The organism is Tolumonas auensis DSM 9187 (assembly GCF_000023065.1).
Taxonomy (GTDB): domain Bacteria; phylum Pseudomonadota; class Gammaproteobacteria; order Enterobacterales; family Aeromonadaceae; genus Tolumonas; species Tolumonas auensis.
Genome location: NC_012691.1, coordinates 1,835,247 through 2,065,932, shown reverse-complemented (window position 1 = coordinate 2,065,932; position 230,686 = coordinate 1,835,247). Strand labels below are relative to the sequence as shown.

230 protein-coding genes, 2 tRNA genes, 2 riboswitches and 1 other annotated feature (2 of these 235 only partly in view) are annotated in these 230,686 nt (G+C 47.7%); of the genes, 131 read left to right on the top strand and 101 right to left on the bottom strand.

Annotation, left to right across the window (positions count from 1 at the left end):
• Positions 1–250: the 5' end (the start) of a transaldolase family protein gene (locus TOLA_RS09620; RefSeq protein WP_015878964.1), read on the bottom strand. The gene continues 434 nt to the left of window position 1, outside the view; only the first 250 of its 684 coding nucleotides appear in the window; the start codon lies at positions 248–250; its stop codon lies off the left edge, out of view.
• Between the two features lie 569 nt (positions 251–819).
• On the opposite strand from TOLA_RS09620, the gene gldA reads away from it, so the two are divergent.
• The 3 genes from gldA to fbp all read left to right on the top strand — a co-directional run bounded on the left by gldA (position 820) and on the right by fbp (position 5,479).
• On the top strand, positions 820–1,926 hold the full coding sequence (gldA, locus tag TOLA_RS09615; RefSeq protein WP_015878963.1) for a bifunctional L-1,2-propanediol dehydrogenase/glycerol dehydrogenase: 1,107 nt from the start codon (positions 820–822) through the stop codon (positions 1,924–1,926).
• Positions 1,927–2,042: 116 nt separating this feature from the next.
• Positions 2,043–4,406, top strand: coding sequence for a phosphoenolpyruvate synthase (gene ppsA, locus TOLA_RS09610; protein ID WP_015878962.1), 2,364 nt, complete (start codon positions 2,043–2,045; stop codon positions 4,404–4,406).
• Between the two features lie 62 nt (positions 4,407–4,468).
• Positions 4,469–5,479: a class 1 fructose-bisphosphatase gene (fbp, locus tag TOLA_RS09605; protein ID WP_015878961.1), complete on the top strand. Its 1,011-nt coding sequence runs from the start codon at positions 4,469–4,471 to the stop codon at positions 5,477–5,479.
• Positions 5,480–5,545: 66 nt separating this feature from the next.
• Here fbp and ppsR read toward each other — a convergent pair whose 3' ends face one another.
• On the bottom strand, positions 5,546–6,367 hold the full coding sequence (gene ppsR / locus TOLA_RS09600) for a posphoenolpyruvate synthetase regulatory kinase/phosphorylase PpsR (RefSeq protein ID WP_015878960.1): 822 nt from the start codon (positions 6,365–6,367) through the stop codon (positions 5,546–5,548).
• 94 nt (positions 6,368–6,461) lie between these two features.
• Between ppsR and TOLA_RS09595 the strand changes: the two genes are divergently transcribed.
• From TOLA_RS09595 to TOLA_RS09575, 4 genes are all read left to right on the top strand, one after another.
• Entirely contained in the window at positions 6,462–7,451 is a 990-nt protein-coding gene (locus TOLA_RS09595) for a Gfo/Idh/MocA family protein (RefSeq protein ID WP_015878959.1), read from the top strand.
• Positions 7,452–7,462: 11 nt separating this feature from the next.
• Positions 7,463–8,428, top strand: coding sequence for an arabinose-5-phosphate isomerase GutQ (gene gutQ / locus TOLA_RS09590; protein ID WP_015878958.1), 966 nt, complete (start codon positions 7,463–7,465; stop codon positions 8,426–8,428).
• 487 nt (positions 8,429–8,915) lie between these two features.
• Positions 8,916–9,815 carry a transcriptional regulator PocR gene (pocR, locus tag TOLA_RS09580; protein WP_015878956.1) on the top strand — a complete coding sequence of 300 codons (900 nt, stop codon included), beginning with the start codon at positions 8,916–8,918 and terminating at the stop codon, positions 9,813–9,815.
• Between the two features lie 123 nt (positions 9,816–9,938).
• The gene (locus tag TOLA_RS09575) at positions 9,939–10,958 is read left to right on the top strand and encodes an IS630 family transposase (RefSeq protein ID WP_012729284.1); all 1,020 of its coding nucleotides are present in this window, start codon (positions 9,939–9,941) and stop codon (positions 10,956–10,958) included.
• Positions 10,959–11,271: 313 nt separating this feature from the next.
• On the opposite strand, the gene TOLA_RS09570 is transcribed toward TOLA_RS09575, so the two are convergent.
• Positions 11,272–11,706, bottom strand: a complete 435-nt coding sequence (locus TOLA_RS09570; protein ID WP_015878955.1) for a type II toxin-antitoxin system HicB family antitoxin — start codon at positions 11,704–11,706, stop codon at positions 11,272–11,274.
• 30 nt (positions 11,707–11,736) lie between these two features.
• On the bottom strand, positions 11,737–11,919 hold the full coding sequence (locus TOLA_RS09565; RefSeq protein ID WP_015878954.1) for a type II toxin-antitoxin system HicA family toxin: 183 nt from the start codon (positions 11,917–11,919) through the stop codon (positions 11,737–11,739).
• Between the two features lie 113 nt (positions 11,920–12,032).
• On the opposite strand from TOLA_RS09565, the gene TOLA_RS09560 reads away from it, so the two are divergent.
• Together TOLA_RS09560 and TOLA_RS16905 are read left to right on the top strand one after the other, a co-directional pair.
• On the top strand, positions 12,033–12,719 hold the full coding sequence (locus TOLA_RS09560; RefSeq protein WP_245534207.1) for a Fic family protein: 687 nt from the start codon (positions 12,033–12,035) through the stop codon (positions 12,717–12,719).
• The gene (locus TOLA_RS16905) at positions 12,710–12,910 is read left to right on the top strand and encodes a winged helix-turn-helix domain-containing protein (RefSeq protein WP_342606876.1); all 201 of its coding nucleotides are present in this window, start codon (positions 12,710–12,712) and stop codon (positions 12,908–12,910) included. The genes TOLA_RS09560 and TOLA_RS16905 overlap by 10 nt, the downstream gene beginning before the upstream one ends.
• Before the next feature lie 57 nt (positions 12,911–12,967).
• Here the strand turns inward: TOLA_RS16905 and TOLA_RS09555 are convergent, their stop codons facing one another.
• Both TOLA_RS09555 and TOLA_RS16515 read right to left on the bottom strand, forming a co-directional pair.
• The gene (locus TOLA_RS09555; protein WP_148210442.1) at positions 12,968–13,174 is read right to left on the bottom strand and encodes a hypothetical protein; all 207 of its coding nucleotides are present in this window, start codon (positions 13,172–13,174) and stop codon (positions 12,968–12,970) included.
• A gap of 179 nt (positions 13,175–13,353) precedes the next feature.
• Complete coding sequence (locus TOLA_RS16515) at positions 13,354–13,602, bottom strand: hypothetical protein (RefSeq protein WP_425358057.1); 249 nt, start codon at positions 13,600–13,602, stop codon at positions 13,354–13,356.
• A 266-nt stretch (positions 13,603–13,868) separates the two neighbouring features.
• Between TOLA_RS16515 and TOLA_RS09545 the strand changes: the two genes are divergently transcribed.
• From TOLA_RS09545 to TOLA_RS09490, 11 genes are all read left to right on the top strand, one after another.
• The gene (locus tag TOLA_RS09545; protein ID WP_148210441.1) at positions 13,869–14,063 is read left to right on the top strand and encodes a hypothetical protein; all 195 of its coding nucleotides are present in this window, start codon (positions 13,869–13,871) and stop codon (positions 14,061–14,063) included.
• A 736-nt stretch (positions 14,064–14,799) separates the two neighbouring features.
• Positions 14,800–14,875 (top strand) — tRNA-His (locus TOLA_RS09540).
• Positions 14,876–14,891: 16 nt separating this feature from the next.
• Positions 14,892–14,976 (top strand) — tRNA-Leu (locus tag TOLA_RS09535).
• Positions 14,977–15,796: 820 nt separating this feature from the next.
• The gene (gene srlA, locus TOLA_RS09525) at positions 15,797–16,351 is read left to right on the top strand and encodes a PTS glucitol/sorbitol transporter subunit IIC (protein WP_012728471.1); all 555 of its coding nucleotides are present in this window, start codon (positions 15,797–15,799) and stop codon (positions 16,349–16,351) included.
• 21 nt (positions 16,352–16,372) lie between these two features.
• Complete coding sequence (gene srlE, locus TOLA_RS09520) at positions 16,373–17,356, top strand: PTS glucitol/sorbitol transporter subunit IIB (protein ID WP_015878953.1); 984 nt, start codon at positions 16,373–16,375, stop codon at positions 17,354–17,356.
• Between the two features lie 18 nt (positions 17,357–17,374).
• Complete coding sequence (locus TOLA_RS09515; RefSeq protein ID WP_015878952.1) at positions 17,375–17,740, top strand: PTS glucitol/sorbitol transporter subunit IIA; 366 nt, start codon at positions 17,375–17,377, stop codon at positions 17,738–17,740.
• A gap of 82 nt (positions 17,741–17,822) precedes the next feature.
• Entirely contained in the window at positions 17,823–18,599 is a 777-nt protein-coding gene (srlD, locus tag TOLA_RS09510) for a sorbitol-6-phosphate dehydrogenase (protein WP_012728474.1), read from the top strand.
• Positions 18,600–18,704: 105 nt separating this feature from the next.
• Complete coding sequence (locus TOLA_RS09505; protein ID WP_015878951.1) at positions 18,705–19,061, top strand: transcriptional regulator GutM; 357 nt, start codon at positions 18,705–18,707, stop codon at positions 19,059–19,061.
• Positions 19,062–19,140: 79 nt separating this feature from the next.
• Entirely contained in the window at positions 19,141–19,905 is a 765-nt protein-coding gene (gene srlR, locus TOLA_RS09500) for a glucitol operon DNA-binding transcriptional repressor SrlR (RefSeq protein WP_015878950.1), read from the top strand.
• Positions 19,906–20,336: 431 nt separating this feature from the next.
• Positions 20,337–20,588: a helix-turn-helix domain-containing protein gene (locus TOLA_RS09495; RefSeq protein WP_041609508.1), complete on the top strand. Its 252-nt coding sequence runs from the start codon at positions 20,337–20,339 to the stop codon at positions 20,586–20,588.
• Complete coding sequence (locus TOLA_RS09490; protein WP_015878948.1) at positions 20,578–21,819, top strand: type II toxin-antitoxin system HipA family toxin; 1,242 nt, start codon at positions 20,578–20,580, stop codon at positions 21,817–21,819. The genes TOLA_RS09495 and TOLA_RS09490 overlap by 11 nt, the downstream gene beginning before the upstream one ends.
• A 132-nt stretch (positions 21,820–21,951) precedes the next feature.
• Here the strand turns inward: TOLA_RS09490 and TOLA_RS09485 are convergent, their stop codons facing one another.
• Both TOLA_RS09485 and TOLA_RS09480 read right to left on the bottom strand, forming a co-directional pair.
• Complete coding sequence (locus tag TOLA_RS09485) at positions 21,952–22,341, bottom strand: hypothetical protein (RefSeq protein WP_041609507.1); 390 nt, start codon at positions 22,339–22,341, stop codon at positions 21,952–21,954.
• 236 nt (positions 22,342–22,577) lie between these two features.
• A complete protein-coding gene (locus TOLA_RS09480; protein ID WP_015878946.1) occupies positions 22,578–23,438 on the bottom strand; it encodes a helix-turn-helix domain-containing protein in 861 nt (286 codons plus the stop codon).
• A gap of 118 nt (positions 23,439–23,556) precedes the next feature.
• Between TOLA_RS09480 and TOLA_RS09475 the strand changes: the two genes are divergently transcribed.
• Both TOLA_RS09475 and TOLA_RS09470 read left to right on the top strand, forming a co-directional pair.
• Entirely contained in the window at positions 23,557–24,462 is a 906-nt protein-coding gene (locus TOLA_RS09475; protein WP_015878945.1) for a DMT family transporter, read from the top strand.
• A gap of 164 nt (positions 24,463–24,626) precedes the next feature.
• Complete coding sequence (locus TOLA_RS09470; protein WP_015878944.1) at positions 24,627–26,138, top strand: Ig-like domain-containing protein; 1,512 nt, start codon at positions 24,627–24,629, stop codon at positions 26,136–26,138.
• An 87-nt stretch (positions 26,139–26,225) separates the two neighbouring features.
• Here TOLA_RS09470 and TOLA_RS09465 read toward each other — a convergent pair whose 3' ends face one another.
• The 5 genes from TOLA_RS09465 to TOLA_RS09445 form a co-directional block, all read right to left on the bottom strand.
• Positions 26,226–27,098, bottom strand: a complete 873-nt coding sequence (locus TOLA_RS09465) for an urea carboxylase-associated family protein (protein ID WP_015878943.1) — start codon at positions 27,096–27,098, stop codon at positions 26,226–26,228.
• Between the two features lie 2 nt (positions 27,099–27,100).
• Positions 27,101–27,769 carry a GntR family transcriptional regulator gene (locus TOLA_RS09460; RefSeq protein ID WP_015878942.1) on the bottom strand — a complete coding sequence of 223 codons (669 nt, stop codon included), beginning with the start codon at positions 27,767–27,769 and terminating at the stop codon, positions 27,101–27,103.
• The gene (locus tag TOLA_RS16980) at positions 27,753–29,315 is read right to left on the bottom strand and encodes an amino acid ABC transporter permease/ATP-binding protein (RefSeq protein ID WP_015878941.1); all 1,563 of its coding nucleotides are present in this window, start codon (positions 29,313–29,315) and stop codon (positions 27,753–27,755) included. The genes TOLA_RS09460 and TOLA_RS16980 overlap by 17 nt, the downstream gene beginning before the upstream one ends.
• A gap of 56 nt (positions 29,316–29,371) precedes the next feature.
• Complete coding sequence (locus TOLA_RS09450; protein ID WP_015878940.1) at positions 29,372–30,193, bottom strand: ABC transporter substrate-binding protein; 822 nt, start codon at positions 30,191–30,193, stop codon at positions 29,372–29,374.
• 182 nt (positions 30,194–30,375) lie between these two features.
• Positions 30,376–30,888, bottom strand: coding sequence for a winged helix DNA-binding protein (locus tag TOLA_RS09445; protein WP_015878939.1), 513 nt, complete (start codon positions 30,886–30,888; stop codon positions 30,376–30,378).
• Between the two features lie 168 nt (positions 30,889–31,056).
• Here TOLA_RS09445 and pxpB point away from each other — a divergent pair, with 168 nt between their 5' ends.
• The 4 genes from pxpB to TOLA_RS09425 are packed head-to-tail and all read left to right on the top strand — an operon-like array spanning position 31,057 to position 34,697.
• Positions 31,057–31,728 (top strand): 5-oxoprolinase subunit PxpB, encoded by a 672-nt coding sequence (gene pxpB, locus TOLA_RS09440; protein WP_041609506.1) that lies wholly within the window; start codon positions 31,057–31,059, stop codon positions 31,726–31,728.
• A complete protein-coding gene (locus TOLA_RS09435; protein ID WP_015878937.1) occupies positions 31,721–32,668 on the top strand; it encodes a 5-oxoprolinase subunit C family protein in 948 nt (315 codons plus the stop codon). The genes pxpB and TOLA_RS09435 overlap by 8 nt, the downstream gene beginning before the upstream one ends.
• 1 nt (position 32,669) lies before the next feature.
• Positions 32,670–33,425 carry a LamB/YcsF family protein gene (locus TOLA_RS09430; RefSeq protein ID WP_015878936.1) on the top strand — a complete coding sequence of 252 codons (756 nt, stop codon included), beginning with the start codon at positions 32,670–32,672 and terminating at the stop codon, positions 33,423–33,425.
• A 33-nt stretch (positions 33,426–33,458) separates the two neighbouring features.
• Positions 33,459–34,697: an NRAMP family divalent metal transporter gene (locus TOLA_RS09425; RefSeq protein ID WP_015878935.1), complete on the top strand. Its 1,239-nt coding sequence runs from the start codon at positions 33,459–33,461 to the stop codon at positions 34,695–34,697.
• A 47-nt stretch (positions 34,698–34,744) separates the two neighbouring features.
• On the opposite strand, the gene TOLA_RS09420 is transcribed toward TOLA_RS09425, so the two are convergent.
• The gene (locus tag TOLA_RS09420) at positions 34,745–35,443 is read right to left on the bottom strand and encodes an alpha/beta hydrolase (RefSeq protein ID WP_245534206.1); all 699 of its coding nucleotides are present in this window, start codon (positions 35,441–35,443) and stop codon (positions 34,745–34,747) included.
• A gap of 574 nt (positions 35,444–36,017) precedes the next feature.
• Between TOLA_RS09420 and TOLA_RS09415 the strand changes: the two genes are divergently transcribed.
• The 3 genes from TOLA_RS09415 to TOLA_RS09405 are packed head-to-tail and all read left to right on the top strand — an operon-like array spanning position 36,018 to position 39,267.
• Positions 36,018–37,223 carry an MFS transporter gene (locus TOLA_RS09415; protein WP_015878934.1) on the top strand — a complete coding sequence of 402 codons (1,206 nt, stop codon included), beginning with the start codon at positions 36,018–36,020 and terminating at the stop codon, positions 37,221–37,223.
• A gap of 30 nt (positions 37,224–37,253) precedes the next feature.
• Positions 37,254–38,108, top strand: coding sequence for a DUF3737 family protein (locus TOLA_RS09410; RefSeq protein ID WP_015878933.1), 855 nt, complete (start codon positions 37,254–37,256; stop codon positions 38,106–38,108).
• On the top strand, positions 38,101–39,267 hold the full coding sequence (locus TOLA_RS09405; protein ID WP_015878932.1) for a MalY/PatB family protein: 1,167 nt from the start codon (positions 38,101–38,103) through the stop codon (positions 39,265–39,267). Before TOLA_RS09410 ends, TOLA_RS09405 begins: the two co-directional genes overlap by 8 nt.
• On the opposite strand, the gene TOLA_RS09400 is transcribed toward TOLA_RS09405, so the two are convergent.
• Complete coding sequence (locus TOLA_RS09400) at positions 39,252–40,418, bottom strand: MBL fold metallo-hydrolase (protein WP_015878931.1); 1,167 nt, start codon at positions 40,416–40,418, stop codon at positions 39,252–39,254. The genes TOLA_RS09405 and TOLA_RS09400 overlap by 16 nt on opposite strands.
• 437 nt (positions 40,419–40,855) lie before the next feature.
• On the opposite strand from TOLA_RS09400, the gene TOLA_RS09395 reads away from it, so the two are divergent.
• Positions 40,856–41,098, top strand: a complete 243-nt coding sequence (locus tag TOLA_RS09395; RefSeq protein WP_015878930.1) for a hypothetical protein — start codon at positions 40,856–40,858, stop codon at positions 41,096–41,098.
• Positions 41,099–41,385: 287 nt separating this feature from the next.
• A complete protein-coding gene (locus TOLA_RS09390; RefSeq protein WP_015878929.1) occupies positions 41,386–42,030 on the top strand; it encodes a helix-turn-helix domain-containing protein in 645 nt (214 codons plus the stop codon).
• A gap of 497 nt (positions 42,031–42,527) precedes the next feature.
• On the opposite strand, the gene TOLA_RS09385 is transcribed toward TOLA_RS09390, so the two are convergent.
• From TOLA_RS09385 to TOLA_RS09375, 3 genes are all read right to left on the bottom strand, one after another.
• Positions 42,528–44,156 carry a phosphoethanolamine transferase gene (locus TOLA_RS09385; RefSeq protein ID WP_015878928.1) on the bottom strand — a complete coding sequence of 543 codons (1,629 nt, stop codon included), beginning with the start codon at positions 44,154–44,156 and terminating at the stop codon, positions 42,528–42,530.
• A gap of 158 nt (positions 44,157–44,314) precedes the next feature.
• Positions 44,315–46,126 (bottom strand): sodium-extruding oxaloacetate decarboxylase subunit alpha, encoded by a 1,812-nt coding sequence (oadA, locus tag TOLA_RS09380; RefSeq protein WP_015878927.1) that lies wholly within the window; start codon positions 46,124–46,126, stop codon positions 44,315–44,317.
• A 39-nt stretch (positions 46,127–46,165) separates the two neighbouring features.
• Entirely contained in the window at positions 46,166–47,581 is a 1,416-nt protein-coding gene (locus TOLA_RS09375) for an acetyl-CoA carboxylase biotin carboxylase subunit (RefSeq protein WP_015878926.1), read from the bottom strand.
• A 131-nt stretch (positions 47,582–47,712) separates the two neighbouring features.
• Between TOLA_RS09375 and TOLA_RS09370 the strand changes: the two genes are divergently transcribed.
• Complete coding sequence (locus TOLA_RS09370) at positions 47,713–48,669, top strand: LysR family transcriptional regulator (RefSeq protein WP_015878925.1); 957 nt, start codon at positions 47,713–47,715, stop codon at positions 48,667–48,669.
• Between the two features lie 64 nt (positions 48,670–48,733).
• On the opposite strand, the gene TOLA_RS16365 is transcribed toward TOLA_RS09370, so the two are convergent.
• Positions 48,734–49,171, bottom strand: coding sequence for an NUDIX hydrolase (locus tag TOLA_RS16365; protein WP_015878924.1), 438 nt, complete (start codon positions 49,169–49,171; stop codon positions 48,734–48,736).
• A 215-nt stretch (positions 49,172–49,386) separates the two neighbouring features.
• On the opposite strand from TOLA_RS16365, the gene TOLA_RS09360 reads away from it, so the two are divergent.
• Positions 49,387–52,047, top strand: a complete 2,661-nt coding sequence (locus tag TOLA_RS09360; RefSeq protein WP_015878923.1) for a cation-translocating P-type ATPase — start codon at positions 49,387–49,389, stop codon at positions 52,045–52,047.
• A gap of 102 nt (positions 52,048–52,149) precedes the next feature.
• On the top strand, positions 52,150–53,328 hold the full coding sequence (locus TOLA_RS16360; protein WP_015878922.1) for a GGDEF domain-containing protein: 1,179 nt from the start codon (positions 52,150–52,152) through the stop codon (positions 53,326–53,328).
• A gap of 30 nt (positions 53,329–53,358) precedes the next feature.
• Here TOLA_RS16360 and hmpA read toward each other — a convergent pair whose 3' ends face one another.
• Together hmpA and ytfE are read right to left on the bottom strand one after the other, a co-directional pair.
• Positions 53,359–54,555, bottom strand: coding sequence for an NO-inducible flavohemoprotein (hmpA, locus tag TOLA_RS09350; protein WP_015878921.1), 1,197 nt, complete (start codon positions 54,553–54,555; stop codon positions 53,359–53,361).
• Between the two features lie 65 nt (positions 54,556–54,620).
• Positions 54,621–55,286 (bottom strand): iron-sulfur cluster repair protein YtfE, encoded by a 666-nt coding sequence (gene ytfE, locus TOLA_RS09345; RefSeq protein WP_015878920.1) that lies wholly within the window; start codon positions 55,284–55,286, stop codon positions 54,621–54,623.
• A 163-nt stretch (positions 55,287–55,449) separates the two neighbouring features.
• Here ytfE and norR point away from each other — a divergent pair, with 163 nt between their 5' ends.
• Positions 55,450–56,994, top strand: coding sequence for a nitric oxide reductase transcriptional regulator NorR (gene norR / locus TOLA_RS09340; protein WP_015878919.1), 1,545 nt, complete (start codon positions 55,450–55,452; stop codon positions 56,992–56,994).
• A 49-nt stretch (positions 56,995–57,043) separates the two neighbouring features.
• Here the strand turns inward: norR and tkt are convergent, their stop codons facing one another.
• On the bottom strand, positions 57,044–59,044 hold the full coding sequence (tkt, locus tag TOLA_RS09335) for a transketolase (protein WP_015878918.1): 2,001 nt from the start codon (positions 59,042–59,044) through the stop codon (positions 57,044–57,046).
• 227 nt (positions 59,045–59,271) lie between these two features.
• Entirely contained in the window at positions 59,272–60,225 is a 954-nt protein-coding gene (tal, locus tag TOLA_RS09330) for a transaldolase (protein WP_015878917.1), read from the bottom strand.
• Between the two features lie 516 nt (positions 60,226–60,741).
• Here tal and TOLA_RS09325 point away from each other — a divergent pair.
• The 9 genes from TOLA_RS09325 (at position 60,742) to TOLA_RS09285 (ending at position 70,293) form a co-directional block, all read left to right on the top strand.
• A complete protein-coding gene (locus tag TOLA_RS09325) occupies positions 60,742–61,680 on the top strand; it encodes a D-ribose ABC transporter substrate-binding protein (RefSeq protein WP_015878916.1) in 939 nt (312 codons plus the stop codon).
• A gap of 49 nt (positions 61,681–61,729) precedes the next feature.
• Positions 61,730–62,338 carry a DUF2291 family protein gene (locus TOLA_RS09320; protein ID WP_015878915.1) on the top strand — a complete coding sequence of 203 codons (609 nt, stop codon included), beginning with the start codon at positions 61,730–61,732 and terminating at the stop codon, positions 62,336–62,338.
• Positions 62,339–62,343: 5 nt separating this feature from the next.
• The gene (locus TOLA_RS09315) at positions 62,344–63,861 is read left to right on the top strand and encodes a sugar ABC transporter ATP-binding protein (RefSeq protein ID WP_015878914.1); all 1,518 of its coding nucleotides are present in this window, start codon (positions 62,344–62,346) and stop codon (positions 63,859–63,861) included.
• A gap of 2 nt (positions 63,862–63,863) precedes the next feature.
• On the top strand, positions 63,864–64,946 hold the full coding sequence (locus TOLA_RS09310; protein WP_015878913.1) for an ABC transporter permease: 1,083 nt from the start codon (positions 63,864–63,866) through the stop codon (positions 64,944–64,946).
• A gap of 123 nt (positions 64,947–65,069) precedes the next feature.
• Positions 65,070–65,900 (top strand): transketolase, encoded by an 831-nt coding sequence (locus tag TOLA_RS09305; protein WP_015878912.1) that lies wholly within the window; start codon positions 65,070–65,072, stop codon positions 65,898–65,900.
• Entirely contained in the window at positions 65,893–66,846 is a 954-nt protein-coding gene (locus TOLA_RS09300) for a transketolase family protein (RefSeq protein WP_015878911.1), read from the top strand. Before TOLA_RS09305 ends, TOLA_RS09300 begins: the two co-directional genes overlap by 8 nt.
• On the top strand, positions 66,839–68,320 hold the full coding sequence (locus tag TOLA_RS09295; protein WP_015878910.1) for an FGGY family carbohydrate kinase: 1,482 nt from the start codon (positions 66,839–66,841) through the stop codon (positions 68,318–68,320). The genes TOLA_RS09300 and TOLA_RS09295 overlap by 8 nt, the downstream gene beginning before the upstream one ends.
• 18 nt (positions 68,321–68,338) lie before the next feature.
• On the top strand, positions 68,339–69,757 hold the full coding sequence (locus tag TOLA_RS09290; RefSeq protein WP_015878909.1) for an L-fucose/L-arabinose isomerase family protein: 1,419 nt from the start codon (positions 68,339–68,341) through the stop codon (positions 69,755–69,757).
• Positions 69,758–69,846: 89 nt separating this feature from the next.
• The gene (locus tag TOLA_RS09285; protein WP_015878908.1) at positions 69,847–70,293 is read left to right on the top strand and encodes an RbsD/FucU family protein; all 447 of its coding nucleotides are present in this window, start codon (positions 69,847–69,849) and stop codon (positions 70,291–70,293) included.
• 55 nt (positions 70,294–70,348) lie between these two features.
• On the opposite strand, the gene ribBA is transcribed toward TOLA_RS09285, so the two are convergent.
• On the bottom strand, positions 70,349–71,440 hold the full coding sequence (gene ribBA / locus TOLA_RS09280; protein ID WP_015878907.1) for a bifunctional 3,4-dihydroxy-2-butanone-4-phosphate synthase/GTP cyclohydrolase II: 1,092 nt from the start codon (positions 71,438–71,440) through the stop codon (positions 70,349–70,351).
• A 145-nt stretch (positions 71,441–71,585) separates the two neighbouring features.
• Between ribBA and TOLA_RS09275 the strand changes: the two genes are divergently transcribed.
• The 5 genes from TOLA_RS09275 to TOLA_RS09255 all read left to right on the top strand — a co-directional run bounded on the left by TOLA_RS09275 (position 71,586) and on the right by TOLA_RS09255 (position 76,779).
• Positions 71,586–72,533, top strand: a complete 948-nt coding sequence (locus TOLA_RS09275) for a sugar-binding transcriptional regulator (protein ID WP_015878906.1) — start codon at positions 71,586–71,588, stop codon at positions 72,531–72,533.
• A gap of 21 nt (positions 72,534–72,554) precedes the next feature.
• Positions 72,555–73,199 (top strand): class I SAM-dependent methyltransferase, encoded by a 645-nt coding sequence (locus TOLA_RS09270; RefSeq protein WP_015878905.1) that lies wholly within the window; start codon positions 72,555–72,557, stop codon positions 73,197–73,199.
• 181 nt (positions 73,200–73,380) lie between these two features.
• A complete protein-coding gene (norV, locus tag TOLA_RS09265) occupies positions 73,381–74,796 on the top strand; it encodes an anaerobic nitric oxide reductase flavorubredoxin (RefSeq protein ID WP_015878904.1) in 1,416 nt (471 codons plus the stop codon).
• 13 nt (positions 74,797–74,809) lie between these two features.
• Positions 74,810–75,955, top strand: a complete 1,146-nt coding sequence (gene norW, locus TOLA_RS09260) for an NADH:flavorubredoxin reductase NorW (RefSeq protein WP_015878903.1) — start codon at positions 74,810–74,812, stop codon at positions 75,953–75,955.
• An 80-nt stretch (positions 75,956–76,035) separates the two neighbouring features.
• The gene (locus TOLA_RS09255) at positions 76,036–76,779 is read left to right on the top strand and encodes a ferredoxin--NADP(+) reductase (protein ID WP_015878902.1); all 744 of its coding nucleotides are present in this window, start codon (positions 76,036–76,038) and stop codon (positions 76,777–76,779) included.
• 4 nt (positions 76,780–76,783) lie between these two features.
• Here the strand turns inward: TOLA_RS09255 and TOLA_RS09250 are convergent, their stop codons facing one another.
• Complete coding sequence (locus TOLA_RS09250; RefSeq protein WP_015878901.1) at positions 76,784–77,248, bottom strand: Rrf2 family transcriptional regulator; 465 nt, start codon at positions 77,246–77,248, stop codon at positions 76,784–76,786.
• Between the two features lie 167 nt (positions 77,249–77,415).
• On the opposite strand from TOLA_RS09250, the gene TOLA_RS09245 reads away from it, so the two are divergent.
• Complete coding sequence (locus TOLA_RS09245; protein ID WP_015878900.1) at positions 77,416–77,763, top strand: hypothetical protein; 348 nt, start codon at positions 77,416–77,418, stop codon at positions 77,761–77,763.
• A gap of 4 nt (positions 77,764–77,767) precedes the next feature.
• On the opposite strand, the gene TOLA_RS09240 is transcribed toward TOLA_RS09245, so the two are convergent.
• From TOLA_RS09240 to TOLA_RS17085, 4 genes are all read right to left on the bottom strand, one after another.
• On the bottom strand, positions 77,768–78,199 hold the full coding sequence (locus tag TOLA_RS09240) for a YqaA family protein (RefSeq protein ID WP_015878899.1): 432 nt from the start codon (positions 78,197–78,199) through the stop codon (positions 77,768–77,770).
• A 122-nt stretch (positions 78,200–78,321) separates the two neighbouring features.
• The gene (locus TOLA_RS09235; RefSeq protein WP_015878898.1) at positions 78,322–78,636 is read right to left on the bottom strand and encodes a helix-turn-helix domain-containing protein; all 315 of its coding nucleotides are present in this window, start codon (positions 78,634–78,636) and stop codon (positions 78,322–78,324) included.
• A complete protein-coding gene (locus TOLA_RS09230) occupies positions 78,623–78,955 on the bottom strand; it encodes a type II toxin-antitoxin system RelE/ParE family toxin (RefSeq protein ID WP_015878897.1) in 333 nt (110 codons plus the stop codon). Before TOLA_RS09230 ends, TOLA_RS09235 begins: the two co-directional genes overlap by 14 nt.
• A 6-nt stretch (positions 78,956–78,961) precedes the next feature.
• Positions 78,962–79,108 (bottom strand): PAAR domain-containing protein, encoded by a 147-nt coding sequence (locus TOLA_RS17085; protein WP_148210440.1) that lies wholly within the window; start codon positions 79,106–79,108, stop codon positions 78,962–78,964.
• 398 nt (positions 79,109–79,506) lie between these two features.
• Here TOLA_RS17085 and TOLA_RS09225 point away from each other — a divergent pair, with 398 nt between their 5' ends.
• Positions 79,507–79,815 carry a copper-binding protein gene (locus TOLA_RS09225; RefSeq protein ID WP_015878896.1) on the top strand — a complete coding sequence of 103 codons (309 nt, stop codon included), beginning with the start codon at positions 79,507–79,509 and terminating at the stop codon, positions 79,813–79,815.
• Between the two features lie 431 nt (positions 79,816–80,246).
• On the opposite strand, the gene TOLA_RS09220 is transcribed toward TOLA_RS09225, so the two are convergent.
• On the bottom strand, positions 80,247–80,885 hold the full coding sequence (locus tag TOLA_RS09220; protein WP_015878895.1) for an NAD(P)H-dependent oxidoreductase: 639 nt from the start codon (positions 80,883–80,885) through the stop codon (positions 80,247–80,249).
• Between the two features lie 158 nt (positions 80,886–81,043).
• Here TOLA_RS09220 and TOLA_RS09215 point away from each other — a divergent pair, with 158 nt between their 5' ends.
• Positions 81,044–81,322 carry a type II toxin-antitoxin system RelB/DinJ family antitoxin gene (locus tag TOLA_RS09215; protein WP_015878894.1) on the top strand — a complete coding sequence of 93 codons (279 nt, stop codon included), beginning with the start codon at positions 81,044–81,046 and terminating at the stop codon, positions 81,320–81,322.
• Between the two features lie 3 nt (positions 81,323–81,325).
• On the top strand, positions 81,326–81,604 hold the full coding sequence (locus TOLA_RS09210; protein ID WP_015878893.1) for a type II toxin-antitoxin system RelE/ParE family toxin: 279 nt from the start codon (positions 81,326–81,328) through the stop codon (positions 81,602–81,604).
• A 154-nt stretch (positions 81,605–81,758) separates the two neighbouring features.
• Here the strand turns inward: TOLA_RS09210 and TOLA_RS09205 are convergent, their stop codons facing one another.
• The 3 genes from TOLA_RS09205 to TOLA_RS09195 all read right to left on the bottom strand — a co-directional run bounded on the left by TOLA_RS09205 (position 81,759) and on the right by TOLA_RS09195 (position 83,959).
• The gene (locus TOLA_RS09205; RefSeq protein ID WP_041609505.1) at positions 81,759–82,340 is read right to left on the bottom strand and encodes an AbiU2 domain-containing protein; all 582 of its coding nucleotides are present in this window, start codon (positions 82,338–82,340) and stop codon (positions 81,759–81,761) included.
• A gap of 113 nt (positions 82,341–82,453) precedes the next feature.
• Positions 82,454–83,182, bottom strand: coding sequence for a HEPN domain-containing protein (locus TOLA_RS09200; RefSeq protein ID WP_015878891.1), 729 nt, complete (start codon positions 83,180–83,182; stop codon positions 82,454–82,456).
• A 117-nt stretch (positions 83,183–83,299) separates the two neighbouring features.
• Positions 83,300–83,959: a PIN domain-containing protein gene (locus TOLA_RS09195; protein ID WP_015878890.1), complete on the bottom strand. Its 660-nt coding sequence runs from the start codon at positions 83,957–83,959 to the stop codon at positions 83,300–83,302.
• Positions 83,960–84,407: 448 nt separating this feature from the next.
• On the opposite strand from TOLA_RS09195, the gene TOLA_RS09190 reads away from it, so the two are divergent.
• From TOLA_RS09190 to TOLA_RS09180, 3 genes are all read left to right on the top strand, one after another.
• Entirely contained in the window at positions 84,408–86,441 is a 2,034-nt protein-coding gene (locus tag TOLA_RS09190; protein ID WP_015878889.1) for a glycoside hydrolase family 3 protein, read from the top strand.
• Positions 86,442–86,591: 150 nt separating this feature from the next.
• Positions 86,592–87,302 (top strand): SDR family NAD(P)-dependent oxidoreductase, encoded by a 711-nt coding sequence (locus tag TOLA_RS09185; protein WP_015878888.1) that lies wholly within the window; start codon positions 86,592–86,594, stop codon positions 87,300–87,302.
• 11 nt (positions 87,303–87,313) lie between these two features.
• Complete coding sequence (locus TOLA_RS09180) at positions 87,314–87,574, top strand: hypothetical protein (protein ID WP_015878887.1); 261 nt, start codon at positions 87,314–87,316, stop codon at positions 87,572–87,574.
• On the opposite strand, the gene yegD is transcribed toward TOLA_RS09180, so the two are convergent.
• Positions 87,567–88,856, bottom strand: coding sequence for a molecular chaperone (gene yegD, locus TOLA_RS09175; RefSeq protein WP_015878886.1), 1,290 nt, complete (start codon positions 88,854–88,856; stop codon positions 87,567–87,569). The genes TOLA_RS09180 and yegD overlap by 8 nt on opposite strands.
• A gap of 70 nt (positions 88,857–88,926) precedes the next feature.
• Positions 88,927–90,015 (bottom strand): AbrB family transcriptional regulator, encoded by a 1,089-nt coding sequence (locus TOLA_RS09170; RefSeq protein ID WP_015878885.1) that lies wholly within the window; start codon positions 90,013–90,015, stop codon positions 88,927–88,929.
• 272 nt (positions 90,016–90,287) lie between these two features.
• On the opposite strand from TOLA_RS09170, the gene TOLA_RS09165 reads away from it, so the two are divergent.
• Positions 90,288–90,725, top strand: a complete 438-nt coding sequence (locus TOLA_RS09165) for a nuclear transport factor 2 family protein (RefSeq protein ID WP_015878884.1) — start codon at positions 90,288–90,290, stop codon at positions 90,723–90,725.
• 94 nt (positions 90,726–90,819) lie between these two features.
• Here the strand turns inward: TOLA_RS09165 and ydfZ are convergent, their stop codons facing one another.
• On the bottom strand, positions 90,820–91,020 hold the full coding sequence (gene ydfZ, locus TOLA_RS09160; protein WP_015878883.1) for a putative selenium delivery protein YdfZ: 201 nt from the start codon (positions 91,018–91,020) through the stop codon (positions 90,820–90,822).
• A gap of 226 nt (positions 91,021–91,246) precedes the next feature.
• Between ydfZ and TOLA_RS16355 the strand changes: the two genes are divergently transcribed.
• The 4 genes from TOLA_RS16355 (at position 91,247) to TOLA_RS09135 (ending at position 94,282) form a co-directional block, all read left to right on the top strand.
• Positions 91,247–91,948 (top strand): energy transducer TonB, encoded by a 702-nt coding sequence (locus tag TOLA_RS16355; protein WP_015878882.1) that lies wholly within the window; start codon positions 91,247–91,249, stop codon positions 91,946–91,948.
• Positions 91,949–91,954: 6 nt separating this feature from the next.
• The gene (locus tag TOLA_RS09145) at positions 91,955–92,716 is read left to right on the top strand and encodes a MotA/TolQ/ExbB proton channel family protein (protein WP_015878881.1); all 762 of its coding nucleotides are present in this window, start codon (positions 91,955–91,957) and stop codon (positions 92,714–92,716) included.
• Positions 92,716–93,135 carry an ExbD/TolR family protein gene (locus TOLA_RS09140; protein ID WP_015878880.1) on the top strand — a complete coding sequence of 140 codons (420 nt, stop codon included), beginning with the start codon at positions 92,716–92,718 and terminating at the stop codon, positions 93,133–93,135. The genes TOLA_RS09145 and TOLA_RS09140 overlap by 1 nt, the downstream gene beginning before the upstream one ends.
• A gap of 115 nt (positions 93,136–93,250) precedes the next feature.
• On the top strand, positions 93,251–94,282 hold the full coding sequence (locus tag TOLA_RS09135) for a LacI family DNA-binding transcriptional regulator (RefSeq protein ID WP_015878879.1): 1,032 nt from the start codon (positions 93,251–93,253) through the stop codon (positions 94,280–94,282).
• 248 nt (positions 94,283–94,530) lie between these two features.
• Here TOLA_RS09135 and gapS6b read toward each other — a convergent pair whose 3' ends face one another.
• The 9 genes from gapS6b to TOLA_RS09090 all read right to left on the bottom strand — a co-directional run bounded on the left by gapS6b (position 94,531) and on the right by TOLA_RS09090 (position 106,484).
• A complete protein-coding gene (gene gapS6b, locus TOLA_RS09130) occupies positions 94,531–97,791 on the bottom strand; it encodes a GapS6b family protein (protein ID WP_041609504.1) in 3,261 nt (1,086 codons plus the stop codon).
• Between the two features lie 14 nt (positions 97,792–97,805).
• Positions 97,806–98,153, bottom strand: a complete 348-nt coding sequence (gene gapS6a / locus TOLA_RS09125) for a GapS6a family protein (RefSeq protein WP_015878877.1) — start codon at positions 98,151–98,153, stop codon at positions 97,806–97,808.
• A gap of 292 nt (positions 98,154–98,445) precedes the next feature.
• Complete coding sequence (locus TOLA_RS09120) at positions 98,446–99,093, bottom strand: bifunctional 4-hydroxy-2-oxoglutarate aldolase/2-dehydro-3-deoxy-phosphogluconate aldolase (RefSeq protein ID WP_015878876.1); 648 nt, start codon at positions 99,091–99,093, stop codon at positions 98,446–98,448.
• A gap of 15 nt (positions 99,094–99,108) precedes the next feature.
• Positions 99,109–100,917, bottom strand: coding sequence for a phosphogluconate dehydratase (gene edd, locus TOLA_RS09115; protein WP_015878875.1), 1,809 nt, complete (start codon positions 100,915–100,917; stop codon positions 99,109–99,111).
• Positions 100,918–100,941: 24 nt separating this feature from the next.
• A complete protein-coding gene (locus tag TOLA_RS09110) occupies positions 100,942–101,919 on the bottom strand; it encodes a bifunctional glyoxylate/hydroxypyruvate reductase B (RefSeq protein WP_015878874.1) in 978 nt (325 codons plus the stop codon).
• Between the two features lie 12 nt (positions 101,920–101,931).
• Positions 101,932–103,212: an MFS transporter gene (locus TOLA_RS09105; RefSeq protein WP_015878873.1), complete on the bottom strand. Its 1,281-nt coding sequence runs from the start codon at positions 103,210–103,212 to the stop codon at positions 101,932–101,934.
• A 20-nt stretch (positions 103,213–103,232) separates the two neighbouring features.
• Complete coding sequence (locus TOLA_RS09100; RefSeq protein ID WP_015878872.1) at positions 103,233–104,231, bottom strand: sugar kinase; 999 nt, start codon at positions 104,229–104,231, stop codon at positions 103,233–103,235.
• Between the two features lie 6 nt (positions 104,232–104,237).
• Positions 104,238–104,987: a sugar phosphate isomerase/epimerase family protein gene (locus TOLA_RS09095; protein WP_015878871.1), complete on the bottom strand. Its 750-nt coding sequence runs from the start codon at positions 104,985–104,987 to the stop codon at positions 104,238–104,240.
• A 348-nt stretch (positions 104,988–105,335) separates the two neighbouring features.
• Complete coding sequence (locus TOLA_RS09090) at positions 105,336–106,484, bottom strand: iron-containing alcohol dehydrogenase (protein ID WP_015878870.1); 1,149 nt, start codon at positions 106,482–106,484, stop codon at positions 105,336–105,338.
• A 243-nt stretch (positions 106,485–106,727) separates the two neighbouring features.
• On the opposite strand from TOLA_RS09090, the gene TOLA_RS09085 reads away from it, so the two are divergent.
• From TOLA_RS09085 to TOLA_RS09075, 4 genes are all read left to right on the top strand, one after another.
• Positions 106,728–107,633, top strand: coding sequence for a LysR family transcriptional regulator (locus TOLA_RS09085; protein ID WP_015878869.1), 906 nt, complete (start codon positions 106,728–106,730; stop codon positions 107,631–107,633).
• Positions 107,634–107,740: 107 nt separating this feature from the next.
• On the top strand, positions 107,741–107,908 hold the full coding sequence (locus tag TOLA_RS16785) for an alpha/beta hydrolase domain-containing protein (RefSeq protein WP_015878868.1): 168 nt from the start codon (positions 107,741–107,743) through the stop codon (positions 107,906–107,908).
• A gap of 146 nt (positions 107,909–108,054) precedes the next feature.
• Positions 108,055–108,486, top strand: a complete 432-nt coding sequence (locus tag TOLA_RS09080) for a nuclear transport factor 2 family protein (protein ID WP_083757756.1) — start codon at positions 108,055–108,057, stop codon at positions 108,484–108,486.
• A gap of 61 nt (positions 108,487–108,547) precedes the next feature.
• Positions 108,548–109,555 carry an aldo/keto reductase gene (locus TOLA_RS09075; RefSeq protein ID WP_015878867.1) on the top strand — a complete coding sequence of 336 codons (1,008 nt, stop codon included), beginning with the start codon at positions 108,548–108,550 and terminating at the stop codon, positions 109,553–109,555.
• A gap of 21 nt (positions 109,556–109,576) precedes the next feature.
• Here the strand turns inward: TOLA_RS09075 and TOLA_RS09070 are convergent, their stop codons facing one another.
• Complete coding sequence (locus TOLA_RS09070) at positions 109,577–109,894, bottom strand: NAD(P)H-binding protein (RefSeq protein WP_015878866.1); 318 nt, start codon at positions 109,892–109,894, stop codon at positions 109,577–109,579.
• Positions 109,895–110,102: 208 nt separating this feature from the next.
• Here TOLA_RS09070 and TOLA_RS09065 point away from each other — a divergent pair, with 208 nt between their 5' ends.
• Both TOLA_RS09065 and TOLA_RS09060 read left to right on the top strand, forming a co-directional pair.
• Positions 110,103–110,885, top strand: coding sequence for a DeoR/GlpR family DNA-binding transcription regulator (locus TOLA_RS09065; protein ID WP_015878865.1), 783 nt, complete (start codon positions 110,103–110,105; stop codon positions 110,883–110,885).
• Positions 110,886–110,907: 22 nt separating this feature from the next.
• Positions 110,908–111,798 carry a PHP domain-containing protein gene (locus TOLA_RS09060; protein ID WP_015878864.1) on the top strand — a complete coding sequence of 297 codons (891 nt, stop codon included), beginning with the start codon at positions 110,908–110,910 and terminating at the stop codon, positions 111,796–111,798.
• On the opposite strand, the gene TOLA_RS09055 is transcribed toward TOLA_RS09060, so the two are convergent.
• From TOLA_RS09055 to TOLA_RS09025, 7 genes are all read right to left on the bottom strand, one after another.
• The gene (locus TOLA_RS09055; protein WP_015878863.1) at positions 111,784–112,980 is read right to left on the bottom strand and encodes an MFS transporter; all 1,197 of its coding nucleotides are present in this window, start codon (positions 112,978–112,980) and stop codon (positions 111,784–111,786) included. The genes TOLA_RS09060 and TOLA_RS09055 overlap by 15 nt on opposite strands.
• Positions 112,977–115,715, bottom strand: coding sequence for a cation-translocating P-type ATPase (locus TOLA_RS09050; RefSeq protein WP_015878862.1), 2,739 nt, complete (start codon positions 115,713–115,715; stop codon positions 112,977–112,979). Before TOLA_RS09050 ends, TOLA_RS09055 begins: the two co-directional genes overlap by 4 nt.
• Before the next feature lie 190 nt (positions 115,716–115,905).
• Positions 115,906–116,880: a bifunctional glyoxylate/hydroxypyruvate reductase B gene (locus TOLA_RS09045; RefSeq protein WP_015878861.1), complete on the bottom strand. Its 975-nt coding sequence runs from the start codon at positions 116,878–116,880 to the stop codon at positions 115,906–115,908.
• Between the two features lie 33 nt (positions 116,881–116,913).
• On the bottom strand, positions 116,914–117,861 hold the full coding sequence (locus TOLA_RS09040) for a 2-hydroxyacid dehydrogenase (RefSeq protein WP_015878860.1): 948 nt from the start codon (positions 117,859–117,861) through the stop codon (positions 116,914–116,916).
• Positions 117,862–117,996: 135 nt separating this feature from the next.
• Entirely contained in the window at positions 117,997–118,428 is a 432-nt protein-coding gene (locus TOLA_RS09035) for a cupin domain-containing protein (RefSeq protein WP_015878859.1), read from the bottom strand.
• Between the two features lie 67 nt (positions 118,429–118,495).
• On the bottom strand, positions 118,496–118,717 hold the full coding sequence (locus TOLA_RS09030) for a hypothetical protein (RefSeq protein WP_015878858.1): 222 nt from the start codon (positions 118,715–118,717) through the stop codon (positions 118,496–118,498).
• A 74-nt stretch (positions 118,718–118,791) separates the two neighbouring features.
• On the bottom strand, positions 118,792–119,385 hold the full coding sequence (locus TOLA_RS09025) for a uracil-DNA glycosylase family protein (RefSeq protein WP_015878857.1): 594 nt from the start codon (positions 119,383–119,385) through the stop codon (positions 118,792–118,794).
• 267 nt (positions 119,386–119,652) lie between these two features.
• Between TOLA_RS09025 and TOLA_RS09020 the strand changes: the two genes are divergently transcribed.
• The 6 genes from TOLA_RS09020 (at position 119,653) to TOLA_RS08995 (ending at position 127,069) form a co-directional block, all read left to right on the top strand.
• Complete coding sequence (locus tag TOLA_RS09020; protein ID WP_015878856.1) at positions 119,653–122,271, top strand: nitrate reductase; 2,619 nt, start codon at positions 119,653–119,655, stop codon at positions 122,269–122,271.
• A 26-nt stretch (positions 122,272–122,297) separates the two neighbouring features.
• Positions 122,298–123,059, top strand: coding sequence for a uroporphyrinogen-III C-methyltransferase (cobA, locus tag TOLA_RS09015; RefSeq protein ID WP_015878855.1), 762 nt, complete (start codon positions 122,298–122,300; stop codon positions 123,057–123,059).
• A 22-nt stretch (positions 123,060–123,081) separates the two neighbouring features.
• Positions 123,082–123,642: an ANTAR domain-containing response regulator gene (locus TOLA_RS09010; protein WP_015878854.1), complete on the top strand. Its 561-nt coding sequence runs from the start codon at positions 123,082–123,084 to the stop codon at positions 123,640–123,642.
• Positions 123,643–123,862: 220 nt separating this feature from the next.
• The gene (locus TOLA_RS09005; RefSeq protein ID WP_015878853.1) at positions 123,863–125,227 is read left to right on the top strand and encodes a CmpA/NrtA family ABC transporter substrate-binding protein; all 1,365 of its coding nucleotides are present in this window, start codon (positions 123,863–123,865) and stop codon (positions 125,225–125,227) included.
• A gap of 54 nt (positions 125,228–125,281) precedes the next feature.
• The gene (locus TOLA_RS09000; protein ID WP_015878852.1) at positions 125,282–126,220 is read left to right on the top strand and encodes an ABC transporter permease; all 939 of its coding nucleotides are present in this window, start codon (positions 125,282–125,284) and stop codon (positions 126,218–126,220) included.
• Positions 126,221–126,238: 18 nt separating this feature from the next.
• Positions 126,239–127,069 carry an ABC transporter ATP-binding protein gene (locus tag TOLA_RS08995; protein ID WP_015878851.1) on the top strand — a complete coding sequence of 277 codons (831 nt, stop codon included), beginning with the start codon at positions 126,239–126,241 and terminating at the stop codon, positions 127,067–127,069.
• 56 nt (positions 127,070–127,125) lie between these two features.
• Here the strand turns inward: TOLA_RS08995 and TOLA_RS08990 are convergent, their stop codons facing one another.
• Together TOLA_RS08990 and TOLA_RS08985 are read right to left on the bottom strand one after the other, a co-directional pair.
• Positions 127,126–128,241, bottom strand: a complete 1,116-nt coding sequence (locus tag TOLA_RS08990) for an alkene reductase (protein ID WP_015878850.1) — start codon at positions 128,239–128,241, stop codon at positions 127,126–127,128.
• A gap of 48 nt (positions 128,242–128,289) precedes the next feature.
• A complete protein-coding gene (locus TOLA_RS08985; RefSeq protein WP_015878849.1) occupies positions 128,290–128,769 on the bottom strand; it encodes a nuclear transport factor 2 family protein in 480 nt (159 codons plus the stop codon).
• A 131-nt stretch (positions 128,770–128,900) separates the two neighbouring features.
• On the opposite strand from TOLA_RS08985, the gene TOLA_RS08980 reads away from it, so the two are divergent.
• The 16 genes from TOLA_RS08980 (at position 128,901) to TOLA_RS08905 (ending at position 146,522) form a co-directional block, all read left to right on the top strand.
• The gene (locus tag TOLA_RS08980) at positions 128,901–129,818 is read left to right on the top strand and encodes a LysR family transcriptional regulator (RefSeq protein WP_015878848.1); all 918 of its coding nucleotides are present in this window, start codon (positions 128,901–128,903) and stop codon (positions 129,816–129,818) included.
• Between the two features lie 363 nt (positions 129,819–130,181).
• Entirely contained in the window at positions 130,182–131,651 is a 1,470-nt protein-coding gene (locus TOLA_RS08975; protein ID WP_015878847.1) for a NarK family nitrate/nitrite MFS transporter, read from the top strand.
• A gap of 84 nt (positions 131,652–131,735) precedes the next feature.
• The gene (locus tag TOLA_RS08970) at positions 131,736–133,463 is read left to right on the top strand and encodes a bifunctional protein-serine/threonine kinase/phosphatase (RefSeq protein WP_015878846.1); all 1,728 of its coding nucleotides are present in this window, start codon (positions 131,736–131,738) and stop codon (positions 133,461–133,463) included.
• Between the two features lie 377 nt (positions 133,464–133,840).
• Positions 133,841–136,360 (top strand): nitrite reductase large subunit NirB, encoded by a 2,520-nt coding sequence (gene nirB / locus TOLA_RS08965; protein ID WP_015878845.1) that lies wholly within the window; start codon positions 133,841–133,843, stop codon positions 136,358–136,360.
• Positions 136,357–136,686, top strand: coding sequence for a nitrite reductase small subunit NirD (gene nirD, locus TOLA_RS08960; RefSeq protein ID WP_015878844.1), 330 nt, complete (start codon positions 136,357–136,359; stop codon positions 136,684–136,686). Before nirB ends, nirD begins: the two co-directional genes overlap by 4 nt.
• A gap of 10 nt (positions 136,687–136,696) precedes the next feature.
• Complete coding sequence (moeA, locus tag TOLA_RS08955) at positions 136,697–137,917, top strand: molybdopterin molybdotransferase MoeA (protein WP_015878843.1); 1,221 nt, start codon at positions 136,697–136,699, stop codon at positions 137,915–137,917.
• 8 nt (positions 137,918–137,925) lie between these two features.
• Positions 137,926–138,729, top strand: coding sequence for a molybdopterin-synthase adenylyltransferase MoeB (locus tag TOLA_RS08950; RefSeq protein ID WP_015878842.1), 804 nt, complete (start codon positions 137,926–137,928; stop codon positions 138,727–138,729).
• A gap of 214 nt (positions 138,730–138,943) precedes the next feature.
• Positions 138,944–139,078, top strand: a riboswitch (molybdenum cofactor riboswitch).
• A complete protein-coding gene (gene moaA / locus TOLA_RS08945; protein ID WP_041609503.1) occupies positions 139,066–140,043 on the top strand; it encodes a GTP 3',8-cyclase MoaA in 978 nt (325 codons plus the stop codon). Its footprint overlaps the riboswitch before it by 13 nt.
• A gap of 1 nt (position 140,044) precedes the next feature.
• A complete protein-coding gene (gene mobA, locus TOLA_RS08940; RefSeq protein ID WP_015878840.1) occupies positions 140,045–140,629 on the top strand; it encodes a molybdenum cofactor guanylyltransferase in 585 nt (194 codons plus the stop codon).
• Positions 140,626–141,138, top strand: coding sequence for a molybdenum cofactor biosynthesis protein B (moaB, locus tag TOLA_RS08935; protein WP_015878839.1), 513 nt, complete (start codon positions 140,626–140,628; stop codon positions 141,136–141,138). The genes mobA and moaB overlap by 4 nt, the downstream gene beginning before the upstream one ends.
• 9 nt (positions 141,139–141,147) lie before the next feature.
• Positions 141,148–141,627, top strand: a complete 480-nt coding sequence (gene moaC, locus TOLA_RS08930; protein WP_015878838.1) for a cyclic pyranopterin monophosphate synthase MoaC — start codon at positions 141,148–141,150, stop codon at positions 141,625–141,627.
• Positions 141,628–141,666: 39 nt separating this feature from the next.
• Positions 141,667–141,909, top strand: a complete 243-nt coding sequence (gene moaD / locus TOLA_RS08925; protein ID WP_015878837.1) for a molybdopterin synthase sulfur carrier subunit — start codon at positions 141,667–141,669, stop codon at positions 141,907–141,909.
• Between the two features lies 1 nt (position 141,910).
• On the top strand, positions 141,911–142,345 hold the full coding sequence (locus tag TOLA_RS08920) for a molybdenum cofactor biosynthesis protein MoaE (RefSeq protein ID WP_015878836.1): 435 nt from the start codon (positions 141,911–141,913) through the stop codon (positions 142,343–142,345).
• A gap of 141 nt (positions 142,346–142,486) precedes the next feature.
• Positions 142,487–143,224: a dienelactone hydrolase family protein gene (locus TOLA_RS08915; protein ID WP_171804908.1), complete on the top strand. Its 738-nt coding sequence runs from the start codon at positions 142,487–142,489 to the stop codon at positions 143,222–143,224.
• A gap of 153 nt (positions 143,225–143,377) precedes the next feature.
• The gene (locus TOLA_RS08910) at positions 143,378–145,969 is read left to right on the top strand and encodes a lysozyme family protein (RefSeq protein WP_015878834.1); all 2,592 of its coding nucleotides are present in this window, start codon (positions 143,378–143,380) and stop codon (positions 145,967–145,969) included.
• A 1-nt stretch (position 145,970) separates the two neighbouring features.
• Positions 145,971–146,522, top strand: a complete 552-nt coding sequence (locus TOLA_RS08905; protein WP_015878833.1) for a lysozyme inhibitor LprI family protein — start codon at positions 145,971–145,973, stop codon at positions 146,520–146,522.
• A gap of 171 nt (positions 146,523–146,693) precedes the next feature.
• On the opposite strand, the gene TOLA_RS08900 is transcribed toward TOLA_RS08905, so the two are convergent.
• The 3 genes from TOLA_RS08900 to TOLA_RS08890 form a co-directional block, all read right to left on the bottom strand.
• The gene (locus TOLA_RS08900; RefSeq protein WP_015878832.1) at positions 146,694–147,107 is read right to left on the bottom strand and encodes a GNAT family N-acetyltransferase; all 414 of its coding nucleotides are present in this window, start codon (positions 147,105–147,107) and stop codon (positions 146,694–146,696) included.
• A 71-nt stretch (positions 147,108–147,178) separates the two neighbouring features.
• Positions 147,179–148,114, bottom strand: a complete 936-nt coding sequence (locus tag TOLA_RS08895) for a malate dehydrogenase (RefSeq protein ID WP_015878831.1) — start codon at positions 148,112–148,114, stop codon at positions 147,179–147,181.
• A 136-nt stretch (positions 148,115–148,250) separates the two neighbouring features.
• Entirely contained in the window at positions 148,251–150,455 is a 2,205-nt protein-coding gene (locus TOLA_RS08890; RefSeq protein WP_015878830.1) for a heavy metal translocating P-type ATPase, read from the bottom strand.
• A gap of 100 nt (positions 150,456–150,555) precedes the next feature.
• On the opposite strand from TOLA_RS08890, the gene cadR reads away from it, so the two are divergent.
• On the top strand, positions 150,556–150,987 hold the full coding sequence (gene cadR / locus TOLA_RS08885) for a Cd(II)/Pb(II)-responsive transcriptional regulator (protein ID WP_015878829.1): 432 nt from the start codon (positions 150,556–150,558) through the stop codon (positions 150,985–150,987).
• A 1-nt stretch (position 150,988) separates the two neighbouring features.
• Here the strand turns inward: cadR and TOLA_RS08880 are convergent, their stop codons facing one another.
• From TOLA_RS08880 to hisG, 13 genes are all read right to left on the bottom strand, one after another.
• Positions 150,989–152,506, bottom strand: coding sequence for a DHA2 family efflux MFS transporter permease subunit (locus TOLA_RS08880; protein WP_015878828.1), 1,518 nt, complete (start codon positions 152,504–152,506; stop codon positions 150,989–150,991).
• A gap of 12 nt (positions 152,507–152,518) precedes the next feature.
• A complete protein-coding gene (locus TOLA_RS08875; RefSeq protein WP_015878827.1) occupies positions 152,519–153,709 on the bottom strand; it encodes an HlyD/EmrA/EmrK family protein in 1,191 nt (396 codons plus the stop codon).
• Positions 153,710–153,727: 18 nt separating this feature from the next.
• Positions 153,728–155,179, bottom strand: coding sequence for an efflux transporter outer membrane subunit (locus tag TOLA_RS08870; protein ID WP_015878826.1), 1,452 nt, complete (start codon positions 155,177–155,179; stop codon positions 153,728–153,730).
• Between the two features lie 3 nt (positions 155,180–155,182).
• Positions 155,183–155,686, bottom strand: coding sequence for a MarR family winged helix-turn-helix transcriptional regulator (locus tag TOLA_RS08865; RefSeq protein ID WP_015878825.1), 504 nt, complete (start codon positions 155,684–155,686; stop codon positions 155,183–155,185).
• 412 nt (positions 155,687–156,098) lie between these two features.
• Positions 156,099–157,343, bottom strand: coding sequence for a diguanylate cyclase (locus TOLA_RS08860; protein WP_015878824.1), 1,245 nt, complete (start codon positions 157,341–157,343; stop codon positions 156,099–156,101).
• A 126-nt stretch (positions 157,344–157,469) separates the two neighbouring features.
• Positions 157,470–158,090 (bottom strand): bifunctional phosphoribosyl-AMP cyclohydrolase/phosphoribosyl-ATP diphosphatase HisIE, encoded by a 621-nt coding sequence (gene hisIE, locus TOLA_RS08855; RefSeq protein ID WP_015878823.1) that lies wholly within the window; start codon positions 158,088–158,090, stop codon positions 157,470–157,472.
• Positions 158,083–158,856 (bottom strand): imidazole glycerol phosphate synthase subunit HisF, encoded by a 774-nt coding sequence (gene hisF / locus TOLA_RS08850; RefSeq protein ID WP_015878822.1) that lies wholly within the window; start codon positions 158,854–158,856, stop codon positions 158,083–158,085. The genes hisIE and hisF overlap by 8 nt, the downstream gene beginning before the upstream one ends.
• Positions 158,838–159,575 (bottom strand): 1-(5-phosphoribosyl)-5-[(5-phosphoribosylamino)methylideneamino]imidazole-4-carboxamide isomerase, encoded by a 738-nt coding sequence (hisA, locus tag TOLA_RS08845; RefSeq protein ID WP_015878821.1) that lies wholly within the window; start codon positions 159,573–159,575, stop codon positions 158,838–158,840. Before hisA ends, hisF begins: the two co-directional genes overlap by 19 nt.
• On the bottom strand, positions 159,575–160,177 hold the full coding sequence (gene hisH / locus TOLA_RS08840; RefSeq protein ID WP_015878820.1) for an imidazole glycerol phosphate synthase subunit HisH: 603 nt from the start codon (positions 160,175–160,177) through the stop codon (positions 159,575–159,577). The genes hisA and hisH overlap by 1 nt, the downstream gene beginning before the upstream one ends.
• A 10-nt stretch (positions 160,178–160,187) precedes the next feature.
• The gene (gene hisB, locus TOLA_RS08835; protein WP_015878819.1) at positions 160,188–161,261 is read right to left on the bottom strand and encodes a bifunctional histidinol-phosphatase/imidazoleglycerol-phosphate dehydratase HisB; all 1,074 of its coding nucleotides are present in this window, start codon (positions 161,259–161,261) and stop codon (positions 160,188–160,190) included.
• 13 nt (positions 161,262–161,274) lie between these two features.
• A complete protein-coding gene (hisC, locus tag TOLA_RS08830) occupies positions 161,275–162,351 on the bottom strand; it encodes a histidinol-phosphate transaminase (RefSeq protein WP_015878818.1) in 1,077 nt (358 codons plus the stop codon).
• Positions 162,351–163,652: a histidinol dehydrogenase gene (gene hisD, locus TOLA_RS08825; protein WP_015878817.1), complete on the bottom strand. Its 1,302-nt coding sequence runs from the start codon at positions 163,650–163,652 to the stop codon at positions 162,351–162,353. The genes hisC and hisD overlap by 1 nt, the downstream gene beginning before the upstream one ends.
• Before the next feature lie 12 nt (positions 163,653–163,664).
• Positions 163,665–164,561: an ATP phosphoribosyltransferase gene (gene hisG, locus TOLA_RS08820; RefSeq protein ID WP_015878816.1), complete on the bottom strand. Its 897-nt coding sequence runs from the start codon at positions 164,559–164,561 to the stop codon at positions 163,665–163,667.
• Between the two features lie 16 nt (positions 164,562–164,577).
• Positions 164,578–164,706 (bottom strand) — a sequence feature (His leader region).
• Positions 164,707–164,762: 56 nt separating this feature from the next.
• Between hisG and TOLA_RS16675 the strand changes: the two genes are divergently transcribed.
• The 12 genes from TOLA_RS16675 to ihfA all read left to right on the top strand — a co-directional run bounded on the left by TOLA_RS16675 (position 164,763) and on the right by ihfA (position 174,938).
• A complete protein-coding gene (locus tag TOLA_RS16675; protein ID WP_148210438.1) occupies positions 164,763–164,948 on the top strand; it encodes a hypothetical protein in 186 nt (61 codons plus the stop codon).
• Positions 164,949–165,052: 104 nt separating this feature from the next.
• The gene (btuC, locus tag TOLA_RS08815) at positions 165,053–166,069 is read left to right on the top strand and encodes a vitamin B12 ABC transporter permease BtuC (RefSeq protein WP_015878815.1); all 1,017 of its coding nucleotides are present in this window, start codon (positions 165,053–165,055) and stop codon (positions 166,067–166,069) included.
• Positions 166,053–166,841, top strand: coding sequence for a vitamin B12 ABC transporter ATP-binding protein BtuD (locus TOLA_RS08810; protein ID WP_015878814.1), 789 nt, complete (start codon positions 166,053–166,055; stop codon positions 166,839–166,841). Before btuC ends, TOLA_RS08810 begins: the two co-directional genes overlap by 17 nt.
• A gap of 50 nt (positions 166,842–166,891) precedes the next feature.
• The gene (locus TOLA_RS08805) at positions 166,892–167,215 is read left to right on the top strand and encodes a diacylglycerol kinase (RefSeq protein ID WP_049759212.1); all 324 of its coding nucleotides are present in this window, start codon (positions 166,892–166,894) and stop codon (positions 167,213–167,215) included.
• A 113-nt stretch (positions 167,216–167,328) separates the two neighbouring features.
• A complete protein-coding gene (gene rplY, locus TOLA_RS08800) occupies positions 167,329–167,616 on the top strand; it encodes a 50S ribosomal protein L25 (protein ID WP_015878812.1) in 288 nt (95 codons plus the stop codon).
• A gap of 197 nt (positions 167,617–167,813) precedes the next feature.
• Positions 167,814–169,742 carry a threonine--tRNA ligase gene (gene thrS / locus TOLA_RS08795; RefSeq protein WP_015878811.1) on the top strand — a complete coding sequence of 643 codons (1,929 nt, stop codon included), beginning with the start codon at positions 167,814–167,816 and terminating at the stop codon, positions 169,740–169,742.
• Between the two features lie 3 nt (positions 169,743–169,745).
• Entirely contained in the window at positions 169,746–170,285 is a 540-nt protein-coding gene (infC, locus tag TOLA_RS08790) for a translation initiation factor IF-3 (protein ID WP_015878810.1), read from the top strand.
• A 92-nt stretch (positions 170,286–170,377) separates the two neighbouring features.
• On the top strand, positions 170,378–170,575 hold the full coding sequence (gene rpmI / locus TOLA_RS08785) for a 50S ribosomal protein L35 (RefSeq protein ID WP_015878809.1): 198 nt from the start codon (positions 170,378–170,380) through the stop codon (positions 170,573–170,575).
• Between the two features lie 15 nt (positions 170,576–170,590).
• Positions 170,591–170,947, top strand: coding sequence for a 50S ribosomal protein L20 (rplT, locus tag TOLA_RS08780; RefSeq protein ID WP_015878808.1), 357 nt, complete (start codon positions 170,591–170,593; stop codon positions 170,945–170,947).
• A 281-nt stretch (positions 170,948–171,228) separates the two neighbouring features.
• Positions 171,229–172,212, top strand: coding sequence for a phenylalanine--tRNA ligase subunit alpha (gene pheS / locus TOLA_RS08775; RefSeq protein ID WP_015878807.1), 984 nt, complete (start codon positions 171,229–171,231; stop codon positions 172,210–172,212).
• Positions 172,213–172,224: 12 nt separating this feature from the next.
• The gene (gene pheT / locus TOLA_RS08770; protein WP_015878806.1) at positions 172,225–174,615 is read left to right on the top strand and encodes a phenylalanine--tRNA ligase subunit beta; all 2,391 of its coding nucleotides are present in this window, start codon (positions 172,225–172,227) and stop codon (positions 174,613–174,615) included.
• 2 nt (positions 174,616–174,617) lie between these two features.
• Positions 174,618–174,938, top strand: a complete 321-nt coding sequence (ihfA, locus tag TOLA_RS08765) for an integration host factor subunit alpha (protein WP_015878805.1) — start codon at positions 174,618–174,620, stop codon at positions 174,936–174,938.
• A gap of 70 nt (positions 174,939–175,008) precedes the next feature.
• On the opposite strand, the gene TOLA_RS08760 is transcribed toward ihfA, so the two are convergent.
• The 7 genes from TOLA_RS08760 to dsbB are packed head-to-tail and all read right to left on the bottom strand — an operon-like array spanning position 175,009 to position 181,857.
• Positions 175,009–176,610: a BatD family protein gene (locus tag TOLA_RS08760; RefSeq protein WP_015878804.1), complete on the bottom strand. Its 1,602-nt coding sequence runs from the start codon at positions 176,608–176,610 to the stop codon at positions 175,009–175,011.
• Positions 176,611–176,613: 3 nt separating this feature from the next.
• Positions 176,614–178,062, bottom strand: coding sequence for a vWA domain-containing protein (locus TOLA_RS08755; RefSeq protein ID WP_015878803.1), 1,449 nt, complete (start codon positions 178,060–178,062; stop codon positions 176,614–176,616).
• Positions 178,055–179,005 (bottom strand): VWA domain-containing protein, encoded by a 951-nt coding sequence (locus TOLA_RS08750; RefSeq protein WP_015878802.1) that lies wholly within the window; start codon positions 179,003–179,005, stop codon positions 178,055–178,057. The genes TOLA_RS08755 and TOLA_RS08750 overlap by 8 nt, the downstream gene beginning before the upstream one ends.
• Positions 179,002–179,466 (bottom strand): DUF4381 domain-containing protein, encoded by a 465-nt coding sequence (locus TOLA_RS08745; RefSeq protein ID WP_015878801.1) that lies wholly within the window; start codon positions 179,464–179,466, stop codon positions 179,002–179,004. The genes TOLA_RS08750 and TOLA_RS08745 overlap by 4 nt, the downstream gene beginning before the upstream one ends.
• On the bottom strand, positions 179,467–180,345 hold the full coding sequence (locus tag TOLA_RS08740; RefSeq protein ID WP_015878800.1) for a DUF58 domain-containing protein: 879 nt from the start codon (positions 180,343–180,345) through the stop codon (positions 179,467–179,469).
• Entirely contained in the window at positions 180,342–181,292 is a 951-nt protein-coding gene (locus tag TOLA_RS08735) for an AAA family ATPase (RefSeq protein ID WP_041609808.1), read from the bottom strand. Before TOLA_RS08735 ends, TOLA_RS08740 begins: the two co-directional genes overlap by 4 nt.
• A 43-nt stretch (positions 181,293–181,335) precedes the next feature.
• Entirely contained in the window at positions 181,336–181,857 is a 522-nt protein-coding gene (gene dsbB, locus TOLA_RS08730) for a disulfide bond formation protein DsbB (RefSeq protein WP_015878798.1), read from the bottom strand.
• A gap of 314 nt (positions 181,858–182,171) precedes the next feature.
• Between dsbB and TOLA_RS08725 the strand changes: the two genes are divergently transcribed.
• The 10 genes from TOLA_RS08725 to TOLA_RS08680 all read left to right on the top strand — a co-directional run bounded on the left by TOLA_RS08725 (position 182,172) and on the right by TOLA_RS08680 (position 195,170).
• The gene (locus TOLA_RS08725) at positions 182,172–182,591 is read left to right on the top strand and encodes a DUF5602 domain-containing protein (protein ID WP_015878797.1); all 420 of its coding nucleotides are present in this window, start codon (positions 182,172–182,174) and stop codon (positions 182,589–182,591) included.
• 396 nt (positions 182,592–182,987) lie between these two features.
• On the top strand, positions 182,988–184,004 hold the full coding sequence (locus TOLA_RS08720; RefSeq protein ID WP_015878796.1) for a helix-turn-helix domain-containing protein: 1,017 nt from the start codon (positions 182,988–182,990) through the stop codon (positions 184,002–184,004).
• Positions 184,005–184,294: 290 nt separating this feature from the next.
• Positions 184,295–186,808 carry a beta-glucosidase gene (locus TOLA_RS08715; RefSeq protein ID WP_015878795.1) on the top strand — a complete coding sequence of 838 codons (2,514 nt, stop codon included), beginning with the start codon at positions 184,295–184,297 and terminating at the stop codon, positions 186,806–186,808.
• A gap of 351 nt (positions 186,809–187,159) precedes the next feature.
• On the top strand, positions 187,160–188,671 hold the full coding sequence (gene arfA, locus TOLA_RS16970) for an arabinosylfuranosidase ArfA (protein ID WP_015878794.1): 1,512 nt from the start codon (positions 187,160–187,162) through the stop codon (positions 188,669–188,671).
• Positions 188,672–188,676: 5 nt separating this feature from the next.
• On the top strand, positions 188,677–189,774 hold the full coding sequence (locus tag TOLA_RS08705) for an ABC transporter ATP-binding protein (RefSeq protein WP_015878793.1): 1,098 nt from the start codon (positions 188,677–188,679) through the stop codon (positions 189,772–189,774).
• Positions 189,774–190,655 (top strand): carbohydrate ABC transporter permease, encoded by an 882-nt coding sequence (locus TOLA_RS08700; RefSeq protein WP_015878792.1) that lies wholly within the window; start codon positions 189,774–189,776, stop codon positions 190,653–190,655. The genes TOLA_RS08705 and TOLA_RS08700 overlap by 1 nt, the downstream gene beginning before the upstream one ends.
• The gene (locus TOLA_RS08695; RefSeq protein WP_015878791.1) at positions 190,655–191,560 is read left to right on the top strand and encodes a carbohydrate ABC transporter permease; all 906 of its coding nucleotides are present in this window, start codon (positions 190,655–190,657) and stop codon (positions 191,558–191,560) included. Before TOLA_RS08700 ends, TOLA_RS08695 begins: the two co-directional genes overlap by 1 nt.
• Positions 191,561–191,657: 97 nt before the next feature.
• The gene (locus tag TOLA_RS08690; RefSeq protein WP_015878790.1) at positions 191,658–192,971 is read left to right on the top strand and encodes an extracellular solute-binding protein; all 1,314 of its coding nucleotides are present in this window, start codon (positions 191,658–191,660) and stop codon (positions 192,969–192,971) included.
• Positions 192,972–193,045: 74 nt separating this feature from the next.
• Positions 193,046–194,044: a LacI family DNA-binding transcriptional regulator gene (locus tag TOLA_RS08685; protein WP_015878789.1), complete on the top strand. Its 999-nt coding sequence runs from the start codon at positions 193,046–193,048 to the stop codon at positions 194,042–194,044.
• A 166-nt stretch (positions 194,045–194,210) separates the two neighbouring features.
• Positions 194,211–195,170, top strand: coding sequence for a glycoside hydrolase family 43 protein (locus TOLA_RS08680; RefSeq protein ID WP_015878788.1), 960 nt, complete (start codon positions 194,211–194,213; stop codon positions 195,168–195,170).
• A 1-nt stretch (position 195,171) separates the two neighbouring features.
• Here TOLA_RS08680 and TOLA_RS08675 read toward each other — a convergent pair whose 3' ends face one another.
• The 23 genes from TOLA_RS08675 to pduA form a co-directional block, all read right to left on the bottom strand.
• Positions 195,172–196,032, bottom strand: coding sequence for a GHMP family kinase ATP-binding protein (locus TOLA_RS08675; protein ID WP_015878787.1), 861 nt, complete (start codon positions 196,030–196,032; stop codon positions 195,172–195,174).
• Entirely contained in the window at positions 196,025–197,104 is a 1,080-nt protein-coding gene (cobD, locus tag TOLA_RS08670; RefSeq protein ID WP_015878786.1) for a threonine-phosphate decarboxylase CobD, read from the bottom strand. The genes TOLA_RS08675 and cobD overlap by 8 nt, the downstream gene beginning before the upstream one ends.
• 33 nt (positions 197,105–197,137) lie before the next feature.
• Complete coding sequence (cobA, locus tag TOLA_RS08665) at positions 197,138–197,920, bottom strand: uroporphyrinogen-III C-methyltransferase (protein ID WP_015878785.1); 783 nt, start codon at positions 197,918–197,920, stop codon at positions 197,138–197,140.
• 3 nt (positions 197,921–197,923) lie between these two features.
• Complete coding sequence (locus TOLA_RS08660) at positions 197,924–199,102, bottom strand: acetate/propionate family kinase (protein ID WP_015878784.1); 1,179 nt, start codon at positions 199,100–199,102, stop codon at positions 197,924–197,926.
• 21 nt (positions 199,103–199,123) lie between these two features.
• Positions 199,124–199,555, bottom strand: coding sequence for a EutP/PduV family microcompartment system protein (locus tag TOLA_RS08655; protein WP_015878783.1), 432 nt, complete (start codon positions 199,553–199,555; stop codon positions 199,124–199,126).
• Between the two features lie 2 nt (positions 199,556–199,557).
• Complete coding sequence (gene eutS / locus TOLA_RS08650) at positions 199,558–199,908, bottom strand: ethanolamine utilization microcompartment protein EutS (protein WP_041609804.1); 351 nt, start codon at positions 199,906–199,908, stop codon at positions 199,558–199,560.
• 21 nt (positions 199,909–199,929) lie between these two features.
• Entirely contained in the window at positions 199,930–200,478 is a 549-nt protein-coding gene (locus TOLA_RS08645; RefSeq protein WP_015878781.1) for a BMC domain-containing protein, read from the bottom strand.
• 3 nt (positions 200,479–200,481) lie between these two features.
• Positions 200,482–201,861 carry a 4Fe-4S dicluster domain-containing protein gene (locus TOLA_RS08640; protein WP_015878780.1) on the bottom strand — a complete coding sequence of 460 codons (1,380 nt, stop codon included), beginning with the start codon at positions 201,859–201,861 and terminating at the stop codon, positions 200,482–200,484.
• Positions 201,858–202,973, bottom strand: coding sequence for a 1-propanol dehydrogenase PduQ (locus TOLA_RS08635; protein WP_015878779.1), 1,116 nt, complete (start codon positions 202,971–202,973; stop codon positions 201,858–201,860). The genes TOLA_RS08640 and TOLA_RS08635 overlap by 4 nt, the downstream gene beginning before the upstream one ends.
• 21 nt (positions 202,974–202,994) lie before the next feature.
• Positions 202,995–204,398 (bottom strand): aldehyde dehydrogenase family protein, encoded by a 1,404-nt coding sequence (locus TOLA_RS08630; RefSeq protein WP_015878778.1) that lies wholly within the window; start codon positions 204,396–204,398, stop codon positions 202,995–202,997.
• Positions 204,395–205,438, bottom strand: a complete 1,044-nt coding sequence (locus tag TOLA_RS08625) for a cob(I)yrinic acid a,c-diamide adenosyltransferase (RefSeq protein WP_015878777.1) — start codon at positions 205,436–205,438, stop codon at positions 204,395–204,397. Before TOLA_RS08625 ends, TOLA_RS08630 begins: the two co-directional genes overlap by 4 nt.
• 10 nt (positions 205,439–205,448) lie before the next feature.
• Complete coding sequence (locus tag TOLA_RS08620) at positions 205,449–205,736, bottom strand: EutN/CcmL family microcompartment protein (protein WP_015878776.1); 288 nt, start codon at positions 205,734–205,736, stop codon at positions 205,449–205,451.
• A 3-nt stretch (positions 205,737–205,739) separates the two neighbouring features.
• Positions 205,740–206,240, bottom strand: coding sequence for a microcompartment protein PduM (gene pduM / locus TOLA_RS08615; RefSeq protein WP_015878775.1), 501 nt, complete (start codon positions 206,238–206,240; stop codon positions 205,740–205,742).
• Between the two features lie 3 nt (positions 206,241–206,243).
• The gene (locus TOLA_RS08610; protein WP_015878774.1) at positions 206,244–206,876 is read right to left on the bottom strand and encodes a phosphate propanoyltransferase; all 633 of its coding nucleotides are present in this window, start codon (positions 206,874–206,876) and stop codon (positions 206,244–206,246) included.
• A complete protein-coding gene (locus TOLA_RS08605) occupies positions 206,873–207,379 on the bottom strand; it encodes a BMC domain-containing protein (protein ID WP_015878773.1) in 507 nt (168 codons plus the stop codon). Before TOLA_RS08605 ends, TOLA_RS08610 begins: the two co-directional genes overlap by 4 nt.
• Before the next feature lie 33 nt (positions 207,380–207,412).
• The gene (pduJ, locus tag TOLA_RS08600) at positions 207,413–207,688 is read right to left on the bottom strand and encodes a propanediol utilization microcompartment protein PduJ (protein ID WP_015878772.1); all 276 of its coding nucleotides are present in this window, start codon (positions 207,686–207,688) and stop codon (positions 207,413–207,415) included.
• Between the two features lie 37 nt (positions 207,689–207,725).
• Complete coding sequence (locus tag TOLA_RS08595; RefSeq protein WP_015878771.1) at positions 207,726–208,082, bottom strand: glycerol dehydratase reactivase beta/small subunit family protein; 357 nt, start codon at positions 208,080–208,082, stop codon at positions 207,726–207,728.
• Positions 208,079–209,905 carry a diol dehydratase reactivase subunit alpha gene (locus TOLA_RS08590; protein ID WP_015878770.1) on the bottom strand — a complete coding sequence of 609 codons (1,827 nt, stop codon included), beginning with the start codon at positions 209,903–209,905 and terminating at the stop codon, positions 208,079–208,081. Before TOLA_RS08590 ends, TOLA_RS08595 begins: the two co-directional genes overlap by 4 nt.
• A 160-nt stretch (positions 209,906–210,065) precedes the next feature.
• Positions 210,066–210,584, bottom strand: coding sequence for a propanediol dehydratase small subunit PduE (gene pduE / locus TOLA_RS08585; protein WP_015878769.1), 519 nt, complete (start codon positions 210,582–210,584; stop codon positions 210,066–210,068).
• 14 nt (positions 210,585–210,598) lie between these two features.
• Positions 210,599–211,258, bottom strand: a complete 660-nt coding sequence (locus TOLA_RS08580; RefSeq protein WP_015878768.1) for a propanediol/glycerol family dehydratase medium subunit — start codon at positions 211,256–211,258, stop codon at positions 210,599–210,601.
• 12 nt (positions 211,259–211,270) lie between these two features.
• Complete coding sequence (pduC, locus tag TOLA_RS08575; protein ID WP_015878767.1) at positions 211,271–212,935, bottom strand: propanediol dehydratase large subunit PduC; 1,665 nt, start codon at positions 212,933–212,935, stop codon at positions 211,271–211,273.
• A gap of 21 nt (positions 212,936–212,956) precedes the next feature.
• On the bottom strand, positions 212,957–213,763 hold the full coding sequence (pduB, locus tag TOLA_RS08570) for a propanediol utilization microcompartment protein PduB (protein ID WP_015878766.1): 807 nt from the start codon (positions 213,761–213,763) through the stop codon (positions 212,957–212,959).
• Positions 213,760–214,044 carry a propanediol utilization microcompartment protein PduA gene (pduA, locus tag TOLA_RS08565; protein ID WP_015878765.1) on the bottom strand — a complete coding sequence of 95 codons (285 nt, stop codon included), beginning with the start codon at positions 214,042–214,044 and terminating at the stop codon, positions 213,760–213,762. The genes pduB and pduA overlap by 4 nt, the downstream gene beginning before the upstream one ends.
• Positions 214,045–214,668: 624 nt before the next feature.
• Between pduA and TOLA_RS08560 the strand changes: the two genes are divergently transcribed.
• From TOLA_RS08560 to TOLA_RS08470, 19 genes are all read left to right on the top strand, one after another.
• The gene (locus TOLA_RS08560) at positions 214,669–215,502 is read left to right on the top strand and encodes an MIP/aquaporin family protein (RefSeq protein WP_015878764.1); all 834 of its coding nucleotides are present in this window, start codon (positions 214,669–214,671) and stop codon (positions 215,500–215,502) included.
• 228 nt (positions 215,503–215,730) lie between these two features.
• On the top strand, positions 215,731–216,630 hold the full coding sequence (gene pocR / locus TOLA_RS08555; protein WP_015878763.1) for a transcriptional regulator PocR: 900 nt from the start codon (positions 215,731–215,733) through the stop codon (positions 216,628–216,630).
• 321 nt (positions 216,631–216,951) lie between these two features.
• Positions 216,952–217,126: riboswitch (cobalamin riboswitch) on the top strand.
• A gap of 125 nt (positions 217,127–217,251) precedes the next feature.
• Entirely contained in the window at positions 217,252–218,625 is a 1,374-nt protein-coding gene (locus TOLA_RS08550) for a cobyrinic acid a,c-diamide synthase CobB (protein WP_015878762.1), read from the top strand.
• On the top strand, positions 218,622–219,581 hold the full coding sequence (gene cbiB / locus TOLA_RS16670; RefSeq protein WP_015878761.1) for an adenosylcobinamide-phosphate synthase CbiB: 960 nt from the start codon (positions 218,622–218,624) through the stop codon (positions 219,579–219,581). The genes TOLA_RS08550 and cbiB overlap by 4 nt, the downstream gene beginning before the upstream one ends.
• 3 nt (positions 219,582–219,584) lie before the next feature.
• Positions 219,585–220,229: a cobalt-precorrin-8 methylmutase gene (locus TOLA_RS16665; RefSeq protein ID WP_015878760.1), complete on the top strand. Its 645-nt coding sequence runs from the start codon at positions 219,585–219,587 to the stop codon at positions 220,227–220,229.
• Positions 220,226–221,362 carry a cobalt-precorrin-5B (C(1))-methyltransferase CbiD gene (gene cbiD, locus TOLA_RS08535; RefSeq protein ID WP_015878759.1) on the top strand — a complete coding sequence of 379 codons (1,137 nt, stop codon included), beginning with the start codon at positions 220,226–220,228 and terminating at the stop codon, positions 221,360–221,362. The genes TOLA_RS16665 and cbiD overlap by 4 nt, the downstream gene beginning before the upstream one ends.
• Positions 221,359–221,964 (top strand): cobalt-precorrin-7 (C(5))-methyltransferase, encoded by a 606-nt coding sequence (locus TOLA_RS08530; RefSeq protein ID WP_015878758.1) that lies wholly within the window; start codon positions 221,359–221,361, stop codon positions 221,962–221,964. The genes cbiD and TOLA_RS08530 overlap by 4 nt, the downstream gene beginning before the upstream one ends.
• Positions 221,951–222,529, top strand: a complete 579-nt coding sequence (locus TOLA_RS08525) for a decarboxylating cobalt-precorrin-6B (C(15))-methyltransferase (protein WP_015878757.1) — start codon at positions 221,951–221,953, stop codon at positions 222,527–222,529. The genes TOLA_RS08530 and TOLA_RS08525 overlap by 14 nt, the downstream gene beginning before the upstream one ends.
• The gene (locus tag TOLA_RS08520) at positions 222,513–223,286 is read left to right on the top strand and encodes a cobalt-precorrin-4 methyltransferase (RefSeq protein WP_015878756.1); all 774 of its coding nucleotides are present in this window, start codon (positions 222,513–222,515) and stop codon (positions 223,284–223,286) included. Before TOLA_RS08525 ends, TOLA_RS08520 begins: the two co-directional genes overlap by 17 nt.
• Positions 223,267–224,343, top strand: a complete 1,077-nt coding sequence (cbiG, locus tag TOLA_RS08515; protein WP_015878755.1) for a cobalt-precorrin 5A hydrolase — start codon at positions 223,267–223,269, stop codon at positions 224,341–224,343. The genes TOLA_RS08520 and cbiG overlap by 20 nt, the downstream gene beginning before the upstream one ends.
• Positions 224,343–225,068 (top strand): precorrin-3B C(17)-methyltransferase, encoded by a 726-nt coding sequence (locus TOLA_RS08510; RefSeq protein ID WP_015878754.1) that lies wholly within the window; start codon positions 224,343–224,345, stop codon positions 225,066–225,068. The genes cbiG and TOLA_RS08510 overlap by 1 nt, the downstream gene beginning before the upstream one ends.
• Positions 225,068–225,865, top strand: a complete 798-nt coding sequence (locus tag TOLA_RS08505) for a cobalt-precorrin-6A reductase (protein WP_015878753.1) — start codon at positions 225,068–225,070, stop codon at positions 225,863–225,865. Before TOLA_RS08510 ends, TOLA_RS08505 begins: the two co-directional genes overlap by 1 nt.
• Positions 225,862–226,653, top strand: a complete 792-nt coding sequence (gene cbiK, locus TOLA_RS08500; protein ID WP_015878752.1) for a sirohydrochlorin cobaltochelatase — start codon at positions 225,862–225,864, stop codon at positions 226,651–226,653. Before TOLA_RS08505 ends, cbiK begins: the two co-directional genes overlap by 4 nt.
• Positions 226,653–227,378: a cobalt-factor II C(20)-methyltransferase gene (locus TOLA_RS08495; RefSeq protein WP_015878751.1), complete on the top strand. Its 726-nt coding sequence runs from the start codon at positions 226,653–226,655 to the stop codon at positions 227,376–227,378. The genes cbiK and TOLA_RS08495 overlap by 1 nt, the downstream gene beginning before the upstream one ends.
• A gap of 26 nt (positions 227,379–227,404) precedes the next feature.
• Positions 227,405–228,124 (top strand): energy-coupling factor ABC transporter permease, encoded by a 720-nt coding sequence (locus tag TOLA_RS08490; RefSeq protein ID WP_015878750.1) that lies wholly within the window; start codon positions 227,405–227,407, stop codon positions 228,122–228,124.
• 1 nt (position 228,125) lies between these two features.
• Positions 228,126–228,410, top strand: a complete 285-nt coding sequence (locus TOLA_RS08485; RefSeq protein WP_015878749.1) for an energy-coupling factor ABC transporter substrate-binding protein — start codon at positions 228,126–228,128, stop codon at positions 228,408–228,410.
• On the top strand, positions 228,394–229,071 hold the full coding sequence (locus tag TOLA_RS08480; protein WP_015878748.1) for an energy-coupling factor ABC transporter transmembrane protein: 678 nt from the start codon (positions 228,394–228,396) through the stop codon (positions 229,069–229,071). Before TOLA_RS08485 ends, TOLA_RS08480 begins: the two co-directional genes overlap by 17 nt.
• Positions 229,068–229,892, top strand: coding sequence for an ATP-binding cassette domain-containing protein (locus TOLA_RS08475; RefSeq protein WP_015878747.1), 825 nt, complete (start codon positions 229,068–229,070; stop codon positions 229,890–229,892). Before TOLA_RS08480 ends, TOLA_RS08475 begins: the two co-directional genes overlap by 4 nt.
• On the top strand, positions 229,889–230,686 hold the 5' portion of the coding sequence (locus tag TOLA_RS08470; RefSeq protein ID WP_015878746.1) for a cobyric acid synthase. It continues 759 nt past the right edge of the window; 798 of the gene's 1,557 nt are visible here — the first part of the coding sequence; its start codon is at positions 229,889–229,891; the stop codon falls past the right edge of the window. The genes TOLA_RS08475 and TOLA_RS08470 overlap by 4 nt, the downstream gene beginning before the upstream one ends.

The following is a 230,686-nucleotide window of genomic DNA, read 5'->3' as shown; positions in this document are numbered from 1 at the left end:
CAAAATTGCTGCCAACGACTTCTTTCAGGCTATAAGCTTCTTTAACAATAGTGTCTGCATCTTTTCCCATTACCTGGGCATGCAACATGATTTCATCACCGATGATATTTTTGATATCTTTCAAAATTGCTGCCAGCGGTCTGTTTTCTTTAGCAACAATACTTGGATTAGTTGTAACCCCAGTGATTGGATACAGATCAACACAACGAGCGATGTCTTTAAGATTTGCAGTGTCCAGCATGTAAATCATGGTTCATTACCTCTTGTAAAATAAGTCATTAATTTAGATTATTCATAAAAACATGAATCATAGTGAATAAATACATCACCTAAATCAGCAGCACTTCTATTCTTCTCTTCATGCTGCAACTAATAGAAATTAATTTTTGTTATTTTATATCGCCGATACATTTGATTTTCTTCTGTATCAGACTACATATGGTTTTATTAAGTCTTGAATATAACTTATATGGGATAACTATAAATGAAAGAAAATATGATTGGGAGTGGACATTTGTTAGGTTTACTGGAGATTTGTATTGCTTGGTGTTTAGTGTGATCCGTGTTGCGTTTATGAGATCTTTTTAAATTGTAATGTATTGATATATAGGTATTTTTTGTGAATAAGTCTGGTGATTTCTGTCCAGTTTACATTTATCCAGTAATTGTCATTATTGTGCGATTGTAATGTCTTTCTTTAATCATTAATTTATTCGCAAGTTTAGTTGTAATAAATAATTTTCTTTGTTTTCCAAGTTTTCACTCCTTTCCCTTTCAAAGGGGCGAAGCATCATTCTCACACTAAATTAAGGATTTATTATGGATAAGATCATTCAATCCCCTGGTAAGTATGTTCAAGGTGCTGGTGTTATCTCTCGTGTCGGCCAATATGCAGCCCCATTTGCTAAAAAGCTGTTGGTTATTTCTGATGCGTTTGTTCTGGGGTTAATCGAAGGCAAAGTGACTGCCAGCTTCAAAGAAAGCGCAACAGATTTCGTTATCGAAAAATTCAAAGGCGAATGCAGCCGCAATGAAGTAAATCGTCTGATCACTATCCTGCAAAATGAAAACTGTGACGGTGTTGTGGGTGTTGGTGGTGGTAAAACGTTGGATACCGCTAAAGCGGTTGCTTATTACGCTAAAGTGCCGGTTGTCATTGCACCAACTATCGCTTCTACCGATGCGCCATGCAGTGCTTTATCCGTTATTTATACTGATACCGGTGAATTTGAATCCTATTTGATCCTGCCTTGTAACCCGAATGTGGTTTTGGTTGATACCGAAATTGTTGCCGGTGCACCTGCTCGATTATTGGCTGCCGGTATTGGTGATGCCATGGCCACTTATTTTGAAGCCCGGGCCTGTTACCAAAGCCGTGCTACCACCATGGCGGGCGGTGAATCTACTGAAGCTGCGATGAGCCTGGCGCGTCTTTGTTTCGATACCCTGCTGGCTGAAGGCCATAAAGCGATGCTAGCTGTACAGAAAAAAGTGGTGACCGAAGCGGTTGAACGCATCATTGAAGCCAATACCTATCTGAGCGGTGTCGGTTTTGAAAGTGGTGGTCTTGCTGCGGCACATGCTGTTCACAACGGTCTGACTGTTATTCCGGATGCGCATCATTTCTACCACGGCGAAAAAGTAGCATTCGGCACATTAGTTCAGTTGATCCTGGAAAATGCCCCTAAAGCTGAATTAGATACCGTGTGTGCGCTGTGCACCCGTGTTGGTTTGCCAATTACCCTGGCGCAGCTGGATATCAAGGAAGGTATCGAAGAGAAAATGCGTGCTGCTGCTGAAGCGGCGTGTGCAGAAGGTGAAACTATTCACTCTATGCCATTTAAAGTTACAGCCACTAAAGTCTATGCCGCAATGATTGCCGCTGACCAATATGGCCAGGATTATATTAAGCAAAACACTAAATAATATTAATTAGCCAATCCTGGCTAATTAACTTCTATATCAATCAGGAATAAACCCGGCAGGACGCTGAGGTTTATTCCTGCCCGAAAGTCGCAAAAGCTGTTTATTGGGAGAACGATGTGGCTAACGTACTTTGGTACAACGAACTCAACATGCATGATGTTGAACGCGTGGGTGGCAAAAATGCCTCCCTGGGTGAAATGATCACTAATTTGACCTCATTAGGGGTTTCTGTACCTAATGGTTTTGCGACCACCGCTCAAGCCTTTAATGATTTTCTGGAATACAACGATATTCACCGGAAAATATATCAACTGGTCGGGCGCATTGATGTAGAAGATATTAATGCGTTATCCAATGCCGGTAAGCAGATCCGTGGATGGATTGTAGAAAGTCCGTTTCAACCTGCATTAGAAGCGGATATTTATAAAGCGTATGCCCAACTTGCTGATGGCCAACAAGATGCTTCATTTGCGGTACGTTCTTCTGCAACAGCAGAAGATATGCCGGATGCTTCCTTTGCGGGTCAGCAGGAAACCTACCTGAACGTGCAGGGTATTGATGCCATCATGATCGCGGTGAAGCATGTGTTCGCGTCATTGTTCAATGACCGGGCTATTTCTTACCGCGCCCATCAGGGATATGACCATGAAGGTGTGTCGATCTCTGCCGGTGTACAACGCATGGTTCGTTCTGACTTAGCAGCATCAGGCGTTATGTTTACTCTGGATACTGAATCCGGTTTCGATCAGGTCGTGTTTATCACTTCTGCTTATGGTCTGGGGGAGATGGTCGTTCAGGGTGCCGTCAATCCGGATGAATTTTATGTGCATAAACCGACATTGAAAAATGGCAAACCGGCCATTGTTCGCAGAACTATCGGGTCGAAAAAGATCCGGATGGTGTATGCAAATAGCCAGGAACACGGTAAGCAGGTCGAAATCGAAGATGTCCCTGACGAATTGGCCAACAAATTCTCCATTACGGACAGCGAAATACACCAGTTAGCCCATCAGGCTTTGCTAATTGAAGAGCATTATGGCCGTCCGATGGACATTGAATGGGCCAAAGATGGTCATACCGGCAAGCTCTATATCGTTCAGGCACGTCCGGAAACGGTTCGTTCTAATGAACAGACGATGGAACGTTTCCAGTTAAATTCACAGGGTGAAGTATTGATTGAGGGTCGGGCCATTGGTCAGCGTATCGGTGCTGGCCCAGTAAAAATTATCAATAGCATCAGCCAGATGGATCAAGTGCAACCAGGTGATGTTCTTGTCACAGATATGACGGATCCTGATTGGGAACCGATCATGAAACGTGCTTCTGCCATTGTGACTAACCGTGGCGGAAGAACATGTCATGCTGCCATTATTGCGCGTGAATTAGGTATTCCTGCGGTAGTGGGGTGTGGCAATGCAACTGACGTTTTAGAAGAAGGCCAAAATGTCACCGTCTCTTGTGCCGAAGGTGATACCGGTTATGTATACCGTGATTTGCAGGATTTCACCGTGCGTAAGTTGCAAGTGGATGCCATGCCTATCCTTCCGCTGAAAATCATGATGAATATCGGCAATCCTGATCGTGCATTCGATTTTTCCCGCTTACCGAATGATGGTGTGGGTCTTGCTCGCCTGGAATTTATCATCAATCGCATGATTGGCGTGCATCCGAAAGCACTGCTTGAGTTCGATCAGCTTGATGAAGATCTTCAGCTGGAAATCCGTGATCGGATGGTGGGGTATGACGATCCGGTTGAATTTTACATCAGCAAACTCGCGGAAGGTATTTCCACGCTGGCAGCTGCGTTCTGGCCTAAACGCGTCATTGTTCGTCTGTCTGATTTCAAGTCGAATGAATACGCTAATCTGGTCGGTGGTGAGCATTATGAGCCACACGAAGAAAACCCGATGCTGGGATTCCGTGGTGCCGGGCGTTATGTATCACCGGATTTCCATGACTGTTTCGCGCTGGAGTGTGAAGCGGTCAAACGCGTCCGCAATACCATGGGCCTCACCAATGTTGAACTGATGGTGCCGTTTGTCCGGACCGTTGCGCAGGCGGAAGCGGTTGTTGCCCAGTTGGAACGTGAAGGGCTGAAGCGCGGAGAAAATGGTCTCAAAATCATCATGATGTGCGAGATCCCATCCAATGCATTGTTGGCAGATCAGTTCCTGGCTCATTTTGATGGTTTTTCCATCGGTTCAAACGATATGACCCAGCTGACTCTTGGTTTAGATCGTGACTCTGGTTTGGTATCTGAGTTGTTCGATGAACGTAACGATGCGGTAAAAGCGTTGCTATCGATGGCTATTAAAGCTGCGAAAGCACAAGGTAAATATGTCGGGATCTGTGGTCAGGGCCCTTCCGATCATCCTGATTTCGCAGACTGGCTGCGTAAAGAAGGGATCGACAGCTTATCGTTGAACCCGGATACCGTTGTACAAACCTGGTTATGGCTGTCAGATCAATCTGCACATTAATTTGGGTTATGGCCCGTCAAATCTATGACGGGCTGTCTCAATAAGCAATCACGGAGCAATACATGCAAACGGGTATGTCGGTATACGACTTCATTATCGAAAAACAGGCTGATTTCCCTCATGCTACCGGGGATTTAAGTGCACTTTTGACCTCTATTCAGCATGCGGCCAAAGTTATCAGTTGGCAAATTAACCAGGCGGGTCTTGGTAATATTATTGGTGCTACCGGTATCGATAATATCCAGGGGGAAGCACAACAAAAATTAGATCTGTTTGCGAATGACAAGTTCAAACAATCGTTGGCTGCTTGCGGTGAAGTCTGTGGCATGGCTTCGGAAGAAGATGATGATTATGTCGCATTTGAACCGGTTAATGGCAAAACAGCGAAATATGTTGTGCTGATAGACCCACTGGATGGCTCTTCGAATATTGATGTCGGCGTATCTGTCGGCACGTTATTCTCTATTTATCACCGGGTTTCACCGATTGGCACCCCCGTGACTAAAGCGGATTTTTTACAACCCGGTCGTCATCAGGTTGCTGCGGGCTATATCATTTATGGTTCTTCAACCATGCTGGTTTATTCGACGGGGCAGGGCGTTAACGGATTTACGCTCGATCCCTCTATCGGGTGTTTTTGTCTTTCTTATCCAAATATTTCAATACCTCAACAGGGTCACATTTATTCAGTAAATGAAGGTAACTATTTCAAGTTTCCTGCAGGTGTCAAACAGTACCTGAAGTTTTGTCAGGCGATCGATGAAACAGATAATCGGCCCTATACCTCGCGTTATATCGGATCGTTGGTTGCCGATTTTCATCGTAACATGTTGAAAGGCGGGATCTTCCTATATCCATCAGGCACAAATGCACCAAACGGAAAATTACGGTTGCTTTATGAAGGTAATCCTCTGGCCTTTATCGTTGAACAGGCTGGCGGGAAAGCAACAAATGGATATCAGCGGATACTTGATTTATCACCAATGGAATTACATCAAAGAACCCCATTTTATATTGGTTCTGCACATATGGTTGATAAGTTAGGGCAGTTGTTAGTGGCTTTCGATTCGTAAACTCAGGGCGAAGTGAAAGCGTCGTGTACCACCGTATCGACCCTCTACTGAGATACGGTGGCTTTTTTATCGTTGTCGTTGAAGACTCATGGTTTCCATTAATCTTGCCGTTATTTCTTCAACAGAGTAATTAGTTGTATTGAGGTAGGGAATTTGGAGCTTTCTGTAAAGTGCTTCGACTTCGGAAACTTCCATTCGACATTGTCGTAAAGAAGCGTAATTACTGTTTCCTTTTCTTTCTTGTCGGATGGCAGAAAGTCTTTCAGGATCAATGGTTAATCCAAACAACTTATTTTTATAAGGCAATATGGCCGGTGGTATCTTTAAATTATTCATATCGTCAGAAACGAAAGGGTAATTTACTGCATAAACTCCAAACTGGAGCGCCAGATATAAACTGGTTGGTGTTTTTCCTGCTCTTGAAACACCAAGCAAAATAACCTGAGCTAACTCTAAGTTGCGCAGTGAGATACCATCGTCATGGGCTAAGGTGTAATCAATAGCAGCGATGCGTGCATCGTATTTGATCATATTGTTTTCAGTTAAACCATAGGGTCTGCGTTTAGCAGATGCAACAGGGCTGATATTCAACTCTTGTTGCAAAGGAGCGATTAGTGATTGGACTACATCAAGGCATAACCCTTGACTATTATTAATTAAATTCTTTATTTCTGGAGAAACGATCGAGTAAAAAACGATAGGTTTTACACCTGTTTGAGTATATGCGGTATCAATTTTATGGCATACATCCATTGCTTTTGAGTCGTTATCGACAAATGGAATAGTATGGAATTCAGGTTCTATATTAAATTGAGATAGTACGGCATGCCCTAAGGCCTCAGCCGTGATCGCTGTGCCATCGGAAATATAAAAAACATTTCTTTTCATTTTTTCTGGTGCTCTATGGTTGGCCTGTGATGTTTTAATTTAAGATGATCTTGTGTGTGTTTGTAAATGTTTTTTTAATTTTAATGGAGCCAATATGTTAAAATTCGGAGTCATCGGTACCAGTAATATTACTGAAGCACTTTTATTTGCTGCTAAACTTGCAACAGGTTTTCAATTGACGTCTGTATATTCCAGATCTCTTGATAAAGCAAAAGAGTTCGCTGATAAGTATGGTGCTGAATATGTGTTTGATGATCTTAATGAAATGGCTCGTTCGCCACACATAGATGCGGTATATATTGCCAGCCCTAATTCATTACATTGTGAACAAACCTGTTTGTTCTTAAAAAACAAGAAACATGTTTTGTGTGAAAAGCCTCTGTGTTCTAATTTTCATGAGGCTAAGTTGATAGTGCAAACCGCAATGGAAAATGGCGTTCTATTGATGGAAGCAATGAAAACCTGTTCACTGCCAAATTATCTTTCAATTAAATTAAATCTTCACAAGATTGGTAAAGTCCGGCATGTATCCAGCCATTATTGCCAATACTCGTCCCGATATGACCGATTTAAGTCGGGAGAAGTCATGAATGCATTTAAACCTGAGTTATCCAATGGGGCACTTATGGATATTGGTGTGTACGCACTTTACCCTGTCATTGACTTATTTGGGTTGCCATCAAACCTCAGTGCAAGTGCTGTTATGTTAAGTAGTGGTGTGGATGGTCTTGGCACTGCATTGCTGGAGTATAAAGATTTAACAGCCTCAGTTACTTACTCAAAAATTACTGATATGAGGGTGCCGTCTGAGATTCAAGGTGAAAATGGTTCCATAATAATTGACCATATTTCTCAGTTGAATTCAGTGAAAATAATATATCGTGATGGAAGTGAAGAAGATATTTCTGTACCTCAGTCGCCCACTCCGATGATATATGAGTTGAATGAGTTTATACATACAATTGAATCCGGTGGAACGGAATCTACCTTGAATAGTTATTCTTTGATGTTGAAGGTTTCCGATGTGATGCAGCATATCAGAAAGAAAATTGGACTGATTTTTCCGGCAGACAAAATTTCCTGAGTACAAAAACAATGAATGAAGATCTTTTATCCTACGCAAAAGAAACATTAGAAATTGAAATTAAAGAAGCGCAGCGTCTTCTTGATCGACTTGATGAGAATTTTCTTTCTGCATGTCATTTATTGCTTAATTGCAAAGGTAAAGCTGTTGTCTCAGGAATAGGAAAATCAGGACATATTGGCAAGAAAATTGCTGCATCCTTAGCAAGCACTGGGACTCCGGCTTTTTTTGTTCATCCGGCGGAAGCTTTACATGGCGATCTGGGAATGATTGGCGTTGATGATGTCCTCATCTTTATCTCTTATTCGGGAAAGGCCAAAGAACAGGAATATATATTGCCATTAATCAAAGAGAATCAGATCTCGTTGATTGCCATGACCGGCGATAAAAATTCTCCTCTGGCAAAAGCTGCAACGTGTGTACTGGATATTAGTGTAGAAAGAGAAGCGTGTCCTATTGGTGTCGCGCCAACATCCAGTGCTGTAAACACATTAATGATGGGAGATGCATTAGCCATGGCACTGATGCGTCAGCGCGGATTCGGTGCTGAAGATTTTGCCCGCTCACATCCGGGTGGTAGCTTAGGTGCTCGTCTTCTCAACAGAGTCCATGATGTTATGCAAACAGATGAATTACTACCTATCGTTGATGAACACAGCAGTGTCATGGAAGCAATGCTGGAACTAAGCCGGACAGGCATGGGGTTAGTTGCAGTCTGTGATGCAGAAAAATATGTGGTTGGGGTATTTACTGATGGTGATCTTCGCCGTTGGCTGGTTAAAGAAAACTCTTTAAGTAATCAGCTTGAGCAGGCTATGACTCGCCCAGGGTATCGGTTTCCTTCCCATTGGCGTGCCAGCGAAGCATTAGACGCATTACATGAGCATCAAATCAGTGCCGCACCAGTGGTTGATGCTAATGGTATCTTGGTTGGTGTACTGAATTTACATCGGTTACATGATGCTGGTATTTCATGAGCCTTATTTCCAAATAGTAGTTGTTGGTATTAATTTATTGGACAAAATGGAGTAAGACTGATGGATTATTCATATTTGACTGAAATTTCAGGTGAACAGTTATTTAAAGAGTGTTTACAACGTTGTGGACTAAATCTTACAAATGTAATACTTGATGAATGGGTTTTGATGAGGAATAAGAAGGTATTAGTTAACGTTAAAAAAGATAGTGCTGGAATGTTTAAATATTACATCCGAGCTTGCTTGTTCAAGAAATAATAGCTGCTCCCGAAGAATGCAGATAGTTCAGTGGTGAAATTTTGATGATTTTTTTGGGAGCTTCATGCTGGATGTTTGATTATTAATGATATCCATTTTTTGATGAGTCAAGCATGTGTAATTAATAGTTATGATTAAGTGTTGTATACTGCGAAATACAAACTTACCCGTATTGATGCGTGTTTCTTGATCCGATACTGAATATAACCAATAAAGCAGAGAATTTAGCATGACTTCTGTTAGTTCATTAGACTCAGACCTTATCAATAAAATAACGTTAGACTTTGCCCATGCTACGAATTTGGCTGTTGTGGTTGTTAATATTTACGGTGAAGAAATCTCTGCTCATTTTAATTTTACTCAATTTTGTAAAAAAATGCGGGCAGACCCAACACTTTATTCACATTGTAAAATGAGTGACCGATGTGGTGGTCTTGAAGCATCAAAATACGATAAACCTTGTATTTATCGTTGCCATGCAGGATTGACAGATTTTTCAATCCCGCTAGTAATTGCTGGGCATCTAATGGGGTTTATCTTATGCGGGCAAGTACGTATTAAAAATGATGTATCTTTGGATAATGTCCACAAAGGGGATCAATCATGGAAAGCAAACCATGAGTTAGTTGCAGAACATGAAAAAATTCCTTTAGTGGATTATTCTAAAATAATTTCTGCAGCCAATCTACTGAAAATAATTGTCGATACTTACATTAAAATTAATCTTAATTTGATAGTGGTTTATGATGCTGTAACGCCAAGATTGGTAAGGGAAAAATCTGAAACAATATACGATGCAAAAATTAAAAAAGCATTGCGATACATTGATTCTCATTTCTCTGACGAGCTTCGACTGGAGGAAGTTTCTAGTCACGTATATCTGAGCCCTTATTACTTCAGTAAGCTATTTAAAAATCAGTTGGGGATTGGATTTAATACCTACGTAACACAACAGAAAATGAATAATGCGAAACAAATATTACAGTGCAGTGATTGGTCGATAGCCGACATTGCGAAAAAACTTGGGTTCTCTCAAGCAAGTTATTTTTGCAAGGTTTTCCGCCAGTCATTCCAGATCACACCTCAAGAGTATCGAAAGACATTGCAGGACAATGATGCTGTCAATTGATTATTTTGGATGGAACTAAATAACTGTTCCGAAATGTAGATCACTTGGTGGGAGTAACTCGGTTTTAGTTATGCGATCATATCGTCGCCAAACTAAACAATCGCCCAAAACCGAGTTACCGCTATGTTACCAGTTTTATCTCGCGCCGAACGCAGACGCATCGAAAAAATCATTTATAAAACCAACGATAAAGAACATGCCCGGCGTCTGACTGCTATTCTCATGCTGCATCAGGGGCAGACTGTTTCGATGGTTCATCAACTGACTGCCGCTGCTCGTTCTTCTATTCAACGCTGGCTCAGCTGGTATCAGGAATGTGGTATTTCCGGTCTCGAAAGTAAACAACGCGGACGATTTTGTTCTTTGCCATACCAACAAATTCGACTCATTTTAGAGCTGCTTATTCAGTTCTCGCCAGAAGATTTTGGTTATCAACGTTCACGTTGGAGTTCAGAGCTTTTTGCATCGCTTATTCATCGCATGTGTCCAGAACTCAACATTGCTGCCTCTACCATCCGCCGTTGGTTACCTAAAATGGGCATTGTTTGGCGTAGAGCTGCGCCGACACTCCATATTCGTGACCCACATCGTGATGAGAAAATGGCATTAATAAACAATGCATTACAAAGTCACTCTATTAATGAACCGGTTTTTTATGTCGATGAAGCAGATATCGACCTGAATCCTAAAATTGGTGCGGATTGGATGCGTCGTCATCAACAAAAACGAATACCCACACCAGGGAAAAACGAAAAACACTATGTTGCCGGTGCACTTAATAGTCAGACGGGCAAGGTAATTTACACCACAGGGCTGAGTAAGGATTCAGACCTATTTATTCAACTACTGGAAAAGCTGAAACGGCATTACCGTCGGGCGAAGAAAATTATCCTGGTCCTTGATAATTACGTGATCCACAAAAGCCAAAAGACGCAGGTATGGCTCAAGAACAATCCAAAATTTGAGTTACTGTTTCAACCTGTTTACTCACCGTGGGTCAATCGGATTGAACTACTCTGGCGCTCAATGCACGAGATGGTCACCAGAAACCACCGATGTCGGGCGATGTGGGAATTATTGCGAAAGGTGAAGTATTTTTTAGATCATGTCAGCCCGTTTGCAATAGCAGCACAGAATAAATAGGTGGAGCACAATTAGGATCAGTTATTTAGCTCTTGAGCGAGAAAGTGACACCACTCCCTAGTTTTTCGCGCGCAAAGTCCCATAGGTTGCGGATTGTTGGGGGCAATTGCGCCTTTTTCTGGCCGAATGAACTTGTGGTCATATTGGGTGTGATACCTAACAGCTAAATTAAACCAAGATATATCCAAGATGAGCTGCATAGCGTATATGGTCCAAAGTCAGACAGGGCTGAGGTTACAGATGATTTGCGTATCCATCACTGTCGAGGATGCAAACTCCGTATTGTAAAAAGAGTCCTTTGTTGGAAGGACTTTTATCCGGCATTAATTTGATTTCTGGCTGCTACAGATAAGAAGTGGCTGCGGTCTTTGTACTTGCCATGAGACGATGCTACCGTTGCATCAATACGGCCGATCAAAGATTCAGGAATGCTGATATTAATTCGTTTTTGTTTTCCGGTATAAGGCGTGAGATCAATCTCAACTAAACACCAGAGAGTGCAATACGCATATTCCGGATTTGTTCGATAACTAAGCACCCCAGTATCTTTGATTGATTCAACGTCAATGTTGTTTTCAGCCATATCCTCAATGACACCTAAAATGGCTTCTCGTGCCATTACGGCAATATCTTCCTGATTATCGGCTGCACTGAAACAAGCATAGTTATCATTGCAAAGTGCAGGAGCAACCAGACCAAAGGCTTCTTTCGGAGAGTTCGGCAATTCGACGCCAACGGTAAATAACATATAACCTCCTTTATGACGCAGGCAGCGGGATCAAATCCCCGCTGCCTTTTTTATGGATTTCACAGTGCCAAGAGGAATATCACCTTTCGGATGAGGTACTGGGAATGTCTTCCCTGTAATAGGTGAATAGTAGATATGATGACTACCTTTACCATGCCTCTTTAATTCACACCCAGCCGCAGTGAGTTCCTTTATTAGGTCGATAGACTTCATATCTCCTCCTAATAAGCTAAGTATACACACGCATACACACACAGCAAGAGTTACATAGAAAATGAGGAGTTCTTTATCAAGATATCTCCAAGATTAATTGCAATGCTCCGGTGGTGCCTGAGCTACGGCGAGACAATCGAATTAAAACCATTCAGGCTTCATTGGCTGTCGGACAAAACACATTAACCCTGGAACAGGTCACGGCGGTTATTGAAGGTAAAACGGTGCTGGGGTTGCCAAAGGAAATTCAGGAAGTCCGTAACGCTTTCCGGGCATATGAAACTCTGGATCAGTGGAACCCATATAAACTGGACGATATGCTGGCGGCACATGCCGTACTGATGTATGGACTGGTTGATGATGCTGGTCATTGGTGCAGCACAGGAGCGGGGATCTATCGAGGGGATAGGTTAGTGCATATGGCACCACCACAAAGTCAGGTGCCTCGTCTTATGGCTGATTTATTTGATTGGCTCAAAACCAGTGATGCTCATCCGTTGATTGCTTCCACAGCATTCCATTATGAATTCGAATTTATTCATCCATTTAGTGATGGTAATGGGCGTATAGGTCGTTTATGGCAAACGCTGATCCTGAGTCACTGGCAACCGATGCTGGCATACCTACCTGTTGAAACAGTTATCAAGCATAGACAGCAGGATTACTACCAACTGCTGACTGAATCTGATCAGAAAAGCGACTGTTCAGCATTTATTGAGTTTCTACTACAGGCAATAGAAGACAGTTTACAGGAAGCTATCAGTACACAACCAGATGTTGTGTTGGAAAAATGCGGGTAGAAACGCGGGTAAAAACACCAGAACAGATCCTGATGTTGTTACAGCAAAACCCTCATATGACACTTTCAGAGGTGGCAGGATCCATAGGTAAATCAGTCAGTACTGTCGAGCGAGCAGTAGCTAAACTGAAAAAACAAAATAAGCTGGTATATCACGGGCCTAAAAAAGGCGGTTATTGGCATATCCAATAAGAACCCTCGTGGCAATGTTATTTGCCACAAAGTCACCCCATTTCAGGAACAGATCTCTTAATCGTTCAGGGTTGCGTAAAGCGCCTGTTTGATAAGCAACTTACCACCATACTTGCGTACGTTTTGCCCGAGGAAATCGAAATCTTCATCAGTGTGGGTGATCCTGATTTTTTCTTCCGAGAGCGCCAAACCTCGAACGGCCATGAATTGCCGGATCGCCGAGAGAACGTTGTGTTCGATAATTTCCCTCGATACAGCTGTCACGACAAAAAATCCGCATATCTGCTTGTACTTTCTGCATGTGCCCCGTCGGGGCCACGCTTGCATCTATTGCCGCTTCCAGTCCATCCAAAGTCATGTTTGCCATTACTCTTCGGAATGTAGATCCACTTCTGCGAGTTATTTTACTCGTTTAATGAGGTGTCCAGTAATGCTGGGTCAGATCATTCTGCTTCCGCCATGGCAAGTGGACAAGTCGGGAACGAGACACACGCCATTGAAGTATTTACGCTGCTCGGTGACACTGTCTCAATCAACTTGTATTGCCGTGCCAGTGCTTCTATTAACACGATATTCTCTTCATCAACCTCGGCAATGACCATGTTCTGATTCGGGGTAATTCGATAATCACCGGTGTGAATTTTAGCAAGCTCAGCGATGCCGGTTTTCAACGGTTTTTCTGGTGTGTCGATCAGGCGACCTCTTGGAATAAACAGCGTTAAATGGTGTTTGCCATCGATACCGTTAACCCAACCGATGCGATCACCCCGGTCAGTAAATTGATAAGGGCGGCTTTCCGCAAATACGATCTCTGCGTTCCGGTGGGTTTGACGCTCATCTGCGGCGGTTAAGAAGAACCTTAGAGCAACGCCAGCACCAGATGTTGCAAGCGGCGATTCAATATTATTTACCCGCTAGCGTAAAGGTCACACAGCCAGAAGGTGGGTATTTTCTCTGGTTGGAATTTGTCCAAGATGTCGACAGTTTCGCGTTATATCAACAACTGTTAGCCGAACAAGTGGCGATAGCACCGGGCATTTTGTTCTCCAGTCAGAAGCAATACACCCATCATGTTCGGATCAATTACGCCTTACCCTGGAATAATCGAGTTGAAAAAGCGATTGCATTGATTGGTCAGCGGTTGGGGCTGTAGTAGGATTAAAACTCTCGATATTATCGCTTCAACTCTACTAGGATCGACCAATCCTTTTACACCAGCTAATCTGACGAAAATGTCATCGTGGATTTGAATAATTTCTTGTGCAATAACAATCTCATCGGTCTGTTAAGCCTTGATGCTATCGCCATGTTCATTCCATATTTGTTCAAAAGCATTATCGTAGAGCGCTTTCCACATAGCATCAAATTACCCTCTTGACTTATACAGACTTTATTGCCCGTCTAAATATCCGCTTTTGCATTTGAAGCTATTGCTTCAATTAATGACTCAACGAATAACAACTTATGTTAGAAAAACAGCATAACCGGATCACGCGACATCTAAATTTTTTAGTAACCGGTTAGTTATATTAAGGTCGTATAAAAGTGAAAATCAGGTGTGGAGGAAGAGGGAAATAGGATGAAAATGACCGGTGGGACTAAAAAACTGATCCAAATAAGATCAAAAAATAATGCAAAATTAGGTATATAAAGTAGTCATATTTTGGCTATGTAAAATCATATCGAATGACGTTATTGTACGTTGTTGATTTAAGTAATTGATTTGTAATAGTTATATATTAAGGTAATTTAATGTGTTTATCGGTATGTGAGAGTCTGTTAACAGGTACGGCCTTCTAAGCCGTGGGTCACAGGTTCGAATCCTGTAGGGCGTACCAGCAAGACACTGTTGCTCAGCTTCACAAGTGGCATGACAACACGGTTCGATGGTGGCTATAGCTCAGTTGGTAGAGCCCCGGATTGTGATTCCGGTTGTCGTGGGTTCGAGTCCCATTAGCCACCCCAATTAAAGATCAGCACTGCGGAAGTGGCGAAATTGGTAGACGCACCAGATTTAGGTTCTGGCGCCGCAAGGTGTGAGAGTTCGAGTCTCTCCTTCCGCACCATGTTCTTCAAGCGAACAACATAAACCAGCGAAAGCTGGTTTTTTTGTGCCTGGAATTCACGTATCTATTTTTAGCGTTCACAATCAAACAGTTATGTTTGCTGTGTTTTTCAACGCATTTAATAAAAACTTTTCAGTCAGAAGCAATATACCCACCATATCCGAATTAATTATGCCTTGCCGTGGAATAGCTGAGTCGAAAATGCCATTGCATCGATTAGCCTATTACCAGGCCAGAATTCGTTCCCGATTGAAAACCAGCCAGTCTCTGATGACAGAACTTATTTCTGGTTTTTTCCACTGCATCTGCCCGTCAATGTTCAGCGTTCAGGTTTGATGTTTGTCTCATTGAATTTTTATATTGTTAATTTTCGCATTAAAAGTGAAAATATTTTACGCCACAAATGAAAATTTGATTTTCATTTGTGGCGTATTTATTTGGAGCTTAATTCTGGTGCCGGGGGCTATGAAACCAATAAAAAGATTAAAACTGACGATTTGGGAGTCGTGCAAGCCCATTGATGCTGAATTATGTTGCCAATATGTTGTAATTCATAAGGTTGCTCGTAACTATATTCGCTTGTTCTCGTTCAAACCGAAAATTAAAATATCGATATGAATTTTGAAATGAAATAAAAATTACGCCATCATCACAAAATGGCAATCAAAATATGCAATATGTCGTTCATTGTGAAAATATAAATATACAGGTTACGTGATACACCCCGTTCATCATCACGGCCTGTACTGAACTACACATCATGATCCTTACGCTGTTTGGTGTGTCCCTTCACTGATGGAATCAAATTGAGGAATACGTCATGGATTTAGTAATTCATGCAGCGGAATGGTTTATCGGACTATTCCAGAAAGGAGGCGAGGTGTTTGTCAGCATGGTGACAGGCATTCTCCCGCTGTTGATCTCGCTGATGGTGGCAATGAACGCGCTGATCCGCTTTATCGGACAGGAACGTGTGGAACGTCTGGCCCAGAAATGCGCCGGTAACCCGGTTTCCCGTTACCTGATCTTACCGGTGGTCGGTACCTTCGTATTTATGAACCCGATGACACTGAGTCTGGGTCGCTTCATGCCGGAACGTTACAAACCGTCTTATTATGCGGCGGCGTCTTACAGCTGCCATTCGATGAATGGTCTGTTCCCGCACATCAACCCGGGTGAGTTGTTTGTTTACTTAGGTATTGCCAATGGTCTGACAACGCTGGGTCTGCCACTGGCACCACTGGCTATCAGCTACCTGTTTGTCGGTATGATCTCTAACTTCTTCCGTGGCTGGGTGACTGACCTTACGACCGCCTTTGTGGAAAGACAGCAGAACATCCGTCTCAGTACCGAAGTACACATGCACGCTAACTAATCAGGCTCAGGAGCAGACATCATGGCAAATTCATTAGTTATCACCAAAGGCAATGGTGGCTGGGGCGGCCCGCTGACTATCCCGGTCGATAAAAACAAGAAGATCATTTACATCACCGCCGGTACGCGTCCTGACATCGTGGACCGCATGGTTGAACTGACCGGCATGGAAGCGGTGGATGGCTTTAAATCCTCCGTACCGGATACCGAAACTGCGGTCGCCATCATCGATTGTGGCGGCACACTGCGCTGCGGTCTGTACCCGAAAAAACGGATCCCAACGGTGAATATTCATTCCACCGGTAAAAGCGGCCCGATGGCTGACTATATTATGGAAGACATTTATGTTTCCGGTGTTCGTCCTGACAACATTCAACTGCAGGATCAGGCTGGTGTGGCGCCATCCCGTCCTGCTGCAGCGCCGGCACAGGAAGAGCACCGTCAGTATGACAGTTCGAAGAAACTGAGTGAGCAGAGTGATGGCTTGCTGGCCAAGATCGGCATCGGCATGGGTTCGGTCATGGCGACCTTCTTCCAGGCGGGTCGTGAAACCATTGATACGGTGTTGAAATCAATCCTGCCATTTATGGCTTTCGTTTCGATGCTGATTGGGGTGATTATTGCGTCTGGTATCGGTGATGTGATTGCACATGCCTTGATCCCATTGGCAAAAAGTCCGATTGGTCTGATCACGCTGGCGTTGATTTGTTCCTTCCCATTCCTGTCACCGTTCCTTGGCCCGGGCGCCGTTATTGCGCAAGTTATCGGGGTTCTGGTCGGTACCCAGATTGGTATGGGTAACATCCCGCCACAACTGGCTTTACCGGCACTGTTTGCGATTAATGCCCAGGCTGCCTGTGACTTCATCCCTGTGGGTTTGAGTCTGGCCGAAGCGAAACCTAAAACTGTCCAGATCGGCGTACCGTCAGTGCTGTACTCACGGTTCTTAACCGGTGCTCCAACCGTACTGCTGGCCTGGTTTGTATCCTTCTTTATTTACCAGTAAGACTTGTCGAGGTTTGAAATGACGATGTTGTACCGTACCCAAGTGACTCATATCGGTGAGTATGCGGCAGATGCCCTGAATGACAATATGATGATCCTGTTTAACGATAATGCCCCTGCTGATGTTGCTGATTATTGCTTCATCCATCCGGCGGCGGATTTAACAGGTGAGATCAAGACAGGTGGTCAGTTTGTGCTCGGCGCGTCACGCTATCCGATCACCGCGGTCGGCGATGTGGTCAATCAGAATCTCGCAGAACTCGGCCATATCACGATCCGTTTTGACGGTGGCGCAGAAGCCGAATACCCGGGCACCGTCCATGTTGCAGGGCAATGCCCTGAGGCACTGGTGCTGGGAACCGAACTTATTTTTCAAACTGAATAATTAAAACTCACTGCCCCCTCTGCAACACATGAGTTGGCGCTCGTTGCAGGGGGGAGCGAGACTAGCAATTGAGGAGATTAACATGTCAAAAGTGGCATTGGTAGTTGGTGGCGGTCGTAACCTTGGTGCTTTTTTGTGCAACGGCCTGGCGGCAGCCGGTTACAAAGTGGCTGTAGCGGATCTGGACGGACAGAGTGCACAAGAGACAGCGACCGCGATTGCTGAACAGTTCGGGGCAGACAATGTCATGGCTGTGCAGGCAAATTCCACAGATGAAGCCGATGTAGCGCGTATGGTCGGCGCGATCGAAGATCGTTTCGGTCGTATCGATGTCATGGTGTATAACGCCGGTGTCGCTCAGGCGGCCAGAATTGACAGTTTCCCACTGGATGCCTGGAAACGTTCTATCGAAGTGAACCTGACCGGTTACTTCCTGTGTGCCCGTGCCGTGTCGAAAATCATGATGCGTCAGAACTTTGGCCGTATCATCCAGATCAACTCCAAATCCGGCAAAGTCGGCTCAAAACATAACTCCGGTTATTCTGCCGCAAAATTCGGTGGTGTTGGCTTAACGCAATCCCTGGCGCTGGATCTGGCGGACTACAACATCACCGTGCATTCCCTGATGTTGGGTAACCTGCTGAAGAGCCCGATGTTCCAGTCTCTGCTGCCGCAATATGCGAAGAAACTGGGTATCCCGGAAGATCAGGTTGAACAAACCTATATCGATAAAGTACCGTTGAAACGCGGTTGCGATTATCAGGATGTGCTGAACGTACTGAAATTCTACGCCAGCGAAGAAGCCAGCTACTGCACCGGCCAAATGATCAATATCACTGGCGGCCAGGTGATGTTCTAAGTTTTATTGCGTTCAGGGTAAATAGGGTCCCGGTTTAGCTCCTGAGGATGCCTGTTATGTTGGCAGTGTTTTTACACTGCCTTTTTTCCATATACGAGGTGAAAGATGGATGCGACATACATACTGATTGTTTGTGCGGTTATCGCCTGGAGTTTACAGATCGCAACCGGTTTTTTGCAAATGCGTGCCTTCAACCGCATGCTGCAGGCGATGAGTCTGAAAGGTGTGGTGAAAATCGGCAAAACGTCCTCCCGCTGGAAACCCAAAACGTTAGTCGTTCTAGCGCATGATGCTAATAATGTGATCGTTGATGCCAGTATCATGAAAGGATTGACTATTTTTGCTCGTCCTACGCCATTGTCTGCGTTGATCCATGCACGTATTCCATTATCCGATCGCATGGTCGCCGAACTGGAACCATCCGTGCGTGAAGCTGTATCTTGCGCCTTATCAACAAAGTGATAATGTGGTTGTTTTAATTCTTTCATTTTGAAAATCTCCATGTATCTTATTAGTAATAGATTGGCATAGAGAGTCTGATATGAGCGTTGAAATTCGTCGGGAAATGTTAGTACGTTATCTGCGTGAACAGGGCAGAACGTCGGTCAATGATCTGGCTACCCACTTTAATATTACCGGTGCCACCATACGTAGCGATCTGCGTCAACTGGAACAGTCACATCAGGTGACACGCCGTTATGGCGGGGCTGAAGCGGTTACCCAGCCGATCACTGAAGACCGCACGATCGACGAGAAAACAGCACTCAATCAGAACATCAAGCAGCGCATCGGCGCGAAAGCGGCTTCGCTGGTGCACGATGGCGAATCGATCATTCTGGATAACGGTAGTACCACGCTGCAGATGGTGCCCTGGCTGGTTGAGCGGGTAGCCTTAACGGTGATGACCAACAGCCTGCATATCATAAATGAAGTGGTGGCGCGTGACAGCAACATGAATTTGCTGATGCCGGGCGGCACCTACCGTAAACGTTCCGCCTCGTTTCACGGCGGGTTGGCCGAACAGGCGTTCCGCGCTTTTTCCTTTGATAAGCTGTTTATCGGTGCTGATGGTTTTGATATTGAGCAGGGCACGACCACCTTCATTGAAGCGTATCAGGTGAGTCAGGCCATGTGTCAGGCAGCGAAGCAGATCATTGTGGTGACAGATTCCAGCAAGTTTGGCCGTAAAACGCCGAACGTGGTGGTGCCGATTGACAAGATCGACATCGTGATCACCGATCATGGTATCAGTGAAGCTGATAAAACCGCACTGGAGCAGCGCGGTATTCAGGTCTTGCTGGTTTAGTGATCTGTCGATCTATCCCTCGATCATCAAACCGCTTCTTGCTGTTGAAAAGCAATCGGCGGTTTTAAACAGTAGTTAGATCAGCGTTAATTTTACTTTTGTAGACAAATCGTCTTTATGGATTGCTGGCAGTTCGTGATCGGTGATCACTTGATGAATGAGCTCCATCGGGCTGAGGGCATTCGGGAAAATACGCCCAAATTTAGAGCTGTCGGTCAGTAACCCAACGGTTGAAGCGGCCGGCTAGAAAGCCGCATCTCTGTTGCTTAACTTATTGAAAAATAGGAAAAAGAGAAGTATTCGCAACTTATACAATAATGCGAATATCACATAATATGGGCTAAGTATGTAATCTGTTGTATTGTATTTATATAAATACAAATATGCATTTTTAGGCTAAAGTGTATTTATATAAATACATTGGTGGTCTTATGCTGCAAGGTATGCCTGAAATAGGAAAACAATGCGCAGAGCAGCGCAAAGCGAAAGGCTGGACACAAGCAGATGCTGCAATCCGTGCGAATCTGGCTCGTCCTGTCATTTCAATGATCGAACGGGGACGCTTTACCGGTAGCCTGAAGTCTTTAGTGGCTTATCTGTCGGTGTTAGGTTTAGAACTGAGCGTCAATAAAACGCATATTCCTCAGTTCGGACAATTGGAAGACATATTTAATGATGACTGACCTGAGGACTCTCCCACAGAGGCTCTCTGAGCTGGATATTTGTATCGCAGACAAAAAATCAGGTCATTTGCTCTTCGAAAAGGGCAGTTATCATTATGCCTATGATAGTGCGGATAGTTTGCCTGTATCGGTTACGATGCAACCGCAGAATCAGCGGTTTTATAACAATGGGCGGTTGTTTCCCATCTTTGAAATGAACATTCCGGAAGGCTATGTTCGTCACCGCATTGCTGAACGATTGCTTCGCTATGTCGGAAAAGTATCCGACATGTTGTTTCTCGCTTTACAGCAAGATGCCGGGATTGGTGCGTTAAGCTATCAAAGCGGGTTAGTTCTGCCTAAACCAACACCGGAAAAGCTGGAAGATTTACTCAAGTGGAATGAAAAAGGCAGTGCTTTTGAATACCTGCTTGATAAATATCTGCTAAATACCTCAGTGTCAGGTGTCCAGCCTAAAGTCATGTTGAATGCTGATATCAAAGGTTCTGTGTTATTCCCGAACCTGATCGCCAAAACAGGCGATGTCGAATATCCGCACTTACCGGAAAATGAATATCTGTGCATGAGCATGGCAAAAGCTTGTGGCATTGCTGTGCCGGAGTTTTACCTGTCTGATAACAAAGAATTGTTTATTATGGAACGCTTTGATTTGGCAGGGAGCGAGCGCCTCGGCATGGAGGATTTCTGTGTATTAGCGGGTAAACAAAGTGAACAGAAATACATTGGTTCCTATGAAATGGGGGCAAAAATTGTCAGCTTGTTCACGCAGGATCAATCAGAAGTAGAACGATATTTTCGTTATGTGGCCTTTAGCTGTCTGGTCGGAAACGGCGATGCGCATCTGAAAAATTTTGCACTGCTTTATTCTGTTACTGCTCATACACCGGAGCTGAAATTATCCCCGATGTATGATGTGGTCAACACCACTTGCTACCCGACACATGATAAAGAGTTGGCCTTGAAGCTGAATAAGAGTCATGCATTCCCTGATTATGACGGGTTGATCCGGTTCGGGCGGGATTTAAAAATTATCAGGCCAGCTGCTATTCTGGAACAGATGGCGGATACGATCTCCGATCATCTGAATATGCCTGATTTATGGGATGATCTGTCCTTTCTGAAAGACGCCATATCTGCTTCATTATCCAGAGCTTGTGCCCGGAAACCTGTGTTTGTGACCGTGGATGTGAAGCGGGACAAAAAACGTAAATCAGATAAACATCTGAAATGATTTTGCGCAAATAAGCAGGGGATACTCTCTGCTTACTCAGTCAGTCCTCTGCGATCTGTTCTGCAAAACAGAGGTGTTTTTTCCATTGATGCCTCTCTGGTTATGAGAGGCGACAAATAGCTAACCATCTTTCTAGTTAGGGGTGCAATCCACAGAGTAGCTTATTGCGCTAATACCTGAGGGAGCGAACTCGCGTTGACAACCAGAAAGTTGCGCATCATATGTCTCGCCCGAATTTCCTACGCACGTGCCATCATTGATGACAGGACCATTCTCAGTCAGGGCCTCCATTCGGCAGTAGAAACTGTAGGTCTTTCCTTCGTCGCTGTTTGTACAGCCTGCAGCACATGCTCTGCTCTCGCTTGCGCAGTTCTCATCAATTTCAGGTTTATCGCCCTGGCATTGTCGCATGGCGCTGAGGCAGTCACTAACGCATTGCTCATCGGTTGCTGCAAAAGTTGAACCAACACCACCAAGTAAACCTCCTGATAACAAGATCGCCAAGGCCAAAATTCTTTTCATTTGTCGCTCCTCTATGACACGAAATGTTGTACCCACAAGCTCCCCTCGCCAGCAACAACTGCGATTGGGTTCCGTGGAAATTCAATTGAAGTAACTACTCGCGAGTGCTGCATTAGCAAACCCATCGACAGCATAGAGATCAACAAAATGATTCGTCTGCAAATTGATTTTCGCTAAACGGTTGATGGAAGGCAATCGTTTGGTTGGAACTGCTATCATTGCACGGCTTGATTTTATCAGCCAAGTCGGTAACGGGTTGGTGTAACGCCATATTTGGTTTTGAACTGCTGTGCAAAATGACTGGCTGAGTTAAATCCGCAACTAACCGCTATCTCAATTACAGAGAGCGGTGTGTCTTTTAGCAATTTTGCAGCATGTTCAAGCCGACAGATCATTACATATTGATGCGGCGACAAGCCGACGCAGTCTTTAAACATGCGGGCAAAGTGATATTCGCTAAGTTTGGCTTCATGAGCCAGAATCGATAAAGAAAGCTCATCCGCGAGGCTTGCTCTGATCAGTTCTTTTATCCTGTTTAGGACATGTGGTGCTAGCCCGCCTTTAAATTTGGGGAGTTTCCAATTTAAATGCGAGTATTTCTGGAGTAAATGAAGCATTACCATGGTCGAGGCAGAGCTTTGCATCATTTTGCTTGCCGGGTCGTTCCATTCCGGTTCCAGCAGGAAGTTTTTGTAAATCAGCTGTAACTGGTTGTCACCAATAAACACTTTTTCATCAAGGCGAAGCGAGGTGAGGGATTTATCCCATGTCTGTTCTGCTAGTTGAATCAGATGTTCATCGGAACAATAAAAATGAATAAATCGGAGATTACCCCGGATATCCCAGCTACTGATACTTTCTTTGGGTAGCAGACAGAATCGACCCGGCTCACCACCGTTGAACCAGCCATCAGAACGTTTGTGGTAAGACTCGTAACCATCTTCCACATACATACTGAAAGTATGATGTTGGGTGTTCTCAAAATTGACGCGGGCATGACTATTTCGCCAAAGTGCAAGTTGAACACCATTATTCAGTGTGACTGATTTTTCAAGTTTGGCTTTATGGTGCTGTAAAACTTCAATTGCTTCGTACATAACCGCTGTCTTAATGAAATAACTGCAATATCCTGATATCAACCGCAGGAAACTGACAGTATCAAATCAATGGATCTTACATACTGCATGCCAGTGAGTTTAATCAAGGAATATCCGGATGAATAGCTTGTTGTATATCGCTGTTGTTTTAATTTGGGGAACTACCTGGATCGCGATCAAGATGCAACATGGGATGGTTGCAGCGGAAGTTTCTATTTTTTGGCGATTTGCTTGCGCATCCTTTTTGCTCATGGCAGGTTTATTTTTTTCCAAACGATTGAAGGCTATTGGTCATAAAGGACATTTGCTTTGTTTTCTTCAGGGGATCACAGTATTCGGTTTAAATTTCTTTTGTTTTTATCATGCTGTTACCTGGATCTCGAGTGGATTGGAATCTGTGATCTTTTCTATGGCCATGATTTTTAATGCTGTGAATGGATGGCTTTATTTCCGACAACCGATCACAAAAAACATTATGGTTGCTGCGCCGTTAGGTCTCATCGGGGTTCTTTTACTCTTTTGGCAAGATTTGAAACTGATCGAACAGAATTCGTCCGTATTTTACGGTATTGGTTTGAGTGTATTAGGTACGTACTGTTTTTCTATAGGAAATATGATCAGCGCGAAACATCAAAAGGAAGGCAGGGATGTCATGTCTACGAATGCCTGGGGAATGTTATATGGCACTTTAGTAATGGGGTTGCTAGCTCTGTCGCTGGGGTACGATTTCTCGCCTGAATTATCATTCCAATACTTGAGTTCTCTTTTGTATCTGAGTGTATTTGGTTCTGTGATTGGATTCGGCGCTTATTTCATTCTTGTTGGCAGGATTGGTGCCAGCCATGCAGCCTATGCAACATTGTTGTTCCCGCTGGTGGCATTAACCGTTTCAACCTTCTTTGAAGGTTATATCTGGCATTGGAACGCTATCGCTGGTTTATGTTTAATCCTTCTGGGGAATGCAGCAATGTTTTTCAAACCTGAACAAATCAGGAACAGAAAAGGGATCGCATTAAAAGCATGAATAATCGTTCGATCCCGTTATCGGATAATTTCAACTAACTCAACTATCCTTAATAAAGTGAGCTCAACTTTATGTTTTGAGCTCAAAACACCACTCTATCTGTATTTTCCCTTGATGATTAAGTAGTCGCCTCTATCACGGCGAATTCCGTAGGAGTATATGCGATGAAAACCATAGAAACGCATCGGGCTCCAGCCAACTTTGGCTACTGGATTGTGGTACTGGTCGGTATATTGACCGTATTGTTTTCTTCCAGTTCGATGGCTCAGCCTGTTAAAACCATGGACCCGGATAAGGCACGCGTTGTTGAGCACTGGACTCCGGAACGTATAGCGGCAGCTATTCCCCGCGACCTTGCGATCGACTCACGGGGACTTGGCTATATGAAGTTTCCTGATGGCAGGCTTGAACCTTATGGTCATAGTGTTGCGGCACAAGCAGGTGCTCATCAGAATGCTCCCACACCCTTCGGCAAACCTGGTGGAACAACTGACAGCACTCCGCCGAGTATCACCGGTATGATTCCCGGGAGTGGGGTCACCATTGGGAATACCCAGAAATTTTCTGCACTGATTACCGATCCAAGCGGTGTTTCATCGGTTTCCTTTAAGGTTTGGCCGGATAACGGGACTGCTCAGTCGTTCAGCGCGACTCATACCAGCGGCGATGAATGGGCTATTACCCTCACAGGATTCAGTTCTGGTGACTGGAATTGGCAGGTCACAGCCAAGGATGGTGCGAGAAAAGGGGGAAATACCGGCTCATCCAGTGTTGTCAGTTTTATAGTTGATACTGGCAGTGGTGTTGGCACAGTGGATACTGTCACCAATGCAGTATGGTCAGACGGCGGTGTGGTACAGAATGCTGCGGGCCGCATTTATTTTGAAATGCCGGGCAACAAGCGGCGCACAAGCTGGGTTGGTTATGTCTGCTCCGGCACCGTTGCCACAGAGGGTATTTCCGGACGCTCCATTATTATTACTGCCGCGCATTGTGTCTACGACGATGCCAACAAAGCGTTTGCAAGGAATGTCATGTTTATTCCGAATCAGGCCGGAAGCGGTACTAAGACCGATCTGAACTGCAGTAATGATCTTCTTGGCTGCTGGATGCCATCTGTTGGCGTGGTTGATATTAACTGGACGACCCGCACTTTCCCCGACAACATCGCGTGGGACTATGCCTATTACGTTGTCCCTGACAGCGCTGCCCATCAAGGGGCACCTGCTTCTCCGGATGCACTCGATTTAGCAGCAGGATCAATGGTCGTGAACTTTACGACCATCAGCGTTAATGATGGCTCTGCAGGCGCAACCAGCCCGGATTTCACTCATGCGCTGGGATATTCCTACAATGCAGATCCAAATTTTATGTATTGCGCTGAAGACATGACCACTACCGGCAGTGTCAACTGGTGGTTGCCCAGCTGCGGACTATCCGGCGGTGCATCAGGAGGGCCCTGGGTGCAGAAGATGGATCTGAAGACCGGCGATGGCCCGATAATATCGGTTAATTCGTGGGGGTATACCTCTTCACCAGGCATGGCCGGGCCAAAACTGGTTGATACTTCAGCGGAATGTGTTTTCCAGGGAGCTCAGCTCGAGAGTCTCACACCTGAATCATCGCTTGATGGTGATGCTGGCTATATCGAGACGTGCCCGTACCCGTACCTGTAAAGTAAACCACAAACCGGCCTCAGGGCCGGTTTAAAGACACTTTTATAAATGCAGAACAGGAAAGAGCTGGTCTGCATTTGCCATATGTTAGCGACAGGCTTTTTTCGCATCCGGATGATCTTCCCATCTCGGGAATGGCATACCGTGATTGCCCTTGTAATCGGGTGATTTCGGTTGCTCCCAACCTTCCAGCAGACTCTCGTTCACTTTGTAGATCTCAATGCCCAGCGGACGGCAGACTTTCAGTGGGTCTTCTGCTTCCGGCCCCCAGAGATGAACAGACAGATCACCACCGGGGCAGGTCGAGATGGCACACAGCAGGTCGATTTCAGCAAAGAATTCCAGATAATCGCCTTTCTTCGCCGGGCAAGCCTTCATGAAGTACATATCGTCGCTGTTGAGCCCCGTGCACTGGAAGACGTTCAGCACATCGTGTACATCAAACTCTGTCAGGCCATACGGCATGATGGCGCGGGTCAGATTTGAGTGACAGTGGAAGTCAAAATCTTCACCGGTCAGCAGTTTGTTGACGTATGGATCGCAACGGGTACCCAGCAGGTCATGCACCCGGCCACCATGCTCATCGACACCATAATCGGCCAGACTGTCTGCGGTAATAGTCGCAATCGGGCGCAAGAACGGCAGGTTTGACCACAGACGATCATAAGTAGAAACATGTGCGCCCTGTAACTGACGGGTACGGGATGCCCACATGCGCTCGCGCGGGTTGTGCAGGTTCCACATATTCAGATCACCCACCTGTGCACCTTCTTTGGCAACAATACGGAAGACGTGACCGGCTGGAACCGTCCATGCCTGACCAGTACGGATTGGCACGTGAATCGACTGTACCAGCTCGCGCTTGTCGGTGGCGTCAGCAATTTTCTGATAGAAGTCGCGGTTCACATCTAATGCAGAACCTTTGTTGGCCTGATAAGCGGCCGGATAGAATTTGGTCATGATTACTCCTTGGTAGCGAACAGTTTGAGTAAGGCCTGTTCTGAATTGTCCAGGTATTGAGAAAGCAACTGCACGGCGTCATCCCGCTGGCTGGCTTGCAGAAACTGATAAATGGCACGGTCGCGCTCTACCCACGGCTGCTGGAAAAACTTTTCGTCGGGGGCGGAGGCAAACAGCAGACGTAGTTGCGCCATGATGCTGGCAAAGAAACTGTCGAACCGGCGACTGCCAAGAATTGAAACGATTGTCTGATGAAAACGCAGACTGTAGGTGGCAGCGGTTGCCCAGTCGTCATCACGGGAGGCAGATTCGACCGTTTCAATGGCAGATAACATGCGGGCGAGGGCTTCCTGTTTGATATAGCGTCCACCACTGATGGCCTGTAATTCCAGCGTACGGCGAATGACATAGATATCCTTGATGTCACTGCGTTCCATCATTCGGACCGTCACACCTTTGTTGCGTTGATAGGTGACAAGCCCTTCGCAGAGTAGTTGCCGTAAAGCTTCGCGCACTGTATTGCGGGATGCCTCTAACCGCTCGGCCAGATCCATTTCCACCAGAGTTTGCCCTGCGTGTAATTGACCGGCAATCAGTTCATCACGCAACAGGCTGGCGACCCGCTCAAACGCAGGTAAATGGTTATATTGGGTTTCAGGCTGCTGAGACATCTTGTGTCAACTCCAGTTGATTCAGGGCATGCTGCTGGCTTGCCAGAAAGCGGCACAAGCGTTCGTTTTCAGATTCGCGTAACTGTGCTGGTGTACCAGCGGCTGTAATCTGGCCTTGTTCCATAAAGATCACCCGATCAGAAACCTTGAAGGCAAACTGCATTTCGTGCGTGACGATTATCATGGTCATACCTTCATTCGCCAGATCTTCAATAACCTTCAGCACTTCACCGACCAGTTCTGGATCGAGCGCGGAAGTGGGTTCGTCAAACAGCATGATGGCGGGTTTCATTGCTAGTGCACGGGCAATGGCAACACGTTGCTGCTGACCACCAGAGAGCTGATGTGGATATTGATGGGCATGCGCGAGCAGACCCACTTTATCAAGCAACGCTAAAGCGAACTGGCGGATGTCTTCTTCAGAACCACGATGATGATAGGCCGGTGCCAGCATGACGTTTTCCAGTGCGGTTTTATGCGGGAAGAGATAAAAGCCCTGAAACACCATGCCAATGCGATCAATATGTTCGTAATAATGCTCATCCGGCCGGCCATTTTTCGTCGGATGCAGGAAGGGTTTGTCATGCATCCGGATCTGACCTTCCGTCAGCATTTCCATGCCGTTTATGGTACGAATCAGCGTGGTTTTTCCTGAACCGGATGGGCCAATCACAGAAATTACCTCACCCGGACGCACCTGCAGGTTAATGCCTTTCAGTACTTCTTTACTGCCGTACGATTTGCGCACTTCGATGACAGACAGGATCGGTTTGCTCTGTGCCGATGGTGCGCTGCGTTGTGCTTTGGCTGGTGGCGTAACAGAAATCGAACGCGCCAACAGGATTTCAGTTTCAGTCGTTGGTAAGGCGATACGTTTGTTGACATCAAAGTGATGTTCCAGCCAGACAATCAAGCGATCAAACACAGTGACGATCAGCACGTAATAACAAGCAACGGCGAGCAGAGTTTCCATCACCTTAAAATTCTGGGTATAGAGACGTTGCCCAACCATCAGGATCTCCGCCAGCGAAATCACTGACACCAGCGAAGTCAGTTTTACGATGGTCACGAATTCATTCGCCAGTGAAGGCAGCGCGATTTTAAAGGCCTGCGGAATAATGATCAGACGCTGAATACCGATAAAACGCATGCCTAAGGCGCGTCCGGCCTCGGTCTGTCCTCTGTGCACAGAGAGCAAACCGCCCCGGTGAATTTCGGCAATATATGCTGACTCACTCAGGATCATGGCAAGTAAACCGGCAGTAAACGGGGACGACAGTAAGTCAGAACTTGATGGGACAAACTGCGGCACGTTATAGATAAAGATAATCAAAACCAGCAAAGGCAGGCTGCGGAACAGCCAGATATAGCTGCCGGCCAGCCAGCTTAGTGGGCGATAGTGAGATTGTTTCGCCAGTGCCAGTACCATGCCGAACACAATACCGCCCAACCAGGTCGCGACACTCAGTTCCACAACGAGCAACGATGCGTCCCAGAAATCCTGATTCTGAAACAGGCTGAGCAGATAGGGCCAGTCAAATTCCATGCGTACAATCCTTCTTTTCAGGCCCCTCAGATGAGGGGCTTTTTACTTTGGGAAAATCAGAGGGTGCCGTTCAGCGCAGCTTTGATTTCAGCATCATCCGGCGTTGCCACACTGTATTTCGCCAGCAGCGCCTTGAAATCATCGGTTGTTTCGACTTTGCCAATCGCGGTTTTCAGGGTTTCAACCAGCGCGGTATTGCCTTTTTTCACTGCCAGACCGACCACTACCGGGTAGATAATCTCGCTGGTCAGCACCAGCTTGCCTGATTTATCTGCAGCAACTTTCGCAACCCCCGCATCTTCAAACTGAGCATCGACGGCATGAGATAAAACGGCCTGACTGGCTTCCGGAGAGGTTGGGAATTCGCGCACGTCAATGGCATCCAGCCCTTGTTTTGCACAATAGGTTTCAGAAACGGTTTTCAGTTTGCTGATCCAGGCGGCACCCTGAATGGAGCTGACTTTTTTGCCGCAGAGATCTTCCGGTTTTTGTGGCTTGAAACTGCCGTCTTTCAGGGCCAGCAGTACGCCTCCGGTTTTCATATAAGGGATATATTCAATCTGGTTCGCACGTTCAGGTGTGACATAGAGGGTTGAAGCAATCACATCAAACTTCTTCAGATTCACACCCATGATCAGGTTGGCGAAACGGGTATCCATGAATGTGGGTGTCGTGTTGAGTTCTTTAGCGACCAGCCGCATGAATTCGGCATCAAAACCCGCGGCTTCTTTTCCTTCCAGATAGTTGTAAGGCGGATAGGTCAGGTCGGTACCGATCTTCAGGGGTTCCGACGCCGATGCGGATTGGCTGAGAAAACTGGCCAGACCGAATGCAGCCAATATGGTTGCTGTCTTTTTCGCGAAATGCATTCCTTTCATAGCATGACTCCCTTCGATGATTAAGATTGTTCAACAATCAATCATCAATAGATGTGCCATGATTGGAAATGACAGTAAAAATAAGCATGTGAGATGAATTAACCTCCATCTCACCGGAATATCAGGCTAAATTTCAGCAGAAATTTGCGTGGAATTGGTGCGCTTGCACCATTTTGGCATGTTTAAAGTGACGCGCCTGCCCGGGCGGCCTGATCATAAACCCCGGCCAGCATACGCAACAGCTGTGCTGTATTGCCGATGTCTTCGTTGCTGATGCCGGTTTCCAGCAGAATTTCGATCAGACAACGTTCTCTCACTTCCCGATAGCATTCACACAGGGCTGCGCCGCTTTCGGTGGCAGAAAAATAGACTTCCTTGCCGATTTTTTCGCTGGCCAGATAGCCCATTTTGACCAGTTTTTTCAGTGCGTAAGAGGCGATATGTGTATCTTCAATATTCAGTACAAAGCAGATATCAGCGAGTTTTTTCGCGGTTTTTCGGTGCGTAACATGATGAATTAACTGAACTTCCAGTGAAGTCATCTCTTTTTCACCAGCCGCAGACATACAACGCACCATCCAGCGGTTGAAGGCATTATTCAGCACGGTGAGGCCAAATTCGAATTCAGAGAGTTCGCCTGCGCGCTCTGAGACCAGATGCGAAGACGAGACGATTTTGATGGGGTGATCAGACATAACGGCTCCCTCCGTTTTTTTCAGTGTATCACCATGACCGGTTTGCAGGGAGTTTGTCGTTGATTGGCTAAAACTTCATTGCAATGATATCTATAAATTATCGATAAATTGTAACTATGGCCTTAAATTTGCCTGTATCAGGGGAAGATGCTGTGTAGCCGCGGAGAAATGAAATTGAGTAAAGTGTTCACAGCTCAAACTTATTGGGTCAATGAAAATTCGGTGACATTACAGGCACCCGCGCCGGTGTCACTGGCTCATCAGCAACGGATCTGGGCGCTTGGCGCTGCTTTACATCAGCGGTCAGGCATCACTGAAATTGTGCCGGGAATGAATAATCTCACCGTGCAGTTTGATGAAGCACAGGTGGATGGCGAAGCCCTGATGCAGGAACTGCAGGCAGGATGGAAGAGCATCAATGTGACGGCACAGGCAGGTCGCGTGATTGAAATTCCGGTGTGTTATGACGGGGAATATGGCCCGGATCTTGGTGATATTGCGGCGCATACCGGCCTGACACCAGAAGAAGTGGTACGGCTGCACAGTGAAGCGGAGTACACCGTGTTCTTTATCGGTTTCCAGCCTGGGTTTGCGTATCTCGGTGGTATGCCGGAGCAGTTAACCACACCACGCCGGGCATCACCGCGACAGGCGGTGCCTGCCGGATCAGTGGCCATTGGCGGAGCACAAACCGGTGTGTATCCGAAAACTTCGCCGGGAGGATGGCAGATCCTGGGGCACACCGATGTGGTGCTGTTTGATCCGACCCGTGACAAGCCATCGCTCTGGATGCCGGGTGATCGGGTGAAATTTGTTGCGGTGGAGGTGTGCCATGCCTGATTCAAAATTGATTGAGATCGTGCAGGCAGGCCCGCTGGTTACTGTGCAGGATCTGGGCAGAAGCGGATTCCGTCATCAGGGCGTCAGCCGGGCAGGCGCCTTGGATAGTTTGTCACTGCGAATCGCCAATCGGCTGGTGGGAAATCCGGAAGAAGCGGCCGGATTGGAATTGCTGTTCGGCAATACCCGCATCCGGTTTTTGAAAGAGATCTGGTTTGCGCTGGCTGGTTGTGAATGTTTCGCCACCCTCAATGGTAAACCAGTGTTACTGGGCTGGACGAAACGCGCCCGTGCTGGTGATGAACTGGTGATTGGCATGCCCCGTAACGGCTTGTGTGCCTACCTTGCGTTTGAGGGCGGAATAGATGTGCCAGTCTTGATGGGTTCGAAATCGACGGATGTACAGGGGGCGTTCGGTGGCTGGGAGGGCCGAAAGCTGATTGCGGGTGATTTACTGCCAATCGGTAAAAAGCACCCGAAACAGCTGAAAAACCGTGGCGTGTTGCTACCGGTATTAAATCAGGTGATCCGTGTATTAGCAGGCCCGGAGATGGAACAGTTTTCCTCCGCAACACAGGATGCATTTTTCAATCATGGCTGGAAAGTGACTGCCGACAGCAACCGCATGGGGTTCCGGCTGGAAGGGGAAACATTGCGACGTACGGAATCTACCGATCTGTTATCACACGGCGTATTTCCCGGTGTCATTCAGGTGCCACCAAATGGCCAGCCTATCATTCTGGCGGCGGAGGCACAGGCGACCGGCGGATACCCGCGGATTGCAACGGTGATCCAGCCGGATTTGTGGAAACTGGGACAGCTCAGACCCGGTGCCTTTGTACATTTTAAGCGGGTAACACGTGAAGAAGCGGCTGTCGTGAAAGCTCAACAGCAGCGCTATCTGGATCGCATTGCGCTGGCCTTAACAGGAGGATATTGAGATGGCTCAGGTAGATTTGAACTGTGATATGGGCGAGAGCTTTGGCATTTATCAGATGGGGACTGATACCCAGATTATGCCGCTGGTCAGCTCGGCCAATATTGCCTGCGGGTTTCATGCCGGAGATCCGTCGGTGATGCGCAAAACACTGGAAGCAGCAGTAGCACAAGGCGTTGCCTTGGGAGCACATCCGGGGTTGCCGGATCTGGTTGGTTTTGGTCGTCGCAATATGCAGGTTTCCGCGCAGGAAGCTTATGACATGGTGGTGTATCAGGTGGGGGCGCTGGCTGGTTTTGCCAAAGCAGCCGGTGTTTCCCTGCATCATGTGAAACCGCACGGCGCGCTTTATAACATGGCAGCCAAAGATAAGGCATTGGCGGATGCGATTGCCCGTGCGGTACGGGATATCGATGCGTCACTGGTGCTGTATGGCTTAGCCGGAAGTCAGCTGATTCAGGCCGGTAAAAATGCCGGATTACGAGTGGCCAGTGAAGTGTTTGCTGATCGCACCTATCAGGCTGATGGCTCGCTGACGTCACGTTCACAACCAAATGCATTGCTGCAATCCGATGAAGAGGCGGTACAACAGGTTTTAACCATGGTGACGGAAAAACGCGTCAAAGCAGTCACCGGGGAGTGGGTGTCACTGGATGCAGATACCATCTGTATTCATGGGGATGGGGCGCATGCCTTGAGTTTTGCAACCAAAGTCAGAGCGGCGCTGTTACAGGCCGGCGTGGAAATTAAAGCGATGTAGTTTTCTTATTTTTATCGGTTCAGGGAGAGACATATGATGGAACCTACCAATGAAGCTGTCATGGATAATAGCCTGGTTATTACCCGTCCTAAAATTAGCTGGAGTATTTTACTCGGTGCTGCTTTCTTAATGGCAACATCCGCCATCGGGCCGGGATTTCTGACACAAACTACGGTGTTTACCGCACAGTTGGGTGCCAGTTTCGGTTTTGCGATCCTGATTTCTATTTTGTTGGATATAGGAGCGCAGTTGAATATCTGGCGCGTGATTGCTGTTTCTGAAAAACGTGGGCAAGATGTCGCAAATCTGGTTCTGCCGGGACTGGGAACTGTTGTAGCGATCTTTATTCTGATGGGTGGACTGGCGTTCAACATTGGGAACGTGGCGGGAGCCGGTTTGGGGCTCAATGTCATGCTGGGGATAGATCCGGTGACGGGAGCCATCATCAGTGCTGCTATTGCCGTGGGGATTTTCCTGAGTAAAGAAGCGGGCATGGCAATGGACCGCTTTGCTCAGATTGCTGGCGTAGTAATGGTTGTTCTGACCTGTTATGTCGCGTTCAGCGCTGGTGCGCCAGTTGGTGAAGCGGTACAGAAAACCTTTATGCCGGAACAGATTGATACCATGGCGATTATTACGCTGGTGGGTGGTACGGTGGGTGGTTACATCACCTTCGCGGGTGGTCACCGTTTGCTGGATGCGGGTATTTCCGGCCAGAAAGCATTGGGTCAGGTCACCCGTAGTGCTGTTTCCGGCATTCTGATCACCTCGGTTATGCGTGTGGTACTGTTTCTGGCAGTTCTTGGCGTTGTGTATAAGGGGTTGACAATTGATGCCGCCAACCCGCCAGCTTCGGTATTCCAACTGGCCGCTGGTAATGTTGGCTATAAAATTTTCGGGATTGTGATGTGGGGGGCTGCGCTGACTTCAGTCATTGGTGCTGCGTATACGTCAGTCTCATTCATGCGTTCATTCAGTCCTTTCATTGAGCGCAATCAGAAATGGATCATCATCGGTTTCATCATTTTCTCGACGCTGGTGTTCGCACTGGTGGGCAAACCAGTCAAAATTCTGGTGCTGGTGGGGGCTGTGAATGGTCTGATTCTGCCGCTGGCATTGATTCCAATGCTGATCGCTGCTTACAAAAAATCCATTGTCGGTGATTACAAACACCCGGTCTGGATGGCGGTATTCGGTGGCTTTGTCGCGCTGCTCATGTCTGGTATGGGTATTTACACCTTATTTATTTCTATTCCAAAACTATTTGCTTAAAAACGAAAAAAGCCATACCGGAATTGTATGGCTTTTTAATTCAATTCTTATTTCAGATGATCTTTAAAGAAAGACGTCAATTTCGCAAAAGGAATCAGATCGACCCGGTCATAAAGATCGACATGTCCTGCACCAGGAACGATATAAAGCTCTTTGGGTTGACCGGCAAGTTTGTATGCATCGTTACTGAATTCTCTTGAGTGCGCATCTTCACCGGCAATAAACAGCATTGGGCGAGGTGAAATTGATTCAATGCCGTTAAATGGATAGAAATTAACGAACTTCACAGCACTCGTTAATGTAGGATGTGTGGTTAGCTCAGAAGATGAACCTTTCGGTGTGAATTCGCCGCGTGGTGTACGATAAAAATCAAAGAATTCACGTTGAATTGCTGGCGTATCTGCTGTGATTTCATGGGTGGTACCACTGGTGTATTTGGTTTTACCACCAGTAAATTCAACATAACGTTGTTCTGCAGCTTCCGCTAAAACAGCTTTGCGTTCTTCAACCGTCATCGGTTTAAATTCTTTGTAATGTGTCAGACCTGACCGGTTTACTTCCCCCATGTCATACATGCTGACAGTTGCAATCGCTTTTATTCGGGGATCGATTTTGGCCGCGCTAATTGCGAAGCTACCGCTACCACAAATACCTAATACACCAATTTGATTTCGATCGACAAATGGGCGTGTACCAAGGTAATCAACGGCTGCACTAAAATCTTCTGCATAGATATCCGGAGACACTGCATTACGTGGTTCACCAGCGCTTTCGCTCCAGAAAGAAAGATCAATTGCTAGTGTAACGAATCATTTTAAACATGGTTTCATCCTCGACTTCGCCAGATGGGGGAATTTCATGGCCGGAATGACTGTCATCATAATATACAAATAATGGAATAAAAGTGGTGATTACCCCTCTATTGGGGAATTGATAATTCCATAAAATGGAATGGCTAAGTCATGGGTCAGGCATTATTTTATTATGGTTCTGCAGTGTTCACTCACTATTCATTCGTCATGAAAAACGCAAATCAAAAGGTGCGGTGATCACGAAAGCTGAAACCAAAGATAAGATCTGGCTCTGTAAATAAAAATAGATTTATTTTATAACCCGTATTTACGGGATTTTTTATTATCAATACCGTAGTTGTATGGCTTTTTTCTCATCTTGTTTCTATTATTTCGTATTTTGGAATAGTGAAATTGTAATTTTAGAATTAATTTTCATATGGCAAAGAATAATAATTTAAAACTTGAAAGGACGGTGTTTTAGTCATTTTTTGATGCCTTTGACCATTTTAAAACAGGTAATTGTTTTATGCTGATAGATTCAACTGTAAATACCCGGATTGAAGATGAAACTGCCAATTGGGGCGCAGTTTTTGCGATGTCGTTATGTGTTTTTGTGCTGATAGCTTCTGAATTTCTGCCGGTCAGCCTGTTAACACCGATTGCATCGGATTTGATGATGACGGAAGGGCAAACCGGACAAACCATCTCTGTCTCGGGTATTTTTGCTGTTATCACAAGCCTGTATGTGGCTGTGATCACCCGCACAATGGATCGGCGAGTTGTGATGCTCACACTCACATTCATTATGATTTTATCCGGCTTTGTGGTCACTTTTGCGCCAAATTATTTTGTGCTGATGGTAGGACGGGCATTACTGGGCATTGTCATTGGCGGGTTTTGGTCACTTTCAACCGCGACCCTGATGCGGCTACTTCCTGCTGAAGCGTTACCGAAAGGTCTGGCGATTCTGAACGGGGGGAATGCACTGGCAGCGACAGTTGCCGCTCCGGTTGGCAGCTTTCTGGGGGAATCTATTGGCTGGCGAGGAGCATTTTTTACAATTGTCCCACTGGCTATTATTTCATTGATTTGGCAAATGAAAACCTTTCCGTCAATGAAGCCGATCCATATCCGGGTTATTTCATTGAATGTGTTCAAATTATTCGGCCGGCTGGAATTTTCGATCGGCATGGCTGCAATTCTCTGTTTATTCATGGGGCAGTTTTCTCTGTCTACTTATATGAGGCCATTTCTGGAAACCGTGACCGGAATGACTGTATCCAGACTCTCTTTTACCCTGCTGGTTTTAGGCGTGACCGGCTTTATCGGAACCATCGTTGTTGGGCGGTTACTCAGTAAAACGCTTTTCCCGATCCTGATAGGCTGGCCGTTTATCATGAGCCTGATTGGTTTAGGCTTTATTTCTTTCGGTTCTGACGAGTATTCGACTATTTGGGTCGTGGCAGCATGGGGATTTATCGGTACTTCGGCATGTGTGGGGTGGTCTGTCTGGCTTGCCAACGTTGCGCCCAACGATATGGAGCAAGGTGGGGGTCTGATGGTTGCAGTGATTCAACTCGCTATCACATTAGGTGCTGGTATCGGGGGCGTTCTATATGATCATCATGGCTACAAAACAACGTTCAGTACCAGTGCTTTTATCCTGCTATGCGCGGCGGCATTAAGTTTTATTGCCTATCGGATGCGTTATTCCGTCAGAGCGATGAGTTGATTACTTACCTATTCAAATACCGGATTATTTATGAATATCATTAAAAATACCTTTTATGAAGGCGAACGCCCTCTGTATGCAAGTAATGATCTGTTTCTTGAAAAAGTCAGATTCTTTCCAGGGGAATCACCGATTAAAGAGTCAAAAAATATCAGTGTGTCAGAATGTGAATTCATGGCGAAATATCCATTCTGGCACTGTCAGAATGTAAAAGTTGAGAACAGTCATTTTACCGTCTATAGCCGTGCTGCAATCTGGTACACACAGAATATAGAAATGCTGAACTGCCAGATTGATGCGCCGAAAATGTTTCGTTCAGTATCTGATCTGACGCTGAAAGATACAAAACTGAATAATGCAGCTGAATGCTGTTGGAACTGTGACACGATTGTTCTGCAACGGGTCGAGATGACGGGAGCAGATTATGTATTTATGAACTGTCATACAATTCGGGCGGAAAGCTTCAAATTGCAGGGAAATTATTCATTTCAGGATGCACAGAATGTTGAAATCTATGATTCACATTTTGATTCAAAGGATGCGTTCTGGAATACAAAAAATGTAACGGTTTATAATTCCGTGCTGGATGGTGAATATTTGGGGTGGTACTCTGAAAATCTGCGACTCGTCAATTGCGTCATCTCTGGTACACAACCATTGTGTTATGCCAAAAATCTGGTCTTAGAAAACTGTACCATGATCAATACCGATCTGGCATTCGAATACAGTACTGTCAGGGCGGATATTAAAGGCCATATTGTCAGTATTAAAAATCCGGTTGCCGGATATATTCGTGCTGAAAGTATTGGTGAAGTGATTATTGATGAACATGCCCGCAATGCCGGTGGTTGCGAAATTATTATCAATGGAAGATCACATGGCTGACATAAATATATTTGATCTTCCGGTCAACCGGAAATCAACGGCAAGTTATAAATGGGATTCCTCATCGCATACCGATCTCGTGCCTATGTGGGTTGCCGATATGGATTTTCGGACTGCTCCGGCAGTGACTGCGGCATTAATCCGGCGTGCACAGCATGGCGTGTTCGGTTATACCAAAGTCCCGGATGCGTATTTTGAGGCGGTGACCAGCTGGTTTCGTGAGCATCACCAGTTCCGGATTGATCGCCGGGAAATCCTGTTCACCACCGGAGTTGTCCCTGCGATCTCTGCGGTGATCAAGGCTCTCACAGAACCCGGTGATCGGGTCATTGTGCAGACTCCGGTGTATAACTGCTTCTTTTCTTCTATTCGCAATAATCAATGTGAACTGGTGGAAAATCCATTACGGTATCAAAATGGTACGTATCAAATGGATTTTGACGATCTCGAGCAAAAAGCAGCGGATCCCGGAGTCAAACTGTTATTGCTGTGTAATCCGCATAACCCGGTGGGGCGTAGCTGGACGGCAGAAGAGCTACGGAAACTGGGGCAGATCTGTTTCAGACATCAGGTTCTGGTGTTATCGGATGAGATCCACTGCGATTTGGTTTATCAACCGCATCAACACATCGCATTTGCGACGCAGGGTGAGGAATACCGGGCTAAATCTGTGACGTTTTCATCACCCAGCAAGGCATTCAATCTGGCGGGATTACACGTTGCCAATATTATCTGTGCGGATGAATCGTTCAGAAAAAAAATAGATAAAGCACTGAATATCAATGAAGTGTGTGAAATTACGCCATTTGCCGTGGATGGCCTGATTGCTGCTTATACAGAAGGTTTTTCGTGGCTGGCTGAGCTGAAACCATATATTTATTCAAATTACCGCTTCCTGTGTGAATTTATTCGTCAGCATTTGCCACAGCTCCATATCCTTCCCCTGGAAGCGACGTATTTAGTCTGGATTGATTGCTCCGCGCTGAATCGATCGTCAAAAAAACTGGCGGCTGATTTGTTGGAGCATCAGCATCTCTGGGTGACCGATGGCACTGTTTATGGTGATGCCGGGGAAGGGTTCTTACGCTGGAATATTGCTTGCCCGCGTATTCAACTCCAGCGGGCACTGGAGCGTTTCCGGATTTATCTCGCTGAATGATATACCCACCAACGTTCGAAAGTCTGGTGCGGGTTATCGGCTTCGACCTTCTGGCCAATCATAGGGGTGAGCAGCCGGTATGACTTGCCTTCACTCGCCTTGCTGACGTGGTTCAGTGGATCGTTCCAGGCGTGGTGCGCAAGTTTGAATTTGCTGTTATGCGAAGGTAACAATGTTTTTGCGCTCAAATCAGCCGCCGCCTGGGCGGTTTCTTCCGGTGACATGTGGATCAGTCGCCAGTCAGGGTTATATTGACCGCATTCCAGGATGGCCAGATCAAAACCACCAAACCGTTTTCCGATTTCACGGAAATGCGGACCGTAACCGCTGTCGCCACCGAGATAGATGCGGTGATTCGGGGTGATCAGGGCAAATGATCCCCACAAGGTTTTGTTGCGCGTCAGCAACCGGCCGGAGAAGTGTCGTGCCGGCAGAATGTGGATTTGTGTCTGTTTATCTTTGAAAACATCGTTCCAGTCACCCTCATGGATGAGTTTTTCATCAAATCCCCATTGCCGGAAATATGATCCCACGCCGAGAGGGGTAATAATCTTGCCGATTTTATCTTTTAACCCCATGACGGTCGGGTAATCCAGATGATCCCAGTGATCATGTGTGATCAACAAATAATCGATTTCAGGAATATCCTCTGCCGAGTATATGTTGCTGCCTTTGAAAGCCCGATTAGTGAATGGCACAGGAGATGCGTTTTCGCTGAATACCGGATCAATCAGCGCCTTAATGCCGTCAATCTGCAGAAAGTAGCTGGAGTGACCCATCCAGACAATCGCATTTTCACGAGGATTTAATTGGTGCAGGTCTGTTTTCACAGAGGGGAGCGCTGCAGGCGGATTGGCATTCTCATCCTTGGAAAACAGAAATTCCATCAGCGCTGCTACCTGACTTTTTTCACTCACACGCGTCAGAACCGGAGTGGGTAACTGATTGTAAAATAAACCATATTCATAAGTGGCGGTCAGACGGCCCGGAAAACGAATCTGTTGGGGTAATTCAGCGAATTGAGGTTGTCTCATATAGGAAAAAACAAAAATGGCGAGCAAAACCACGACGCTCATCAATATTGAGATCATTTTATAAAGCACCTTCAGATTTGATTGTTCGGTGGAAGCGATTTCGCGAACTTCAGACATCGTATTAACTCATTAGCATTTAAATCAGCGGGTATGTTTAGAAATTAAATTAAACATAGGATGTTTTATTTTATATGGTAGAGAGGAACTTATAATTCCTATGTGTGGAATTAATAAAGCCAAAATAAGGAATTGTCAGCGGCAATTATTGTATCCGGTAACTCTTATCATTACGCTTGGCAGGCCTCGTCTTCAAACCGACAATCTTACGTGTGATCATTCGCACAAATACAAACATTTCACCCAGATGAAAAATATCTGCACCCGTATGTAAAGGCTGCTGGTGTATGTTTGTATTATAGTGATTTTGGTTTTTTACTTTATTTTCTCCCAGATACAGCGCCTGGCAATGAATGTTTTAATCAAAACAAATTTAAAAATGTTCTGGCAGATCATTAATGACTTTAATTTTCATGATATAAAAAGATGGGGGGCTTATGATATTTAATGTATCAAATGGCTGGCTGCTGAATAAAATAAAGTATGGAATCAATAATCATGATGAATATATATTGGAAACGCTCGAAGCGGCCAGAATGCTTAATGTGTCAGTCATCGAACTGAAAGATGCAATCCTGAAATCACAAAGCATCAGAGGCTGGATGCCTCCGGATGCTTATAAAGTAGGGAGCAAATACTATTTTCTTTTCAAGGATCTAATGCAATTGAAGACGCAATAAACGAAGGTATAAAGCAATTTTCTCTATAAAGCCCGATTTTCCCGAAAAATGATTGCAGAAAGGTAATTCAGGCAGGGAAGAGATGAAATGGGTTGTCGCATCAGATACAGACTTTGGTTGTGATTCAGCGATTAAAGACTCACGGTTCTCGGATAAAAGGCTTCCAGTTTTATTAAACCGCTATAGATATTAGAACTATATTAAGGAGAGAAAAGATTTATTCAGTTCATTTTTGAGATATAGCTATGTGTGCAGCAGATGTAATGACGTCCGGTAAGAGGATAAAAATGCGCCGCAAGATGTTTGGATTAACCATGCAGGCGTTGGCGGATTACGTTGGTGTGAGCCAGCCGACGGTGAGTCAATGGGAATCAGATTTGACACTGCCGAAAGGCCAGAATATGCGCCGCTTGGAAGAGATCCTGCGCACTAATAGCGACTGGCTCACTTGGGGAGAAGGCGATCCAGATGCTCGTTATGTACTGGTGCGGCCAAGTACTGACGAGTTCAAGGTGATTGATAGCTTCTCAAGACAGTTACCTGTTATCACCATAGCGCAAGCACTTACATGGTGTGATTTATCGCCGGACGAACAGAACAAGGCAGCAAGCAAGAGCAATATAGTCTCCATTGCTACTTCTAAAGGAGGATTCATTCTCATCATGCCGAATGACAGTATGGTGGGACCAAACAATCCCCGCAGTCTGCAAGCTGGCTGTCAGTTGGTAGTGGAGCCGGAGTTTAAACCGAATGAACTGAATGAAAAGGTAGTGGTGGTCGCGGTTGAGGACGCTCCGGTAGCGATGGTCAGAGAATTCATTCAGGATGGTCCATTGGTCTTCCTGCGTTCCTTCAATCCATCCTATCCCATACTGAACGCAGTTAATTTCCGAGTGATTGGCGTTGTAAAACAAGCGGTGGTCAATCTGTAGAGGAACATAAAATGGACTTTATTGATGGCGATAGAATAATCAGGAAATCTTTTTACAGAAAGATGGTTGATGGCGATCATAGTTTAGCCAAGACGTTCTAGCTGTACGTGATCGGAAGTAATCTAGCTATCCAGTTGGTCTACTGCCCAGCTTTTACTGGAACATCGCTGGGTGAAAATATCTCTCTGTTGTTTATTTGTTCATTGTTTGTGGTGTGGTGGTGCTATGTCACACTGGTAGGAGCTTGGCGTTCCTGCGTCAACTCCACCATCCGTAAAGGATTTATTTATGCCATAAGGACGCTGCTCGGTTTCTGGGTCTTATGGATGTAGTTGCATTCCTAGATGCCCTATCGCTGGTTAAATACCTGTGACTGCGTTCTGTACTGGATATGTCGAATTCTGATATCAGTCCAGCAAGTATTGTCTAACCCCCAAAAAACCAAACCCGGAGAGTTGATCCCCGGATTTTTTGTCTGAACATGATTTCTCTGAAGGTCAGCTGGCTTCACGACAACCAGACAGAAAGTCCAGTTCTGGTTTGTAGACTGATGTCGCAACATTCGTTAAGCCAAGCAGGCTGTGGGACAGATAATCCTGGGAGATCTGTTCTGATTCTGCATTTTTGCGCAGGCAGGTCGTATCAATCCGGTTTTCTCTTACATAGTTATCCGATAACCAGAGTAATGCCGGTACATGGGTCTGTTCTTTCGGGGCAATCGCATACGGTGTGCCGTGCAAATAGAGCCCGTTTTCCCCCAGTGATTCGCCATGATCGGACATGTACAGCATGTTGGTGTTGTATTGGTCAGTGTGCACTTTCAGGACATTTACAATCCGCGACAGCATGTAGTCAGTGTAAGCGATCGTATTATCGTAGGTATTGACCAGTTCTTCACGGGTACAGTTCTGAATGTCACTCCGCTGGCAATCCGGTGTGAATTTACGGTGCGAGGCCGGATAACGACGGTAATAAGTCGGGCCATGACTACCAATCAGATGCAATACGATCAGCGTATCTTTGCCGTTGGCTTTCGCCAGCGCTTTTTCCAGCTCAGGCAGTATGATGTCATCGAAACAGTATTCGCCATCACACAGCGGTGAATCGGTCTTGGTGCTGATACTGATGGTGGGTACGTGTCCGCAAACGCCTTTACAGCCGCCATCATTATCTATCCACTGGGTATTAATGCCGGATCGTTGGATCACATCTAATACGTTATCCTGATTAGCGGCCCGGTTTTCGTCATAATTTGCGCGGCCCATGAATGAAAACATGCAGGGCACAGAAACGGCCGTGGCTGTTCCACAGGAAGACACGTGGCGGAAGGAAATCAGATTGTCGGATACGGTGAACGGATTCGTATCGCGGGAATAACCATTGTAGCGGTAGTTCATCGCGCGGGCTGTTTCACCCAATACCATGACGGTGACTTGCGGGCGGGTAACGGTCGCCGCGGCCGCTTTTCTTGAGTCGAGCCCCAGTTGCTGATAAACCAGTGGCGTCGTGAAATAGTTCTTCTTCAGATATTTATAACCGCTCGAGACGTATTGGGTCGGAACGATATATTTCTGCAGGAACCGATTATTACGCCCGATAGAGGCGTAATCCTGATAGTAGAAAAATGCAATGATCAGGAGCCCTAACAGTGAAAGACTCATCAGAGCTGTTTTGCTTAAAACTTCTTTAACCAGAGGGCGATAGATAATGTTGGCTCTGGTGATAAAAAACGCAGGCAGTATGCCGGTCAGGATAAAACTGATAATCAGGGACGGATTGAGGTAACTCAGTGCTTCAGCCAAGTTGGTCTGAGATGAGTTCTGGATCATGCCATAGTCAAATACGACGCCATACGTCAGCCCGGCATAGAACACCAAAGAAGAAGATACCGTCAGAAAAATGAAGATGGGTTTACTGATGTATTTGATCGTGAACAGCGAAAACAGAATGATTAAGGCAAACAGAACAAAAAAAGGAATGGAAACAATGAATCCGGCTTTCACCTGTTCAATTTTTCCCAATACCTTCCATGATTCACGGAAAAACGGATAGTTGAGGATCAGGGTGAAATAGATTGCCAGCAATAATGTAAAGTACTGACTCTTAAGGTTAAATCTTAATGGCACTCTGCTACCTGTTTAATAAATCTGAAACCTGAGTGTGTCATGATATTGAATGAACCTTAACAGAGAATTAAGCCGGTTCTTTCTGTGCAAATAAAAAAAAGCCCCGAATGAACGGGGCTTAAAGTTTACCGGTTTTTATCTGGTTTTCCGGCGTATCTTTACTCTGCAATCTCAACCAGGACATCGCCCGGATTGATACGATCACCTTTAGCCACGTGAATAGCCTTCACTGTGCCGGCAACCGGCGCCATGATTTCAGTTTCCATCTTCATCGCTTCTGTAACCAGCAGTGGCTGACCGGCTTTAACGCTGTCGCCTTCTTTTACCAGTACGTCAACGATGTTACCCGGCATAGCGGTGCTGACATCGCCAGGTGCCGTGGCTTGTTTACGTTTGCTGCTTGAAGCTGCGCCCACGTAATTATTCAGTGGTTCAAAAACAACTTCTTCCGGCAGACCATCAATCGACATGTAGAAGTGGCGTTTGTTGTCGCTCTTGATACCGATACCGGTGATATCGATATGGTAAGACTCGCCATGCACATCAATTACAAACTCAGTCGGCATGCCTTCTTTGGCTACTGACTGTGCAGCGGCTGAATCTGGCAGTGGCAGTAATACTTCCGGAGTCAGAGTGCCGTTTTCGCGTTCCTGCAAGAACTTACGACCGATATCAGGGAACATGGCATACGTCAGCACATCTTCTTCTGATTTTGCCAGTGCACCAATTTCTGCTTTCAGCTTAGTCAGTTCAGGTTTCAGCAAGTCAGCCGGACGCACATCGATCACTTCTTCGTTACCGATCGCCTGACGCTGCAGCGCTGCATTAACAGCTGCTGGTGCTTTACCATAGCGGCCTTGCAGATACAGTTTTACTTCGTTGGTGATGGTTTTGTAACGTTCGCCTGCCAGCACATTGAATACGGCCTGAGTACCCACGATCTGAGAGGTTGGTGTGACCAGCGGCGGATAGCCAAGGTCTTTACGTACACGAGGAATTTCATCAAATACTTCGTTGATGCGGCTCAGTGCACCTTGTTCTTTCAGCTGGTTCGCCAGGTTGGAAACCATACCGCCAGGAACCTGATTGATCTGAACGCGGGTGTCCACACCGGTGAACTCGCTTTCATACTGGTGGTATTTCTTGCGAATAGCATTGAAATACATGCCGATTTCCTGCAGCAGTTCCAGATCCAGACCCGTGTCATATTCTGAACCGCGCAGTGCAGCAACCATGGATTCGGTTGCCGGGTGGCTGGTACCCCAGGCCATGCTGGAGATGGCGGTATCGATGTTATCCACGCCGTTTTCAATTGCTTTCAGCTGACACATAGTGGCGATGCCGGCAGTATCATGCGAATGGATGAAGATAGGCAGGTCTACCGCTTCTTTCAGCGCTTTAACCAGCTCGCCGGTGGCAAACGGTGTCAGCAGGCCGGCCATATCTTTGATGGCAATAGAATCAACGCCTAAATCGACCAGATCACGCGCCTGCGCAACAAAAGCTTCGGTAGTATGTACCGGGCTGGTGGTGTAGCAAATGGTGCCCTGGGCGTGTTTACCGACTTTCTTCACTGCACGGATGGCGGTTGCCAGATTGCGCACATCGTTCATGGCATCGAATATACGGAATACGTCGATGCCGTTCTCAGCTGCTTTCGCGACAAAGGCTTCTACCACGTCGTCACTGTAGTGACGGTAGCCCAGCAGGTTCTGACCACGCAGCAACATCTGCAGACGGGTGTTTGGTAATGCACGACGCAGTTCGCGCAGACGTTCCCACGGATCTTCTTTCAGGAAACGTACACAGGAATCAAATGTCGCACCGCCCCAGACTTCCAGAGACCAGTAGCCAACCTGATCCAGCTTGCTGCAGATTGGCAGCATATCTTCGGTACGCATGCGGGTTGCCAGCAGGGACTGATGGGAATCACGCAGGATGGTATCGGTGACAGTAATTTTCTTGCTCATTCTTAATTCTTCCTCTTCCGGTCGTCCGGTCTGAAATTCTTATAATCCGGCGTATGCCGCGATAGCCGTTGCGATAGCGAGTGCCAATTGGTCAGGGCTGCGTTTTTCTGAATATTCCAGCAGTTCGGGATGGTTTTCCACAAAGCTGGTATTGAACTCGCCGGTCCGGAATTCAGGGTTACGCAGGATCTCCTGATAATACGCAGTGGTCGTTTTCACGCCATGTAACCGCATATCGTCCAGTGCTCGCAAACCACGTGCTAATGCTTCTTCCCAGGTCATTGCCCATACGATCAGTTTCAGACACATAGAGTCGTAGTGAGGCGGAATAACATAGCCGGTATAAATCGCTGTATCGGTACGTACGCCCGGACCACCGGGTGCGTAATAACGGGTTATCTTGCCGAAAGAAGGGAAGAAATTATTTTTCGGATCTTCAGCATTGATTCGGAACTGCAGAGCAAAACCCTGATGACGGATGTCATCCTGTTTTACTGACAGTGGCAATCCGGAAGCAATACGGATTTGTTCACGGACAATATCGATGCCGGTGATTTCTTCGGTGATGGTATGTTCCACCTGCACGCGGGTGTTCATTTCCATGAAATAAACTTCATCGCCGGTGAGCAGGAATTCAACCGTACCGGCGTTTTCGTAACCTACAGCTTTCGCTGCACGTACCGACAGTTCACCGATATAAGCGCGTTGTTCCGGTGTCAGTTGCGGACTTGGTGCAATTTCGATCAGTTTCTGGTTACGACGTTGAATCGAACAGTCGCGTTCATACAGATGAACGGTGTTACCAAAGCTGTCAGCAAGGATCTGCGCTTCAATATGCTTTGGATTAACAATGCATTTTTCCAGAAAAACTTCTGCTGAGCCGAACGCTTTTGTAGCCTCGGAAATAACACGAGGATAAGCCTGTTCCAGTTCTTCGCGGCTGTTACAGCGACGAATACCACGGCCACCACCACCGGAAGTTGCTTTCAGCATGATCGGGTAACCGATACGCTCAGCTTCACTGATTGCTTCGGCCAGATCAGCCAGATTGCCTTCAGTACCCGGGGTACAAGGAACGCCTGCGGCGATCATACTGCGACGGGCTTCAGTTTTATCGCCCATACGGCGGATAACTTCAGCGCTCGGGCCGATAAATTTTATACCGTGCTGATCGCAAAGATCGGCTAACAGGGGATTTTCCGAAAGAAATCCGTAACCGGGATGCAGGGCATCACAGCCGGTTTCTACGGCCAGACTCACCAGACGTTGCGGACTAAGATAGCCGGCGAGTGGATCAGCGCCCAGGGTGTAAGCTTCATCTGCACGTTTCACGTGTAATGCATGGCGGTCGGCTTCTGAATAAACAGCCACCGAGCGGATACCCAGTTCAGCGCAAGCGCGGACGATACGCACTGCAATTTCACCACGGTTGGCAATCAGAATTTTTTTGATCACGAAAAACTGCCTCCTTGTATGTTCACTGGTGAACGATTCCTAACACCTAACCCTACGACACATTAGGAATTAATTTAAATTAATTCTTATTGTGTTTACTATAAGTAAATACTTATACATCAGGGGTGGCGATGCGAAATTCATTGATGCGAATCACGTTAAGACAATTACAGGTGTTCAGATCCGTCTGTAAGTTGCTCTCTTACAGTCGTGCCGCCGAGGCGATGTCGCTGACTCAACCGGCGGTCAGTTTGCAGATCCGTCAGTTGGAAGAACTGATCGATCAGCCATTATTTGAGTATGTGGGTAAAAAACTGTATCTCACGGCCGCTGCCGAACGATTATCCGAGGCGACCACAGATATCTTTCAGCGACTGGATGAGCTGGATATGCAGCTCTCTGATCTGCGTGGCTCACTTAAAGGTCAGTTACGTATCGCGGCTGAGTCGAGCGCCAAATATCTGACACCTCATTTATTGTCGGCATTCCAGCAACGATTTCCTGATGTCAGCCCATTACTTCGGGTTGTAAACCGTGCGCAGATCATACGCCGGCTGGCCGATAACCGTGATGATCTGGTGATCATGTCGCTGGTGCCTGAAGATATGGCGCTCGAGTTTATGCCATTTCTGAATAACCCGATTGTGGCAGTCGCCCCTGCAGAGCATCCGTTATGTCAGATTAAAGCGGAAGAGTTAACGCTGAATGATCTGCAGGAATACCCTTTACTGATCCGTGAGTCAGGCTCCGGTACACGAAAAGCCTGTGAAGAGTTTTTCCAGCAGAAGCGGGTGCATTTCACCAGAACGATGGAACTTAACTCGCACGAGGCACAATGCGAAGGCGTGATGGCCGGACTGGGGATTGCATTTTTACCACGACATGCGGTGTATCGTGAGTTGCAGACCGGGGATTTGCGGGAGCTGCCAGTGAAGGGGCTGCCGCTTTATCGCAGCTGGTGTCTGGTGCATGCGCGCGGGAAACGATTGTCGCCGGTTGCTCAGGCGTTTGTTAATTTCATTCGTACTGAAAGAGACATTATCAGCCAGATCGCGAAACGATTTGAGGTGAAGAAAGGAATTGAATAACGTTCAGCGGGCCAGCAAGTGGGAAAGTACCTGTATTGCTGGCCCCGATTGCAGTGTAAGCAACTTACAGTGGCAGTTTGTCTTTCAGACAAATCGCTTTTAATGCATCCAGATGATGCTGATGTTCAGCTTTTACCGCTTTGAAATGCTCAATGATCTCTCTCGTTGCCGGTGATAGCTTGGCGGCTTTATTGGCTGGCAAGGTATCGTAGTAATACAGCGCCTTGGCATCATCCATCGGGATCGGCGTGCCGGAAGCGATCAGATAAAACACTTTATGCCGGTTAGAACGGGATTCATGATCAAACAGGAAGATGGCGGCATGCGCCTGCAGATTGGTTTCTTCTTTTAGTTCCCGGATCGCAGCTTCCAGACGGGATTCTCCCCGGTTAGCCTGACCGCCCGGAAGCAGCAACAAATCATGACTGGTTTCAGTCAGTAAAATGCCATGTTCACATTCCACAATACAGGTCGCCCTGCGTGGTTTGAAGTGCATGCTCATACGGTTGTACTCCTGTTAATGCTTTGGATTATTTGGATTAAAAATCTTTCCCCATTATTAGTAGGCTTTATCGTAAATGTCTACGCCTGGTCTTTCCGTTTGCGTCATATGACATGTGGTTCTGGTTGAATCTTCAATAGTGGCAATAGAGACATTGAGGGTTCTGAACTACGCTTAGTGATGAGAGATCAGAGAGCAATGATTGGGATCAGACTATGTTTATCGCCAATTTGTCAGTTGCAGAAGCACTGGAAAGCCTCAGAACGACGGAGGAAGGGTTAAGTAATGATGAGGCACAACGCCGCCTGAAAGAGTTTGGTTATAACAAACTGGAAGAGATCAAACGCCAATCCATTCTGCTTCTCTTTCTCAGAGAATTTACTCATTTCTTTGCCATTATTCTGTGGGTTGCCGCCGGGCTGGCATTTTTTGCGGAAGTCAATGCACCCGGTGAAGGAATGCTGGCTCTGGGAATAGCCATTCTTGGCGTTATTTTAATCAATGGCATTTTTTCCTTCTGGCAGGAATATCGTGCTGAACGGGCTATTGCCGCATTAACTAAGTTGTTACCACAGCAAGCTCTGGTATACCGGGATGGCAAGATGCAAACGGTGTCTGCAGAAATTCTGGTGCCTGGTGACTGTCTCGTTCTGGAAGAAGGGGACAATGTTCCTGCCGATTGCCGGGTTATTTATGCCTCCGGAGTGCGGGTAAATACCGCAACGATCACCGGCGAGTCGTTGCCAAAGGCGCGGATTGCAGATGCAGTGACAGATAATTCTGTGTTGAACGCTAAAAATCTGCTGCTGGCGGGTACGTCAATTATGTCTGGTCAGTGCCGGGCAATAATTTTTGCAACCGGACTGCATACTGAGTTTGGCCAGATTGCACATCTTACGCAGACAGAAAAAAGCAGTGTCTCTCATCTGCAACAGGAGATCGCCCGTCTTTCAAAACTGGTCGCCGCGTTTGCCGCTTTTCTGGGGTTGGTATTCTTTGTGGTCGGAACTGTAATCGGGTTGCCCTTCTGGACAAGTCTGATGTTTGCGATTGGCATTATTGTGGCCAATGTGCCGGAAGGGTTGCTGCCGACGGTGACGCTGAGTCTGGCCATGGCCACGCAGCGTATGGCAAAGCGGAATGCACTGGTGCGTCATTTACCAGCAGTAGAAACCCTGGGTTCCACAACAGTGATTTGTTCGGATAAAACGGGCACGCTGACCCAGAACAAGATGACTGCCGCACAGATTTATATTCATGAACAACTCGTTTCCGTTGCTGATCATGCACAGTATGAGAATGAAATCCGGCTGATTCAGAATGCACAATACTGTCATAACCTGAAGAAAAGTTTTCAGAAGAAACATTATGTTTTGCTGGGTGATCCGATGGAGATTGCGCTGGCCGAGTTTGGCAGAAAAAGCCATGATTTTGGCGATATTCCGGTGTTATCTGAAATTGCTTTTGACAGTGAGCGGAAACGTATGTCGGTGGTGATCGAACATGACGGTGTTCGCTGGCTTTATTGTAAGGGCGCACCAGAAATGGTGCTACCGCTCTGCAGTCATATTGATAGCCGGAATGTGATCAGCCCTGCCGATCAGGCGGTACAACAGCAAATCATTGCGGCGCAGAACAGGATGGCGAAGGATGGCTTGCGGGTACTCGCTTTTGCCTATTGCCGTCTGGAAGCAGAGCAGACGCCGCAGGAAGAAAATCTGATTTTTTCGGCACTGATTGGTTTGCAGGATCCGCCACGTCCTGAGGTGAAAGAGGCGATTGAGCGCTGCCATTCAGCGGGGATCAAGGTCATCATGGTGACGGGGGATCATCCGCAGACGGCTGTTGCGATTGCCCGGCAGATTGGTCTGATAAAATCGGATAATCCACTGGTTTTACAAGGTGAAGCTTTACGGAAAATGACCGCGGCACATTTGCATCTGGCGCTGGAAAGCCCCGAGATCATTTTTGCCCGTGTGACGGCAGAGCAGAAAATGCATGTCGTGAAAGCCCTGAAACGGAAAAAGGAAATTGTGGCGGTGACCGGGGATGGCGTAAATGATGCCCCGGCACTGAAAATCGCCGATATCGGGATTGCGATGGGAATATCCGGTACCGATGTTGCCAAAGAAGCTGCGGACATTATTTTATTAGACGACAACTTCGCCAGCATTGTAAATGCTATAGAGGAAGGGCGGACCGTTTTTGAAAATATCCGCAAATTCATGACGTATATTCTGACGTCGAATATTCCTGAAATACTGCCTTATATTGCGTTTGTGATTTTCAGAATTCCGTTACCGCTGACCATTATACAAATACTGGCCGTGGATCTGGGGACAGATATGTTGCCGGCGTTAGCACTGGGTGCGGAACCTTCCGATAAAAAACTAATGCAACAACCACCGCGACCGCCGAAGGAACGCTTGTTATCCTGGGGTGTGGTGATCCGCGCGTATCTGTGGCTGGGAATGCTGGAAGCCGCCGCATCGCTGTTTGTCTTCTTTTTTGTCTTGCGTCAGTCTGGCTGGGAATATGGTTCCATGCTGGGTAACACCGACCCGCTTTATCTGCAAGCGACCACTGCCTGCCTTGCCTCGATTGTCATGGCGCAGGTCATCAATCTTTTTGTCTGCCGGCACCCGAGAGCCTCTGCTTTTCCAATGAAACTGAGTCATAACCCGATGTTATGGCTGGGGATCGCTGTTGAAGTGGTACTGATCCTGCTGGTGGTTTATACCCCATGGGGGAATGAGTTATTTGGTACGCATCCGCTCGAACTCGCCGTGTGGGGGTTGATGATTGTGCTGGCGTTGGGTCTTGGTGTTCTGGAAGAAGGCCGCAAATTGGTGGCTCGTCGTTTTTTCAGCAAGTAAACCTGTATGTCAGGAGTTACTGCGATTTAAATTAGCTAAACCATTGCACATCAGCGCCGGATATAAGGTACATTTTATATAACGCTTATTTGTCGGTTCTATATGGATATTATTCATCTCGATATTAAAAGCATGATGCTGATGTGTGTTTTCATCGGCTTTCTTATTTCCGGCGGGCTTGCCGCTTTACTGCGGGATCGTTATGTCTGTCCGGGCATGCCTTACTGGGTGATCGGATTCTGCTTTTTTACACTTGGTATATTTTTCGCTGTATATCGTGCCTATGCGCCGTTATGGGTTAGTGTCTTTTTCGGTAATGCCTTCAGCTTTATCGGTACCAATCTGTTATGGCTGGGATTGCTGCAATATAACCAGCGTCTCAAATCGGTTCATTATTCCATTCTGGCCTTTTCACTCCTGATAGCACTTTTGCTGCTGTTCATGCTGCATACCGGGGTACCGGAAATAAAACGCGCGGAGCTGGTTTCCTTTGTGTTTAACGTGCAAAGTATCCTGTGCATCCGGGAAGCATTAAAGGACAGAGCGCAATATGAATCAGGACGATTGATGTTTGCGCTCACCTGTATTCTGGCAACCGCCGGTTCCTTATTGCGTTTTCTGACTTATCAGTACGAACCTTCCTACTCCCTGCTGAATACCAACATCAGTAATCTTTTGCTGGTTTTTAACGTTATTATCGTGCTGCTGGGATTAAGTTTCAGCATCATGTTGATCACCTCGCAGTGGCTGCAGCAAAAGCTGGCAGCTTTTGCGTCGTACGATGCCTTAACCGGGATTTATAACCGGTACGGATTGAATGAGCAGTCGGCTGCTTTGTTTAATTCTGACGGCAAGTTATCAGCAACTGATTACAGCGTCGCAATGATTGATATCGATTATTTCAAAAAGACCAATGATGATTATGGTCATCCGGTGGGGGATGCTGTCCTGAAGGAAGTGGCGGAGCGGTTGCGGCAGAACATCCGGCACCACGATATTCTGGCGCGTTATGGCGGGGAAGAGTTCATTGTCGTCTTGCCGGGAACGAACATAACGGACGCGTTACATTGGGCGGAGCGGGTCAGGGCGCAGGTTGCAGCGAAACCCATACAGGTTGATCAGCATGCTATTCAGATCACGCTGAGTATTGGTGTTGTGGCATTACCCGGAAAAGACAAGCATTCCGCATTTGATGAAGCGATCAGACAAGCGGATATTGCTTTGTATCAGGCCAAAGAAAACGGCAGAAATCAGGTGCGTTGCTTTGGCGCTGTAGTCTGATCGCTCAGTTCGGGGCAAATATGCTACCCGTTAGTTCACACCGCCGGAACCGAATGCTTCTGCGTAAATTCGTTCGCCGGCAACACCACTGCGTTGTAATTCACTGAGGTAATGGCGCATAAAGGGCGCTGGTCCGCAGAGGTAAAATTCTGCATCTGCCAGTTCAGGCGAAAGCAGACTTTCAATCGCGAAAGGAGCATGTTCTGCGTTTGTATCCTGTTCTGTTCGCTGATCATAGAAAAACCGGGCTTCGACATTCGCCTGATTTACAGCTAGTTGTTCCACGTGTGGTTTAAATGCATGCACGGCGTTATTACGGCAGGCATGGATAAAATGGATTTTCCGCGACGAATTTGTTGCCACCAGATGATTCAGAATGGAAACCATAGGCGTAATGCCGACCCCGCCACTGAGTAATACCACCGGTGTTTGTACCGTTTCATTCAGGAAAAACTCACCTTGCGGCATGGAGATATCCAGAACTGCATTTTCAGCAAACTGATCATGCAACAGGTTGGAAACCTGACCTTCCGGTTTTTCCGCATTGCCCTGTTCCCGTTTTACGGAGATACGCAGGTAGTCATTACCCGGTGCATCGGAAAGGGAATATTGACGTGGCTGGAAAAGATTCCATTCCGGTACAAACAGTTTAGCGCTGATGTATTGCCCTGGCTTGTAAGACGGCACTTTTCCGCCATCGATTGGGTACAGATAGAATGAAGTGATTTCGTCACTTTCCTGTACTTTTTTGCCAATGCGGAACGGGCGCCAGCCAGTCCAGCCGCCATCCTGCTGTGTGGCCTGCTGATACAGATCGGATTCCAGATTGATAAACAGATCGGCCAGTTCGGTATAAGCTGCTGCCCAGGCGCTGACCAGTTCATCGGTGGCCGCATCGCCCAATACTTCTTTAATGGATGCCAGCAGGTGACGACCGACGATCGCGTAATGTTCTGCTCTGATACCTAGGCTGACATGCTTATGCGCGATCCGTTCGACCACCGGAAGCAGCACTGATGGATCATCAATATTTTCTGCGTAAGCCGCAACGGCCATTGCCAGCGCTTCCTGCTGACGACCTGAATTCTGGTGTCCCTGATTGAATATGTTTTTCAGCTCAGGATTATGCGTAAACATACGCTGATAAAAATGTTTGGTGAGTGCTACGCCATTGGTCTTTAATACCGGAACAGTTGCTTTAACTAAGGCTTTTTGTTGTTCGTTCATAGGCTCTCCATGATGAGAAACCGGAGGCTGATAACGAGCCTCCGGCATTGCTGAGATAAACCGGCTTATTGCGGCAAAGTGGCATTCGCAAACAGAATGTTGTTTTCCAGATGGATATGCTGCATCAGATCTTCGCGTAACTGGGTCAGACCGGTATAAAGCGCACGCCATGTCACACAGGCACCTTCCGGTGGTGTGATATCGTTGGTTAGGCGGGAGAGCTCTTCCAGGCCTTCACCATGCTGTTCATGTTCAAAACGCATCATGGCGATCGGCCCCTGAACCATGTTGTTGTGGCCGGCTTTTAACATCGGGAACAGGATCTGTTCTTCTTTCTGCATATGGCTTTCCATTTCCTGCTGCATATAAAGCAGGTGGTCGGCCAGACCTAACGGGCAACCTGGTTTGTCGGAATGTACATGCTCAACGCGGCGGGCCAGACGAGCCAGTTCCGGTAACTGAATGCGATGCAGGGCATGAAAGCGCTCAAGAATGAAATCGATCAATGCAGCCGGTTCAGCGGTACGCCAGTCGGTATCTTCACTCGGTAATTGCTGTACCTGTTCCAGTTCAGCCACGACCAGAGCGGCATCCAGATTACGATGAGCAATGGCATCTTTTAACGGTTGCTGGCCACCGCAGCAGAAATCCAGTTTAAATTTATGGAATACGCGGGTAGCACCAGGAATTTCACAGGCAATGCTGGCAATAGTTTGTTCGAGTAAGGACATAATGGATCTCCTTGAGGGGGAATAGGGTAGATTGATCTCGATCAATATATGGCAAACATCGTGCCTAAATTTAATTCATTGAATTATAAGATAAATATATTTTTATGGTTGTTTTCACCATTACCTGATAGGGTTAAATAAACCATTTAGGGTTATTAATACCATGTTCGATGATTCAATTTTGCTTGATCTCACCAGCGAGTTACCGCGCTCTGTTCGTCAGGAACGGCTGGTGGTGGCGATCCGGACTTATTTCGGTTGTGGGGCGGTTGGTTTACTGAAGCTGGACGGCGATTGTCTGTGTCCGGTGGCGGTTGATGGCCTGGCACATGAAACCTTAGGTCGCCGCTTTGTGGTGGCGCAACATCCCCGTCTCGTTACTATTTTATCCAGTCGATCAGCGGTTCGTTTTGAGCCGGGAAGTCCTTTGCCTGATCCTTATGATGGGTTACTGGATTCGCAACGCGGGATGCCATTACCTGTGCACGATTGCATGGGGATCAGCCTGTATCTGGAAGGCCGGCTGTGGGGCGCATTAACGCTGGATGCTTTTGACGGCTGTGTGTTTGATGAACAGGCCGGAGATAAACTGGCTCACAGCGCCATTCTGGCTGAAGCCGTAGTACGCATGAGCCGTCTTGAGGAAGAGATTCGTGCTTCGCGTGCTGGCAGCCTCGTTTCAGAAACCTTGCTGGTGGATGAACAAGGTTCTGGAGAAGGCGAAATTATTGGGCAAAGTGCCATTTTGCTGAAGCTGCTGCATGAGCTGGATGTCGTCGCTAATTCAGAATTGCCGGTATTGCTGTTAGGTGAAACCGGCGTTGGGAAAGAGCTGTTTGCCCGCCGTTTACACCGTAAATCCCCCCGGCATAATGCGCCGCTTATTCATGTGAACTGTGCGGCGTTACCGGAGTCGCTGGCGGAAAGTGAGTTATTTGGTCATGTAAAAGGCGCGTTCTCCGGTGCCATGAGCGATCGTCCCGGCCGGTTTGAGGCAGCCAATGGCGGTACTTTATTTCTGGATGAAGTGGGTGAGTTGCCATTGACGGTGCAGGCTAAATTGCTGCGCACGCTGCAAAACGGCGAGATCCAGCGACTGGGTGCGGATCAACCACGAAAAGTAGATGTCCGGATCATTGCCGCAACTAACCGTCAGTTGCATGAACAGGTAAGGGAAGGACAGTTCCGTGCCGATCTTTATCACCGTTTGTCGGTATATCCGGTGCCGATCCCTCCGTTGCGCGAACGCGGCAATGATGTGCTGTTACTGGCAGGTAATTTCCTTGAGCTTAATCGCGCACGGCTTGGATTTCGCAGTCTGCGGCTATCACCGGCTGCCGAGCAAGCGCTCTGTTCCTATGACTGGCCGGGCAATGTACGCGAGCTGGAACATGTGATCAGCCGGGCCGCTTTACGAGCTGTCAGCCGCGGGGCATTAAGAACCGAGATTGTCACTCTTGAGCCGGAGCATCTGGCGCTTGATGCAACCATTATCAGGACGATAAACAAAGCAGAAAATGCGCTTATTCCTGAGATAGAGAGTAATGAACCAGCGGTGTCTTTAAAGATTGCGGTGGATGGTTATCAGCGGCAGTTGATCCGCCAGACGCTGGAAATTTGTCAGGGTAACTGGGCTAATGTTGCCCGCCGGCTGGAGCTTGATCCAAGTAATTTGCACAAATTGGCGAAGCGGTTGGGGTTGAAATAATGGAGGGCAGGAAAGCACCGATGAAAGATGCTTTCCTGTATTAATCACATTAACTGAGTAACTCGCGTGCTTTACTCAGCACATTCTCGTCACTGAAACCAAACAGCTTGAACAACTGCTCTGCCGGAGCGGATTCACCGAAGCTGGTCATGCCAATCACAGTGCCATCGAGGCCGGTATAACGCTGCCAGTAATCGGCAACGCTGGCTTCAATCGCCAGACGGGCGCGGATGGCTTTCGGCAGCACCTGTTCTCTGTATTCCGCCGTTTGTTTGTCAAACCGTTCGGTGCAGGGCAGGGAAACAACGCGGACTTTCTTGCCTTCCGCACTCAGCGTGTTGGCAGCGTTAACCGCCAGGCCCACTTCCGAACCGGTGGCCAGAATAATCAGTTCCGGGGTGCCGTCGCAGTCCAGCAGGGTGTAACCACCGCGTTCAATGTCACTGACTTGCTGGGTGGTTCTTGGCTGCTGCGTCAGTGCCTGACGGCTGAAGATCAGCGCACTCGGGCCATTCTGACGTTCAATCGCTGCTTTCCATGCCACCGCAGATTCCACCTGGTCACAAGGGCGCCAGGTTTCCATGTTCGGGGTCAGTCGTAAGCTGGCGAGTTGCTCCACCGGCTGGTGGGTCGGGCCGTCTTCACCCAGACCAATCGAGTCGTGGGTATATACAAAGATGGAGCGTTGCTTCATCAGTGCTGCCATGCGGACTGCGTTACGGGCATATTCCATAAACATCAGGAAGGTGCCGCCATAAGGAATGAAACCGCCGTGCAGGGTAATACCGTTCATGATGGCCGACATACCAAACTCACGCACACCGTAGTGCATGTAGTTGCCTTGTGGTGTTTCTGCGCTGACGTCTAACGCTGATGTGTGGCGGGTCAGATTGGACGGCGCTAAATCCGCGGAACCACCGAGTAATTCAGGTAAAATTTTCGCGTATTCATTGAGCGCTTTCTGGCTGGCCTGACGGCTGGCGATATTGGCCGGGTTGGCCTGTAAATCCGCGATGTAGGCGTTGGCTTTGTCTGCCCAATCCGCCGTTAAGGTGCCAGCACTACGACGCAGTAACTCAGCCGCTTCCTGCGGGAACACTTCCTGATAAGCCGCAAACTGCTGGTTCCACTGTTTTTGAACTAGCTGGCCTTGGGCTTTGCCATCCCACGCCTGATAGATATCCTGTGGAATTTCAAATGGCGCATGCGGCCAGTGCAGTAATTCGCGCACTTTGGTGACTTCATCTTTACCCAGTGGTGCCCCATGACAATCGTGACTGCCGGATTTATTTGGTGAACCGTAACCAATGATGGTTTTACAGCAAATCAGCGTCGGCCGTTGCTGGTCTTTCTTCGCTTCTTTAATCGCCCGGTCAATCGCCTGCGGGTCATGACCGTCCACTGCGTCGATAACCTGCCAGCCGTAAGCGCGAAAGCGGGCGGGGGTGTCATCTGTAAACCAGCCATCCACATGCCCATCAATCGAGATACCGTTGTCATCCCAGAACGCAATCAGCTTACCCAGCTCCAAGGTTCCCGCCAGTGAACACACTTCATGCGAAATCCCTTCCATCAGACAGCCGTCGCCCATAAAGGCATAGGTGTAGTGGTCAACGATGTCATGGCCGGGTTTATTAAACTGTGCCGCCAGTGTTTTCTCCGCTAAAGCCATACCCACCGCATTGGCAATGCCCTGACCGAGCGGGCCGGTGGTGGTTTCGATACCCGGCGCATAACCGTATTCCGGATGGCCCGGCGTCTTACTGTGCAGCTGACGGAATTGTTTTAACTCGGCCAGTGGCAGGTCATAACCGGTGAGATGCAACAGCGAATACAGCAGCATCGAACCATGACCGTTAGAGAGCACAAAGCGGTCGCGGTTGATCCAGGTTGGGTCAGTCGGGTTGTGTTTGAGATGATGACGCCACAATACTTCAGCGATATCCGCCATACCCATCGGCGCACCGGGGTGGCCGGAATTGGCCTGCTGTACAGCATCCACGCTCAGCATACGCACGGCATTAGCCAGGGTTTTCGGGTCTAAACTCATCAGAAAGCTCCAGAAATCAGCTAAATAATAAAAAATAGGGAAAAGACAGGCGGTCAGGTGTAGCTATGCAGAAGTATTGGCAGAGGGCAGTTATCCCTGTCGGATGACCCTCCGCGCCAGGGATGGCGCGGCGGAGCGTCCAGGGATGGATTTACAGCGAGTCAGGAGACAGGGATAACTGTCCGACCCGCTGCACACGCAATACAGCAAACACACCAGACAAGCCATCAAGCCAGACGAGTAGCCAGCAACTGCTCCAGCTTCACCTGATCAATCGCAAAATTACGGATACCTTCCGCCAGCTTCTCGGTCGCCATCGCATCTTCATTGTGCTGCCAGCGGAACTCGGCTTCACTCAGCGGCGTTGGGCGTGGCAGACGCAAACCGTCATCAGCCAGCTGACGTACCAGCTCACCGGACTGCGCATCCAGATCCTGCAGCAGGTTCGGGCTGATAGTCAGACGATCACAACCTGCCAGTGCCAGCACCTCTTCCGCACTGCGGAAACTCGCGCCCATTACCACGGTGTTGTAGCCATGCTGTTTGTAATACTGATAAATCGCTTTCACCGATTTCACGCCCGGGTCATTTTCGGCGGTATAGGTTTCACCGGTTTTGGCTTTGTACCAGTCCAGAATTCGGCCGACAAACGGCGAAATCAGATAGGCACCGGCTTCGGCACAGGCGCGGGCCTGAGCGAATGAAAACAGCAACGTCAGGTTGCAGTTAATGCCTTCTTTTTCCAGCTGTTCCGCGGCACGGATACCTTCCCAGGTTGAGGCGATTTTAATCAGCACACGGGAACGGGGAATACCCTGATACTCATACAAGCCAATCAGCTTGCGGGCTTTTTCGATGGTGGCGGCGGTATCAAACGACAAACGCGCATCGACTTCGGTGGAGATACGGCCCGGCACATGTTTCAGGACTTCACAACCAATCGCCACAATCAGACGGTCGGCGGCTTCTTCGACCTGCACAGCGATATCGGCAGAAAGTTGTTTGGCCTGAGACACTACCTGTTCCAGTAGTGGCGCATATTCCGGACTGGAGACGGCTTTTAAAATCAGTGATGGGTTAGTTGTCGCATCTTCGGGGGAATACAATTTAATGGCGGGTAATTCGCCAGTGTCAGCCACCACGGTGGTCATGGCACGTAATTGATTTAACAAACTGCTCACGGTAACTCCTTGTCACGCTGGGTGGAAAACATGTGTAAATACGCCTGGAATGAATGAATAAATATTCCATATGGTATTAATATGCAGATATTTTATGTTGATACCTGAGGCTAGTGTCTATAACAAAGGAGTAAAAAATGGATGTCGTTCACACAATTGAGGTTTCAAGCGGTCTGAGCAGATGCAAATGATCGGATATAGATATGCATAATCAGTTTATATTATGCGGACCTGATTGGTGTTCTTTGGTGAATTTATAATCATTGCAATATTTGATTGAGAGCGTGAGCTTTAGATTTGTATTTATAATCCAATTAATTACACATGTTTTTCCAAGCTTTTTTATTTTTTTAGATATCTCAGCGAGTTATCTCTTTCTCTTGTTTCCTGATCTGCTGATTATTGTGAGTCTGCTCTAGTTTCTTTTACTCCGTTATGGACAAGTTGTCAGGGGAGGTCTAGTTTTCATAACGAATATATACCCTAGTGTGAATAAATATTCCAAGGAGCTCGACAATGAAAAGAAATTTCTTCAAACCATGTTTGATTGCTTTGTCTCTTGCTGCAGCTACAAGTGCGTATGCCGACAATGGTTTGATTGCCATTATCACACCTTCGCATGATAACCCTTTCTTTAAAGCTGAAGCTGAAGGTGCGAAGGCCAAAGCGACGGAACTGGGATATTCCACTTTGGTCGCCTCACATGATGATGATGTGAACAAGCAAAACCAACTTATTACGACTGCAATTGCGCGGAAAGCAAAAGCCATCATCCTCGACAACGCAGGATCTGATGCAACAATCGGTTCATTAAAAACCGCAAAAGAAGCGGGCATTCCAGCATTCCTGATTGACCGAGAAATCAATGAAACTGGTGTGGCAGTGTCACAGATTGTTTCGAACAACTATCAGGGCGCTCAACTTGGTGCTCAGAAATTTGTTGAATTGATGGGTGAAAAAGGTAAATACGTCGAATTATTAGGACGTGAATCAGACACCAACGCGCATGTACGTTCTCAAGGCTATCATGATGTCATTGATGATTATGCTGATATGAAAATGGTAGCTCAGCAAACAGCTAACTGGAGTCAGACTGAAGCATTCACTCGTATGGAGTCAATTCTGCAGGCTAACCCGGATATTAAAGGTGTTATTTCTGGTAATGACACAATGGCATTAGGCGCTGAAGCTGCATTAAAAGCTGCTGGTCGTAATGATGTTATTGTGGTCGGTTTTGATGGTAGTGATTATGTCCGCGATTCTATTATAGCGAAAAGTAATATCAAAGCGACCGTTCTGCAGCCTGCCTGGGATCAAGCTCAAATGGCAGTTGTTCAGGCTGATCAATATATCAAAACCGGAAAATCAGGTAAGGATGAAAAGCAGTTAATGGATTGTATTTTAATTGATGAGAATAATGCTAAAAACTTAGATACGTTCTCTCTTAAAAAATAATCAGACAGTGGTGGTGTATTAACTGATACACCACCAATGGAGAAACATTATGCTGTGCTCTAAAAACATAAAATTTGGTGTGATTGTTGTTTGGATGTGCACCATGCTGTCCGGGTGTGATGTTGTAAAATTGGATCAGGATGGAAAGCCGATTTTACCTATGTCGGCAGAAGATGCTGCCTCGATTAAAAATATGACACCAAAAGATATTGCTGAAAAATTATGGGGGCAAATTGTTCCTGAAGCTAAACAAAAGTCTATTACCTGGGAGAAAATTAAATCTGAGGTAACGACTGCTAAATCTGGCAAGAATAAAAGTTATTTTGTGAGTTTTGAGGGGGTTGTTGATGCCTTGGATACTTCGACAAAAGAACGCTCTATAAAAATAAATGTTGCTGGCGATAATGTGTCATTGCAGTTAGGTCCGATCGTAAAAGGAAATGCAATTCGTGATGCGGCATCATTTATTCAGTTTGATCAGTTTAAAAATCAGGTTCAATTTGCCAAATTATCTAAAGAGTTAAATAAAAAGGCTCTGCTTGGAATATCAATGCCTGATGCTGCCTGGCAAGGTAAGTCGGTTGATGTGTTAGCTGCAGCGACAATAAGTGATAATGGTGTTGTTGATATTATTCCTATTGAGATTATTAAAAGGTGATTGCTGTGAATAATAAACCAGATATTATTATGCGCGCTGAAAAAATCTCTATGGTATTCCCCGGAACAAAAGCACTGGATAATGTTAATTATCGAGTCTACAAAGGGAAAGTGAATGTTATCATAGGTGAAAATGGTGCTGGTAAATCAACTTTGATGAAAATTCTGGCCGGTGTTCAACAACCGACAGAAGGACATATTTTTATCAATGATAACGAAGTAAAGCTTTTGGATACTCGTAGTGCTGCTGAACATGGTGTTGGCATGGTTCATCAGGAGTTAAATTTATCTGAAAACCTTACTGTTGCTGAAAATATATTCCTTGGTCGTGAAATTCAGCATGGTCTTCACCCCATAGATAATAAAGCGCAATATCAGGTTACACAGAAATTAATCGCCCGTCTGAAACAGGATATTGATCCTAATGAAATAGTTTCAAACCTTAAAGTGGGTCAGAAACAACTTGTTGAAATAGCAAAAGCATTAGCTGAAAAAGTTGATGTTCTTATTCTGGATGAACCAACATCAGCACTCAGCAAAAAAGAAGTTGAAATATTATTTCAGGTAATCAGAGATTTAACTAATCAAGGTGTATCTATTATCTATATCTCGCATCGGTTAGAAGAACTGATGGAGATAGGTGATTACATCACGATTCTGCGGGATGGTCATTTCCAGGCAGAAGCTGCGGTTACTGATATTGATGTTCCATGGATTGTCAGAGAAATGTTAGGCAGTGATCCTGTCACTGACTTCTTGCCGGAAAACAGAGAATTTGGCCCTCCGATGCTGGAGGCTGAGCATATCACTTTAATTAATGAGTCTGGAAATAAAGTTGTTAATGACGTTTCATTTATTTTACGCGCTGGCGAAATAGTTGGAATTTACGGTTTGATGGGGGCTGGTCGCACAGAATTGTTTGAGTGCTTATTAGGGCAATCAGAATATCAGGGGCGGTTTTCTTTAAATGGTAAAATTATAAGCCCAAGTATTCATACATCAGATCGAATTCGGATGGGGCTAAGCCTGGTACCTGAAGATAGAAAGAAAACCGGTATCTTCCCAATTAGTTCTGTTGCAAATAATCTTACCATTTCAAGTCTGTGGAAAAGATTGAAGAATGGAATTTCCATTTTAGATGAAGATGAAAACAAGGTGGTAGATGACACAATTAAAAATCTATCCATTAAGGTTTCATCACCAAAAGTTGAAATTCAGGCATTAAGTGGTGGTAATCAGCAGAAAGTGGTTATTGGCCGCTCACTGCTTACTGAGCCAAAGGTATTGTTATTAGATGAGCCGACCCGAGGTATTGATGTTGGAGCCAAAGGGGATGTTTTTGAAATGATGGTAAAACTCTCTGAACAGGGAATCGGTATCTTATTTTCAACATCAGATTTGAAAGAAATTATGGCGGTGTCAGATCGGATCCTGGTTATGTCAAATGGTCTTTTGACAGCAGACTTGCCCCGTTCTGGTACAACTGAATCTCAACTCGTAACTGCAAGTGCACAAGGGTTTTAATTATGAAAGTTAAAGCGCTGGAAGGTGGAATCCCTATGTCAAAAGCATCATTTTCAAAAGAGAATATATTTCTTTTGCTGTTGAAGTTAAGAACGTTTATTGCGTTATTTGTTATTCTTGGTTTTTTTACCATAATGGTTGATGGGTTTCTTGAACCTACCAGTTTGGTTATTATGGTTAAACATATTTCTATTAATGCTTTTTTAGCGTTGGGTATCTCTTTTGTTATTATTACGGCGGGTATAGACCTCTCGATAGGTGCCACACTTGGCTTCTGTGGTATGGTTGCTGGTTATATGATTGCAAAAGGGATTGTTCTTTCTCCTTTAGGTATAGCAATATTTCCTAGTATCTGGGTTGTTGTTCCTGTTGTGCTGGTTGTGGGCGCATTAATTGGGGCAATAAATGGGCTGATAATTACCAGATATAACGTAGCGCCATTTATTTGTACTCTGGGAACAATGTATATTGTTCGTGGTGCTGCGATGTTACTTTCCGGAGGGGAAACATTCCCTGGGTTATCAGGAAATTCTCAATTAGGTAATACTGGTTTTGAACAAATTGGTGCAGGTACTTTATTGGGTTTACCGTATGCAATTTGGATGATGTTTGTTTTGGCTGCAATTGTTGCATACATTGCGAAGAAACTACCATTTGGACGCCACGTATATTCTATCGGTGATAATGAACGCGCAGCTGAATTATCAGGCATTAAAGTAAAAAATATAAAGATATGGGTTTATACCATCTCTGGTTTCTGTGCTGCTATAGCCGGGATTGTGGTGTCATCTCAGTTGGTCGCAAGTCATCCGGCAACAGGTACTGCATTTGAAATGAATGCCATTGCGGCAGTGGTATTAGGTGGGACTTCTCTGGCCGGGGGCCGCGGAACGATTACTGGCACACTTATCGGTGCATTTGTTATCGGCATTCTGGCTGATGGTCTTGTGATGATGGGTGTAAGTGAATTCTGGCAAATGGTCATTAAAGGTATCGTGATCATTGTTGCGGTCATCATCGATCAGATGCAAAGCCGTCTGCAGTACAAAGCAGCGATTATGTCTCAGAAAGCACATAGTGCATAAGTAAGTCCCGGTTATATATGAACAGGTTATTTGGCAGAGGTTTCAACCGGTAAAATTTGAATCGAAAGATCTTTTTTACCTGGAAGGAATAAATATTCAACATCGAATATATTAGAGGTTGTTATGAATCCATTCTCACTATCTATCAAAGAGTTGGAAAAGAAAGCAAAAGCAATACGTCGACGTATTGTAGTTCTGAATGCTGAAAGTCCGGCTGGCGGACACACCGGTGCGGACCTGTCTCAGGTTGATATCGTGACTGCACTGTACTTCCGGATTCTTAATCGCAGCCCGAAAGATCTGAATGACCCGGAACGTGACATTTATATCCAATCCAAGGGTCATGCAGCCGGTGGTTATTACTGCTGTCTGGCTGAAGCGGGTTATTTTCCGGAAGAGTGGTTGCCAACTTATCAACATGCAGATTCCAAGCTTCCGGGTCATCCGGTACGTCAGAAAACTCCTGGCGTAGAGCTGAACACTGGTGCATTAGGTCATGGGTTACCAGTGGCTGTCGGTTTAGCAATTGCAGCGAAAAAAAGTAACAGCAAACGCCGGATTTTTGTTGTAACGGGTGATGGTGAATTAGCAGAAGGCAGTAATTGGGAAGCAGCACTGGTTGCCGCTCATTACAAACTCGACAACCTGATCATCATTAATGATAAGAACAGACTCCAGCTTGCTGGCTACACCAAAGAAATCATGAATACCGATCCGTTGGATGAAAAATGGAAAGCGTTTGGTATGCAGGTTTCTGAATGTCAGGGCAACGACATGCGTTCTGTAGTTGAAACGCTGGAAGGCTTGAAACAAGAGGGCAAACCAAATGTGGTGATTGCTCATACCGAAAAAGGCGCTGGTGTTTCATTTATTCAGGGGCGTCCTGAATGGCATCACAAGGTGCCAAAAGGTGAAGAAGTAGAATTGGCATTGAAGGAGTTGAATGATGAGTAACGCAGAACATTTAGCCAGCGTAATGGTCGAGCGGTTAATCGCCGCAGTTGATAACGGTATTGATGTCGTTCCCGTTGTTGCCGATTCAACTTCAACTGCCAAGATCGCACCTTTTGTGAAGAAATTTCCGGATCGATTGGTCAATGTGGGTATTGCAGAACAGGCCATGGTTGGTACAGCGGCTGGTTTGGCATTGGGCGGCAAAGTTGCCGTTACCTGTAATGCCGCGCCATTTTTGATTTCACGTGCCAATGAACAGGTGAAGGTCGACGTTTGCTACAACAATACCAACGTGAAATTGTTTGGTCTGAACTCAGGCGCCAGTTATGGTCCATTGGCGAGTACACACCATTGTCTGGATGATATCTCTATATTGCGCGGTTTCGGTAATATTCAGATCTTCGCCCCATCTTGCCCTGAAGAATGTCGACAAATCATTGATTATGCTTTAACAACTATCGGCCCTGTTTACGTCCGGCTAGATGGAAAAGAATTACCCGTGTTACACGATGAGAACTATAAGTTTGTCCCTGGAAATATTGATGTTCTTCGTCACGGCTCTGATATTGCGTTGATTGCGATGGGGTCTACGGTGCATGAAGCCGTCGATGCGGCTGCGCAGCTCGAAGATCAGCATATTTCTGTAACTGTCATTAGCGTGCCGTCCATTCGCCCTTGTAATCGGGCTGCGTTGTTAGATGCAATTGGTCATGTCAAACAAGTGATCACTATTGAGGAACACAATATCAATGGTGGTTTAGGTAGCCTTGTGTCAGAAGTGCTGGCTGAACATGGTGCTGCAATTCCGTTATTGCGTTTAGGTATTCCGGATGGTGGCTATGCTTTGGCTGCTGGTCGGGCTGCAATGCGTGCCTATCATGGCTTTGATGCTAACAGCATTGTTAAGCAGTCAGTTCAGCTGATAAAAGGAGGCCTGGATGCTTAAGCCTTTTATCATTGCTATTGATGAAGGCACCACCAATGCCAAAGCGATCACTGTTGATTCTGATGGCAATATTGTCGCGAAAGGTAGTGTGCCTGTCTCTCTGAACCACCCCAAGCCGGGGTGGGCAGAACAGGATCCGTGGCAAATCTGGAATGCAACTGAACAGGCGATTACGCAATGTCTTCAATCTTCAGATATTTCAGCTCTGAAGGGAATTGCGGTCAGTAATCAGCGTGAGTCAGTTCTGGTATGGGAACGCCAGTCAGGTCAGCCGTTAACACCTATTGTCAGTTGGCAATGCCGTCGCTCTGAAGCACTTTGCCGGGAGATAGCCAATAAACCGGAAGCAGCCCGTGTCATACAGCTAACCGGATTAGCGCTGGATCCATTGTTCCCGGCAGCCAAGATCGCCTGGTTGCTGGATAGCCTTCAGGATGGTCGTCACCGCGCAGAAGCAGGTGAACTTTGTGTCGGAACGGTTGATGCGTGGCTGGTCTGGAATCTGACCGGTGGCGAGTCGTTCGTTACCGATCATTCTAATGCATCGCGTTATCAGTTATTCAACATCCATACCCTGAGCTGGGATGATGAATTACTTCGTATTTTTGGTATTCCCCGGGCCTGTTTGCCGAAGGTTCTGCCATCGTCTGAACTGCGAGGTGATACCAAAGGGTGTGCCTCTTTACCGGATGGTATTCCCGTGCTGTCGCAGGTCGGTGATTCGCATGCCGCGCTATATGGCCAGGGCGGGTTTAATCCCGGGACAGTCAAAGCCACTTATGGCACAGGCAGTTCGTTGATGACCCGCATCGATAAAGCGCCTGTCGGTGATTTCGGTTTGAGTTCAACGGTTGCCTGGCATGACGGTGAAGCGAGTCTGGCTTTGGAAGGCAATATCACTCATACCGGTGCTGGCCTGGCCTTCGTTTCCCGTATTTTGGGAATTAATGATTTCGACAAACTGAGTCAGATGGCGGAATCAGTAGAAAATAATGCCGGAGTTTACTTCGTCCCTGCGTTATCAGGATTGGGTGCACCTTACTGGGATACTCAGGCCCGCGGGATGTTCTGCGGACTCACCGATGCCACTACGCCAGCCGTGATGGCTCGTGCTGGTCTTGAGTCAATCGCTTATCAAATCGCCGATGTGTTCCATGCTATGGAACAAGCTGCGGGTTGTCGTCTGGATGCCTTGCTGGTTGATGGTGGTGCCACCAAAAATCGTTGGCTGATGCAATTCCAGGCGGATTTACTGCAAAGAACCATCGTCCGTAATCAGGTGGCGGAAATTTCAGCCTTAGGGGCAGCCTATCTGGCAGGGAAAGCGATTGGTTGGTGGAAAGATCACCAACAGTTATCTGCATTGCCACGGGAAGTGGAATATATCGAACCAAGAGCGCAATCAGCAGAAATGCTGGCTAACTATCTGCAATGGAAAACGGCCGTTGCTCGTGCCCGTTTTCAGCCTAAATAATTTTGAAGGAAAATTGAAATGACTAAAACTACCGATAAAGTAACAGTAGCAGTGTTGTTTGGTAACCGTGGTTTCTTCCCTAGTTATTTGGTGGGTGATGCTCGCCGTGAAGCCAGTGCCATTTTCGAAACAATGGGTATTAACACTGTTATGCTCACCGAAGAGCAAACCGCTTATGGTGGGGTAGAAACTTATCAGGATGCAAAAGTTGCTGCTGAATTATTAAAAAAACATCGTGAAGAAATTCAGGGTGTAGTTGTTCTGTTACCTAACTTCGGGGATGAAAAAGCGATTGCTGATGCAATCCGTCTGGCAGGTATCACTGTGCCTGTACTGATTCAGGCGGAAGAAGACTCTCTGGACAAGATGGGCCTGGCGACACGTCGCGACAGTTTCTGCGGTAAAATTTCACTGTGTAATAACCTGCGTCAATACGGTATCCCTTATACCCTGACCACTCAGCATGTTTGTGGGCTGAACAGTGATGTGTTCAAAAAAGATCTGGGGCGTTTCACCCAGCTGTGTCGTGTTGTCAGCGCTATGCGTGGTTGCCGCGTTGGTGCTATTGGCGCGCGTCCGGCCAGTTTTAACACTGTGCGTTACAGTGAAAAATTGCTGGAAAGAATGGGCGTTACTGTTGAAACCATCGATCTGTCAGAAATATTTACCCGTGTTGACAATCTGAAAGATGATGACTTGCGCATTGATGAGAAGCTGGCATTACTGAAAGCAAATGCTGATACCGGCGCGATCCCGGCAGATAAGCTGCAACTGATGGCAAAACTGTTTGTCGTCATCAGTCAGTGGATCATTGAAAACGATATCAATACCACGGCGATTCAATGCTGGACTTCTCTGCAAAAAACGCTGGGTATCAACGTTTGCTCTATCATGAGTGTCATGTCAGGCCAGCTGATGCCAAGCGCTTGTGAAGTGGATGTTATGGGTGCCTTATCCATGTACGCCCTGACTGTTACCTCGCAAAAACCAGCTTCTATTGCTGACTGGAATAACAACTTTGGTGATGACCGCGATAAATGCGTACTGTTCCATTGCGGTAACTTTGCAACTGAAGAGTTGGAAAATCCGGTTATGGGAACCGCTGACATCATCGGTACCACCGTTGGTTGTGAAAATACCTGTGGCGCGATTCATGGTCGTATGAAAGCGGGTCCGTTGACTTACTTCCGTCTCTCTACCGACGATTTTACCGGCAAGGTAAAAGCCTATGTCGGGGAAGGTAAATTTGTGGATGACAGACTTGATACTGTTGGCTGCCGTGCGGTTGTTCAGGTCCCAGGGCTGGAAGATCTACTTTCCCACATCTGCAATAACGGCTTTGAACATCACGTAGCGCTGAACCATTCAGCCAGTGCTGCCGTGTTAAACGAAGCATTCACCAAATATTTAGGCGTTGAGTGTTATTACCACAAATAAAATCCACTGTTAGCAAACCCAATATGGAAAAGGCACGGCTGAATGTCCGTGCCTTAAATAATTCTCTGAATTTTATCTGAGGAAACAACATGTTGAAGAACATCCCGCCATTTATGGATGCTGAGTTGTTGTGGATATTGGCAGCTATGGGACATGGTGATGAATTGGCCGTGGTTGATCGTAATTTCCCTGCAAGATCAATCGCAAATGAAACTACATCTGGCAAACTTGTGAGTTTGGGTGGGATGGACGCGCCAACCTGCATCAGCGGCATTCTGGAATTGATGCCTCTTGATAACTTTGTGCCCACACCGGTAGGGTGGATGGATCCGGTCGATCAGCCTGGGACAATCCTGTCAGTGCATCATGACGTATTGGCTGCCTGCAAGAAAGCTGAAAACGCTGAAGTAGGGCACTATGTTATTGAACGTTTTGATTATTACGCAGCAGCCAAAAAATGCTTTGCTGTCGTGCAAACCAGCGAGAATCGGCCTTATGGATGCTTTATTCTCAAGAAGGGTGTTGTTTTTGATTGATTGCAAGTAATGGTAAAAACAAAAGGAGCAGTTTGCTCCTTTTTTATTGGAACTGTTATTCACAAACATATTCAACAACTTCAAGACCGAATCCGGAAAGTGCATGATATTTCTGTGTGTTAGATGAAATTAAGCGCATTTTGGTGACGCCTAAATTGTGCAGGATCTGCGATCCGATCCCGATATCACGGGATTTCCCTTTATTTATATTTTGAGTTGCTGGCGCCTTAGTCAGTTCAGTAATTTTCTGCGCCAGATATTCAGGTGTTTCTGCTTTGCTGATGATGACCATTACACCACCTGATGCAGCAATCGTTTTCATGGCTTCAGTAATCGTCCAGCGACTATCCTGCACATGCAGAATGTCTTTAAACGTATCGCGGGTATGCACGCGGACAAGAACTGGTTTTGACGGTGTAATTTCACCTTTGCATAACGCATAGTGCAACTGGTTATCAATGTGATCTTTGTAAGTAACCAGGTCAAACTCACCAAATTCTGTTTGCAGCTTATTCTCTGCTACTTTTTCGATGATCGTTTCGTTAGCAATACGGTATTCAATCAAATCAGCAATTGTACCCAGCTTAATACCATGTTCTTGCGCAAAGATTTCCAGCTGTGGGCGACGGGCCATTGTGCCGTCTTCATTCAGGATCTCTACGATGGCACAGGCTGGTTCTAAGCCTGCCAGTCTGGCCAGATCACAACCTGCTTCGGTATGTCCGGCACGAACCAGCACACCGCCATCTTTTGCCATAACAGGAAAGATGTGGCCCGGGGATACGATATCAGAAGGAATCGCTTTCGGTGCTGTTGCCGCTTTGATCGTCATGGCACGGTCATAAGCGGAGATGCCGGTTTCGATGCCATCGGCTGCTTCAATAGAGACTGTAAAATTAGTGCCATACTGTTCGGTGTTATTCTTCACCATCAGTGGCAGCTTCAATTGTTCGCAACGATCCCGGGTCAGGGTAAGACAGATCAGTCCTCGGCCATGCATTGCCATAAAATTCACAATTTCAGGTGTAATTTTTTCGGCAGCAATCAGGATGTCGCCTTCATTTTCGCGATCTTCATCGTCCATCAGGATAACCATTTTGCCCTGACGAATATCCTCAATAATTTCTTTTGTGCTACTTAATGCCATCTCTTCACCTCTGCTCTGATATTGAAAATTACCTGCATAGAATGTGGCATCAACTATAACATCAAAAGAGCTAAGTTCTATCTATTCGATGCTGAATAAAAATGCTATGATTTTTTATATCAATAATTTTTGATGGGTTATTCCGATGTCAAAGCGTGATGAACAAAGACAATTAGTGAAAATTGCAACGCTGTATTATGTCGACAGATTAAAGCAATCTGATATAGCGAAGACGATGGATCTGTCTCAGTCATTTGTATCGCGGGCTTTGACCCGGTGTGTAAATGAAGGCTTCGTAAAGATCAGTGTAATTCAACCTTCTCATGTCTTTCTGGGGTTAGAGTCTCAGTTACAGAAGCGCTATAACATCACACAGGCAATTGTCGTTGATGTGCCAGATAATCCGGATGAGAGCCAGATTAAACAGGCTATTGGATCCGCTGCTGCCCATTATTTACAAACATCATTGCGGCCAAATGATTTAGTCGGTGTGTCTGCCTGGAGCGGCACGATCACCGCCATGGTGGATAATATGCATCCACTAAATGTGAAGGCCCGGGGCGTTATCCAGTTGCTGGGCGGTGTTGGTCCGAATGGTAACGTGCAGGCCACTTTGTTAACGCATTCTCTTGCGAATATGCTGAACTGTTCACCGTCTTTACTTCCGTCACAGAGTATTGAGCGTTCTATTGACGATAAAAAGCGTTTAATGGCCGCGCAGGAAGTATCAGAGGTTGTTGATCAATTCAAAGAGGTCGATCTGGCCATTGTCGGTATTGGCATGCTGGAACCTTCTGAATTATTGCGAAGTTCAGGAAATTATTATCATGGAGAAATGCTGGGCAAACTTGCTCAGCGAGGTGCTGTTGGCGACATATGTTTGCACTACTATAACGAAAATGGTGAGCCGGTATTAAGTGATGAAGAAGATCCGGTTATCGGTATGCCGCTTGATCTGGTTAAAAAGTGCCCACGTGTTGTCGCATTGGCTGGTAGCCTCGAAAAAAGTGTGGCGATCAAAGGTGCATTAATCGGTGGTTATGTAGATGTATTAATTACCGATCGATTTACAGCCGAGGCACTTCTCCGTTAATTCAAGAGAGCTGATAGGTGTATGCCTAAGACCAAATCCTTTGATGAACACAGTCATGAATATGACCAATGGTTTGATGAGCATTCTGAAATATATGAAGCCGAGTTAGCCATTATTCGCGAGTTTATGCGTTCTTATTCAGGGAATGGGTTAGAAGTTGGTATTGGTACAGGACGGTTTGCAATCCCGCTTGGTATTACAACCGGAATAGAACCTTCAGCTGCGATGGCTGCCATAGCTGCAAAATCTGGCATTTCTGTTTTTTCTGCAATCGCAGAGCAACTACCATTTGAAGACAATCAGTTTGATTTAGTGCTGATGGTTACCGTGATCTGTTTTCTGGATGATGTCTTGCAGGCATTCAAAGAGGCATACAGAGTATTGAAACCTGGCGGTTATATTCTGGTCGGTTTTATTGATAAAGAGAGCGTTCTTGGCCGGCAATATATGGAAAAACGTGAGAAAAGTCTGTTTTATCAGGACGCTGTTTTTTACTCCGCACCAGAGGTTTTATCTTTTCTCCGGCAGGCTGGATTCAGTTCTGTAATGTCAAAGCAAACGCTTATTCCTGCATCGCCGAATGACACAATTCTGGATGGCTATGGCCAGGGTGCTTTTGTAGTCATGCAAGGTATTAAGGATAAGAATACCAACACGATAGTTTAACCTTCTAACCAATTCCCTTCTGAATTCGCATAACTGTTGCCCGTTTCCGCCATTTCCCCGATTGCATGCCCGCATAGATACGAGACAAAAAATCTCTCAAACATAACTTGCATTTGAAATGCATATTAAACTAAGATGCAAACACTGCATATGAGATGCACATTATGTTGAGGATGAAATCATGACACTGCACGTTAAGAACAATATCTACTGGGTTGGCAAACAGGATTGGGAACTGCGCGAATTTCACGGCAGTGAGTACTCCACGCACAAGGGTTCCAGCTATAACAGCTATCTGATCAAAGAAGAGAAGATCGCGTTGATTGATACCGTGTGGAGTCCGTATGCCGATGAGTTTGTGACGAATCTGGCGAATGAAATTCCGCTGGAGAAAATCGACTACATCATTGCCAACCATGCAGAAATTGATCATAGCGGTGCACTGCCAGCATTACTGGCGAAAATTCCGGGTACACCGATTTACTGTACGGCGAATGGCGTTAAATCGCTGAAGGGTCACTATCACCAGGACTGGAATTTTCAGGTTGTAAAAACTGGCGACACGCTGGATCTGGGTAACGGTAAAAAGCTGGTGTTTGTTGAAGCGCCAATGCTGCATTGGCCTGACAGCATGATGACGTACATGACCGAAGATGCCGTGTTATTCAGTAACGATGCGTTCGGTCAGCACTATGCCAGCGATCAGCTGTATAACGATCTGGTTGATCAAAATGAACTGCATAATGAATGCATCAAATATTACGCCAACATCCTGACGCCGTTCAGCAAGCTGGTTACGCAGAAAATTCATGAAGTGCTGTCATTCAATCTGCCACTGGACATGATCTGTACCTCGCACGGCATCATCTGGCGTGATAATCCGGCGCAGATTGTCGAACAGTATCTGAAATGGGCCGATTCCTATCAGGAAAATCAGATCACACTGGTTTACGACACCATGTGGGAAAGTACCCGCAAAATGTCCGAAGCGATCGCATCCGGTATTCGTAAAGCTGACCCGACAGTGACAATTAAACAATTCAATCTGGCGAATTCAGACAAGAACGATGTGTTAACGCAGGTATTTAAATCAAAAGCGATTTTGATCGGTTCACCGACTATTAATAACGTCATGCTGCCGCAGGTAGCTGCCTTGCTGGAAGAGATCCAGGGTCTGCGTTTTACCGGTAAGACTGCCGCTGCATTTGGTAGCCATGGCTGGAATGGTGGTGCGGTGAATCGTATTACTCAGCGTTTGAAAGAGTGCGGTTTTAATACACTGGAAGGCACCAAAGTAGAGTGGCGTCCGACGCAGGAAGCGCTGCAGGAATGCGAAGCCTACGGTAAAAATCTGGTGGCGCAATTGGGCGGTGTATCAGCTGATGATGCTAAACAAACGACTGTCGCGACTGAACTTCCGTCCATGGTTTGCCGTACCTGTTCATGGGTTTACGATCCGGAAACCGGGGAGCCAAATCAGGGCGTAGAAGCCGGCACTGCCTGGGAAAATGTCGCGGAAAGTTTCCTCTGCCCGGTTTGCTTTATGGGCAAAGATGACTTTGTGCCGGTGGCAGACGCTGCTGCCAAAGCCGCGTAAGAAGGAGACAACCATGGGCGCACATCATCCGGTTGTCATCGTGGGGAGTGGTTATGCAGGTCTGCAACTGGCCCGGCAATATCGCCAGCTTGCACCCTCAGCTCCTCTGGTTATCGTCTGCGCGGATGACGGCGCAGACTATGCCAAACCACAGCTTAGTCATGTCGTCAGCAAACGACAGACCGCCGCTGATTTGATCCGCAAATCAGCCAGAGAACTGGCGCAGGAGCTGAAAGCACTAATTCTGACTGAGCAGACGGTGATAGCCATAGATACAGCGCGGCAAACCATCCAGCTGCAGGAACGGGAATTACCTTACCGTGATCTGGTTCTGGCAGTCGGTGCCGAGGCCTGGATCCCGCCGGTCAGTGGTAATGCGGCCAATGAAATTATTACCCTGAACAGTCTGCAGGAATACCGGCAGCATCAGGACAAGCTGGCGATCAGCCAACGCATTTTATTGATTGGTGCCGGTTTGATCGGCTGTGAACTGGCGAATGATTTTCTGCTGGCGGGGAAACAGGTGACCGTTTGTGATCCGGCAGACAGCTTGCTGAATGCATTACTGCCGGGGTTTGCCAGCGAAAAACTGCACACTGTATTGCGGGCGGCGGGCTGTCAGTTTGAATTGCTGAACACCGTGACATCGGTCGAAAAAGTGGCTGATGGTGTGCGGGCAACATTCCGTGATGGCAAATCAATTATTGTCGACAGCATCGTTTGTGCCGCCGGATTACGTCCGCGGATCGCCGTGGCTAAAGCGGCGGAACTGACGGTAAATCGCGGCATTGTGGTGAACGATTATCTGATGACCAGCGATCCACATATTTATGCGTTAGGGGATTGTGCGGAAATCGGCGGCCGGTTACTGCCTTACCTGCAACCGATCACCGTCAGTGCACAGGCGTTGGCAAAAACCCTGGCCGGAGCACCAACGGCGATTCGCTGGCCGGTGATGCCGGTCAATGTCAAAACGACCAGTTATCCGCTTCAGTTAGCCGGTGATGTCCGGAGCGACGATCTGATCTGGCAGCTGGATGAGGACGGAAATGGATTGACCGCTCAGGCATTGCAGCAGGATAAAACCGTGGGTTTTGTCACCGCAGGGCAACACATTAGTCGTAGTATGAATTTGATCAAGCAGTTAAAGGAAAGTTAGCCATACTTTACTAAATGAATTTCAGATTGAGCTGCATTTAACCGCAGCAGCTTTTTATTTCGGAAGGATAAGGAGCGCACATGACAGACTGGGTAAACGGGAAAGTGTATGAAGTCATTCAGTGGAGTGACAAGCTCTTTTCCCTCAAAATCAAAGCTGATCTGGCCCCGTATGCTGCGGGGCAGTTCGGCAAACTTTCCCTGATCATCAACGGCGAACGGGTCAGCCGGGCCTATTCTTTTGTGAATGCGCCGAAGGCTGATCAGCATGAGTTTTATCTGATCAAAATTCCTGAAGGCCGTCTGTCGCCTTATCTGTTTAATCTGCAGCCCGGCGATGAAATACAGCTATCACATCAGGCCAGCGGCTTTATGACTTTAGCGGAAGTACCGGAAGGCCGTGATCTCTGGATGATGGCAACCGGCACCGCCATCGGGCCATTTTTGTCCATTCTCTCGGAAAGAAAGGTCTTTCAGCGATTTGAAAATATCGTACTGGTGCATGGCGTTCGTGAACGCAATGATCTGACTTATCAGGAACTGATTCACACGATCAAGACTCAGCAGCCTCTGCAGTTCCGCTATATTCCGGTTGTCAGCCGGGAAGATTGCACTGATCTGCTGCGCGGCCGGATTCCGGCATTACTCGATCATGGCCTGCTGGAAGAAGCTGCGGAACTGGTGCTTTCACCAGATTATTCCCAGACCATGATTTGCGGCAATCCGGCAATGGTGAAAGACACGTTACAGGCATTGCAGCAAAAAGGACTGAAAAAGAATCTGCGCCGGGAGCCCGGGCAGATCACGATGGAAAATTACTGGTGAGGCGTTAATCTGCCTTTTTTATGGGAACAGGAATCGCATCAACGTCGATCTGCAGTATCGCAATGATCTGATCGGCGTTGTTAACCAGATCCGACAGCGTAAATTCATCCATCGCCGCCAGAAAAGCCTCCATCCCGACTTTCAGCGCATTCGTCAACCGGCAGACAGGCACCAGCTTACAGCCGGGAGAACCACAATCCACGCCATTCAGATTGCTTTCCAAATCGCGGATCACCTGTCCGATGCGGATATCGCGTGGTAAACGGGCGAGGGTGATCCCACCGTTTTTACCACGAACAGAACTGAGATAACCAAGACTAACCAGCTGAACGACCACTTTCACCATATGGTTACGCGAGATGTCATAGTAGTTGCTGATCTCGACTACGCTGCTGCGGGCACCGGGCGACAAACAAGCCATGAACATCAGGGTGCGCAGACCATAATCAGTATAGGTGGTTAGTTTCATTTAGTTCGCTCATCAGAATAACATCCAAAATATATCACAACCCGGCCTGCTGCGGCGCTGCTTCAACAGAAAATAGATATTTCTAATGCATATTTGATAGATATCAATAACAGAATGTTAACAAATGGCAAAAATGCGTTAACAAAACAACATCAGGAGACGTTGCGATGTCTGTTAACGAGGTAAACCCATTTCAGGCGGAATGGAGTGCCAAAGGCCATACGATGTGTCTCGGCTTCTGGCAAATCAGTTTTAATGATCAGGAACTCGCGTTACCGGAGTCAGTCAAGGTGAAAGATATGGGCACCTTCGGTAATTTCAGTTACCTGTTTGAGGATGACCCGGATTGGGAAGAGGGGCTTAAAGAAGACGAGTGGATTGTTGATAACATCGACTGGCTGAGCCAGTGTTTTATCGACAATGACATTCCGGTAGAAGAAGAATTTTTCCGCTGGTTTTATCAGGCCGTGAATATAGCCGACTGGCGCTGCAGCTCATGTGGTGGGTGCATTTGATAGCCTAATACAACGTTATCCCGGCCAGCACCAGGTATCGCGAGACTTTAGCAACCGTCACCAGCAGCAGAAACGGCACAAAAGGCTCGCGTAATACACCCGCGATCACGGTGAGGGGATCACCGATGATCGGCACCCAGCTCAGTAACAGCGACCACTTGCCGTATTTCTGATACCAGCGGCTGGCTTTGTCCAGCTGGTCTGGCTTTACCGGAAACCAGCGACGGTGCTGGAAATGCTGCAGATATTTGCCTAAATACCAGTTCACTAATGAACCCAGCACATTCCCTGTGCTGGCGACAGCCAGTAACAACCAGACCGGATGTGTCTCACTCAGCAACAAGCCAACTAATACCGCTTCTGATTGCAGCGGCAAGATGGAAGCGGAAAGCAGGGCAACAAAAAATAACCCCGCATAAACCGATAACTCTATCATTCCATGGTCAGCCATTAGTTATTGATAACGGTAAACATTATCTGTGGCTCTCTACCTGATAATCAATAACAGCCCTGACTTTTAATCAGGCGACTACACAGTGAGCGTACGATAAACTTGATTTAGAGCTCAGCGATGTGAGCTAAGATTTCAGGATGGCGTTGAACTAATTTCAGTAATGTGACTGCCTGGCCATTTGGTGCACTACGGCCTTGTTCCCAATTTTCCAGCGTTCTTGATGATGTATGGAGTAGGCGAGCGAATACGCCGCGAGACATATGAAATCGTTCTCGGATATTCACGATCTCATCAGGAGATATGTTGAGTTCACTAACATTAGTGAACTGATGAGTCTTCAGCGTTAGCTTGCCCTCAGAATGTTCTTTAGCTTCCACTAGAGCCGAGCTTAATTCAGCAAACAAATCACGATTGCTCATTGCGCCATGCCTCCATAAACGCTTTTAACTGTTTCTTTTGATCTGCGGTTAAGTCAGACATTTCATTTTTACTGTAAATCGTCAATAAGTAGAAACGCTGCAAATCATCGAGAAAGTAGTAGATAACACGTGAACCGCCGCGTTTGCCCTTATCTTTACCTGCGACTCGAATTTTCCGCAAACCACCAGTACCTTGGATCACCTCGCCTTTCTTGGGATCAGACATAAGCTCTGCTTGGAAAAGGCTGAACTCATCGTCAGTCAAATACGACTCACGGTACTTTTCAAAAATGGTTGATTCAACAAAGATACTTTTCATAGATAACTATACGTGATATGCGTATAGATGGCAAACTTGTTCAGCAGGGACCCCATTAATAATGACATCCGGTGAGCCCGATGTTACCGCATTTACAGAATGGCCTGTTTTAGGACAGGTGTGAGCATCTCCCACTCTTGAAATAGAAGGCATCAAATAATCTCCGAAATGAAAAGCTGACCTTAGCATTTTTCATTTGGAGCTAAGAATGTAAAAAATAACAGCTTGGGGGGCGGTTGCTGAGCATCCCAGAGGTATCAATAATCACAACTCTGATACTTAGAAATGAGCCATCGTGGATATGAGATATTTGCATAACCTACTGTTTTAGTATGGCAATTTTATCTGGATTGCTCGCATTACGATCAAAATTCAAAAAAGTTCACTTTCGATTGTTCCATTTTTAGACATAGTCAATTCAACAATGCGTGATTTATCTCCAGGCATTGCGGAAGTATTCTTGCTCCAACGAAACGTGATGCGTTTCACAAAAGCAAAAAATAAATCCAGCGCAGGCTGGTTCTGAACTGAATCTATGTGGAGTAGAAAACATGAAAAATACAATCGTACGTTTTGCAGCAGTCGCGGCTTTATCACTGGCAGCTTTCTCATCACAAGCAAGCGTGAACACCTATATGGCACATGGCTCTGTGGTTGCGGTTGATGCAGCCGCACAGGAAATCACTGTGCAACAAAATGCAGTCACTGAACTGGGCTGGCCAGCACGCACTTTCACGTATACCGCTGCAGGTAGCAATGTACTGAAAGATATCGCTGTCGGCCAGACTGTTGATGTTAAATTCACATCAACCAACTCATTCAATGCCGATGCGCGCTTTGTAACACCGGTTAGCCAATAATAGGCGACGCATGATTAAAAGAGAGGGGTATTGAAATACCCCTTTTTTATGCTTTAAATCCTGCCTTTTTGGGGTAAAAGTTAGTGTGCATTTATTCATCAGCGAATAACGCCGATATCGCTGAATGCGCTTTCAAACCCACTGATTTTACACTCCACTTTCCCCCATAACCTGGGGGCTTTTTAATTTCACTCATTCGATAACTAACACAATGAATGCCAGAGTATCAGTGTGATACTTTTAAAACTACAACGCCTAGAATTATCAATAATGCACCCATGCATCTCATTAAATTGGCTATTCAATGAATTTACAGATGTACTTTTAAATGCAACGCTATAAATAATATAAAAACCATCGGACGATGCCTAAATATCAGTTCACCAGTGAACCGAGCACATTCCCTGTGCTGGCGTTATATCATGAAGTAACTACTTCATTTCAATTACAAAATTTTCTTTTGCACGTCGTACTTTCTTCAGATCAACCAGCCAGTCGCCTTCAGTGGCACGATATCCGAGAGGAAGCAGTATGACTGAGCGTAAACCAAGTTTGCTGAGCCCTAATATGTCGTCAACCTTTGCAGGATCAAATCCTTCCATTGGCGTACAGTCAACTTTAACTTCGGCGGCAGCTATGAGCGCTGTTCCTAAACCAATGTACGCTTGTCGTGCAGCATGCTGGTAGTTAGTTTCTGCATCCCGCCTGGTGTAGTTACTAAGGATCATCTTGCGATAATTTTCCCAATCTTCATTGATGAAACCCCGTTCTTCATTTACCAGATCAAACATCATATTGATCCGCTCTGCCGTGTAGTTATCCCATGCGGCAAAAACAAGTAAATGAGAGCAATCGGTGATTTGACTTTGTCCCCAGGCGTGAGGCTGAATTTGTGCCTTTAATTCCGGATTAGTAACAACAATAACCTGATAGGGTTGAAGGCCGCTGGAGCTTGCTGTCAGGCGGATAGCCTCCAGAATGAAATCAACTTTTTCTTCTGAGACCGAGTGTGATGCGTCCATTTTCTTGGCAGCATAACGCCATTCTAAGTTTTTCAATAAATTAGTCATTTCTTCTCCGTTATTTGCAGTTGTATCACTGATTTTGCAATAAATCACATTATCGTGACGGTGTTGCTACTTGCCTTGATAACAGCGCACCGCAGTTGTTGGGTACTATACGCTGTGCTAACATTTGTGTGACAATAATGGTCGAGAGGTAACAGTACATGGATACCAGAATTCAATTTCGTATTGATGAAGAAACGAAACATCTGGCACAGCTTATGGCTGAAAGCCAGGGGCGTACATTAAGTGATGCCTGCCGTCAGTTAACAGAACAACTCGCTGACGAACAAAGAAAAATCATGGCACACGATGCATGGCTAACAGAGCAAGTGAATATGGCGTTTGAAAAACTGGATTCAGGAAACGCTGTGTTTCTAACGCATGAACAAGCTCAAAAACGAATGGCAGAACGTAAAGCAAAAATTCGCAGCAGAGGCTAAGCCATGATTTATTGGGAAGAAGAAGCTCTGAATGATCGGGAAAAAATTTTTGAGTTTCTTTATGAGTTTAACCCTGTTGCAGCCGAAAAGACGGACGAAATAATAGATGCAAAAGTTGAAAATCTGCTGGAGCAGCCCTTGATGGGCGTCAGACGTAGTGGCCTAAGGGGCCGGCTGCTGATCATCCCGGAGGTATCAATGATAGTGTCTTACCGATTTGATGATGCAGATATCTATGTCATGCGAGTGCTTCACCAGAAACAGAAATTCCCGATTCAATAAATATTATTTATTGTTTGCCAGGTGTTTTCTTTTGTCATGTTCACCCGATAAATCGGATACGCGTTGCCACTTTTTTAGGATGTCATTTTCCTCTTCAAGTTCAGCGATGCGTGTCTGAAAAAGTGGGTGAAGACCAAATTCCACACCAATTTTGTTATGAGACGGAACCTTTTTTTAGAGTTTTTAGTAAATTTATTGTTGCGTCACCGAATCTATTATTTAAGCAAACTCTCGTAAAACTTGAGTCATTATTGATGTGATGTTCAATTTTTTGTAACGCAAGTCCTAAGTCAAATAGCAATTTTTTTATCTCATCGGGAATGATGCCATGTTTTTCAAACAAAGCATCGGAGTCAGCATCAATGTCTTTGTGAGCCATTAATTTATTTCTAATAGATATAATGTTGTGTACTAACTTTGAGTGTAACTTGAGATTATTTTCTATGTTATCCTTAAAATGAAGGAAACCATATTCAATCAAAGATTTCTTTAAGTTAGATATACTTGAAGATCGAAGGTCAGAGTCAAATAAATTTCCTATTTCAATGAACATTAACTTGAAGCTCCCACTGTTTGAAGCATCGAAAAAATCAAGATAATCTTGATTGTTCATTGTTTTAAAATAATCAGGTAAAGCTCGGTTTCTTAGAGTAAACCATATCTGATAATGAGCTGTTGCAGCTGTATGGCTATCAATAACTTTGTATAGAATATTACGTAAGCTTTGGTTGTCCATGGATATGTCTTAAGCACATAATTTTAAGTTAACGGACTGCGGCGCGAAGCGGTGCAGTCCAGTGAGCAACGCGCACCACGCTCAGGTATTTGGCTGTCCGCTTGTCGAAAATGTTAGAGCTTATCGGAGAGAAATTTTTCAGTTGCATTAACCAAATTGCATATAAACCGAATGTGTTTTGCCAGCTCGTCGCGAGTTACTGCGTGAGGCATCGGCTGACCGGGTTGTGGTCTAAGCGAACGGTGTGCAATATCACCTCGCTTTTTGGCTATTTTATTAAGCTCAGATTTTGCTTTATTTTGATCAAAGTGGTTCCATACCCATCCACTTGTTACATCAATATCAAAATATTTTTCGAAAAGTGATTTTATTCTGTCGGCACTTGGCGTATGAAATGTTTTGAGATCGTTTTGAAGTGATTTTGTAAAGAAGATCTGCAGTTTACTATTTTTGTTGTTACTACTGGAAATCTTGTTTGCTGCTTCTGTGACTCGGTCTTCTATGTATGTTTCAAGTGCAGCCAATGCCATTATGAGGCTTGCTCTTTTTAGAATTTCGGCATTACTTGGCGGTGGATTTGAATTAATTGAATCAAAATGATCTAAAAGTTCCGTTGCATCCTGGATTGAATATTTAAATGTGTTAAATGACTGTGAATATATTTCTGGTTGTTTTTGTTTGATTGGTTTCTTTTTTTGTTGTGAGATTGGTTCATCCGCATCTTCATATTCGTCTTCGTCGATTAAGTCCCACGGAGCGTATCCACATGCGGCGGCATCAGATATTTCAGCTGCACTGCAGCCACGAGCATTCATTTCGTAAAGAAAGTCCCAATCACTCATAATGTAAACCTTATATTCTAATGTCTAATAAAGGTGGTCGCTGAAGCATCCTAGGTTAAATTTATGTCGTGCTGTTGCGATGAAACCGCACAACTTTAAGTTTTTGTTAAACTTTTATTATTGAAGTGATAGTTCAACAATTTTTTTGTCGTTATAGATGACCTTGTTTTCTTGAAATGCAAGAGCACCTTGTTTAATTAATGAAGACAACACATTGTTTGTGACATCAGGTGTGTCTTTAAACTTGTTTTTAATGCTATTGAGTAAGGTTTCTTTTTTAGCAGGACGATTACTTTTATATGTAACTAAATGTGCACAATAAAGTTTAATCGATGCTGTATCGGTACCTATGACAATTTGTGCTGGTTTATGATCTTCTTTTTTCATGCCTATGCGTTCGGCAGTACGGCTTTGACAACGTAATAAATTAACAACATGATCTAAATCGGCATCATCAGACATGATCACAAAATGAGCGTTATTAGGCATTTGTTGCATCAGCATGCCAGCATAAAAACTAATACCAAAATCAGCTGCATTTTTACCGGTTGTTGTCATTTTAAAGACTTTAAGGCGGTCTGCATTGATTGTGTCATTTAGTGGCATCAACCAATCTAGCGGAATTTTAGCGTTTGAATGTGCATAACAAATTACGACTAGGCTGTATTCATTTAAAATTTTCTGTAATTCATTAATCTGACTCGGGCAATTTTCAAGATCAATTAATAAAATTTTTGTGGTTTTCACAGTATCAACTGTTGATGGTTCTTCTGTCATAGGAGAATTCTCAATCGTAATTTGCATAAGAGTTTAACAATTCACTATCCCGACCTACCCCAGTCTTTACCCAAAATCCCGCACCAAATACGGAAAACCCTCATGCGCTGTCAGCTATATTTTCCGGAGGATATAGCTACCGCAGGGCCACATTTGCGGTCTGGGCGGTGCCTGTCAGGATCTACAGGGATACTCCATACTATTTCCATTTGAACTCAGTTTCAAATGCGGCGCTTGATTTTGGTCAGGTTTCAGGCTGGTTTATTTCGAAAACAGGGGGGATTTTGATTCTTGAAGACCAGAGAGTGAATTTGCAAACCTGTGTCACACAATCACTATCGTGCACCCAAATGTTAAATTTTTGTTTCTGAATGTCAATTCGGGATTTTCATTTTGCCCTAATGTAGCGCGGCTCTATGTCGATAATCTTTGTGTGGGGATGCAATACATGAAAGGAAAATACGTACTTCCTATAGCCGGTTTGACGGGGATAGCGCTGCTATCCGGATGTGGTTCAGACTCCGATTCTGCAAAATACACTCAGCCTGTTCTGGGAACCCGTTCCGTTGCAATAATCACTGACGATGGGTATCAGTTTAAAGACCTTAACCGTGATGGAGAATTGACTCCATATGAAGATTGGCGCCTTAGTGCGGAAGCTCGTGCGACAGATTTAACTTCCAGACTGACGCTGGAGCAAAAAGTGGGCTTGATGCTGCATGGAACATTAACCCTGACATCGGGTCGTGTTGATTCTGCAGCCATGGACGATGTGCTTAAAAAGAGTTTTGTTAATACATTTATCACGCGTATGGCGGGTGATCCGGCATTAATTGCGGCTGATAATAATGCATTACAGGAAACGGCGGAAAGCATTGGATTGGGCATCCCGATGAGTATCAGTACCGATCCCCGTAACCATTTTACCAATGACCCGAATGCCACGAGCGTCAGTGCCGGTGCTTTTTCACAATGGCCGGAAGCTCTGGGTCTGGCGGCAATTAACGATCCGACGCTGGTTGAAGAATTCGGTGACATTGCACGCCAGGAATATCGGGCGGTAGGTATCCAGATCGCGTTATCCCCACAGGCGGATCTGGCGACGGAACCTCGCTGGGGTCGTATCACCGGGACGTTCGGTGAAGATAATCAGGTCTCAAAAAGTCTGGTTCAGGCTTATATCGAAGGCTTCCAGCATGGCAGTGATGGCCTGAAGACGGATAGCGTCGCCACAGTCGTAAAACATTTCTCGGGTGGTGGCCCGCAGAAAGATGGTCTGGATCCGCATAATTCCTACGGTAAAGAGCAGGTCTATCCGGGTAATCAGTTTGCCTATCATCTGGTGCCGTTTGAAGGGGCCTTTAATGCAAAAGTGGCTTCTGTCATGCCTTATTATGGCAAACCGATGGATGTAACTTACAACGGGGAAGAAATAGAACCTGTCGGTTTTGGTTTTAATAAACAGGTGCTTAGCGGTATTTTACGTGGTGATTTCGGCTTTAAAGGCGTCATTCTCAGTGACTGGCTGATTGTGAACGACTGTTATGAAGAATGTGTGGATGGCCTGACCGATGAGCAGGTCGCCGACGGCGTCAGTGCGTGGAGCTTCTTCTATAAATTCGGGATCCCATGGGGTGTTGAAAGCTTAAGTATTGAAAACCGGTATGCTAAAGCGGTCGATGCCGGTATCGACCAGTTCGGTGGTGTCGATGATCCTTCCTATTTGCTGGCTGCGGTTAACGATGGCTTGTTAACTCAGGACAGAATCAGTGAATCGGCAAACCGTGTTTTAGTTCAGAAGTTCCAACAGGGATTATTTGAAAACCCTTATGTGGATGTCGATGCGGCAGTGGCGCTGGTCGGTAACAGTACCTTCCAGGAAAAAGCACAAGCTGCGCAAAGTAAAGCCCATGTTCTGCTGAAGAATGACAGTGCAATACTGCCAATCAGTGATACCGCGAAAAAAGTGTATCTGTATAACGTGAATGCGGAAGTTGCCGCGCAATACGGATTTACGGTGGTAACTGATGTATCACAGGCGGATCTGGCCATTATCCGTACCAATACACCATATGAGACTGATCCTCGTTACCCGTTTGGCAGCGTTCATTTTGGCCAGTTAGGCTATGCGGATGCAGAAAGTGTGGTGCATGACAGTGTTCATCCTGGCGTTTACACCGGCAGTGATGATTATGCTGCCATTAAAGCGGCGAAAGCGGCAGGGGTACCGTCGATTGTCTCTGTCTATCTGGATCGCCCGGCGATTCTGACTGAAATTAAAGATAATGCCGATGTCATTCTGGCCAACTTTGGTGCGCTGGATACGGCGTTCTTTGATGTCCTGACCGGCAAAGTCAAAGCGCAGGGTAAACTGCCATTTGAACTGCCTTCAAGCTGGAGCGCAGTAGAAAATCAGCAATCTGATGTACCGTACGATTCAGCAAACCCGCTGTTTAATTACGGGTTTGGTCTGACCTATTAATTAACTCCTCTTGGTTCCCGTATGTTCCCCTGTATCCAGCAATGGATATAGGGGTTTTTTATATGATTTTGTTGCCTGTGGTAAGGTAAGTGTGTCTATTATTGTCAGGGCAAACCAAAATTTAACTACCTGATACAGCGAGGAATTAAGATGAAATTAGCGATCATCAGTGGCGGTTCTAAAGGCCTGGGTTCTGCGATTGCAGAAAATCTCCATGCCGCCGGTTATCAGGTGGTGGAGTTTTCCCGCAGTGCACCGCATGCATATTCGGTGAAACTTGATTTTTCATCACCGGAACAGATGTTACCCGTGCTGACATCGAATCTGGAAAAGCTTGCCGCACAAGTATGGGATGAAATTCTGGTGGTCAGTAACGCCGCTTCTCTTAGTCCGATTGGCCCGACAGCGAAGAAAAATTCCATGGCGGTGCTGGCGAATATCAATACTAACTTTACCAGTGCCATCCTCTTTATGAGTGAGGTGATGAAACACTTCCAGTCGCATGCCTGCCGTAAAGTGCTGGTCAGTATTTCGTCAGGTGCGGCGTTGAAGGCCTATTCCGGCTGGTCGTTGTATTGTTCCGCCAAAGCGGGGCTGGAGAGTTATATCCGCACGGTGGCAGTCGAGCAGGCGAGTGAAGCACACCCGTTTGTGGTGCTGAATGTCGATCCGGGGGTGATGGATACCGATATGCAGTCGCTGATCCGCAGTTCACATAAAGAAGATTTTCCGGCCGTGGACTATTTCATCCACCGTAAAGAGACCGGTGAACTTCGTACACCAGAGATGGTTGCTGCGGGGGTGGTAAAAATATTACATTCAGATGCAACGAGCGGTGCACGGATTGCCGTATTCAGCTGAGTGGATGAGCAATGCAGCAGACAAACAGTAAATATGTGATTTATCGTCATGTGATCACCGGTTCATATCCGGTTTTTGAAACCAATGATAAAAAAGAGGCGATCCGGTTTATCAAATCGATTCGTTATCACATCATCAAAAAACCACCGCTGGATTCCGGCTACTACCTGGTCATAAAACGACGAGTTCGTATACAGAACAATGAATTACTGAACTGGGTCAAGGAACAGAAACAGCGGCGGTCGTTTTGGGATTGGCTGCGTTTTAACTGAAAATCCGGTGTGCCCAGGTGGTCAAGCCTGAGGCCACACTACCGAACAGATCCCCGAACACAATCCGTGCTTCCGGATAGGCGGCACGGATATAAGCATCAACAATCGGTGAACGGGCGGTACCACCGGTTACGTAGATCACATCCGGCGCAACCTGTGCCTGTTGCTCAACTTCTTTCATCAAGCCGATGAACTTATTCAGCTCATTACTGATTGCCGTTTGCAGTTGCTCACGGTCAATGTTTGTGCGCAAACCAGCTTCGAGATAAGACATATCGACGGAGGTGACTTCATCGGAAGAGAGGGCAATTTTCGCGGCTTCCGCACTCTGGCTGATGTGATAACTGAGCATGGTTTCGTAAATATGCAGCAGACGATCCAGCACAGAATCCGGCCGGGCATCGCGCAGCAGTTTATGAATTTCACGGCCATTGACTGCAGAATAGAAGGTCGTCTGTGCGTCGACGTTGTTAATACAAACGGCATTCCAGAATATATTGGCTGGCGTCGGCAGACCGGTTTTCAGCAGTTCATCTTTGCCAAACAGCGGCGCTAACTGACGGAAAGCGAGTTTGATATCCAGATCCAGACCCCCGATGCGATCGCCGGAATAACCCAGAATGGATTCATTCCGATCCGTCAGTTCCCGATAGGCCGGGCCCACTTTGATCATTGAGCAGTCGGTCGTACCACCGCCGATGTCGACAATCAGCGCAGTCAGGTTTTCATTCAGTGAACGTTCGTAATCCAGCGCTGCTGCAATCGGCTCAAACTGAAATTCAATGCGCTTGAATCCCGCATCGAGGGCGGCAGAAGTCAGCACTTTAATCGCTTGCTGGTTACCGACTTCACCCTGGGTACCGTGGAATTTCACCGGTTTACCGATCACAACGGAATCAATCGGGGTGTGCGTTTGTGATTCTGCCAGCCGTTTGATATTGCTCATCATCAGATGAACAATTTTTTCGTAAGTATGCAGTTGCTGTGGTTTAAGCCGGGCACCTAAAAACGACTTGGGTGATTTCACGAAAAAACCATCTTCCGGAGATTCTAAAAACTTGCTGATCGCGTCTTTACCGAAAATCTTTTCACCGTCGCCGTTAATTGCATGCGCCAGCGTTTGATCTTGCGGGCGCAGTTGCATGAACTGCTGCGATTTACCGATATAAACCGTTGAGGAGATAAAACGACTGCCGTTATCCAGCGAAAGTAATTTAGGCTGGTTGTCTTCCCAGATACCTAATGCAGAGTTTGATGTTCCAAAGTCCAGGCCTGCGTACATAGCTAATCGTCCTCGTTTATAGCGGCCGGCGACGTTACCACAACCTTTCGGCTATCACCAGCAACAATCTTTAACTGACGACGGAGGGTTCGGTTACCGTTTTTCGGGCGATCAGCCGCGCCAGTACCGGGCCGAGGAAGATCACCAGAAACAGGCGAACGGTTTGCAGCGCCATCACAAACTCCAGATCGACATTCTGGCTGGTCGCAGCAATTACCGCGATAGTATCCATCCCCCCGGGGCTGGTGGCGAGATAAGCAGTGAGCGGATCAAGGTGGAAATGTTCCGCCAGCAACCAGGCCAGACCACCGCAAAAACCAATCAGTAACACGATAGACAGAATAATTTGTGGTAACGCGCGGAAGGCATGTTTCAGCACAGCACGGGTAAAGCCAAGACCAATACGCCAGCCCATCAGCGCATACGCGATACTGAGCAGCCATTCCGGTAAATCAATTTTCATCAGCTGACTGCTTTGCAACGCCATGCCCAGTATCATCGGCACCAGCATGGCACCGGATGGAATACGCGCCAGACGCGCAATGATAATCCCGGCCAATGCCAGCAACAGCGTTTCGGCGGTTGCCCACTGCAGCGGGGAAAACCAGATAATGGCAGCAGCGGTTGTACCGGAGGTATCAACCCAGAACCGAGCAATAACCGATGCGGCACTGGCGACGACAATTACCCGCAGATACTGCATAAAAGCCACTAACCGCGCATCGGCACCGAACTCTTCTGCCATCAGCACCATCGCAGCGGCAGCGCCGGGGGAAGAACCCCAGATCGCGGTGGTGCCGGGCAGGACTTTCAGTTTACTGATCACCCATCCCATCAGGCTGCTGGCAGCAATGGTTGAGAGCACAATCAGCAGAAACAATAACCAGTGCTGGGCAAAGGTAGACAGCATCCCGGAGGAGATGGATTGCGCCACTAAACAGCCAATAATCGCTTGTGCGGCGACAAACAGATTGAGGGGCACCTGCAACGTACCGCCATGCAGGCTCCAGACAATACCGGCGAGCATCGGGCCGAGCAGCAATGCACCGGGAAGATGAATTAATTCCATCAAAAAGGCAAAAACAGCAGAAAGCACAATCAGCAATATCCACTGGAACACCGGTTTTATCTTTCCCAGCTGAAATATACCTCTGTGCATGACGACTCCATTGCGAACTTTGCCATTCTGGATCATACGCCTCTGAATCCAGTAAGCGGGGAGTTTTTATTAATTTAACTTAATTGTTGCCTGACATTCCGGTGATCAGATGCGTGGGAAAATCAGGGGAACTGTGTCAAAAAGTAGTCTGGCTCACAAATAATTAAAACAACGTTTCATAAATATCGATCTATTGTTTTATTTAAATTATGTTCTTCTGGCTGCAGGATTCGCTGCACGAACATTCATATTCATAAAATCCGGAGAAACGTATGTTTAAAAAAATGCTGTGTGTTGCTTCCATTTGTTCCGCTGCCTGGTTTGTTCCTGTTGCGAATGCGCAAAACACGGATGTGGTTTCAACAGCAGAACAGCTTAGAATTCAAATGGTTGAGCCATCAGAAAACGAGCTCAATAAACTGGTGCTGGATGATCTGAGCTACGGCCATTCAAGCGGCCGACTGGATACCAAGGAAAGTTTTATTGGTGATCTGATGAAGGGCAAATCTGATTTTGTAACGCTGAACATCACAGATCAAACAGCAAAAGTGACTGGTGATACTGCGGTCATTCGTCACACCTTAACTGCCACCACCAATGATTCCGGTAAACCAGGTAATGTAAGTCTGAAAGTACTTCAGGTTTGGCAGAAACAAGCGGCAGGAGAGTGGAAACTGTTAGCGCGTCAGGCTGTACGTATTAATCCATAAGCTGATATCAGTTTCATGACCTGACAGTTATGTCGCAGAAGGCAGTAGCTGTCAGGTTGATATAGCTTAAGGCTTGGTATTTGAGTTGATTGTTTTAGCCAAGTTTGACCAATTCAATCGGTGCATACCGTTCCTGAGCGTGAGTAAGCAGAACACATTTTGAGCGTTCAGCCTGAGATGATGTAAGACCATCGGTAAGTGCTGTTTCCAGAACATCGATTTCACCAGTCCCCACAATCATCACTCGTTGTCCTGCTGACAGCAGGTTGCGATTCCGGTCATAAATCTTAGCCATATTAACCTCCTTTTTTATGCACCAGAAAAACTGTGATCAGCGTACGCTTATGGAATCACTTGTATCTGTTTTAGATCAAAAAAATTTCGGTTTTTGCCGTCAGTTGATGGCTTTTTATACAAACGAATTCATCTTCATATTCACTGTAAATAATAATGGTTCTCATTACGTAAAAATTATCATATGATTTGTGTCACAGATTTAATCAACATCTGATTCGGCACATATGATCTACGACGCTGTTTCCTATCAACAAAATCGCTCTGGCTGGCCTGTGTTTGGCGGGGTAGTCCTGCTGCACGGGGTAGTACTGGCCGGAATGCTGAATTATCAGTCAGTCGTAGCCAAACCTGAAATGACAGCGGCGACACCAATGACCGTACGTTGGGTGACCCCGGCCGAAGAGCCAAAACCAGAGCTCAAGGCAGAGCCTCAACCTGTAGCTGAACCTGAACCATTAACGCCACCGCCGGAAGTTAAAAAACCGTCACCGGTGAAAATGAAACCCAAACCACCGGTAAAACCGAAACCTGTGGTCAGGCAGGTACAGCCGCAAATAAAGCCCAAAATTGTACCGCCGGTTTCAGTTCCTGCTCAGCCGGTAAAACAGGCGTCGGAAACAGTGGATATCGCACCGCCACCGGTTGAAGCGCCAAAATTTAATGCGGCTTATTTATCGAATCCTGCACCTGTTTATCCGCGTCGTTCTCGCATGCTGGAAGAAGAGGGCGTTGTAAAACTGAAAGTGCATGTCTCTGCAGAGGGTAATGCTCTGGGCGTGCAGTTGTTTAAAAGTAGCGGGTTTTCCCGTCTGGATGATGCGGCATTAGCCGCAGTGCAGAACTGGCGTTTTGTGCCGGCAAAACGGGGTGATCAATCCATCGAAGGCTGGGTGATTGTGCCCGTTTCGTTCAAGTTAAGGAGCTGATAAAAGATGGAAACTCAACAAGAAGTAACACAAATGGGACTGGCACATGTGTTAACCCAGACCTCAGGCATGGGGTTGATTCCGGCTGTTTTATTGCTGCTGATGTCGGTTGCAACCTGGTACTGGATTGTGTTGAAGGTCTATCAGAGCTGGAAGTTGCGCCGGAATACCAAGGCATTTCTTGCAGCATTCTGGTCGTGCCGCAACCTGAAACAGGTCGAAGAACAGGTTTTGAAGCAAGTCAAACCGGAACCTTGTGCGGAGCTGATGATCAGTGGTTTGCAGGCAGCGCGTCAGGTTCAGAATCCGGATCAGGGGCTGGTGGAAATGGGCTCCCGCGAAGAGTTTGTGTTACGTGCACTGCGTCGCTCGGTTACCCGCAGCACCCTTCGGCTGGAAGCCGGTCTGACGTTGCTGGCTTCTGTGGGGTCAGCTGCTCCGTTCGTGGGTTTGTTCGGGACGGTGTGGGGCATCTATAACGCGCTGATCGGTATCAGTGTCTCCGGACAGAGCACGCTGGATAAAGTGGCCGGGCCCGTTGGTGAAGCCCTGATTATGACGGCCTTCGGTTTGGCGGTGGCCTTACCGGCTGTGCTGGCTTATAACGCATTCGTACGCATGAATCGTGTGTATCTGGCTGAACTGGATGGTTTTGCGCATGATGTTTTTGCGCTGCTTAGTACGGGGCAGGCCAGATCAGTCATGCAGCCGGTAGTAAAAACGACATCCCGTGCGGTCGTCACTGAGTTGCAGGCGGGGGAAGCGTAATGGCGTTTGGCAAGTTATCGGATGACGGTGGCGGACAGCCACAGAGCGAGATCAACATGATCCCGCTGATCGACGTGATGCTGGTGTTGCTGATCGTATTTATGATCACGGCACCCTTGCTGAGTAATGCGGTTAAGGTCGATTTACCACAAGCCAGCAGCACACCGGAAGAGGTGAAAAACGACGATATTAAATTAGCCATGAAGGTCGGTGGCGAATTGTTCTGGAGCGGGGAAGCGATTAGTCGTGAGGAGTTGGAAATTCGTCTGGTGAATGCCGCGAAACGGCAACCCATACCAGAGTTGCATATCCATGCTGATCGCAATCTCGACTACGGCAAAGTGGCCGACATTATGGCGCTCTCGTCCCGTTCCGGGGTCAGCAAGATCGCTTTTGTCAGTGAGCCTGCCGGAGAATAGGCATGCTCCTGTAACCAGTTTCGGCTCAGCGCTACGCACTACTCGTTATGTTGTGGATTTTTCAGGTAATATAGTCCGATGCTGACATCATTGATGTTAAGACCGGGAGTCGTGAGTGAGCGAACCAGCAAACCGTAAACGTTCTTATGCCACCATTCGGGATGTTGCGGCCAGAGCGAAGGCAGGAAAAACCAGTATTTCGCGTTATCTGAATGGCGAGTTTCATCTGCTATCGGATGATCTGCGCCAGCGCATTGAAAACGCGATCCAGGAACTGGAATACCGCCCCAACCAGATGGCGCGTAGCCTGAAGTATGGCCGTACCCGGTTGATCGGGCTGATCATTGCCGATATCAGTAACCCGTTTTCGGTCGAGGTTTTAAAAGGCGTTGAAGCCGAGTCGATCAAACAGGGCTTTATGACGGTGGTGTGTAATGCCCGCAACAGTATTGAGCTGGAATGTGAGTTCCTGAATCTGCTGAATGGTTATCGGGTGGATGGTCTGATCATCAACTCTGCCGGTATCAATGCGCATTTTCTGCAAGCGCTGAAAGCGACCACATTACCCTTCGTTTTACTCGATCGAAAAATCGATGATTTCCCCTGTGACATGGTCGGGCTGGATAACCCGCAGGCCGCGCAATTAGCCACCAATCACCTGATCGAACAGGGCTTTGAAGCGTTATTGTTTCTGACCGAACCGGTTCGTTATATCAGTGCGCGTCAGGAGCGTCTGCACACTTTCCATCACATGCTGGAACAGCATCCGCATATCAAGGGCGAAAGTCATGAAGTGGTGCTACCGGCACCCGATGAAATTGAACGCCTGATTGCGGAGTTTTGCGCCAGTCACCGTGGTATGCGTAAGGCCGTGATTGCGGCAAATGGGGTGCTGACGTTACAGGTTGCTCAGGCATTAAGTCGTCTGGGGCTGAACTGGGGTTCCGATATCGGATTCTTAAGCTTTGATAATCTGGAATGGGCGGCATTAGCCGGTAAAGGTATCACCTCGGTTTCTCAACCCACGTCGGAAATGGGGCGAAAAGCGGTGACCTGTCTGCTGGAGAAACTGGATAAGCCGGATCATCCGCCAGCACAATATCTGTTTAACGGTGAACTGATTATTCGCGGTTCGACAACGTTATAAAACGGGCTGAAATATCTCCGGCAAATTCAGCCGGAGATAGGTATTCTTATTCCTCTCCTACAGGAATAATTCACAAGAAGAGTTTAATTAAAACTATTGAGATAAAAAGTAGTTTCTGTTTATAACGGCTAGTCTAACCGCGATGCGGTTAGATATGGTTTTGATTGCGCAGGGAGCATCTTCTAAAATTTGGTCATTTAGCCATCTTAGGGTGCCGTCAATCAATTGTCATTAAGACCGTTATTTATTCAGTTTAGTTCTTGTAATACCTTAATTTCATCATTTATTTTTTCGACATTTAAGAAATGACCACGCGCAAAGAGGTTAAAAGAATTCGACATGAAGTTTAATAAGTTGCTTTCTTGAACTGTATTGTTATAAACATTTACGATAAACAATGCAAGACGGGCTTCTCTTGTATCACCTTTCAGGATTTTAATTGCTGATTCACAACATGCATATACAATATTTACTGTATATTGCCACTCTGCATACGCATACACTAGGTCAAGATAATAACTGCCAAATAATGAATGTATAGCAAAACATGAACATTGAGTTAAAAAGGCTAACGTTGTATCTGGATCAGCGGTGTTATCGGATGGCCGTGAAATAATTTTTGACGCTAAATATTGCCCGCGATTTTTCTGCGTACATAGCCAATAAATATTCCCATTCAAAATAGGAACGGGCAAATAGCATTCAATGAAAAGTTCAATGGCATGATTTTCTTTGTTCGGCGTCAATCTACTTGCATCCAACATAAACTCATATGTATTGATCAGATCTAACTTTTCGGCTTTATATAACGTGCACATCATCGGATCGAGACACAAAATCGGGATTGAATGTGAGATTGAGGCCTTAACGGAGGAATAGTGCGAAATATCTAAATGCTCTCTTACTCTGGTGATTGGCTCGGGCATATCTATTTGTCGAGGCGACAACAGTGAGCAATGATTGATCAGAATATCTAAGTTATTATAAAAAGGATGATTTTGGACGTCATCTGCTGTAGCCCTGACATAAGCATCACCTATCTTCGACAGCGAAAAATATTCAGGACTACCGACCCTCTGCAACCAACTTGTGACGATTGCTTTTGTTTCTCGGGTTACAAATAAACTCTTTCCGCCAGCGATCAGCCCGTGACAGAATCCAGTAAGCGATAAATAAGTAAGGGATAAAACATCAAGCACAACTGATTGATTAAAACCCACTCCGGCATTATATAAACCCAATGATTTATTACTATGGACATCAGTTAAATAATGATAACAACCACGTAGTAAATCATTTCCATGAGAATGTATTAACCTTAGCAATAATGGGATTTTTTGACCATCAACTTCTGGATTTACAATTTGTGGTTGTTTGTCTGTTTTATCAAGAAAACGCAATAGTTCATCGATATTGTTTTCTTGAACAGATAACTGGTAAAAACAATCATTCCCCGTATTTATTTCTTCTCGAATAACTGTAGAAATACGAAAAGCACCAACAATGGGCGATAATTTTTCCTTGATGGTGTAGGTTTTCATTCCTAGCTCAAATGAATCACCAACATCGGTTGAGTCGAGTAATTTACCTAACTGGGTATCAATGTTTATTAAATATCCATTTGTGTCGCAATCTTCAACCAGCAATCGGGTTTGTGTTTTACCGTCAACCATATAAACCACTGCTGAAGCGCATCTTTCTGATTTATATTTAACTGACCAATCTTGTTTTTGACCAATATTCACCAATAGTAAATTGGTGATACTTCTTGCCATTGCTGTGGGATTATCAATAAACCATTCAAGCATTAATGTTTGTGCAAGCGCTATGTCGGATTGTGATATGACATTAAGTAAAGTTAATCCGTCAGCACTATAATTTTTTAATATATCCTTTGGAATATCATCTACAACAGAGTCAATTTCTTCTTGTGATGACTGAAAATGATGTAAATTATTCAACAAAAGCCACCACAAATAGCATGACTTTGAGTATTTTGTTAACGCAAACCGATTCTTAGAAATGCATACTGATTCTTCACCTAGTTGATAGGCTCTTTTTATCTCGACTACTAATAATGCAAAGCTCTTTTCATCGTCATTTATGCTTGTCAGTAACTCTTCTAGCCTGCTTAATTGATCAGCCTCCAACAAAGCATGAGTATATTCATCAATAATCGGTGAAGCCCAAGGGTTATTCGGGATCAGTGTTTCTAATAATTTAATGACATGGACGTGATCGCCTAGCCTGTTTAGTTGAGCACAAAGGCGATAAAGATAAGGAATACTGAATAGATGGATCTGTTCAATATCCGTCGCAATAAACATCTCTAATAAATTGTATATTCGCTGTTTTTGTTCAAAATCACGATCGGTGCATGTGATCGCATTCAATTCGATCTCAATAAACCTAGCGGCGCTTTCATTTGGTTGCGTTAAGGATATTTCAACACCGCCATCCCACCAGTTTTTAATCTTGTTTCTTTTAAGATCGCCCGCAAAAAAAGCAGTACCCAGAGTAATAAAATCATCTTCATTAAGCGTTTTCTGACCCAGAATATCTAATGCAGTAACTTCATTTTCATTGTATTGGCGTTCAGATAAAATTGTTTCTATCTCTGGGTAAACCTTCGACGCTTCAGAAATGTTTTGCTTACAAAATGCAGCGAGTTCTGGATCGGTAAAACCTGTGGTGGCCAGTAACGTCGTCGCTATATATATGATCCTTTTATCTTTATTTTTACCAATCAACGATAAGCAATATTCTAGCTGCTTCAGAAAATCCTTCTTGATTTGCTCTGGCAATATCCAAAGATGGCGGCCTTGGACTTCCTGATTCAGCTTTAAAGTTGATATATAAAAATGCAGAAGTTCACTATTGGTGTTATGGAACTGTTTTACCAACCTTGTTGAAAGCTCATTAGCTAAATCCAATTTTTGACACAGAAGAGCACATCGAACAAATGCGGATAATTCATGTTCGAAGAGGTCATTTATTCCGGCATCAATTTCTTGCTGAAGTTCATTTTCGCTGGCAAGAAATGAAAAATACACTTCCTTGGAATAACTATCTTTGTATTGCGATTCTGCATATCGGCTTCTGGCTTCATCTGGAGATGGCTGCAGGAGAAATTGAATATAAATCGATTCTACGATGTCTTTTATTACGGGATCCGATGATTGACTACGAAGCAATTGAAGAAATAAATTCGTATTAATGGCGGGCGGTTCTCCTTGGCTGAGTTTGAATTTGTACTCAAGCACCTGGATGAACGCACGACAATCATCATTCGTTGTGTTAACTGCTTCTAAAACAGCCAAATAAGTTTCTGCAGTTTTATACTCATGGCGAGTTAAAGCCAAAAGGATCTCTTTGGCTGTGGTTACTAGCCGTTGTGAGGTCAAGTCATTAAAGTGAACGGTTATGGCACCAACAGTTGCGGTGGCTCCTTCTGCCAAATTAAGATTTGATCCTATAGCTGTATATTGACTGTTTGAAGCGTCTGTCATGCCGAAATCACCGCTTAATTCTTATGAATATGGATACCGCCAACCGAAACATTGCTGCCAGCTCCGGCGTTGATATTATTTCCGATATGAGATGTTTGCGTCACAGTACTCGATGGGTGAATTTGCGCTAACAATTGGACTAAATCAGGATGCTGATTGATTTTTCGCTCAATTGCCTGTGGATTCAAATCTTCGTTAATGCCAGCCTCTTTCATTTTTTCTACAATTTTGCAAATTTGACCATCATCTACGATCCAATCTTGAAGAACTGATTTCAACATATCGACACCAATGGTTGCGCCCGCACAAATTGCATCGTAAACCATACCAGATAAAACCGTTGAGGTTAGATAATCAAACATTTCTATTTCCCATGCTATTTGAATGGATTTACGTTTACGCTAAATCATGCCATGAGACGTGTCAAATCAACGAGGTATGAATCACATGGATGCAATTCCACTTGATTCGAAGCGATGGGGCACAGAGAACATTACTAAAATTTGTGCACCTAGGTGATACGGAATTCCCCTCTAGATAGCTGTAACACCGAACGGGGCATTTTCGTGTTAGAAATGGCAGCAAGTTGTTGCTACTTCTGCCATTCCAGTATGAAACTTTATTCATCTCCTACAGTTCTTATCACCGAAATGATTAACGACGTAGTGATTTAACCAGCTCAACAGCTTCCTTCGACAGTTGTGTCACACGTTGCCAGTCGCCTTGTTTCAGCGCATCGGCCGGTAACATCCACGATCCTCCCACGGTTCCCACGCAAGAAAGTGCCAGATAGTCATGCACGTTTTTCGGGCTGATGCCGCCGGTCGGACAAAACCGAATTTGTGGTAATGGTGCTGAAATAGCCTTTAAAGCCGGTGCTCCGCCGTTGGCTTCTGCCGGAAAAAATTTCAGATGATCATAACCCAGGCTGTATGCCGCCATAATGTCACTTGGCGTGGCGACACCCGGAATTAACGGCACTGCGTTCTGACGGGCATGTACCAGTAATTCAGATGTACAACCGGGGGAGATCACAAACTGCGCACCCGCTTCAACGGCGGCATCATATTGCTGTGGATTCAGCACCGTACCGGCACCGACCAGCGCATCCGGCAAGGCTTCCCGGATCGCTTTGATGGCCTGAAGGGCGGCAGGGGTGCGCAGTGTTACTTCATAGACGGTGATGCCACCGGCAGCCAGTGCTTTAGTCATCGGCACAGCCTGATTCAGGTCGTCGATCACCATAACCGGCACCAGCGGGGAAGCGGCAAAAATCGCCGCCGGAGATAAATTCCAGTTCATTCTCTTTCCTTATGATTAATCGGTATTGTCAGAAAACAGCACACAGGCACCTTGTTCGGCGTTGGAAACGTTCTGGCGGAACAACGAGAAAAGCTCGCGTCCCATTCCCCGATGTTGGCTTTGCAAGTCAGGTTTTGCAGTAGCACGCAGGCTAATGTCCGTTAACACTGCCAGTCTGCCTTCGGTGGCATCCAGCAGAATGCGATCACCGTTTTTCAGATGCGCCAGCGGACCACCTTTGGCGGCTTCCGGAGTGACATGAATCGCAGCAGGAATTTTTCCGGAGGCGCCGGATAACCGGCCATCGGTCACCAGTGCGACTTTATAACCGGCTTTCTGCACATTACCGAGAATTGGCATTAACTTGTGCAGTTCCGGCATACCATTCGCGGCCGGGCCACTGAAACGCACGACAATAATGGCGTCACGATTCAATTGACCGGCTTTATAGGCAGTTTCGACGTCGTGTTGTGAATCAAAAATCAGCGCATCGGCTTCCACGATCTGATGTTCCGGTGCCACCGCACTGACTTTCATGACCGCCCGGCCCAGATTGCCGGATAGCAGTTTTAAACCGCCGGATACATGAAACGCCTGCCCGGCGGGAGCGATAACATCCGGTAATTTCGAGTCGCCAACTTCCTGCCAGTAAAGCTTGCCGTTATCTAAAAATGGCTGATGGAAATGGACACTGAAATCGCCGCTAAATGTCTGTGCATCGGTGTTCAGCAACCCACGATCAGCCAGTTGTTTCAGTAATAACGGCACGCCGCCAGCCTGATGAAAGGCGTTAATATCGGCCGGTCCATTTGGATAGACTTTTGCCAGCAGCGGCACCACGTCGGAGAGATCACTGAAATCATCCCACGTCAGCAACAGACCTGCCGCACGCGCTACCGCGACCATATGCAGGGTGTGATTAGTGCTGCCACCGGAAGCCAGTAGTGCGACCAGTCCGTTTACCAGTGACCGTTCATCCACGATTTGCCACAGCGGACGATATTGTGAACTGCCCGCCACTTGCGAGGTGATCAACGCGGAGGCTTTTTCCGTCAGTGCCAGTCGCAGCGGATCATCCGGATGCACAAACGCCGAGCCGGGTAACATCAGCCCCATGGCTTCAAAGACCAGTTGATTGGTATTCGCTGTGCCGTAAAACGTACAGGTGCCATGGCTGTGATAAGCCTGATTCTCCATATCCTGCAGGGCATCACGACCGAGTTTCCCGGCCGCATATTGCTGTCTGACCTGCACTTTCTCATCATTGCTGATACCGGTACTCATTGGTCCTGCGGGTATAAACGCGGTTGGCAGATGACCAAAGGAGAGTGCACCCATCAGCTGACCAGGGGCGATTTTGTCGCAGATCCCCAGCAGCAAGGTGGCATCAAAGGCGTTGTGGCTGAGCGAAACGGCAGTCGCCTGCGCGATGACATCACGGGAAAACAGCGACAGATCCATGCCAGCTTGTCCCTGTGTGACGCCATCGCACATCGCCGGCACACCACCGGCAACTTGCGCAGAATGGCCCAACGCACTGACCATGGCTTTGATTTGTGCCGGATAGTCAGCATAGGGCTGGTGGGCACTCAGCATGTCGTTATACGCCGTGATAATCGCGACATTACAACGTGTCATATCCAGTAAGGTGGATTTTTGCGCCTGCGGGCAGGCAGCAACCACGTGCGCCAGATTACCGCAGGCCAGCTGTGCCCGCGGTCTTCCTTCCATCGACTGCTGTTGCATCAGCGAGATATATTGCTGACGGGTTTGCTCACTGCGTTGACGGATCCGCTCCGTTACCTGCCGGATTACAGGATGCATACTTCAGCTCCTTTTAAATAAATATCAGCTCTTACGGGCAGCCGGATTAACACAGTTCACCGAGACGTCGTTGTTGAGTGCGGCAATCAGGTTATCGACGGCACAACGCACCATGGCATAGCGGGTTTCATGGGTCGCCGAGCCGATATGGGGCAGGGCAACTACGTTCGGCAGAGAGACTAACGGTGAATCAGCCGGCAGCGGTTCTTTTTCAAACACATCCAGACCGGCACCGCGGATCACGCCTTGCTGCAAAGCTTCAATCAAGGCGGTTTCATCGACGATTTTGCCGCGCGAACCATTGATCAAAAAGGCACTCGGTTTCATCTTGAGTAGCTGTTCCTTCCCGATGAATTTTTCGGTTTCCGGCAACAGCGGCAGCACCACACAGACAAAATCAGACTTGGCCAGCAGTTCATCCAGCTCGCAGCGGCGGGCTTTAAAATCCTGTTCTGCCATCGGATTTGCTACATCGTTGTAATACAGCACCGACATGCCAAAACCGGCATACGCACGTTTGGCGACGGCATAACCAATGCGTCCCATGCCGAGAATGCCGATGGTTTTTCCATTCACATCGGTGCCGTAACTATCCACGCCAATACTTTTGGTCCAGCGGCCTTCCTTCACCATTTCTGCCATTTCAATCACCCGGCGGGCACTGTTTAACACCAGCGTGAAAATGGTGTCAGCGGTGGTTTCGGTCAGTACACTCGGGGTATGCATCAGGTTGATTTTTCGGTTGGTTAAATCAGGCACATTAAACTGGTCTACGCCGACAGATATGGTGGAGATAGCGCGCAGAGCCGGGGCTGCATTCAGGTAATCGGTCGTGATGGGGCAACTTGCCCCAATCAATCCTTCGGCGTTACTGAGTGCGCCGATAAAATCAGCCCGGTTGGCATCGGTAATGCCTTCAAAGAAAGCCACATTGAAGTGGCTTTGCAGACGTTCCAGCTGGTCAGCAGGGATGTTTTTGTACAGTACAACATTCGGTTTCATGCTAATTCCCTTTTAAGCAGCTTGTGGTAATGATTGAGCTGATTGCTCGTCGGCGTTTGGTTTTACGATCAGTGTCAGGATGACAGACACAAACAACGCACTACCCATGAAGATGTAAGACGCACCAGGACTACCGGTCGCACCATTCAGATAACCCACAACCCATGAACCGATAAAGGAACCCAAAGCACCCATACTGTTGATCAGGGCCATCGCGCCGCCAGCGACGTTTTTTGGCAGCATTTCAGGAATGATGGCGAAGAACGGACCATACGGGGCATACATGGAGGCACCGGCAATCACCAGCAGCGTGTAAGACAACCAGAAATTATCGGTACCCAGTAAGAAGGACCCCAGGAAGCAGATCGCACCGATCAGCAGCATTGGCCACACAAACATTTTGCGGTTTTGCATGCGGTCAGACAGCCAGGACACGGTGATCATCGCGATAGTCGCAGCCAGATAAGGAACAGATGAGAGCCAGCCGGTTTCAACCATCCCCATATTGGAGGCACCACGAATGATGGATGGCAACCAGAGCACGAAGCCATACACACCGATACTCCAGCAGAAGTATTGGGCACACAGCAGGATCACATTCTTGGATTTGAACGCTTCAGCATAGTTACGCACTGGTTTGATATTTTTCTGCTCGTTAACCATGATCTCGTTCAGATCATCTTTCTCTTGTTGAGTCAGCCAGCTAACTTGCTGTGGTTTGTCACGTGCGGTTTTCCACCAGTAGAAGGCCCACAGTACGGCAGGGAAACCTTCCAGAATGAACATTTCACGCCAGCCCAGTGCCTGGATCAGATAACCAGAGAGTACTGACATCCACAATACCGTGACCGGGTTGCCCAGGATCAGGAAGGTATTGGCGCGGGAGCGTTCAGATTTGGTAAACCAGTTACTGATATAAATCAGCATCGCCGGCATTACCGCGGCTTCCACCACCCCGAGCGTGAAGCGGATGATGATCAGCATCGGTATATTACTGACCAGACCGGTTAAGGTGGCACAGGCACCCCATAACAGCACGCACAGGAAGATCAGTTTCCGGACACTGCGTTTTTCAGCGTAAATCGCCCCGGGGATCTGAAAGAAAAAATAACCCAGGAAAAACAGCGAACCGAGCAGGGATGACATCCCTTTGGTGATGCCCAGGTCTTCGTTAATACCGGCTGCGGCGGCAAAACTGTAATTGGCCCGGTCAAGATAAGCCAGACTGTAGGTAATAAACACAATCGGCATGATGTGCCACCATCTGGATGGGGCAGGGAGCTTAGTATTCATACTTGTTCCTCTTTAATTTGTTATACAGAAACCGTAGCGGTTTCTTGTGTCATCGTCATCTCTGCAATCAGAGCTTTTCTTGTTGGAAGACCTTCACTATCACCAATTACCTGAATTGCCCGGGCACCGATAAAGTTACCGCGAGCGACAGCATTTTTTATTGTTTTTCCTTCCAGTAATGCGCTGATAACGCCAACCGCGAAACCATCACCAGCACCTACGGTATCCACCACGTTTTTCACAAAAACAGCAGGAACGACGCCTTTCTCACCCTCTGCTGTTTTGTAATAAGCTCCTTCTTCACCGGTTTTAATCACAACCGCTTTAACGCCACCATCGAGATAAAAATCAGCAACGGCTTCCGGTGTAGTAAAACCAGTCAGAATGCGGCCTTCTTTCATACCCGGCAGCACCCAGTCGGCGGCAAAAGCCAGTTTGTTCAGCTGCGTCACCATCTCTTTTTCGGAACGCCACAACACAGGGCGCAGGTTCGGATCAAAGGAAACGGTTTTGCCATGCGCACGCATCCACTGTGCGGCATAAGCGGATAATTCATATGACGTTGATGACAATGCAGCCGCAACACCACTTAAATGCAGATGACGGGCACCGCCGAAATAAGCTTCGTTAAAATCAGCCAGCGACAGGTGGCTGGCGGCTGATCCCTTGCGGAAATACTCCACTATGGGATCGGTCCCATTTTCGGCTTTGGATTTAAGCTGAAAGCCGGTAGGGTAGGCGCTATCAATGGTGACAGCACGACGATCGACGTGTTCTTTGTCCAGTGTGTCCTGAATAAAACGGCCAAAAGAGTCATTACCCAGGCGGCTGACCCAGCCACATTTCAGGTCAAGACGAGCCAGACCAATGGCGACGTTCAATTCGGCACCGGCGGCACGGCGAACAAATTGTTCCACGCGATGTAAATCACCGGTTTGGGTGGCAACAAACATCATCATGGCTTCGCCGAAAGTGACGACATCCAGTCCGGCAGATTTAGTGTGAGCTTGTGTTGTCATTTATCATTACACCTCTTTCAATTTAGCCACGTAATAACGGGTTACTTCAGTCAGATCAGCGCCTTCCAGTGGAAATTCGATACCGCGAGGCACATCGGTCGGCAGCATTGCCAGCAAGTCTTTCCAGCTGCCATCGCTGTTATCCAGTGCAATGGCTTTTACTTTGCCCTGCTCGGTATGACTGGCTTTTACATGTACATACCCGACTTGTGCGGCCAGTGCTCTGGCGGCGACAAAAGCGTCTTCGTCCAGCCAGTTCCAGTTCGCCATATCGAAGGTCATGGAAACCGGTAATTTCTGCGAAATCACCATGCCGAAGAAAGTAATTAACGGGCTGATGCGACCGCCTTCCACTGTTTGATCGTTTTCAATCAACAACTTAACCGGCTGTGATTTGATCACTGCTGTAATGCCGGATAAATCGGTATCGTTGGTAATTGAACCCAGCGGCAATTTCAGCGTACGGGCTTTCAGACGAGCGGCATTTTTCAGATGCAGTGCCAGTCGTTCCAGTTCTGGCTGACCATCATCTGTCAGTAGTGATTCCGGCACGGAATAGACCGCGAACAGGCCATGAGTGCTGATTTGCGAAGCCAGTTCGTCCAGTTGGTCGGCTGGCGTTAACAGTTCATGGCGGATCTCAACCCCGTCAGCGCCGCTGGCTTTGATCATCGGCAGCAGTGCCGCTTGTCCGCCAAGCTGTCTGACGGTATCAGCACCATAAGCCGAGGTGACGATAACGATTTCCTTGCTCATACAAGTCCTTATTAATCAGATAAATAGAGTAAATATCATCCGGGTTTGGTGATCGTCAGACGATATTTATGGAGAGCTGTTATGCTCGATGAGATGATTATGGGACCGGTCCCATCAAAAGATCCATTTCGGGAGTCTAAAAGTATGAGGCGGGTCACTATTCCATGGCAAAAATATGCAAATCACCGGCTGATCGGAATATCGCCAAGCCGCATTTGCCACCTGCGAATTTTTGATTGCTGAATTGAGGACGGGTGTGACTTTGTGGAAAAGAATAACAATTTGAATCAACCAGCTCTTCAGATAATCAGAGCTGGCTGTTTTTTGGAGTGGTGTTAATTAATTGAATTAAAAAGCATTATTAAGAATTTCAGTGCTGACTTCTTCTGTGTAGATATCAGCTACACCGAAGTATTTCGCGTTTCCTAATACGTTTTCCAGAATGACCGGTAATTCTGAAGACGCAATATTAAACTGTGACAAACGGGTAGGGGTTCCCACCTTATTGAACCAGTTTTCTAACGCTTCAATGCCCTCGAGCGCAGTTGATTTACCGAATATTTCATGGGCAAACCGTTCAAACTGCTGCGGATTTTTAGTGTGATACCACTTCATCCACGCCGGCATTACCACAGATAAACCCGCACCGTGTGGCACGTTATACAGTGCTGACAGCGAATGTTCGATCATGTGATTCGGATAACTGAAGCCAGCGGTGCCTGAATAGATCAATCCGTTCAGCGCCTGCGTTGATGCCCAGGCAAATTCAGCACGCGCCCCATAATTGAGTGGATCTTCAATCAGAATTTCTGTTGTTTCGATTACTGTTTTTATGATCGCTTCAACCAGACGGGACTGGAAATGCGGTTGCACAGCAGCAGTGAAATAGCCTTCAATGGAGTGCGCAATAATATCTGCCGCTGAATAGACCAGATAATCTTTGCTGACCGTTTGCATCAGCACCGGATCCACTACAGAGACTTTCGGGAATAATGCAGGTGCACTAATGGCGAATTTTTCTTTGGTCGTTTCATTGGTCACCACTGCACCGCAATTCATTTCACTGCCGGTTGCGGCCAGTGTCAGAATATCGAAAATCGGCAGAGCGGTATTGATTGGGCTTTTACCAAGGAAGAGATCCCAGACATCGCCATCATACATAACGCCTGCGGCAATGGCTTTGGAGCTATCTAAAACTGAACCGCCACCAACACTCAGAACAGCATCGACCTGATGAGCTCTGGCAACGTCAATGCCTTCATAGACTTTTGACAATAACGGGTTGCTGACGATGCCGCCAAATTCCACATATTCAATCTGATTTGCCTGCAACGAGGCAGTCACAGCATCAAATAAACCATCTTTTTTGATACGGTCGCTGCCAAAAGTTACTAATACTTTTTTTACGCCGTGAGTAACTAAGTGTTGACCAATTTGTTTTTCTTTGTCTTTACCGAAATCGAGGACTGTCGGGTTATGATATGCAAAACTTTCCATGCGGAAAAACCTCTTGATATGATTTTATTCGTCAACAATTAAATCTTTATATGGTTCATCTGTTAATCATGATTAATGGCATTAATTAACTCAGTTTTCAGAATAATCTTATGCCGTAACCCTGTGCTATGATGCTTACACTGCATTTATGAAATCTGCTCATAAGTCTATTCAGTAACCACTTGTTGTGATTGTGCACAAAAAGCATTGAGATATAGCAGTATTTCTATACTGGTTGCATACATGCTTTCTAAATCTGAATTATTACGCGTATTTGTCGTTGCGGCGGAGTCGAAAACATTCCGTGATGCGGCGGATAAGTTGCATATGTCTCCTCAGTCTGTCTCCAGAGTGATCAAAATGTTGGAAGGAACCTATGGAGAGCTTTTATTTCACCGAAGCACCCGAACTATCAAAATCACGAAATTTGGTGAACAGTTGCTATCCCGTGCATCTCATGCACTGGATGTGATGAATGATGTCTTTTTATTCGGGCAGCAAAAAAATAATCATGATGAACTGAGCGGGAATATAACAATTACCACGCCGGATTTAATTGGCCGGGATTTTCTATATCCTTTATTAAGCGATTTCCATAAAAAATACCCCAAAATACATATTGATATCAGAGCTTCCAACAGTTTCAGCCATTTAGTGGATGAGCAAATTGATATCGGTATTCGGGTAGGAAAAATTAAAAACAATGGTTTTATTGTCAGAAAAGTAAATGAAGTAAAGTTTTTCCTGGTGGCTTCACCTGAAGCGATTAATAACTTTGGTACTCCCCGACATTTAGACGAGCTGAAAAATTTACCGGCGATTGAAGCGATAGATTGCAACTCGGGTAAAGGCTGGCCGTGGCTTTTTGCCGACGGCGTTGAGATCCATCCGGGAAATGTGAATTTCAGAACAGATGATCCGGAAATAGAACGACTGGCGATTCTTGATGGTTTCGGTTTTGGTCAGATATCAGACTGGATTGCGAATAATGACATTAAAAACGGTCATCTGATCCGTCTGTTAGAAGAGTCTGAACCGGAACCGTGGGATGTCTATGTATACCGGCCACAGAAAGGGCCGGTTCCGGCCAGAGTAAGATTGTTATACGACAGCATCATTGACTATCTCTCGATGCTCAAACTGGATTGATTTCACAGGGCGAGCTAGACAATCTGAGTTGTCTACCGCCGTGGTGGCACCTGCGCTTGGTACGCCAATGAGCGCAACCGTGATGCCGATGCAGGCCAAACGGCTATATGGAAACAGAATACTTTCTTCAGGGGCAGGCCAACCGCTATCGCATTACCGATCCCATGAAAGATGCCCAGAAAATCGACTCCGGTAACGCCTGGATTGGTGTCAGCGCGCAGCGCAATGGTATCGAAGCGATGAAAAAATGGAACCTGCAGCGTTGCAGCGTCTAACATCGATCCGACAAACGGGAAAGAAGTTGATCCTGCCAATACGTTGATTATGACGGTTTCCTGTTCTATGACCGTACCGGTCAGTTGCGCACCGATGTGGATGCAAAAACGATCGCTATCGGTACGGAAATCTTTACCGCGCTAATCTGGCTGATGACAAAGATATCGCCACCCAGATACAGCTTTTCACGGAAGACGCGACCGTTAACACCTATTTTGGTGACACGCTGTTTGCATCAATGCGTGGCCGCGAAGAGATCGGCAAGGTGTTCTCCGGTTTTATCGCGAACTTCTCGGCGCTGTATCACATGAACGGTCAGATGATTGCCGACATCAATGGCGATCACGCCAGTTCAACCCACTACTGTCTGGTGGTGCTGGTGTCTGAGGATCAAGGTAAAGAATTCAAAAACTTCAACGGCGTCATCTACAAAGACGAATATATCCGTCGCGATGGGCAATGGCTGATCACTAACCGGGAAGCACGTTTTGCCATGTGGCTGTGTTTTTTGAATCGAACAACTAACCTCTTATTCATGAGCTGTATTCATGAGAACAATCGAAATATGAGGCATTAATTAATGCGCAATACTGTTCATAATGATGCCATTGAAATAACTCACTCATCGGGACGTTATTATGAAATACAGAGAATTAGGTAAAACCGGCATTAAGCTTTCTGGTATTGGTCTTGGCTGTATGGGCATGAGTGCCGCCTATGGCACACCGGATAATGATGAGAGCATTGCCACGCTGTACCGTTCACTGGAATTGGGGATTAATTTCTGGGATACGGCTGATATTTACGGCAATGATCATTCGAATGAAAAATTATTAGCTCAGGTATTAAAAGAAAAACGCGATCAGATTTTTCTCGCCACTAAGTTTGGTTTTGCACTGAATGAAGGGTTTACTGATAGCTTTCAACCCGGTGCAACTTACCTGAATGGCAAACCTGACTATGTCAAACAAGCCGTCGAAGGCAGCCTGCAACGGTTGGGTGTTGATTGCATCGATCTTTATTACCTGCACCGCGTTGACCCGAATACGCCAATTGAAGATACCGTCGGCGCAATGGCCGATTTAGTAAAAGAGGGGAAAGTTCGCTATCTTGGTTTGAGTGAATGTACGACAGAGCATTTGCAACGTGCGATGAACGTCCATCCGATCACAGCTGTGCAGAGTGAATATTCATTGCTGACCCGCACCCCGGAAGAAAACGGTATTTTGGAGTTAACCAAAGAACTGGGTGTGGCATTCGTTCCGTTTGCACCGATGAGTCGTGGTTTAATGACAGCAACTGTCAACGTGAATGAACTGGCTGCCAATGATTTCCGCACACGCTTGCCACGTTATCAGGGCGAATATCTGGATAATAACCAGAAACTGGCTGCGGCCTTTGCGGCATATGCACACGAAAAAGGTGCGACAGCAGCACAATTAGCCATTGCATGGGTGATTGCTCAAGGTGAGCATATTATTCCTATTCCAGGCACTAAACGCCGTAAATATCTGGAAGAAAATGCCGCCGCTGTTGATTTGGCGTTATCGAGTGATGATTTAGCCAATATTCAGGCTATTGTTGATCAATTCCCGCTAACCGGGCCGCGCTACAGCTCGAATGAAAGTAAATTTATAAATAAATAAGCCACTTAAATGCGTTGTTCTTCAACCGGAGAACAACGTTTTCAACATCTTTCGCTTCAGACCGCTGGCATGCATGGCTTTGACGATGTTTTCTGCGGCCGCTTTCATATTCCCGCTCAGGTTGGCGTAAACCACATCTTGTCCTTCCATGGCGGCGACCAGTTTTTGATAATCCATGACATCGCCGTCAACTATATCCACCCGACTCTGGTCGGGATTATTCAGGCGACGGGCATTTCTTAAATACAGGCTTAAATGCAGATCGGTATTTTTTAATAAATATTGCGTTGTTACGCGGGCCAACGAACCGTTTGCACCAAGAATTAATACATTTTTCATGTGTTCATCCGAATTGAAGATTGAGGTAATGAACTGTTATTTTTAAGAAAAGGTCGTATCTGGTAAATCAATGGTTTTGATATGACTAATCTCATGAAGTGGAATAATCACGTCAGACTATCTCATTGCACGTTTAAACTTGTTTTTGCATGTTTGTGCGGCATTGGTTATGATTCATCCAGGCTGAATAAGCAGAAACGAGAAATTTATGAATTCTACCGACGTGATCGATTGTTTACCGGAAGAACGGCAGCGTTCCATTCTGGCGTTACTGACAGAACAGGGGCGGGTAGTCGCTTCCGAGCTGGCCCGTAAGTTCAATACGTCGGAAGACACGATACGACGTGATTTGCGTGAGCTCGCCGCGGCGGGTTTATGCAAGCGGGTTTATGGCGGGGCACTGCCGGTTTCTCCGGCGTCGGGGTCACTGACCGAACGGGAAGCGCAAAATCCGGAGCGGAAGCAGGCTCTGGCTGCGGGTCTGGTAAAACTCATTAAACCCGGACAGGTGGTGTTTATTGATGCGGGGTCGACGAATCTGGCGGTGGTTCATGCGTTGCCGGACGATCTGAACATCACCGTGGTCACGAACGCACCTTCTATTGCTGCAGTATTGGCCGAGCGGGAAAATATTAATCTGATTCTGATCGGCGGCAGCATAAACCGGAATACCGGTGCCGCACTCGGCGCGCAATCGCTGCGCGATGCCGCCAATATCCGCCCGGATCTCTACATTCTCGGCGTCTGCGCGCTGGATGCGGAAATGGGGCTGACAGCGTTTGATCTGGAAGATGCCGAGTTCAAACGCCTTGTTACCTCGCAGGCCAAGTCGATAGTGACGGCCATAACAAACGATAAGCTTGAAACCACGGCACCGTTCCGGATTGCCGGAACCGATATTCTGACCGCGCTCGTGGCCGAGGCGGATGCCGATGAACAATTACTGAAATCGCTGTGCGGACCGGATGTTCAGATCCATCGTGCAGTTTGACTCTATGAGACAGAGGATTTTTATGTCAAAAATTGATTTGCACATGCATTCAGCATTTAGTCTGGATGCGGATTTACCGGTAGAAATATTGATCGACAGATGTTTGGCTAATCAGGTTTCAACATTAGCCGTCACCGATCACAACTCCGTTCATTCGGTGAATGTCGCCAGACAATATACACAGAATAAAGACGTCACTGTTTTATCGGGTATTGAAATTGACTGCTCTTTTCAGGGCGGCAATTATCACTTATTAGGTTATGGCTTTAAGGGCGACATGGCCGATTTCTATAATCTTGAAAAACATATTACCAAGCTGCAGGCGGATGTCGTTCCCGTAAAACTGCAAAAACTGAAAGATCTTGGTTTTCATCTGGATGAAGATCATCTCTATCATCTGGCCAAAGGGAATACTCCGCAGGAAGAACAGATGGCAGAGTTAATCCTTGAAGATGAACGGAATTTTTCGCATCCGCTGTTGTCAATCTATCGCGGTGAAGGTGCCAGAGCCGATATGCCACTGATCAATTTCTACTGGGATTTCTTTGGTGCAGGCAAACCGTGCCATACACCGGTTGCCTATCCGGCATTAACCGATATGGTGTCATTAATAAAAAGTAATCATGGTATTCCTGTTATTGCGCACATTGGGGCCAATGTAAAAACAGACCATTTAAAAGTACTGGATGAAATGAAAGCAGTCGGTGTAATGGGCGTGGAGGTATTCTCCAGTTACCATAATGCGGAATTGGCTAATAAGCTTTATGACTATGCACTTGGAAGTGATTTATTTGTGACTTGCGGCAGCGACTTTCATGGTAAAAATAAACCCAAAATTGAAGTCGGCATCTGTAATTACGACTTGGCAGCAGAGCAATATATAAAACGTTTTGTTGAATCAGCTTTGGCTTAACTTAGCGTTTAAAGCCAGCAGTAATAACGTTGTTCCGCAAAACCCGGCGCCCGTCAGAAAAGTGGCTGAGGCGCCGAAACTATCCCACAGCCAGCCGGCGACGACACTGGCGATCAGCATGGCCACACCACTGGCCAGATTGAAAAAGCCAAAGGCCGTGCCGCGTAAATCAGCGGGGGCAGTGTCGGCCACCAGTGCAGCCAGAATGCCCTGCGTTAACCCCATATGCAGACCCCACAGCACAACACCGAGCAGGAGAATACTCCAGTGACCATCCACAGCCAGTGCCAGGTCGGCTGCAAGTAACATCACCAGACCATAAGCCAGAAATGTGTAACGACTGACATGATCGGATAAATGTCCGAAAGGGTATGCCGAGAGTGCATAAACGATATTCATCAGCACCATGACCAACGGGATGTAGGCGATCGGGACTCCGCTATCCTGCGCTCGCAGCACCAGAAATGCCTCGCTGAAACGGGCAAGCGTGAAAATACTGCCGATGCCGACAATCCACCAATAACGACTGTCCAGTCGCTGTAAATTAGCCATCACCAGCGGATTAGTACGTTGTGTCGTGGCGTGTGATTCCGGTTCCGACACACCAAAAATCAGCAATAATACCGCCAGAAATCCGGGGATCACGGCGACCCAGAACACAGCGCGGAAATCATTGGCCCACAACAGCATCAGGCCCACAGCCAGTAATGGCCCGACAAACGCACCGACGGTATCCAGTGACTGGCGCAAGCCAAAGGCGGCACCACGTAATTCCGGCGGCGTAATATCGGCAACCAAGGCATCGCGCGGCGCACCACGAATGCCTTTCCCAACGCGATCAGTCAGTCGGGCGGTCAGAACCAGCCCGATACTGCTGGAAAGGGCAAATACCGGTTTGGTTAATGCTCCCAGCGCATAACCTGTAACAGCCAGCCATTTCCGTTTGCCAAAATAATCACTGATCACGCCGGAAAATACCTTCACGATCAGAGCCGTTGCTTCCGCCAGACCTTCAATCAACCCAACCATCAGCGTGCTGGCACCGAGCGTGGTGACCATAAACAGCGGCAGCAGGCTGTGGATCAGTTCGGATGAGATATCCATCAGCATACTGACAAATCCCAGGATCCAGACTGCCGTCGGAATGCGGCGTAATGGTGACGGTTTCATTTTCGGGCTCATTTTTTGCCATTCCTGAAAAATAAGCGTGGCGTGAGCTGTTTTTCTACTTCCATCAGCAGATAAAGCAGCAGGCAGCTACCGATAATGATAAGCCAATCCTGCAAATCAATCGGCGCTGTGCCGAAAAGAGTATTCATGAAAGGTACATAAGTCAGTGCCAGTTGCATGAGTGTCAGCGCAAAAATGGCCAGTAGCGCATAGCCATTTCCCACCCAACTGGTGAGATCCAGCGTTGCATGATTCAGCGCCCGGCAACTGATCAGATAGACCATTTCGGCGACGACCAGACTATTGATAGCCACGGTCCGGGCCCGGGATAGATCCGGCTGATGGGATGTACTCCAGTCATAGAGCGTCAGCGTGAGCACCATCAGCAGCACAGAGACAAAGGCAATACGGAAGAGCAGGGCGCCGTTTAGCAGTGAATCGTCACTTTGCCGCGGAGAGCGTTTCATTATATCCGGCGCGGCGTGGTCAAAGACGAGCGGCACGGACAATGTGATGGCGCTGACCATATTGACCCACAAGATCTGTACCGGGGTGATCGGCAGGGTAATGCCAAGCAGAATAGCGGCGACCATCACCAGTGCCTGACCGCCGTTCGTTGGCAGCAGAAAAACCAGCGCCTTGCGCAGATTGTCATAGACAGTCCGCCCTTCCAGTACGGCAGTACGCAGCGTGGCAAAATTGTCATCGGCCAGTACCATGCCGGCGGCTTCCTTGGCCGCTTCAGTGCCTTTCATGCCCATGGCAACACCAATATCGGCGCGTTTCAGGGCAGGTGCATCATTAACGCCATCACCGGTCATGGCTACGACTTGCTGGCCAGCCTGTAACGCGGCGACTAGTCTGAGTTTATGTGCGGGCGTTGCGCGGGCAACGATATCGATTTCTGCCGCTCTTACCTGTAACTCATGATCCTCAAGCTGCTCCAGTTCACTGCCGGTCAGCACCTGCAAGGGTTCACTTAATCCAAGCTGTGAACCGATTGCCGCAGCAGTGCTGGCATGATCGCCGGTCACCATAATGACGCGGATCCCTGCCTGCTGGCACTGGGCGATGGCATGACGCGCCTCTTCCCGTGGCGGATCCATAATGCCGACCAGACCCAGCAGACTGAATTGATACGCGGAGAGATCCGGCGTGCCATCCTGATTGGGGGGAATGGAAATAGCCGCATCCGCGGTATCCGCTTCCGCCAGCGCGAGTACGCGTTGTCCGCGGGCTGCAAAACTGTCTATCGCTTGCTGCCATTTATCGGCATGTAACGGGTAAGCACCGGCCGGCGTCCAGACTTGAGTACACATTTCCAGTACTTTTTCAGGCGCCCCTTTCAGCAGGAGCTGATAGGGTTGCGGAGATCCTGCCGGTGCAGGATGCAAGGTCGCCATATAGCCATGGCTTGATTCAAACGGTATTTCAGCCAGTCGGGGAATGGTTTGCTGGATTGATGCAGGGTCTAAACCTGCTTTCGCCGCCAGAATTAATAACGCCCCTTCGGTGGGATCACCATGCAACTGCCAAGGCTGACTTTCCTGATCAAAACGGGCGTCATTACAGAGAATGGCGGCCGTGGCGAGTCGTTGTAAGGTTAGTTGCTGAGCCTCGGTTGGCGGTTGTTCTTCTGCGGTAATGTCACCTTGCGGGTGATAGCCAACACCGCTGACGGACAATTCACCATTGATGAGCCGCACTGATTGTGCACTCATCTCATTCCGGGTCAGCGTGCCGGTTTTATCGGTACAGATAACAGAGACCGAACCGAGAGTTTCCACTGCCGGCAAGCGGCGGATAATGGCGTTATGACTGGCCATCCGTTGCACACCAATGGCCAGCGTGATGGTGATAACAGCGGGTAATCCTTCCGGAATGGCTGCAACCGCCAGCCCGACCACCGCCATGAACAGTTCATCAATCGCGTAATTCCGCCAGATCCAGCCAAAGGCAAAAGTGAGAGCGGAAAGCGCCAGGATCGCTTTGGTCAGCACATGACCCAGATCACCGAGCTGTTTCATCAGCGGGGTCGTCATAGGCTCCACGGCGCGTAGCATATCGCCGATTTTGCCGATTTCGGTATTATCACCGATAGCAGTAATGACACCGCGCGCGCGTCCCTGAGTGACCAGCGTACCGGCATAGAGCATACATAACCGTTCTGCCAGCGGGGTGTCCGGCGCGACCGGATTGGCCTGTTTTTGCACGCTGAACGACTCACCGGTCAGTGCACTTTCCTGTACCGCTAAATTGATACCTTCAATTAACCGCAGATCGGCCGGAACCCGATCCCCTGATTCCAGCAATACAATATCGCCGGGAACCAGCACTTCAGAATCGACCTGCTGACGCACGCCGTCCCGCAAAACATGGGTATGTACCCGCAACATGCTGCGGATGGAGGCCAGAGCCTGTTCGGCTTTGCCTTCCTGAATAAATCCGAAGATACCGTTAATGATCACGACAGCAAAGATGACGCCACCATCCGTCCAGCGTCCCAGCAACCAGCTCATAACGGCGGCTACAATCAGCACATAAATCAGCACATTGTTGAATTGGCGTAACAGTTTGAGCCAGTTGCTTTCACCGGGAGGTGGGGTCAGGCGGTTAGCCCCGTATTTTTGCTGGCGTTGCTGTACTTGTTCATCAGAAAGGCCATCGGTTTGAGAGCCGACGATTTGTAAAACCTGAGAGGTCGGTTGAGCATGAAAATCAGAAGAGGAGAATGCAGGATCGGTCATCACTTGCTCCATTTTGAAATGTATGCCGGATTAGTATCCTCCTTAATCATGGCATATGGGAACGAGTTAATGAAAAAAATGACGCTTATTTATCAGTGAATTGCTTGCATGTTGCTGATGCAGAGGGGCTGAACCGGCGTGTATGCGGTGCACTATAAGGTGACCAGAGAAGACTGATCACCTCAGAAAATCAGCGTAAAATGTCCGGATTGACACAGTGCTTCGTCAGGTCACCTTTCAGTGCTGCCAGCAGATTTTCTACCGCCATTTTTGACATTTCATAACGGGTTTCGTGGGTGGCAGAACCGATATGGGGCAGGGCGACGACATTCGGCAGTGACAGTAATTCTGAATTTACCGGCAGCGGTTCCGTTTCAAACACATCCAGTCCGGCACCTTTGATCACGCCGGATTTTAATGCCTCAACCAGTGCCGCTTCATCAACCGAGGCGCCGCGGCCACCATTAATGAAAAAGGCAGAAGGCTTCATTTTTGCCAGTGTGTCACGATTAATGATGTGGCGGGTTTCCGGCATCAGTGGCAGTACGTTACAGACAAAATCCGCATCGGCCAGCAATTCATCCAGTGAGCAACGACGCGCGTTTAATTGCTGTTCGGCTTCCGGTTTGGCGGAGCGATTGTAATAAATCACATTCATACCAAAACCAAAGTGAGCACGCTTAGCCACGGCATAACCGATACGCCCCATCCCCAGAATACCGATGGTTTTGCCATGCACGTTTGAGCCGTACCAGTCCGGGCCGATACTGCCTTGCCATTCGCCTTGTTTCACCTTTTCCGCTAGTTCCGTAATGCGGCGGGCAGCACACAGCACCAGCGTAAAAATGGTGTCTGCAGTAGTTTCGGTCAGCACACCGGGGGTATGCATCAGCGCAATACCGCGTGCCGACAGTTTGGCGACGTTGAAGTCATCATAGCCAACAGAGATAGTCGACACGGCTTTTAACTTTGGAGCGGCAGCCATCAGTTCATCAGAAAATTGCAGACCAACACCGATAACACCTTCTGCCTCAGCTAACGCTTTGATAAAAGCAGCACGGTTATCTGCATTGATGCCGTCAAAATAAGTGACCTGACATTGTTCCTGTAATTTAGCCAACAGGTCATCAGGGATTTTTCGGTAAAGCACAACGTTTGGTTTCATTATCACCTCTGAAATAAGTTTGCCCGATAGACATCAGGCATGACGATGAAGAATAGGTTCTCCGGTTTGTAACCGGCGGATATTGTCACATGCGGCTTCGAATATCCCTTGTACAGAAATATCGGTGACACCACCAATATGCGGGGTGGCGATGATATTTTGTTGGAAGATCGGATCGGTCGGATCCGGTGGCTCCTGCCAGAATACATCCAGCCCGGCACCGGCAAGATGTCCGCTTTTCAGTGCTGTTTCGAGCGCATCTTTATCAATCAGACCGCCCCGGCCAAGATTGATCAGAAAACTCCCGGCTTTCATTTGGCGGAAGGTTTGCTGATTCAGAATATGATGTGTATCCGGGCTGTCGGGCAGGCTGAGCACGACAAAATCCGCTTGCTGCAGCAAGGTGGGCAGTTCGTGCAATGTGCCAAGCCAGTCCAGATGATGGGTTTTGGCAAAATCAGGATCGACGTGTTGCTTGATGCCGATCAGGCGCATATCAAAAGCAGTCAGGCGTTTTGCCAGTACTTTGCCGATACCGCCTAAGCCAATCAACCCGACGGTTTTGCCTTTCAGCCCCAGGCCCATTGGTCGACCTGATTCGCGTTGCCGGAAATGATGGGGAATTTCATGCGCGTTACGCGCCAGCGCCAGCATCATATAGATGCCTAACTCCGCGACAGAATCGGCATTACCGGAAATATCGGTGGGAACGTTAGCGACAGCGATCTGATGCTGTTTTGCGGCTTCAAGGTCAACACCTTCCAGACCGGCACCAATCTGCTGGATCAATTTCAGCTGGTCTGCGGTTGCCAGCAAACGGGCGTCAATTTTGGTCATGGTGGGGATGAGTACATCAAAACCTTGCAGTGATTGTGTACCGTAACCACCTGCTGCAACAAACGCCACATCGGGAAGCGCCTGGCGGAATTTATTGAGAATGCCGCCCCAGGCGTGTTCTTCCGCAGCAAAGAGCACCTTCATTCCTGAACCTCTTTATCTGTTTGATTTCAGGAATACTATAAAAAGAATCGGGGCGGAGTAACAGTCTTCGTTGATACAACACTGCCTCGCAGTAGTGAGGCAGAGTCCGGGTTGAACGATGATTGATGCGTGTGGTCAGGCATCCTTGGGCACTGCAGGAACAAGACCATAGCGACGCATGACAGATAATAATGCTGCTTTGTCGGGAGGTCCGCCTGCGTTAACAACGGCGGCTATGTCCAGGAAGTACTGTGCACCGATATCCGGCGACTGGACGATTAGTGCCTTGGCCGTCTTGTCGAATGGGTTGGCGAATGAGTGAACCACCCCCTTGGGTGTACTCATGGTCTGTCCGACACCCAAATCGTGGGTTTCATCGCCAACCGAATAGCGGAGAATACCTTCGAGTACATAGACGCACTCTTCGTTGTTGGAGTGACTGTGCGGCGGAGGAACATTGGATGCAGGAGGGACGGTGAGTTCGAACATACCAATGCTCGCGCTCTGCGATCCGTCGACGACATAGTTGATACCGAGTTGACCTATCTTGATTTCAGATGTAGCCATAGTGCGCCTCCGATTATCTGGCACTGTGTGCCATACGAACACACCAACACACAGTGCTTATTCAACACTATTTCATGTTCTCGTCACCGTGCCATACATGCCCGGCATTACACGCCTTGGCAACCTCGAGACAAGGGTCATCGCCATGGATCTGGAAGAAATGTTTATCGTCCTGAGTCAAATACGAAGCCATGTCAGGCGTTATGCTGATAAAAGCCTCGCCGGCGGTGAGGTTAACTACGTGGTAATCGGTGGACAGATACTCGAGAACCTTTTCACGACTGTTCATAATCGCCTCCCTGAGTGAATGGATCCTCTATTGAAGATAGCAGCAGGCGACTGACTCTTCCAACATCACTGGGGTTAATGTGCAGTGTCACCACCAAGGATTTCTGCTACCCGGCTTTGAAGCTGTGGCACCAGCTCTTTCTCAAACCACGGATTGCGTTTGAGCCAGAAATTATTTCGCGGGCTTGGATGCGGCAGCGGAACAATATGAGGCCAGTATTTGTGCCAGGACTGAACGATCTCTGTCAGCGTTCCCGTCTCATTCGGAAGATGATAGGCCATAGCGTACTGACCGATGACCAATGCGAGTTTGAGGTTCTTCAGATGTGACAGCAATGGCGCTCTCCAGGCGGGAGCGCATTCCGGTCTCGGCGGCAGATCGCCAGACTTGCCGGTTCCGGGGAAGCAGAAACCCATCGGCAAGATGGCTATCTGGCTGGCATCGTAAAATACTTCACGCGAAATACCCAGCCAGGAGCGCAGCCTGTCACCACTGGCATCGTTGAACGGGATACCTGTTTCGTGAACCTTTCTCCCCGGCGCTTGCCCGGCAATCAGGATCTGCGCGGATGCCTGCATTTGTAGCACCGGATGCGGGCCGAGCGGTAAGTGCTTTGCGCAAAGCGTGCAGGCACGAACATCGGTGAGTAGTGATTCGAGTGATGTCATGTGGGTGTCTCTAGCTGCTGATTAAGTTGAAGTATTGCGCAATATACTTCTTCAGCGATATTCAAATTTGTGCCCTCTTAGGGCACCCCCTTCCTTTTATTGCTCAATTCTGGTGCATTTTCCCGGCTGTTTTCAGAAAAATCCTTTGTTATCAAGTTGTTTAAATCAGGCATGAAACTTGTATCAAAAATACTAAATTAGATTTGGGACACCGACGTCCGCGCTCTCTTGAAGGGCCGGACGTTTTTTTATTTTAGAGAGGCAAGGATGAGTCGTGTTCATACCAGTTGTGCTTATTGTGGCGTCGGTTGCGGCATTACGGTAGAGGATGCCAAAACCTTGTCCGGAGACACCGGACATCCGGCGAATGGCGGGGCGTTATGTGTAAAAGGCGGCAGTTTGATGGAAACGCTGGCTTTTCCGAATCGCCTGCTTTATCCGCGTCTGAACGGTCAACAGGTTAGCTGGAATAATGCGCTCGATGAAATGGCGGCACAGTTCAGCCGGATCATCGCTGAAACGGGTCCGGAGTCGGTCGCGTTTTATGTCTCCGGCCAGTTACTCACCGAAGATTATTATGTCGCCAATAAGCTGATGAAAGGCTTCATCGGCGCTGCGAACATTGATACCAATTCCCGTCTTTGTATGTCTTCCGCCGTCATGGCGCACAGTCGGGCTTTTGGTGAAGACGTGGTGCCGGGGTGTTATGACGATCTGGAACTGGCTGATCTGCTGGTGATCGCCGGTGCGAATACGGCCTGGACACATCCTGTCATTTTCCGCCGCATTCAGCAGGCGCGTGCGCGTCGCCCTGACATGAAAATGGTAGTAATTGATCCGCGTAAAACCATGACCGCGGAACAGGCCGATCTGCATCTGGCCGTGCGTCCGGGAACGGATGTCTGGCTATTTAACGGCCTGAGTCGTTATCTGCTGGAAAATGATCTGGTCGATAACGCCTATATCGAAGATCACGTCAACGGCTTCAGTGAACTGCATGCGCTGCTGATGACACCGGATTATGAGTTGGCGAACGTGGCGCAGAAATGTGGCCTGACGGTCAGCGAACTGCAGACCTTCTATCGCTGGTTTGGTGAAAACGAAAAAGCGGTGACACTATTCTGTCAGGGGATCAACCAATCCAATCAGGGTACCGATAAAGGTAATGCACTGATCAACCCGCATCTGCTGACCGGGCGGGTCGGCAAGCCGGGGGCTTCACCGTTTTCGATGACCGGCCAGCCGAATGCGATGGGTGGCCGTGAAGTCGGTGGGCTGGCAACACAGTTGGCTTCTCACATGACCTTCTCTGATGAAAACTGTGACCGGGTTGCCCGTTTCTGGAACGCGCCGAATATTGCCCGTAAACCGGGCTTAAAAGCCGTCGATATGTTTGAGGCGGTGCGCAGCGGCAAAATCCGCGCGTTATGGGTGGTGGCGACCAACCCGGCGGTGTCATTACCGGATTCGGTGATGGTGCGTGAAGCGCTGGCAAAATGCGAGTTTCTGGTGGTTTCTGAAATGACACCGAAAACCGATACTGCACAATTCGCGCATCTGCTTCTGCCAGCTGCCGGTTGGGGGGAACGCGGTGGCACAGTGACCAACTCTGAACGCTGCATGACGCGTCAGCGCGCCTTCACTGATGCACCCGGCGAAGCCAAGCCGGACTGGTGGGCGATGGCTGAACTGGGTAAACGCCTCGGCTTTACTGAAGCGTTTGATTACAACGATACCGTCGATATCTTCCGTGAACATGCGGCGTTGTCAGGTTTTGAAAACAGCAGCCGTCAGTTTGATATTTCCGCTCTGGCGACACTGACGGATGAAGAGTACGAGCAATTCACGCCACGCCAATGGCCGTTACCTGCCGGTAAAAATGTCGCCAGTCAGCGCTTATTCGGTGATGGCTGTTTTTCTACTCCGAATGGCAAAGCCAATCTGCTGGCCGTGGTGCCGCAGGAGCCCGTCCTGAAGCGGAAAGCCGAACGGCAGGAAGGCTCTTGGTTGTTAAATACCGGTCGTCTGCGTGATCAATGGCACACCATGACGCGTACTGGGCATCTGCCGCGATTAATGGAAACCGAACCGCTGCCGAAAGTGTATGTGAACCACCAGACTATTCTGAATAGCGGGTTTACCGAAGGCGCGTTGATCCGCATTAATTCCCTGCAAGGTTCAGTGATGACCTTGCTGGGTCGCGACGATGGACTGCGCGATGGTGAAGCGTTTATGCCGATGCACTGGTCGGACGATTTTTCATCCTGTTCCGGTGTGAATCGTTTGGTAGCGCCGGTGGTGGATGCTATCTCCGGTCAGCCGCAGTTCAAGCAAACCGAAGTGATGGCGGAAGCGGTCAATGTGAAATGGCATGGCCTGTGGGTCGGGCAGCATGAACCGGAATTAGAAGTGAGCTGGTGGGCGCGGCGTCCGTTAGATGCCGGTGAATGTCGCCGTCTGACCGATGAAACCCGTACCGCTGAGCAGGTCTGGTTCCAGCTCGCCCAACAGGGACGCTGGTTACGTCTGCCACTGAAAAGTGGCTGGCTGGCGGTGAAACTGAATCAGGGCCGCATCATTGGTTTACTGATGGTCAGCACTACGCATCAGCAGGTGAATATCGATCTGTTGGCGGGGTTGTTAGGTCTGCCAATGAGCAGTACCGCGCTTTCCACCACGCTGGAACAGGCGCTGGCGGGTGATAGTCGCATGATTTGTTCCTGCTTCCGCGTCAGTGAAAAACAGATTGTGGATGCGATCAGCGAGCAGGGCATTGGTGAACTGAGTGGTCTGCAGAGTCTGCTGCGTTGCGGCACAAACTGCGGCACTTGCGTGGTGGAGCTGAAAAAATTGCTGCACAAACACATCAGCAGTAACGAAGTCTGATTAACGAAGCAAAAGGAGTGTTGAAGATGAACGGATTTGTTTCGTTAGTAGGTGCTGGCCCTGGTGATCCGGATTTGCTGACCGTTAAAGCATTACGCAGTATCCAGCAGGCCGATGTGGTGGTGTATGACCGTCTGGTGAGTGATGAGATCCTGGCACTGATTCCGGCTGCGACGGCGCGTTATGACGTCGGTAAACGTTGCGGACAGCCCAGCCTGAAACAGGAGGCGATCTCGGAATTACTGGTGACGCTGGCTGGAAAATACAAACGGATTGTTCGTCTCAAGGGCGGTGATCCGTACGTGTTCGGTCGCGGTGGTGAAGAGGCATTACTGCTGGTGGCGAATAATGTGCCATTTGAGGTAGTGCCGGGTATTACCGCCGCCATTGGTTGTGCTGCTGCGACCGGCATTCCGCTGACGCACCGTGGTCTGTCGCGCTCAGTCACACTGGTGACTGGCCATGTGCAGGATGGCGGTGAATTTCACGGCTGGAGTGGTTTAGTCAAAGCCGGTGGCACTTTGGTTTTTTATATGGGCCTGGAGCGGGCAACGGAATTGCGCCGCGGCTTATTGCAGGCCGGTGCTCCGGCGAATTTGCCTATTGCGCTGGTGGCTGCCGGCACCACACGTCAGCAGCGGGTTGAAGTGACGACCCTCGCGTGTCTGGAACAAACCGCTCATACTTTAAGCGGATTAACGCCCGTTTTAATGATCATGGGTGAGGTTGTTCAGTTACGGGCAGAGTTAGGTGATATGGCTGAAACCTTGCTGCAATCGGTAGCCTAGATCTTCTATTTAGGAATCATGGATGAGTTATTCGAAGATCCTGATTTATAGCGACGATATAGCCCAGGCAAACCGCCTGGGTTTGTTATTAAGTCGTTATGGTCATGAGCCTTATTTAGTGCGACAAATCGACCCTATGCACCCACCGGGTGATATTCATGGGGCGATGCTCGATTGCCGGCGTTTAACGGCAGAGTGGCGTTTGGTCGCCACCACACTGGCTGGTCAGGGCTTGCCGGTGGTGGTGTTTATGGAAAATTTGCCGGAAACGCAGCAGCAACTTTTACTGGAAGCTGGTGTGACGCTGGTGCCGCACCGGGTTGAAGAGAAAGAACCGGTAGAAAGCTGGCTGAAACAGGCGCGTCTGCAACAGGATGTGATGCGTAAACAGCAGCTGGCAGTGGATGATCTCACGCAGCGTCTGGAAGAGAACAAACTCATCCAGCAGGCCAAAGCGCGGCTGATGAAAGTGCAGGGACTGGATGAAGAAACAGCTTATAAGGTAATGCGTTCCACGGCGATGAAAAACAGCCAGTCCATGGCGGATCTGGCGCGCAGAATTCTCGCCACGCTGGTTGACTGATCCGGTGCGCCTGCACCGTTCTGAATCATTAAATTCCATTAAATCCCCTAAAAATGCATAAAAAAGCCATGTTTTGATGGCTTTTAAAACTGGCACGAAAGCTGAATGTATCAAATATGTTAACGGATCAGCCAACGGCGGCTTCCCAACAATTTGGTATCTCAGGCAATGACGCCTCACTGGAATTGACCAGTGAGGCGTTTTTTTTTGGAGCAATGGAATGATCACATTAAAACGCAATGCAGTGGCTCTGATGGTAAGTGCAGTATTAGTTTCAACTGCGGTGCAGGCGCAAGTTGGCGCCCCTGAGAAAGAAGAGCTGAAACTGGGTTTTATCAAGTTAACTGATATGGCTCCTCTGGCGGTCGCTTATGAGAAAGGCTATTTCGAAGATGAAGGGCTGTATGTCACGCTGGAAGCACAAGCCAACTGGAAAGTGCTGCTGGATCGCGTGATCACCGGTGAATTAGACGGTGCACATATGCTGGCTGGTCAGCCGTTGGGTGCCACTGCAGGTGTGGGTACCAAGGCCGATGTGGTGACCGCGTTCAGTATGGATCTGAACGGTAATGCGACCACCGTTTCCAATAAGATCTGGGAAGCGATGAAAGCCAACGTACCCGCCGGCGCGGACGGTAAACCGGTGCATCCTATTAAAGCAGATGCGCTGAAACCCGTTGTGCAGTCTTACAAAGATCAGGGCAAAGCCTTCAACATGGGCATGGTATTCCCGGTCTCTACTCATAACTATGAGCTGCGTTACTGGCTGGCCGCAGGTGGGCTGAACCCTGGCTTTTACGCGCCACTGAAAGGGGACAACACCGGACAGCAACAGGCCGATGTCCTGTTGTCAGTAACCCCGCCACCACAAATGCCAGCTACGCTGGAAGCCGGCACAATCCTGGGTTACAGCGTTGGTGAACCGTGGAATCAGGCTGCGGTCTTTAAAGGTATCGGTGTGCCGGTCGTGACTGACGCTGAGATCTGGCACAACAATCCTGAAAAAGTTTTTGGCGTAGCGCAAAGCTGGGCTGAGAAATATCCGAATACCCACGTCCATCTGGTGAAAGCACTGATCCGTGCCGCTTACTGGCTGGATCAGGACAACAACGCTAATCGTCAGGAAGCGGTCAACCTGCTGGCAAAACCGGAATATGTCGGTGCTGATGCCAAAGTGATCGCGAATTCCATGACCGGCACCTTTGAATTTGAAAAAGGCGACAAACGTCCGGCTGCCGACTTCAACATCTTCTTCCGTCATCACGCGACTTACCCGTACTACTCCGATGCGATTTGGTATCTGACGCAGATGCGTCGCTGGGGTCAGATCCCGGAAGCGAAACCAGACAGTTGGTATGCCGATCTGGCGAAGAAGGTTTACAAACCGGAAGTGTACCGTCAGGCCGCAGAAGAGCTGATCGCTGAAGGCAAGATGAAAGTCAGCGACTTCCCTGATTTTGCCAAAGAAACTGGCTATAAATCGCCCGATAACAAGTTCATCGACGGTATTACCTACGATGGTCACAAACCTAACGATTATCTGAAGCAATTTCCAATCGGCCTGAAAGGCGATCAGAAACTTTAAATGTCAGGTATAGGTTGAGATTAGGGTTAAGGCTGAAGTTGAGGAGAGTTAACCATGTCAGCATTACTGAATATCAAATGGCAAAATATGGCGTTTCCATTCGTGGGTCTGCTTGCCTTCCTGTTCTTCTGGCAAATAGCTGCAAGTCAGGTCACTACTACACTGGGCTCTTTACCGGGCCCGGTCGCGACCGCCCAGCAATTTATGGGCTTGGTGGATGAACACGAAGCAGAACAAGATAAGAAAACCGCCTTTTATCAACGTCAGGAGCAACGTAATGCTGACAAGTTAAAAGCCGATCCTGATTTTAAAGTGACGGTGCGCCCGTATACCGGACGCCCAACCTTCTTTGATCAGATCACCACCAGTCTGATCACCGTTGCGACCGGTTTTCTGGTTGCCAGTTTGATCGCGATTCCGATGGGGATCATCCTCGGTCTTAATCAGTGGATGTATCAGGCGCTGAATCCGGTTATTCAGATCCTGAAACCTATCTCGCCACTGGCCTGGTTGCCGCTGGTGACGATGGTGGTGAGTGCGGTTTATTCCAGTGATAACCCATTGGTCGCCAAATCATTCATCAACTCCGCGTTCACGGTAACTCTGTGCAGCCTGTGGCCAACACTGCTGAATACCACCGTGGGCGTAGCGAACATCGATCCTGACTTAAAAAACGTCAGCCGTGTATTGAAACTCGACCCGCTGACGCATGTGCGCAAAATTGTGCTGCCATCGGCGATACCGATGATTTTCACCGGCTTGCGCCTGTCGCTGGGCGTGGCGTGGATGGTGCTGATTGCAGCAGAAATGCTGGCGCAGAATCCGGGCTTAGGCAAATTCGTGTGGGATGAATTCCAGAACGGTAGCGCTCAGTCACTGGCTCGTATCATGGTTGCTGTGGTCACGATTGGTATCATCGGGTTCATGCTGGATCGTGGCATGCTGCAACTGCAGAAATGGTTCTCTTGGGATAAACGCAGTGAACTGCGCTAATTAATAGGGATATTGAAAATGAGCAAAACCTATCTCGATTTAAGTGCCGTGGGCATGCGTTTCAAAACCGACAAAGGCTTTTTTGAAGCACTGGTTGATGTAAATCTAAAGATCGCCAAAGGTGAGTTTATCTCCCTGATCGGCCACTCCGGTTGTGGCAAAAGTACCGTGCTGAATCTGGTGGCTGGCCTGACCGAAGCCACTTCCGGCGGCATCATTCTCGATGGTCGTGAAGTTGATGGCCCCGGCCCGGAGCGTTCGGTGGTGTTCCAGAACCACGCTTTATTGCCTTGGTTATCGGTCTATCAGAACGTTGAACTGGCTGTGCGTCAGGTGATGAAAGAGGCCAGCAAAAAAGAGATTGAAGAGAAAGTGCGTTACTACCTGTCACTGGTACAGATGGACCACGCGCTGGATAAAAAACCGCACGAGATCTCCGGCGGCATGAAACAACGTGTCGGTATCGCCCGTGCGTTGTCGATGTCACCAAAAGTGCTGCTGATGGATGAGCCATTTGGTGCATTGGATGCGCTGACGCGTGCTCACTTGCAAGATTCGGTAATGGAAATTCAGGCGGAACTGAACAACACCGTCATCATGATCACGCATGACGTGGATGAAGCGGTGCTGCTGTCTGATCGTATTGTGATGATGACCAACGGCCCATCGGCCACTGTGGGTGAGATCCTGAATATCGATCTGCCGCGCCCACGTGATCGGGTTGAGCTGGCAGACAACCCGCATTATCACCATTTACGTCAGCAGGTGCTGAGCTTCCTGTATGAAAAACACAGCAAAGTGACCCGCTTGAAAACGGCTAAAACGACGAAAAGTAGTGCAGTTGCTTAGCGCTATTTTTGTATGAATTTCGGGCTTTGGAGGTTCTCTAAAGCCCGATTTTTTTGTTAGCTGGCGGGTTTTATTTCATAGAAGGGGTAGTCGGTATAGCCCTTCTCAACAGCACCATCTATTCCATAATAGGTTGCGCGATCACTTTCCGCGAGAGGCCAGTTATTTTGCATACGTTCTACCAGATCGGGATTTGAGATAAATGGGCGGCCAAATGCAATCAGATCTAAATCGCCATTACTCAGGGCTTGTTCGGCTGACTCACGCGTAAAACCACCCGCAGCAATCAGCGTTCCTTTATAGTTTTGTCGAAATTGCGTTGCAAACCCATCAGGAATAGCTTCAGCACCGATAGTGAGCTGGTCACTCAAATGCACATAGGCAAGGTCTCGTTCATTCAATGCACTGGCTAAACTTAGCCAAGTTTCAGCCTCTTCCGCATAAGGATGCATGTCATACAGTCGACCAAACGGCGATAAGCGAACACCCACTTTGTTACTGCCCAGTTTATCCGCCAATGCATCGAGCGTTTCGAGTAAAAAACGCAGTCGATTCGCGATTGATCCGCCATAAATATCCGTACGGTTATTTAAAGCACCGTTGATGAATTGTTCAAACAGATAGCCGTTTGCACCGTGCAACTCAACGCCATCAAAGCCCGCTTCGATAGCACGCAGGCCTGCTTTCACAAAATCAGCGGTAACTCGTTGAACTTCATCCGTGAGCAAGGCGCGTGGCGTGCTAGCTTTGACTCGGCCGGGTTTGCCCGGTTCAACCCAGGCATAAGCATGTGACGTCGCCACCGCTTCGGCAACGGATGATACCGGCGCTTGGTTATTTGGCTGAATTGACACATGCGACAAGCGTCCGACATGCCAAAGTTGAGCAAATATTTTTCCACCTTTTGCATGAACCGCATCGGTCACTTTGCGCCAAGCCTGCGTTTGCTCATCCGTATATAAGCTTGGGTTGAAGAGATATCCGCAACCTTCCTGGCTTACCGGCACACCTTCAGAAATGATTAAGCCAGCAGAGGCGCGTTGTGCGTAATACAGAACGGTTTGTTCATCCGGAACATTGTTTGATGCTCTTGCTCGTGTCATCGGTGCCATCACGACACGATTTGATAATTGAGTACCGGCCAGATCGTAAGATGTGAATAAAAGACTCATTAAAAACCTCAAATAGAAAAAGAAAGGTAGAACATAATTAAGCGATTGTCAGGGCAGCACGAGGCCATTACCGGGAACACCGCCACCGACATTCGGTTCGGGCCACACCACATCTAAACGGGTTCGATTGATTAACCATTTACCATCAACCCGTAGATATTCGTCTGCGTATGATCCCAAAAGTAATAACGGGCTTATTCCGGCGGATCGTTCAGTGACGAAATCGGTGAGGTAGCAACGTCCTTCGGCGTGGTCTTCGCTGAGAATTTCAATCCAATGATTGGAAATGGAATGCAGGAATGGGTAAGCGCCCCGATGTTGGACGTCATATTCCGCAAATGCCTGCGACAAGCCATTCCGTATGGCTTCACGACCCTGCCAACCTGCGCGGTCAACAAAACAGACGGCATCGTTGGTAAATAGCTGGGCCAATTCATCCATGCGATTAGTATCTAAAAAATGACAATATTGGATGCGTAGATGCCGAATCGCTTCAAGGGAAAGTAGTCTGTTTAGCTCGGTGTTCATTAAAGGCTCATTTGCAGTGGGTCATGTGCCGCATAGTCTATTACTAAACTTTTTCGCCATTAATGGGGTAAAATTACAATCACTTCATCCCGCAGGGATTAAATCTGAATGCTTAGTACGAGGAATTAACGATGGACCCGCTTAGTTTCGATGGCATCCGGGAATTCACATTAGCGGCCCAGCTGCAGAGTTTTACCGCAGCGGCTCTGCAGCTTGGTGTAACCAGTTCCGCCGTGGGCAAAAGTGTTTCCCGGTTAGAACGGCGTTTAGGCATAAAGCTGCTGCATCGCACGACGCGAAAACTGGTTTTGACGCATGAAGGCGAAGTCTATTTGAGCAGTTGTTTACATATCATCGATGAGCTTCGTGATATCGAGAGCAACATGTCAACGGGCGTCTCTGAGCCAAGAGGACGGTTGCGTGTCGATCTGCCCGCCGCGTTCGGCCGTCGGCATATCGCACCCATGTTGATTGATTTATCGAAGCAATTTTCTCAGCTCGATCTCACACTGACGTTTGGTGAACGCACCATTGATATGATCGGGGAAGGGGTTGATCTGGCTGTTCGCATCGGTGATTTACACAACGATCCTGAATTGGTTGCCCGTAAGCTTGGCGATCAAGAGCTGGTTATTTGTGCGGCGCCTGACTATTTACGTAACAATCCACCCGTTATAGATAAAGCTGATTTACTACAACACGATTGCATCATTGGTTGGCGGAAAGGGCTGCGTGCAGCTTGGTTGCTTAAAAATGCGAAAGGGGAATTAGAGCAGCAACAGATCCTGGTTCGCCATGAATTTGGTGATGGCGAGATGATGCTGCAAGCCACGCTGGATGGTTGTGGTTTATCGCAACTGCCGACGTGGTTGATTTCGGAACATCTGCAAAACGGGGCGTTGGTCACGGTGCTGGATTGCTACGCTGGCGCGAAGATGCCGATCCATGTGATCTGGCCCCGCACGCGCTACATTCAGCCCAAGGTGAGAATGACGGTCGATGCCTTGCTTCAAATGGCAAAAATGAAACCTAATGTATTTGGCTGCTGAAAAACCAATTTCGTAATACTGGTTGGCTGATCTGGTGCAATTGCACCGTCGTGAATCATGGGAAACCATGAAAACTCTTAAAAATACATATAAAAGCTATGTTTTGTCGGGCTTTTAGAATTGGCATGAAAGCTGAATGTATCTAAATTGTTAACGGATTAGCCGATGGGCTTTCCAACAATTTGGTCACTCAGGCAATGACGCCTCACTGGTTAATTCCAGTGAGGCGTTTTTTTTGAGCGCTACGCCAGTCGGAAAATACCAACTTAGAGCAAAGGCGTTCGCTTCACCGACCCAATGTTATTGGGAACAGTGGCAGATCGGACGCGTTTAGGTTTGTTTCCAAGACAAGATGGAATCATTATGAAACAAGATAATAAATTTAATATGCTGTCATTTACCGGCAAAATGAAGATTCTTCATCTGAGTTGGATGGCCTTTTTTATCACGTTTGTGGTGTGGTTTAACCACGCGCCATTGCTGGGTTTGATCGCCCAATCCCTGAATATCAGCATGGCAGAAGTAAAAACGCTGCTGATCCTGAATGTCGCGTTAACCATTCCCGCCCGTATCATTATCGGTATGCTGACCGATAAATTTGGCCCGCGTCTGACCTATAGCTTTTTACTGTTCGCAGGCAGTATTCCCTGCTTCTGGTTTGCGTTCGCGACCGATTTCGCCCAGCTGGCGATGGCCCGATTGCTGCTCGGTTTTGTCGGTGCCGGATTTGTTATCGGTATCCGCATGGTCAGCGAATGGTTCCCGGCCAATGAACTGGGCATCGCGGAAGGTATCTACGGCGGTTGGGGGAATTTTGGTTCGGCAGCGGCGGCTATTTTGCTGCCAACGATCGCCTTGTTCTTTGGTGGTGATGATGGCTGGCGTTATGCCGTTGGTTTTTCTGGCTTGATCTGCTTGGCGTTTAGTTTTGTCTGGTACTTCAACGTTTCTGATTCACCGAAAGGTTCCACCTATTTTAAATCCAAAAAAATGGGTGGTCTGGAAGTGACCAGTAAAGGCGATTTCTTCTTCCTGCTGCTGATGAAACTGCCCATGTATATTGCGCTGGTGTTAGTCACCTGGAAATTATCACCACACGGTGTGGCGCTGATTTCTGACTCCATGGCCTTCGGGGTGTACGCAGTTCTCGCGGCGATTCTGGTTTACGACTGTTTCTGTGTTTATAAGGTCAATAAAGAGATCTTTCATACACCAGTGCCGGAGATTCAGCGTTACCAATTTAAGCAAGTTGCGGCAGTTAACATTCTCTATTTCACCACTTTTGGTTCTGAGTTGGCGGTCGTGTCTATGTTGCCAATGTTCTTTGCCGATGTGTATAAGCTCGACATGGTCTATGCCGGTTTAGTCGGGTCGTTGTTTGCCATCATGAACCTGATCGCGCGCCCTTATGGTGGCTGGTTAAGTGACCATTTTGGTCGGAAAAAGACGTTGATGTTTGTGATTGCCGGGCTGGCGGTGGGTTTTTGCGCGATGTCGATGATCACGAGTGCATGGCCGTTATTCTTTGCCGTGCTGGTCGTCATAACTTGTTCATTCTGTGTGCAGGCCGGTTGTGGTGCGGTGTTTGCGGTGGTGCCACTTATTAAACGTCGCTTGACTGGCCAAATTGCCGGCATGACCGGGGCGTATGGTAATACTGGCGGTGTGTTCTTCCTTACAGTGCTCTCGTTCGTGGATTATTCAACATTCTTTTTGGTAATAGCAGCGACCGCGATTTTGGGGATCACTGCTATCTTGTTTATGAATGAACCTCGTGGCCATATGGCAGAAATAAATGATGATGGTACGGTAGAACTCATCAAAGTGAGTTAAGTTATAGGGATAAAAACGGCTATTCATAAGAATAGCCGTTTCTCTTTTTTTGAAATATAGATTAAACATTACGGGTGAAGCAGCATGGCAAAATCCCTTCAGGTTCGGGTTGGCGGATATTCAATTGCAGGGCAAAAGGCCATTAATCAGGATGCGTTTGCCGTTAAGATCCCAGACCATCACGAACTGGATTATAAAGGGATCGTCGCCGTCATTGCTGATGGCGTGAGCAGTTGTGAAGACTCGCATATTGCCAGCCAGACCGCGGTCACCAGCTTCATCAATGACTACCTGAGCACCTCGCCGAATTGGAGCGTCAGCACCAGCGCTTCCAAAGTGATCACCAGCCTGAACCGTTGGTTATATCAGAAGAATCAGCAAAATCATGGCGTCAAAGACAGCATGCTGACGACATTCACCGCTGCGGTGATTAAATCGTCCACGCTGCATGCTTTTCATGTCGGCGATACCCGAATTTATCTCTACAGCAATCAACAACTCGAAAAACTAACCACCGATCATGTCGCCATGAGCGGCAAACGCACACACCTGACGCGTGCATTAGGGGCAGATTCGCACCTTGAAGTTGATTACTTAAAGCGCTTACTCAGCGAGGGTGATCGCATTATTCTCACCTCCGATGGCGTGCATAGTGTTCTGACGCCAGAAATGATGTGCGATATTCTTGCTCGTGAGCATGATCTGGATGCACAAGCCAAAGCGCTGGTGGATCTGGCGTTATACAAAGCCAGTGACGATAACCTAACCGCACTGATTCTCGCGGTGGATTTGCTGCCTAATGAAACACTGGATGAAACGCAGCAGCGGCTAACCCAATTGCCCATTCCGCCAGTGTTGCAGGTAGGAAATAAAATCGATGGCTATGAAGTGCTGGATATTATCTTCAGCGGCACGCGCAGCCATATGTATAAAGTCAAAGATATTGAAACCGGTGCGTTGTTTGTGCTCAAGGCACCGTCAGAATATTTCACCGAAGATCTGCTGTATCTGGATGGTTTTATCCGCGAAGAGTGGGTTGGGTTGACGATTGATCATCCGAACGTGATGAAAACCTATAAGCCGTTGCGGCCGAAACAGTTTATGTATTATCTGGGCGAATATATTGTTGGCTGCGATTTAAGAACCTGGATCAACGAACATCCGGAACCTGCATTAACGGCTGTCAGAGAGATCACCAAACAGATCATCGCCGGATTACGCGCCTTTCAACGCAACGACATGGTGCATCAGGATCTAAAACCGGAAAACATCATGCTCACCACCGAGGGCAAGGTCAAAATCCTCGATTTTGGCACCGTGCTGATCGCCGGCAGTCAGGAGATGAATTCCCCATTGGATAAGTCCATCCCGCAGGGCAGTGTGAATTACATTGCACCGGAATATCTCATGGGATTACCCGGTACCATGCGTTCTGACTTGTTTTCGTTAGGCGTCATTGTCTATGAAATGCTGGTCGGCAAACTGCCTTATAAAGAACGTTCGCCGCGAGCGGGTAAATTAAACAGTTATGCCGAATTGACCTATACGCCGGGGAAATACTTCCGCAAAGATCTGCCGGTCTGGGTTGATGCGGCATTACAAAAAGCACTGCAGCCCGATCCGGAAAACCGCTATGAGGCATTTTCTGAGTTTTTTACTGATATTTCAGCGCCGAATCGGGCGCTGGAAGCTGATTTACAGCATCGCCCTATATTGGAAAAGAACCCGGTTTTATTCTGGAAGCTAACTGCCTTGGCTTTGTTGCTGGGAAATTTGCTCCAGATGTTCTATCACATTTTTAATGCAGGCTAGGTCACAGAATCTTCGCCATGCTGGTTGACTGATCTGGTGCAATTGCACCGTCGTGAATCATGGAAAACCATTAAAACCCTTAAAAATGCATCTAAAGGCTATGTTTTACAGGATTTTTAAAACTGGCATGAAAGCTGAATGTATCTAAATTGTTAACGGATTAGCCAACCTGTCTTTCCAAGAACTTGGCTTTCCAACAATTTGGTCACTCAGGCAATGACGCCTCACTGGTTAATTCCAGTGAGGCGTTTTTTTTTGAGTATTACGCCAGCAGGTGCTGACACAGTAACCCGCGAGAAGAGTGCTAGAACCACTAAAACGGATTTAATCGGAACGGATTTTATCAAAAATAGTGCCGTAGTTTAAGGAACATAAACATGAGCAAGCAACGTCTGTTAGTCGTCGGTAACGGCATGGTTGGCCACCATTTTGTTGAACAACTGGTCAACGCGGGTGGTCTGGAACAATTTGAAGTCACCGTATTAGGTGCAGAGCCTGATAGTGCCTATGACCGGGTACATCTGTCCGAAGTTTTCGGCGGTCGTGCACCGAAAGAGCTGCAGATGGCTGATCCGGAATGGTACGCCGAAAAAGGCGTGTCATTGATCCTGAGTTGTAAAGCCGAATCGCTGGATCTGGTAAACAAGACTATTACTTCCGAACAGGGCGAATCTTATGTTTTTGACAAAATGGTACTGGCAACCGGTTCTTATCCGTTCGTTCCACCTATTCCTGGTCACGAGCGTAAAGGTTGCTATGTCTATCGCACGCTGGCTGACCTGGATGAAATCCGTGATGCCTGTGCTGGTGGCCGCACCGGTGTGGTTGTTGGTGGCGGTTTGCTGGGGCTGGAAGCGGCTAACGCGCTGCGTCTGCTCGGTTTGGAAACGCACGTCATTGAATTCGCGCCACGCCTGATGCCGGTGCAGCTTGATCCGGTTGCCGGTGATCTGCTGAAAAATAAAATTGGTAGCTTGGGCGTTAAAGTGCACGTTGATACCGCCACCGACAAAATCGTCGATGGGGAAGGTGCACTGCACCGCATGATGTTTAAAGACGGCACCCATCTCGAAACCGATGTGATCCTGTTCTCTGCGGGTATCCGTCCGGAAGATCGTTTGGCTCGTCAAGCGGGTCTGGCTGTGGGTGAACGCGGTGGTATCACCATTGATGAACAATGTGTGACTTCGCATCCGGATATTCTGGCTATCGGCGAATGTGCGCTGTGGTCCGGCAAAATTTTTGGTCTGGTTGCTCCTGGCTATCAGATGGCACGCTCTGCGGTCAGCTCTCTGTTGGGCGGTGAAACCCGCTTTAAAGGTGCCGATATGAGCACCAAGCTGAAACTGATGGGCGTTGATGTGGGCGCCATCGGTGACAGCCATGCCGCCAGTGCCGGCGCGCAAGAATTACTGCTGCTGGATCGTCCGTCCGGCATCTACAAAAAGCTGGTCACTGATGAAACCGGCAAATTCCTGCTCGGTGCGATCTTGATTGGCGATAACAGCGATTACGATCAACTGCTGCAATTTTATCTGAACAAGATGGAGCTGCCAGATCCGGCGCTGTCACTGCTGCTGCCGGAAGGCGGTAGTGCGAAACCAACCTCACTGGCATTGCCAGATACCGCCACGATTTGTTCCTGCCATAACGTCACCAAAGGTGATGTGGTGGCGGCAGTTAAAGCCGGTAATCACACGGTTGCTGATGTGAAGTCTTGCACCAAAGCCGGAACTGGTTGTGGTGGTTGTTCAAATCTGCTGAAACAGGTTGTCGATCAAACGCTGACTGAACTGGGCATGGAAGCAAACAATCACGTTTGTGAGCACTTCGCGTTTACCCGTCAGGAATTGTTCCACCAGATCCGCGTTGGTGAGCTGAAAAGTTTTGAACAAGTGTTAAGCAAACACGGTCAGGGTCGCGGTTGTGATGTCTGCAAACCAATGATTGGTTCCATCATGGCGTCACTGTGGAATGACCATATTCTGGAAAAAAAGCACCAGCCTTTGCAGGACACCAATGACGCGTTCCTCGGTAACCTGCAAAAAGACGGCACCTATTCCATCGTGCCACGTATTGCCGGCGGTGAAATTACCCCCGACAAACTGATTGTGCTCGGTCAGGTGGCGAAGAAATACAACCTTTACACCAAGATCACCGGTGGTCAGCGTGTCGACTTATTCGGTGCCCGCGTCGATCAACTGCCGGTGATCTGGAAAGAGCTGGTCGATGCCGGTTTTGAGACGGGCCATGCCTACGGCAAATCATTGCGTACCGTGAAATCGTGTGTTGGTTCAACCTGGTGTCGTTATGGCGTGAAAGATTCTGCCGGCATGGCAGTGACGCTGGAGAATCGCTACAAGGGCATCCGTGCCCCTCACAAAATCAAATTTGCTGTTTCCGGTTGCACCCGTGAATGCGCCGAAGCACAAAGCAAAGACTTTGGTGTGATTGCCACTGAAAAAGGCTGGAACTTGTACGTCTGTGGTAACGGCGGTATGCGCCCACGCCATGCTGATCTGTTTGCTACCGATTTGAGCGATGAAGACCTGATCAAATACATCGATCGCCTGATGGTGTTCTACATCCGCACTGGTGATCGTTTGCAACGTACTTCCGTGTGGATGGAAAACATGGAAGGCGGTCTGGATTACCTGAAATCGGTCATCATCGACGACAAATTAGGTATTACCGCTGAACTGGAAGACCAGATGCAGCACCTGATCAATACCTATCAGTGTGAATGGAAAACCACGCTGGAAGACCCGGAAAAAATGAAGCGTTTTGCGCCATTTGTGAACAGTGATGAAGCCTATATGCCACCGCGTCAAATCGTTCGTGAGCAGGCAATTCCGAAACAAGATGAAGAACTTATTTTGATTAAGGAGCTGGTATGAGCTGGCAGAAAATTTGTGAGTTGAACGACCTGGTTGAACATTCTGGCCGTACTGCATTAGTGAATGGCAAACAGGTGGCGGTGTTTTATATCCCGAATGAAATTCCGTCGGTATATGCACTGGATAACTGGGATCCGCTGGGTGAAGCCTTTGTGTTGTCCCGCGGCATCATCGGCGATATTCAGGATGAACTCTGTGTGGCATCGCCACTGTACAAACAGCATTTCGCACTGGCTGACGGGCGTTGCTTAGACGCGCCGGGGATCGCCGTAAAAAACTGGCCGGTGGAAGTGCGCGGTGACGAAGTCTGGTTAAAAGCGGAATAAGGAAGTCGAAATGAGTTGCTGTGATGCAGGTGCAATGAGCGTTCAGGACGCATTAAATACGATGCTGGTGCAAATCACGCCGGTCAGGGAGTGCGTCACAGTGTCTCTGGCAAATTCACAGGGGCATATCTTAGCGGAGGACGTGCTTTCTCCGCTGAATATGCCTCCGTTTGATAATTCCGCGATGGATGGTTACGCCTTTCGTTTTGCGGAATGGGTAGACGGGCAAACGTTAGCCATTGCCGGAACCGCTTTGGCGGGGCAACCATTTACCGCTGATATTCCTGCTGGTGCTTGTTTACGTATTATGACTGGTGCGCAGGTGCCTGCGGGGTTAGACACCGTGATCATGCAGGAACACATGGCGCAGACTCCGGAAGGCGTGTTGTTTACTCAGCCACCAAAAGCAAAAGCCAATATTCGATATCTGGGCGAAGAAATTCGCACCGGAGATGTGGTGTTAAAAGCGGGCTCCCGTCTGCATGCCCGCGCATTACCGTTACTGGCTACGCTGGGTCTGTCGGAAATTAAAGTGCGCCGCCGTCTGAAAGTCGCCATTTTCAGTACCGGTGATGAACTGAAAATGCCTGGAACGCCATTACAAGCTGGCGAAATCTACGACTCTAATCGTTATGGCATCGAAGCCATGCTGAACCGGATGGGCATTGAATGTCTGAATCTGGGCATTATTCCCGATGATCCGGCACAACTGCGCGATACCTTTATTCAGGCTGCACAGTCCGCCGATGCCATTATTACCTCTGGTGGTGTTTCCGTCGGTGAAGCCGATTACACCAAAGATCTGCTGCTGGAACTGGGCGAGGTCGGTTTCTGGTCGGTAGCCATGAAGCCGGGCAAACCGTTTGCATTCGGCAAGATCCGCGATAAACACTTCTTTGGTTTGCCGGGTAACCCAGTTTCTGCGTTTGTCACTTTCTATCAGCTGGTGCAACCGGCGTTACGCAAACTGGCGGGTGAAATTACCGTCGCTCCATTACGTATTCCTGCCATTGCGGAACACAATTTCCGTAGTGCTAAAAACCGTGTCGATTTCCAACGTGGGCTGATCAGTGTTAATGCTGATGGGCTGATCACGGTGCGATCCACCGGCGCACAAGGTTCCGGCATGTTCACATCGCTGTGTGCCGCCAATTGTTTCGTTATCGTGGAAAAAGACGTGCCTGCGGGTTCGTCAGTCACCATTGAATTGTTTAACGAGATCGTGAACTGAGGTGACGAATGAAAGAACTGACTGATCAGGAACTGCTGCGTTATCACCGTCAGATCAATCTGCGTAGTGTCGATATTGATGGTCAGACGGCGCTGAAAAATGCATGCGTGCTGATCGTGGGCTTAGGTGGCCTTGGCTGTGCCGCCGCGCAATATCTGACCACTGCAGGTGTCGGGCAACTCACACTGGTGGATGGTGATACGGTCGATGTCAGCAACCTGCAACGGCAGGTGTTACATCACGATGCCCGTATTGGCATGAACAAGGCGGAATCAGCGCGTCAAACGTTAGCGGTTTTAAATCCGAATTGTCAGTTTGAAGTGATCCCGCGTTATCTGGATGAATCGTCCGTTCTGTCGCTGGTGGCAGCACACGGTCTGGTGCTCGACTGCAGTGACAATCTGGATACCCGTAATTTATTAAATCTGACCTGCTTTCAGCAAAAGACCCCGCTGGTTTCCGGTGCTGCGATCCGCTTTGAAGGTCAGGTCTCCGTTTTTCGCTGGCTGCAAGACGAACCCTGCTACCACTGTTTCAGCCAGTTTTTTTCTAACTCATCCTCCGCTAATCAGGGGCAAAGCTGCGTTGAAGCCGGCGTGCTGGCCCCGATAGTGGGGGTGGTTGGTTGTTTACAAGCCATGGAAGCCCTGAAATTACTGACCAATGCCGGAATCCCGATGAGTGGTCAGTTGTTGCTGATCGACGGATTAAGCGGGCAGTTTAGATCGATGAAATTAAAGAAGAATAGTAGTTGTGCTGTATGTGGGGATGGTGCGCGGACGAACTCATACTCTGAGATCGACACGCCGTAAACCCATCCATGGGAGCTTGAGTGCCGCATCCCTGCGGCACACAGTCGCCTTCAGAGTATGAGTTCATCCACTTTGATGGATGAAAAAAATAGAACAAACAGAGGGTGGGTGTAGCCCTTGTTTTGCAGACGACTGTACGCCGCAGGACGCGGCGTCCAAGTCTCCAAGGATGGATTCACGACGTGTCGTTCGCAAAATAAGGGTTACACACACCGAAAAAACAACACACCGAGCTGTATTACCTAAGTCACTGATAAGGCAATACAGCCGAGCAGCAGCGATGTTGCGAGGGTCAGTAAAGAAATGCACTGGCCTCCCGAATTTGGAAAGGTGTTTATGATATTAGAAGACGGTTTTTCCCGCCGCTTTCATTACCTGCGTCTGTCAGTGACAGAAGCATGTAATTTTCGCTGCACATACTGTCTGCCGGATGGCTACCGCCCCGACGGACGTAAATCATTCCTCACTGTCGACGAGATCCGACGGGTGGTGTACGGCTTTGCCGAATTGGGCGTGAAGAAAATCCGCCTGACCGGTGGTGAACCGTCAATGCGTCGTGATTTACCCGCCATTATCGAAACCGTCGCCAACACCGCCGGTATAGAAAAAGTAGCGATGACCACCAACGGCTATCGCCTGAAAGATCGCGCCCAGCAATGGTTTGATGCCGGTTTACGCTCCCTCAATGTCAGCATTGATAGCCTCGATCCGCGTCAATTCCAGCTTATTACCGGTGAAAACAAACTCGTCGAAATATTGGAAGGCTTAGAGGCCGCGCAAAAAGCCGGTTTTCGTAAGATCAAAGTGAACACCGTTTTACTGAAAAATCTGAATGATCACGAACTCTCGCAATTCCTGTTCTGGCTAAAGAAACAGCCCATCCAACTGCGTTTAATTGAACTGATGCAAACCGGCGAAATGGATGCCCGTTTCCAGAAACATCATCAGAGCGGCCTGCCCGTGAAAACGCGTCTGCTGCGGGAAGGCTGGACTCAGCAAAACCGTAATCTGACTGATGGCCCGGCAGAAGTGTTTTCGCATCCTGACTATCAGGGGCAAATCGGCCTCATCATGCCGTACAGCAAAGATTTCTGTACCAACTGCAATCGTCTGCGTGTTTCGTCAGTCGGCAAACTGCATCTTTGTCTGTTTGGTGAGGAAGGGGTGCCATTGCGCGATCTGTTGCAGGCAGATGAGCAGAACAGCGAATTACAAAGCCGCATTCTGGAAGGTTTAACGCATAAACGTGAAACCCACTTCCTGCATGACGGTGATAGTGGCGTGACACCACATCTGGCATCAATCGGAGGCTGACATGCACAAAACAACCGGATTAGTGCTCGCCGGCGGCCGTTCCAGCCGGATGGGTACCAACAAAGCATTGCTCGAAATTAACGGTGAAACGTTGCTACACAGAACCATGCGTTTATTGGAACAGTCAGGCTGCCGCCAGGTGCTGATCAGCGGCGATTATTACGGCTATCGCTGTGTTACCGATACCGCGCAATTAGGCCCGTTAGCGGGAATCGCTGCAGGACTGGATGCCTGCCAGACCGAAAAATTACTGATCCTGCCGGTCGATATGCCGTATATGACCAGTGAGCTTATCCAGTTATTGATGCACTTTCGTTTTGAAGGCAACGGCGTCAGCTATGCCGATGCGCAGTTCCCGTTGCTGCTACTGAACAACGATGCAAACCGCGAAGTGCTTGCCGGACTGCTCGCATCAGAAACCCCGGCGAACCAGCGCAGCATTACGCAGTTCTACCGTCAGGCGCATATCACTGAATTACCGGTGTCGCCGAAATACCGCCACTGTTTTAACAATACGAATACCCCGGAAGAGTGGCAACAGTGCCAGCTTCTGTTAAACGGAACTTATGAAGGAATATCATTATGACTCATGCCGCCACTGAATTTGTGCCACTCAATATCGCTGTGTTAACCGTGTCTGATACCCGTAACGAAGAGACAGATACATCCGGTCGTTCACTGGTCGATAATCTGCAATCAGCGGGTCATCATCTGGTCGAGAAGCAGATCGTCATTGACGACAAATACGACATCCGCGCCATTCTTTCACGCTGGATCGCGGATACAAACGTGCAGGTGGTGTTAGTCACCGGTGGTACAGGCTTTACTGGCCGCGATACGACGCCCGAAGCAGTAGCTCCACTGTTTGATAAAACCATCGAAGGATTTGGCGAACTGTTCCGTCAGGTTTCCTTTAATGAGATTGGCACCTCTACCATTCAAAGCCGTGCACTGGCAGGAATGGCTAACAAGACGCTGATTTTCTGCATGCCGGGGTCGACCAATGCCTGCCGCACCGCGTGGGATCATATTATCCAGTCTCAGCTCGATTCCCGTCATAAACCCTGTAATTTCGTGCCACATCTGCGCCGCTAAGGAAACATCATGCAGTCAAATCAGTTAACGCATATCAACAACAGTGGCGAAGCGCACATGGTGGATGTCAGTGACAAAGACATTACCACCCGCACCGCACGCGCTGAAGCGATCGTGTCCATGTCCGCCGAAACGTTGCGTGTCGTCATGGCTGGCGATCACCACAAAGGGGATGTATTCGCTACTGCCCGTATCGCCGGGATCATGGCGGCGAAAAAGACATCTGATCTGATCCCGCTGTGTCATCCGCTGGCACTGAGCAAGGTGGAAGTAGAATTAACGGCTGATACCGAACGTAATCAGGTACGTATCGAAACCTTATGCAAACTGAATGGCAGAACCGGTGTGGAAATGGAAGCGCTGACGGCGGCATCAGTAGCCGCACTGACCATCTATGACATGTGTAAAGCACTGCAAAAAGACATGGTGATTGAATCGGTACGTTTGCTGACCAAAACCGGCGGGAAATCCGGCGATTTTCAGGTTTAGCAGCCCGATCACCCAAATGCACGGAAGCCGGAGGAACACATGAAAGTACTGTTTTTTGCCCAAACTCGCGAGCTGGTAGGAGTCGATGAGTTAACCATAGATGAGCCTTATCTCACTGCACAACAGCTCCGGGAAGCACTGGCAACCCGTGGCGATAAATGGCAGTTAGCATTACAAGAATCCCCATTGCTGGTGGCGGTGAATCAATGTTTGGTGCCGTGGGATACACCGTTATCTGCCGATGACGAAATCGCCTTTTTCCCACCGGTAACAGGAGGCTGATATGACCGACAAAATCCTAGTCCAGCAGGAAGACTTCGATGTAGCGGCGGAATATGCCCGTCTCAGCGACAATCCGGAAACCGGTGCGATAGTCAGTTTTATCGGCAAAGTGCGTAACTTTAACCAGAACAGCGATGTGACCGGATTACACCTCGAACATTATCCAGCGATGACACAGTTAAGCCTGGAAAAGCTGGTGGCAGAAGCTCACGCACGTTGGCCAATCCAAAGCTGCACGCTGATCCATCGGGTAGGGGATCTGACCATCAACGATCAGATTGTGCTGATTCTGGTCGCCAGTGTGCACCGTAAGGCCGCATTTGCTGCTTGCGAATTCCTGATCGATGAACTGAAAACCAGCGCCCCGTTCTGGAAAAAAGAACGGCTGACCGATGGTTCGTTACGGTGGGTGAGCCCGGCGCTTTCTCCGATATAACCTATAATAAATCTGATTCTCATTCCTGATTCAGTGAGGCTTCTTATGCGCCAATTTATATCCGCACTTATTCTGACATTTTTCAGCGTGCTATCGGTTAACGCCCAACCGTTGAAACTCCCGCCGATGGAAGTTGACGCGATGACTGCTTTGAAGGCCTCACCTCGTCATGGCGAATGGGTAAAATATGATGCCGGACAAGGCGATAAAGTTGATGCCTGGGTGGTTTATCCGGAACGCAGCGATAAAGCGCCGGTTGTTATTCTGATCCACGAAATTTTTGGTTTGACCGACTGGGCCCGGGCCACCGCCGATCAACTGGCGGCAGAAGGTTTTCTGGTGGTTGCACCTGACTTTCTGAGTGGTAAAGGGGAAGGTGGGGCGGGTACTGCATCATTCAAAGGTGATGATGTGCGCACGGCGATCCGCAACCTTGATCCGGCGGAACTGAAACGTCGACTGGATGCCGCGGCTGCGTGGGCAACCAGTCAGTCTGCTGGGGGTAAAAAATACGGCGTAGTCGGTTTTTGCTGGGGCGGCGGCGTAGCATTTAACTGGGCCATTCAGCAGCCGGAGCTGGGCGCGTCAGTTGTTTATTACGGCGTATCCCCGAAAACGGAAACACTGAGCACCATTAAAGCACCTGTTCTTGGCTTATATGGTGGTGACGATGCCCGCGTAACCACTACTGTGCCACCCACTCAGGAAGAAATGAAACGGCTGGCTAAACGTTATGATGTAAAAATCTATGACGGTGCCGGACACGCCTTTTTACGCCAGCAAAATGGCATGAATGGCGCCAACCTCAAAGCCGCCACCGATGGCTGGGCGACCACAGTCGCGTTTCTGAAAGAAACCCTGGCGGGAAAAACAAAATAGAACTAAGTAATCCTGATTAATTAGATGTCAGGTGCTGTCATTATTGACGGGTTGTGAATCGTATTCATATGTAGCTCTTAAGTTTATAATTTTGTGTTCTTTACTATCCCGATAGTAAATGGTCATAAATATAAATTAAAAGAGCACAGATAAATGGCAGCAACAAACATCCCGGCAGCGAACCTTCCGCTTGCCGTTAAATATCCTTTTGTTACCGAAGACGGAAAGGAATTCAACGATCTGGAAAAACTGCTGACCGATTTAGGTCAACAATCCGGTGGATATTACCTCCTGGGAGCCAACAACTGCTGGCACGGTGGTATCCACATCACCGATGAAAAATTTTCCCATCACAAGAAGACCCATCCCGTGCGTTGCATGATGGATGGCACCGTCATCGCCTATCAGCTGAATCACTATTACCCAACCCAAAAGTGGCAGGCCAAAAGCACACCGCCTGCGACTGATCTGAAATTCAGCAATGGATTTTGTCTGATCAAACATGAGTATGAAAGCCCGGCGAATCCGCTCACTTTCTACAGCCTTTATATGCACCTGGCGGATTACAACACTTATGTTGCAGACTGTGCGAACACAGAAAAAACCATTGCCATTACAAAGAATACCAAGGCTCGCGACGCGACTAATATCAACCATGCCATCGGTGTCTTAAAAAGTGGCAGTATGTTAAAGGTCGACACACAGCAACAACCCTATAAAGCCGTAGCGAATGGTCAACAACATGACTATTACAAAGGAACGGTAGAAAGCAAAGCGGCCAGCTCTGATGACACTGTTGCTGTCGGTACTACGGTTTATCTTTACTCCGGCTGTTTTCCTGCTGGGACGTTTGCTACCACAGAAAAACCTGCATTACCCGGCTACTGGAAATCGACAGTTATCGGCAAATCAAAAGAGCGTATGAGGGTTTATAGTACTGAACAAGCCTGTAAGGACAGAACGACTCCCCACGATGCATTACTTAATGAACAGCAAACCGTTTCATTCGATAGCGCTCAGGTTAAATCAGCCACGATCAATGGTAAGACACTAAAAATTGCTCTGTGCAAAATCGACAATGCAGCAACCTTTGCGCATAACACCCGATTGAACGAAGGCTGGATGATTGTCGATGAAAGTCAGGTCAACTGGGAAAAAGTCGAGCCCACCGAGTTTGACCGCATTGTTAAATGCAATTTTCCCATCAAAGCGGGTGCTCCCATCGGGTTTATGGGCATCTGGGAAAGCCCTGCAGATCCCATCGGAGCAGGCACCACAAAAATAAAATATCAAATGCATGTAGAGCTATTCACAACCGATGACAAAGCAGCATTAGATAAATTTCTGAACAATGAGGCCAGACTCACCACCGGCAAAAAATATCTGAAAGTGCCGAAAGGCAGCAAACTCTATAGCAGTGACGGTGATGGCAGTTTTGTGAATCCGGACGCGCTTCTGAATGCCGCCCGTGATTATGTGTTTGAAGAAAGCGCCTGCACACAGGTGAAAGATACTGCGGGCACCGTTTTCTACAATATAAAAGGCATACGAACAGGAGAAGCCGCAACAGGCCCGGTTGATTTTGCTCACGTTAAAATTGAAGGCGGTGTAAAGCTGGTCACGCAATATGACTGGAAGGAACTCGGTTTTAGCACACTGGAAGAGACCAATAATGATGCCGATGGCTATATCGACCCGGACAAAATACCATCCGCACTGTTTAAAGATATCTTCAAACGAGTTGACGGAATCAACAGCCGGAATGGTCAGGGCGACGGCACTTTGACCGGTCAGGAAATTAAAGATGCATTGCAACAAGATAAAGAGCTGCGAAACGATCTTTATAAGATGATCGCAGGCCATCCTAGTGAATGGCACAGCACTACACAGAACAACATAAAAAAACTGTTTGAAGAGATCAAAGCTCAAAATACGGAAGAAGAATATAAAAATGCCATTCAGTTTGAAATTGACCGCTTCCTGAAATGCGAGTTTGTTAGTCAGATCGAGGGATTAACGCAGAAGCTGTGGCATTTTCATCCTTTAGAAACAATTAAAACATTAGATGGGAAATGCAAATATTGCCCATCTGAAATATATGAGATAGAAACCACAGGCGGTATGGTTGCGGTGTCAAAAGAAAGTGTTGACTTAATATTGGCATATGAATCATATCAAAAATTTCCATATGTACCATCAGATACCAGCGGCATAACAATTGGGTATGGTTATGATTTAAGTCAGCAAACAGAAACAAATATAAGGAATGACTTGAAAAATATCTATAGCCAAGATGATATAGGTAAGTTTATCGATGTATCAGGAAGATATTATACTGGTAATGCAGCTTGTACTGCGTTGAATAATGTTAATAGTATATCAATATCAAAAGATGATGCTTATACGTTAGCAACTAGAACAAATAAAAGATATGCTCAATACGTGGTTGATATATATCCGAACTCTATTAATCTGCATCCTCACTGTCAGGGTGCATTGTTATCCCTTGTTTTTAATAGAGGAAATAAACTAACTGATGCAAGGAGCTCAACCAGACGAGAAAGGGAAGAAATGAGAACTATACAGTTTGATTTGCAAACCAAAAATACTTCCGATATTCCTTCACAATTTAGAGGTATGAAAAGACTATGGGCAGGTCGAGGACTGGGTGGCTTAATCGAACGAAGAGAGAAAGAAGCAGTTTTATTTGAAAATGGTTTATCATGCCCTCATTATGGAAAATAGAATGAAAAAAATATTATATATATTATCTGTTTTTATATACAACGCCAATGCTGGCGAGTGTGTTGCTACACAATGTATTATGGCGAAAGCTATAGAAAATCAACACAATGAAGATGGACAGCTTAATAAAAACTATGCTGAACTAAAGTTGCATCTTAAATCTGATGACTTTTCTGTATTGAAAGCCGTCCAAAAAAAATGGATTAAATTAAGAGATTTAGTTTGTAGTGATGAAATTTACAATAAAGAAGATTTAGGTAATGAAGCCTCGATAGAGAAACAGCTATGCCTTTATAATCAGACCAAAGCAAGAAACATTGAGTTGGAAGCACTTGCCAACGATGCTGCTCGTGAAAATGTAAACTTTGTTATTCAATCCGTTTTATCTAAGGCATTGACCGGTGCGGATTATGAAAGAAAAATAAAAGAATTAAAAAGCAATAATAACTCTGTTTTATTTAATGATTATGTGGTGTCTTCTTGTGGCTTAAGCAAGAAGGTAAACAATGAAGATGAAGATGAATGCGTACTTAGGTTGAATATTCTTCGTTAATATATATTGATGAACGTGCTTGAAATATAGAGATCTCAATAACGCAAGAATATTTACTACCACCAGTCAGTTTCCCGCTGACTGGCCTTCACTTCAGCAATGTTCCGCTTTTCCTGATATTTCTCATCCCATCTTTCATAAAAAACAGTCAGTCCAAGCAGTGACGTCTGCTTACTTCAACGCCGCCACATCATTTAATGTCCATGCGCTGTCATGGCGGGTCATACCGATTTTCGGGTAATAGTTCACCGCCTGTGGTGCGGCGACAAGGTAAAGCGTGCAACCTTCTTTTAATTCAAGAAATGTTTTGCGGATCAGCTCTTTGCCAATACCACTGGCCTGAACGGTTTCTGAGACCGCCAGATCGGAGAGATAACAGCAGAAGTTAAAATCGGTCACTGAACGGGCGATGCCAACCAGTTTTTCGCCAGCCCAGGCGGTGGCGATCAGATCGGCGTGATCAAGCATACCCTGAATGCGTTCAAGGTTATCGATAGGGCGGCGACCACCCAGCGTGGTTTCCTTTAATAAACCGATAAACTGCTCAGCAGAAATGGGTTTGTTAACTGTGTATTGAATATCCATATATCTTCGCCTCGGCAGGTCTGTATACAAAAAGGGTTATATTGCCTGGAAAGTTGACTGAAACTGTTTTATTACAACAGCTTATCAACATCATCCAGTTGTTTTTTTACTATCTTCGCCGACTGTTCGAGCTGGCTTCTTTCAGACGATGACAGCGACGGCATTATTCGGGATTCAATACCGCGTAAATTGAGTTGAGTGGGTAAACTCAGAAACGTGCCGGACAAGCCATATTCATCCTGAATTTCAGCAGAGATTTTTATTGGTGCGAATGAATGACCTAATATTGTTTCCACAATACGGGTGGCACTAAAGGCAATACCATAGCAACTGTGTTCACCGGCAAGGCGAATATCCCATCCGGCGCGTTTGGTTTGATGCAGCAGCGTTGCTTTCAGCTCTTCATCCAGTGCCGGACAGATCTCACGGAGTGATTGACCCCGATAAGTCGCCAGACTCCATAACGGCACCATCGAATCGCCATGTTCACCGATAACCTGAATCTTTAACTCAGTTGCATTCAGATCCAGCACCTGAGCGGTAAAATGGCGTAACCGCATACTGTCCAGTTCTGTACCTGTGCCGATCACCCGTTCAGAAGGGTAACCAGTAATTTTCCCGGCAGCATAGGCCATCGCATCGACCGGATTGGTGATATTGATTAAAACAGCATGCGGGTTGTTGCGGGCTAGTGTCGGTAGCAGCGTCTGGAAAATAGCGACATTGTCTTTCAGCACATCGGCACGCGTACCATTTTCACGAGGCAGTGCGCCCGCAGTCATAACAATAACATCAGCCCCCGTGCATTCCTCCGGTGTTTCAGACCGGATAGTGCGGTCTGGCAGTTCCGGCGAGCAGTGCGACATATCGAAGGCTTTAGCCCACGATTTCTGCGGATTACGGTTAACCAGCGCGATATCAAGGTGCGGATGTCTGAGCAGTAGGGAATAAGCGAGGGTAGTACCTATTGCACCGCAGCCGATTATGGCGATTTTGGGATGAGTCATCGTTTTCTCATTCACTAAGTATAAGAAGTTGATCCGACTCAGAAAGATCAGATGAGACCGGATGCCCATAATTCAGAATAAACGAAACGCTCAGCCCAAACGATAAGCATCGGTCAAAATAAACATTAATCTGTAACTACTTAAACCGTAACAACCGCATGGCATTCGCGACCACCAGCAGGCTTGTTCCCATATCGGCAAAGACCGCCATCCATAACGTACCGAACCCCAGCAGCGTTGCCAGCAGGAAGCCGGCTTTGATGCCGAGTGCCACAGTGATGTTTTGCAGTATATTGCGCCAGGTGGCCTGTGACAGCCGTACAAACAGCGGCACTTTGCGCAAGTCATCATCCATCAGCGCAATATCGGCTGTCTCGATCGCCGTATCACTGCCCATGCCACCCATCGCAAAACCGATACTGGCACGAGCTAACGCGGGCGCATCATTGATGCCATCACCCACCATGCCGACGATCTGATGCTTACTCATGGTGTCTATCTGATTCAGCTTGTCTTCCGGTAACTGATTACTGTAAACCTGATCAATGCCTGCCTGAGTCGCAATCCGGTTCGCGGTATGTGCGTTATCGCCGGTCAGCATGACGGTATGAATATGCAGATGATGTAATTCGGTAATGGCCTGCTGGCTGCTGGCTTTTATCGTATCAGCGACAGCAAACAGTGCTAACGGGGTGTCAGCTTTCACCAACAATACAACTGTCTTGCCTTGTGCTTCGTACTGGCTGATCGGTTGTGCTACCTGAGCCGTCAGGGCGTTATTCGCAGCAAAAGCCTTAGGGCTGATCAAACGGAATGTTTCTCCGGCGATTACGCCTTGGATACCTGCACCAGTTAAGGAAGTAATATCCTGAACTGATAGATCGGCGGTTTCCGGGTAGGCGCGGACAATCGTCCGTGACACCGGATGTTCGGAATGTAACGCCAGCGCCACCGCGATTTGCTGACATTCAGCGATGTTGGTATCTGCCAGCGGGATCATATCCGTCAGTTCTGGTTTCCCGGTGGTAATAGTGCCGGTTTTATCCAGCGCCAGCACTTGCAGCTTCCTGCCCAGTTCGAGGTAATGGCCGCCTTTAATCAGAATGCCATGACGCGCGGCAACCGACAGGGCGGTAACTATCGCGACCGGTGTAGAGAGTACCAGTGCACACGGGCAACCAATAACCAGTAACACCAGCGCCTTATAAAGCCATTCAAACCAGGGTGCAGCAAAGAATAATGGCGGAACCAATGCCACCAATACCGCAATAATCAGAATGATCGGCGTATAAATACGGGCAAAACGATCGACCAGACGTTGAATGGGGGCCCGTTTTCCCTGTGCTTCTTCCACAGAATGAATAATCCGGGCGAGCAGGGTATTTTGCGTTGTCGCGGTGACCCGGTAATCGAACGATCCTTGCTGATTAATCGTACCGGCATACACCAAATCACCTTCATTTTTTTCAGCAGGCAGACTTTCACCGGTGATAGGGGCCTGATCCACACTCGAACTGCCACGAATAACCGTACCATCCAGCGGGATCCGCACGCCGGGCTTGATTCTTATGACCTGATTGACGCCTACTGTATTTATATACAGCTCTTTCCATGTGTTATCAGATTGTTGTACCAATGCCTGTTCCGGCGTCAGTGTCATCAGTTCCTGAATCGCATTGCGAGCCCGTTCCAGCGATTTGCTTTCCAGAAACTCTGCAATATTAAACAGCACCATGACCATCGCGGCTTCCGGCCACTGGCCAATCAGAAAGGCGCCCGTCACGGCAATACTCATTAAGGCATGCATGTTCGGATCAAAACGGCGTAATGCCTGCCAGCCTTTTTTGTAGGTCGTCACACCACTTAATGCCACGGCAATCAGAGCAAAGAACGCGGCCAGCCACTCAGAAACACTGAACCAGTCGATAGCTTCTGCTGCGATAGCAAAAATACCGGCTAATACCAGCTTCTGATTGGATGTGAGCAGAGACTGTTTTTCTTCTGAAGTCACACTCTCATGAGAATCATCACATGAGTCACAACTACAGCTAATGGCGCCAACACTCACAGAGGGCTGTGTGTCTGCCTTTTGCTCCTTTTGTTCATCATCGCAGGAATCACAGCCACAATTGATAGCAGTGGTGAGCTTGGGTTCAGAAGGCGGTAATTCCTGTTTCGGGGTTTCCGTATCGCAAGAGCCGCATCCGCAGGCGATACCACTGATTTTAAGCGCAGGTTTTGTCTCAGACACAGCGGCTGGTGTTCCCCGGCGAATGGCACCGTTTTTTCCTGGCGTCAGCGAAGTGATCTTGCTGATTTTTCCGGATTCCGGTTGTCCCATATACGACTTCTCCGATCACACAATTTGACAGATAAATGATAGCTTTTATCATTTAACACCCTATAGTAACTACAGGGTCAAGTTTTCTGCGGAGAAAAAGATGAAAATCGGTGAATTAGCCAGACTGACCAATTGTCCGGTCGAAACAATTCGGTTTTATGAGAAAACCGGCCTGTTACCGGAAGCGCTGCGCACGGAGAGCAATTACCGTGATTATGAGCCGGCACATTTAGAGCGCCTGCGGTTTATCCGGAATTGCCGGGCTTTTGATATGTCGCATGATGAGATCCGTCAGCTTATCTCGCTGGTGGATTCCCATGCCGAGAGTTGTCACTCGGTAAATGAAATTCTGGATGAGCATATCCATCATATTGAAGATCGGATATCCGAATTGACAATGCTGGTGGGGCAACTCAGAACACTGCGTCAGCAATGCCGTCAACAGCAAGGTGTGGATGAGTGCAAGATAGTGCAGGGGCTGGCCAGTCTGACGTTACCGGAACGTACAGAACGGCACAGCCACCTGGGCTGAATTAATGAGCGGCGCCACCACTGGCATGGGTTGCTCGGGGGCGGGTAGTCAGGAACACAAACGGGATCAGCACCACAAACATCCACATCAGGATATCGAACAGATCCAGTGTTGAGAGCATATACGACTGATGATTGATCGTATTATTAATGCTCATCAGCGCACTGGTTGCGTTCTCACCACTGAATTCCGCCGCCAGTGGGTTATACGGGTTAATGTGCTCTGTTAACACCGAATGGTGCAGGCTGGCGTCGTGCGTCCAGAACCAGGTAGTAACGGAAGACGCAAAACTGGCACCGAGCGTGCGGATAAACGTGGACAGCGAAGCGGCATCCGCGATGGCCGGACCGGATAAATCAGACAGCAGAATGGTGGTCATTGGCATAAAGAACAGCGAAATACCAATTCCCATAAACAGCTGAATAAGCGCAATGGTCTGGAAATCGACGTCCGTGGTGAAATTTGAACGTAAGAAGCAGCTCAGACTGATCACCATGAATGACAGCGCAGCCAACTTCCGCATATCCAGTTTCGGTCCGAACCGGCCCAGGATCGGCGTCAGAAACAGTGGAATCATGCCCATCGGAGCCGCCGCCAGTCCGGCCCATACAGAGGTATAGCCCATCTGACTTTGCAACCACTGCGGCAGGATCAGGTTAATACTGAAGAAACCTGAAAAGCCGAGCGTTAACAGAATTGTACCTAAACGGAAGTTACGATTAGCGAACAAGCGCAGGTTTATAATCGGATGATCGTCCGTGAGCTCCCAGATCACCAGAAACACCAGCATGATTACCGCAAAGACAGAACCACCAATAATCCACGGATCACTGAACCAGTCCAGATCGTTCCCTTTATCCAGCACAATCTGCAGCACGCCGACACCCAATACCAGTGCGGTAAAGCCCACGTAATCCAATGGTGCCTTTACCGGTTTATGCGGCCGATCCTTCAACTGAGACAGCACCACCATCACTGCAAAAATACCAATCGGGATGTTAATGAAGAAGATCCACGGCCAGCTATAGTCGTAGGTCAACCAGCCGCCCAGAATAGGTCCGACAATCGGGCCGACGACAGCAACCATCCCTAACAACGCCAGCGCCATACTGCGTTTTGCTGCCGGGAAGATAGACATCAGCAATACCTGACTCATCGGGAACAGCGGCGCCGCGGCTAACCCTTGTAACGCGCGGAATACCACCAGTTCATTCATGGACTGCGCAATGCCGCATAAGAATGAGGTGATCAGAAAGAAAATCAGGGCACCGACATACAAGTGCACTTCACCAATCCGGCGACTCAGCCAGGCGGTGACAGGCAAACCAATTGCATTACTTACCGTAAACGACGTAATAACCCAGGTACCCTGATTCAGGCTGACGCCCATATTGCCGGCAATCGTTGGCAATGAAACGTTCGCGATAGTGCTGTCCAACACCTGCATGAACACACCCAATGCAATCGCAAACGTACAGAGCGCGAGATTCGCCGGCTGGAATCCTTGCTGTTGACTCATACCAACGACCTGCTATTTCTTAACATACAGAGTAGATGACTGCGTATCATTGGCGGCAATGATCTGACCGATAATACCGTCAGCGCCATCCAGTTGACGGGTATAGACGTCAGTCTGATAGCGAGGCTTGGCAGGCGAAGTCTGCGACAGTAATTCACCCTTCGAATTACCGGTATCAACATCCACCAACATCGACAGACCCACACGTAACGGATGTGCTTTCAGTTCTTCGGCATCCAGCTGGATACGAACCGGCAGACGCTGAACCACTTTGATCCAGTTACCGGTCGCGTTTTGCGCAGGCAATAAAGAGAACGCGCTACCAGTGCCAATTCCCAGACTTTCTACTGTGCCGTGATACTCCACTTTATCGCCGTACAGATCAGCCGTGATTGTGGCGGGCTGACCGATACGCATACCTGTCAACTGCGTTTCTTTGAAATTGGCATCAACCCAGACCTGATCTAAAGGGATCACCGCCATCAAAGCCGAACCGGGATTAACTCGTTGACCGACCTGAACATTCCGACGGGCAATATAACCGGAGACTGGCGCGATCAACGCAGTCCGTTGTTTTGCCAGATAAGCCTGACGCAGTTGCGCGATTGCATTTTTTACCAGTGGATGCGTACTGACATTCGTATTCACAATTAATGCTTCCTGCGCTTTCATTTGCTGTTCAGCAACCGCCAGCGCTTTTTCCGCAGAATTCACCGTATCTTGTGCATGACTCAGTTCTTCCTGCGATAAACCGCCGGCTTTCACCATGTTCTTACGGCGGGAAAGATCAGTTTCGGCTTTACGCAGCGCAATTTTCTGCTCAGCGACAACCGCTTTAGCCTGTTCGGTGTTATTAAACATAGAACGCACCTGACGAACGGCCTGCGCTAAATTGGCTTCCGCAGTATCAAAGGCAATATCTGCGTCGCTGTTATCAAAGCGCACCAGCTCCTGACCTTTAACCACATAATCACCGTCATCGGCGGTAATACTGGTGACCGTACCAACGATTTCCGGCGTAATCTGTACCAGATTGCCATTCACATACGCATCATCAGTAAACTCTGAACCTACGCCGTAGTTGACATACCAGAATGCGGAACCTGTGCCTGCAGTCAGCAACAGCGCGGCAAAAATCATCAGGCTCTTTTTACGTTGCCCGGCATGTAATGACACATTTTTTTCTGATTTAGTCTGACTCATAAAAAACCTCTAAAAAGACTAACTGTTCTGAGCATCTTTAACGGCTGCTGGTGGCTGAGAAGCTAAAAAGCCGCCACCTAAAGATTTAATCAATTGGATCTGCGATTCCTGCTGCTGGTTTTTCAGCGCAGTAAACGCTGATTCAGCCTGCAGTAATTGCTGTTCAGCCATCAGCACTTCCAGCTGACTGCCCATTCCTGCCTGATATCTTTTTTCCGTGATTTGATAACTTTTCTCTGCCAGTTCCATACTTTCTTTGGCATCAATCAGTTGCTGTTCGAATGATTTTAATGCCAGCACGTTATCGCTGACTTCGTTTAATGCGGTGATCAGCGTCTGGTTGTATTGCGCGACAGCCGCATCGTAATCCGCTGTTTTTGACAGCAGATTTGCTTTCAAATCCGATGTGAAAATCGGCAGAGAAATAGCAGGCGTTACATTCCATGAACGGCTGACATCGGCAAACACAGCATCACCTAATACTGATTTGAATCCGGCCATCGCGGTCAGGTTGAAATCCGGATAAAAGCGGGTTTTAGCGGCATCAATCTGTTTGCTGGTGGCTTCTACACGCCAGCGGGCAGCAGTAATATCGGGGCGATGACTGATTAACGAGGCCGGTAAATCTGCCGGAAGATGGAAATCAGCCTGCACCGATACGTCTGGACGAGCAATACTCAACGCTCTGTCCGGTCCGGTTCCGACAAGCGCAGCCAGTGCGTTCTTAAGCTGAGCCACAACTAAAGATCGCTGTTTCAGAGCCTGTTTTGCACTTGCTGCGCCACTTTGTGCGGCATACAAACGATCTTCAGATGTCAGTCCGTTTTTAAATAAACGATCAGTGATTTCAACAATGTGCTGATTCCGGTCGAAATCCTTTTGTGCCAGATCTTCTAACGCGTAAGCATTAGCTAATTGAATATAGGTCTGGGTAATGCCAGTAGACAGCGCGATCCGGGCTGCCTGTTGATCAATTTCCGCGGCTTTCTGGTTATTGACACTGGCTTCCCATGCGGCGCGCTTACCACCCCACAAGTCGAAATTGTAATTAAACGTTAAACCGAGTGAGCGGCTGGTGGAGTAACGATTACCTTCTCCCAGCGGATCTTCCATACGGGAAAAACGGGCCCGACTCATATTTGCATCAGCGCTTAAAGTTGGATCAAACTGACTGTCCGCTGTCGCAACCTGCGCATTTGCCTGATTCAGTCTGGCTGAAGCCAGTTGCATATCCGGGCTGTTTTTCAATGATTCAGCAATCAACGCATTCAGATCCTGATCACCAAAATCCAGCCACCAGGCCTGTTGCGGCCAGTTTGCTGATGACAGCGCATCCGTAGTCAGACTTTTGCTGTGAGTCAGTACATTATTGCCAAATAAAGTATTTTGCGGGCGGATATCATCCGGAGAAGCGCAACCGGATAATAAAACCACCAGTGTTAATGAAGATAAAAGGAAATATCTGCGCATTTTTTATTCCTGCGATTCAGAAGATGGATCTGGTACTGAATAGTGTTCTTTAGCGAAGGCACAACCCGAGGAGGCCAGGATTTTTCTCAGGCAATGTTTGAGCTGAGATTTCTCTTCCTCGGTCAACGCATGAGTTAGTTCTGCAATTGCATCTTTCGCCAGAGGCATCGCGCGCTCAATCGTTTCATTACCCTTATCCGTTAATTCAATTAACTGTGCCCGGCGATCTTCCGGTGCCGGATAACGTTTAATCAGTTCTTTCTTTTCCAGCCTATCCAGCATTCTGGTTATGGCGCTGTTATCTACGCCCAGTGATTTACCAATATCGCTGGGACGATTTTTATTAAAACGATAGATATTAAACAAGGCTTTAGCCTGACCCGCGGTAATGTCTTCCGGTTCCAGATGTTTATCTAATAAGCGATCTTTCAGCAGGTTAGTGTGTCCTAACAGAAAACCAAGGCTTTCCGCCAAAGGCTCCATCTTTCCTGATTCTTGCTTAGACATTAATTGACCTCACAGTAATTGATTAGGCATTAATTGCCTATGCAACTAATTGTGCGCTTCTATTTTGAGAATGGCAATACAGGATCTCTGACGCAGCATAGTTACAGAAGAAAGGTTGCGTTTGCATTAAGTTCATTATCGCAAATGTTATGTTCAATGAGGTGTCCTTTATTCAAGCGGTTCTCCGAATCTATTTCAGAGGGGGAAGCGGTCTGAAGGGGATTGATAGGTGAAACCTCTCAGATAAATGGCGTAAATAAGATTGCTCCCACATTCCTTATTGATAATAATTATCATTTGTGAGTTTGATGACAATATGAAACCAGTTACGCATTATTACCTGGGTGATCCGGATGAAATCGCAGCGAAAGCACATGCTGTCGCAAATCAGGGGAAAGCCGGATAACGGCATTTATTCACAGTTAGTACAAATCTGATCCCGACCTTGTTGTTTTGCCAGATAGAGCAACCGATCAGCCGCCTGAAGCATTTCTTCCAGCTGCTCGGTTAGTTCGTCTGTAACACCAAAACTGGCGGTAATATAAACCGGATGTCCCAAATCTATCGCCGTGCCTTTCAGGTCATGCCGGAATTGTTCAATCCGCGACAGCGCAATTTCAAACGGGGTATCAAATAAAATCAAACCGAATTCTTCACCGCCTAAACGGAAGGTAATGCAATCCGGAAAACGCTGGGAAAACAGCGCTGATACCGCCTGCAGAACTGCATCGCCTGAATGATGGCCATATGAATCATTGATACGCTTGAAATGGTCAATATCCATAACGCCCATGGTAATGGATTGTCCGGCTGATTTGGCCGACCGGAACTGTTTTTCAACCTTTTCAAACAAATAACGGCGATTAAATAGTTGAGTCAAATGATCACGATAGATCACATCACGCAAGTCTGTCTGCAGTTCCAGCATTTCCAGATTATGGTTTATCCGGCACAGAAGTTCTTCCGGTGAAAATGGTTTGGTCAGAACGTCATTAGCTCCGTATTTGATAAAACTGGCAGACAGTAATTTTTCATCGAGCGCCGAAATACCGATGATGGCTAAATTCTCTTTATCGTGTTTTTCCCGTAAGGCTTTTACCAGCTCCATACCATTCATTTCCGGCATATGATAATTGGCCAGCACCATTTTGATTTCAGGATGTCGTTCCAGAATATTCAGTGCCTCAATGCCATTTTTTGCTTCATGCACATTCAAAAGCCATTTTCTGAGTTGTTTGGTAATAAACTGCATGTCAGTAAAAACATCCTCAACAACCAGTACAGAAACGAACTGATTCAGATAGAGGCGCTGCAGAATATGGATGAGATCGCTGAATGAATGCTTTGAATCATAGACAATATAATTAGTAAGGCCTCGCTCGAGTAATTCATTCCGTGTTTTTTCGCTGAAACTGGCGGTTATTACTACGACGGGAATATGCAATTGCATTATTTCATCCAATGCTTCGTTGTCCGGCGCATCGGGGTCAGACTGACCGGTCAGTACTGCAAAATAATCATGATTTACAGCCAGACGGGCCTTTGCTTCTGCCAATGAATCCACACTATCTATTTCAATAGCCAGTTCTTTGCTAATGCTTGAACTGAGTGCATGGGTGATCATCTGGCCATCTTCGATTAACAGTATTCTGTTCATACAATAACGACATAAAGGTTAGATGCATCTGTATATAGTTAAGTATAAACGCGACTGGGAATTGCGGCGGGCAGAAAAAAACAGAACAGAAAATCCGGTAGATTTCTGTTCTGTTTCAGATTCAGATTACTTATGACGTTCCTGCAGGCACTGTACTACGTCAGCCAGTTGCAGGCCTTCGTTTTGCAGCAGAACGGTCAGGTGATACAGCAGATCAGCGGATTCATTGATCAACTCTTCACGATCTTTTGCCATGGCAGCCAGTGCAACTTCCACACCTTCTTCGCCCACTTTCTGAGCAATACGCTTAGTGCCTTTGGCATACAGACGAGCGGTATAACTGGATTCCGGATCTGCATTTTTACGACCAGCCAGGATCTGTTCCAGTTCAGCTAAAAAGCCCAACGGCAGAGCAGGGTGCTCATCAAAGCAGGACGGGCAGCCACGATGGCAGGTTGGGCCGATTGGATCAGCAGCAACCAGCAGGCTGTCGTTATCGCAGTCGGTGGTAATTGCACGCAGTTGCAGAACGTGACCAGAGGTTTCACCTTTGGTCCATAAACGGCCTTTGCTGCGGCTGAAGAAGGTCACATGACCGGTTGCAATAGTTTTATCCAGTGCTTCACGGGTCATATAACCCTGCATCAGCACCTGGCCGGTGTGCACATGCTGCACAATCGCCGGGATCATGCCGTCAGTTTTTTCCCAATCCAGACGGCTTGGGTCAACAGTAATTAAATCAGTCACGGATCTGCACTCCTTCGTTACGCAGATAAGCTTTTAATTCAGGGATCGGAATAATTCCCTTATGAAATACGGAAGCAGCCAGAGCACCATCGACATCAGCAATCTGGAACGCATCACGGAAGTGTACCATTTCTCCGGCACCACCTGAGGCGATCAATGGAACTTTACAGAGGTCACGGATTAACTTGAGTTGAGTCAAGTCATAACCCTGACGCACACCATCCTGGTTCATCATATTCAGTACGATTTCACCGGCACCGCGTTTCTGCACTTCCACAACCCAATCCGGTGTAGTCCATTTGGTAATGCGGGTACGATTTTCATCGCCAGTGTATTGTTTTACCTGATACTGACCGGTTGCCGCATCAAAATAGGAGTCGATACCGACTACGATGCACTGCACACCAAAGCGATCCGCCAGTTCAGTGATCAGCGCAGGGTTTTCCAGTGCAGGGGAGTTGATGGATACTTTATCAGCACCGAACTCCAGAATGCGCTTCGCATCTTCGACAGATTTAATTCCGCCTGCCACGCAGAACGGAATATCAATCACTTCGGCGACACGGCTGACCCAGCTTTTATCAACGACACGGGCGTCGGAAGAGGCGGTGATATCATAGAATACCAGCTCGTCAGCGCCTTCATCGGCATAGCGTTTTGCCAGCGGAACGATATCACCCATCACTTCGTGATTACGGAACTGAATGCCTTTAACGACTACGCCGTCTTTGACATCAAGACAAGGAATTATGCGTCTTGCCAGCATGCGATAGCCTCCTTTACGGTGAATTTGCCTTCTAGCAATGAACGACCGAGGATCACGCCACCCACACCAGAACCTTTCAGCGCTTCGATGTCAGCAATACCGCCGATACCACCGGAAGCCTGCCAGTTGATCTGCGGGAATTGTGCTGCCAAATCACGATACAGCGCTACGTTACTGCCTTGCAGCGTGCCGTCACGGGAAATATCGGTGCACAGTACATGCTTCAGGCCAACAGGCAGATAATGCGCCAGCAATGCTTCGATGGTGACGCCACTGTCTTCCTGCCAGCCGGCAACAGCAATCTTGCGATTACCTTCGGCATCGATGTTCACATCCAGCGCCAGCACAATTTTGTCAGCACCGTATTTCTCAACCCAGCCTGCAACAGTAACCGGATCTTTCACTGCGGTAGAGCCAATCACCACACGGTTAGCGCCCGCATCCAGCAGGTCTTTGACATCTTGCTCAGTGCGAACACCACCACCGATTTGCACCGGTGCTTTGGTGTTGGCCAGCAATTTACGGATCACAGTCAGCTGGCGTTTGGTGCTGTCTTTCGCGCCATCCAGATCAACCAGATGCAGCTGAGTAGCACCTTGTGCCACATAATCATCAAAGCGACCCTGAGGGTCAGCTGAATATTCAGTTTTTTGACCGTAGTCTCCCTGATAGAGGCGAACTACTTTACCGTCGATTAAATCAATAGCCGGAATAATCATTACATCTCCAGGAAGTTACGAATCAGTTGCGCACCCAGTTTACCGGAACGTTCCGGGTGGAATTGCGCACCGAAAAAGTTGTCTTTACCGACGACTGCACTGAATGGCTGGCCGTAATCACAGCGAGCCAAAGTGGCTTCGGTGACTTCCAGCGCATAAGAATGCACAAAGTAGAAATAGCTGCCGGAAGGAATATCTTTGAACAGAGGATGTGTACCATCGTGTTCAATCTGGTTCCAGCCCATGTGCGGCAGGCGCAGATTACCGACTTGCATCAGTTTCACTTTGCCGGGAATGATGCCCAGACACTGGATATCCGATTCGTCATCCATGCTTTCTTCAGATGCCTGAGCCAGCATTTGCATACCGAGACAGAAACCCAGCAATGGCTGTTTCGCTTCGCGGATCAAATCAACCAGCTTACGCTCCTGCAGATTACGCATGGCGGCTTTGGCGGTGCCCACCCCTGGCAGGATCAGCTTATCTGCTGATTTAATGTCAGCCGCATCGCAGCTGACAATCGGCTCAACGCCTAAACGCTGAATCGCCATCTTTACCGAGGACAGGTTGGCACAACCGGTGTCAATAATAGTCAGTTTCATGCTGAACCCCTTACAGAACACCTTTGGATGATGGCAACTCGGTGCCTTCTACCTTAATGGCTTGACGCAATGCGCGGCCAAAACCTTTAAACAGTGCTTCTACCTGATGATGCGTATTACCTTCGGTCACGGACAGATTCAGCGTGATAGCCATTGAATCAGTCAGAGAACGGAAGAAATGTTCAACCATTTCGGTATTGAATTCACCAACCTGTTCGCGGCCAAAGTTGGCTTCAAATACCAGGAAAGGACGGCCAGAAAGGTCAATGGCAACCTGAGCCAGACATTCATCCATCGGCAGCAGGAAGCCAAAACGACCAACGCCGCGCTTATTGCCGAGTGCTTTTTTCAGTGCTTCACCCAGTGCAATAGCGGTGTCTTCTACCGTGTGGTGATCATCGATATGCAGGTCGCCCTGAACATTCAACTGCAGGCTGAAGCCAGCATGCGTTGCGATCTGATCCAGCATGTGATCAAAGAAGCCAATACCGGTAGATATTTGATTTCCACCAGATTTATCCAGATCCACGTCAACGCCGATCTGTGTTTCTTTGGTATTTCTGATCACGTGCGCTTTGCGGCCTTTGTTCAGCAGCATGTCACGAATTTGATTCCAGTTGCAGGTCTCCGGATTATAACGAATTCCGTGGATACCCATGTTTTCTGCCAACTGCATATCAGTGATGCGATCGCCGATCACATACGAGTTTGCGTGATCAATGCGACCAGAGTGCATGTAATCTTTCACTATACCCAGCTTAGGTTTGCGGCAGGTACAGTCATCATGCGGGAAGTGCGGGCAAATCAGCACTTCTTCCCAGGTCACGCCCTGCGATTCAAAGATGTGCATCATCAGATCTTGCGGTGGCTGGAAGTTTTCCAGTGGCAGACTCTCGGTGCCGAGACCATCCTGATTGGTCACCATCACCAGAATATAACCAGCAGCTTGTAAATCACGCAGTGCCGGGATGACCATTGGTTCAAAACGCAGTTTATCCAGACTATCAACCTGCTTATCAATCACAGGTTCTTCAATCAAAGTACCGTCGCGGTCAATGAAGAGAAATTTTTGTTTTTGGCTCACGGCGTTCTCCCTGTCAGGCCAATGATTGCAGCACGGTTAATACCGCCTGCATTTCCGCTTCGTCACCGATAGTGACACGCACGGAATTGTCCAGCATCGGCTTATTAGCGAAATCACGCAAAATAATGCCTTGTTCGACCATCGCGGCAAACACTTTTGCGCTGTCGATAAAACGAATCAGCACAAAGTTACCGTTATCATCATAGATGTCTTTAACACATGGCAATGCTGCGATGTCGGCTTTGAATTTCTGTTTCAGTCCATTCAGCCACTGAATACGCTGACGCATAATTTCCAGACCGGCCGGACTTAACGCCTGCGCAGCGATCTGAGCAACCGGTTCAGCTATCGGATACGGTGCGATCACTTTTAACAACAGACCGATCACTTCCGGATTGGCAATGGTGAAACCACAACGCAGACCAGCCAGCGCAAAGCCTTTGGATAAGGTGCGGGTGATCACAAGATTAGGATAATCGTTGATCAGGTCGATCATGCTGAACTGCGGGCAGAATTCAATATAGGCTTCATCCACCACAACGATGGCTTTGTCCTGAGTAGCATTCAGCACCGTGATCAGTTTTTCACGATCCAGCACCGTGCCGGTTGGGTTATTTGGCGAGCAGAAGAAAATAACCTTAACGCCATCCAGTTGTTCCAGAATAGCAGGAACATTTGGCTGGAAATCCGGCAGTGGCGCAACAGTACGAATACCGACACCGCAAGTTTCTGCACTGATAGAATACATACCGTAAGTTGGCGGGCAGATCAGGATCTCTTCTTTTCCCGGCTCACAGAAGGTACGTACCAGCAGCTCAATTGCTTCGTCAGAACCACGGCTGACCAGCACCTGCTCGGGTTTAACGCCGGCATAGGCAGCATATGATTCGATAACCTGTGGTGGCTGACATTCCGGATAACGGTTCAGACGGCTGCTATCTAAAGTGTACTGTTCACTTTTAGGCGCTTCGTTAGCGTTCAGAAACACATGACCTTTACCGCCGATACGACGAGCGGAAAGATAAGGGGTCAGATCCTGTACTCGCTGACAGGCCAGTTTGGTTAAGCTGGTAGGAGTAGTCAGACTCATTATTTCGCCTCCTGGCTGTTAATGCTGTCCATACGAATAGTAACGGCGCGTTTGTGTGCGGTCAGACCTTCAGCATCAGCCATTGTCGTCACTGTCGTAGCCAGACCTTTAAGACCATCAGCACTCAGTTCCTGCACGGTATAACGGCGTTGATAATCGGCCAGACCAAGGCTGGATGCAGTTTTCGCATAACCATAAGTTGGCAAGGTGTGGTTGGTGCCACTGGCATAATCACCGACAGATTCCGGCGTCCAGTTACCGAGGAAAATCGAACCGGCATTTTCGAGCTTGTTCAGTAAAGCCCGCGGTTCAATAGTCTGCACAATTAAGTGTTCCGGTGCGTATTCATTAGAGATAGCACAGGCTTCTTCCAGATCGGCACAGATGATAGAACGGCTGCTTTCTAATGCTTTGCGGGCAATGTCTGCGCGGCTCAGTTCAGCCAGCTGTTTTTCCAGCTCTGCATCGACTTTATTTGCCAGCTCAACAGAAGGTGTAACCAGTACTACCTGAGAATCAGGGCCATGTTCAGCCTGAGACAACAGGTCAGCGGCAACAAATGCCGCATTCGCTGTATCATCAGCGATGACCAGCACTTCTGACGGGCCGGCTGGCATATCAATCGCTGCACCGCGGAAATCCATGCTGACCTGACGTTTAGCTTCAGTTACCCAGGCATTTCCCGGCCCAAAGATTTTATCAGCTTTAGATACAGACTCTGTGCCGTATGCCATAGCCGCAATCGCTTGTGCACCACCCATGGTGTAGATTTCACTGACGCCACACAGCGTTGCTGCATAAATGATTTCATCAGCGATTGGTGGTGGTGAGCAGAGGATCACTTTACGACATTCGGCAATTTTCGCCGGAATTGCCAGCATTAACACAGTAGAAACCAGAGGTGCACTACCACCCGGAACATACAAACCAACCCGGTTAATTGGCTGATAGTGCAGTTCACAACGGACACCCGTTTGTGTATCTAAAGATAATGGTGCTGATTTCTGAGCCTGATGAAAGGTAGCAACATTGCGATAAGCATGCTGAATAGCCGCTTTCAGTTCCGGGCTGGTACGTTCACAAGCAGCTTTGATTGTTGCATCGCTTAAGCGTAAATCACCATCACTGACTTTATCGAATTTTGCAGTGAATTCGCGCAGTGCACTATCACCTTCAGTTCGAATACGATTTACGATATTGCTGACAATGCTCGTGATTTCAGCTGAATTACTCATTGCCGGACGGGTCAGCGTCTCGCGACGCTGCTCCGTATCCAGATTTGCCCACTGAACGATCTGCATATTCTGCTCCCGTTACATCATCATTTTTTCGATTGGCAGCACCAGAATAGAGCTGGCACCCAGCGCTTTCAGTTTTTCCATGGTTTCCCAGAACAGGGTTTCTGTAGCAACAACATGCATTGCAACATGGGTACTGTCGCTGGCCAGTGGCATCACAGTCGGGTTTTCAGCGCCAGGCAACAAAGCGGTAATTTCAGCCAGTTTATCTTTTGGTGCGTGCATCATGATGTACTTGCTTTCACGAGCCTGCAGCATGCCTTCCAGACGCGGCATCAGACGATCAACCAGCTTCTGTTTTTCCGGATACAGTTCTGTATCAGCCTGAATTAAAGATGCTTTGGAGCGGTAGATGACCTGAACTTCTTTCAGACCGTTGGCTTCCAGAGTCGCACCAGAAGAAACCAGATCACAGATAGCTTCAGCCAGACCAGCTCGCGGAGCTACTTCTACTGAACCAGTCAGTAATACTGGCTTAAAGGTAACGCCCTGTTCAGCCAGGAAGCGTTTCAGCAGGTGAGGGTAGGTGGTGGCAATTTTCTTGCCTTGCAGTGCAGCAACGCCTGTCCACTCTTCTTCGCGAGGAATAGCCAGAGAAAGACGACATCCGCCGTAATCCAGATCTTTCAGCTTTTTGTATGAAGTCGGCAGACCCTGAGACTGACGTTCCAGCATAGTTTCTTCAAGAACGTTTTCACCTACAATTCCCAGATCGACAACCTTGTCCATTACCAGGCCAGGAATATCATCATCACGAACACGCAGAATATCGATTGGCATATTTTCAACATGCGCGATCAAGCGATCTTCACGCAGATTGATTTTAAAACCACAGCTTTTCAGCAGTTCTTGAGAATCCTGACTCAGGCGACCTGATTTCTGCATCGCGATGCGCAGACGTTTGCTATCCATAGTTATATCCTTGTAAATGAAAAAACCCTCGGAAGTAGTGGCTTCCGAGGGTTTAGTGATTGGCTTGGGAACCACTTGGAAGTCACATTTGTGTCTTCCAGCAGCAATCCTCCTGAAAGACTAGTCCGGATGATGGCGATGGTGGTGATGCACAGTCTTCAGTAAGGTCATAGTGGCTGATATTGTTTCTTTAGTGTCCCAATGACTTACAAAATACCGCGCCTGACAAAAAATGCAAGCATAGATTACAGGAAAAGAGATTTTGCATTTTTTATCGAAAATAATGCAACCTTATTCATTAATCCTGAAAAAAGCGAAATGAAGAGGATCGTTGCCGGATACGTAACCGATTTCACCGGACAAAAAACAACACCCGGAACAGATTGATAGATCTATCTGATATCAGGCTTTGCAGGAATCACAAGTTCGCGGATAAGAATCAGAGTGATACAATTCTGAACCTTACTCTAAGCTGAATTGGATCCTGCTCCGTGTCATTGCAAACTATCTGGCATAAACAGCGCTGGCAGCGTCAGATTTGGCTGACCGCCTTGCTGGCCTGCTTATTCCTTATGACGATCATAAGTCTGTCACTCGGAAGTTATCAGATCGCGTTATCTGATTGGTGGCACGGGCTGTCTGAAACGCAACTGCAAGTGATCTGGCAATTGCGTTTACCCCGTACTTTTCTGGCTATCGCTGTTGGTGGCGGACTTGCACTTTGTGGTGCTGTATTACAGATATTACTGCATAACCCTGTTGCGGAACCTGGGCTGATCGGTATTTCCAGCGGTGCCAGTTTACTTGCGGTGCTGCTTATTTTTGCCGGGCACCAGTCAGGCATTGTTATTCCGCCGTGGGGCGTCAGCGTGTCCGCATTTGTCGGGGCTTTATTGGTAACCTTGCTGCTACTCCGGTTGTCACATCGCGGGCAAATAGGGGGGAGCAGATTACTGTTACTGGGCGTAGCTATTGGCATTGCCAGTAATGCACTGACGACATGGCTGCTTTATTTTTCTGATGATCAGGCGTTGCGGGAAATTATGTTCTGGATGATGGGTAGCCTTGCCTATGGTCAGATTCATCCGGCTTACTGGTGGTTACCATTCATTATTGTGTGTGGATGGCTGGCTTGTCAGCACCGCAAGCTGGCGCTGCTGCAGTTAGGAACTTATCAGGCTCAACTGATGGGGCTGGATTTACAAAAGACGCAGCGGAAACTGGTATGGGCTGTTTGTTTTATCAGTGGCATGTGCGTCGCCTTAGCTGGCGTGATTGGCTTTATCGGGCTGGTTGTGCCGCATTTATTGCGACTGGCAGGTAAAGATGGTCCCGCATTTACTATTCCGGCATCTGTATTAGCCGGTAGTCTGCTGTTGTTAATTGCCGATGTATTATCCCGTTCTGTAGTAAGTGCCGGTGAATTACCGGTAGGGGTGGTCACTGCGACTATTGGTGCTCCTGTTTTCATCTGGTTATTGGTACGCCGTCATGCTCTCGCTGGTTGATTTTGCTGTGACGCATCGCGTCGGGCCGCTTACTGTCTCTGCCTCTGCGGGGCAACATATTGCGCTGCTGGGGCCGAATGGCAGCGGGAAATCCAGTTTATTACTTGCTGTAGCAGGGCTTATTCCATCACAAGGCCAGTTGCTGCTGGATCAGCAGGATATCAGACAGTGGTCTATGCAAGAGGCTGCAGTCAAAAGAGCCATGCTGCCACAGCGTACAGCACAACTATTGCCTATCGCGTGTCATCAGGTTATTGCATTAGGTTCTGCCCCCTTAAACCTTAACGAAACAGCGATAAAATCAGCGATAGAACAGGTTTGTTCCCGATTGGAATTGATGGATTACCTGAACCGGGATTTCAGTCAGTTATCAGGCGGGGAACAACAGCGGATCCTGCTTGCAAAAACCCTGCTGCAGGTCTGGCCGGGGCTGAATCCGCAAGCACGCCTGTTACTGCTGGATGAACCATTAGCAGGGCTGGACTGGCATCATCAGATCACGCTATTAACCTTGCTGAATGAACTTACCCTGCAAGGGCTCACAATAGTGACATCAATCCACGATTTTAATCTGGCCGTGGCGCACTGCGATGTGATCTGGTGTTTACAACAAGGTAAACTGGTTTTTTCAGACAGAGCTCATCAGCTTGATGAACATTTGATAGAAAAGGTTTTCCGTCTTAAAACAATCCGTAGTCAGGCAGAAGGCCAGACACTATTTATCCCGTGGCAAGTCAGTGACGAAGCCAGTCAGAAGAGGAAGTTGATGTGAAACCGGGTAACAAAGGCCTGTATCGTGTATATAAAGCCGGCATTTACAGCATGCAGGGCATCAAGGCTGCATGGAAACATGAAGCTGCCTTCCGCCAGGAAGTGATCCTGATGCTATTGCTGACACCTGCGGCGTTTATCGTCGGAGCAGGTCTGACGCAACAACTACTTTTGTTAGTGCTGGCATGGCTGGTCGTCATCGTCGAGATCCTAAATTCTGCAGTGGAAGCAGTTGTCGATCGCTTTGGTGGTGAAATGCACGATCTTTCCGGCCGGGCGAAAGATATGGGGTCTGCGGCCGTATTTATCACCCTTGTGCTCAATGCGGTCGTCTGGGGTGCTGTTATTGGTCAGAACTGGCTGGGTTGGTGGTAAGTTTTTTACTTGTTGCCATTACGAATGGATGATAGTATCCGCGCCGCTATTAAAGAGGTATCGAACGGTCGCATTTGGTGCCATACATTCATTAATTAAGAAGTGAGATCACTATGTCTTTTACATTCCAAACTGAAGTTCGTGCAGACCTGGGGAAAGGTGCGAGCCGCCGCCTGCGTCGCGCTGAACAAGTTCCAGCAATCCTGTACGGTGCTGGTCAGGAAGCAGTTTCTCTGGTTCTGGATCACAACAAAGTTATCACTGCTCAGCAAGAAGCTGCATTCTACAGCGAAGTGCTGACTCTGGTTGTTGATGGCAAAGAAGTTAAAGTTAAAGTAGCTGCAGTTCAACGTCATCCAGTTAAGCCAAAAGTAGTTCATCTGGATTTCATCCGCGCTTAATTGTTCGGATACTGAAATAAAGGCAGCCTCGGCTGCCTTTATTTTTAGGCTCAAAAGCAGCATCTTTGTTTGCACCAGCCACCACATTTCATTAGACTTTTGCCCGACATGTCCGAATGTAGCGGACATTGCCTTTCAACATTACCTCAATATCAACAAGTGACACTTGGTGTGTGTCACCACTGTAAGGATAAATCATGCCTGTAATTACACTTCCCGATGGTAGCCAGCGTCAGTTTGAAAATGCTGTCTCTGTATTAGACGTTGCTGCAAGCATCGGTGCTGGTTTAGCTAAAGCCTGTATCGCTGGTCGCGTTAATGGTGAGTTAGTTGATGCGTGCGAGCTCATCGAAACTGACGCCACGCTTTCTATTATCACAGCCAAAGATCAGGAAGGTCTGGAAATTCTGCGCCACTCCTGTGCGCATTTGCTGGGGCACGCAATCAAGCAATTGTGGCCACAGACCAAAATGGCTATCGGACCAGTTATTGATAACGGCTTTTACTATGACGTAGATCTGGATCAGATGCTGACAGAAGAAGACATCCAGGCGCTGGAAGCGCGGATGTTGGAACTGGCACAAAAAGACTACGACGTCGTTAAAAAAACAGTGAGCTGGCAGGAAGCCCGCGATGTATTTGAATCCCGTAGTGAAACCTACAAGGTTGCCATTCTGGATGAAAATATTGCCCGTGATGACAAACCTGGTTTGTATCATCATGAAGAATATATTGATATGTGCCGTGGCCCGCATGTTCCGAATATGCGTTTCTGCCACCACTTCAAACTGCAGAAAACCTCTGGTGCCTACTGGCGTGGTGATGCAAAAAACAAAATGCTGCAGCGTATCTATGGCACAGCCTGGGCTGACAAGAAACAGCTGAATGCCTATCTGCAACGTTTGGAAGAAGCTGCAAAACGCGATCACCGTAAAATCGGTAAGCAGCTCGATCTGTATCATATGCAGGAAGAAGCACCGGGCATGGTGTTCTGGCATAACGATGGCTGGATCATTTTCCGTGAGCTGGAAACCTTTATTCGCCAGAAACTGCGCGAATACGATTATGAAGAAGTAAAAGGTCCATTCATGATGGATCGCGTGTTGTGGGAACGTTCAGGCCATTGGGATAAATATGCCGATGCCATGTTCACCACTTCATCAGAAAACCGTGAATACGCTATTAAGCCGATGAACTGCCCGGGTCATGTGCAGATCTTCAATCAAGGTCTGAAATCTTACCGTGATCTGCCATTGCGTATGGCTGAGTTCGGCAGCTGTCACCGTAATGAACCATCAGGTTCTCTGCATGGCTTGATGCGCGTACGTGGTTTCACGCAAGATGATGCACATATCTTCTGTGCTGAAAATCAGATCCAGGATGAAGTATCCGCCTGTATCCGTATGGTGTATGACACTTACAGTACTTTCGGCTTTAAAAATATCGCCGTAAAACTTTCTACACGTCCGGAAAAACGTATTGGCAGTGATGAAATGTGGGATCGTGCAGAAGAAGCACTGAGCGCAGCATTGAAGCACAACAATATCGAATTTGATCTGCAACCGGGCGAGGGCGCATTCTACGGTCCGAAGATTGAATTTACTTTGCATGATTGTCTGGATCGCGCGTGGCAATGTGGTACTGTGCAGCTCGACTTTGCATTACCAGGTCGTCTGGGTGCAACTTATGTCGGTGAAGATAATGATCGCCATGTTCCGGTTATGATTCACCGTGCAATTCTGGGCTCAATGGAACGTTTTATCGGTATCCTGACTGAAGAGACAGCCGGATATTTCCCACTGTGGCTGGCACCTTTGCAGGCCGTAGTGATGAATATCACGGATAATCAGGCCGATTATGTGAAAGAAGTCGTTAATACTTTAAATGAATCGGGTATCCGGGCAAAAGCGGACTTGAGAAATGAGAAGATTGGCTTTAAAATCCGTGAGCATACTTTGAAACGTGTTCCTTACATGCTCGTCTGCGGCGATAAAGAAATGGAAGCCGGCGAAATCGCAGTAAGAACCCGTAGAGGTGTTGATTTAGGTAAATTCAAAGTAACTGATTTAGTAGAACAGTTACGCAAAGAAATCAGCACTCGTGTACTAAATGTTGTGGAGGAATAAGCTATAAACGGCGCAAAGAAAACCGGGAAACAAACACCACGGACTCGTATCAATGGTGAAATTCGTCTGAAAGAAGTTCGACTTGTTGGACTTGAAGGCGAGGCGCTCGGAATTGTCTCTATGGAAGAGGCATTGGATGCTGCAATTAAAGCCGGCGTAGACTTGGTTGAAATCAGCCCAACTGCTGAACCGCCAGTTTGTCGCATTATGGATTTTGGCAAATTCCTCTACGAAAAGAGTAAATCTGTTAAAGAACAGAAAAAGAAAACCAAACAGATCCAGATCAAGGAAATTAAATTCCGTCCTGGAACTGATGAAGGCGACTATCAGGTAAAACTACGCAACCTGATTCGTTTTCTGGAAGAAGGGGACAAAGCCAAAGTAACACTGCGTTTCCGCGGGCGTGAAATGGCGCATCAGGACCTCGGCATGAATGTTCTGGAACGTGTAAAAGCGGATCTGGAAGAGATTGCTGTAGTGGAGTCTTTCCCTCGTGTGGAAGGACGCCAGGCAGTCATGATGCTGGCCCCTAAAAAACGGTAATCAGGCTTTCAAGTAAAAACGACCATCAGATTCAGGTCTGATGGTTTTTTTCGCCTGATTATATTAATGGCAAATACAATGCGGAGTTCGTAATGCCAAAAATGAAAACTGACCGTGGTGCTGCTAAGCGCTTCAAAAAAACCGGTTCCGGTGGTTTTAAGTGCAAGCACGCTAACAAGCGTCACATCCTGACCAAGAAAACTACCAAGCGTAAGCGTCACCTGCGTGCGCCAGGCATGGTCGCCAAACCTGATTTGGCTCGAGTTTCAGCAATGCTGCCATACGCATAAGGGAAGGATTGACAAATGCCAAGAGTTAAACGTGGTGTGACTGCACGTGCGCGTCACAAGAAAGTTCTGAATGCAGCTAAAGGTTACTACGGTGCTCGTTCCCGTATTTACCGCGTAGCTGTTCAAGCAGTTACTAAAGCTGGTCAGTACGCTTACCGTGACCGTCGTCAGAAGAAACGTCAATTCCGTCAACTGTGGATTGTACGTATCAACGCTGCTGCTCGTTTGAACGGTCTGTCTTACAGCCGTTTCATCAACGGTCTGAAGAAAGCTTCTATCGAAATCGATCGTAAGATCCTTTCCGATATCGCAGTTCATGATAAAGCTACCTTTACCGCTCTGGTAGAGAAAGCGAAAGCCGCACTGGCTTAATCAAGTACGTTGCGAATAGGGAGGCGAAAGCCTCCCTTTTTTTATCCGCGCATTATCTGAATTCCCCGCTTAATCTAATAATTCCAATCTGTTTAAGCTGATCCAGTCAATGATCGGGCAGTTAATCACCGTCAACGTGCCCTAATCTGAGATTCATCCTTTTGATCACCTTATTCCCGATTTATACTAAGCGGTTATGATCAAAGCGTAATTGGTTATCGCTCGAGAGAGTAGCAATCTGCAGAACAAAACCTTGTACGAACAAGGGTAATGAGGGAAATATGCAGCAACTAGAAGAAGTAGTCGCCAGTGCACTGGCGAAAATTGCCGAAGCTACGGACAATAACGCGCTGGAAGCGTTACGTGTTGAGTATTTCGGTAAGAAAGGTGTCTTTACGGAACAAATGAAGGCATTAGCCGGTTTATCTCCGGAAGAGCGACCAGCAGCAGGGCAGTTGATCAATCAGGCGAAAGAAAAAGCACAGAATGCATTAAACGAGCGCCGCGAAGCATTAACTACAGCTGAACTAGCGAAAAAACTGGCTGCCGAAACTATTGATGTGTCTTTACCTGGTCGTCGTTTTGAAAATGGTGGTATTCATCCTGTTACCCGCACCATTGAACGAATTGAACGTATTTTCGGTGAATTAGGTTTCAGTGCAGAATATGGCCCTGAAATTGAAGATGACTTCCATAATTTTGATGCATTGAATATTCCAGGTCATCACCCGGCCCGTACTGATCACGATACCTTCTATTTCAATCCTACATTGATGCTGCGTACTCATACTTCTGGTGTGCAGATCCGTACTATGGAAAAACAGCAGCCACCAATCCGTATCATTGCGCCGGGTCGTGTATACCGTAATGACTACGATCAGACACATACCCCGATGTTCCATCAGGTTGAAGGTCTGCTGGTTGATGAAAATATCAGTTTCTCTAATCTGAAAGGAATTCTGCACGATTTCCTGCTTAATTTCTTTGAAGAAGATTTACAGATCCGTTTCCGTCCTTCCTATTTCCCATTTACTGAGCCAAGTGCTGAAGTGGATGTTATGGGGAAAAATGGTCGTTGGCTGGAAGTGTTAGGCTGTGGCATGGTACACCCGAATGTGCTGCGCTCAGTTGGGATTGATCCTGAGAAATACTCTGGCTTTGCCTTCGGAATGGGGGTCGAACGTCTGACTATGTTGCGCTATGGCGTTAACGATTTACGCGCGTTCTTCGAAAATGACCTTCGTTTCCTCAAGCAGTTCAAATAAGGATCAATCAACATGAAATTCAATAAAGCCTGGATTGAAGAGCTGGTTCCAACCTCCTTGTCTGCAGAAGAACTGGCCGCACAAATCACCATGGCCGGTCTGGAAGTTGATGGCATTGACCCGGTAGCCGGTACATTTAATGGTGTTGTTATCGGGGAAGTTGTCGAATGTGCACAACATCCTGATGCCGATAAACTGCGTGTTACCAAAGTAAATGTTGGTGAAGCCGAGTTACTGGATATCGTTTGTGGTGCTCCGAATTGCCGTCAGGGACTGCGCGTTGCGGTTGCAACCGTAGGCGCCGTATTACCTGGTGATTTTGTTATTAAAAAAGCGAAACTGCGCGGCTTACCATCTCACGGCATGCTGTGCTCATTCTCTGAACTGGGTATCGGCTCTGATCACAGCGGGATCATTGAGCTGCCAGCTGATGCGCCAATCGGTACCGATCTGCGTGAATACCTGTCACTGAATGATTCTTGTATTGAGGTCGATCTGACCGCTAACCGTGCAGATTGTCTGGGTATGCTGGGTCTGGCACGTGAAATTGCCGTTCTGAACCGTTGCGAGCTCAAAGAACCAGAAATCAACGCGGTTAACGCGACGCTGACTGATACATATCCAATTGATGTGCAGGCTACCGCTGATTGCCCACGTTATTTAGGCCGTGTGTTGCGCGGTCTGAATGTAAAGGCAACAACGCCGTTGTGGATGCAGGAACGTCTGCGTCGTTGTGGTCTGCGTTCTATCGATCCGATTGTTGATGTGACTAACTATGTTCTGCTGGAACTGGGTCAGCCAATGCATGCATTCGATCTGGCCAAACTGCAGGGCACAATTCAGGTTCGTCGGGCAACTGCCGGTGAAAAGCTGACATTGCTGGATCAAACCGAAGTTTCTTTACGTGATGATACGCTGATCATTGCCGATGATCGTGGCGCGATTGCAATGGCCGGTATTTTCGGTGGTGCGGATACAGGCGTTGATGCAGAAACAACGACCGACATCATGCTGGAATGTGCTTTCTTCCAGCCGCTGTCGGTCACTGGACGTGCCCGTGCGTATGGCCTGCGTACTGATTCATCTCATCGCTTCGAACGTGGTGTTGACCCGCAGGTGCAGTTTAAAGCGATGGAGCGTGCTACCGCTCTGCTGCTGGACATCTGTGGTGGTAGCTGTGGTCCTGTCATTGATAAGACTGCGGCGGATGCACTGCCGGCAGTGAAAACCGTATCTCTGCGTCGTGAGAAACTGACCCGTCTGGTTGGTATGGCTTTTGACGATGCCGAAGTTGTAGATATTCTGACTCGTCTTGGCTTGCAAGTGACAGCGACAGAAAATGGCTGGCAGACCAATGTACCAAGCTGGCGTTTTGATATCGCGATTGAAGAAGATCTGGTCGAAGAAATTGCCCGTATTTATGGTTATGACAATATCCCTAATATCGCGCCGGAAGCTCATCTGACTATGTCAGAGCATAAAGAAGCTGAACAGCCTCTGAAGCGTTTCCGTGATTTGTTAGTTGATCGTGGCTTCCACGAAGCGATTACGTACAGCTTCGTTGATCCGAAAGTGCTGTCGTTGCTGGAGCCATCTGCAGATCCAATCGTTCTGCCAAATCCGATTGCGTCAGATATGTCTGCAATGCGTGTATCTCTGCTGCCTGGTCTGCTGGGTGCGGTTGTATATAACCAGAATCGCCAGCAAACCCGCGTTCGCCTGTTTGAGTCAGGCCTTCGCTTTATCCGTGACGCAAATGCAGAAAATGGCATTCGTCAGGAAGCGATGCTGGCAGGGGTGATCACTGGTAATGCTGCGGATGAAAACTGGACCATTCCAAGCCGGGCTGTCGATTTCTTCGATCTGAAGGGTGATGTTGAAGCTTTGCTGGAACTGACCGCGAATGCTGACGCTTATCGCTTTGTGCGTTGTGAACATCCGGCGTTACATCCAGGACAGTCTGCGGCGATAGAATTTAATGGAAAATCAGTGGGTTATATTGGCGTTGTTCATCCGGCACTGGAGAAAAAACTGGGTCTGAAGAGCAAAGCTATTGTATTTGAAGTGGAATTAGCTGCGATCCTGCAGCGTAATATCCCGTCATTCGCTGAAGTTTCCAAATTCCCGGGCAACCGTCGTGACCTGGCAATTGTGGTGGACCAGACAATTTCTGCAGATGATATTCTTCGATTAGCAAGAAAAGTTGGCGGAAATCAGATAGTTGGCATAAACTTATTTGACACATACCAGGGTACTGGTGTGCCGGATGGTAAAAAGAGTCTGGCCTTCAGTATGATTCTGCAGAATGTAGAGCGCACTCTGGAAGATAAGGAGATTGCCGAAACAATGGAAAGAGTTGTTGAAGCACTCCGGGTAGAGTTCAATGCTACTTTGAGGGACTAGTTATGGCCTTAACCAAAGCCGATATTGCAGAACATCTCTTTACTGAGTTGGGAATAAGCAAGCGTGATGCCAAAGAATTGGTGGAAACGTTTTTTGAAGATATCCGGCTAGCCCTAGAGAGTGGCGAGCAGGTAAAAATATCCGGCTTTGGTAATTTCGAACTCCGGACGAAAAATGAACGTCCGGGGCGAAATCCTAAAACAGGTGAAGATATTCCTATTACTGCCAGACGAGTAGTCACTTTCCGTCCAGGACAGAAACTGAAATCACGGGTTGAACATGCCCGGCCAGTTGATGAAGCTGATGATGACGGAGATGAGTAAATAGTAAAGAAACAGGCCAGTTGATAACTGGCCTGTTTCTTTTATGAGAAATAAATGAGATTAAATAGATTCAGTAACTGAACTCATCAAAACCATCTTTGGCTGGTTCTGATACCGTTTTAATGACTGAAATACGACCTAATGCCTGAATCAATTTTCGTCCATTCCAATTCACTTCGCTTTCACCAAAACAGGCGATGTGTAGTCCTTCTAATTCATTTCTTAGCTGCGTATAGAACGGTAGCTGTTCCGCACAGGTAAACTGTTGATCCCACCGATGCGATGCCCACACGAAGAGCGCCTGATAAACAGCCAGAGCATCACTACCGGTACAAGCTTGCTTTAATATTTTCCACAATTGATAACGCTCATAACGGTTTCTTAGTCTTTTTCTGTAATACCAGATGACGGCCAGCAACGGGGTAACCAAAGCGATGACGACTCCGATAGCCGTCAGTATTTTCAGCAGTAACGCTGTCCAATAATGAGCGTTTGATGGTGCTTTCTTGGCTGGTACGGGATCAGCCGCTACTTTTGCTGTCTTCGTCGCAACAACAGAAGCGAGGAATTTACGTTCCTCAAGTGATGCAACCTGAGCTCGATCGCTGATGGTGTTCCACCAGTTCAGATGTAATGAAGGTACGGCAAAGGTGATATTTTTTTCAGGAATGAATATTTGTCTGAATGTTTTTCTGCTGATAAGCATGCCATTTTGAAGTTGCTGCTCATCTTTCTGACCATCATTGTATATCCGGACATCACTGATTTCAGGCAGGGCAAGATCCGGTAATTGTCCGGTCGTGTTGTTAATGCCAGTCAGGGTAATAATGCGTGTCAGGGGCTGGCCGGTTTTAACATAGCTGGTTTGCGGTTCCCAACGGTCTTCGATGGTGATACCTGAACTTGGCAACCATTCTTTATCTGAGCCAAGAAAAGCGGCCGGAATTGGCTTTATATTAATAATATGTTCACTGGATATTTGCTTATTGTCTGAGGCCAGCATTGAGCCGGTCAGTTTCAGCGATCCTGTGGTTTCAGGAATGACAATATATGGATATGTCAGCGTTTCCTGATAATGATCGGCAAATATCTCTTTATCTTCAGTTGGATCTTCAATCGGTGTAATCGTTGCACCCTGAACAGAAGGGATAACCGGCGGATTGTTTTGCGGATCCGCTCTCTTGGCCATTTTCACTGTATATGTAATGACTTCGTTCCGATAGGCACTTTCAGTACTGATCTGACTTTCGATTAAATGAGTTGGTGCCTGATATTCTGTTTCTGATGGCGGTTGGATATATGAATTTGAATTCATACCTTGTTTATTATCATCGACAGTAATAATGAGCGGCTGCGATTCTGAATCTGCAATTTTTAATGCCGGAATGGTGACTTCGCCGGCGGTTACTGGCTGCAGCGGGATAATCCAGCTTGTTTCGGTTGCTGAAGGGTGTGTGACCTGCAGATTGCCAATGATGAAGTCTCTAAACAGTGGACGGATATCCAGCGCATCCTCTGTGAGGTTTTCATCGGCAGTCAGGGTGTAGGTCAAGCTGTCACCAAGGGATAATGTTTGTGAATCGACCTGACCATTTATCTGGGCTGCATTGCTTGATGTACACCAGATAAAGGCTAAACCACATAAAACGGGATAAGGTAATTTCACAATCATGACCTAATTTGCCTTATTCTTTTGTTGTAGTTGTAATCTTTTTTGCATCAGATTGCCAGATTCTTCAGGTAATGCTTTCAGAAAGTTAAGCGCCTTCTCAATATTGCCGTTTTTCTTTTGTAACGTTGCTATGACTTCATCATCTTTGTCTTCAGTGCTCTGTTTTTTTAGCCAGATTTCGAGGATGTTTTTATTATCTTTTGCTTCCTGAAAATTAGGGTTTAACTGAATAGCCTGATTATAAGCGATGATAGCTTCTTTAATCTTTCCAGTATGAGCCAAGGCATTCCCCCGGTTGTAATGCGATACCGGAGTATTATCTTTCCCGTAAAATTCTATAGCCTGGCTGAACTTACCTGCCCGGTACATAGCATTACCTTTCCAGGTGTAATCCTGGAATGTATCAGCAGCTTGTTGATATTGTCCCTGTTTATATAAATCTAATGCTATATCTTTAGCATAAGAGCTCTCAGGGAAATAAATAATAAATGGAATTAAGAGAATATAACCCCGGCGGAAAAGCAAAGCGGCTAATATCAAAGGGAAGAGTATAAAATAACTGAGTTCTTTATAAACGATGACTTCTCTTAGTGTATTAGAATCATCCGCAGCAAAATCATCCGTTAATGATTTTTCCAGTTTGGTAATATCAATCAGCTTTCCACCTAATTTAGATGCTGTATCTGTCAGCACAGTAAGTGGTGTTTTGGCTACGATGAGTTGCCCTGTATGGGTGCGGAGCAGCCCGCCTTCAGGTAAAGGGATCACTGAACCGTTTGCTGTACCGATAAAAACTATATCAACAGGCCAGTTAAGAGGTTTGACATAGTTAATGATTTTTTCTGCCTGCAATGTCGTTAATTGATCCGTGAACAACAGTATTTTTATCTGGCTGTCTGGTTTTAGCGGCGTGATCAATGATCCCGCCAGTTTCATCGCATCAACGACATTTGATCCTGCTTCTGGCATGACCGATGGGTTTAGCGCATCTATAAAATGCGTTAATGTGCCATGATCATCCGTAAATGGTGATATGACATGAGCTGATCCTGAAAAAGCAATTAATGCCGTATTACCGGTTTTATTCTTTGTTAAATAGGCATTAATTTTCTGCTTTGTCATGGCTAGCCGCGATGGCTTCAAATCATCGGCATACATCGTGTTATCCATACCTAACAAAATAACAGTATGCAGATCGTTTTTTGCCAAAGCTGTTTTTTGTGGTATGGCTGGCCCGGCCAGAGCGGTAATTACTAAGCATGAAAAGATAAATAGCAGCAGAGACATGTTTAGTTTTGATTTTTTTGGAGCGCTTTTTGTCAGTACAGCCAACAGATGTGCTGAAATATAGCTCTGCTGTTTTATTTTTTTTAATGATGAAAAATAAAACAAAGCCAGTAATGGGAGTAACAAGACAAAAGCATACGGTCTCAGAAAGATAAAATCAGTCATTTCTTAATATCCAGAGCAGCATGGCCATGACAAGCAAGAGACAAGACAGCGGCCAGACCAGTAGTTCGGTACGGGGCTGATATGTCACGGTTTTTAAGGATAATGGTTCGATCAGATTGATTTGCTGGTATATTTCAGACAAATCCTGTTCGCTGCGGGCTCTGAAATATTGTCCGCCAGTCATGTTAGCTATCTCTTCAAGCGTGGTTTCATCCAGATCACTTTCTGCTTCTGCGTCGGTAGAATCTGAGCCAATTCCGATAGTATAAATTTTCAATCCACTTGCTTTGGCCAAAGCAGCCGCATCAGTTGGTTGAATGGTATTAATGCTATCCTTACCATCGCTGAGTAGTATCAATGTTTTGTTCTGGATGGGCTTCGGTTCATGCAGCGTTTTTTTAACTGCAAGGGTGATTGCTTCTCCAATAGCAGTAAACTTACCTGCCAGACCGATATTTACTTCATCCAGTAGTAGTCCTGCTGCTTGCCAGTCCTGGGTAAATGGCACCATCAGGTAGGCGTGATCAGCAAACAGGATGATTCCGATACGATCACCCTGGCGTTGTTTAATAAACGATTGTAAATAGGATTTCACCATGCTCAGACGGTCAACAGCTTCTCCGTTTATGGTCATATCCTTAATTTGCATACTCTGCGAAATATCGACAGCCAGCAATAAGTCGCGTGACGGAAAACTTTGAACTACCGGTGTCTCCAGCCATTGCGGACGAGTAAGCGATAAGACTATTAACAACCAGCTTAATACTAATAACGTCCGCGTTAATAGGTGACGAGATTTGCCGGTTGTGATGTTGCTCGCAAAATAGGGCAGGGTAGGTGCATCAATTATAATATGCTGGTTTCGTTTAGGTTTAACCAGCCACAATATTAATAATGGTAAAGGTAATAAACAGGCAAACCATGGCCAAGCGAGGTTAATCACAGCGGTCTCCTGCTACGGATTGATTTAAGCCATTTTTTACATTCATGGAGGATTTCTTTTTTTTCTTTTACTGAAATCGTCATATCAGAATAGGACCAGCTTTCCCATTCATCAGAGTATTTTGAGAAATGACATGAGGAGTTGCTATCCAGAAATGTCAACCAATCGCGGGTATGTAAACCGGCAAATTCTTCCCTTTCCCAATAATGTGAAGCTGTTTTTTTTAACAACACATTTATTGCCGGAATATAATTATCTTTTTTGTTCTTAAATATGAAATTCAATTCACGTTTTGCTTTCCAGAAAAGCTTGTAGCAAGGCCATGCTTTATAGATTCTGTGCAGAAAGTAAATTGCCATAAAAGAAACAACAATAAAAAAGACGATAAGGATCAGGTTAGTGTCTGTTCCTGTATCTGGTCCTGGTAAGATGTCGTGCAATTGGTTAAGTGGTGCTTTCATTTATAGTTGTTCTGCCAATGTTTTGGACGCATCAAAAGCTAATAATTGTTTAGCATAACCGCTCAGTTTTCTTTCCAGCTCAAATTGGCGAAAGCTGGCAAGCCGGGCGTAGTCATTTCTGAACTCATCATTTGTCAGTAAAAAACCAGCACCACTGGCGTTCTCCACACCTAAAATGCCATCACCTTCAACTTGTCGTTCCAGTGCATCATAAATTTGTATCAGATTGATTTCATGACGTTTTCTCAGATAGCGGATCATCAGAAAATCTTTCTGCGACAACCGGTAGTAATCACTGATAATAACCAATCGGGCGCCAGGACGGAGCATATTACCCAGCGTCTTCAAACCAGCGGTGATATCGGAGGTTGCAGGTCGTTCCTGCAAACCTGCGCTATAGATATTGATGATTTGTTTTAACCACAGCAATACCCCTTTGCGGTGACTTACTGGTGATTGAATGGTCGTTCTTTCACCACTCAGAATCAGACCACCAATTTTGTCACCTCTCTTTAACGCATGCCAGGCAACAGCTGCAGCCACCAGAGACGCCAAGCGGGCTTTCAGTTGTCCCTTGGAGCCGAAATACATTTCACTGGAGAGATCCAGCAAAATATAGACAGAATGATCCCGTTCTTCCCGGAACAATTTTGTATGCGGCTTACCGGTTCTGGCCGTGATTCTCCAGTCCATATTGCGTACATCGTCACCAATCATATACGGACGAACTTCGGCAAATTCCATGCCTCGTCCTTTCTTTCTTGATTGATGAGCACCGGTTCTCCATCCATCTGAAAGTTGAGTCGCGATACGACTTCCACTCACTGAAACTGCCAGCAGATCATCCAGTGTGAGTGTGACGCCGTCATTTAATTTCATGCAACTACAACCTTCTGTAACAGGATAGAGATGATATCTTTCGGTGTAATACCATCAGCTTCGGCTTCTACAGTCAGCATGAGACGGTGCCGCATTACCGGATAAATACAATACTGGACGTCATCCGGCGTGACATAGTTTCGACCGGCTAACCATGCTCTGACGCGTGCACAGCGTAACAGCGCAATACTGGAGCGGGGGCTGACGCCATACGCAAGCCAACGGGCAAGATCAGCATCATATGCCTGCGGGTGACGGGTGGCTGTGGCCAGATTTACTATGTAATTTTCAATGGGTGCTGAGGCGATCACCTGCAACGCATACTGGCGGGCTGCAAAGATCTGCAACTGCGTTAATTTTGGCGCATCCGGGGTGTCTTCTTCCCGGCTTTCAGAATGATTCAATCGCAGAATATTCAGTTCATCCGCAGCACTTGGGTAATCAAGTTCCAGATGCAGCATGAACCGGTCCAGTTGCGCTTCCGGCAGGGGATAAGTACCTTCCTGTTCCAGCGGGTTTTGTGTCGCCATTACCATAAATAATGGTGGCAGATGGTAACTTTTCCGCCCGATAGTAACCTGCCGTTCTTCCATCGCTTCCAGCAAAGCACTTTGAACTTTAGCTGCTGCACGGTTGATTTCATCCGCCAGAACAATCTCATTAAATAATGGGCCGGGCTGAAACACAAAGGTGCCATTCTGCGGACGATAGATTTCAGTACCAGTCAGATCCGCCGGCAGAAGATCAGGTGTGAACTGGATGCGGTGAAAATGACTTTCCACGCAGCTGGCCAGCATTTTTATGGAACGGGTTTTAGCTAAGCCTGGAGGGCCTTCCACGAGGATATGGCCATCAGCCAGTATTGCCATTAGCAAACCATCGATCAGGTGTTGCTGTCCGATGATTCGCTTATTAAGAAATTCTTTAACCGTAGCGATAGATGTCAGGCAGGCATCTTCCGTTATGGTTTGCTGTTGTTCGTTATAAATATTATCCACAGCATCGTCCTTTGATTAAATTACCAGCAATAATAATAAAACTGATGATTGCATATATACCAAATGAGACTATAAGCCATTGAGGCATAGTCCACGACAGAAATTGCCACTGAAGTTCAGCGCAATCACCGGTAGCGTTAAAAAACCAGGGCATCCAACGATCTAGCGGTAGCCATTGTGGAAAGGTAACAAATAAATCGCAAGTATTAAAGGGAGATGGATTCAATTGTAGGTCTGTGTGACGTAGCGCCAGTCGCAGTCCTTCTATTGACGAATATGCCCATATCAGCAGGCCTGTCCAGCGGAGAATCCAGTTCCGTGGATTGATAAAGCCAATCAGAGCACCAGCCATAATGCCCAGAATAGCAACTCGCTGGTATATGCACATTACACATGGCTGTAGGCCCATAACATGCTGGAAGACCATACCACAAAGTTCAAAGAAAAGTGTCGAGCCTAATAATATGCCCCATGCAGTCCGGCTTTGCGTAATGTTTCGGATAAATTGGATCATTAACTTATTCCTGAGTTACAGATGGCGGGAATTAAAATACAGAACAGGATAAAAAGGAAGCGGGGAAAGAGTACTGAGTTTTTTGTGTCTTTTCAAAGGATCACCTCTCTGTTTGGGTGCTGATGCTGTAATAGATGGATGATTATAGTTATCATTATCATATGTCAATTGCAACTCCCTCAAATTCTTACCTTTTGATTGTCACTGGTGCTTTTTGGTGGCGATTTGCATTTGAGGATGGCAACGGATCGGCTCTGCAAGTCAATTCGTTGGATACGTCTGAACGTTGGGTCTAATAAATCCGGGAGGTCATCATGATCCATGTCTGTCGGACAATTGCAGTGTCTCTTTTGTTTGGTTTGACAACGTCAGCTATAGCCGCAACTGAGAATCTTCCGCTGGCGTCGACATTACCAGCAGATGTAGTAAAAATTTCACCTGTTGTTCCTGCGATGGGTGAGCATTGGGCAAATCCCAAAGATCTGCCTTTGGGACCAATCTACGGTGTTTCTGAAGGGCGGGTTATCTTTTTGGAATTTATGATCGACCGCGATACCCTTGCAAAGGGTACATCGTTTACTGATCTTAAGTCGAAAGCAGGTATTCCTTTACCGTCTGTTGAACACGTCGATTTTGATTGGGAGCCTGATGGGCACGAAGGCTATACAGTTCCGCATTATGATATTCACTTATATTTTGTACCCCATAACGAACATATGGCGATCAAGCCATAGCATCATTGTATTTACCCTAAAATCAATGTTTGTAAAAAGGCGGTTCTGGATGGGCCCACATTGTGGGCTCATCTTTTTATATACATCTGAGTTTATTACGAAGAACGCTTACACTATTATTTTAGTGATTTATATATTAAGATAATAAATCTGTGATCCAAGTACAATTAAAGCCGAAAACAGTCTGTTTTTTCAGAGAAATACTTCTTTTTTATTGATGATTGTATTTATGAGTTTCCCTCATAAGAGCATTCGATATATCTCGTATAGTCATTAACGGCAATGCTCACTAAAATCAAAAAACTGTTAGATAAGGCTATTCTGTTTCGATATTAATTCGATTAACGAGAATAAGCCTCTATTGATATATTTTTTGCCAAATGGATGAGCGCAGTAATGAATAATATATCTGTATCCAGTAAGGAGATAAATCGACTGTTATCTTTTTTAAATAAAGAGAACGTTAATATCGAAAGTCTGCTCCAAAAGAGCAAGATTGATATGTATGAGATAAAATCAAAAAGTGCACGTATCTCATTGGATAAATATATATTGTTTAATCAGGAAATAAACGAATACCCCCATGTATTGGATAACTTCTTTTCCAGTTCTATCCTGCGTGAATATTATAACGATTACCCTGAACTGTTTAGTTTGTGTTTGAATGAGAAAAACGCATTTAATGCTATTGATGTTTTTGTGAGTTTTAAAAACATAATCAATAGTTGCAGTAAAGTATTTATAACCGGAAGTGATTTTGAAACAAAGTATGTGTATCAAGGGCCGGATTATATAGATAAGGTCTTTTTTGATGTATTTTCTGTTTTAACAGTTTCAATCTTGTACTCTTTGGTAAAGGAATATAGTAAAGATTTTTCTGTGAAAATTGAGTTCAAGGGGGAGTGCCCTAAGAACTATAATGTAATTAACAAGTTTTTTGGTGTCGAGTGTAACTGGAATGCAAGTGTCAGTAGCATCACTTTTTTAAATGGTGATCTAATGAAAGCTTTCTGTGCTTATAACGATGTTTTAAATGTGATGCAAAAAAATCTTGTTTGTAATATAAATAATGAAATTAAACAAAAAACATCTGAATATAGTTTTAAGGTCAGGGATTATATCAGTCATAAACTCAACGATTGTTATTTGAGTGATGATGATATTCTTCTGGATTTATGCAGTTTGTTGGATATTAGTCGGTGGACATTAAACAGAAGATTAAAGCTGGAGAACACTAATTTCAAAGAGTTATTAAGAGAAGAAAAGGTGAAGTTGGCTTGTCATTTACTGGCTGAGTCTGATCATAATGTTATGAAGGTAAGTGAGATGCTTGGCTTCTCTTCTCAGTCTGTTTTTTCACGGTTTTTCAAAGACAATGTAGGTGTTAACCCCCGCGAGTACAGACGCATATAATTCAATGCTATTTTTTGTTGGTTAACAAATCTGATGTCATTTTTTATGACGTTGGAGGTTAATGCATGGCATTTTTAATTATTTGGTTTCGTTTTTTTTTTGAATAACAGAGTGTGGTATATATCACAATATTAACTCATGCTCTCTGGTGCAACCTTATTGCACCCAGATGCAAATTATTATCTTTATAAATCATTATTATTAGGATGCTGGTAGCGAACTAATGCTTTAGTTCCTATTTTACAATAAATGATATTTTGTGATACCGATCAAACCTAAAGGAAGATAATATGACAGGGTTTAAACCAAAGCTGTCCATAGTGACAATGGCTGTTGCAATCGCAATATCTGGTGTTATTACTGGCTGTAATGACAACTCATCTGATAAATCGACATCTACAGTTAAAGATGATGCATATTATAAATCGATGGCAGAAGGTTTGGTTGCCAAAATGACTGTCGATGAAAAGATTAAAATGTTGATCGGCCCAGGATATACCACTACCCCGGGCAGTAATAATTCAAGAACATATGGTACTGATTATTCGCAGATCTCCAACGTGAAAAAAATTGTTCCGGGGGCGGCCGGATATATCAATGGTGTTTACAACGAAGCGACGGGTCTTGATATTCCTGCAGCCAAGCTGGTTGATGGTCCGGCGGGCATTCGTATTTATCCGACACGTGAAGGTCAGGAAGGTCTGGATCCTGAATCCGGTACTTATTACGCGACCGCTTTTCCGACCGGAACATTATTAGCGTCAACCTGGAACGCGGAACTGGCTAAAGAAGTTGGTGAAGCGGCTGGTAATGAAGCCAAAGAATATGGCGTTGATTTCTGGTTGGCACCAGGATTGAATATTCAGCGAAATCCGTTAAACGGCCGTAACTTTGAGTATTATTCTGAAGATCCGCTTATTTCGGGTGTGATTGCAGCCGCCGTTGTAGACGGTGCTCAGAGTGAGGGTATTGGTGCAACGATTAAACATTTCGCGGCCAATAACTCAGAGACAAACCGCAGAACAGTGAATGCGGTTGTCACACCACGTGCACTGCGTGAAATCTATTTGCGTGGTTTTCAATATACGGTTGAAAAATCTCGTCCCTGGGCATTGATGACCTCTTATAACTCTATTAATGGTGTCAACGCAGGCGAACGAACAGACCTGATGACGAATATTCTGCGTGATGAATGGAAATTCAATGGTTTCGCGATGAGTGACTGGTGGTCAGGCTGGGATCCGGTAGCGCTGGTAAAAGCGGGTACTGATGTGATCCAGCCAGGCGGAGCCTATCGCATCTTCAGAGGCGCTGACTGGTTAACCGTATTGCAGGATGCTCACAAGAATAACCAGTTGAGTGATGAAATCATCAACCGGGATGTGGTTCGCACTTTAACGCAAGTTCTCAAAGCGCCATCAGGACAGAATTACCAATATTCAAATAATCCTGATTTAAACGGTCACGCTCAGATAGCTAAACAAGCTGCTGAGGAAGGCATGGTGTTGTTGAAAAATGATGGTTCAGCATTGCCTATCGCAATGTCACAAAAAATGGCCTCATTTGGTATCGGTCAGATAAATACCTTTAAGGGTGGTACTGGTAGTGGCGATGTGCATTCACCTTATATCAAAAATATTTATGATGGTCTGGCAGAAAAATATGCCATTGATGAAGAGATAGGCACTTTCTATCAGGAATTCTTCAGTGCTAATAAAACGGTGACAACGGATACGTTTGGTGTCTCGGAAGTTATTGCCTGTCCGGAGCCTGAAGTTTCGGTTGAACAAATTAATGCTGCTGCTTTATCCAGTGACGTTGCTGTTATTACGATTTCACGTAATGCCGGGGAGGGTACCGATCGTACTGCCGCAGAAGGTGATTATCTGTTAACACCAACTGAAACGGCGTTAATTGATAATGTAACAACCGCATTCCATGCTCAGAGCAAGAAAGTGGTGGTGATTCTGAACATCGGTGGTGTTATTGATACCACTGCCTGGAAAGATAAGGTTGACGGTATTCTGTTGGCTTATCAGCCAGGTCAGGAAGCGGGTAATGCGATTGCAGACATTATCGCGGGTGTTGTCAGCCCAAGCGGTAAGCTGGCGCAGACATTCCCTGCCAGCTATGCCGATGTGCCTTCATCTACTACTTTCCCGGGTGTGACAGAAAGTACCTATGACAACGCAGGTCCTGTTGATCCAAATGTAGATACATCAATCACACCTAAATTGGCGGATTATAACCAGTACTATAACGAAGACATTTACGTCGGTTATCGTTATTACCATACCTTTAAAAAGGGCGTCTCGTATCCGTTCGGTTTCGGTCTGTCCTACACCACTTTTAGCTTCGGCAATTCTGCTGTAGCGAATAACACCTTAAACGGTCAGGGTAAAACAGGCAGTGTGACCATCACGACCAACGTGACTAACACGGGCTCTGTAGCTGGTAAGGAAGTTGCTCAGGTTTATGTTAATGCGCCGGAAGTGAAGCTGAAAAAACCAGAGATTGAGCTGAAAGCTTTCGCCAAGACTGACAAGCTGGAATCGGGTGCTGCGCAGCAGCTGACGTTCAACATTTCAGCAGAAACTCTGGCCAGCTTTGACGAAGCCCATAACCAGTGGATCGTTGAACCGGGTGTTTATAAGGTTTACGTAGCTTCATCATCAGATGTGTCTGCGGTTGAACCAATCACCTTCTCTGTTGATAAAGAGATTGTTGTAGAAAACACAACTCCGGGTGCGTTGCAACTTCAGCCTAATTTTGCGGATAAGTCTTTCGTTAATGTAAGTGAATAAGATAACTCTTTAGTCCTCTTGGTGAGCCCATATTGTGGGTTCACCTTTTTTATTTCTGATATTCGCTGAGCGTCATTTCCCACTACGTTTGGGTCTCTTTAGAATCCGCTTTTGTCTTTTGTCGAAAATATGGATTTTTCAACTGCATAAAAATTCCACTGGTTCCTTTTGAACTCTGTTTGTTCTGTATATCCCTCCCAACGCGTGTTTTTTCACCAGTAATTGTGATTTGTCTCCTGTTTCTGAAAACACGGGATTGCTGAGAAAATAAGTCTACTAACATTATTACTAATAATTATTAGTTGCTGCTTTCGGGCAATTCTGACTGCAAACTCACGATTGGAGCAGGTCATGGAAGTCTTGGTTACAGTAAACAAAAATTCTGTCATATCGGAAGTTGATAAACGAATCTTCGGTTCGTTCATCGAACATATGGGGCGTGCGATATATTCTGGTATTTACGAACCTGAGCATCCTTCTGCCAATCAGGAGGGATTTCGTGGCGATGTGATCGAACTGGTGAAGGAATTACAGGTTCCGGTGGTGCGTTATCCGGGCGGAAATTTTGTCTCGGCCTACAACTGGGAAGATGGCATTGGCCCGAAGGCGCAGCGACCAACCCGTTTAGATCTGGCATGGCACTCCAGTGAATCCAATCAGATCGGTATCCATGAATTTGCCAACTGGGCCGAAACGGTAGGCAGTGAAATGATGCTGGCGGTGAATCTGGGTTCGAGAGGCTTAAGCGATGCCCGCAACTTTCTGGAATATGTAAACCATCCGCAAGGATCTTACTGGTCTGATTTACGTCGTAAGAATGGCCGCGAACAACCCTGGGGTGTCAAAACCTGGTGTCTGGGTAATGAGATGGATGGCCCGTGGCAGATTGGTCAAAAAACGGCTGATGAATATGGTCGTATCGCTTATGAAACCGCGAAAGCGATGCGGGCATTTGACAGAAATCTGGAACTGGTGGTGTGTGGTTCTTCCAGTCCGGATATGCCGACGTTTCCTGAGTGGGAAAAAACGGTGCTGGAACACACCTACGATGCGGTTGATTACATTTCTCTGCATATGTATTTCAAAAACCACGAAAGCAATACAGCACGCTTTCTGGCGCAATCCCTGCGGATGGAACGCTACATCGATACCGTTGCGTCCACCATCAATTATGTGAAGGCGAAGAAGTATTCCGATAAACAGATTTATATCAGTTTTGATGAGTGGAATGTCTGGTATCACTCAGAGGAACAAGACAAGAAGATATTGTCAGGTCAGGAAGGCTGGCCGCATGCGCCCGCCATTCTGGAAGATATCTACAACTTTGAAGATGCGCTGCTGGTTGCTTGTCTGATCAACAGTTTTATCCGCAAAAGCGATATCGTCAAAATTGCCTGTCTCGCTCAGCTGGTCAATGTGATTGCGCCGATCATGACAGAGGAAGGTGGTGCAGCCTGGCGGCAGACCATTTTCCATCCTTTTAAGCTGGCGTCATTACATGCACGCGGCAACGCATTGCAGTTAGACATTCACAGCCCTTGCTATGCGGTGGAATGGGCGAGTGACGTGCCGTATATCGATATGTCCGCCGTTTACAATGAAGAAGAGAAAACACTCAATTTATTCATTGTTAACCGCCATGAAAGTGAACACATCTCTCTGCGTACCGAATTTCAGCAATTTCAGAATTTGCACGTAAGTGCGCATCAGACTCTTAGTGGTCACGATCTGCAAAGCTGCAACTCCAGCCAGTTTCCGGATCGTATCAGACCCGATAAAGGCGAGGCTCCGGTTATCGACAATCAGCAGATTGAGATTTCTGTTGCGCCTCTTTCCTATCATTTCATCCAGTTAAAGGAATAAACGTTATGTCATCGGCTATCGAAATTAGAAATTTAACTAAGCGCTACAATGATTTAACGATTTTGGATGACATATCCTTCTCGATTGAACCGAGTGAGTTCATTGTTTTTCTAGGCCCGTCAGGCTGTGGCAAATCCACTTTGCTGCGCATGATCGCCGGCCTGGAAAGTATCAGTGACGGTGAGATTTGGATGGATCAGAATCGCCTTGATGTGCTGCCGCCCGGCAAACGCGATGTGTCGATGGTGTTCCAGAATTATGCGTTGTATCCGCATATGACCGTGGAAGACAACATGGCATTCGGGCTGAAAAATATTGGTACTGATCCGGATGTGATCCGCACCAGAATCAAGTCGGCCGCAGAAATGCTGGAAATGACGCACCTGCTGAAACGCAAACCCGCTGAGCTTTCCGGTGGTCAGCGCCAGCGTGTGGCGATCGGGCGGGCGATTGTCAGAGAACCGAAAGCGTTCCTGTTTGACGAACCACTTTCCAACCTGGATGCCGCATTGCGTGGCCGTACCCGTATTGAGCTGGCGCAACTGCATCAGCGCGTAAAAGCCACCATGATTTTCGTTACCCATGATCAGGTGGAAGCGATGACACTGGCCGATCGTATCGTGGTGCTGAATAACACCCGGATTGAACAAATCGGTACACCGATCGATATCTATCAGCGACCTGCTTCGAAATTTGTGGCCGGTTTTGTCGGTACACCTGCCATGAACTTCGTCAATGTGGCGGCGTTAACCAATGACGGCGGCACTACCACAGTGCAGATCGACGGGATGAAACCGATCGACACCAGCATTGCTTATGCAAAATTGCCGGATCCGCAGGGATGCTTTGAATTAGGTGTCCGGGCGGAAGACATTGATTTGGTGGATGAAGCAGAAGCCGAAGTCAGTGGCACCGTTTCCTTTGTTGAACGGCTAGGGGAACGTACGCTGCTGTATGTCCGGCTGGCCGATGGCCGGATGCTGATTGCGGATACGGATGGTAAATCGCAAATCAGTGCCGGGGAAACAGTGCATCTGAAGATGAACAAAGTTTCAGTTCATCTGTTTGATGCCAACGGTGTTGCTTACCACGGAGAAGAATGATGAAAGATCAAATTCGTAACCGGGGTGAGTGGCTGAATCTGGCCTTCATCCTGCCGTATTTGCTGGTATTTATCGCGATGATCCTGATCCCGCTGGTATGGGGGATCAGCCTGAGTTTTGAAAAGGTGGATCTGTTTGGTGGCGGTCGCTTTGTCGGCTTGGCTAATTATCAGCGATTACTCAGCGATAAGATTTTCCTGCAGACGGTCGGTAATACACTCTATTTTGTTCTGCTGACGGTGCCGGCACTCGTCGTGCTCGGGCTGTTTCTGGCCATCGCGCTGAACAAGCAGACCTGGGTTGCTGCCAGTCTGCGCGGGATCTTTTTCTCCTCGACCATTTTGTCGGTCACGGTGGTCACGCTGATCTGGCGCATCGTCTTTATTCCGAATGACGGCCTGATGGCGAACATCTTTACGAAGTTAGGGATGGAGCCGATCGCCTTTTTGTCTGATCCCAACTGGTCACTGATTGCGGTCGCAGTCGCCACGGTCTGGTGGTGTCTGGGCTTGCCGATGATGCTGTTTATCGCAGCTTTGCAGCAGATCCCGAAAGAGATTTATGAAGCTGCTGCACTGGATAACGCCAGCCGCTGGACCGTATTTTTCCGGATCACTGTTCCTTCCATCATGCGCACGATTGTGCTGGTCGTCATTATTGAAATTGTCATGCAGTTTCAATTGTTCGGACAGGCATTGCTCATGACCAACGGCGGCCCGAATAACGCCTCGCGCTCAATGGTGATGTTCATTTACGACGTTGGTTTCCGACGCTGGGATATCGGTCTTGCTGCTGCCGCTTCCCAGATCCTGTTTGCCGTCATTCTGGTGGCAGCCATGGCGCAGTTTTTTGTTTCCAGCCGTTCAAAGAGGAATGCCTGATGTCTCAAGCCAAAGTTATGAATTCAGGTCTTCAGATCCGTGCGTCTGATACCGAAAAACAATTGGTCACTCATAATCCGGGTGTCACCAAAACCAGCCGGGCGGTGCTGATTTTTACTGTGCTGCTCTCATTACTCATGCTGGCACCGTTCCTGTGGACGCTGGGGCTGTCGTTCAAGTCGAATCAGGAACTGATGATGGGGACGGAAACGGTGTTCCGTTTCCCTTACACGCTGAAGAACTACCTGAACATTATGGAGAGTTCTGCAGTATTCGGCTGGCTGAAAAACAGTCTGATTGTTTCCGGTTGTATGACGCTGGGTGTGCTGGCGCTCTCTTCACTGACCGGATATGCGTTTGCGCGGCTGGAGTTTCCGTTCAAACGAGTGCTGTTTGTGGTGATCCTGATGGGGCTGGCAGTGCCGGAGCAGGCAGTGATCATTGCCCGTCATCAGCTGTTCAGTCAGTTCGGTCTGCATAACACCTATTTGGGGCTGATTTTACCGGGGTTATCGGCACCCTTTGGCGTATTCCTGATGACGCAGTTTTTCAAGGCGATTCCGAAAGAGATCGATGAAGCGGCCTTACTGGATAATGCCTCCCGTTTCAAAATCTTCTGGAAGGTGCTGCTGCCGTTAACGCTGCCGGCACAGGCGACGCTGGGTATCCTGACTTTCCTGACTTCCTGGAATGACTATTTCTGGCCGTTGATTTCTGCCACGCAGAAAGAAATGTTCACGCTGACGGTGGGTATTGCGTCATCTCAATCCAATTTTGCGCAGAGTGAAGGGCTGGGCTTCCTCTCTTCGCAGGCCATTTTCTCTGCGATCCCGATCATTCTTGTCTACATCTTTTTCCAGAAACACATAGTGACCGCGGTGTCAGGAGGTGCAGTGAAACAATGACAGACAGGATGAATCAATGCAGTAACTAAACAATGCAGTAACAGAACAACACAACAACGAATATGAGAGATGATCTCATTCAGGAAGGGAATGAATAATGAAACATTCACGCGTTTTTGTTTGCATGACTTTAGCTTCTTTACTTAATGCCTCCAGTGCATTTGCCGCGACACAGTTACACCTGCAGCGTTTCTTTGGTGCCTGTGATGCCGAATACGGGAAAAGCACCGACGTCAGTGCCGCCGAAGGCGAGTGCGGCATCATGACCACACTGATCAACAAATTCAGTGCCGAGCATCCGGATATTGAAGTCAAAGTTTCAACCGTGGAATGGCCGGGTTACGATCAGTTAACCGCGCAGATGGCTTCAAGAACACCGCCTGATTTGGTGACGATGCATAACTCAGTAATTGCGGATTACCAGTCCCGTGATTTGATCCTGCCGATCGACGATATTCTGGCGACAGCGAAAGTCGATAAATCGGTTTTTACGCCGACTGCGCAGAACGGTGTAGTACGCAATGAGAAAATGTATGGTCTGCCAATTGATACCTGGACCATGCTGTATCACATCAATACCAAACTGATGAAACAGGCCGGGTTGATGGATGCTTCCGGCAAACCGGTCTTACCAACTACGCCGGATGAACTACTGAAACAGGCGCGTCAGTTCAAGAAGGCGACCGGCAAACCGTATTTCGTGCAGATTTTATCTAACGAAACCGCTGCCTACGCGCGCCTCTTCTATACCTATATGTTCCAGCAAGGCGCTGAAATATTTAAAGATCCTACGCACATACAGCTCAGCACTCCTGAAGCAAAAAATATTGTAAGCTTGTTCAAGCAGATCTATGACGAAGGTCTGACCACTAAAAATATGGATTATCCGGCGACCGTGTCTGCGTTTTCCAACGGGGAAGGCGGTATATTACTGAACGGTAACTGGTTGCTCGGCACTTACGATGCGGAATCGCATAAAGCGACCAGTGCACTGTATGAAAGTTATGCCGCAGTGCCTTATCCTCAGTTGTATAAGGCAAAAGCAGCCACCTATGTTGATGGTCACTCATGGGTCATGCCAAATAAAGAGCATAGTCAGGATGAACTGGCCGCTATCGGCGCATTTTATAAATTCATGGCTGACAACGACTTCCAGTGGTCGCGTACCGGACATTTACCGAGCGTCAAAGCTGTGCTGGAAAAACCGGAATTTCAGGCATTGCCACAGCGTACCAACCTGATGGATGTTACGAAGATTGGCACCGGTTTACCGAGCAAGGTTGAACGACAGTTCGCTATTCAGGACATCATTGGTGAAGAACTGGCGGCAGCCATTACCGGAGCCAAAGATATCGATTCGGCCCTTGCGGATGCCGAGTCCCGGGTCAACGAAATGCTGGCTAACTTGTAGTAATCAACGGATTGTCTGACTCAGTTTGTTCTGAGTTTTGAATCGGATTTTAGCGGTAGAGTAATAGGCAGAATATGCGTAAGAAGAAAGTAACAATGAGCGATATTGCCACTGAGGCAGGGGTGTCTCAGCCGACGGTGTCCGCCATCCTGAATGGCTCTGACAGCATTAAAGTGTCGGAAGCCACGCGCATTAAAGTGCTGAATAAAGCCAGAGAACTGGGGTATGCACTGAAACAGAATATACGTCACAGCAATATGCATCCGCGTATTGCACTGGTGGTGAATAGTCTGAACATGCATGACCCGTTCATCAACGCTGTCTCTGCCGCTAAAACCAGAGCATGGGAACTCGATTACCTGCTGGTTGTATTCGATTACGAAGAAGACGAAGAGTTAAAACAGGCCATCTTTTCCGAGATAAAAGAAGACGATTATCAGGGGATGATATTTGCTTCGAACACGCCGAAGTCGATATCGCCGCTGGATGATGCTCCGCAGATCCCGACGGTGATGCTGAACTGCTTTTGCGATGTTCCCAGCACTACTTCGGCAGTAGTGGCCGCCGATTTTCTGGGAGGGTACCGGGCCACCGATCACTTAATTTCCCGGAATTACCGGTATATCGCCATGATCACCGGGGAGAGTTGGTCAGAGTCATCCATCCAGCGCCAAAAGGGTTATCAGCAGGCGCTGGTGAATGCCGACATTCCGGCTAATCCGGACTGGATTGTGGAAGGCAACTGGTCGGTTAAGCAGAGTTATCTGGAAACGCTTCGTCTTCTGGAATTAACACCCAGACCGGACGCGATCTTTTGCGCCAGTGACTTAATGGCGGTGGGTTGTTATCAGGCGATTGCGAAAAAAGGTCTGACCATTCCGGACGATATTGCGGTGATGGGATATGACAACCAGCTGTTAGCCAGTGAACTGACACCGGGACTGAGCTCGATTGATTTACCTTATGACGAGATGGGCAGAAAAGCCGTTGAACTGATTTGCAAGGTGTCGCCGGAAGAGGCGTTACCGCTGATAAAAATTGAAGGTGAGTTATATATTCGTGAATCTACATAAACGGTAGATCCACCTTCTGAATTTAGTCTGATTAATTTTTGCGTCTTATTCCGGCGCGGGATTCGTGCGCTCTGAATTCAGGATATACACATAACATATTTAGATTTACTGCGAACTTGATGAATTTCATCTGTTTTATTTTGTTTTAGGCAACGGAGTTATAAACATGAAAATCATGAACCCGGTTATTGAACAAAGAGCTGATCCGCATATTTATCTGCATACGGATGGTTATTACTATTTCACGGCTTCCGTCCCGGAATATGATCGTATTGAATTGCGACGTTCCCGGGAGTTAGCTGAATTAAGCACCACGAATGAAATTATCACCGCCTGGACCAAACCAGAAACAGGGCCATGCAGTGATCTGATCTGGGCTCCGGAAATTCATTATATTAATAACCACTGGTATATCTATTTTGCCGCAGCACCGAACCGGGAAATAAAAGATGCAGCTTTTCAGCATCGTATGTATGTGATTGGAAATGAAAGTGAAAATCCGCTGGAAGGGGAATGGCGTTTTTTAGGTCAGGTAGACTCAGGAATTAATGCATTCTGTCTGGATGCCACCACCTTCACTCACGACAATAAGCTCTATTATGTTTGGGCACAAAAACATCCGGATATCCGTGGTAATTCAAGTCTTTATATTGCTCAAATGAAAAGCCCGACAGAGCTACTTTCTGAACCGGTATTATTGAGCAAGCCGGAATTTGACTGGGAAACCCGCGGTTTTTGGGTCAATGAAGGGCCTTCAGTGCTAAAACGCAATGGCCGGATCTTTATCAGTTATTCCGCCAGTGCCACCGATGAAAACTATTGCATGGGGCTGTTATACGCCGATCAGAATGCTGATCTGTTGAATCCGGAAAACTGGCATAAGAATCCGGAACCCGTATTTCAGACATCATGGGAAAAACGAATTTTCGGGCCGGGGCATAATAGTTTCACGCAAACGAAAGATGGTAAGCAGGATTTACTGGTCTATCACGCCCGGAATTATACTGAAATAGAAGGTGATCCATTATGGGATCCGAATCGTCATACCTGTATTCAGACATTAAGCTGGAGTGAAGAGGGCTTTCCGGTATTTGGTTCGCCGCAAACGCAATTATCAATAGAGTGAATTATCTGATACCGCCCGCAGCCAATAAACAATAATGTTGCTGCGGGTAGTGTCTGTTCAAATATGAACTTTTAACCTCTGACATGATTTTTTCAACATCGTGCTGTCGGTTATCAAATAATAGGCCTACCACTGTGCCGCTATGTGCGACATTCAAACCATAAAGATTATGCTTATCAACTAATTGCATCAGATCATGAAATGCCGGTTTGGGTAAGATCTGCTGACTGGCTTCCGCGCTCAATGTGGTTGCTTCACCCAATTTATATAGATTGTTGTTTTGAGCTGCTTCCTGAAAATAACACCAGGCTTTTTCCAGCTTCTCTGCATTTGCCAGTAATGTCTGCCGGCGATCAATCTGATGGTAATCAGCCGTTATCAGCCGGGCATCACTTTCCAGAATCAGAATATCCAATTTCGGCGACCAGTTGTGGCCGATTTGCGTCTTACCATTGTTATGATCAAATAAGGTGAGCGCCTCGAAAATAGTGCTGTCGGTAGGTTCTATCTGAAGGCAAATATTGGCGATTTCCTGCTCTGATAGTCGTTTTTTTAATAACCGTGCAGTAGCAACAATAGTTGCTGCGATATCAGCTGTACTGCTGGCCATTCCTTTGGCGACAGGGATCGTCGAATCAAAGCGGATACGCAGTAATTTACTGACATCATCTGAGTATCCAACAGCTTTCAATACAATTCTGAGGGCCTGACGCATCCGCGGGCGTTCACTGGATTCAGGTGTGCCCTCAGTTACTTCGACTGTACTGAACCAGTTAATAGGGCAGGAGATCAGTTTTTCTCCACCATTGATCCAACCCTGAATGAATTCACCGCAGGATGCCGGACAGGATGCCTCAGCCATCGGTAAATACCTGCTGCATCGCCCGGATCAGCCTGACATTATCTTCCGGACTTTTTATCGCCACACGGTAATGGTTAGCGGTTAATCCCGGATAATTGGCGCAATGACGGATCAAAATATGGTGCTGTAGCAGTGCTTTCTGCAGATCAAGATTGTCACGCAGACAGTGAAAAAAGATGTAGTTCGCAGCAGGTCGCCAGACACGTAAGCCGGGCAGGGCATTCAGGGCATTAAACAGGTGTCTTTGTTCTGCAGCCAGCCAGCGATGCGTTGCCTGAATATATTCCCGATCACCCAAAATCACTTCACCGGCCAGTGCGGCAAAGGCGTTGATGGTCCAGGGTTCCCGGTAATCGCGCATTTGTGAAACTGCAGCCGTGTTGGCACTTAGCAGATAACCCAGGCGCAGGCCCGGAATGGCAAAAAATTTCGTTAATGAACGCAGTACATACAGATTGGGATAATCTGCCAGCAAAGGCACCATACCGGTTTCATGCGGAAGAAAATCAATAAAGGATTCATCGACAATCAGCGCGATCTGTTTCTGATGACAAACCGCCGCGATAGCCTGAAGGAGCGATTTGTCCGGTTGCTGACCTGTCGGGTTATTCGGAGTGCATAAGAACAGACAATCCAAATCATCAGTAAGCGCCGTCAGTAACCGTTCGTTGGGTTGAAAATCTTCTTCTTCAAACAACGGATAATTGACGATCTCACAACCGGCCCGCTCCAGTGCACGACGGTATTCGGCAAATCCCGGAACCAGCAACATCGCTTTTTCCGGTTTGATCTGTTGTACCAGTGCAAAGATCAACTCAGTGGCGCCGTTACCGGCCAGTACCCATGACTGCGGGCAGGCGTTATGCCTTGCCAGTGCAGCATGCAACTGGCGGTATTCGATGTCAGGATAGCGTTCGGCCAGGGAAAGGTGCCCGATAATCGCCTGCTTTAATGAATCAGGCATTCCCAAGGGGTTAATATTGGCACTGAAATCCAGAATATCACTGACATTCAGACCATATTTCTCCGCTATTTCCAGCACGTTACCGCCGTGCTGACCGCTTTTCGCCATCTGTGTTGATCCCTTTCCTGCAACCGTAAGTGACTATGCTATCTCACTAATGCCTGCGATTTCATTTAATTGCATCGCGGTTGGCGTAAATTGCAGCAATGACTGTAGCTGTACCACCTCACCGATCACGATCAACGCCGGTGCTTTAATGCCGGCACGGATGACATCTTCCGGTAAAGTCGCCAGTGTCCCGGCGGCGGATTGCTGAACATTGCGGCTGGCATACATTACCGCAGCGGCAGGGGTATCGGCCGGTTTACCGTGTTCGATCAACTGAGCGCAAATCGTATCAATCTGCGACATCCCCATCAGAATGACCAGTGTGCCCTGTAATCTGGCTAAAGTTGCCCAATCCTGCGGCTCTTTCCCTTGCTGTAAATGTCCGGTAATCACATGAAATGAAGAGGCATGATCCCGGTGAGTAACCGGAATACCGGCGTAGGCTAATCCGCCAATCGCAGAGGTAATGCCGGGTACCACTTCAAACGGAATACCGACTTTGGCCAGCGTTTCGACTTCTTCGCCACCACGGCCAAATACATAAGGATCACCGCCTTTAAGACGTACAACCTCACGCCCCATTAAAGCCTGAGCTACCAGGATCTGGTTAATTTCATCCTGAGGGATCGGGTGATTGTTCGGGGTTTTTCCGACATTAATCAGCTCGCAATCTGCACTGGCTTCTTCCAGCAATTCACGGCAAACCAGCCGATCGTAGACCAGTACATCTGCATTACGGATACAATGCAGTCCTTTTACTGTAATCAGGGATGCATCTCCGGGGCCGGCGCCTACTAACCATACTTTACCTTTCATAATTCACACTCTCATGACGTCACGGGCAATCATTAATTCTTCATTCGTGTTGATCACGGCAATTTTGACCGGGCCGGAATCCTGCTGAATAAAGGTTTCATTCGCATTATTTTTTGTTTCATCAAGGGCAATGCCGAGATATTCCAGTGCATGACATATTGCTGCACGGGCGGTACGGGAGTTCTCACCGATCCCGCCGGTAAAAATCAGCGCATCTAATCCACCCATGTGAGCGATGTAGCTGCCGATAAAACTCCGGATGCGTTCTGCAAACATTTTCAGGGCCAGTTGCGCCCGTTCATTACCTTCTTTTGCAGCTTGTTCTACATCCCGGTAATCATTGGAAACACCGGAAATACCGAGCAGACCGGACTCATTATTGATCAGCGCGTTAAGTTCATCCGCGGTTTTATTTTCCTGTTTTGCCAGATACGGCATGATGGACGGATCAATATCGCCGCACCGTGTTCCCATCATAACGCCAGCCAGTGGCGTAAAACCCATAGATGTATTCACCGAACGACCATGTTGAATGGCACACAGACTGGAACCATTTCCCAGATGGCAACTGATCAGGCGCAGGTCTGAAAGAGGTGTTTCCATTTTTTCGGCACAGATCTGACTGACGTATTTATGGCTGGTGCCGTGAAAGCCATAGCGACGGATACCTTGTTCCTGGTAGTAACGATAAGGCAGGGCATATAAAAAGGTTTCCGGGGGCATTGTCTGATGGAAGGAGGTATCAAACACTGCAACGGCTTTAGCATGAGGCAGCGCTTCCATAAAGGCGCGGATACCAATGGCATTCACCGGATTATGCAAAGGGGCCAGTGTGCCCAGATGCTCAATTTGCTGTAATGCTGCGGCATCAATACACGCAGAATCGCTGAATGCTTCACCGCCGTGAGCAACGCGGTGGCCGACACCGGCAATTTCATCCAGTGATTTTATGATCTCGTGATCAAGCAAAGCTGACAACAAGTGATCAACCGCCTGCTGATGATTTTCCACGGCAAAGGTTTCACGGTGCTTTTGTTCCCCATACTGAATGCTAAAAAAAGCATCCTGCTTGCCGATTCGTTCGATCATTCCCTTGGTAATCACTTGTTCATCCGGCATGGAGAAAAGCTGAAATTTAAGAGAAGAGCTGCCGGCATTTATCGCCATGATTTTTTGCAACATGGTGTACTCCGATTGACGACGTTAATTGAGATAGTCCAGGAGCGGTGAAATACCATCTCCGGTTATTGAGGACGTAACGAACAAGTATTCGGCACCTGCTTGTCTGAGCTGGTTAGTCGCGAATGACAAGGCGGCTTCATCTTTTGCGGTATCGGCTTTGGTAATAATGCCGATCACCGGCTTGTTGAATGCGGTAGCAAACATCGGCGCAAAAAAGCCTTGCTGGCAGTCGGCACTCTGGACAAGAGCAATAATGTCGGCATCGCACGAGGTGGTGATCAATGCACTGTAAAGGCAGCGGTTCTCCAGATATTCACCGGGCGTATCGATGGCGCAGTCGAAATAACCGAGCGCCTGTGTTTTCTGATACTGCATGGGCTCACCCTGCAGGCGTTGCAGCAATGACGTTTTGCCGCACTGGCTTTGTCCGATAAGCATGATTCGTTTCATCATGGTTATGTCCGCGTTAATTCGCAGGCGCTGAATTTCATCATGTCACCCAGAACGTGAATGACCTGCCGTAAGGCATATTCGATGGCAGAGACATCACCGGTGATGATGACGGCACCTGTGAATCGATCGATAAAGCCGATCGTGACAGCACCGGATTTGGTGGCGATATCGCTGGCAATGATGGCACCTTCACTCGGTGTGATTGTTAAGATGCCGATAGCACTGGCGGCTTCATTCAGCCCGAGTTTTTTGTAGAGTTCTTTATTCGGATTGGCGATCAGATGTGCCAGCGTGATCTGTTTCCCCGGTACATATTCCTGAATAACACGCTCTTTGGTTTGAAACTGTTCCAGCATAAAACCACCTTCGTCCGATTAGATTAACTGTTGCCAGAGGGCGTCATGGGGTTTGGCTATCACCATGCTATGTACCAGCAGCCCTTTTTCTCCGGCACTCTGGCTGGCGGCTTTTACTGCTGTTGTGGCATCGGCAATATCGCCATTCAGCACGAGATAACATTTACCGCCGATCCCGAAGGCCATATGGACCCGTACCAGCGTAACGTTGGCCGCTTTGACGGCACAATCTGCGGCAGCAATGCAGGCTGCAACACTGTAGGTTTCAACTACGCCCAGCGATTGCCGTTTATTTACCGGAGTAACACCGCTGATGGCAGGTAAAACGGAGGCATGTACATTGGGCAAGACAAAGCTGTCTACTTTCATGTGACTGCCTTCGTGCTCACCGTTCAGTACTGATTGCTGTACGGCCGCGATTTCACCACCCACCATCACGATGTATTTACCGGGGCAGATGGTTTTTGCACTCAACAGATCCACATTGGCACTTTTGAGCATGACATCAGTGACCTGAATGCCTTTGGCGATACTGTTTAATTCGACCAGACCAATTGCGTGATACATGCTTTATCCTCGGTTAATGGTGATACTTGCCGGCGTGACGCTGGTAATCCGGCCACTGATGCTGGCGTGAATGCCAACACTCAATGCATCTGCTTTTGGGTTGGCAATACACTGGCCGGTTACAACCTGATCGCCGGGCTGAACAATGGCTTCAGCTGCGACACCGATATGTTGCTGCAGTGGCAGCGTGACGCTTTCCGGTTGCCATGACAGGTCCGTGAACGGTGCTTCGTGGTAATACGGTTCAAGATTCAGGCGGGAAATCAGCCGTTTGATCGGAACCATGCGGTATTCCGCCATCGGATCCTGCTGGCGTAATTCGCCCTGATACCGCGCACCTTGCTGACGGAGTTGTTTTTTCAGCAACTGATTGATCCGCATCGGTGAAATTTCCACCGGACAGGCGTAACTCTCACAAACGCTGCATTCGGAGCAGGTGAGTGCGGATAACAGAATGGATGGTGTTGCCACCTGCTGATAATTCATTGCCCGCACCAGCAGATGGGGTGGTAGCTCATGACCAATGATGTGCCGCGGACAGAGTTCGGTGCATAAACCGCATTGTTCACACACTGTTTTTGCCATATTCAGAATGGCATCATCACTGCGTTTCCGGCGCTGAATGATGAGATGATCTTCCGGAAGAACCAGTAAACCACCGGTGGTTTTGGTAACTGGCGCATCCAGATCTGTGACCAGTTTTCCCATCATCGGCCCGCCGTTGATAAACGCCGGATCAGGGATGGTGGCTCCTCCTGCGAGCGTTAATACATCGCGTAATGTCACTCCCAGCGGAACCGTCACAGTCATTGGATTCCGTACCGCACCGTTGATGGTCAGGGTCCGGTGAGTCACCGGTGTTTCTGTTTCTAATGCGGCAGCAAGATTAAGCAGTGTCTGCACATTATTGACGACTACGCCGATACTGATGGGTAATGCAGCAGGGGGAACCCGGCGTCCGGTGGCCTGCCAGATGGTGATGACTTCATCACCGGCAGGATAGACATCAGGCAGAATGTGGATTCGTACGTTTTCTGGTAACAGTGGCTCCAGCGCGGCAATGGCCGGCTGATATTTTGCTTTCAGCGCAATAATGCCTTCTCTGGCACCTGTCGCCGCCATGCCATAACGTAATCCGCGGATAAGCTGACTGGCATGTTGAGTCATCAGTTGCTGATCGACTTTCAGCATGGGTTCACATTCAGCAGCATTGACCAGATAGATCTCTGCTTTTGCCTGCAATTTCACATAGGCAGGAAATCCGGCGCCACCGGCACCGACGATACCGGCCTGACGTACTTTTTCCGGAAGTGTATTCAGATCAAGTGATTGAAGAACTGCCCGGATTTGTTGTTCCTGCAAAATAACGGCAGATCCGCTCATAGAATAGCCTCTACAATCCGGCTGATTTCAATATCTGTAATCGGACAAGGGTTGGTTTTTAATGTGCTGTCAGCCTGTGTCGCCGCAATAATGTCGGGTAAACAGCTACGCACCTGTTTTTCGCTGATTTTCAGCGCATGTAACGAAGTGACGATACCGATCTGTTTCTGTAACTGACGGATATGATTGAGTAGCTGATTAAGTGCTGTTTTATCACTGGCATCCTGCGCACAGAACAGACAATGTTTGGCCATACTGGCGTAGCGTTTCAGGGCACGAACATCACTGGCAGCATTAAAGCTGATTACCTGCGTCAGTAATAACGAGTTAGCCAGACCATGCGCGATGTGAAACTGACCGCCAAACTGATGCGCAATCGCGTGATTCAGCCCCAATCCGGCCTGACTGAATGCCATACCTGCCATCGCAGAGGCATTGTGCATTTTGCTGCGGGTTTGCAGGCAATCACCTTTAACACAGGCAGTCGGCAGATAACGGAAGACGAGTTGCACGGCTTTTTCAGCCAGTGCATCGGTAAAATCGCTCGCGCCTTTTGATACATAGGCCTCCAGTGCATGGGTCAGTACATCCATCCCGGTATTGGCGGTGATCGCGGGTGGCACAGTCACGACCAGTGACGGATCAAGGATCGCGATATCCGGATAGATGCTGTCTTCAAAAATCGGATATTTAATGCCTTTTTCCGGATCACTGATCACCGTTGCACTGGTCACTTCTGAACCAGTACCACTGGTGGTCGGGATGGCAATACAGGTTTCGATATCCCGTCCTTGCTGACGCGCGAAATAAACAATGGCTTTGGCGGCATCAATAGCTGAACCACCGCCAAAACCGATGACGATGTCGGGTGTAACCGCGTTGAATTGGGTGATCCCGGCCACCACAATGGCAATGCTGGGATCAGGCGTGATATCGCTGAATAAATGAACCTCATTTTGCGGCGCTAACAGAGTTTCGAGCCGTGTATACGCCGGACTTTTGGCTAAAAAACTGTCACAGACGACCCAGATCTTTTTCCCGTTAAACCGCTTCAGTACATCCAGACTGTTAATACCACTGTAGATTTTCGTACTGACTAAAAACTTGTTCATTTATTCATGCCTCATCAGAACTTAGCGAATTGAAAAGCCATTGGTCAGTACACAGCGGCGTAAGCGACCGAACGTGCGGGCTGATGTGGTGCCTTCGCCGGTCGGGGTGGCAATGGTGAAGGTGGTGAATCCTTCTGCTCCCACACCAATTCCTGCGTAGGAAGGGCCGTTTTTCACGAAAATTGAAGTTTGCATCAGATGTGCAGCCTTGTTCAGGCGGGAAACATTCTGTGAATGCATCATGGCCGTATGGTGCAGGCCATCTTCCACTTTCAGTGCCAGCTGCAGGCCTTGTTCAAAGTTATCAACGCGAACAATCGGCAGCACCGGCATCAGTTGTTCGGTAACAACAAACGGGTCATTGGCCGGGACTTCCAGAATGATCAGTCGCGGTTCTTTGGCCGGGCAGGGAATACCTGCGGCTGCCAGAATCGTTGCCGGGCTTTTGCCGACCAGGCTCTTATTAGCCGCACCTTTCTGAATGCAGACTTCGCGTAACTGCGCGATTTGTTGAGGATCCGTGATCTGCATGGCGCCGAATTCGCGCATTTGCTGAATCAGTTGATCGGCGATGCAATCAACGGCAATCACGCTTTTTTCTGCGATGCAGGGCAGGTTGTAGTCAAAAGAGGCTCCCGCGACGATGTCTTGTGCGGCTTTGACGATCTCTGCGGTTTCATCCACCAGACAAGGCGGATTACCGGCGCCGGCACCAATCACTTTTTTCCCGCTTTTCAGCCCCATATTCACGATACCGGGGCCACCGGTGATGGCTAACAACGCGATTTTGTCATGTGCCATCATTTGCTGGGTGGCTTCAAAAGTCGGCTCTTTGACCGTCACGATCAGATTGTGGATACCGCAGACTTTGAAGGCGATCTCTTCCATTTTCTGGATTAACCACAAAGAGATATTTTTTGCACCGGGATGCGGGCTGAAATAGATCGCATTTCCGGCGGCCAGCATACTGATGCTGTTATTGATAATGGTTTCGGTCGGATTTGTGCTTGGCGCCACGGCACCAACTACCCCAAACGGAGAGTATTCAAACAACACCATACCTTCATCACCGGTCAGAGCAGTTGTTTTCAAATCTTCGATACCGGGAGTATTTTCCAGTGCCGCTTTGTTTTTCAGGATCTTGTCGGCGGTGTTGCCCATACCGGTTTCTGCGGCAGCACGTTCTGCCAGTTCAGACAGGCAGGGCGCAATCTCAGCACGAATGGCGGCAATAATGGCACTGCGGGTTTTTAACGGTGCTTCCTGATAACGCAGGAAGGCGGCATGCGCTGCACAGATGGCACTGTCCACATCATCAAACAGTGCAACAGACGAAGCGGTACATGCAGGCGTGTCCGTAGCGGAAGGCGTGAGCTGTTCAGTCAGAATAGTGCGGATTAAGCTTTCTAACTCAGTGTTATTCATTCTTCTTTCCCCAGATGTAATCCATGAAGTGCGGCTTGTGCAATACGCATATCTTGTTCAACGCTGCCACCGCTGATCCCTAAACCACCCACCAGGTGACCGTCGCGATAAAGCGGATAACCGCCGCCGAATGTCACCACTTTTCCACCACTGCTGGCTTCAAGCTGAAACAGGTCGGCACCGGGCTGGATCGCGGCGCTTAATTCGTGAGTTGCGGCTTTGAGGGCCACTGCGGTGTAAGCTTTTTTCGGTGCCAGTTCGAGACTTACCAATAACGCGTCAGGCATCCGGTAAGTCAGAATGGCATTGCCATGCCGGTCGGTGAGGGCTATCACCACCGGCACCTGCAATTCATTTGCTGCACAGATGGCTTGTTGCAGCAGACGATGTGCAAGCGAGAAGTCCAGCGCTAACTGCCCGCTGACAACCTGGGTAGCAGCTGTTGCCGCCGGGAGAGCATTCCGGCGTTCGGTGGTTGCGGACAGATAGCGCTGAATGACGGTTTTCACAATCTGCTCGGTATGAGCCTGCTGATCTTCAAAACGGGCAAGGGCATACAAACAATCAGAAAGGCGATTTAAATATTTCAGTAATTCCGGCCGGATAGTGGCCGTTTCAGACAGTTCCACCAACCGGCGCTCTGCCCGGCGCGCGATGGTTCGGGCGACATGTAACCGGCTGCCGGCTTCAGAGGTACCGGGCAGCACAAAACTGTGCACGGGTGGTAAGGCGGCCATGCAGCGATCAATCGCGTTCTCCATTGCCGTAATATCATCGGCTGTGACAACACGTTGATTGGCTTTGGTTGCGGCAGGATCAGCCGTCGCCAGTTCTGCTCCCAGATAAAACAGCTGATACTGAAGCGCTTCCAGCAGAGACTGGTTTGCTGCGTCTTTGACTTCCTTACTGGCCAGACTCAGCATGGCATTCAGTTCATCCACGGTGCCGTAAGTCTCGACGCGTAAATCGGTCTTCTTCACTCTTGCGCCACCCACTAACGCAGTTGTGCCTTTATCGCCGGTTTTGGTGTAGATGCTCATGAATCGCTCCTCATACCGATGGGGTTTGCGATAAGGAATCAACGATGCCGACAATTGCCAGATCGATTGCTTCGTTCGGTTCACTAAATACCCAGCGCGCAGAAGCTCCCCGTGCGATCAGCACGATTTCACCTTCACCGGCACCGACGGAATCAACCGCCACTTCTTCGCGTAAGCGTTCTTGTTCCGGGTGCGTGCCATCCGCATTGAGCAACTGGACTAACAGCAATTTCTTTCCGGTCAGGGAATGTGATTTTTGTGTCGAAACGACGGAACCGATGACTTTGGCTAATTGCATGATTTACTCCGGCCGGATCCATTGCATGTGGCGCTGAGTCAGCACATCTGACGCCAGCGGGGTTAATAACGAGCGCGGCGCAATCAAGAGCGTGCCGGGTCTCAGACTGATCACATCGCTGTAACCAATCACTGATTTTGGGCATAACCAGATCGCTTGCCCCTGATGATCACTGAGGGTGAGCGCCAGTTTGCTTAGCCCTGCGACAGGTAAGGCAGTCAATAACTGCTGATGCAGACTGATGTGCAGATGAATGCCATAAGACATCGCATCAAGCGCAGTGGCGACTGCCGGATGATTAGCATCGAGCGCAGCGAGTTGGCGCATAAAGCCAAGATCGGGCTGCTGAATGTGCAGATTGGCATGACGTACATAAACAGAAGGAGACAGTCCTTGCGCTAAATCTGACTGACGGGCAGCAAACACGGCACGTTCACGTTGCTGCAGCAGAGCAACGATCCGGCTGACGATCTGCTCAGTTTGATCCAGAGGAAGGGCGGCCATGATCTATTCCCTCACCAGCGTGGCGAAGGCCGCCGGATTATCGACATCGGCGGCATTGGCTTCGTCGGTATCAATGTGCATTTCCAGCGTCATCTCAGGAGAAACCCGGATCGCAACATCATCAAAAATGGTTTTGCGACTGCTGCCTTCAATGGCTACTTTGACGGAGTCACCGTGCTGCACGCCGTAAATCAGCGCATCCAGCGGGGACATGTGAATATGGCGCAGGGCAACAATCACGCCTTCATTCAGTGTGATTTCCCCGAACGGGCTGATCAGCTTGATGCCCGGCGTATTACTCAGTTTGCCGGATAAGCGTAGCGGGGCAGTGGCTCCCAGAGTCCGTGCATCGGTGCGTGAAATTTCAATCTGGCTCTGACTGCGTAACGGTCCGAGAATACGGACGTTTTTCAGATGACCTTTCGGGCCGGCAACGGTGACTGTCTGTTCGGCGGCAAATTGTCCTGGTTGTTTCAGGGCTTTTTTGACCGCTAACGGCTGATCAGGAAACAATTGCTGATAGTCAGTTTGTGATAAATGCACATGACGATTGGACACACCCAGCGGGATAGGGTGTTGACGCAGTTCATCCAACACATGGCAGACAGCGGTTCTGACGAGTTCTTTTTCCATCATGCGTGACCTCTGGCATGAATACATTTACTTCGTGGTTCACCTTTCTGGCGCGGGCAAAGTGGGTCCTGACAGAGGTTGCAGGTCACTTTGCCGTCAGGAAAATCCACGGTTGGTTCTCCTTCCTGATCGGGTGTCACTTCGTCGGTTGCTGTTTTGGAAACGGCTTCCTGAGCGATGGGTTGTGCTTCTGCTGGTTCAGGCGTTAGTGCTGGTTGTTCTACCTTGGTTTTTGATGGAACGACCTGTTGCATCAGCTGTGTATCAGGACGGGCTAATAATGATTTCGCGATCAAACCACCATGTTTCACTGCGAAAGCCGCGCCAGTGCTCAGTGCGGCATCGACCGCAGCCACATCACCCGTAATTTTGATGGTCATCCAACCACCACCTTTGCATGTATCAATACCAACCAGCTTGACCGAGGCCGATTTCGCCATGGCATCTGCTGTGTTGACGGCCAGCGCAAAGCCGCTGACTTCTAATAATCCGAGTGATAATTTCACGTTGCACACCTCTTACTGGCTGGCTTCCCTGAATTACAGTGATTTCGGTAAAATGTTTTCCACATCGCTGTGAGGGCGAGGGATCACATGACAGGACTGAACCTGACCGACGTTTTTCGCCGCTGCAGAGCCGGCTTCTACCGCCGCTTTCACTGCGCCTACATCACCCCGCACCATCACGGTGACGAGCCCGGAACCTATTTTTTCGTAGCCAACTAACTGCACATTGGCTGATTTCACCATCGCATCAGCCGCTTCAATGGCAGCGACTAATCCTTTGGTTTCGACAAGACCTAACGCATTGTTCATTTTTGCTCTCCTGTGTTTCGCTTGGTATGAACGCTTATTACAACGGCTTAAACGGTAAACCTTTCACGAGTCTGGCGGCGTTATTGCCGAGACTTCGCAATACATCCACTGGTTGTGTCAGTGGTTTACTTAACTGAAATAACGGGCTGGCAGGCATCAGGTTTTTGTAATGAATAACGAGTTGTTCCCGATTGCAGGCCATCCCTACTAAGAGCGGCGATTGCTGCGCAGCCAGATAAGCCGCATCCGTAACATCGCTGCCAGTTATTGGTTTTAGCTGAAACGGAATGCCTTCCTCTTCGATGCCATAAAACACCTGTTGCCATAACCCTTGCTCACAATCAGCGAGGGTATGCACGATGATGACGGGCTGTTCTTCATGCAGTGATTTCATGCCGGCAGCTCCCGCAGATAAGAGAGGATCAGACCGGTGGCCACAGCGTTACGCGGGCCTTCACAACCGCGGATATTGCCGCGGCCAGCGACCAGGTTGTAATGAGACAGGGCATCGGTCACCAGTTGCGGCACCTCAAAATCAAGGGATGAACCACCGACCAGCACCACAAACGGAATATCGCGGATATTGCCGGTCGGGCTGACAAACTGCAGGGCACGCAGCGAGTTGGCGACAAATACGCGCTCTTTGGCGGAACGGCGGATATTGCGTACTTTTTCCAGCGCAAACTCGCCGGGAAGCGGGATAAATTTGCCTTCTTTTACTACTACCACGCGCGCGAACACCGCGGCTGGCAGGGGGCTATCAAAAAACTGCACTGAGCCGTCTTCATGACGGATGTGGAACAGACTTTCTACTTTTGCCAGCGGATATTTCTTGATGTCTTCTGCCAGATAGCGATCTTCCAGACCCAGCTCCGAGGCGATGATCATCGTCACCATATCGCCGGCACCGGCGAGGTGGGTGGCAACGATTTCACCTTGCGGATTGATGATCGACGCATCAGTGGAGCCGGCACCCAGATCGAGAATCGCCATCGGTTTGGTGGTGCCGGGTGTGGTAAGTGCGCCTAAAATGGCGGCTTCGGCTTCCGCCCCACCGATTTGCACTCCGATATGCAGCGTGTTGTGAATTTCTTCGGCGATCCGCGCCATTTGCAGATGATCGGATTTCACCATTGAAGCGATGCCGACCGCTTGTTCCAGTGAGAATTCACCGGCCAAACCGCCTTGCACATTCACTGGCACGAAGGTATCGACAGCCAGCAGATCCTGAATAAAGATTTCGCCGGAAGGCTTGTTGGTCAGCTCTGCCATGGTCTGGCGCACGTTTTCCAGCATACCGCCGATATTGGAACCGGATTCGCCGGTCACGTTATCCAGCTGGCGACAGGCTTTGACGGCCTGCATGATTTTTTCACTGCCGGAGGCCACATCGACGGTTGTGGTGCGGCCATTGGCAAACAGCATCAGATGACCTGCCGGAATAGTTCTGGCTTTGACGTCCCCCTTCGGTGTTTTCACCACTACCGCAGAACGGGTACCGATCAGCGCACGGGCAACTGGCACAATATTGCGGGTTTCATCTGAAGAGAGATTAAATACGGTGGCGATACCATAGGGGTTGGACAAGGTGCTAATCACCTGTCCGGGCATGGCAACTTCAACTGCAGCCAGCATACCCATCGGAATTCTGTCGATATAACTGACTTCATCGACAATCGGAATTGGTTTTTCAAGACGGTTATTCACTAAAACACCGTCATCGCGTTGCAAAATTGCGGCTTCAATGCGGTATCCGGCTTTGACGGCGGCGTTGATCATCCCGGCAATATCGGCAAAGTCGAGCTGAGCAGGCGCGACAACAATATAAGATTCACTGTTGCTGCGGGAAAGCAGTTCATCGAAGGTAATGGTGATGCCCACACCCAGGCCGAGTCCGCCGGGGGTTTTCGGGTTATGACCAATCATAGTGGATTCGGTAATGATGGTTTCCGTGATGGTTTCCATCGCGACATCACCAATAACCGGTGTTGCTTCGTTAATGCGGATCAGACTCAGATCACTTAAAGCAATACCGGCTTTTTCCACCAGCAGGTTCAGTGCTTTGTAGATGCCAAACAAATTACGTTTGGTGCCTTTGATACCAGTAGTCTCGGTTAATGCACTGGCGATAAAACGGAAATCACCATTGGATCTCCGTAATCCCAGCGCCACTTCAGTTGAAGAGTTACCGATATCAACGCCTACAATGTATTCCATCACCTTACCTCGATTTGTCATACCCTTCCCACTTGAAGTTGCAGCGGCGTTGGCTGCGTTCTTTCGCCCCAATCACATAGTTGATCTATGCTCATGGGGTCTCATTCGCTTGCCGCCTACCTGCAATTTCAATTGGTTTGGGTATAAGCACGCTAAAGATTTAATCATCGCCTTTGAGTTTTTTACGCGACAAGTAGAGTTCAGCCGCTTCACGGACAAATCCGGCACAGATTTTTGCGTTGTACTTCTGTTCCAGTTCGTTCGCGATGGTGAGCAACTCGTCTTTTGACGAACGGTAAGGACGCAGCGCGTTATAAATCTCCAGCACGCGCTCATCCGGCACCGCAGTCAGTTCGGCAGCACGTTCAAAGTTCAGAGCCAAAAGGTCTCGACCTGCGCTGCGGGCAATATCAGCCTGAATACGTAATATTTCAGGCGTAATACGCATGTCTTGAGCAGAGATCTTGTCGCTTAGTACATTTTCCAACGTGATGTCATCGAGTGTTTTATTGGTCGATGTTTTCACCCAGTCAGGATGTTTATTGGCCAGTGGATAATCGTTTACTGTCGCACCGCTTTTTGAGGCGGTTGGCGCTGAAACCACAGGCGATGCACCTTGCAGGCTGTTCATTTTGCTCAGCACATCACGCACCATGGATTCAATAGCTTCTGAATTCATTGTCATTTCCTTTATTAAAGTGCGACCTGTAATTCCTGCGCGTTCTTACCGATCACCACATGTTTGGTTTCCTTGATATGCAGCACCGCTGATTTGGCCTGATATTTCGGACGTGCCATCTGATCGTTCAGTGTTGGCACCGGTTGTGGTGATTCGCCCTTGGCATATTTCGCCGCGTTTTTGCCGATCTGGCGGTAGGTCTCCAGCGTGATCAGCGGTGCTTGCGGGAACAGCTCCAGGTTGGAAAGCGGTGGTAATCCACGCTGGTGAATGACTGTGGTGCCTTTCGATTGAATACCAATCGAGATGCCAGAGCCGCTCAAACGGTTGCCTTCCACTGCCACAAACGCCACGTCAGAAGATTTAAAGCAGCGGATCACGCGTGCTTTTAAGCCCTCTTCTTCGATGCCGGCGATCACTTCACGCAGGATGTTTTTGTGGGAAACACCAACCATATTTGCGGTCTGTGACAGGCCAAAAGCAGGGCCCACGGCGATGACAACTTCATCACGACCAGTGCCTGATTTGGCTTCACCTACTTCCTTCAGAAAGCACTCACCAGATGCGGGTGCTGCTGCGGTTTGTTTGAAGGAAACGCTTTTGTCTTGTGACTGCATGCCTTGCAGTACTTCTTCAATGATTTGACGCAATAGCTTTTCGTTAATATCAACCATGACACGTCTTCCTTATCCCAATTCGTTAGGGTCAAGCGCATTCGGGATGTTTTTGATCTCTTCCCAACGAGCGCCTTCCAGACGATAACCAGTGCCGGGGCCAGCATAGTCATTCACATCATTCACTGCCGACAGCACTTGGTTGTCGCCGACGATGATGGCGGAGGTATGCAGGTAATCACCGGAGATCTTGGCTTTCTGGATGTTGAGCATGTCTTGCGCGATATCGGCAAAACCGCCTTGTGCCAACGCTTTCACCACTTCCAGACCGGTGCGGTTGTGCTCGATGATTTCCTGCGCGGCTTTCAGATCTTCCACAATGTTGCGTTCAGGCATGTCTTTCGAGCCGTGAGCGTAGGTTGCCGCCGTCACTTCCTCGTCGGTAATCGCTGGTAAACCCATGCCGGAAAACACGGCTTGCAGTGCGCGGGCTGCTTTATTGCGAACGGCAACCACATCTTCTTCACGCACAGGGCGCAGACCACCGTCGACTTTCAAGTCACGTTGCAGCACGTTGTAGTCATCGAAGTCTTCTGCATCTTCGTTGGAACCAGCGAACATGTTGTCGTAGTTCGGCACCGCAGAATAACCGGATGAAATGAAGTCAGTACCCGGCAGGAACTGCATCAGCAGACGCGCAGTACGACGCATATCCGAGTGGGTGAAGGTCTGGTCGTTACTGGACGCACATTCCAAATCAATGGAAGAGCAGATCAGGTTTTCCGCCAGTACCGCACGAATGCCTGATGGCACAGCAGAAGGTACGCCGATGCAACTTACGGAACCGTTTTGCAGACCCTGAACGCCCGCTGCTTTGGTGATGTAGATACAACGCGCTTCCAGATACAGCATGGATTTGCCTTCGGCATAGCCCATCTGCACTTCAGAACCTGAGCCAGAAGTGAAACGCATTTTCAGCCCGCGTGACGCATAGGAAGAGGCGAGGAAGCCTTTTGACCATGGCGTGTCGTCACCATCGGTGAATACCGGTTCAGTGCCGTACACTGAAATGGTTTCGGCATAACAGGTGTGACCCAGCATCCCAAGTTTCAGCTCGGTGGCTTCTTCCAGCGAACATTGAGTTAACACGCCAGGGCGACCGACTTGTGAACCTACCAGCAGCGCAATCGCATTGAACGGTGCATAACGGGCAACCGCTACGGTGGTTTCCTGTTCATCGAAGCCGCGATATGCACCTTCGGCCGCGTCGGCGGCGATCTGCACTGGGTTATCACGCACGTTAGTAACGTGAGCCTGTTGTGATGGGGTGCGACGGGCGCGCATTTTCTGCATCGACATCATCATTTCCACCACGTTCATGTGGGTCATGACTTCCACGATTTTGGCGGGTGTCATCGCAGTGGTCAGCGGGATGATGTCTTTGCGCGATACGTTCGGATCGCACAGCATATTGGCGAGTTTTTTGGAATCCATCGCCATGACTTCTTCTGCACGTTTCAGGTTGATACCGTAACGGGCGATGAAATGGTCAATCAGGTCAAACTCTGCTTTGGGTTTGCTGTCCAGCTCAACGACTTCACCGTTCACGATCTTGATCGACGGTTTCGGGTCGTTTGGGCTTTCCATGGCGATGAAGCCTTCTTCCACCCACTCTTTGACGAAGCCGTCCTGATTCACAGGGCGTTTCGCCAGTGCTTCAAATCTTTTCGATCTCATGTCAAAACCTCAGTCGCGTACTCAGATGTAGGAAGGACGGGTATTGGTTGGTTCGTCACCCAGTGCACTGAGCAGGGTCTTGCCGATTTCGCGGGCAGAGATCACCGCCTGACGCACAGCGCCAGAATCACCAGAGACGATCAGAATGACTTCGTTGCTAAAGCTGGTACCATGTGCCGGCGAGCTGTAAGCCACGACATCGACATTGGCGGATTTCACTGCGGTGTCTGCCATCAGCACACCCACAGAAGCTGGTGCACCAACGATCACGCCACAGGCTTTGCCGAGTGGGGCGCCGAAGGCTTTTTCCAGCGCATAACTGGCGCGGGCGCTGTATTGCAATTCGATATGACCGGCTTCATTGGCGTAAACATCGCCGAAGGTGCGATCCAATTCTTTCAGTGCCACTTCGACGGCACGTTTCACGTCAGAAACGTCTTCACCACCGAACACGATCAACGAGCCGTGGCCCGCACCACCTTTGGTGTCGCGTGGCAGCTCGATGCTCACTACTTCGGTGTTAGTGCCTTTCACTGCTTCATCGGCGGCCATGATGTGTGGGCCAGCACCGGTGCGTGCACCTAAAATGCCGATAGAGCGATAACGTTTTTCCAGTTTCATTGCGTCGAGCAGTTGTTGATCAACGTTCGCGATAACTAGTCCTATCGTGTCACCAATCGCAGTGCCTACGAACTCAGTTAAGCTGCAGGATTTTTCAGCCATTGTTTTGCCTCGTTGTGTTGTTTGCGGAGCGGTAGCCGCAGTTTGATCGCTGACTTTCGCCATCACCTGAGCCATGATTTGTTCGACCAGGTTGTCCTGACTCATTGGCTAATTCCTTTTGGAAGGATTTTTTCAACATCAGTGTGAGGGCGAGGAATAACGTGCGTTGCTACAACTTCGCCAACATTGGCTGCGGCGGATGCACCTGCATCGGTGGCGGCTTTCACGGCACCGACATCGCCCCGAACAATCACGGTCACCAGACCGGAACCAATTTTTTCGTAACCCACCAACACGACATTGGCGGACTTAACCATGGTGTCTGCGGCCTCAATCGCCGCGGTTAACCCACGGGTTTCGACCATACCTAACGCTTCTTGTTGCATGTGATACCTCGACTTAATCTCTGGGAGAGCTGCAGAGCGAATATACGAAGAAGCGATAAAAAAGAATGGCTGTCTTAACTGTTTTAACAGGGAAAAAATTAACCATGCATATTAAAAAATTGTCATGAAATGGCAGTGGATGCTTGAATATCAAGGCATTGCCAAAAACGGAGGGATATTAATTTTTCAGGAATTGATAATGCAGAAACAGAAAAAAGCAGATGACATGAAATAATGGTTGTGTTAATTGCGTTGCGCGCTTGGATAGTAAAGAAAAACAAAACAAGAAAATCCGGACAAAATTTCTGAAAAACTGGCAAATCAATGAAGGTAAAAAAATAAACAATGTGATGATTTATAAATCTGAGAGCGCTGTAGCAATATTGAAGGTTGAAAATAACCAGAAATTCACATCTGACCAATTTTTATAACCAGTTGTACTGAAATAAGAATATTGAAAATTCAAAAAGAAAGATGGCAATTTTTTGCTATACCATCACGACTTTTTGCTGTTGGTAAAAACCAACATGCCAATTATTTTGCCAACCTGCCGGATATAGTGAATGTGACACGATTCGGGTGTCAGCCCAACAATCACTTAAAACAACGGACCAGGGTATAGATATGAATGATTCATTAAAAGCGCAATGTATCGCCGAGTTCATGGGAACCGGCCTGTTCATCTTCTTCGGTGCCAGCTGTTTGAGTGCCGTTAAGCTGGCAGGTGCAAGCTTCGGCTTATGGGAAATTTGTATTGTATGGGGACTGGGTATTGCACTGGCTGTCTATCTGACTGCGGCGATATCGGGGGCGCATCTTAACCCGGCGGTCACGATTGCATTATGGCTATTTGCTTGTTTTGATGGCAAAAAAGTGGCTCCTTACATTATCTCACAGGTAGCCGGGGCGTTTGGTGGTGCCTTGGTATGTTACGTGCTCTATTACAATTTGTTCATCGATTATGAGGTGGCGCACAATATGGTGCCAGGAACGCCAGAGAGCCTGTATCTCACCAGCATTTTCAGTACCTATCCACACCCCTCTATTTCATTAATCCAGGCATCACTGGTCGAAATCATTATCACATCGATTCTGATGTGTCTGATCATGGCATTAACCGATGATGGCAACGGCGTGCCTCGTGGTCCGTTAGCTCCCTTGTTAATCGGTATTCTGGTCGCGGTTATCGGCGCAGCTACTGCACCATTAACCGGATTTGCGATGAACCCGGCCCGTGACTTCGGACCAAAATTATTTACCTTCCTGGCTGGGTTCGGTGAAGTATCGTTTACCGGCGCCCGCGATATTCCATATTTCATTGTACCGATTGTGGCGCCGATTATTGGTGCCTGTGGTGGTGCTGCCTGTTATCGCATGCTGATCGGTAAAAATCTGCCATGTAATGCGTGTAATATTGAAACTGAAAAAGTTGAAACTGAAAAAGCAGAAGAGTTGTAAAAATTAATCCAGATCAAACTCCCGCAAGCAACCAGGCGTTCTGAATATCAGACTGCCTGGTTTTTTAATGATTATTGTCTGAATGATCACCTTTCCTGAGAACCAAATATGGTAAAAATGTCCTTTGATGAAATTTTATTCGTTCAGAATGAATGGCCGGATTATCCATACCAGCTCATGCATTTTGAATGACAATAAATATAACTAAATACAGCTGAGAGTTTTGTCATGACTTCTGTTAGTTCTTTAGACTCAGATCTCATCAATAAAATAGCGTTGGATTTTGCCCACGCTACGGGTTTAGCTGTTGTTGTTGTTAACATCCACGGTGAAGAGATCTCCGAACGTTTCAACTTTACGTTGTTTTGCCAGAAGATGCGGCAAGATCCGGAACATTACCTGCGTTGCAAGATGAGTGATCGCTGCGGCGGACTGGAGGCATCGAAAGACAACAAGCCCTGTATCTATCGTTGTCATGCCGGGCTGACTGATTTTTCCATTCCTATGGTGATTGCCGGTCATCTGGTGGGGTTTGTGTTATGCGGGCAGGTGCGTGTCAGTAATGACGTTTCAATGGATAATATCCAGAAAGTGGATCAGGAATGGCAAACAGACCATGAACTGATGAAGGAATACGAGAATATTCCCCTGGTGGATTATTCTAAAATAATTGCATCGGCCGATCTGCTGAAACTGATTGTCGACAATTGCATCAAAAAGCACCTGAATTTTATTGTGATCAATGATACTGCATCATCGGAGCCGGAAAGGTCAAAACCGGTTGCGGCCTATGATGCGAAGATAAAAAAGGCACTGCGTTATATTGATACGCATTTCTCTGAAGATCTGCGGCTGGAGGATGTCGCAGCTCATATCTATCTGAGCCCTTACTATTTCAGCAAGTTATTTAAAAAGCAGCTGGGCATCGGTTTTAATGCCTATGTAACGCAGCAGCGGATGAATAATGCGAAACAGATGCTGCAATACAGCGACTGGTCGATAGCCAGTATTGCGAAAAATCTGGGTTTTTCTCAAACCAGCTATTTTTGCAAGGTTTTCCGGCAAACGTTTCAAGTCACTCCGCAAATGTACCGGGATACATTAGTGAGTGATGGCCTCGCTAGTTAACACCGTGTTTCTTGATTCATTGACCGGGTTTTAATACCCGGTTTTTTTACGGCATTTGTGTGCTGTTTAACATTTTCAGATTGCAGTAAATCGCCAGAAATTCATATTTAGTGAAATCTGATAAATGACCGGTAAAGCCTGATATGACGGTGATCCGGCATATGACAGCGCAATAAATTATTGTAATTCGCCAAAAATTTACTGTTCTAACGGTAAAGACAGCCATTTTTTTGATCTGGCTGAGGGTATAGTGTTTTTAACAGGATAAACTCTCGGTTTATCAATGATATTCAAAGGACGCCGTTACTAATCATGTAATAGCCAGATTTTCGGTAGACGTGTATGACGATTTATCGTCCGGGAAGGAGGTGTGAATCCTCCGCAGCCCCCGCTGCTGTGATGCTGACGACTCTGTATAACCACTGATCTCTTGGATTGGGAAGGGCAGAGAAGGATGACGCTAAGCCAGAAGACCGACACGGATACAACAGCTTCAACTCCTTCGGTGGGAAGTGGGTTGTCAGCATATGCATCGCTGTTGCTCACACAGCGGTGACACCTGCTTATGACAACCATACTTCCCGGCCGGCAAGCCGGGATTTTTTTGTATAGCAGGATGGTATGAAAGCGTTTTTGATTGGTGGAACAAGCAGTGGTAGTGGCAAAACAACGATAACGTTGGGTTTGTTGCGTGCTTATGCCCGCCGGGGTTTGCGCGTTCAGCCATTTAAGGTAGGGCCGGATTATATTGATACCGGCTGGCACACGCAGGTGACGGGTGTTGCATCCCGTAATCTGGATGCGTTTATGTTGCCGGAGTCTGCGATTGCGCGACTCTTTCACTATCACGCATCGAAAGCCGATATTGCCATCATCGAAGGGGTGATGGGGTTATTTGATGGTTTTGGTGTTGATCCGCTTTACTGCAGCAGTGCAGGCATGGCCAGACAGTTGGGTTGTCCGGTCATTTTGATTGTCGATGGCAAAGCGGTTTCTACTTCTGCCGCTGCGACAGTTCTCGGGTTTAAGCTCTTCGAACCGAGCGTTCAAATCGCAGGTGTGATCCTCAATAACGTCAATTCAGATTCGCACTTCGCAATGCTAAAAGATGCGATTGAGTTGTACTGCCATATTCCGGTGTTAGGCCGCGTTCCCGTCATTAAAGAAATCAATTTACCTTCCCGGCATTTAGGATTGGTGACGGCACATGAACAGGCTGAGCTTGATCTGAAATGGGATCTACTGGCCGATGCTATCGAACAACATATCGATCTGGATCGTTTGGCTGAAATTGCAGAAATACCTGATTTACCGGAAAAACCTGAGTCGTTAGCACCGGATTCACTGATTGGTGTCGGAAGCGGATTAAAACTCGCACTGGCGGAAGACGAAGCGTTCAACTTTTATTATCAGGACAATATCGAATTACTCGAAGCGGCAGGGATAGAGATTGTCCGTTTTAGCCCGTTACGCGATGCAGTGGTTCCTGCTTGTGACCTGATTTACCTCGGGGGCGGCTACCCTGAAATTCACGCCGCAACCTTGTCTCAGAATTCATCCATGCTGGCTTCCGTGCAACAGGCACATCAGCGTGGTGTGCCGATTTATGCCGAGTGTGGTGGCTTGATGTATCTGGGAGGGTCATTAACCACGGCATCCGGCGATTCCTATCCGATGGCTGGCATCTTCCCCGGTGAAAGCAGAATGACGACATCACTCAAACGCTTTGGTTATTGCCAGGCCAGAGCAGAACAAGCCACTTTGTTGGCGAAAACTGGCGATGTTATTCGTGGTCATGAATTTCATTACTCCGATTTTCACACCGATCTGCCAACGGTATTTCGTTTTTCTAAAGAGCGGGATGGGGTGGAAATGAGCCACTGGTATGGTGGTTATCAATCCGGGAACACGCTGGCGAGTTACCTTCATGTGCATTTTCTGCAAAACCCGGCCATGTTGTTGCGCTGGTTTGAAATTGCGAGGGCAGTGAAATGACTCTTGCGATTTATAGCGTCGCCTTCATCCTCGATCTGATTATCGGTGATCCGCAGAACTGGCCACATCCAATCCGCTGGATTGGTAACTGGATTTCGCTGGTTCAAAAAGGGATCCGGAAGGTATGCCGTAGTGAGCGGGCACTGTATGTTGGCGGCGGTGTGTTGTGGCTGTCGGTGGTGGGGCTTACCTGGCTGGTTACTTGGGGTGTCATCACATCGTTAAGTTCTGTGAATGTCTGGCTGGGCCGGGCTGCAGAGCTCTGGCTGGCTTACACCATTCTGGCGGGTCGTTGCCTGAGTGATGCGGCAATGGATGTTTACCGGGCGCTGGAGTCAGGTTCGATTGAAGATAGTCGCTGTCAGCTTTCCTATATCGTCGGACGGGATACCTCCCAGCTGAATGAAACTCAAATCACCCGCGCCGTGGTGGAAACCGTGGCGGAAAATACCGTCGATGGCGTGATTGCACCGCTGTTTTATCTGTTCATCGGCGGTGTCCCGCTGGCGATGGCGTATAAAGCCATCAATACCCTGGATTCGATGGTCGGCTACAAAAACGATAAATACCGCGCGATTGGCTGTGTGTCTGCCCGCATCGACGATCTGGCAAATTTTATTCCTGCCCGTTTGAGCTGGCTGTTCTTTACGCTGGCAGCGGCATTTCTGCGACTCAATGTTGTTCAGGCGCTGCGCATCGGCTGGCGGGATCGCTATCAGCATAAAAGTCCGAACTGTGCCTGGTCTGAGGCGACGGTCGCCGGTGCACTCGGTGTGCGTCTTGGTGGTCCGAATGTCTATTTCGGGGAACTGGTGGAAAAACCCTGGATTGGCGATGAACACCGCGCCATTACCCGCTCTGATATCAAATTAACGATTCGACTGATGATGGTGGCGTCTCTGATCGCACTGCTGTTCTTTTCTGTCGTTTATTACGCTGTTGAACGAGGTATTTAACGCATGGATTACATTAAACAGCCGCAACTGATCGAACAGCACAGCTTTGAAATTATTTCCGGGATCATTTCAGAAGAACGTCCGGAATACCGGTTTGCCGATCCATTGCAGGAAAAAATCATCAAGCGTGCCATTCATACCACGGCTGATTTTGACTGGCTGGATATTCTGACGTTCTCGCACGATGCACTCGATGCCATTATTAGCGCGCTGAAACAGGGCTGTACGATTTTTACCGACACGACTATGGCGTTATCGGGCATTAACAAAACCCAGCTCAAGGCGATGGGGTGTGATATTCAGTGTTATGTCGCGCATCCTTCGGTGGCTGAAGTAGCCAAAGAAAATGGTATTACACGCTCGATGGCTGCTGTCGATCTCGCCATGCAAACACCCGGTGCCAAATTATTCGTCTTTGGTAATGCGCCGACGGCTTTATTCCGTTTACTCGAAATTTGTCAGCAACAACCGGAACAACGCTGTCCAGTGGTTGGTGTGCCGGTCGGCTTTGTCGGAGCCGCCGAATCCAAACAGGCACTGACTGAAAGTCAGCTGCCTTACATTGCAGCATTAGGCCGAAAAGGTGGCAGTAATGTTGCTGCCGCGATAGTGAATGCCATTCTCTATCATCTGCGGGAGGCGCAATGAATATTGCACTGGCCGATGACAAAGTCTGGCATAAGGGCAAATCCTACCGCAAAGGCTATACCACGGGTTCCTGTGCCACCGCGGCTGCCAAAGTTGCGACGCTGATGATCCTTCGTCAGCAGGTGATACATCAGGTCTCCATCGTGACGCCATCCGGCGTGACATTGCAGCTGAATGTCGAAGAACCGTTGATCCATGGTTTGCAGGCATCTGCGGCGATCCGCAAAGATGGCGGTGATGACGTCGATGCCACGCATGGCATGCTGATCTACGCGCAGGTGGTATTACGGAATGATGCCACTATCACGATTTCCGGTGGCACCGGGGTTGGTAAAGTCACCCGCAAGGGGATTGGCCTGCCGGTTGGCAACGCTGCTATCAACAAAACACCGCTGCAGACCATCGAAGCCGCAGTACGTGAAGTGCTCGGTCCTGAACGGGGCGCCGATATCACCATCTTTGCACCGGAAGGTGAAGAGCGGGCACAACGTACCTATAACGGCCGGCTTGGTATTGAAGGCGGCATCTCGATTATCGGTACGACAGGTATTGTCACACCGATGTCAGAAGAGAGCTGGAAGCGCTCTCTGGCGCTGGAACTGGAACAGAAACGTGCGCAGGGCATGGAAAAAATCATTCTTGTGCCCGGTAATCATGGCGAACGTTTTGTCCGTGAACAGATGCAGCTCGACAGTGAACTGGTTGTGACGATGAGTAACTTTGTCGGTTATATGCTGCAGGAAGCGGAGCGGCTGGCATTCCGGCATGTGGTGCTGATAGGGCACCTTGGCAAACTCATCAAAGTCGCTGCCGGTATTTTCCATACGCACAGCCATATTGCGGATGGCCGGATGGAAACGCTGATCACGCATCTAGCGCTGCTGGGTGCGCCGAATTCATTACTGCAGGCGATCTATGCCTGCAATACCACTGAAGCCGCAATGGAACTGATTGAAGCGCAGGGTTATCAGGAAGTTTATAACACCATCGCTACCCGCATTTGTGAACGTATCAATCAGATGCTGCGTTACTCTCCGCAACCATTCCAATGTGATGCCATTCTGTTTTCGCTCGATAACCAGCCGCTGGGCAGTAACCGTCCGATCACTGACATTGTGGAGGCTCTGCGATGATTACCGTGGTGGGGATGGGCCCGGGCGATCCGATGTACCGGACACAAGTTGCGACCGATCTGATAGCAAAGGCGGATGTTCTGGTTGGCTGGCCGCGCATGTTGTCCGGATTCCCTGATTTTCATGGGGAAACGCATGTTCTTGATGCCGATCTGGACAAACTGCTGATCTGGCTGAAAGCCAATGCGCAGCGGAATGTGGTGGTGCTGGCTTCCGGCGATCCGTTAATTTTTGGTATCGGCAAACGACTTGCCGAGCAGTTGCCGGTCGAACAGCGACAAATCATTTCCGGCATCAGTGCCGTGCAATATCTGTTCGCCCGGATCGGGCTGGACATGAATGACCTTTATCTCACCAGCAGTCATGGCAAACAGCCTGATTTCGATTTCATTTTTCAGCACGACAAAGTCGCCATGGTGACGGATCGGGAAATTGGCCCGTTTCAGATCGCGCAGGAAATCCGGCGCCGGGGGCTAAACCGGAGTCTGGTGATTGGTGAAAACCTCTCTTATCCCAATGAACAGATCCATCTGCTGAAACCGGATCAGGTCAGACAACAATACGACATGAATGTAGTGGTGATCCTGAATGAAAGATGCTGAATTTTTGCGTGGTGAACAGGTGCCGATGACGAAAGAAGAAGTCCGTCTGATGGTATTGGAACGGCTCAATCTCCGGCAGGCCACCACATTGATTGATGTCGGTGCCGGTACTGGCAGCGTGGCTCTGGAAGCGGCGATCCGTCATCCGGAATTACATGTAATCGCCATTGAAAAAAATCCGTCAGCGTTACGGTTGATTGAAGAAAACCGGCAGCGCTTTGATTGTCAGAAAGTAAAAATCATAGCAGCAGAAGCGCCTTGCCCGCTGGATATTCAGGCCGACGCGATTTTTATTGGCGGCAGTGGCGGCAATCTGACTGACATCATCGACTGGGCGTTAACACGGTTGACCAAAACCGGACGGCTGGTCCTCAGTTTCATTCTGCTGGATAACCTGAATACCGCATTAACACACCTGAAAAAATGTGCTGTCGCAGAACTGGAATGTACCCAATTGCAGATCTCTCAAATGACCACATTAGGCAACGGTTTCTATTTCAAACCAAATAATCCGACTTTCATTATTTCCTGTAAAAAGGAGGCAATACATGCCTGCGACTTTTGATCCGTCTCTTGTTTATTTTGTTGGTGCAGGCCCGGGCGATCCGGAATTGATTACGCTGAAGGGGTATAACCTGCTCAGCCAGGCGGATGTAATCATCTATGCCGGTTCGCTGATCAATAAAGATCTGCTGCATTACTGCAAGAAAGGCGCTGCGTGCCATGACAGTGCCAGCCTGAATCTGGGCGAGATCATCGATCTCATGGCGACCGGCGTGCATACCGGGAAACTGGTGGTTCGTCTGCAGACCGGCGATCTTTCCTTATATGGCTCCATCCGTGAGCAAGGGGAAGAACTGGGCAAACTGGGGATTGGTTTTTGTTCTGTACCGGGCGTCAGCTCCTTCCTGGGCGCGGCGTCCGAGCTGGGTGTTGAGTATACCGTGCCGGAAATTTCGCAAAGTCTGGTGATTACCCGTATGTCCGGGCGCACACCGACACCGGAACGCGAATCACTGGAATCGTTTGCTGCGCATCAGACCTCTATGGCCATTTTCCTGTCAGTTCAGGAAATTGGTGAGGTAGTGGAACGACTCGTTAACGGCGGTTACCCGGTATCGACACCTGTCGCGGTAGTTTACAAAGCCACCTGGCCGGATTGTCAGGTCGTGAGGGGGACTCTGGCTGACATCGCAGCGCAAGTCACAACGGCGGGTATTCATAAAACGGCATTGATTCTGGTGGGTGCATTCTTAGGCGACGAATACCACTATTCCAAACTCTATGACGCCGGATTCAGTCATGAATACCGTCAAGCCTGAATCCATCGCGGTGTTCTGTCTGACGCCGGGCGGTTTGCGTCTGGCGAAAAGACTGAAGCAGCATTTGCCGCTGACCTGTTATTGCAGTGAAAAACTGCAGGAAGACGGTTTTGTCGCCTTTTCCGGATCATTTGCCGCGACGGCTGCGCAGGCATTTACCACGCATACCGCGCTTGTGGTGATCGGTGCAACCGGATTAACCGTCAGAGTCATTGCGCCGCTATTGAAAGACAAACTCTCTGACCCGGCAGTAGTCGTGATCGACGAACATGGTCAGCATGTGATCAGCCTTTTATCCGGCCATGTCGGTGGTGCCAATGAACTGACGCGCTATCTGGCGGGCGTATTAGGCGCTGACCCGGTGATCACGACCGCTACGGATGTTAATCAGCTGTCCGCACTGGACACACTGGCCGTGCAGCTGGATGCAGATATGTATGATTTCCGGCAATCGGTGAAAATCGTCAATCAGATGCTGGTGAGTGATCAGAAAGTAGGGCTTTTCTGGGATCACGACTCATTGCCGGATACCGAAGGACGCTGGCAGAGCGAACGTTACGATACACGGGGGTTTATCACCGTGAATTCGCTGACTGATCTGCCGCCTGATCTTTCCGCGCTGATTTGCGTCAGTTTACGGGAAACACTGCCTGAGCTGGCTATTCCTGTTTTTAAATTAGTGCCGCGCCGCATCGTTGCCGGTATCGGTTGCCGGCGTGCTACCTCATTTCAGTTATTACTCAGTTTACTGCAGCAGCAATTAGCCAAATATCAGCTGGATCCGTTGGCATTACGGGCAATTGGCAGTGTTGTTATCAAAGAAGACGAAGCTGCTTTAAAACATTTATCCGCATGTTGCCGTGTTCCTTTTGAGCTTTACAGCGTGAATGAACTGCGTCAGCACGAACACTTATTTCCTTCTTCAGATTTTGTCCGTCAAACCATAGGCGTCGGGTCGGTATCGCAGCCCGTTGCCTGGTTGATGAGTGATGGTCACCTGGTTGGTGACACGCTGCGTCAGCAAGGGGTGACTATTACCTTAGGAGTTTCTCACTGATGCTATATGTAATCGGGATCGGTCCCGGCAGTCAGGCCATGATGACCATCGAGGCACTGGATGCCATTAAAGACGCTGAAGTCATCGTTGGTTACAAAACCTATACCCATCTGGTCAAAGCACTGACTGTCGGCAAGGAAGTGATCAAAACCGGCATGTGCAAGGAAATCGAACGCTGTCTGGCGGCGATTGAACTGGCGCAAACCGGCAAAAAAGTCGCTCTGATCAGCAGTGGTGATGCCGGTATTTACGGCATGGCCGGTCTGATTCTGGAACTGGTCACCAAACAGAATATCGATCTGGAAGTCCGTCTTATTCCGGGTATGACCGCCAGTATCGCGGCTGCCTCATTGCTCGGCGCTCCGCTGATGCATGATTTTTGTCATATCAGCCTCAGTGACCTGCTGACCCCGTGGGAAGTCATCGAAAAACGCATTATTGCGGCCGCACAGGCTGATTTTGTCATTTGCTTCTATAACCCGCGCAGTCGAGGTCGTGCCGATCATCTGGAACGTGCCTTTGAGTTGATGGCGCCTTACAAGGCGGGAACCACTCCAGTGGGGATCGTGAAATCAGCCAGCCGCAAGAAACAGGAAAAATGGATCACCACCTTAGGTGACATGGACTTTGAACCGGTTGATATGACCAGTCTGGTGATTGTGGGTAATCAGTCTACCTACGAACACAACGGATTAATGATCACACCACGGGGTTACGAAGTCTGATGCAGCCGACGGTTCATGTCTTTGGTGGCACTTCCGATGCCCGTGCGCTTTGCCGGACGCTCGATCAGGCGGCGATCGCCTATAGCCTGTCTGTTGCCAGTGAAGTGGGGAAGGTGCTGGCACAGGATGTTGCCGGTCAAATCCATGTCGGCCGGATGGATGCCGGAGAGATGCAGGCATGGTTTCAAAGACAACAGATCGGATGGGTGATTGATGCTGCCCATCCGTATGCCACGGCACTGCGCGCCAATATTCAGCATGCGTGTCAGGCACTGGGAATACCGTTACTTCGTTATCAGCGTCCCAGTGAAATTGATGCAGTCAGTCATCCGTTGATTACGCGGGTCACCAGTATTGATGAAGCCTGTAAATGTGCTGGTGAGTTGGGACAACGGATCCTGTTAACGACAGGCAGTAAAGAGCTGGCTGACTACGTTCGCTTATTACCGGGGAAAACGCTGTTAGCGCGGGTTCTGCCTACGTCTGAGGTCATCGGCCAGTGTGAAGAACTGGGATTAGGCGTTGAAAATATCATCGCCATGAAAGGTCCTTTTACCGCGCAATTGAATCAGGCGTTGTATCAATTTTGTCAGGCCGATGTGGTGATCACCAAAGAGTCCGGCGCGGAAGGCGGGTATCAGCAAAAAATCGAACCCTGCATTGCGTTAGGAATTCCGTGCATTGTTGTTGAGCGGCCAGCTTCGGCAAAAACAGATTACTACGGTGAGGTCATCACCTCGCTGAATGAACTGGAAAACTACGTAACCCGCTGGATAAACCGGGAGCACTTGCTATGAAAAAAGCGTTGTTAATTGTCAGTTTCGGGACCAGCTATCCTGAAACATGTGAAAAAAACATTGTTGCCTGTGAACAGCGTATTGCACAGGCTTACCCGGATCGCGATCTGTTCCGGGCTTTTACCTCCCAGATGATCATCCGCAAACTGGCCAGCCGGGACGGCGTTCATATTGATAATCCGCAGCAGGCTCTGGCCCGTCTGGTCGCTGCCGGTTATCAGGATGTGATTATTCAGTCACTGCATGTCATTAACGGTGATGAATACGAAAAAATCGTTTTTCATGCCCGCAGCTATGAAGACCGTTTCTTGCGGCTGCGCATTGGTGCGCCGCTGCTCAGCAGTCATGACGATTTCCAGCAGCTCATCATGGCAATGCAGGCCCAGATGCCTGAACTTGCACCCGATGAACGGGTTGTATTTATGGGGCACGGTGCGACACACCATGCCTTCTCAGCTTACGCCTGTCTTGATCATATGCTGACGACACAAAACATTCCGGCACTGGTCGGCGCGGTGGAAAGTTATCCGGAAATTGAGTCCGTAATTGAACGCCTGCGTCGTGAATCTGTGCGCAAAGTTCACCTGATGCCACTGATGCTGGTAGCAGGCGATCATGCCATTAATGATATGGCATCTGACGAAGAAGACTCTTGGAAAACGCTGTTACAGCAAGCCGGTATTGACGCTCAGCCATGGTTACAGGGCTTAGGTGAAAATCCATTGATACAACAGATGTTTGTTGATCATCTGCAAGCCGTTATTGAACAAGCCGAGGAGGCCGCCTGATGTCCGGTAAATTATTCGCCATTGGTACAGGCCCTGGCAGCAGTGATTTGATCACCGTTCGTGCGGCTCGTCTGCTGGCAAATCTTGATGTGTTATATGCCCCGGCGGGCCGGAAAGGCGGTGACAGTCTCGCGTTATCGATTGTCCGCGAATATCTGACCGGCCATGTCGTTATTAAAGAGCGTCATTTTCCGATGAGCACCCACGAAGATGAAAAAGAAAGCATCTGGGATACCGTGGCTGAAGAGATCCGGCAGGATGTTAACGCCGGAAAACAGGTTGGATTCATTACGCTTGGTGATGCCATGCTGTTCAGCACATGGGTTTTTCTGCTGGAACGATTGCAAGGCCGGATCCCGCTGGAAGTGATCCCCGGTGTCACGTCGTTTGCCTGTATTGCATCACGGGCGGTGTTCCCGCTGGCAATGGAACAACAGACCATGGCGGTGGTTTCCTGCACCGCGCCGGAAGCAGAACTGGAGCAAGCCCTGCAGCAACATGATTGTATCGTGATGATGAAAGTGTATGGCCGGTTCGGTCAAATCAAAGCTTTATTAGCCCGTCACCACCTGCTTCCGAATGCGCTGCTGATGTCAGAAGCTTCATTGCCCAATGAACAATGCTTCCGTCAGTTGCAGGAGATCGGTGATGACGTGGCATTGCCGTATTTCTCCACCATTCTGGTGAATAAACAGTGGCTGGCTGCAGAACCACAAACGTTGTGAGATGAACGAAACGGGAAGGAGTCACTATGAAGACTAATCATATCGCGGGTCTCAGTACCATCCTGATGCTGGCAATGGTGCCGCAGACTGCGTTTGCTATGCACATCATGGAAGGATTTCTGCCGCCAGTGTGGGCATTAACATGGTGGCTGCTGTTTATTCCGTTTCTTATTCTGGGCGTCAGACAGCTGAAACAGATCGTGAGTCAGAACAGTCATCAGAAAGTGTTATTAGCTCTTTGCGGCGCTTTCATCTTTGTCCTTTCTGCCCTGAAACTGCCTTCTGTGACAGGAAGTTGTTCCCACCCAACCGGCGTGGGTCTGGCCATCATCCTGTTCGGTTTTCTGATCGTGCCTGTTCTGGGTGGCATCGCGCTGTTATTTCAGGCGCTGCTTCTGGCTCATGGGGGAATCACCACGCTGGGTGCCAATGGCATGTCGATGGCGGTGATCGCGCCGGTGGTGGGATATCTGGTCTGGATAACCACCAATAAAATCGGATTGCGCAAAGATATTTGTGTCTTCCTCTGCGCCATGCTGGCTGATTTAGCAACATATATAGCCACGGCGTTTCAGCTGGGCGCAGCCTTTCCGGATCCGCAATTTGGTATGTGGGCGGCAGTTTCCAAATTCATGGGAATTTTCTGTCTGACTCAGATCCCGATTGCGATTGCCGAAGGATTATTAACCGTGCTGGTTTACGACCAGCTCACTAAACGCCAGTTACTGACTATAAGTGAGCATTGAAATGAAAAAAACCGTGTTATTGCTTTCTCTGGTGATTGCGCTTGCGGTCTTGCCTTTTTTCATCAACCACGGCGGTGACTATGGTGGATCTGATGGTGCAGCGGAAGCGGTGATTCAGCAATTGGCGCCGGACTATCAGCCATGGTTCACACCGTTTTTCGAACCGGCAAGCAGTGAAATCGAGAGCCTATTGTTTACCTTGCAAGGCTCCATCGGTTCGGCAGTCATTTTTTATATTCTGGGTTATTACCGGGGAAAACGGGCGGGTCATGCTAATCATCGATAAACTGTCATATCAAAGCCGCTGGTGCCAGTCTGATCCCCGGCGCAAGTTCTGGCTCTACCTGATCCTGCTGGTCGTGGCGTTAACCGGCTCACCGCTGGTGCAGATATTTGAACTCGCCGGTACCGCCGTATTGACCTGTCATCTGCTGCAAATCAGTGTGCAGCGTTATCTGCGCTGGCTGGCGATTCCGCTGTTTTTTTTATTGGTCGGTTTGCTGGGCATTCTGATTTCATTTACTACCGAGCCAGCAAGAATGTTGTGTTCTGTGCAGATCGGCGATCTTGCCATCGGTATTGATCCGGCAGGATTACAGGCTGCACATCATACGTTCTGGCGTAGTCTGGCTGCGCTCTCGGCAACTTATCTCTTTGTTTTAACAACGCCGTTTAACCAGCTGATCCGTTTACTGCAGATGAGCCGGTTGCCGCATGTTCTGATCGAACACATGCTGCTGACATATCGTTTTATCTTCATTCTGATTGAAGAAGCGAGTGCCATTCGTCAGGCGCAATCACTGCGTTTTGGTTATATCTCGCTGCGCTGCAGCTATCGGTCTATGGCCATGTTAGTGGGATTATTGCTGCAACGGGTGATTTATCGCTATCAGCAAATGGAAACGGCGCTTGATGTAAAACTCTTTGAGGGGGAATTTCATCTATGAGTCTGACGACCCGCCAGCTTTCTTTTCACTATCAGGCCGGAGAACCAGTGCTGCATGATCTTTCGCTCGATTTCACGCGCGGCAGGGTCATTGGCATTCTGGGGGCGAATGGCTGTGGTAAATCAACGCTGTTTATGAATTTGCTGGGTGTACTGAAACCGCAGCAAGGACAAGTGCTGTGGAATGGCGAGCCACTGAAGTATGACAAAAAAAGCCTGCGCCAGCTGCGACAACAGATTTCCATGGTATTTCAGGATCCGGATCAGCAGATTTTCTATACCGATATCATGAGTGATATCGCATTCAGCCTGCGCAATCTGGGAATGGAAGAACACATTATCCAGCAACGTGTTAATCAGGCACTGGCGCTCGTTGACGCGGAATCATTCCGGCACAAACCCATTCAGTATTTAAGTCATGGCCAGAAAAAACGGGTCGCTATCGCCGGGGCACTGGTGATGGATGCCGATTACCTGTTACTCGACGAACCAACGGCTGGCCTGGATCCGGCCGGACGGCAGCAGATGATCCATATCATCGAACGGATCGTCGCACAGGGGAAACGGGTTGTGATTTCCAGTCACGATATCGATCTGATTTATCAGGTTTGCGATTATCTCTATGTGCTGTCACAAGGCCGTTTGCGGTGTGAAGGCAGTGAACGGGAAGTGTTTCTGCAAAGCCCGGTATTGCACGAAGCCGGGCTGGTTCAGCCATGGCTGGTCAAATTGCACACCGAATTAGGTATGCCGCTTTATAAAACGGAACAACAACTGTTTGCTGCGCATAACGGGCAGCCACTCATGCGGGAGGCATTATGAGTCAATCAATTATGATTCAGGGCACGGCTTCAGATGTCGGTAAAAGTGTATTAGTGGCTGGTTTATGCCGGATTTTCACGCAGGACGGACATCGCTGCGCCCCGTTTAAATCGCAGAATATGGCACTGAATTCCGGCATTACCGCGAATGGTGATGAAATGGGGCGGGCGCAGATTTTTCAGGCAGAAGCCGCCGGTATTGCGCCGGATGTCCGCATGAACCCGGTATTACTCAAACCAACCAGTGATCGCAAATCACAGGTGATCCTGATGGGTAAAGTGCTCTGTGATATGGATGCCGTGAGTTATCACCAGTTTAAGCCGCAGCTGCAAAATCAGATCCATGAGGTGTATCAGAGCCTCGCCCGTGAACATGACATCATGGTACTGGAAGGAGCCGGCAGCCCCGCGGAAATCAATCTGCGTGACCGCGATATCGTCAACATGGGCATGGCAGAGATGATTGATGCGCCGGTGATCCTTGTCGCCGATATTGATCGGGGCGGGGTGTTTGCCTCGATCTACGGTACGCTGGCATTACTGGCAGAATCAGAACGGGCACGGGTTAAAGGCGTCATCATCAATAAATTCCGGGGTGATGTTGCGCTGCTGATGCCGGGCGTCCGCCAGATAGAAGAGCTGACCGGCGTGCCGGTGCTGGGCGTGATGCCTTATCTGCAGGTCGATCTGGAAGATGAAGACGGGGTTGTTCTGCAGTCCGGTAAATACAAACAGGCGAAAGCCAACGATAAAGAAGAAAACACGCTTGATATCGTGGTTATTCAGTTACCGCAT

Bases quoted from the DNA above. Each gene is read 5' to 3' on its own strand.
- pduB (WP_015878766.1), bottom strand. From the start codon at position 213,763: ATGAGTCAGGACAACCTGGTCGAACAAATCATGGCTCAGGTGATGGCG.
- TOLA_RS09000 (WP_015878852.1), top strand. From the start codon at position 125,282: ATGTCAGCATTACTGAATATCAAATGGCAAAATATGGCGTTTCCATTC.
- TOLA_RS09085 (WP_015878869.1), top strand. From the start codon at position 106,728: ATGCTTTCTAAATCTGAATTATTACGCGTATTTGTCGTTGCGGCGGAG.
- TOLA_RS09325 (WP_015878916.1), top strand. From the start codon at position 60,742: ATGAAAAGAAATTTCTTCAAACCATGTTTGATTGCTTTGTCTCTTGCT.
- TOLA_RS08550 (WP_015878762.1), top strand. From the start codon at position 217,252: ATGAAAGCGTTTTTGATTGGTGGAACAAGCAGTGGTAGTGGCAAAACA.
- TOLA_RS08915 (WP_171804908.1), top strand. From the start codon at position 142,487: ATGACTGCTTTGAAGGCCTCACCTCGTCATGGCGAATGGGTAAAATAT.
- TOLA_RS09290 (WP_015878909.1), top strand. From the start codon at position 68,339: ATGACTAAAACTACCGATAAAGTAACAGTAGCAGTGTTGTTTGGTAAC.
- TOLA_RS09100 (WP_015878872.1), bottom strand. From the start codon at position 104,231: ATGACAACACAAGCTCACACTAAATCTGCCGGACTGGATGTCGTCACT.
- TOLA_RS09035 (WP_015878859.1), bottom strand. From the start codon at position 118,428: ATGGCTACATCTGAAATCAAGATAGGTCAACTCGGTATCAACTATGTC.
- TOLA_RS08865 (WP_015878825.1), bottom strand. From the start codon at position 155,686: ATGTCTAAGCAAGAATCAGGAAAGATGGAGCCTTTGGCGGAAAGCCTT.
- cbiD (WP_015878759.1), top strand. From the start codon at position 220,226: ATGAATATTGCACTGGCCGATGACAAAGTCTGGCATAAGGGCAAATCC.
- TOLA_RS09515 (WP_015878952.1), top strand. From the start codon at position 17,375: ATGACGATGTTGTACCGTACCCAAGTGACTCATATCGGTGAGTATGCG.
- cobA (WP_015878785.1), bottom strand. From the start codon at position 197,920: ATGAAAGGTAAAGTATGGTTAGTAGGCGCCGGCCCCGGAGATGCATCC.
- nirB (WP_015878845.1), top strand. From the start codon at position 133,841: ATGAGCAAGCAACGTCTGTTAGTCGTCGGTAACGGCATGGTTGGCCAC.
- hisD (WP_015878817.1), bottom strand. From the start codon at position 163,652: ATGCAGATCGTTCAGTGGGCAAATCTGGATACGGAGCAGCGTCGCGAG.
- TOLA_RS17085 (WP_148210440.1), bottom strand. From the start codon at position 79,108: ATGCCTTCTATTTCAAGAGTGGGAGATGCTCACACCTGTCCTAAAACA.
- TOLA_RS16905 (WP_342606876.1), top strand. From the start codon at position 12,710: ATGCGGGTAGAAACGCGGGTAAAAACACCAGAACAGATCCTGATGTTG.
- TOLA_RS08900 (WP_015878832.1), bottom strand. From the start codon at position 147,107: ATGGATATTCAATACACAGTTAACAAACCCATTTCTGCTGAGCAGTTT.
- TOLA_RS08880 (WP_015878828.1), bottom strand. From the start codon at position 152,506: ATGAGTCAACAGCAAGGATTCCAGCCGGCGAATCTCGCGCTCTGTACG.
- TOLA_RS09295 (WP_015878910.1), top strand. From the start codon at position 66,839: ATGCTTAAGCCTTTTATCATTGCTATTGATGAAGGCACCACCAATGCC.
- TOLA_RS08680 (WP_015878788.1), top strand. From the start codon at position 194,211: ATGAAAATCATGAACCCGGTTATTGAACAAAGAGCTGATCCGCATATT.
- gapS6a (WP_015878877.1), bottom strand. From the start codon at position 98,153: ATGTTTGATTATCTAACCTCAACGGTTTTATCTGGTATGGTTTACGAT.
- TOLA_RS08875 (WP_015878827.1), bottom strand. From the start codon at position 153,709: ATGAGTCAGACTAAATCAGAAAAAAATGTGTCATTACATGCCGGGCAA.
- TOLA_RS08760 (WP_015878804.1), bottom strand. From the start codon at position 176,610: ATGATTGTGAAATTACCTTATCCCGTTTTATGTGGTTTAGCCTTTATC.
- TOLA_RS08995 (WP_015878851.1), top strand. From the start codon at position 126,239: ATGAGCAAAACCTATCTCGATTTAAGTGCCGTGGGCATGCGTTTCAAA.
- pduJ (WP_015878772.1), bottom strand. From the start codon at position 207,688: ATGAACAATGCGTTAGGTCTTGTCGAAACCAAAGGATTAGTCGCTGCC.
- TOLA_RS08610 (WP_015878774.1), bottom strand. From the start codon at position 206,876: ATGATGGAAAAAGAACTCGTCAGAACCGCTGTCTGCCATGTGTTGGAT.
- TOLA_RS08705 (WP_015878793.1), top strand. From the start codon at position 188,677: ATGTCATCGGCTATCGAAATTAGAAATTTAACTAAGCGCTACAATGAT.
- TOLA_RS09270 (WP_015878905.1), top strand. From the start codon at position 72,555: ATGCCTAAGACCAAATCCTTTGATGAACACAGTCATGAATATGACCAA.
- pduM (WP_015878775.1), bottom strand. From the start codon at position 206,240: ATGGCCGCCCTTCCTCTGGATCAAACTGAGCAGATCGTCAGCCGGATC.
- hmpA (WP_015878921.1), bottom strand. From the start codon at position 54,555: ATGAACGAACAACAAAAAGCCTTAGTTAAAGCAACTGTTCCGGTATTA.
- TOLA_RS08645 (WP_015878781.1), bottom strand. From the start codon at position 200,478: ATGTATCACGCAATTGGTCTGGTCGAATTAAACAGTATCGCCAAAGGC.
- TOLA_RS08590 (WP_015878770.1), bottom strand. From the start codon at position 209,905: ATGGAATACATTGTAGGCGTTGATATCGGTAACTCTTCAACTGAAGTG.
- tkt (WP_015878918.1), bottom strand. From the start codon at position 59,044: ATGAGTTTAGACCCGAAAACCCTGGCTAATGCCGTGCGTATGCTGAGC.
- norW (WP_015878903.1), top strand. From the start codon at position 74,810: ATGGGCGCACATCATCCGGTTGTCATCGTGGGGAGTGGTTATGCAGGT.
- TOLA_RS08695 (WP_015878791.1), top strand. From the start codon at position 190,655: ATGTCTCAAGCCAAAGTTATGAATTCAGGTCTTCAGATCCGTGCGTCT.
- hisA (WP_015878821.1), bottom strand. From the start codon at position 159,575: ATGATTATTCCGGCTATTGATTTAATCGACGGTAAAGTAGTTCGCCTC.
- TOLA_RS09470 (WP_015878944.1), top strand. From the start codon at position 24,627: ATGAAAACCATAGAAACGCATCGGGCTCCAGCCAACTTTGGCTACTGG.
- TOLA_RS09185 (WP_015878888.1), top strand. From the start codon at position 86,592: ATGAAATTAGCGATCATCAGTGGCGGTTCTAAAGGCCTGGGTTCTGCG.
- TOLA_RS16980 (WP_015878941.1), bottom strand. From the start codon at position 29,315: ATGGAATTTGACTGGCCCTATCTGCTCAGCCTGTTTCAGAATCAGGAT.
- TOLA_RS09485 (WP_041609507.1), bottom strand. From the start codon at position 22,341: ATGAAAAGAATTTTGGCCTTGGCGATCTTGTTATCAGGAGGTTTACTT.
- hisG (WP_015878816.1), bottom strand. From the start codon at position 164,561: ATGGATAGCAAACGTCTGCGCATCGCGATGCAGAAATCAGGTCGCCTG.
- dsbB (WP_015878798.1), bottom strand. From the start codon at position 181,857: ATGATCCAATTTATCCGAAACATTACGCAAAGCCGGACTGCATGGGGC.
- TOLA_RS09445 (WP_015878939.1), bottom strand. From the start codon at position 30,888: ATGTCTGATCACCCCATCAAAATCGTCTCGTCTTCGCATCTGGTCTCA.
- pheS (WP_015878807.1), top strand. From the start codon at position 171,229: ATGCAGCAACTAGAAGAAGTAGTCGCCAGTGCACTGGCGAAAATTGCC.
- TOLA_RS08660 (WP_015878784.1), bottom strand. From the start codon at position 199,102: ATGTTGCAAAAAATCATGGCGATAAATGCCGGCAGCTCTTCTCTTAAA.
- TOLA_RS09005 (WP_015878853.1), top strand. From the start codon at position 123,863: ATGATCACATTAAAACGCAATGCAGTGGCTCTGATGGTAAGTGCAGTA.
- TOLA_RS16665 (WP_015878760.1), top strand. From the start codon at position 219,585: ATGGATTACATTAAACAGCCGCAACTGATCGAACAGCACAGCTTTGAA.
- TOLA_RS09595 (WP_015878959.1), top strand. From the start codon at position 6,462: ATGTTAAAATTCGGAGTCATCGGTACCAGTAATATTACTGAAGCACTT.
- TOLA_RS09010 (WP_015878854.1), top strand. From the start codon at position 123,082: ATGAGTTATTCGAAGATCCTGATTTATAGCGACGATATAGCCCAGGCA.
- TOLA_RS09415 (WP_015878934.1), top strand. From the start codon at position 36,018: ATGCTGATAGATTCAACTGTAAATACCCGGATTGAAGATGAAACTGCC.
- TOLA_RS09215 (WP_015878894.1), top strand. From the start codon at position 81,044: ATGGATACCAGAATTCAATTTCGTATTGATGAAGAAACGAAACATCTG.
- TOLA_RS09480 (WP_015878946.1), bottom strand. From the start codon at position 23,438: ATGTACGAAGCAATTGAAGTTTTACAGCACCATAAAGCCAAACTTGAA.
- TOLA_RS09495 (WP_041609508.1), top strand. From the start codon at position 20,337: ATGCTGCAAGGTATGCCTGAAATAGGAAAACAATGCGCAGAGCAGCGC.
- pheT (WP_015878806.1), top strand. From the start codon at position 172,225: ATGAAATTCAATAAAGCCTGGATTGAAGAGCTGGTTCCAACCTCCTTG.
- TOLA_RS09165 (WP_015878884.1), top strand. From the start codon at position 90,288: ATGTTTAAAAAAATGCTGTGTGTTGCTTCCATTTGTTCCGCTGCCTGG.
- TOLA_RS08720 (WP_015878796.1), top strand. From the start codon at position 182,988: ATGAATAATATATCTGTATCCAGTAAGGAGATAAATCGACTGTTATCT.
- TOLA_RS09395 (WP_015878930.1), top strand. From the start codon at position 40,856: ATGATATTTAATGTATCAAATGGCTGGCTGCTGAATAAAATAAAGTAT.
- TOLA_RS09250 (WP_015878901.1), bottom strand. From the start codon at position 77,248: ATGAAACTAACCACCTATACTGATTATGGTCTGCGCACCCTGATGTTC.
- TOLA_RS09310 (WP_015878913.1), top strand. From the start codon at position 63,864: ATGAAAGTTAAAGCGCTGGAAGGTGGAATCCCTATGTCAAAAGCATCA.
- TOLA_RS09435 (WP_015878937.1), top strand. From the start codon at position 31,721: ATGCCTGATTCAAAATTGATTGAGATCGTGCAGGCAGGCCCGCTGGTT.
- TOLA_RS09490 (WP_015878948.1), top strand. From the start codon at position 20,578: ATGATGACTGACCTGAGGACTCTCCCACAGAGGCTCTCTGAGCTGGAT.
- TOLA_RS09070 (WP_015878866.1), bottom strand. From the start codon at position 109,894: ATGAAAAATGTATTAATTCTTGGTGCAAACGGTTCGTTGGCCCGCGTA.
- TOLA_RS09065 (WP_015878865.1), top strand. From the start codon at position 110,103: ATGAATTCTACCGACGTGATCGATTGTTTACCGGAAGAACGGCAGCGT.
- TOLA_RS09230 (WP_015878897.1), bottom strand. From the start codon at position 78,955: ATGAAAAGTATCTTTGTTGAATCAACCATTTTTGAAAAGTACCGTGAG.
- TOLA_RS09240 (WP_015878899.1), bottom strand. From the start codon at position 78,199: ATGATAGAGTTATCGGTTTATGCGGGGTTATTTTTTGTTGCCCTGCTT.
- TOLA_RS09370 (WP_015878925.1), top strand. From the start codon at position 47,713: ATGCGAAATTCATTGATGCGAATCACGTTAAGACAATTACAGGTGTTC.
- TOLA_RS09360 (WP_015878923.1), top strand. From the start codon at position 49,387: ATGTTTATCGCCAATTTGTCAGTTGCAGAAGCACTGGAAAGCCTCAGA.
- TOLA_RS09170 (WP_015878885.1), bottom strand. From the start codon at position 90,015: ATGCACAGAGGTATATTTCAGCTGGGAAAGATAAAACCGGTGTTCCAG.
- srlD (WP_012728474.1), top strand. From the start codon at position 17,823: ATGTCAAAAGTGGCATTGGTAGTTGGTGGCGGTCGTAACCTTGGTGCT.
- TOLA_RS08890 (WP_015878830.1), bottom strand. From the start codon at position 150,455: ATGGGACAACCGGAATCCGGAAAAATCAGCAAGATCACTTCGCTGACG.
- TOLA_RS08700 (WP_015878792.1), top strand. From the start codon at position 189,774: ATGAAAGATCAAATTCGTAACCGGGGTGAGTGGCTGAATCTGGCCTTC.
- gapS6b (WP_041609504.1), bottom strand. From the start codon at position 97,791: ATGACAGACGCTTCAAACAGTCAATATACAGCTATAGGATCAAATCTT.
- rplY (WP_015878812.1), top strand. From the start codon at position 167,329: ATGTCTTTTACATTCCAAACTGAAGTTCGTGCAGACCTGGGGAAAGGT.
- TOLA_RS08905 (WP_015878833.1), top strand. From the start codon at position 145,971: ATGAAAAAAATATTATATATATTATCTGTTTTTATATACAACGCCAAT.
- nirD (WP_015878844.1), top strand. From the start codon at position 136,357: ATGAGCTGGCAGAAAATTTGTGAGTTGAACGACCTGGTTGAACATTCT.
- TOLA_RS09225 (WP_015878896.1), top strand. From the start codon at position 79,507: ATGAAAAATACAATCGTACGTTTTGCAGCAGTCGCGGCTTTATCACTG.
- rpmI (WP_015878809.1), top strand. From the start codon at position 170,378: ATGCCAAAAATGAAAACTGACCGTGGTGCTGCTAAGCGCTTCAAAAAA.
- TOLA_RS08740 (WP_015878800.1), bottom strand. From the start codon at position 180,345: ATGAAATTAAATGACGGCGTCACACTCACACTGGATGATCTGCTGGCA.
- ribBA (WP_015878907.1), bottom strand. From the start codon at position 71,440: ATGGCATTAAGTAGCACAAAAGAAATTATTGAGGATATTCGTCAGGGC.
- TOLA_RS08690 (WP_015878790.1), top strand. From the start codon at position 191,658: ATGAAACATTCACGCGTTTTTGTTTGCATGACTTTAGCTTCTTTACTT.
- TOLA_RS16360 (WP_015878922.1), top strand. From the start codon at position 52,150: ATGGATATTATTCATCTCGATATTAAAAGCATGATGCTGATGTGTGTT.
- TOLA_RS08870 (WP_015878826.1), bottom strand. From the start codon at position 155,179: ATGCGCAGATATTTCCTTTTATCTTCATTAACACTGGTGGTTTTATTA.
- TOLA_RS08490 (WP_015878750.1), top strand. From the start codon at position 227,405: ATGAAGACTAATCATATCGCGGGTCTCAGTACCATCCTGATGCTGGCA.
- TOLA_RS08990 (WP_015878850.1), bottom strand. From the start codon at position 128,241: ATGAGTCTTTTATTCACATCTTACGATCTGGCCGGTACTCAATTATCA.
- gutQ (WP_015878958.1), top strand. From the start codon at position 7,463: ATGAATGAAGATCTTTTATCCTACGCAAAAGAAACATTAGAAATTGAA.
- TOLA_RS08755 (WP_015878803.1), bottom strand. From the start codon at position 178,062: ATGACTGATTTTATCTTTCTGAGACCGTATGCTTTTGTCTTGTTACTC.
- srlE (WP_015878953.1), top strand. From the start codon at position 16,373: ATGGCAAATTCATTAGTTATCACCAAAGGCAATGGTGGCTGGGGCGGC.
- TOLA_RS09405 (WP_015878932.1), top strand. From the start codon at position 38,101: ATGGCTGACATAAATATATTTGATCTTCCGGTCAACCGGAAATCAACG.
- TOLA_RS08655 (WP_015878783.1), bottom strand. From the start codon at position 199,555: ATGATGAAACGAATCATGCTTATCGGACAAAGCCAGTGCGGCAAAACG.
- TOLA_RS08595 (WP_015878771.1), bottom strand. From the start codon at position 208,082: ATGAAATCACTGCATGAAGAACAGCCCGTCATCATCGTGCATACCCTC.
- TOLA_RS08560 (WP_015878764.1), top strand. From the start codon at position 214,669: ATGAATGATTCATTAAAAGCGCAATGTATCGCCGAGTTCATGGGAACC.
- TOLA_RS08715 (WP_015878795.1), top strand. From the start codon at position 184,295: ATGACAGGGTTTAAACCAAAGCTGTCCATAGTGACAATGGCTGTTGCA.
- moaD (WP_015878837.1), top strand. From the start codon at position 141,667: ATGAAAGTACTGTTTTTTGCCCAAACTCGCGAGCTGGTAGGAGTCGAT.
- TOLA_RS08745 (WP_015878801.1), bottom strand. From the start codon at position 179,466: ATGAAAGCACCACTTAACCAATTGCACGACATCTTACCAGGACCAGAT.
- TOLA_RS09460 (WP_015878942.1), bottom strand. From the start codon at position 27,769: ATGTCTCAGCAGCCTGAAACCCAATATAACCATTTACCTGCGTTTGAG.
- TOLA_RS08975 (WP_015878847.1), top strand. From the start codon at position 130,182: ATGAAACAAGATAATAAATTTAATATGCTGTCATTTACCGGCAAAATG.
- TOLA_RS09055 (WP_015878863.1), bottom strand. From the start codon at position 112,980: ATGAGCCCGAAAATGAAACCGTCACCATTACGCCGCATTCCGACGGCA.
- TOLA_RS09105 (WP_015878873.1), bottom strand. From the start codon at position 103,212: ATGAATACTAAGCTCCCTGCCCCATCCAGATGGTGGCACATCATGCCG.
- TOLA_RS09465 (WP_015878943.1), bottom strand. From the start codon at position 27,098: ATGACCAAATTCTATCCGGCCGCTTATCAGGCCAACAAAGGTTCTGCA.
- TOLA_RS08635 (WP_015878779.1), bottom strand. From the start codon at position 202,973: ATGAACAAGTTTTTAGTCAGTACGAAAATCTACAGTGGTATTAACAGT.
- TOLA_RS09410 (WP_015878933.1), top strand. From the start codon at position 37,254: ATGAATATCATTAAAAATACCTTTTATGAAGGCGAACGCCCTCTGTAT.
- TOLA_RS09050 (WP_015878862.1), bottom strand. From the start codon at position 115,715: ATGACCGATCCTGCATTCTCCTCTTCTGATTTTCATGCTCAACCGACC.
- TOLA_RS09195 (WP_015878890.1), bottom strand. From the start codon at position 83,959: ATGACAGAAGAACCATCAACAGTTGATACTGTGAAAACCACAAAAATT.
- moaA (WP_041609503.1), top strand. From the start codon at position 139,066: ATGATATTAGAAGACGGTTTTTCCCGCCGCTTTCATTACCTGCGTCTG.
- TOLA_RS09040 (WP_015878860.1), bottom strand. From the start codon at position 117,861: ATGAAGGTGCTCTTTGCTGCGGAAGAACACGCCTGGGGCGGCATTCTC.
- TOLA_RS08810 (WP_015878814.1), top strand. From the start codon at position 166,053: ATGCTCTCGCTGGTTGATTTTGCTGTGACGCATCGCGTCGGGCCGCTT.
- TOLA_RS09575 (WP_012729284.1), top strand. From the start codon at position 9,939: ATGTTACCAGTTTTATCTCGCGCCGAACGCAGACGCATCGAAAAAATC.
- TOLA_RS09030 (WP_015878858.1), bottom strand. From the start codon at position 118,717: ATGAACAGTCGTGAAAAGGTTCTCGAGTATCTGTCCACCGATTACCAC.
- ihfA (WP_015878805.1), top strand. From the start codon at position 174,618: ATGGCCTTAACCAAAGCCGATATTGCAGAACATCTCTTTACTGAGTTG.
- cobA (WP_015878855.1), top strand. From the start codon at position 122,298: ATGAACGGATTTGTTTCGTTAGTAGGTGCTGGCCCTGGTGATCCGGAT.
- ydfZ (WP_015878883.1), bottom strand. From the start codon at position 91,020: ATGGCTAAGATTTATGACCGGAATCGCAACCTGCTGTCAGCAGGACAA.
- TOLA_RS09320 (WP_015878915.1), top strand. From the start codon at position 61,730: ATGCTGTGCTCTAAAAACATAAAATTTGGTGTGATTGTTGTTTGGATG.
- TOLA_RS08725 (WP_015878797.1), top strand. From the start codon at position 182,172: ATGATCCATGTCTGTCGGACAATTGCAGTGTCTCTTTTGTTTGGTTTG.
- TOLA_RS09090 (WP_015878870.1), bottom strand. From the start codon at position 106,484: ATGGAAAGTTTTGCATATCATAACCCGACAGTCCTCGATTTCGGTAAA.
- pduE (WP_015878769.1), bottom strand. From the start codon at position 210,584: ATGAATTCAGAAGCTATTGAATCCATGGTGCGTGATGTGCTGAGCAAA.
- edd (WP_015878875.1), bottom strand. From the start codon at position 100,917: ATGCATCCTGTAATCCGGCAGGTAACGGAGCGGATCCGTCAACGCAGT.
- TOLA_RS08860 (WP_015878824.1), bottom strand. From the start codon at position 157,343: ATGAACAGAATACTGTTAATCGAAGATGGCCAGATGATCACCCATGCA.
- TOLA_RS08620 (WP_015878776.1), bottom strand. From the start codon at position 205,736: ATGCAATTAGCCAAAGTCATCGGTTCCGTCGTTTCGACACAAAAATCA.
- TOLA_RS08910 (WP_015878834.1), top strand. From the start codon at position 143,378: ATGGCAGCAACAAACATCCCGGCAGCGAACCTTCCGCTTGCCGTTAAA.
- TOLA_RS09095 (WP_015878871.1), bottom strand. From the start codon at position 104,987: ATGAGCAAGGAAATCGTTATCGTCACCTCGGCTTATGGTGCTGATACC.
- TOLA_RS09120 (WP_015878876.1), bottom strand. From the start codon at position 99,093: ATGAACTGGAATTTATCTCCGGCGGCGATTTTTGCCGCTTCCCCGCTG.
- TOLA_RS09570 (WP_015878955.1), bottom strand. From the start codon at position 11,706: ATGTTATTTACCGTTGGCGTCGAATTGCCGAACTCTCCGAAAGAAGCC.
- TOLA_RS09475 (WP_015878945.1), top strand. From the start codon at position 23,557: ATGAATAGCTTGTTGTATATCGCTGTTGTTTTAATTTGGGGAACTACC.
- TOLA_RS09430 (WP_015878936.1), top strand. From the start codon at position 32,670: ATGGCTCAGGTAGATTTGAACTGTGATATGGGCGAGAGCTTTGGCATT.
- TOLA_RS09145 (WP_015878881.1), top strand. From the start codon at position 91,955: ATGGAAACTCAACAAGAAGTAACACAAATGGGACTGGCACATGTGTTA.
- TOLA_RS08520 (WP_015878756.1), top strand. From the start codon at position 222,513: ATGCCTGCGACTTTTGATCCGTCTCTTGTTTATTTTGTTGGTGCAGGC.
- TOLA_RS09275 (WP_015878906.1), top strand. From the start codon at position 71,586: ATGTCAAAGCGTGATGAACAAAGACAATTAGTGAAAATTGCAACGCTG.
- TOLA_RS08625 (WP_015878777.1), bottom strand. From the start codon at position 205,438: ATGAGCATCTACACCAAAACCGGCGATAAAGGCACAACTGCGTTAGTG.
- TOLA_RS08920 (WP_015878836.1), top strand. From the start codon at position 141,911: ATGACCGACAAAATCCTAGTCCAGCAGGAAGACTTCGATGTAGCGGCG.
- TOLA_RS08530 (WP_015878758.1), top strand. From the start codon at position 221,359: ATGATTACCGTGGTGGGGATGGGCCCGGGCGATCCGATGTACCGGACA.
- TOLA_RS08475 (WP_015878747.1), top strand. From the start codon at position 229,068: ATGAGTCTGACGACCCGCCAGCTTTCTTTTCACTATCAGGCCGGAGAA.
- hisH (WP_015878820.1), bottom strand. From the start codon at position 160,177: ATGAAACTGACTATTATTGACACCGGTTGTGCCAACCTGTCCTCGGTA.
- norR (WP_015878919.1), top strand. From the start codon at position 55,450: ATGTTCGATGATTCAATTTTGCTTGATCTCACCAGCGAGTTACCGCGC.
- TOLA_RS08985 (WP_015878849.1), bottom strand. From the start codon at position 128,769: ATGAACACCGAGCTAAACAGACTACTTTCCCTTGAAGCGATTCGGCAT.
- TOLA_RS09110 (WP_015878874.1), bottom strand. From the start codon at position 101,919: ATGAAACCGAATGTTGTACTGTACAAAAACATCCCTGCTGACCAGCTG.
- srlR (WP_015878950.1), top strand. From the start codon at position 19,141: ATGAGCGTTGAAATTCGTCGGGAAATGTTAGTACGTTATCTGCGTGAA.
- TOLA_RS09140 (WP_015878880.1), top strand. From the start codon at position 92,716: ATGGCGTTTGGCAAGTTATCGGATGACGGTGGCGGACAGCCACAGAGC.
- cadR (WP_015878829.1), top strand. From the start codon at position 150,556: ATGAAAATCGGTGAATTAGCCAGACTGACCAATTGTCCGGTCGAAACA.
- TOLA_RS09300 (WP_015878911.1), top strand. From the start codon at position 65,893: ATGAGTAACGCAGAACATTTAGCCAGCGTAATGGTCGAGCGGTTAATC.
- TOLA_RS08895 (WP_015878831.1), bottom strand. From the start codon at position 148,114: ATGACTCATCCCAAAATCGCCATAATCGGCTGCGGTGCAATAGGTACT.
- cbiK (WP_015878752.1), top strand. From the start codon at position 225,862: ATGAAAAAAGCGTTGTTAATTGTCAGTTTCGGGACCAGCTATCCTGAA.
- TOLA_RS09045 (WP_015878861.1), bottom strand. From the start codon at position 116,880: ATGAAACCAAACGTTGTGCTTTACCGAAAAATCCCTGATGACCTGTTG.
- TOLA_RS09060 (WP_015878864.1), top strand. From the start codon at position 110,908: ATGTCAAAAATTGATTTGCACATGCATTCAGCATTTAGTCTGGATGCG.
- ytfE (WP_015878920.1), bottom strand. From the start codon at position 55,286: ATGTCCTTACTCGAACAAACTATTGCCAGCATTGCCTGTGAAATTCCT.
- TOLA_RS08580 (WP_015878768.1), bottom strand. From the start codon at position 211,258: ATGGTTGATATTAACGAAAAGCTATTGCGTCAAATCATTGAAGAAGTA.
- thrS (WP_015878811.1), top strand. From the start codon at position 167,814: ATGCCTGTAATTACACTTCCCGATGGTAGCCAGCGTCAGTTTGAAAAT.
- TOLA_RS09565 (WP_015878954.1), bottom strand. From the start codon at position 11,919: ATGAAGTCTATCGACCTAATAAAGGAACTCACTGCGGCTGGGTGTGAA.
- TOLA_RS09450 (WP_015878940.1), bottom strand. From the start codon at position 30,193: ATGAAAGGAATGCATTTCGCGAAAAAGACAGCAACCATATTGGCTGCA.
- TOLA_RS08510 (WP_015878754.1), top strand. From the start codon at position 224,343: ATGCTATATGTAATCGGGATCGGTCCCGGCAGTCAGGCCATGATGACC.
- TOLA_RS09425 (WP_015878935.1), top strand. From the start codon at position 33,459: ATGATGGAACCTACCAATGAAGCTGTCATGGATAATAGCCTGGTTATT.
- TOLA_RS09190 (WP_015878889.1), top strand. From the start codon at position 84,408: ATGAAAGGAAAATACGTACTTCCTATAGCCGGTTTGACGGGGATAGCG.
- TOLA_RS09020 (WP_015878856.1), top strand. From the start codon at position 119,653: ATGAGTCGTGTTCATACCAGTTGTGCTTATTGTGGCGTCGGTTGCGGC.
- TOLA_RS09235 (WP_015878898.1), bottom strand. From the start codon at position 78,636: ATGAGCAATCGTGATTTGTTTGCTGAATTAAGCTCGGCTCTAGTGGAA.
- pocR (WP_015878956.1), top strand. From the start codon at position 8,916: ATGACTTCTGTTAGTTCATTAGACTCAGACCTTATCAATAAAATAACG.
- TOLA_RS08505 (WP_015878753.1), top strand. From the start codon at position 225,068: ATGCAGCCGACGGTTCATGTCTTTGGTGGCACTTCCGATGCCCGTGCG.
- pocR (WP_015878763.1), top strand. From the start codon at position 215,731: ATGACTTCTGTTAGTTCTTTAGACTCAGATCTCATCAATAAAATAGCG.
- TOLA_RS09390 (WP_015878929.1), top strand. From the start codon at position 41,386: ATGCGCCGCAAGATGTTTGGATTAACCATGCAGGCGTTGGCGGATTAC.
- TOLA_RS09255 (WP_015878902.1), top strand. From the start codon at position 76,036: ATGACAGACTGGGTAAACGGGAAAGTGTATGAAGTCATTCAGTGGAGT.
- TOLA_RS08630 (WP_015878778.1), bottom strand. From the start codon at position 204,398: ATGAATAACACTGAGTTAGAAAGCTTAATCCGCACTATTCTGACTGAA.
- TOLA_RS08675 (WP_015878787.1), bottom strand. From the start codon at position 196,032: ATGGCTGAGGCATCCTGTCCGGCATCCTGCGGTGAATTCATTCAGGGT.
- TOLA_RS08640 (WP_015878780.1), bottom strand. From the start codon at position 201,861: ATGAGCGGATCTGCCGTTATTTTGCAGGAACAACAAATCCGGGCAGTT.
- TOLA_RS08480 (WP_015878748.1), top strand. From the start codon at position 228,394: ATGCTAATCATCGATAAACTGTCATATCAAAGCCGCTGGTGCCAGTCT.
- mobA (WP_015878840.1), top strand. From the start codon at position 140,045: ATGCACAAAACAACCGGATTAGTGCTCGCCGGCGGCCGTTCCAGCCGG.
- TOLA_RS09400 (WP_015878931.1), bottom strand. From the start codon at position 40,418: ATGTCTGAAGTTCGCGAAATCGCTTCCACCGAACAATCAAATCTGAAG.
- yegD (WP_015878886.1), bottom strand. From the start codon at position 88,856: ATGTACGCAGGCCTGGACTTTGGAACATCAAACTCTGCATTAGGTATC.
- TOLA_RS09075 (WP_015878867.1), top strand. From the start codon at position 108,548: ATGAAATACAGAGAATTAGGTAAAACCGGCATTAAGCTTTCTGGTATT.
- TOLA_RS09200 (WP_015878891.1), bottom strand. From the start codon at position 83,182: ATGAGTGATTGGGACTTTCTTTACGAAATGAATGCTCGTGGCTGCAGT.
- pduC (WP_015878767.1), bottom strand. From the start codon at position 212,935: ATGAGATCGAAAAGATTTGAAGCACTGGCGAAACGCCCTGTGAATCAG.
- hisF (WP_015878822.1), bottom strand. From the start codon at position 158,856: ATGCTGGCAAGACGCATAATTCCTTGTCTTGATGTCAAAGACGGCGTA.
- moaC (WP_015878838.1), top strand. From the start codon at position 141,148: ATGCAGTCAAATCAGTTAACGCATATCAACAACAGTGGCGAAGCGCAC.
- TOLA_RS09210 (WP_015878893.1), top strand. From the start codon at position 81,326: ATGATTTATTGGGAAGAAGAAGCTCTGAATGATCGGGAAAAAATTTTT.
- cbiG (WP_015878755.1), top strand. From the start codon at position 223,267: ATGAATACCGTCAAGCCTGAATCCATCGCGGTGTTCTGTCTGACGCCG.
- oadA (WP_015878927.1), bottom strand. From the start codon at position 46,126: ATGAGCAAGAAAATTACTGTCACCGATACCATCCTGCGTGATTCCCAT.
- pxpB (WP_041609506.1), top strand. From the start codon at position 31,057: ATGAAATTGAGTAAAGTGTTCACAGCTCAAACTTATTGGGTCAATGAA.
- TOLA_RS08495 (WP_015878751.1), top strand. From the start codon at position 226,653: ATGTCCGGTAAATTATTCGCCATTGGTACAGGCCCTGGCAGCAGTGAT.
- cobD (WP_015878786.1), bottom strand. From the start codon at position 197,104: ATGGCGAAAAGCGGTCAGCACGGCGGTAACGTGCTGGAAATAGCGGAG.
- pduA (WP_015878765.1), bottom strand. From the start codon at position 214,044: ATGCAACAAGAAGCGTTAGGTATGGTCGAAACCCGTGGGTTAACCGCG.
- srlA (WP_012728471.1), top strand. From the start codon at position 15,797: ATGGATTTAGTAATTCATGCAGCGGAATGGTTTATCGGACTATTCCAG.
- TOLA_RS16355 (WP_015878882.1), top strand. From the start codon at position 91,247: ATGATCTACGACGCTGTTTCCTATCAACAAAATCGCTCTGGCTGGCCT.
- fbp (WP_015878961.1), top strand. From the start codon at position 4,469: ATGCAAACGGGTATGTCGGTATACGACTTCATTATCGAAAAACAGGCT.
- TOLA_RS16675 (WP_148210438.1), top strand. From the start codon at position 164,763: ATGACTTACAAAATACCGCGCCTGACAAAAAATGCAAGCATAGATTAC.
- TOLA_RS09025 (WP_015878857.1), bottom strand. From the start codon at position 119,385: ATGACATCACTCGAATCACTACTCACCGATGTTCGTGCCTGCACGCTT.
- cbiB (WP_015878761.1), top strand. From the start codon at position 218,622: ATGACTCTTGCGATTTATAGCGTCGCCTTCATCCTCGATCTGATTATC.
- TOLA_RS08485 (WP_015878749.1), top strand. From the start codon at position 228,126: ATGAAAAAAACCGTGTTATTGCTTTCTCTGGTGATTGCGCTTGCGGTC.
- TOLA_RS08685 (WP_015878789.1), top strand. From the start codon at position 193,046: ATGCGTAAGAAGAAAGTAACAATGAGCGATATTGCCACTGAGGCAGGG.
- TOLA_RS09205 (WP_041609505.1), bottom strand. From the start codon at position 82,340: ATGGACAACCAAAGCTTACGTAATATTCTATACAAAGTTATTGATAGC.
- hisC (WP_015878818.1), bottom strand. From the start codon at position 162,351: ATGAGTCTGACTACTCCTACCAGCTTAACCAAACTGGCCTGTCAGCGA.
- moeA (WP_015878843.1), top strand. From the start codon at position 136,697: ATGAGTTGCTGTGATGCAGGTGCAATGAGCGTTCAGGACGCATTAAAT.
- TOLA_RS08950 (WP_015878842.1), top strand. From the start codon at position 137,926: ATGAAAGAACTGACTGATCAGGAACTGCTGCGTTATCACCGTCAGATC.
- TOLA_RS09305 (WP_015878912.1), top strand. From the start codon at position 65,070: ATGAATCCATTCTCACTATCTATCAAAGAGTTGGAAAAGAAAGCAAAA.
- gldA (WP_015878963.1), top strand. From the start codon at position 820: ATGGATAAGATCATTCAATCCCCTGGTAAGTATGTTCAAGGTGCTGGT.
- TOLA_RS09245 (WP_015878900.1), top strand. From the start codon at position 77,416: ATGTCTGTTAACGAGGTAAACCCATTTCAGGCGGAATGGAGTGCCAAA.
- TOLA_RS08980 (WP_015878848.1), top strand. From the start codon at position 128,901: ATGGACCCGCTTAGTTTCGATGGCATCCGGGAATTCACATTAGCGGCC.
- moaB (WP_015878839.1), top strand. From the start codon at position 140,626: ATGACTCATGCCGCCACTGAATTTGTGCCACTCAATATCGCTGTGTTA.
- arfA (WP_015878794.1), top strand. From the start codon at position 187,160: ATGGAAGTCTTGGTTACAGTAAACAAAAATTCTGTCATATCGGAAGTT.
- norV (WP_015878904.1), top strand. From the start codon at position 73,381: ATGACACTGCACGTTAAGAACAATATCTACTGGGTTGGCAAACAGGAT.
- TOLA_RS09220 (WP_015878895.1), bottom strand. From the start codon at position 80,885: ATGACTAATTTATTGAAAAACTTAGAATGGCGTTATGCTGCCAAGAAA.
- TOLA_RS16365 (WP_015878924.1), bottom strand. From the start codon at position 49,171: ATGAGCATGCACTTCAAACCACGCAGGGCGACCTGTATTGTGGAATGT.
- TOLA_RS16785 (WP_015878868.1), top strand. From the start codon at position 107,741: ATGGAAACAGAATACTTTCTTCAGGGGCAGGCCAACCGCTATCGCATT.
- TOLA_RS08970 (WP_015878846.1), top strand. From the start codon at position 131,736: ATGGCAAAATCCCTTCAGGTTCGGGTTGGCGGATATTCAATTGCAGGG.
- rplT (WP_015878808.1), top strand. From the start codon at position 170,591: ATGCCAAGAGTTAAACGTGGTGTGACTGCACGTGCGCGTCACAAGAAA.
- TOLA_RS09180 (WP_015878887.1), top strand. From the start codon at position 87,314: ATGCAGCAGACAAACAGTAAATATGTGATTTATCGTCATGTGATCACC.
- TOLA_RS09505 (WP_015878951.1), top strand. From the start codon at position 18,705: ATGGATGCGACATACATACTGATTGTTTGTGCGGTTATCGCCTGGAGT.
- ppsR (WP_015878960.1), bottom strand. From the start codon at position 6,367: ATGAAAAGAAATGTTTTTTATATTTCCGATGGCACAGCGATCACGGCT.
- TOLA_RS09285 (WP_015878908.1), top strand. From the start codon at position 69,847: ATGTTGAAGAACATCCCGCCATTTATGGATGCTGAGTTGTTGTGGATA.
- TOLA_RS08805 (WP_049759212.1), top strand. From the start codon at position 166,892: ATGCAGGGCATCAAGGCTGCATGGAAACATGAAGCTGCCTTCCGCCAG.
- TOLA_RS08525 (WP_015878757.1), top strand. From the start codon at position 221,951: ATGAAAGATGCTGAATTTTTGCGTGGTGAACAGGTGCCGATGACGAAA.